Here is a 222,776-nt window from a genome sequence, read left to right as displayed (position 1 = left end):
GTGCTGCGTATTTAGAAGCCACTCGAAGTGAACGGACGTTACTTTGCCGATTGTCCCATTTGCGATAAGCTCTCTGGCCTTCGTATGATGCGGGGCATAGCGATAATTGAACGTTACCCGCACGTTGCGGCCCGTCCGCTCCACCGCGTCCAAAATGTCCTGGCATTTTTTCTCATCGACTGTCATCGGCTTCTCTGTCACGACATCGCACCCAAGCTCCAGCGCGCGAATAATGTACGTATGATGCGTACGGTCCATGCTCGTCACGATAACAGCATCGGGCTTCTCAGCCTCAATCATTCGGTCAAATTCATTCGATTTGTAAGTTCTTACCGCTTCATATTTATATTTATCCACTAAAATCCGATTCGCATAGTCCATACGGGTTTGATTAATATCGCAAAAAGCAAGCAGCTCAGACGTCTCTCTGAAATCGGTTGCAAGAGCTCCATAAAAAAATTCAGCCCTGCCGCCGCTGCCTACCAATACATAACGTTTTTTAGTCATTATACTAATTCCTCCCTAGATTCGTTACTTTCATCTTACTGCATGAGAGTGGTATAATTCTCTGCATATGATGTTTTTTTTTCATAAAATACCGCTTATTTTGCGAAAATAATTCAAAAGGAGCGAATCGATGAAAAATATTCCGCTCGATATCTGCAGCTTTGGCGCCATACCTGAGCTGTATGTAGAATATACGAAGCGCGCAGCGCCATTTACGATGGCAGACGACCATTACCATGACTATTATGAAATCTACTATATGCTCGCTGGGCAGCGAATCTATTTTATACGCGATCGTTCTTATTCTATCGAGCAAGGCGACCTGGTGTTCATCCATAAGCATGAGCTGCATAAAACGATGCAAACCGGCGATGCCGCCCATGAACGGCTCATCATTCACTTTGATGATGCGACAATCCACCGCCTTGCAGGCAAGCATGCCGACCTTCTGCTCATGCCGTTCAGACACGCCTCCCATATTATCCGCCTCCCAAGGCAGGAGCAGCTGGCTGCTGACCAATTGATGCGCAGGCTGCTGGCGGAGATCGGGCAGCGCCCCGAAGGCTATGAGCTTTTTCCGCCTCACGCACTAACCGAACTGCTGCTGACCGCAGCCAGATACATGCAGCAGCATGAGCCTGTCCCGCTCCACCATGCAACGCCCATGCATGCAAAGATTTCAGAGGTGATCCGCTATATCAACGCTCACTTTGCGGAGCCGCTTAGGCTTGGCGGGCTCGCTGATCAATTTTTTATCAGTCCCTGCTATTTGAGCCGGATGTTCAAGGAAATGACAGGCTTCACCTTCTCCGATTACGTCATTCTCACGCGTATGAAGGAGGCGCAGCGCTTGCTGCGCGAGCCCGAAATGAGCATTACGGATATTGCCGCAGCTGTCGGCTTCGACAACTTTTCCCATTTTGGCAAAACCTTCAAAAAAATTACCCGTCTTTCCCCGCGTGAATATCGCAAGCAGTACTTGTAAATGCAGATATATGTGTCGTAATATCGTATATATCAAGTCATTAAATTGCACTAAAAATAAGAAGATAAATATGTTAGATTATATTTGTTGTCATAATTTTATATACGAAATAGCAATTCATTAATAGACGTCCAAGGAGAGATGAACCGATGATTCGAATTGGTAAAATCAGTTATTGGCATGTACACGCATGGGATTATACGAAGCAAGCGCAGGAGCATCCGGGCACGGAAATCGTTGCGGTATGGGATGAAATCGCAGAACGCGGGCAGGCAGCTGCCGAGAAGCTGGGCGTTTCTTACTATGAGAGTCTAGATAAAATGCTCAAGCGCGACGATATTGACGCGGTTATCGTTGATGCGCCAACCGTAAGACACCAAGAGGTTATGGTTGCGGCAGCTAGAGCCGGCAAACATATTTTCACAGAGAAGGTTGTAGCTGCAACTTTAAAGGAAGTAAACGTTATACTGAATGAAGCAGCTAAAAATAATGTAAAATTGACGGTATCGCTGCCTCGTTTGAATGACGGCTATACGCTCGCGATTCGCGATATTTTGTCACAAGGCGTACTTGGGAAGATCACGCTTGTACGTGCTCGTTTGTCTCATAACGGAGCGACAGCGAACTGGCTTCCTGAGCATTTCTACAGCCTGGAAGAGTGCCGCGGCGGCGCATTGATCGATTTGGGATGCCATCCGATGTACTTGACTAGACTGTTTCTAAATGAAATGCCTGAAGAGGTAACGGCTCATTTCGGCTACTTAACTGGAAAAGAAGTGGAAGATAACGCGGTATCGGTCTTGTCTGCTCCTTCCGGCGCGATCGGAATTGTAGAGGCTGGCTTCGTCAACAATCATTCACCGTTTACGCTTGAAGTACATGGCACGGAAGGAACGCTGCTGTACGGCACGCCAGACAATCAGCTGCTGCTTCGCACAACGAAAGCAGGCGCAGAATCATCCGAGGCTTGGACAGCGCAATCGATTCCGGCGGCTAGAGAGAGCGCTTTTGAACAATGGGTGTCGCATATCGAAAACAATACGTCGGCAGACGAAAATGTAAGCCTTGCCATTGATTTGACCAAGCTGATGGAGGCTGCAAACCTATCCGCCCGCGAACATCGTGCCGTTAGAATCGATGAGCTAAGCGAGTAACCGCACTAGTAAAAACGCAGTACTCCGAGGAGGAATCCGCATGCCTAACTTTCCTTATGAGGTGATGCATGAACGCCAGGATGCGCTAGAGCGTCTGGAGCTGTGCATAAGATGGGGACCCTACGACATTCATGTGCTGCGCTTCCATCTGACGCAATTTCCTCCCGGCAGAATCGTCGGATTTCACAAGCATGCGGAATATGAATTTCATTTTATCCCGCAGGGCAAAGGGAAAGTCATCATTGTTGACCAAGAATACGCACTGAAGCCCGGCATGCTTTATTTAACCGGACCCGAAATTATGCATTACCAGGAAGCGGATGCCCTTGAAGCGATGGATGAGCTCTGCCTGCACGTGGACATCATTGACAGAAGCGCTCAGGATGACGGCGGCGCTTCCCATTCCTACGACGATTGGGAAGCTGCTGAAGCCCGCGATTGCATCGAGAAGCTGAAAAATTTGCCGCTGTTCCCAACGGCCGATCTGCATCAAGCGATGCCGCGCTTTCTTGAAGCCTATCAAGCCTGCAACGACAATTTTGTCGGAAGCTATACGACCATCAAGCAGACGGTTATTCAAATCTTGCTGCGCGCTGTTCGCGCTTACGACAGCGCGAGTGAGCAGAAGCAGTTTCCGACGCGTGATATGAAAGCGTACCGCTACCGACTTGCATTGGAATATATTTACGCAAACTATGACGGCTTCATCACGCTGGAGGACGTAGCAGACAAGCTTAATCTAAGCTCAAGGCATATTCAGCGGCTGTTCAAGGAGCTGCATCACGGGCATACCTTTAGCCGAATTTTGGAAGACATTCGTCTAGCCGTCGTATGCCGTGAGCTGCAGGAGAGCGAGCAATCCGTGGAAAAAATAGCGAAGCTTGCCGGCTTTGCCGGCGGCAACTATCTGCACGCTGTGTTCCGCAAGAAATTTGGCGTCACGCCATCCGAATACCGGAAGAGCTCACGCCAAGCCGTACCGCAATGATCGATCATACCCAACCATTAGGAGGCTTTTAACATGTCCAAAATATATAAACTTGCTATTATCGGCTGTGGAGGTATTGCAAACGGCAAACATTTGCCAAGCCTTAAGAAGCTAGCCAACGTTGAAATCGTTGCATTTTGCGATATCGTCGAGCATCGCGCAATTGAAGCGGCTGCCCTTTATGGCGCTGAAGGCGCTAAAGTATACACGGATTACAAAGAGCTGCTGACTGACTCCTCCATCGAAATCGTTCACGTATGTACGCCGAACGACTCGCATGCCAACATCGCAATCGATGCGCTTGAAGCAGGCAAGCATGTTATGAGCGAGAAGCCAATGGCCAAAACCGCTCACGATGCACAGCGCATGGTTGACGCAGCTCGCCGTACAGGCAAGAAGCTGACAGTTGGCTACAACAACCGCTTCCGTCCAGACAGCCAGTATTTGAAAAAGATTTGCGAAGCTGGCGAGCTTGGCGACATCTATTATGCGAAAGCGCATGCGATTCGTCGCCGCGCCGTTCCGACTTGGGGCGTTTTCCTTGATGAAGAGAAACAAGGCGGCGGACCGCTTATCGATATCGGTACTCACGCACTTGATTTGACGCTGTGGATGCTTGACAACTATAAGCCAAAAGTCGTGCTTGGCACTTCGTATCATAAGCTTTCGCAGCGCGAAAACGCAGCTAATGCTTGGGGCCCGTGGGATCCAGCGAAGTTCACGGTTGAAGATTCTGCATTCGGTATGATCGTCATGGAGAACGGCGCTACAATCGTGCTTGAGTCCAGCTGGGCGCTTAACACGCTTGAAGTTGACGAAGCGAAGTGTACGCTATCTGGTACAGAAGCCGGCGCTGACATGAAGGATGGCCTTCGCATTAATGGCGAACAGCATAGCCGTCTATATACAACTAAGGTTGATTTGAAGGCAGGCGGAGTTGCTTTCTACGATGGCAAAACGGAAAGCGACGCTGACCTTGAGATGAGAATGTGGCTGAAAGCAATCGACGAGGACACTGATCCAGTTGTAACACCCGAGCAAGCATTCGTTGTTTCGCAAATTCTTGAAGCGATCTATGAATCATCCAAAACCGGCAAAGCCGTATACCTATAAGCAACTGCAACAATAAAGGAGCTGCCTCGCAAGGTCTGATTAGACCTTGCAGGCGGCTCCTTTATTGTTTCTAGGCATTAGTTCATAATAGCCTCCGTCAATTTAATTTTGATGACAACGTTCGTCCATGTATCGCATTACCAGCGCAATCTCTTATTCAAGCTTGAAATAGACCAGCCATTTGACCTGTCCTCTCAGCGTTATAGGTTCATTGAGTAGCCGTTATGATCAATAAAAAGTGCATCCGCTTGCGTTTTCCGCTCTACAATATCCAAAATACCGGCAACAGACACGTTCGCGTCGCCCGGTGCCTTCTCGCCGCCCATATCCGTTTTGATCCAGCCCGGGTGAAGCGCATGAACGACAAAGCCTTGAGGCGCCAGCTCGCGGCGAAGCTGCGCGGAGAACATATTAAGAGCCGACTTGGACAGCGCATACGAATAGTCTCCGCCATAAGCGCCAGTATAGCAGCCCGCTTCCGAGCTAATGTTGATAATGCTTTGCCTCTCTCCCCTGCGGAGCAGCGGCAAGAAATGCTTGAGCACGACAATCGGTCCGAATAAATTCGTTTGGAAGGATTGCTCCACCTGCTCCATATCAAGCTGCTCCAGCTTTTGATCTCTGCCCAGCAATAACGCAGCGCTGTTAATAACAGAATCAAGCCGGATATCTCGGCTCTCCACCTGCTCGCAAGCATAGCGAACAGAATTCTCATCCACGACATCAAGCGGAAGTATCGTCAAATGACCAGGGAACCTCGCAATGAGCTCCTGCAAGCCTTCTACAGAAGAGCCTGGACTGCGAACGCCAGCCAGCACGTGATGCCCTCGTTTGCATGCTTCGGTGGCAAGCGCTAAGCCGAGACCTCGATTAGCGCCTGTAATCAGAATGTTCATGTTGCTATTCTCCTCCTATTCAATCAGCCGCGTACTGTGAAGCGTTTTCGTAACTCTCAAAAATGAGTTCTTCGCATCGTAAACACGCGTTTATTTTTTTCCAAAAAAAAAACAATAATTACGCTTCTGCTGCTCCATGTCATTTGGAGCAGCAGGAAATGTAAAGGGGGAGATGCGGCATTCCGGTTGCATATGCCTATGACTCGGCGGTTATGCTTTGACAAGAATCACGGACGATAAGCTCCGTGCTTACGGCAAACGTTTGAAAAGCTTCGCTGCCATTCTCAATGCTATTAATTAAAGTTTTAGTCAATTTATCCATCATATCGGCAAAATCAACCCGAATCGTCGTTAACGCCGGACTATAATGAGCACTCAGAATATGATCGTCAAAGCCAATTACTGATATATCCTGTGGTACGCGAATGCCGGACTCCTTAAGCGCCCGTATCGCTCCAAAGGCTACGCTGTCGTTCGCCGCAAATATCGCTGACGGAAGCTCCATCTTCGCCTTCAAAAAATCCTTAATCGCTTGATAGCCGCTTTCCTCGTTAAAATCGCCCGGCAGCATCCACTGCGAGACGAGCGGCAGCTGATGCCTGGACATCGCAGCCTGAAAGCCCCTCCATTTGGAAGGACCGGAGTACCTGTTCATATCTCCGTTAATCATCCCGATTCGCTTATGCCCCAAGCTCACTAAATAATCAATCGCTTGGCCTACGCCAGTCTCGTTGTCGAAGTTGAACACGACGCGATTGGGCTCTGAACGTCCCGGCAAATGCTGATCGACGATCGCGACCATAAATCCTTCTGCGATTAGCTCCTCAATCAGCGGCTCATGATTCGCTGCTCCAATGAATACGCCTCCGTCGATTCTTCGCTGATAGAAGCTTTCCTTGATCGTGCGGGTCTCCTCCTGCTCTTTCATAGCCCGAACGATATGCGTTAGCACGTAATAGCCATGAGAAGAAGCGCTGTCAATAATCCGCGCAAGCAGCAAGCTTGAAAGGCTGTCGCCGGATACGCGGCCGGAATCAATCATGAATAAGCCGATCGTGCGCGTACGCTTCCCTGCGAGCACTTGAGCGGATAGGTTCGGATAATAGTTGTATTGCTGAATGACCTTCATCACTTTTTGCTTCGTCTTCTCCGGGACGTTGGCATAATTGTTGATTACTCGGCTGACCGTGCTTCTGGAAACACCAGCTAGCTTGGCGATTTCCGTGCTGTTTATTTCCTTGCTCAACCAAAGACCCTCTTTCCATGAACACGTGTTTATGGGCATATGGTTCCAATGATCTGAAGCGCTGTCAATTCATAATTACACGATTCATAAAAACAACGATTACAACTCCTCAGCGATGCTTCATCTAATCGTATAAGATTCAACGTATACAGCACATAAGCTTACTCCACCTTCGTTGCATGCTTCTGCGCCAGCAGAGACAATTCCGCCGCTTTGAACGTATGCTCCTGTGTCATAGCAAGCTCCGTTCCATTTAAGCAATCAAGGATAAGCTGTCCAAAATAAGGAAAACCAACTTTGCCTCCCAGCTTCAAATGCTGTTCGCCATCGGCATTGACCAGATAGAGCTGATCGCCTTCCTTTTCACGGGCAATATCGATATATTTGCGCATCTCAATATAGCCATCCGTACCAAGGATGATCGTCCGACCATCGCCCCAAGTGCCAAGGCCGCTTGGTGTCAGCCAATCCACGCGGAAATAACCGGTTGCCCCGTTATCCCCTACAAGCGTCATATCGCCAAAATCCTCTAGCTCCGGATAGTCTTTATTCGCATAATTGGCGACCTTGCTGTTCACGACGCTGGCATTGCGATTGCCTGTAAAATAAAGAAACTGCTCGACTTGATGCGATCCGATATCACAAATGATGCCGCCGTATTTTTCCTTCTCAAAAAACCATGCCGGCCTTGACGCTGCGTTCAAACGATGCGGACCAAGCCCAATCACCTGCACCACACGTCCGATTGCCCCTTGCTCGATCAACTGACCGGCATACACAGCGCTCTCCACATGCAGCCGCTCACTGTAATACACGGCATATTTTTTCCCTGTCTCTGTGTAAGCGGCACGCGCTTCCGCCAGCTGCTCTAACGTCGTAAACGGCGCTTTGTCCGTAAAATAGTGCTTGCCGCTGCGCATCACGTGTACGCCGAGCAGTCCTCTTTCCGAGGTAATGGCAGCAGCAGCCACAAGCTGCACTTCAGGATCAGCAAGCACCTGCTCTTCCGAATCAGCTGCCTTCACCTGCGGATACTGGCGAATAAAAGCCTCTACCTTCGTTGAGTCGGGATCATAAACCCATTTCAAAACCGCTCCCGCTTCAATAAGACCGTTGCACATTCCATAAATATGCCCATGATCGAGACGAACGGCGGCAATTACGAATTGTCCGTCCTCCACTACTCGATTCGGTTTTCCTTTCGGTGCATACTTCATCCCATCCGCTTTGCTCATTGTCCTTAATCCTCCTTCTGATAAGCCGAATTCGAGATCCGTTCTTGCAAATACTGATGGAACAGCTCTTCATCAATCGGAAGGTCAACCCAGTTATCGGTCCAAGTTGATAGCAGCATCGCGTTCGAGAGCATTAGTCCCTTAATGCCTTCTTCGCCGGGAGCAATCAATTTTTCGTCAAACAATATCGTATTTACCCAGTTTTGCGTAATTCCTTTATGTTCGGGATAGCTGCCTTTGACCGGAATTTCGCATTTCCAGCATTCCGGCTCGCCGAAGCCTCCAGTGTAGTTCTTATTAAATTCCGACTCAGACACGCGCAGCCGCCAAAAGGTTAATGTATTATTTTCAATGACGATCTTGCCGCGGTCGCCGCTTATTTCCAATCGGTTTGTTCCGGGCGCTTCGCCTGTTGTCGTAACGAATACGCCAGTTGCGCCGTTTTCGTATTCCACGAATGCCGTCACGTCATCCTCAACCTCAATATTGCGATGCTTGCCGAAATAACAGAACGCACGGACACGCTTCGGCATCATGTTGATCGTCCACTGCCACAAATCAAGCTGATGCGGATCTTGATTGAGCAGCACGCCGCCGCCTTCACCTGCCCAAGTTGCCCGCCATGTCCCTGAATCATAATAGCTTTGAGAGCGGTACCAGCTCGTAATAATCCAATTGGTCCGTTTTACCTCGCCAAGCTCTCCGGCATCAATCAATTCCTTCAGCTTCACATAAATCGGATTTGTTCGTTGGTTATACATCATGCTGAATTTCACATTCGCCCTGCTGCCCGCCTCATTCATCATGCGAACCTGCTTTGTATAAACACCTGCCGGCTTCTCGCAAAGCACATGCAGTCCTCGCTCGAAGGAAGCGATTGCAAGCTCTGGATGCGAGTAATGAGGCGTAGCGATAAGAACGCCGTCAATCAAGCCGGAATCCATCATCACATAAGGATCGGCATACAAGCCTACTTGATCTCCCAGCTTCTCCTTGGCCCATTGGAGATTCGACTGCAGGCTGTCGCTGACAGCGGTAACTTCAACGCCGCTTACTTCGCCCCTCAATAAGTAACCAATATGTCCCTTGCCCATATTTCCAAGTCCGATAATACCTAAACGAACGATCTGCATCCGAATGCCGCCCCTTTATTTGAAAGTTTAAATAGCTGATTTGCCAACTCGTTTGAACCTGCCTTTATGGTAGCACTTCAAGATCGCTCAGGCTTCATTCGCATTATCCTGTTTACGCTTTTATTTGACTGTGGTTGGTGTATAATGAGGGTATTTACAAGGGGAGGCAAAATGATGAGCACGCAGCAACGAATTAGCTTGCCTTACACAATGGGGACAAGCTCCGATTTTAATGCTCAAATTCCTTACCATACCCACTTTCATTATGAAATTTATTATTTTCATGGCGGCAAGGTCAATTACCTTATCAATGATCGTATTTATGTACTTGAGCCTGGCGATCTTCTGCTCATGCATGGAATGACGCTGCACCGTGCACATGTAGACCCAAGTGAAAAATATGTCCGCTCCATCCTTCATTTCGACCCGTTTTATTTCAAGCAATTTATTCAGCCTCTGTATACGCCTGACCTGCTCGAGCCGTTCCAGAAGCTTCAAAATGTTAGATTGCAGCTGCGCGGCGACCAGAAAGCGGAGGTTGAGGATACCCTTCTCAAGCTTGATCAGCTATACATGCAGCAGGATCCATTTTCACAGCAGCGTTTTCAGGCACGGATGCTCGACTTTTTAATATTAATCAATCAGCTATGCCAGAAGCCGCTTCATGATAAACCTACCTTCCCATCGTCCAAAGAGCAGCATGTACAGGCCATCATCTCATACGTTGAGCGCCATTACGAAGAAGATATTACGCTTGCGGGCATTCAAACGGAGCTTCATTTAAGCAAATTTTATTTAGCTAAAACGTTTAAAGAAGTTACCGGCAGCACGATCTTCCAGTTTCTAATGCTGCGCAGAATTTATCAGGCCAAAATTGATCTTATCGATACGGTTAAGCCGATAACCGAGGTCGGATACGAGGTCGGCTTTAAACATCCGTCACACTTTAGCCGCGCTTTTAAGCTCCATACCCAGTTCACTCCCGAGCAATACCGCAAGCAGCATCAACTCCTTTCCGCTGGCCAGGAATAGACTCCAATCCGCAATAATAGATTGGAGTAGTTGACCTATTTAGTTGATAAGCGTATTATTGTTATATCAACTAAGTGAATGGAGCAGGTGAACACAAGTGGAATTCCAACAATCCGTAGGTTATGTCATTAGCAATACAGGACGCAAATTAAATCAAAGGCTGCAGCAGCTTTTTCAAGAGTATGATGTTACGCCGGAGCAATGGTCGCTGCTCATGTGCCTTGATGAGCATGACGGCATTACACATAAGGATATAGCTCAGCGCACCGATAAAGACCCCGCCAACATCACACGATTAGTTGATCAGCTTGAGCGCAAGGAGCTCGTCCGGCGCGTAGCGAATCCTGGGGACCGAAGATCACAGCTTCTCTATTTAACCGAACATGGCAGAACGAATGCCCGTACGCTGGCGCCGATCGAGGCGAATTTTGTGATGCAAATGCTTACGAATATTTCGGAAGAAGAGATCCAAGCATTCATGAGCTTCATGGCCAAAATTAAAAAAAACGTGGATCAGTAAAGATAGCTGTCCGCTAGATAAGCAATTGCACCGCTGTCATATGAGAGGGGAAATACATGAATACCAATAAATTATGGAGCGCAGACTTCATAAAAATATGCTTAAGCAGTTTTTTTCTATTTTTCTCTTTTTATACGCTAGCAACCGCGCTGTCGGTTTATGTGACGAACGGGCTCGGCGGCACTGATACGCAAGCCGGCTTGTCCATGACCGTATTCGTTATCGCCTCCGTACTCCTTCGTCCCTTTGCCGGGCAGCTTATGACCAAGTATGGCGAGCATAAAATCGTCGTTATTTCCTTATTGCTATTTTTATTATTTTCGATGGCATACTTAGGCGTTTTCGGCTATGCCATGCTTTTGCTTGTTCGTTTTTTTCACGGGGGCACCTTCGCGATTGCGACTACCTCCACAAATACGACCGCAATCGGCATTATTCCCGAGCATCGCAAAGGAGAAGGCATCAGCTATTTCAGCTTGTTTATGAGCCTGGCAATGGTTATCGGACCGTTTGTTGGCTTAACGATCACGACGCATGGCGGATTTACCGCTATGTTCGCCTTATGCGCAGCATGCTCCCTGATTGCCTTCGTGCTAGGCGCTTCAACAGGGCGCAAAGCTGATAAGCCGATACCTGCTGCTGTAGATGGCGATCAAAAAAAATCCAAAAGCAAGCTGCAATGGCGCGACCTTGTAGAGAAAAAGGCTGTACCTATAGCGCTTAGCGGTTTTGTTGTCGCGTTCGCTTACAGCGGCTTAGTCACCTTTATGTCCGTATTTGCTCATGAGCAAGCCATTGATCAATATGCCAGCTATTTCTTCGTTTGCTTCGGTATTATGATTGTTTTGCCGCGCCCGCTGGTAGGCAAATTGCTCGACCGTGCAGGCGAGCATGTTATCGTCTACCCTAGCATAGCCATATTCACAATCGGCATGTTTCTGCTCAGCCAAGCGAGCTCGCCAGCAATGCTGCTCGTTTCCGGAGCCGTCATTGGGCTTGGCTATGGGGCATTGCTTCCCTGCTTCCAGACGATTGCGATACTCGCAGCCCCTGCTCATCGCAGAGGTCTCGCTACAGCAACCTTCTACCTGCTGTTCGATCTTGGTTACGGCATCGGCTCCTATGCGCTTGGCTCGTTAGCGTCAAGCTACGGCTACAGCGTTATGTATATCCTTTGCGCCATCATTATCGCCTTTTCATCCGTCATTTATTTTACGCTTCATCATAAACGCAAACGATTGACGAACGCTGCCGCAGACGAGGTCTATGTATCACCGTAAGCTCAGTGACAAATGCTTGTCCTGTACGGGCAAAGTAATTTCAACCATCGTCCCTTCATTGGGAACGCTGCTAAGTTGAAGCGTACCCTTGTGCGCTTCAATAATGCGCGTGCTGATCATAATGCCGAGACCTGTCCCTTTTTCCTTGGTCGTCAAAAAAGGCTCGCCGATTCTCTTGATTAATTCCTCTGGTATGCCAGAACCCTCATCCTTAATCTGAATATGAACGAAGCCGTCTTCCATCGTCGCAACCGACAAAGTTACCTCGCCGCCTTTCGGCATCGCTTCGAACGCATTTTTAATAATATTCAAAAACACCTGCTTCAGCTGATCTACGTTTCCATATACCGACGGATTCGTTTGATCATAACTAACCTTCAGCTCCACATTTAGCAATATAGCTTGCGTCTCCAATATCGAAATAACGCTTTGCAGAATAGGCTCAAGAGGCTCGTAGTTAAATTGAGTGAAATGAGGCTTTGCTAACGTCATAAATTCATTCACGATAAGTGTAATACGGTCAATTTCATTAGCCATAATGTTAAAATAATGCGGCGTCTCCGGATATTTTGCACTAAGAAGCTGCGTGAAGCCTTTTAGCGCAGTCAACGGATTGCGTATTTCATGCGCCACTCCTGCAGCGAGCTGTCCTATAGCCGATAGCTTCTCTGATCGAATGAGCATCTCCTCCGAACGTTTACGGTCGGTCAAATCACGAATGACAGTAAGCATAACATCCTTGCCCACATAATTGTTGATCCGAATGCTCGACAATTCCACATCAATATGCTGCCCATCTCGACGAATAATGACTCGTTCTTCAAAGGGCGTTGGTTCATCTGAGAGCGTAATATTTTCCACCGTTTGCATATGCGTTTCATGATCGCTTGGATGAATAAATTCAAGTATGCTTAGACCAATGACTTCGGCTGCACTGGTTATTCCAATCACCTGCAGCGCCAATCTATTCACATAAATAATAATCCCTTGATCGCTCAGTACGATCGGTTCAGGAACGAATTTAATGATTTTCTGATAGAGCTTAGCGCTGTCTCTCAGCGTCTTTTCCTTATCGCGCTTAAAGGTAACGTCCTGCAGCGTGCCAAGCAAGGATGGATGCCCGTTAAACATAATGATCGAGCTGTTTCCTTCCAAATAGATAATGCTGCCATCTTTCTTTATTCCTTTTAGCTTAAGTGGAAATTGATCTATTCCTTCGTTCATGCCTTTCAAAACATCAATTGTGATCCTAAGGATATCTTCCTCCGGGACCAAATGAGTTGGCGAGAGCGATTGCAACTCTTCCTCTGAATACCCATACAGCTCAGCCAAATAAGGATTTGCATAAACGACTTTATGCTTTTGTCCCACAAATACGCCTGCTACTACGCTCTCCATCAAGCTTTTGTACAAATAATCCTTCTCGTGGAGCGATGCTTTCATCCGTATTTGGTCGGAAATATCATGAACGATGAGCTGTATGGCAGGCTTTCCGTCAAATTTCACTGCTACCGCTCTCAATTCTACCTCTATAATCGCTAGGTCCAGACGAATCAGCTTGTAATATATACAATGAGAAGGGTTCGCTTCTCGTATCAAAAAATTAATATTGGCAGAAAACTGCTCTAAATATTCTGGATGAACAAACTTGCTCATAGGATGCGCGATGATTTCATCCAATCTGGTTACGCCTATCATATTCAGATAAGCTCGGTTAGCAAAAACAACATCACCTTCCAACAACACAACAAGACCATCTGGAAGCATATGAACCAGATGCTGATATCTCTCTTCACTTTCCTTTAATTGCTCCCCTACTCCTACTATCTTCATTTAGGTTACCCACCTCATTCAAGCAATTAGCTTTGTCTGATTGTTTACTTTCAACATCGCTAGCCCGCTTCCTGCTGCATCGTATAATTTAATGGGCTAGAAATTCGTATTCAAGTGCAAATTCTGCGATATGATCCTATCCAAATGAAGTGGACGGGATTAAATTATCGAAACGAAAAAACCGCCCTTAAAGCAGATTCCTCTGCTTCAAGAGCGGTTCTAATTGATCTATCTATGTTAGCCTTCAAGAAGAAGTGCTTCTGGATCTTCTAGAAGCGCTTTGACCATCACGAGGAAGCGAACAGCTTCACTGCCGTCTACGATACGGTGATCGTATGACAATGCGATGTACATCATCGGACGGTTTTCCATACGAGTCTCGTCGATTGCTACTGGACGGATTTGAATTTTGTGCATGCCGAGAATACCAACTTGCGGTGCGTTAAGAATTGGCGTTGAAAGCAACGAGCCAAATACGCCGCCATTCGTAATCGTGAAGCTGCCGCCTTGCAGATCAGAGATCGCAAGTGTGTTCGATCTTGCTTTGCCAGCAAGCTCAACGATGTTTTTCTCGATTTCAGCAAAGCTTAGACGATCTGCATCACGAACGACCGGTACAACAAGGCCTTCTTTTGCAGATACAGCAATACCGATATCAAAGAATTTTTTTGTAATAATGTCTTCGCCGTCGATTTCCGCATTAAGCAGCGGGAAAGCTTTCAGCGCGCCAACTACCGCTTTCGTGAAGAACGACATAAAGCCTAGGTTCACGTCATTTTTCTCGAAGAACGCTTGTTTGCGACGTTTGCGCAAATCAAGAATCGCTGTCATATCCACTTCGTTGAAAGTCGTCAGCATCGCTGCTGTACGCTGTGCTTCAACTAGGCGGTTAGCAATCGTAACCCGGCGACGGGACATCCGCTTGCGTTCTGTCGGTTTCGCATCTTTGCTTGCGCTAGCTGGCTCTGCTTGTGTAAGCGGAGCGGATTTAACTGGCGTTGCTACCGCTGGTGCAGGAGCTTGTCCAGACGCCGAAAGATCGATTCCTTGCTCACGAGCACGTTTGCGAGCAGCAGGAGAAGCATTGATCGCTGCTGTGCTTTCGCTTGCAGGAGCTGATGGCTTAGCAGCTGGCGCTGCAGGAGCAGCCACAGGAGCGACTGGTGCCGATGGTGCAGCAACGGCTGCCGGAGCAGCAGGTGCGGACGCACCGCCCGCTGCTTCTCCGATCGAACCGATTGCTTCGCCTACGAGAACGACATCGCCGTCTTGCTTCGCAATGCGAGATACAACGCCGCTGTTGTCAGCGCTAATTTCAATGTTAACTTTATCCGTTTCAAGCTCTAGTAGGACATCTCCTTGACTAACGGAGTCGCCTTCCTTCACGAACCATTTCGTAATTGTTCCTTCAGATATGGACTCGCCTAATTCTGGTACTATAATTTCAGCCATTAGTCATTACCCCCTAATCAAACTTGTTTCAACTGGTTTGCCGTTCAAAGCTGTCGAAATGATCCATTTTTGTTCAGCAGCATGTACCTCTTGGTGTCCGCTTGCTGTACTTGAGCGATCAGGTCTGCCTACATAGCGAACGGCTGCCTTCTTAGGTGCCAGCGCACGCAAACGCGGCTCCATGAAGCTCCATGAGCCCATGTTTTGCGGCTCTTCTTGTACCCATATGATTTCTTCCAGCTTGTCGAATTGCTTCACGATGCGCTCGATCTCTGCATGAGGGAACGGATAAAGCTGTTCCACTCTCGCAACGCGCAGCCACTCGTAATCCTCTGCGTTTGTTGAAGAGAGCGCCTCTTCGATATCAATAGCAACCTTACCTGTGCAAAGCAGAAGCCGTTTCACTTTATCCTTCTGATCCTTCGGCTCCGTTAGGCTGAATTGCGGCAGCACCGGCTTGAATGAGCCTTCGCTGAATTCGACGCCATGCGAAGCGACGCGCGGATTACGGATCAAGCTCTTAGGCGCCATAAGAACGAGCGGACGTACATGCTCTGTGCCTAACAGCGATGCTTGCTTACGCAGCAAGTGGAAATATTGTGCGGACGACGTCAAGTTAGCAACCGTCCAGTTGTTGTCAGCCGAAAGCTGTAGGAAACGCTCCAGCCTTGCGCTGGAATGCTCCGGTCCTTGACCTTCATAACCATGCGGCAGCAAAATTGCAATGCCGGATTTTTGCGACCATTTTGCACGGCCAGCCGAGATGAATTGGTCGAAAATAACTTGTGCAACGTTTGCGAAGTCACCGTATTGCGCTTCCCAAATAACAAATGTCTCAGGAGCAAATACGTTATAGCCATATTCAAAGCCAAGTACTGCCGTTTCCGACAACGGGCTGTTATGAACGGCAAAGGATGCTTTCGCTTGCGGCAAGATATGCAGCGGTGAGAACTTGGCAGCATTTGAATTATCGTTAAGCATGATGTGACGATGCGCGAACGTTCCGCGCTCTGAATCCTGACCGCTTAGACGAATTGGCGTACCGTCTGCGAGAATCGTTGCGAATGCAAGCGTCTCTGCGTGTGCCCAATCCACTTTTTCGCCATCGTTCAAGGCAGAAGCTCTGCGCTGCAAAATCCGTTGAAGCTTCGTATATTCCGTGAAGCCTTCCGGACGGTTGAGCAGCTCTAGGTTAATGTCGCGAAGCGTCTCAAGCGGTACTGCTGTGCGAGCTTCTTCACCGGCAGGAAGCACCGACTTCTGCTGCTCGCCGCGAATTTGCGGCTGGCCTTCATTTGCTTTCATTGCATCGTAGGCTGCTTGCAGCTTGCTGTTCGTACGTGTACGAAGCTCCTCAATCTGCGCATCCGTGATCGCTTTCTCGCCTTTCAACTGCTCGCTGTAAAGCACGCTTACGGTTGGGTGATTGCGCACTTTCGAGTACATAAGCGGCTGCGTCACATCCGGATCATCCATTTCATTATGACCGAAACGGCGGTAGCCAATCAAATCGATAACAAATCCTTTATTGTAGCGGAGACGGTATTCACATGCGAGGCGTACTGCCGCCAAACAGGCTTCCGGCTCATCCGCATTTACGTGTACGATTGGAATATCGAACCCCTTCGCCAAATCACTTGCGTAATGAGTCGAACGTGAATCGATGCTGTTCGTTGTAAAGCCAAGTCGGTTATTCGCAATAATGTGCAGCGTACCGCCATTGTGGTAGCCTTGCAGCTTATTGAAGTTCAGCGTCTCGGCAACAATCCCTTCGCCGATGAAAGCAGCGTCGCCGTGAACGCAGATCGTAACCGCTTTTGACGGATCCTGCTCAGGGAAGCCTCGCTTGCTGCGATCCTCTTGCGCGGCGCGGGTAAAGCCCTCGACAACCGGGTTTACGAACTCAAGGTGACTTGGGTTGTTGGCAAGCGTAAGATTCGCACGAATCGTTTCGCCTTCCTTCACTGCACGGTCTGCCCCCAAGTGGTATTTCACGTCGCCAGTCCAGCCGTAGTTAAGGCCCATAGACCCTTCAGACGGGATAAGCTCCTTGTTTGGCGCATGGTGGAACTCTGAGAAAATCTTCTCGTATGGCTTGCCGAGCACATGCGTCAGTACGTTAAGACGACCGCGATGAGCCATGCCCATGAGAATGTTATTGGCTCCGTCATGTGCAACTGCACGGACAATCTCGTCTAATACAGGTACGAGCATATCAACGCCTTCAATTGAGAAGCGCTTCTGACCAACGAATGTACGGTGCAGGAAGTTCTCGAAATACTCAACTTCCATAAGACGCTCAAGAAGTGCCGAACGCTCTCTAGCCGACAGCGGTGCTGGGAAGCTTCCCGATTCCGCTTGCTTGTTAAGCCAGTTCCGTTCGTTCTCATCATGAATATGTGTAAATTCATACGCCGCGGAACGGGTATAAATTTCTCTCAAGCGGCTAATTGCCTCCCAGCCATTTGAGATCGATGCTGGCGCATTATCCCAAATAAGCGAAGCCGGAATAGCGGCCAAATCTTCTTTAGTAAGCCCAAAGGTTTCTGGCTCGAGCAGCTTCGTATCTGCTGCAGGGCTAAAACCGAGCGGGTCTATATCCGCAGCTAAATGGCCGTATCTACGTATGTTCAGCATAAGCTGATGCGCAGCCACAACCTTTTTCAACATATTTGAATCAATCGGACCAGTTGCTGCTGCAGTTGATGCAGCCTTTTGCTCGCTTGGCTTAGCCGAAGTGCTTGGAGTTGTTCCCAATGATACGGCCGGCGGTGCTCCAAAACGTTCAAATAGCTCACGAACTGTTGATTCAACGGAATCAGGATCGGTTAAGAACCGTTCGTATTGCTCCTGCACATACCCAAGATTGGGGCCATAGTAGCTTTGCCAAGGCGAATAATTACGCTCATCATGGTTGCTCATTGCAGAAAATTCCACCCTCTCTATTCATTGCCATTCTATTATTTTCTAAGGCGAAGCTCGCCATACATGCCCGCCAACTTGCACTTGCTCAAATCGTCACCAAATTGCTCTTTTCTGTATGGTCATTACGAAAAACCATCAATTCATGCTGTCTTTTGGACACCTCTTAATAGCTCCCTTATATCTTAGTACATAGTACGCTCACCTTCCATGATCATATTAGCATCAATATCATCCATTTCAAGCATTGATTGTCGTTCTCGGACAATCAAGCGAGCATCAATTGGATGCCGTATCCAGAAATTGGTGGAATCTGAAGGCTAATGCCTTGCGAGCGCTTCCTGCAAAAATAAAATAGCTGCGCGAGTCTGATACTCGTTCACTTCATGACCGGAAAAAGGGTAGTCATTCAGCTGTTTTTGCGAACGAATCCGATTATATACAGCGTAAACCGTCTCTGGCAGGCAAACAGTGTCCTTCCAGCCGACCGACATCAGAACAGGCGCTTTAATGCGCTCCGCCAAGTTCAATAAATCAAAATGGGCTAGCGTAGTCAGCACCATGCTTAATCGTTCCGGATACCGCTTGATATACTGTGCAATTTCGGTCAGCGACCCCGTTGAATGCATGATGCCGTAATCCATATGGCACATATTCGGAATATCAGACACGACCGCGCTTACCTTAGGATTTAGTGCAGCAGCAAGCAGCGCCAGTCCGCCGCCCTGACTTGCGCCGAAAACGGCTATTCGGTTGTCATCCACCTCTAGCTGAAGTGCCGCCACCTCAACCGCCCTTACTGCGTCCATCGTTATCGCTTGATAGTAGCTATGCTCAATACTCGCGATCCCCTGTGAAACCCAGCCTTTAACCGCGCCTTCGCTGGATCTTAGCAAGTTTCCGGTTTCTCCTCCTTGTCCGCGCGCATCGACTGCAAATACAGCGTAGCCAAGCAGCAGCCATGCTGCATATCGCTCAGGCAATCCTTTATCGTTTGTGTAGCCCTGATAAATGACGATACAAGGGAGCTTATTGCCTTCCAAGCCATGCTGCGGAACAATATACAAGCCATGAATCAGCGTATCATCACTCCCCTTGTACGTTAAACGCTCTGTCCTTACAGCCGTAAGAGGAGTATCCAGCGATTCTCTCGCTATATCTAGAGGCTTCTGCTTATAACGGAGCAATATGTCCTGCCAGTACGTGTCAAGCTCGTCCGCACCAATGGTCGCCGGCGGGTTATACGCTAACCAATCATTTTTACGTCGATTAATTGCATTCATCTCAGTATACCCCTATTCCGATTCGCATTTTCGTTCCTGCACCTCAATTTCGCCAAAAAAAAGCCCTTCTTTTCGCAAGCTTTATGCAAAAGAAAGAGCTTTTTTCATCCATATCCGATTCCGCAGCATCTGCTATTTCCTTATTTCTGCCTACTCTTGGTGTACGATCAATTCGATTAAGGTTCTAACCATAACGCCGGTAGCGCCTTTAGTCTCCCAGCCTCTGCTCGATTCCAGCCATGCCGTGCCGCCGATATCTAGATGTACCCAAGGCAGTCCTTCTGCAAAATGTCCGATAAACAGTCCGCCGGTAATCGTTCCGGCATCTCTGCCCCCGCTATTTTTCAAATCTGCAGCATCGCTCTTAATCTGCTTCTTATATTCCGGATAAGATGGCAGTTGCCATATTCTCTCGCCCGCACGCTCAGAAGCCGACTGCACCTGCTTAAAGAGCTGGTCATTATTTGTAACCGCGCCCGTTGCTTGGGTGCCTAGCGCAACTGATACTGCGCCTGTCAGCGTGGCCACGTCTACCAAACGAGTCGCGCCCCTTGTAATGGCGGTCGTCAGGCCGTCGGCCAGCACCAATCTTCCCTCTGCATCGGTATTTACAACTTCTACGGTATGGCCGCTCATCATACGAAGCACGTCGCCAGGCTTAATCGCACGATCAGAAGGCATATTCTCAGCGGTTGGAATGACCGCAATGACATTGATTGCAGGCTTCAGCTCGCCAATAACGCGCATCGCTCCAAGCACAGCAGCTGCCCCGCCCATATCCGAGATCATTTCCTGCATGCCTTCTGCTCTCTTCAAGGAGATGCCGCCTGTATCAAACGTAATGCCTTTACCGATCAGTCCCCAAGCTTCTTCGGTGCTTGGATCGCCTTTATAATGGATAACGATCATGCGAGGCGGATTTATGCTGCCTTGGCCTACACCAAGCAAGCCTCCCATTCGCTGCTCTGCCGCACTCCACTCATCGATGACTTCAATTTCCAAATCAAGCTCGCGAGCGAGCTCTTCCGCATGATGAGCCAGACGCTCAGGCGTAAGATCATTGCCCGGCAAATTAGTCAGATCGCGGGCCAAGCTAACGCCTTCAGCAATCAGCTTGCCCTTAGCGATGCCTTGCTTCCATAAGACGGCTTCCTCTTCCGTTATAGCTGCACCTTGAGGTACAAAAGCGACCTCCTTCAGCGTAAACCGCTCATTCTGCTCACGTTTGAGCGGCTGACGCACGTGAAGGGCAAGCAGCAATCCCTCTGTCAGCGCTTGAGCCGAACGAGCGGCACCAAGCTTTGCTTTCGAACACTCCAGCAATTGTTCCGAAAGCAGCAATTGAACGGACTCGGCACGCAGTTTTTTGAGCGCTTTGGCAGCCGCTGCTGCCGCTAGGCGCAGGCTCGTTGCCTCACCATCCATCTCAAGTCCAACAAAAACAATATACGCTGCGGGATAGAGGCCTAAAGTCGCAACAACCTCGGTTTGCTCCGATTCTGCTTTAAACAAACCTTTGGCGTACTGTCCTCTCAGCGCACCATCGATTTGCGGCTGCACAATCGCTCCAGCCCCGAGAAGCTCATTTTTGCTTACGAAACGAACGACCGCATCATTAACCGCCTGTTCTGCACCACGAACTCCATATGTGAATTGAGCACTCATTTGTATTCCCTCGCTTTCTTAATGAATAAAACCATATATGTATCCTGCATGAATTGCATTCAATCAACACGCATTTTTCAAACTCATTATACCGAACGTCCATTGACTTTTCCATGTTTAAAATTCAAGGCTAAAACAAAAAAGCCCCTCCCTATTGGGGGAGGTGGGCTTTTAGTTGTTCCATTCTTAATTTAAATAGCCTGATGAAATTTAATCTCTCTTGAAGCCTTCATTCAGCTAACGGCAGTGTAATGATAAACTCTGTTCCAACCCCGGCTTGGCTGTCTACGCGAATGGTACCATTGTGATTGCGTACGATACGGTAGCTCACCGATAAACCAAGCCCTGTGCCCGTCTGCTTTGTCGTAAAGAAAGGATCGAACAGCCGACTCATCGTCGCCTTGTCCATTCCTTTGCCATTATCCTTTATAACAATTTCGGCAAATTGACCGCTGCTGCGCGTGATGATATCGATCAAGCCTCTTCGTTCGCCTTGTATCTCCTCGATGGCATCAAGTGAATTTTTGACGATATTCAATATGACCTGCTTCACCTGCTTCACATCAATCGAAACGTAATGCTCTGAGCAATAGCACTCCGCCTTAATTTCACAATTCCGCATAAGCGCTTCACTTTCCGTTAGAAGCACCACTTCTTTAATCAAATGATCGATAGACACCAACTGCTTCATTGGTGCTGATGGCTTGGACGAATTAAGAAATTCATAAATAATATCGTTAGCCCTGTCAATTTCCGTCAAAATAATACGCGCATACTCTTCTTTGCCTACTTCCATTAAATAAGGCCGAAGCAATTGGATAAAACCTCTAATACTCGTTAAGGGATTGCGAATTTCATGGGCGATAGCAGCAGCAATTTTTCCTAGCATGGCAAGCTTGTCATTCTGTAATGCCGTCTGTTCAATTTGCTTATACTCTGAGACATCCTTCACACTAATTAGAAAATCACCGTCTAATTGATCACCGTATGTAACCGTTACCAATAGATGTTTGCCATCTTTGTGTTGGAATTCATAGTACCGACTATGCAAAAGAAACATTTCCTTGTAAAGTCTCAAAATCGTTCTCTTCGTCGAATTGGTAAGCTGCCGGTGTCTTAATATTTCTTTTATTGAACAACCTATTAACGTCTTTCGAGGAATGTCCAGCAGCTTAGCCATCTGTACATTGATAAACGATAATATGCCATCGTTGTCAAATAATGCAATACCGCTGTCCATATGCTGCAATACGTTTTCGTATTTATTTTTAACCATTTCGAAAGATCGATTGGATCGAAAAAGCATTTCACGCATTTCGCTGAATTTCTGCTCGTTCGATCGCTCAGGCTGTAATCGAAAACGACAGGCTACCATAATTTCCATTAAGAAAACGAAAGAACGATTGTATAGTCTTATCGCTTCCTCCGAATCAACATTGGCAGCTAAAGACTGAATGCACTCCTCATGAACGGCAATAATTTCCTCCGGGTTTATTCCGTAAAGCTCCTTGCCCAGCTCGTTGGCATGGAATAGTGATACTTCCTTACCACTTCGTATATACTCGGCAAGCGCCGGGAAATAGCGCTTTCGAATGGCCTGCATCTTGTACTCCTCCCGGGCAATATCTATAGATAGCGGTTACAGTTACTACTAATCATAGGACGAGTTTACAATCGCTGTCAATCGGAAATACTGTCGAATTTTAGGAAGGAAATAGGCGCAGGGTCATACCCTACGCCAATTAGGACTCGGGTCCCCTACTGCTTTTTATTTATTTTTTGCATTTGTGAGCCTGTAAAACTAACGATCATTGTCATTGCTAGCTTTGTCATTTCGATCGTTTCTGTTATTATCTTCCTCATTCATTTCTTCCCTTTTTTTATCTTCCCGTTTGCCTTCCCTGCCGCTATTTTCTCTTTCCCTTCGATCCTTGTTATCTTTGCTGATGTCTTCATCTTCATGACCGTGTTGCCATTTATTGTTATTTTCGTTCCAGTTATCGTTTCGATCTTTATCATCGTCATTGGAGCGGTCCCAGTTGCGGTACCACTCCTTGTCCTTGTCCTTGTCCTTGTCCTTGTCCTTGTCCTTGTCCTTGTCCTTGTCCTTGTCCTTGTCATTATCTTTATCTTTATCTTTATCTTTATCTTTATTCTTGTCTTCCTTATTCTTGTTTTCCTTTTTATCGGCATTAGGTCTATTGGGCGAGCTTGGCTTATTCGATTTCCCTGGTGTTATAGTAGGTTTACCGTTCCATGCCCCGTTCTTGCCTGGTTTCGTCGTAACCGCCGCATTATTCACATCACTGCTGAAGGGCTTCTCCGGCTTTGTTGCTTTCACCGGTTTATTGGATTTAGGGGTAGCTGCAGGCTTAGTTGTATTCGTCTTTTCGTCAGCCTTTTGCTGCTTGGCCTTCTCCTTTTTTTCTCGTGCAACTAGATCCTTCAGCTTTTGCTTGCTTAAGTCTTCCGCATTATCTACGATCGTCTTCAAGCCGCCAAGCGGCTCCGTAGCTTTATCGATGGAGTTATGCTTGAGCTGCTCCATTTCGAGCGTATAACCCTCATCCTTCGCCATCAAATACACGGCCATTTTACCTGAAGAAATGCCATTCGCGGCCGCTTCCTCACGCACTTCATTTGGTACCGACAGCGTTGTAATATTCGCGCTAGCCGCCTCTGCTGCCAGCTGTGTTAATAAATTCCGAAGCGTCCGATCGACTTTTCCCGTCAAAATTTGCTCATAATCGAGTTTAAGTGCAGAATTGTCGTCTAACAGCATGCTCGTTATAAAAATATTTTTGTTTGGCGTATCGAGATAATGTGAGCCTTTAGCCCTCTCTAGAATAGAAGCGGCTACCGTTTCAACGTTAACTCCTTTATATACTAGCCCTTTAATAATAAGCTCGCCGTCCTCATTTAACGCATTCAGCTCCCGAACCTTATCGTTCTTGTCCACGCCTAGCTCAACGCTTGGATTAATATCCATGCTTACATAGGCGACAACAGGATTTTTATCCTGCTGCATAACGAGCAAAATAGGAAGGAACACCAGCAGCATTACCGCCGCAGCACTCGTATACCAATAAGCTGGTTTAAACGTACGCGGATTCTTAAATTCCTCTTCAAATGTTATTTCTTCACCTATTTCCGGCTTCCCTTGAATAGGGGCTTGCAAAAATTGGCCGTCTGCCGTCATTACAACGGCGTGCTGCTTATGAATGCTCATAATGACTCCACGTTTCATTTGCTTGCCTCCTTATTCAGATCCATTCGGTCATCGGTTATATGTAAGTAATCGTGCATGTATGGGTATGTGCCAGAAATAATAAGTGCGATCGCAATAATATATTTTCGGTTGCGCTCAACCGTTTTGCGGGAAACGCCGCACATTTCGGTAAGCTCTTTTACCGCTAGCTTTTTCTTTAATCTTAACGATTCGAATAAATCAGCCTCACTCACAAGTGTTTGCGCAATTCCGATCAACAGCCTTCTGGAGTCTGCATGCTTGGGGGAGACTTCAACCAGCTCTGCAAAAGAAATCCCGAACCTTAGAAGCTCTTGATTAAGCTCACTGATCTCCTGCCTTCTCTCGTCTTCGGTCCGCTTAACTTCAAATGCATTCAACGCTTGCCTGGTTTCAACGGAATTGTATTGCGGCTGCTCCTCATCCTCGGAATCGTACATGCTATAAGGTACAACCTGAGAATGCCTTTGTTCTTTTCGGACATGGTCAATAAGCCGACGGCGAATGACGGTTTCAGAAAATCCGATAAATGATTTGCCCGCATGGCTGTCGAACTGATTGATCGCTTCATTAAAAGCGAGCAGCGCCACGCTGAATTCATCATCTTGATTCGGATCTATGTACCGTTTGCAAAATCGACTTGTTACTTTCATTATATAAGGCTTGTAATCTGCTATGAACTGCTCTCGAAGCAGCTCATCGCCTTGACGAATTCGAGCAACCCATTGTTCGGGAGTAAGCTTCTGCTCATCCTCCGCAGCATCTGTGGAAGCAGACTTCCGCAGAAAGCGTTTGAACAATACAAGTAACAACCGCTCCACCTCACTACTAGTATGATTCGTTTCTGTCTGACCGGTTTCAGGGGGTACATTATGAGAAGATCTTCACTTATTTTAAAAAAGAAAAGCCCCCGAAAAGGAGGCTCACCATTCATGTTTAAAAATCTAAACGGATGTACGGCGTTTACGGAGCTTATTCCTTCTGTTATTCAGCATCCCAAGACGCTTCTTAAGTACAAGCTGCCACTCCGTGTCTTCAATCTGCTTAGCGAAGCTAAGCAAATCAAGTGCCATATCAATTTGACTATGGACAACGTCCATAGGATCCTCATTCTCATGATTAACGCAGTTTTCAAGCAGCGCCTTGCCTTCTTGCTCCACATAGTCTTGAAAATCAACTTCGGCGGCGCCGTCGCCATGTGCATATTCGGCTAATATCTCGTATTCATTTTCGATTAAATAATGGATGTCCACTCGATGGCATACCGGACAAAACATAATAGGTACATTATGAATATGCGTTCGGAAATGCTTTAGCGTTCCCTTTGTTCCAATCATACTAGCTCCACAGCAAAAACTCATTGACGACTCCTCCTCCAAGGTTTGCGGGTGCAAACCTACTTCGTAAGCATCAACTTAAGGTTTGCGAATGCAAACCACTTCGAAAGCAAACCTAGCAATTTTTTGAGCTCTGTGACTAAGTATACATTATTCGCTCAGTATGGTTGAATTCCTGCTTTTGCATCATAATATCCGCCTCTAGGGCCTAAAAAAAAACCCGCGCCATCTTATGGCGCGGGTTTTGAATAACGGTCTCGAAATCTATTATTTCGATACCAAAGTTTGTTGACCTGGTTTCCAGTTGATTGGGCAAAGACCGCCGGATTGCAAAGCTTGCAATACGCGAAGTGTCTCGTCAACACTGCGGCCAACGTTGTTGTGGTTAACAACTTGGTATTGTACTTCGCCTTCTGGGTTGATGATGAATAGGCCGCGAAGCGCTATGCCTTCTTCTTCGATCAATACGCCGTAGTCACGAGCAACGCTCTTCGTGATGTCTGCAGCAAGTGGGAATTCTAGTTGGCCTAGGCCATTATCATTAACCGGCGTGTTGATCCATGCACGGTGGCTATGTTTGCTATCAATGCTGACACCAAGAATTTCAGTGTTCAATTTTTTGAATTCAGCTGCAGCCAAGCTCAAAGCAGTGATTTCAGTTGGGCAAACGAATGTGAAATCTAGTGGGTAGAAGAACAATACCAACCATTTGCCTTTGTAATCTGCAAGAGATGCTGTACCGAAATCTTTACCGTCACCTGTTGCTGTTTCCATCGAAAAATCTGGGGCCTGACGGCCTACCAAACGCTCTGCCATTATTGAAAACCTCCTTGACCTATCCATAAATTTTTATTGTTTATGTCACTTCGTCTGTGTGACTTACCTAGTAAATAGTATCACTAGTCTAGAATGAAGTCAATATTATAATTAGTATTTAATTATAATTATTATAATCCACTAATTATTTTTTAAGAGCAGCTACGATCAAATCGCCCATTTCAGTCGTTCCGATTGCTTTGCTTTTATCAACAGCAATATCGCCAGTACGGTGTCCTGCGTCAAGCACTTCTTTCACGGCAGCTTCGATTGCAGCAGCAGCTTCGTGATAGCCAAACGTTAGTCGGAACATAAGAGCAACCGAGAGAATAGTTGCAATTGGGTTCGAGATGCCTTGACCAGCGATATCAGGTGCTGAACCATGTACCGGCTCGTACAAGCCAAAGCTTCCTTCGCCTAGCGAAGCAGATGAGAGCATGCCGATCGATCCAGTCAGCATCGCGGCTTCATCGCTAAGAATATCGCCGAACATGTTTTCCGTAACGATGACATCAAAGCTCGAAGGGCGGCGCAGCAATTGCATCGCGCAGTTATCGACAAGCACATGCTCAAGCTCAACTTCAGGATATTCAGGAGCGATCCGGTTAACAACCTCACGCCATAGACGTGATGTTTCTAGCACGTTCGCTTTATCTACCGATGCAAGACGTTTGCCGCGAGTCATTGCGATATCGAATGCTTGGCGTACGATACGCTCGATTTCCTGTACATTATAAACGCAAGTATCAACCGCTTCTTCACCGCCAGCGCCTTCACGGCGGAACTTCTCACCAAAGTAAATGCCGCCAGTCAACTCGCGAACAACGACAAGATCAGTGCCTTCAAGAACTTCCGGCTTCAATGTGGAAGCCTCTTTCAAGCAATCAAACACCGTAGCTGGGCGGATGTTGGAGAACAAGCCAAGCGCTTTGCGAATGCCGAGAAGGCCAGTCTCTGGACGAAGCTCCTTCGAGTTGTTGTCCCATTTCGGGCCGCCAACAGCGCCAAGCAATACTGCGTCCGCGCCTTTGCAAAGCTCAAGCGTCTCTTGTGGAAGCGGAGTACCCTTCTCATCGATCGCAATACCGCCGAACAAGCCGTACGATGTTTCGAATTTGTAGCCATAAAGCTCTTCTGTTTTTTTGAGCACTTTCAGCGCTTCGCCAACAACCTCAGGTCCGATACCGTCGCCGGCAATAACTGCAATTTTTTTTACATCTGACATAGTTAAAGTAACACTCCTCGTTTTCGATTAAACTTATCCATCCAAAGCAGCACCGCTTGGATTCGACAAGTTATACACTCATTCTCATTCTATTATCATTTGTACCATAAAAGCGGTGTGATTACAAAGATATAAAAACTATTGACTCTATAGACTATGACTATAGAGCCAGTATAAATTCCATACAAATATGAAACAAATGCCTGTAAACAAAGAAAGACAGTAAGCCGCAAGTTTCCTTGGCTTACTGTCCTTTTTTGCAAAAATTAGATCAAACTCATCTTATCGCGACGGCCTGGTGACTTCCGCTTCTCGATCAGGCGGTTAAGCGCATCGATATAGGCGCGTGCGCTTGCCTCTAGAATATCCGTGCTTAGTCCACGGCCTTGAGCAGAAACTTCATCCTGCTTTAAAACAACATGTACCTCGCCCTGTGCATCCTTGCCTTGTGAGACCGACTTAATCGAATAGTCTTCAAGCTCAACATTTTCCTGCGTAACTTTATCGATAGCATTGTAGATCGCATCAACGGAACCGTTGCCGATTGCCACTTCTTCGACGATCTCGCCATCGACTTTGCGAATCCGGACGGAAGCGCTTGGCGTAGATTGATTGCCGTAGCTCACTTGGATCGCCTCCAAGCTGAATACTTCCGGCGTATCAATAAGCTTCTCCTCAAGAAGGGCAAGAATATCTTCATCGCTTACCGTTTTCTTGCGGTCAGCCAAATCCTTAAATCTGGCGAAAGCCGTGTTGACCGCTTCATCCTCAAGCTCATAGCCAAGATCGATCAGCTTCTCGCGGAACGCATGGCGTCCGGAGTGCTTGCCAAGAACAAGCTTCGATTCCTTAAGGCCGATCGTATCAGGCGAGATAATCTCGTAAGTTGTCTTTTCCTTCAGCATGCCGTCCTGATGAATGCCGGACTCATGCGCGAATGCATTGGCGCCGACAATCGCTTTGTTGCCTGGAACGACCATGCCTGTCAGCTTGCTGACAAGGCGGCTCGTCTTCGCAATTTCCTTCAGGTTAAGCGTCGTTTGAGCACCGAAGAAATCGGGACGCGTCGCAAGTGCCATGGCAATCTCTTCGATTGCCGTATTGCCGGCACGCTCTCCAATTCCGTTGATCGTACCCTCAACTTGGTCAGCGCCATTTAGAATCGCGGCAAGCGAATTGGCTGTCGCCATGCCAAGATCATCATGACAATGCGCGCTTAGCTGGATCGTTTCGATATTCGGCACGTTTTCCTTAAGCGTCTTGAAAATATTGCCGAATTCCTGCGGGTTCATATAACCGACCGTATCCGGAATATTAACGACCGAAGCCCCTGCTTTGATCGCCATCTCCGTTACCTGGCATAGAAAATCCAGCTCCGTACGTCCGGCATCCTCTGCGGAAAACTCGACTTTGTCAAAGTATTTACGCGCATAACGAATCGCACGCTCTGCGGTTTCCAGAACCTGATCCTTCTCCATCCGCAGCTTATGCTTGCGGTGAATCGGGCTTGTAGCTAGAAATACGTGAATGCACGGATCCTGTGCGCCGATAAGCGCTTCACGAACCGCATCAATATCTTGCTCGCGGGAGCGTGAGAGGCCGATGACCGTTGCGTTCTTAACTGCGCGCGCAACCGCATTAACCGCTGCAAGATCGCCAGGGGATGCTGCAGGGAATCCAGCCTCCATACGATCCACGCCAAGCTTCTCAAGCTGAAGGGCAATCTCTACCTTTTCCTTCGTGTTCAGGTTTACACCCGGAGATTGCTCTCCGTCACGAAGCGTTGTATCGAAAACATAAATTTTCCGCATTTGTGCCATGCACCTCCGTGAACAGAATGATCCCGGCACGCGGATGAAGCTGCAAGGCGAAACGTAAGCCGCTTCGCCTTGCACTCCGGCGTACCGGGATATGGTCGTTCATTCTATCTGTTATTACTTCTTGATCCAGTGCATCAATTCACGAAGCTGTGCGCCTGTTTGCTCGATTGGATGAGCTGCTTCGTTACGGCGTGTAGCTGTAAGCATAGCACGGTTCGATTGGTTTTCCAAGATGAAGTCACGAGCGAAACGGCCGGATTGGATATCTTCCAATACACGTTTCATTTCTTTCTTCGTCTCTTCCGTAACAATGCGAGGACCAGTTACATAGTCGCCGTATTCTGCAGTGTTGGAGATGGAATCGCGCATCGACGAAATTCCGCCCTCATACATCATGTCAACGATCAGTTTAAGCTCGTGCAAGCACTCGAAGTAAGCCATTTCTGGAGCGTAGCCAGCTTCAACAAGCGTTTCGAAGCCTGCTTTAACTAGTGCGGAAGCGCCGCCGCAAAGAACAGCTTGCTCACCGAACAAATCTGTTTCTGTTTCTTCTTTGAAAGAAGTTTCGATAACGCCTGCACGTGTACAGCCGATACCTTTAGCATATGCAAGACCGATAGCTTTAGCATTGCCTGTAGCATCTTGCTCGATTGCGATAAGTCCAGGAACGCCAAAGCCCTCTTGGTACGTACGACGAACCATGTGACCTGGAGATTTTGGAGCAACTAGGAATACGTCAGTATCTGCGTTAGGAACGATTTGACCGTAGTGAATGTTGAAGCCGTGTGAGAACATAAGAGCCGCGCCTTTTTTGAGGTTAGGAGCGATTTCGTCTGTGTATACTTTCGCTTGCGTTTCGTCAGGAAGCAAAATTTGAACAACGTCAGCTACTTTAGTTGCTTCAGCAACTGTAAGTACTTCAAAGCCGTCTTTCTTAGCAACGTCTGCAGATTTACCAGGGCGAAGTCCGATAACTACTTTCAAGCCGCTGTCGCGAAGGTTTTGCGCTTGCGCGTGACCTTGGCTGCCGTAACCGATAACTGCGATTGTTTTACCTTGTAGTACGCCTTGATCCGCGTCTTTTTCATAGTACATTGTAACTGCCATTTTAATAATTGCCTCCTTTAATTTAACCCTTTTGAGCGGGTGTTTAAGCAGAGAATGACCCATACGCAGCGGTTCTCCCCTTAAACTCCCGCTCAAAGCGGGGATGTTGAATGAATGGTAATAATTACTTGACGTTGCCTCTGTTTAGCGAAGTTACTCCCGTACGCGACAGCTCGCGAATGCCATAAGGCTTAAGCAGCTCGACCATTGCATCGATTTTCTCCGTGTCACCTACTACTTGTACAATAAGCGAATGAGTGCCGATGTCAACAACCGCTGCTCGAAACGTTTCTACTACGCCAAGAATTTCAGGACGTGATGCCGGCTCCGCGTTTACCTTAATTAAGGCAAGCTCGCGTGCGACCATCGGGTTGGAGCTGAGATCAATAACTTTAATAACGTCGATCAGCTTGTACAATTGCTTCGTAACCTGCTCGAGGGTATGGTCATCACCTGTAGTGACGATGACCATACGCGACAAGCCTGCCTCTTCGCTGGAACCAACTGTAATGCTCTCAATATTGAAGCCGCGGCGTCCGAACAAGCCGGATACGCGCTGCAGAACGCCGGGCTGATCGTTGACGATTACTGCGATCGTGTGTTTTTTCATTCCGCATCCCCCATGATCATTTCGTCGATGGTGCTTCCTTGTGCAACCATTGGATACACGTTCTCTTCTTTGCGAACGACGAACTCAACGACTACTGGACCTGGATGGCGGAGCGCTTCTTCCCATGCGGTGCGCGCTTCCTCTTTGTTCGTAGCGCGGAAGCCTTTCACGCCGTAAGCCTCGGAAAGCTTAACGAAGTCTGGACTGCCGGAAAGATCGATATGGCTGTAGCGATTATCGTAGATAAGCTCCTGCCACTGGCGAACCATCCCGAGCACCTGGTTATTAATAATAACAACCTTGACTGGAATATTATTGATTGCGCAAATAGCCAGCTCCTGCGCGCACATTTGAAAGCCTCCGTCACCGTTGATGGAAACGACTACGCGGTCCGGATTCGCCATTTGGGCGCCGATAGCGGAAGGGAAGCCGAAGCCCATTGTACCCAAACCGCCGGAGGTTACCCATGACCGCGGCTTGTTGAATTTGTAATACTGTGCAGCCCACATTTGATGCTGGCCAACGTCAGTCGTTACAATCGCGTCTCCGCCAGTCGTTTCGTGAATAAGCTCAACGACCCATTGCGGCTTAAGCTCAACCTCGGAATCCGAGTAGCTGAACGGGTATTCCGCACATGAAGCTTTAAGCTTCGCACGCCAGTCATCCGCTTTATCCGCGCGTTTAGCTTGCTTGTTAACAAGCTGGAGAACCGTCTTCACGTCACCTACGATCGGAACGTCAGTTGGTACGTTTTTGCCGATTTCCGCTGGATCGATATCGATATGAACGATTTTCGCAAGCGGAGCGAAGCCGGACAGCTTACCGGTTACACGGTCATCGAACCGGGCGCCGATGTTGATAAGCAAATCCGCACTTTGAATCGATTTGTTAGCCGTATAAGTGCCATGCATACCTGGCATGCCCAAGAACAGCTCATTCCCGCTTGGGAAAGCTCCGAGTCCAAGCAATGTCGTCGTAATCGGAATTTGCGTTTTCGTTACGAACTCGAACAGCTCTTCGTGACCGCCGGAATATACAACTCCGCCGCCAGCGAGAATGATGGGACGCTCTGCCTGCTCAATGGCTTTAATGAGCTTGTCGACTTGATTCTTGTTTGGCGAAACCGTCGGGTTGTAGCCGCGGATGCTTACATCCGTTACGGGCTTGAACAACGTTGTAGCCGCCGAGATGTCCTTTGGTATATCAATCAATACTGGACCTTTGCGGCCAGTGTTGGCAATGTGGAATGCTTCATGTATAATGCGCGGCAAATCTTCTACATCGCGCACCAAGTAGCTGTGCTTCGTGATTGGCATCGTAATGCCTGTAATATCCGCTTCTTGGAACGCATCGCTTCCGATAAGGCTGGAAATGACGTTGCCCGTAATGACAACTAACGGTACAGAATCCATATATGCTGTCGCGATACCCGTAACCAGGTTCGTTGCCCCAGGACCTGAGGTTGCGATACAAACGCCTACTTTACCGCTTGCGCGGGCGTAGCCGTCAGCCGCGTGAATCGCGCCTTGCTCGTGACGAGTGAGTAAATGATTGAAATCGGGGTTTCCGTGCATCGCGTCGTAAATGTACAACACTGCTCCACCAGGATAGCCGAATACACAATCTACACCCTCAAGCAGCAGACTGCGCAGCAATATTTCTGAACCACTAATGACCTCGGGCTTCGAGAGCCTTTCCTTCAATTCCTCTTTTGACTTCAGTGTTGCACCTTGCGTTACCATCAGTCATCCTCCTCTCTGAAAAAACAAAAAAACCTTTCGCTCCTCATGCTTCAAAAACAAAGCAACGAGGGACGAAAGGTATATCTTCCGTGGTACCACCCAAATTCGTTACACATCTCCCGATGTATAACCTCCACAAGTAAGAACGTCGTGCATATACGTCCATACTATTGGCACTGTAACGCTTGCCCTGCGATTTCCCCTATTAGGCAACAGCATACCGTTGTTGCTTTTCAAGGAAACAGCTCCGAGGTGAGCTCGTAGAAAAGGGGTTTTGGCGATGGTTGCAGCTGATCCATCCGCTCTCTGTTCAAAAGAGCCCTTAGCACTTCGTCCTCATCATTGCTGATTGTATATGTACCACATGGTGCGCACACCAGTACGTGGTAGATAAGACTTTCTTTATTATATGCCGCGAATCCTCGTTCGTCAAGAACCATGAGCAACTCTTCGCATAATTTGCAATTGGCGCATTTTGCGGCCCTGACACATATATTATTTTAGCCTCTAATCGGCAAACTCATGCAGCGTTCCAATCCTTCGGCGCCGCAGAAATGGAATGATGTTGATGATAAGACTTTATGATCCTCGACTGGATCAAGCAGAGGTTGTCCGCCTCATTAGGAGCGAGCTGATCCCTTTGTCGCATACGGTTCACCAGCATGATGCCCAGACAATTCGCGAGCTGCCGAAGCGATTCCGACGCGGCGTTACTTATGTAGCCTCTTTATCCAAAAAAAGCCCACCGGTCTCCTTCATACATTTTGAAGTCATGGGTGAGGTTTTATATTTAGATATGATGGTCACGCATCCCGAGCATCGAAATAGGCAATGGGGCAGAACGTTAATAGCACATAGCGAGGCTTACGGCAGGAAGCAGCACTGCAAGGTAGCCAGGCTGTTTGTCGATCAGGTAAATGATAAAGCCCATCAATTATACAATAAGCTTGGTTACAATACCGTTCACTACTATCCTGAGCTTCGCTGCTACGAGCTGCTTAAGCCGCTTGCCCCGTTATGATTGCCTAACCGCCATTAAAACCCGTTATAGTTTTGGTTGCCATAACCGTAGCTTTGATTGCCGTAACCGTAGCCTTGGTTGTCATAGCTGTTGTAGCCTTGGCTGCCGTAACCTCCGCATTGGTTAAAGTTGTTGTTGCAGCAATTGCCTCCCTTATCGCCCTTACCGCCCTTACCGCCGAAGCCTCCACCAAAGCCGCCGCCCCAAAGTGGAAGCGTGCCGATTGCTAGAAGATCAAATAATACGAGAGGTATAATAGCTTTGGTTTGCACAACCTTGCCCTTATCTCTTTTTAGGGGAGCTACAACCAATTTGTTTTGGCTAACACGAACGAGCTTGCCCGTGACGACTGAGCCGTCAGGACGTACTGCATAAATGGATTTGCCGACCAGTTTCCGTACTTCTTGTTTGGAAACGTTACGCATGCGAAATCCCTCCTTTCCCGTTGTCCTTTAGCTTATTCCGGGAAAGCGGATTCCGTCTGTTTGTTTGTCCTCTATTCTAATAAATGTACGCATTGCCTGCTAAAAATGCTAGAGTTAGAGCCGCTTGCCGCTTCCTCATTGTTATCGATCGAATATATTAAAAAAAGGCTGTCCAATAGTCGTCGAAGCGACAACCTGGACAGCCTTTATACGTGAACGTCTATGCGTTAATTTTCTCTTTTGCGATGCCTGCAAGCGAGTTGAACGAAGTGATATCGTTAACTGCCAGGTCAGCAAGGATTTTGCGGTTAACTTCTACGCCCGCAAGTTTCAAGCCGTGCATGAATTTGTTGTACGAAAGTCCGTTGATGCGAGCTGCCGCGTTGATACGAACGATCCACAGTCTGCGGATGTCGCGTTTTTTGTTGCGACGGTCACGGTAAGCGTACATAAGGGACTTACCAACTTGCTCCTTCGCTGTTTTAAACAGACGATGTTTCGAACCGAAATAACCTTTAGCTAGCTTTAGAATTCTTTTGCGACGACGAGTGCGGACAAATCCGCCTTTGACTCTTGCCATGAATGGAAACCTCCTGTAGGTTGAATTAGCTTATTTGTTGTTGCTTTATATTACAAGTTGGAAAGGCCTTGCTTCAAACGACGAACGTCGCCAGCAGCCATAATCGGTTGGCCAGCAAGTACGCGTTTTTGACGACCGGATTTGTGTGAAAGCAAGTGGTTACGGTAAGCTTTGTAACGTTTTACTTTACCAGTTCCGGTAATTTTAAAGCGGTCTTTCAGACTGCTGTGAGTTTTCATCTTAGGCATATCAGTTATCCTCCTTAAAGTTCTTCATCAGTTGTTAGCTGTTGGTTTTGGGTGCCAAAATCATAATCATGCTCCGGCCTTCCAGCTTAGGAGCGCGCTCAACGCTGCATAATTCGGCAACTTCTTTTGAAAGACGATCCAAAATCTTTTGTCCTAGAGATGCATGCGCAATCTCACGGCCGCGGAATCTAACGGATGCTTTCACTTTATCGCCTTCACCCAGAAACTTAACGACGTTGCGATATTTCGTTTGGTAGTCATTTTCATCAATGTTGGCGCGGAACCAAACTTCCTTAAGATCAACGATCTTTTGGTTTTTGCGAGCTTCTTTTTCTTTCTTTTGCTGCTCATAACGGAACTTACCGTAGTCCATGATGCGGCATACCGGCGGCTTTGCCGTCGGAGCGACGTTCACCAAGTCCAAATTAAGTTCAATAGCCATCTGCAAGGCATCGCGAATCGATTTGATACCGATTTGCTCACCTTCAGCGCCTACTAAACGTACTTCTCTGGCCCGGATTTCATCATTGATTTGATGTTCTCTGCTAATAACGTGCCACCTCCAAAAATGGTTTGTTTCATGTTTTTACGCAATAAAAAAATGCGGGTTCGCTCGAACCCGCATCTCATAACCGTACATGTATGTCAGTGCATCATTTCAATTCGAAACAATGGAGTGACCAATCGATTATCGCGAACCAGTCAGCTTAAGCCGAAAGGTGAGAAGCGGGTGCTTCTGCTTGTGCGTCATTTAGTTAGTTGAAAATGTTACCGTGTTACTATACCATGGCCTACGAAGCTATGTCAACCGCTTATGCAAAATATTTTTCAAGCTACTGTAAAGTCCGCTTTTCTCTATTTGCTCTGTACTTCCTCAATGCGAACGACGCGCGTATGCTGCGTGTGGCTCCATGTTTTGTTGTTCTGAGTAAAGAAAGCATAGAATGTAATCGGCCACCAAGAGATTAGGAAGAACGGCAATGTCAGCAGATGCGCATACATCTTCCACGACTTCACGCCTTCAAGCATCAGCGCAAGCGGGAATTGAATGATTGATGCGACAGCAGCGATACCGACTACCCACCACGGCACGTAGTTGTACAGCGAATCCAAGTAATTTGAAGACGGAAGCGCGATATCGATCCAAATAATCAACGTCAAAAGAAAGCCGAGCAACGTGTTGTAAACGGAGATCGAGTAGATCGCCGAATCAAACTTCACAAAGTTGCGCTCCTTGATACTCGCCCAAAGGAGCGGAAAAAAATAATTGCGCGCCACGTTAAAATGTCCTTGCATCCAGCGCAGACGCTGCCTTGCGGAAGCTTTAAACGTAACTGGCTTCTCGTCGTATACTTTGGCATCGTAGTTCAGCACGGGGTAGATGTCGCGCTTCACGCAGCGCATTGAGAACTCCAAATCCTCAACGAGGCTTGTAGCTCCCCAGCCCATATCCTTCAGCAGCAACGAATCAAAGCACATGCCGGTACCGCCGAGAAAGTTGGCCATTTTCAAATTCGTTCTGGACAGCTGCCACAATCTGTTGCAGTACCAATAGGTAATCCCATATGCTGCGGTAACCCATGAGTCATCCGGATTTTTTGTATCCAAATAACCTTGAATGACCTTATGGCCCTCGCACAAATCATTGTTCATCAGCTGCAAGAAATCAGGATTTACTAAATTATCGGCGTCGAACATGACAATTGCATCGTACTGGCGGGGCAAAGCCCACAGCTCTTTGAGCATCCATTCAATCGCATAGCCTTTACCGCGCAGAAGCTGATTCGTTCTCTCGCAGGCGTTGACGCCATGGCTCCGGCTTATATCGGCCGTACCGTCTGTACAGTTATCGCAAATAACAAATATATCGTATAGTTCTTCTGGATAGTCCATTTTTTTCAAATTCTCGATTAGCGCTCCGACTACTTTTTCTTCGTTGTGAGCTGCCACTAGCACGGCAAATGATTTTTGCGGTGCGTGATGCTTCCGGCTTATGTTTTTGGCCAAGCCGAAGATGGAAATGCTGAATTGATAAACCGCGATTAACGCCATTACTACTTGAAATGCAATAAAAATAACACTCAGAACCATGCGGTACTGCCCCCTTGAGACCCCATTTTTTTTGCTCTTTTCAGCATTCGTTCACGGCTGCTGCAAGCTTTTATTATATATTTTCTCTCTGTTATGAGTGTTTCTCTGCAAACACTCGCGGATCTTTATTGATTCTCCACAGAAACAACTTCTTTGTCAAAAGTTGAATTAGTCTCGATTATGCTTAATCTCGTCAGAAAAACGCTTGCATGGCATATCAATGAACGCATTACCTCCTTTTACGACGGCTCAGTCTTATTTTCAACCATTTGCTGACTTTTTAGCACTAACGTCCTTATTTACGATAAAATGTGTGAAAATGTTTCTGGGATTGAGAAGCGACTATGTGACGAACAGGTGAACATGAGGAATCAAAATGACACCTTTCGCTATTTCGACATTATTTGCCTTAACGCGTGGAAATATGTCCATTACAGTTTTACCATCAACTGCACATTATTAAACAGCAATTTGAAAATCATTATTTATACCAAGCTATGCTAAACTTTAATATTGGGACAAGAAATAGTTTACGCCCAGCGAACAAAAACATGCTAAAATTGATTTTATTACAATACTAAGAAGAAATAAGTTACAATTTTAGCCACCGTTAGGAGGACAACAGCGATGGAACGAATGATAGGCTGGCTGAAGACAAGTGAGCAAAAAGTGCTGATTTGGGCAAATCGGAGACCTGCAGGGGGGAAAAGACATCGACTCCTAGGCAAATGGTTAAGTACGGTCACACATATGGGCGGCGCCACTTTTACGCTTGCAACCGCCCTTATATATGCAATTCTAGCACCGACTCCTTGGAGCATAACTGGCTGGCAATGCTTGGCTGCCGTCATCATTAGCCACTTGCCAGTTGCAATCGTCAAACGCAAATTCAAACGGCTTCGACCTTATCAGGCCTTGCAGGGAGTAAATACCGGTCATAAGCCGCTGATGGATTCTTCCTTCCCATCCGGTCATACAACAGCTATTTTTGCTTGGCTTGTACCTATTTTGCTCACGAGCGGCATTTGGCTCACTCTGATGGTGCCATTAGCCTTAATAATCGGAGTTTCGGTTGGATGGTCGAGGATGTATCTTGGGTTGCATTATCCGTCCGACGTTGCGGCAGGCGCACTCATCGGAACGGTAACTGCTCTCGCGGTCAATTATTCCTGGGTTGGACCAGCTATTGGACTGAACTAGTTGTCTTCCTCATCGAAATCGTTCGAATCTGCTTCGATCGCTTCCGCCTCTTCCTTAATCGACTTCTCATGCCTCGCCTCGCGGTGCTTCCTCAGCGCTTCAGCGCCGATTACCGCTTCTACACGATAAATATTTTGCCCTTTTTCCATAAATTTCATCTCATACTCGGTAAACACAAGGTCCTCTCTAGGACCTTCTTTGTGTAGATGGAGCGAAATATTACGCATGATAAGCTCCATTTCCGCGAAGCTGTTCAATGAAAACTCAAACAACGATTGCGAATCTGTCTTAAAATGAATCTCGCCGCGCTCGTTCAGCAGCTCGATATATTTCGCAACGAGCCTAGGATGCGTTAATCTCCGGCGCGCATGCTTGCTCTTTGGCCATGGGTCGCTAAAGTTAAGATGAACGCGTTCGATTTCGCCTGGCGCGAACATCGTCTCAATGCCTTCGATATTGGCACGCAGCAGCGCCAGGTTCGGCGGATGCGACTCCCCTTTTTGCTCCCAAACGATTCGTGCTTTCTCGCTCGCGCGGCGAAGCAGCTCGTCGTACATATCAACGCCAATAAAGTTGATGTGCGGATAACGTGCGCTCATCTGGCTGATGAAACGGCCCTTGCCCATACCCAGCTCTACATAAATAGGCTGATCGTTGCCGAAAAACTCATTCCACTTTCCTTTGTGTGGCGCAGCATCGAGCACTACTAGCTCTGGCTGTCCCTCTAGACTCTCGCGAATACCTTTTCTTCCTCTTAAACGCATATGCAGTGATTCCTCCATTTATCGTAGACGATGCAACGAATAGACTAGTCCTTATTGTGCCGAAGAATGAGTGCAAAGTAAAGAGGAATGGTTAAGCAACTCGGACAAACCTTCTTATTATAGAAAAAAGCCGCGGCCATATTACGGCACTGCGGCTTGCATGTTGTGTATTTTGCTGCACGGCTTATGTTTTAAAGCAGCAGCTGGTAGGGAATCGGACCGTTCTCTTGCTGATCGCGCTCATAAGTTTCGACCAACACTTCGTTCAATTTCTTCCGTGCAGAAATTTCTACTCCATGGTTATTGTGAAAACGGACACCCGTAAGCGCCATCAGTTCTTTAACAGTCAGCTCGACAGTAACCGTGTCGTCGCCGCGTAAAATTTTGGATACGTTATTCATCTCTAATCACCTCATCGATTTATTTAAAAAAGTATTTCCATTTAATCGACGTTTCATGAATGTAAGTGCAATTGGGATATGTTAGGTTTTTTTGTTGTTTTGTCGCACTTTTAATATAACACTTCATGTAAGGTTATGCAAGCCCAAAATGACCATTTTCAAAAATAATTTCCAAATAAAGCGGTTTCCGAACGTTCTTCGGTCCGACTTACAACAAACGTGGCTTTTCCACTCGCTTTTCGCTAAAATATAGGATGTACGTCTTGAAAGAAGGGGAAAACGATGATTGAACTACGCACATCGTCGCAAGAGACAATGCTGTGGGGCGATAAACGATTTCATACATGGAATTACGAAATGCGGGAGCAGTTTGGCGGCAAAGTTTTTAAGGTGATGCTTGATGCCGGCTTTACTTGCCCAAACCGCGACGGGTCAATTGCTAAGGGCGGCTGTACGTTTTGCAGCGCTCGCGGCTCAGGCGATTTTGCCGGCAGCAGACGGGATGACCTCGTTACGCAGTTCAATAACATACGCGATCGCCAGCATCAGAAGTGGCCCGATGCCCAGTACATCGGCTACTTCCAAGCTTATACGAATACATATGCGCCCGTAGAAGAGCTTCGCGAATATTATGAAGTGATTTTGCAGCAGCCCGGCGTAGTCGGCCTTTCGATTGCTACACGCCCCGACTGCTTGCCTGATGATGTCGTCGATTATTTGGCGGAGCTGAATGAGCGTACCTACCTTTGGGTGGAGATGGGGCTTCAGACGGTGCATGAATCCACTTCCGAGCTGATCAACAGGGCGCATGATACAGCCTGCTATCTCGATGCCGTGAGGCGTCTGCGCGAGCGCGGCATACGCGTATGCGCGCATATTATTTATGGACTTCCTCAGGAAACCCATGAAATGATGCTCGACACCGGTCGCGCCGTCGCCAAAATGGATGTGCAGGGAATCAAGATCCATTTGCTTCACCTTATGCGTAAGACGCCTATGGTCCGTCAGTACGAGGCTGGGCTGCTGCAATTCCTTGAGCAGGATGAATATGTGAATTTGATCGTTGACACGCTGGAGTTTTTGCCGCCCGAAATGATCGTTCACCGCCTAACAGGCGATGCGCCGCGCGATCTGCTCATCGGTCCTATGTGGAGCCTTAAGAAATGGGTAGTGCTGAACGCCTTCGACGACGAGCTGAAGCGACGCAACACCTGGCAGGGCAAGCTATGGCAGCAGGAGGTCTAATTGGAATGTACGATAGTAAATTTAGCTGCTCTTGGTGCATAAGCAAGGACTTATTCCTGTCAGCAGCAGCGATTGGAGGTGCATGATGGGCTTTCTTTCGGTGCTGAGCATGGCGCACAAGTGGATCGCCGAGCGGACCTCCCCTGGCGATATCGTCATTGATGCAACCGCTGGCGGAGGCATCGATACGCAGGCGCTTGCTGCGCTCGTCGGACCAAACGGTACCGTGTATGCCTTCGATATCCAGCAGGAGGCGCTCGACCGTACCCGTGAGCGCCTCTACGCTATCGAAGGCGGCTGCAAGCTGCCTGATGTGAAGCTAGTGCTTGAGAATCATGCAAGGATGGCTGATGCGGTTGATCCAGCAATCGTTGGACAAGTCTCCGCAGTAATGTTCAACCTCGGCTACTTGCCGGGAAGCAGCGACCTCACGATCATAACGGAGCCCGCTTCGACGCTGGCGGCGCTAGATGCAGCTATTCGACTGCTGCGCTCGGGCGGTATCGTAACCTGCGTATTATATCCAGGACATCCTGGCGGCGCTGAAGAAGCAGCCTCCGTAGAAGCTTGGGCTGCGCAGCTTCCGCAATCACTTGCACAGGCGGTAACTTACCGCCAATCGCAGCGACCTGCTGCACCGTATCTCGTCGCTCTCGAGAAACGGCCGACAGCTGGTAAGTAACGAGGCGCAAGACGCAGTTCATGTAATTATTTTGGTCATTACGTCCCTTTTCACCGTTACTTGTTCAACCTATGCTTAAGGGTAGTTTTAGAAAAGTAACATCAATACATACAACCGACATGGGAGAGATAACTTATGACAGTAAAACCTTATCCGCTGCAATTCAAACCGGAAATGAAAGAACGCATTTGGGGAGGACGCGCGCTTGAGAGCTTTGGTCTTGAGCTGCCTGAAGGGTCTATCGGCGAAGGGTGGATGATTGGTGATCACCCTAACGGCACAACGAAAGTGATGAACGGCGAGCTTGCAGGCGCTGGCCTTGACCAGATTCGTGAAAACTACGGCCGCGTTTGGTTCGGCACACAGGGCTTCTCTGAGAAAAACGGACGTTTCCCGCTCCTTATTAAACTGCTCGATTGCAATGATGATCTATCTATTCAAGTGCATCCTACGGACGTCTACGAGGGTCTTCCAAAGGGTGAGCTCGGCAAGACCGAAATGTGGTACATTCTTGATGCTAAGCCGGGCGCCAAAATCATTTACGGCTTGAAAGACAGCGTTGACCGCGCCTCTATGGAAGCCGCTATTGCGGAAGGCCGCATTATGGATACGCTGCAGGAGGTATCCGTCGAAGCTGGCGATGCCTTTTATATTCCTGCCGGTACTGTTCATGCATTATGCTCAGGTGTTGTAGTAGCTGAAATTCAGCAAAACTCCGATACGACCTATCGTTTGTTTGACTACGACCGGCCAGGCCTTGACGGTCAGCTGCGCGAGCTTCATATTGAAGATTCACTAAACGTTATCGCCTACAAAGGCGCTGGCGCTCAGCGTATGAAAACCGACAATGCGGTCGCTGGCGAATGGCTCAATATCGCATCTTCCCCTTACTTTATCGTAGAAAAAGGGATCGTAGCCGCTTCTTGGCAGCTATCTACTTCGCTAGAGAGCTTCGTTATTCTAGTCATCGCGGAAGGTGAAGGCCGTTTGAAATGGGCGGACGGCGAACAGTCTGTCAAAGCGGGCGAGTGCTTCCTGCTTCCAGCTAATCTTGGCGACTACACGCTTTCGGGCAGCATGACGGTTCTGCGCAGCGTTGTTCCTGCTTAAATATTGCAAGAAGAAGGGGCGTGCCAAAAGGTCAATTATGACCTTTGGCACGCCCCGTTTTATTTTGCATAAAGCTATCCTTGCAAAGCTCCTTGCCCTACTTCGATCGACAACGTGAACGGACGCGGCTTCGGCTTGCTGCTGCCTGCCTCAAGCGCGTACAATACGACAAGCAGTGTATGCTTCTCCCGTACGACCTCTCCGGTTGCTAGGAATGTCGCCAGATCAAATGGCAGCCTCTCGATTACCGCATGCTTATGAAGCTCCTTCTCGCCAAAGCGCAAAGCTGCAAATTCAGCAGATACATCGTCCGGACGTTCCGCAAGACGGCGCATCCAGCCGCTCCATACGGACTTGTCCATCGTAAACTCCCACCAGGTTTTGCGCGGCTTGTAATTATGATTAAGGAAATAATCATATTTCATTAGCCCGAGCACGACATCGGCATCAAGGCGCGATCCAGCAATTGCAAGCACCTCGTCGAAGGTATAGGCAGCTTTCTTCGAATCATCCTGCAGCGACGGAAGGGAATCGATTCCCTTCTTCCCTGGCAGCGGCAGCGTTTGAAGAAACGCCCATAGCCTGGCGTACAAATCCTCAAGCTGGTGACCGATCTTCTGCCAGCCGCTCCGCTCCCAGAAATCGCCGAACGCCTGGAAGAAATCAAACGGCGAAGGGAATACGCGATCTACTAAATAGAGCAGCGTATGATCCATCCGATGCGCGTTCCAGTATTTCTCGAGCACATCCTCTACCCGCTTGATGCGAACGATATCGCCAAAGGTCATTAAATCATTGCCGAGCATTTCATAGGGTGATCTATCCATATAAATATAGCCCCATTTGTCCGCTTCGCGGCGCAGGCCGGTGCCTCGCAGCATTTTGAGGAAGCCAAGCTGAAGCTCCTCGGGACGCAGCTCGAATACGTCGTTGAACGTGCCGCGGAACGTATCGTAATTTTCAAGCGGCAGACCGGCAATCAAATCGAGATGCTGATCGATCTTTTGCGAGTTTTTCACCTTCATAACGGTACGAACGAGCTTCATCCAATTTTGACGGCGCTGAACCGCTTCGTTTGTCGGATCATTTGTTGACTGTACGCCGATTTCGAAGCGGAATATGCCAGGAGGCGCATTTTCAGCCAAGTAGTCAAGCACTTCTGGCCGCATGATGTCTGCCGTAATTTCAAATTGAAAGACGCAGCCTTGATGGTTTTTGATTAAAAATTCGAATATTTCGAGCGCGTAGTCCCTCTTGATATTGAACGTTCGATCGACAAACTTGATGAGCTTTGCGCCTTTTTCGATCAAATACAAAATATCCGCCTTCGTCCGCTCCATATCGTAGTAACGAACGCCAACCTCGATGCTGGATAGGCAAAATTGGCAGCTGAACGGACAGCCGCGGCTTGTCTCAAAATAAACGACACGGCTCCCCAAATGAGGAATATCCTCCTCAAAGCGATGCGGCGACGGCAGCTCGTTCAGGTTCAGCTTCGGACGGGGCGGATTAATCAGCACCTCGACGCGGTCCTCGCGCTGCTTCCGGTAGGTAACCCCAAATACCATATGGTATTTGCCGTCCCCCTCGATCTCAGTCAGCAAGTGATGGAACGTCTCCTCGCCTTCCCCAACCACGATAAAGTCAACCTCTTGCACGCGCTCCATCCAGTAGTCCATATCGTAGCTGACTTCCGGGCCGCCGAGGATGATCTTAATTTCGGGCATGATTTTGCGCAGCATATTGATGACGGTAATCGTCTCTTCGATGTTCCAGATATAGCAGGAGAATCCGACTACATCAGGCTTGCGCGAGAAAATATCCGACACGATGTTCATCACCGGATCTTTGATTGTATACTCAGCAATATCGATATCGAATCGGTCTCCGCTGAACGCCTTCAAGCAGCGCAGCGCCAGTGACGTGTGTATAAACTTAGCATTTAATGTGGACAGTACCACTTTCATAGCAGCATAACCTCTCTAACTTAAGCATTTGCTTATGAAGCGCGATAAGTGACAGCTCACTGCGCTCATAGCAAGATGCCTTCTATTGTACCGAAAAAAAAAGAAAAAAAGAAGAGGCACCCGTTGCTGCAAATCGCAGCAGCAGATGCCTCACTTCCATTAATCTCTAACTTTTATAAATAGCTCATCCTTAAGCTGCATGTCGATGACCGGAAAACGTACCCGCCACTTATCGCTGGCTAGCGATGTGACTTCACCCGCAGCAAAATCGCGCGGCTCGAAGCCGTAATCACGCTGGAAGGAAATAACAACTCGAATTTTATCATCAGGCAGCATTCGATGGAACTCATAGCCTAAATTAATCGTCCATACCCGAAGCTCCTCCGCCGATTTAGGTCCGTAATACATGTAGAAAAACGGATCAATATCAGCTGTCAGCACTAGCCATCCTGGAGCATCGCGCTTCGCTTCCCATTTGGTAAACGCCGCCAAGCCATCATCTGTCGACAAGGAAGAATATTGATCCTTGAGCAGCTTCTCAATATCGGTCAACGATACGCCAACCAGTGTCTCCGGCAAGCTGGAAGGTAAAAACTTAGCGTTCGCTATTTGTTCATCAGTCATTTCGCTTTGTAGATTAGCCGCGTGTATAACCGAAACAGCAAAGTTTAGATCAGCACTTGCATCTGAATAGCCGCTTGCTGTAATGCCTACTAGGTCGCCATACTCGTTAAACAACGCTCCGCCAGAGCTTCCGTGATCGATTGGCGCGCTTGTCTGTATGTAACGAATGTCATCCTCGAAGAAAATGCTGCTGACAAGGCCGTCGGAAACCGTATTTTGCAAGCCTAATGGACTTCCAATCGCGATGACTCTGTTGCCTTTATAGGTGTTTAAGCCATAGCCCAGCTCAATCTCCGGCAAGCCGATTGCCTTTTCTGTTTTGATGATGGCCAGATCCGCTTTCTCATTATAGCTGGCTACGCCTGTAATTTTCAGCTCTTCGCCATCAAGGGTAAGTGCTGTTGCGGAGGCTGCGTCAACGATAACATGATAATTCGTAATGATTAGGTTTTCGCCAATGATTACCCCGCTGCCCTGCCCGCGATTCGTTGTGATCATAACGATGCTCTCATCATATTTGTCTACGATTTCTTGGCTTGAAAGCTTAGGTCGATTTTTCTGCTGCTCGAGCCACTCGTTGTCTTCAGCTTCCTCAGCGGCCTCCGGCGATGTAATCCGAACGGCGTTAGCGGCGCTGTCCCATTTGACTGCAGCGCTGAAAGCTTCGGATATGAAACGAACCGGTACGAATGTAACGCCCTTGCGAACGACTGCCGGCGCATCAAGCTTCACTGTTTTACCATTAATGACCGCTTGCTTATTGCCTACCTTAAGGGATATAGATAAATTGCCTTTACGTCCGATTATCGTCTGCGTCTTGCTCTCCCAGGTTACGGAAGCGTCAAGCGCCGTAAAAATATCACGCATCGGTACAAAGGTTACACCTTTCTCAGCGAAAGCCGCTGCAGAGAGCGTAAGCTTCTTGCCGTCCACTACAACCTGCAATTGTTGAGCCTTGGAAGCTGTCGCCTTGGAAGCTGTCGCCTTGGAAGCTGTCGCCTTGCTAGAGACGCTAGCCGCCGCAGCGGAGCTGTCGGTGAGTCCTGGCAATGGCGCCAGCAATAAGCCAGCTACTAGCAATGGACTGAGCAAAGTTTGATAAAGTTTGATTTTCACGCGGTAGTTTCCTCCAATATTTCACAATTTAACCAGATGATATCTCTACCATTTATCCTACCATTCCTACTAATGCTTTGTCTATGAAATCGGTTTTCATAACTAGCAGAAAGGAGCCAAATAGAAGATTAGAACTGAAGCCTTCACTCGTGGTATAGTAGGAGCATTGAATCTAGGAGGTTTTTAAGCATGCACAGGGGAAAAAAGCGCGGAGCTCCTCAATCACAGGCAGATAAGAGCAAGTCCTATCCGGTCACAGAACCGATGGAGCTGCTGCCTTTTCTTATAAAAAACATTTCCGGTGCGGGACGAAATGTCGTTAAATCGATTTTGGCGCACGGTCAGGTATCCGTTAGCGGGAAATCGACTACCGCATATAACTATCCGCTGGAGCCCGGCCAGACGGTTACCGTTGGAAAAGAACGGCCGCAGGAGAAGATTCCGCTTGAAGGGCTCACTATTATGTTCGAGGATGAGCATATTATCGTCATTAAGAAGGAAGCCGGACTCCTGTCCATATCGTCAGACGCTGCACCGGAGCATGAAGTTACCGCCTATCGCCAGCTAACAGCACATGTACGGGTGGAAAATACGAAAAACCGGATTTTTGTCGTTCATCGGCTAGACCGCGACACATCGGGCGTCATGATGTTCGCAAAGAGCGAAGCGGTTCAGCAGCAGCTGCAAAACAGCTGGCAGGATTCGGTTCAAGAGCGGATCTATGTCGCGCTAGTTGAAGGTGCCGTTAAGAAGGAGCAAGGAACCGTCACCTCATGGCTGAAGGAAAGCAAGACGCTCAAAATGTACTCAAGCTCTCACCCGAATGACGGTTTGCACGCCGTTACCCACTACAAAGTGCTGCGCGCCAATAAAAACTTCTCTCTGCTCGAGGTGAATCTCGAAACCGGCCGCAAAAACCAAATTCGCGTTCATATGGAGGACATCGGCCATCCGGTCGTCGGCGACAAAAAGTACGGCGCACGCACGCGAATTATCGGCAGGCTCGGACTTCATGCTCGCGTACTCGCCTTCACGCATCCGATTACTGGCAAGCTTGTGCGCTTCGAAACAGAAATTCCGAAGCTGTTCCTCAAGCCGTTCCACGCAACCGAGTAGCGGCAACACCAAAAGAAGCATCAGCCGCCTATCACCTGCGCAGCTGATGCTTCTATTTAATAAACCAGGAGGATACCACTATGCCACATATAATATTTCGCGGAGTGCCAGCCGAGAAGCTGCAATCCGTCACTGCACCGCTTGCCGATGAGCTTGCCGCCTTATGCGAATGCTGCTCAGATAATTTCACCATGGCTTGCCTGAATACGACCAGCGTCTTCGGCAGTCAAGAAAGTGAAGCTAACTTCGCCTTCATCGAGGTAGGCTGGTTCGAGCGCGGGCAGCAGGTGCGAAATCGCTTCGCGCAGATTGTTACCAACTATGTCCGCCAGCTTGGCATATCCGAGATCGAAATCGTATTTCATGCGTATCGCGAAGACAGCTACTATATTAATGGCGAGCCTGTCGAAGGATAGATTCAATCCATGCTCCACACCACATCATCAACATTCAACCAGCCCGCTCCCCCGACAAAATAAACAGAAACCGTATCGTTCGCAGCAACTGAAACAGCCGGCAGCTTTATCTCTGCGTATTCTTCTTGAGATAGGACTTTCAGCTCTTGAGCCATCACACCATTTATAGAGATGCCAACCGTGCCGCCATCCCCGCCAGCACTTACTTTTGCGGACAGTACGTATTCCCCGGCATTAGCGCTTATAAATGTCTGAGTGGCGCTATGCTCTGTGCCGGGATCGATGTACATGAGGTTAGAGCCTTCAAACGGTCGATTTGTTCCGATTCCTGCGCCAGCCGTAAACGACCAATACCGCTGACCTTCCTCGAAGCTGCCGTTTTGAAAAGTTTCATGAGCCTCCGGCGGTTTTATCATTCCTTTACCGCTGACAACCGTGTAATGCTTGAAGCGCTTAATTCGGTATCCTGAATTCTCGTCAGGAATAGCGTCGTTATTGCTAAAAATATAAGCAGCCTCCTCATCCGGCTTGAGCTCAGGCTTCCCAAAATGGTACCTGCCGAAGGAGCGTACAAATTGAAAGGGCTGTCCAGGGTTTATATACTCGACCGTGTCTATAAATTGCTGCGGTTCGATCTTTTCATAAAATAACACGTAAATATAAGGCATCATCACTTGGTCTGTTACATAGATATTGCCCTCCGTCTCATCTGAGGCGTACGAGATGGCTTCGCCAAAGGACTCATAGAACATCGGGCTTATTTGCTTCGCATAGGCAGTGAAATAATGTCCGCAGAACAATAGAAAGAAAAGTGTGAACGCGCCGATGGCAACGACCAGCGAATATTTGATTTGCTTATGCAGCCACATCAAGCCAGCAACAGCCAAGTACAGCGTCGGGTAAAAAATAATATTGATCCGGTTGATGTTCACATCCGTAATGAGCGTCAGTAAGACGGCTGCTCCGAACCAAATGGCGATAATCGCAGTCTCCACGCGGAACTGCTTCACTAATTTGAAGCTCCCATACAGAATGCCTATACCGATAAGCGGCAAAGCGAGCGGATACATATAGCCATATTCAGGTATCGCATTCCAAAGCAGGCCATCATTTTGGTTGATATACAAATTCAAAAATAGCTTGAAATGTTGAACGAACATCGATAGGGCGTTGCCTTCGAATGCCGATGATACTTGCTCCACTCTGGGAACGGTAAGCTTCGGTATGGAGAACAGCCATTGAACCGGCGACATATTGAACCTGTTTATTAGAACAAACAAGCCGATTGGCGCTGCTAAAATAACGAAGACGACGCTATTCCACAGCAGGCTGCGCAGCTTGAACACCTTTCTTGCAACGAGCAGGCTGAGTACGCCTAGTCCAAACACCGGAACAAAAAAATAGGCAGTGCCGTAAGCATAAAGCGAAGCGGCAAGCGTTATCGTGAAGCCAATCAGCCACCTCGGCTGATGGAACGCTTTTAACAAGAAAAATACGGCAAGCAGAATCAGAGTGGGGAAAATATTCGACTCAAGCGCCCACCTGGACATCATAATATGCCACGGACAGATGACGATAAAAAAGGCCGCTACAGCAGCTGCGTGCTTTCTCTTAAATAGCTGATTAGCTATCACATAGAATAGAACCATGCTTAGCAGCCCAAACAGTATGCTCACCATTCGAACCGATAACGGATTTAATCCGAATAAATAGATGAAAGGCATAGATAAATACGCATAAAGCGCATTTTGGCCGCTTCCCCATGCGATCAAATGAATCGGCAGCGAAACGCCATTCCGATCGATTCCATAATGAAGAAGGGAATACGCCTCGTAGCCGATCGAAGCCTCGTCCTGATTTAAGCCGCCAGGAATAGAGCCTGCGTATATGACCCTCACTGCTGCTCCGATTAGAAACAGCAGCAGGAGCAGTTGGTTTTTTTTCACCCATTCGATCGTACTCGTCATTACTGTGGTTCACCGCTTCTTGTAGAAGTATTAGACTGACGAATCGGGTATAAATAGAAGAAGAGCAGCGCGATGAGCAGCGCAGCAAACGGTATAACGCTAAGCATCGAGCGGATGCCCCATACGGCCGCTTCCGATTGCACGGCATCCTTCACATATCCGGTCGCCTCCAATATAAGCCCAAGCACAACCGCTTGCAGCGAGATGCCCCATTTGACGATAAAGCCGTTCATGCCAAAGTACATGCCTTCCCTGCGAACCCGCGTACGCGTCTCATCCTCGTCGATAATTTCGGACAAAAGCACATCCAGCAAAACGAGCAGTCCCGCTAGGCCGATGCCGATTACAGCCGCAGCCGCAGCAGCCGCTGCAACGCTTGCTACGAATAAGAAAGGCAGCATGGCAAGCGCATAGATGCTAATTGCAGCAATGACCGTTTTGCGCGCTCCCCATTTTTGCAGCAGTCTCCCCCATATGTATACGAAAGGAATAGCTGCAACGAAGATAGCGCCTAGCAAAATCGTATTGCTGTCTTCCGAAGCTCTGAGCACGTATTTGGTAAAGAAAGGGATAGCAGCAGGCAGCATCGCAAAGGTGAACTGCGCAAAGAAGCTGCCGATTACAAATAGTACAAAAGCTTTGTTCGAGAACGTAAATTTCAATGACTGGACGAACCCAATCTCTTCGCGCTGTACGACGATTTTTTCCTTGCTTGCCGATACCATCACGATAAAGAAAACAAGCGCAATGCCTGCAAAAGTCGCCCCCATCGGACCCCAGCCAAGCTCACCGTATACGAGCGGAGGCAGCGCCACGCCAATAATCATCCCGAGTATACCGAACATTTGCCGCCACGAGGATACCTGCGCGCGCTCCTTGATCGTCGTGAACATTTCAGGAAACAGCGCGGAATAATTCAGGACGACCATGACGAACAAAATATCATATAGCAGAACGATCGTTAGAAAATACCAGAACAAGGCGGAGCCTGTGCCGATCGGAAACCATATTGCCGTAAATAAAGCCGCCAACGGCACCATGCCAAACAGCATATAAGGTATCCGCCTGCCAAAACGTGAGCTCGTCCGGTCGGAAAGATGTCCAAAGAGCGGATTTAATACCGCATTCACGATACCGTGAATCACCATGGCAACACTGATTAAGGCCGGTCTTACGCCCAGCACATCCACATAATAAAAAACGATGTAGGATGCAAAAGCTTGTGCAATTAAATTAACAGATAAATTTCCTGAGCTGTAAGCTAATTTCGATTTAAAGCTTGCATTGGCCATAAATAACACGCTCCCGGTTACGATGAAAGTCTATTACAAACCATGTTTATAACTCTCTCATCTTACCTTACAAACCCTTATTATTCCATATCTAACTTTTAAATTAACTAGATATGCTTAACCATTCGAATATACTGGCTTCCGCTCACTTCAATCATGCCTTCCTCAATGAAATTCAACTTTTTATAAATGGCGTGCGCTCTCGTATTGTATGGCTCGACAATCAACGAAAGCTTGTTGTAGCCTTCCTCTAGGCCCTTCTGTTCAAAAGCGCTAATAAGTGCTTTGGCAATGCCTTGCCCTTGAAAACGCTCATCGACAGCGATTGAATCCAAATAATATTCGCCTTCTTGCGCTTCCACGGCGATGATCTCGTTAGAGCGAGGCCCCTTATCCCGCCCTGGCCGCGTAACAAAAGCCTCGTCGAGCGCGGCTGCTCCATCTCCTGCATAGCTGATTAGCATCCCTGCTATTCCCTCTTCCCTTCGATCAACGAGCACATGCTTATAGCTAATCCGATTGTCTTCACGTGTATAAAAGTCGGATAATATGCGCTCTGCCTCTGCTCTGTCATCGGTTCCCGCAAGCGTGTAAGCGATGTTGCCTATCGCAGCAAGCATAAGCGGCAATACTTCCTGTACGTCTTCTTTTCTGGCTGGTCCAATCATGGTGACATCCCTCATTCTTTTTATGTTCTGTTATAATAGATAAATATTGTTTCTGAAGGTGATGAAGTAGTGAGTAATGACTATTATACATTTCCCATAGGCATTCGAGACAGCAAGGTCCCCTTTGCCCCCCGGGCAGAGGCCGAAACAAGCCGCCAGCTTGTTGGCGCCAGTGCAGTGGATGCTGGTTTTTTCCGTGCGCTCGAGCAGTACGGCATTTCGCTCAACCGCCCCCAAATTGCTGCGGTGCGCCATGAAAAAGGGCCTGCGCTCACGCTTGCAGGTGCCGGTTCGGGCAAGACATCTGTACTCGTATGCCGAACAGCATATTTGCTAGCCGTCCAGCAAGTCCAGCCGCAGCAAATTTTGCTGATGACCTTTTCCAAAAAAGCCGCAGATGAAATGCGAAGCCGCATTCGCTCGCTTCCTGTGCTGAATCCGCAGGCGGCAAGCGGCGTTGAGGCCCGAACCTTTCATTCGTTCTGCCTCCAGCTGCTAAGGGGGCGCGGCTATCGTCAAGGGATACTTGGCGAAACCGGACAAAAGCATATTTTTTTCAAGCGGCTCATGCGCGAGCTGCTGCTGCAAAACGACTATGAGCCGGAGACGCTGCTTGCCCAGCTGTCGGCGATTAAGCTGCAAATGATCAACGTAAGCGATCTTCCAGCAGCGACAACGGAAGAGAGAGAGCTGAAGCTGCTGTTTACCCGTTACGAGCAGTGGAAGAAGGAGCTGGATAAGCTCGACTACGATGATCTTCTGTTGGAAGCGTACAAGCTTCTCAAGGATGACGCGGAGCTGCTTGCAACGCTGCAAAGACGCTTTCAGTACGTTATGATCGACGAGTTCCAAGATACGAATCAAGTCCAATACGTCCTCATTCAGATGCTCGCTGACAAGCATCGCAACCTGATGGTCGTAGGCGATGACGATCAGACGATCTATTCCTTCAACGGAGCAAAGAACGATTATATTTTGAACTTCGAGCATCAATATCCCGGTGCGGCAACTTATATATTGGATATCAACTACCGCTCGACCAGCACGATCGTTGGGCTTGGCAATGCGATCATTCAATATAATAAGCTGCGCAAGGAGAAATCGTTACTGGCTGTGAAGCCAAAAGGCGCAAGCCCATCCTACGCGCGGCTCAAAACGACGCAGGACGAAGCAAAGCTAATCGTAGATACCATTATGTCGCAAACGACACAAGGCAAACGCTCCTTTGGAGACTTTGCTGTTTTGTTCCGTACAGCGAGCAGCAGCAGAGCGCTAATCGAGCTGCTTCTAACAAAGGAGCTTCCGTTTATCGACTTCGGCGACGGCCAGCTATTTTATGATCAATGGACCATTAAGCCTCTGCTTGCGCATCTAAGGCTTGCCCAGGATCGCCGAAACTTCGATGCGATGGAAATTTTGCTCCCTTCTCTCTATGTCAACCGGGAGCAGGCAATGGCCTTCATATGGAACCAGGACAGGCAGCGTGCGAAGAAGTGGCCGCTCATTCATCTCCTTGAATTTCCGCAGCTGAAGGACTTTCAGAAGGACAAAATCAAAGAGCGCATCAAACTCGTTAAATCGTTGACCGATATGAAGCCTGCTTCAGCTATTATGCAGCTACGTCAAGCCTTTTATGACCAATTTCTAGAAACGAGCAAGCGCCATGAAATGACGGAGCACAAAGAAGGGCTAAAGGAAGTGCTCGATGAATTCGAGGCCGCCGCAAGCACCTACGATACGATCGAAGCGTTCCTCGCCTATATTGATGATATTACGGACAAGCATGCTGCCGTACAGCAGCTTCAGAAGCATGCACATAACCGCAGCGCCATATCGTTGATGTCGATCCATAAATCCAAGGGACTTGAATTTCCGGTCGTATTCGTGATCGGCGTCTCGGAGGGCATTCTCCCTCATAGCTCTGCGCTTGCAGCCGACAAACATAGTGATCGGAGCTCCATCCAGACTGGCGATGATGCGCTTGCCGAAGCGCTGGAAGAGGAACGGCGGCTCGCTTACGTTGCCGTCACAAGAGCGCAGGAAGAGCTGTACATTAGCTCACCTGCTCTATATCGCGGCAAGCCTGCAGAGCTTTCGCGCTTTATCCGCTCCGCCTTTATGAAGGAGGAAGAGGGAGTTTCCGAATCGGCTCTCGCATGGCTTTGCACCAGCGATTCCTGCGAGGTATGGCAGCGGATTATAACGTACGAGGATTCGCAATCGGAGACTCGTGCATGCCCGTTATGCCAATCGCCTATGGAGCAAGGAACGAAGATACTGCCAAAGAAAAAGTGAAAACTCTCGCTTATTATTGAGCGGCAAATCATTGAGATGCATACGCAAATCGGCGTCGATATCATCGATAAAATCTATGCCGAGCTGAATGATGATTTATTTAACCAGGAGCTTGAAATGGGCAAATAAAACAGCGAAAGCCTAAACATGAAAATCATGCTTTAGACTGCCGCTGTTTTTTGTCATACGTTCTACTCCGCTCCATATATGGCACGGAACTCATCCTCCAGCATAGCCATCGTGATCATATCATGGTACTTCCCGTCCAAATAAAGCGCATCCCGCTCCACTCCCTCGCGTTGGAAGCCAAGCTTCTCATATACATGGATGGCACGGGGGTTAAAAGCGTAAACGCCCAGATGAATACGATGCAGCTTAAGCGTCTCAAATCCGTACCGAAGCATATGGAGCATCGCTTCCGTACCGTAGCCTTTACCGCGATGCTGCGTCCCTTGAATGCCGATCCGTATATTCGCACTGCGGTTGACCGTATCGATTTCATTCAATACAACCTCTCCCAGCAGCTCATCCGTTTCCTTTAATATAATCATAAAGTCAACACGTGCTTCATCTACGACGCTAATTTTCCGAATCCACGCTTCTATTGCATCGCGGGTAAAATCCGTTTGCGAGCCCGTCAGCAGAGTCATCTCGGAATCTTGCAAAAAAGTATAATAGGCATCCAAATCAGATTCCCGCGCCATTCTTAAGTCAATGCTGCTTTCCTTTATTTGAGGCTCTGTTATTTGTTCCTTCAAGGCTAATCCTCCTATACTCACTACTGTCCTTGTCTGCCGGCAGCCTTCCTAGTTGCATAAAATCCCCCTCCCAGGACAACACAGCAGCCTGCGTATATTATGCAAACTTGCTCTCGTATTCGCCATCAATCAGATTTTACTTTCGGATACCTTCATAAGTCCTTTTCTGATTAGGTTGGCAGAAATAGGCTCTTTCCCGATTTCACGTGCCCATACAGACAATTGACCGATATGGTGGATTTCATGAGCGATCACATGACGCAAGATTTCTCCCCACGCGAACAACTCAACGCTCCCGTCCGGCTTATTGTCATAAAAAGGACGATGCTCCATGCTAGCGTCCCAAGTGCTTACGAATGGTTCAACTTCTGCGTGAAATGCAGCGTCAAGCTTACGCACCTTATCCAAAGTGCTGTAGTCCTCAAAGCTTTCTTCGAAATCAGGTTTACCCTGGATAACTCGAATCCAGCTCCACTCCACATCAACAATATGGAACAGCGTGTGCAAAATGCCGCCAACGCCGCCTGTTCGGCTGCGAAGCAGCTCCTCCTCCGGTACGTCCTCGCACCACCGATACCACTCTTCCCTGACCAGCCAATTGTAATGGAACATTGTATGCAATAGGAAAACCTCCTTTTAATAGGTGCAATTATGCTCTGGAGCTCGTTAACGTTTCGTCGACTATAATTGATAACAGCTTACTACAACTGGAAGCTTTGTTCTATGTAGAAAACAGGTATAATGAATGGATGGTGCTGGTTGCCGATTACTGCTGTAAAATGAAAGGACTGCCGAGCGGCAGTCCTTTGTGAAAGTAGTCAGAAAATGCTGTCTTGTCTTAATGACTGATTACATACCGGAATTTTGTCGCTTTAGTCTTTTGCCCAAAACTTATACTCGGCTGGAAGATACTCCGCCCTTGCTGACTGCTGTAACGGCAGGTGATCAACTGGTGAAATTAGCTTTACTTGATCTCCCGGCTTTATATGGAGGCTGCTGCGCAGTACTTTTATCATTTTGAGAAGAGGCGGCAAACCTCTCTTGAAATAGGAAACGTGGCCAAGATCATATAAAATGTTCAATGCATGAGAAAAAGTTAGCATATGAAAATTATTAACATTTAGGAAGAATGAAGATAAAACAAGGAGGCTTCACTTTTGAAAAAATAGATTCAAGCAACAACAGCTTCACTTTCGGTCATTGGAATCACAAAAACATTTGATGCTTGAAAAAATCGTGTACGGAACGATAGATAGTCAAGGCAAAAGCACCGAGCTTGGCTTTAACGACTACAGCTTGATCAAAGAATTAGCGGATGTCATGATTGTACCTATCGAGGGAGAAGTCCGAACTGACAAGCAGACATAGAAAGTAAAATAAATGGGCATCGGCAGTCTACAAATCGAAAATGATGTCATAGGCTGCCGATGTTCCTGCTTAATAGCCCCTATTTACCTTCATTTGAGATCTAATTAAAGCTTTAAAACCATGAAGTCCTCATCAAAATACTGCCCGTTGAATTTCAAGGCGCTCCGCTCTACGCCATAAACCACGAATCCAATTGATTCGTAAAGCTTCTTCGCGGATTCGTTATTAGATACGACTGTTAAGTTCACTTGCTCCAAACCATCACAAGCTTTTGCCATTATGATTAGTTCAAGCATGAGCAGCTTCCCCAAACCCTTGCCTCGCATTTCTGGAACTACGTACATCCCGTAAACATTGCCTTTATGGGCAGTTTTCAAGCCGTTATCACGCATAAAAGTTACAATCCCCACTAACGAACTTTTAGCATCAAAAGCACCGATAACAAATTTATCCGTAGTCGGTTTTATTCGCTCTACTACCGTTTCAAGTGTATATACCGCTTCTCTCTCAAAAGTTGATCCAAAGGCTTCTGGATTGACCTTAAGCGAGCTTAACCGTAATTGTTGGTACAATGAGGCATCCGATTGTCCAATACACGTATATTCATTGCTTCATCTCCTTATTCGAGCACAATAAGCTCGCTATGGAACGAGCTTACTCCCTGCTGGTTCCGAACCTTTGAGCATTTCTCGCGCGGGCACGCTCAATCTCCACCTCGCGGTTCCGAGAATCTGCGTTTGTTACAAGGGAATCCAGCAGCGTACGGGCGGCGGCTGCCACCTCCTCTACAGCACGATGAAAGGCCTCCTCATTCGCCTGTGACGGCTTGTTGAAGCCCGAGAGCTTTCTAACGAATTGGAGCGAAGCCGATTGGATCTCTTCCTCTGTCGCGGGCGGGTCAAAGTTAAATAACGTCTTAATATTTCTGCACATGTTCTTCTCCTTTTTAATCGATATTTTGTTGTTTCGCAGCATAGCTATATTATATTTTCACCTAAAGATCCTCCAAGTTATTATCATTTTACCATACCCCTATCTACCCAAATAGACGTGCCTAAGGTGGAAAAGTTCCTCAAACGATTGACATGATGAAAAGCGCAGGATCATAATGGTAGCATAAAATAATGTTAAATTGTCGTTCTTTGCTCTAGTTAAATTATCGATGAATTAGGAGGGGCAGCCCATGGCCGATCAAGACAGCCAGCATGGCGACTGCAAGGAGAGTGCCGGCTCCAGCATCTGCGAGGTGTTGCAAATATTGGGCGCCAAATGGGCTTTCCTCGTTCTTGAGGAGCTGCTGAGGGGTCCGCAGCGGTTCAATCAGCTCCAGCGCAATGTAGCCATCGTCAAGACCCAATCCCTTACGGATACCCTTCGTCACTTGGAAAAAAACGGTCTTGTTTTGCGCGAGGTCTTTCCAACAGTCCCCGTCACGGTGGAATACTCTCTGACGGAGAAGGGCAGCGATTTTCAAACAGCGTTAATGGAAATGGATAAATGGGTGCAAAAGTGGGGCAACACGGTGCAGACCGCTCAACCTTCTGAAAAATCATCTTAATCGCGTTGTGTAATGAACCGCCAGGGGATCTATCCCTTGGCGGTTTTTTGTCATGGACATAAAACCTCTCACTTACTTAAAGTTAGTTAGTCCATATAAATGGATGATGTCCAACTGTTTTGCGTTCTTACTTATCTAAAGTAACTTGATTATAATTCAGTTAAGCATTTTGCCGGACGCGGCCAACTGCTTGAATAACAACATCGGCTTTCATCCAAAGCGAGGAATCCATCATACCCAAATTGAAAGGACTAAACCATTATGAACCGGATTGTCATTTATATTTTAACGATAGCTGTCTTCTTCACCGCTACCTCGGAACTCGTCGTTGCTGGCATTTTGAATATATTGGCAGACCAAATGCAAGTTTCCGTTGCTCTGGCTGGGCAGCTTATTACCGTCTATTCACTCGCTTTCGCGATTGGAACCCCTGTCGTCGTATCGGTGACTTCGCGAATGGGACGAAAAAAGCTGCTGATTCTTGCTATGCTTTTCTTCATTGCCGGCAATCTCGCCTCATTCCTCAGGGAAGCAGGAAACTCCATCATGTTCACGTATTTAACTCCTTTTCTAGACTCGATTTTGCATAGGAGCGTATCCTCAATCGGGTTGATCATGCTGGCATTCGGAATTGCTGGGGCAATCGGCTCCCGCATCGGAGGCTCCGCTGTCGACAAATGGGGAAGCGTACGCATAATGATCACAAGTATGGTTGCTCATGTCATAACGCTTGCCTTGCTTCCGCTGTCCATTCACTCGTTCCCTCTTGCCATAACACTTCTTTCGATTTGGGTTATGTCCATGTTCATTATGGGCCCTGCAACGCAAACCTACTTCATCGAGAAAGTGCCACAATCCGCAAATCTCGTCATCAGCCTAAACACTTCCGTGACCCAGATCGGCCTGGCGATGGGGGCGGGAGTCGGGGGCATGGCTGTAACATGGAACGAGTCTGTTTTATACAATCCATGGATTGCTAGCACTTCGCTGCTTCTGGCATTCATCGCTGCAGTCATCTCCTTCCGGAAGAGCAAAAGAATGCTCATCAACCCCTCCATTCAATAACCACCACGAATACCCGCTTTTCACTTCAAAAAAAAGACCGTCGTTCTCAGGTAGAGTATTCTACCCGAAAAGGACGGTCTCTTCGTAATTTGCTAAGCGTAAGCTGTTCTCTTCCTTACAGCGCCGGCGCCGTGAAAGAGCGAGTAGCAAACTCAGCGTCGAGCATATAGAAAGCGTTGCTGTCTTTGTCGATCCGCTTCAGCTTATGAATGATATTGTCAAACAGCGCCTCTTCTTCAACCTGCTCATCGATAAACCATTTGAGGAAGTTGATCGTCGCATGCTCACGATCGCTGATCGCAAGGTCAGACAAATTGTAGAAGCGTTTCGTATTTTGCTGCTCATGCCCGTAGCCTTGCTCAAATGTGTCCAAGATGGACGCGTAATCGTTATTTGGCTCTCCTAGAGCGGAAAGCGTCGCACGACGGCCGCGGTCGTTCAGGAATTTGTATATTTTCATAGCATGAAACCGTTCTTCCTCAGCTTGTACAATGAAGAAGTTAGCGAAACCATCCAAGCTCTCGCCCGAACAATACGCTGCCATTGCTAGATACACATGCGCTGAATAAAATTCAAAATTCATCTGTTCATTTAAAGCTTCTGCCAATCCATCATTCATGCTCGTGCACCTCAACTTTCCTAGATTGTACTTATTCTAACATAAAAATAAAGAACGGCAAATGCCGTTCTTGTAAATGTATCCATATTTAATTGTTAACCGATCATTTTTTTCAATCGTTTATAGAGCTTCTCTGGAGACGGTGCGCTAACCGTCTTCGACTTAACGACGACGAAGCACTCTAGCTTGCAGGTTTTGCAATCGCCGAGACAATCGCTTTTCTTCTGCTTAATATCCGGATATTCGCTTTTCATTGCCTTAAAAATCGGCTCTGAACCATTCTTTAAATTCCGTTTGCAATACTTTATCTTCTTCATCCGATTCACCCCGCAGCGCAACGAAGGATTTGCTTCCTACTTGATGATAATGATTATCATCCCCGTTGTCAACTGCGATTTTTTAGAACGTCTAATCCTTTATGCAGCTGGCTGTCTTCTCGTCCAAGCTTCTCGCGCAGCCGCTCGAGCAGTTGATAGCCTGTCTTGTCATTAAAGCTGCCCGTAACCTCCAGCTTCTCGGCAGCTTGGAACTTGCGCATAGCCTCAGCTGTCTGATTGTCGAACAGGCCTTCTTGACCCGCAGGCGTATAGCCCAGCACCTTCAGCATCTGCTGCAGCGTCTTCACATCCTCGCCGTAGCTTCCCACTTTCATATCCGAGCCGATAGCAAGCGGTCTTAGCTCGGTATATGCGGGCAGTTTTACTGTAAAATCCGGCGAAACGCCCGTTTTATTAATCCAAGTTCCTCCAGGCGTCTTCCACTGAGCCTCCGTTAAGCTTAGGACCGAGCCGTCTTTAAATTGATTAAAGGCTTGAACGACGCCTTTGCCGTACGTTTTCTCCCCAATTACAGCAGCCCCTGCCGATTCTTTCAAAGCAGCTGTCAGCACCTCGCTGGCGCTGGCGGATTGCCCGTTTACGAGCACTGCAATCGGTACGGTCCATTCCTTCTCTTGCTTCGATTTATAAGTAATCGTCTGGCGCTCGTTTTTGTATACAACGTTCAAAATAACCTTGTCCTTCGGAATAAGCGTGCTCGCGATATTGATGGTCGGCTGCAGCAGGCCCCCCGGATTCGAGCGCATATCAAGCAGAAAACCTTTAAGCGGCTGCTTCGCCTGCAGCTCGGCAAGTGCTGCCTCAAATTCATCCGCTGTTTTCTCTGCAAAGCGGCTGATCGTCACATGGCCGATACCGCCCTCGAGCATCTCAGAAGTAACGGTATGAATCGGAATCGCTTCCCGCTTCAGCGTCAGCGCAATGTGTTCGGCCTGATTCGGTCGCTGAACCTTGAGCGAGACCGACGTTCCTTCTTCGCCTCTAATGACGCCCAGCAGCTCCTCAAACGTCTTTCCGCTCAGCTTCTGATCATCTACCGAGAGGATGGTATCGCCCGGCAGCAAGCCGCCGCGTTCGGCAGGAGCGCCCTTCGTAAGTCCGCTGATGACAAACTGCCCCTCTTCCTCGCGTATTTCAGCGCCAATACCATAAATTTGACCTTCATAGGATTCCGTATATGCGCTGCCCTTCTCCTCGGCCAAATAGCGGGAATACGGGTCCTCAAGTGAAGCAACCATCCCTTCTACCGCGCCGTTTATAAGCTTTTTCGGCTCCGCGCCGTTTAAATAATCATTTATAATTTTAGTGTAAGAGACGGTAAATTGCTTGAATGCCGGCTCCTTCAGCATCGGATATCGATTGCCCATCCATAGCAGGCCCAGTGCAAAGCCGACGGCTGTAAACAAAACAGCGCCCAGCACGCAGAAAGTCAGAAATCGTTGTTTTGATGCCGCTGATGTAAAATTGTTCATCTGTTCATCTCCTTAAAATTTTACGAAGCAAAACTTACTTCGAAAGCATACGCAAAGTCTTGTATGTGTGGATCATTTTAGCTACAATCAACCTAATCTAAAAATTAGAGAGCTGGAGAGGAGCTTCACCGCTAGTATGTATAAACTTATTGCAATTGATGTTGACGACACCTTATTAACGGATGACCTAACCGTAACGGAAGGCACGAAGCGTGCGATGGAGGCTGCCATTGCGCAGGGTGTGACGGTTACACTCGCAACGGGACGCATGTTCGCTTCCGCCCAAAAGATCGCCAAGCAAATTGAACTCAATGTTCCTATTATTACTTATCAGGGAGCCCTCGTCAAAACACTGCTCGATGGTCAAGTATTATATGAGAGAAACGTTCCTATCGATGCAGCCAAAGAGCTTCACGCGTATGCTGAAGCAAATGGGCTTCACCTGCAGCTTTATGTAGATGACGAGCTGTACGGAACAGAAGATAATGATAAAATAAAAGCCTATTCCAAGCTTTCCAACATTCCATATAAAATAGAGCCTGACTTCAATAAATTGCTCGACTTTCCGATGAACAAAATGCTGATCATCGACGATCCCGCTCGTCTTGACGTTATTGCCGAGGAGCTAAAGCTGCTCATAGGCGATCGCGTTCATATTACAAAATCGAAAGCGCATTACTTGGAGTTCATGCATAAGGAAGGTACGAAGGGACATGCCCTGCGGTTTATGGCTGAGCACTTAGGCTGTACGATGGACCAAACGATTGCCCTTGGCGATGCATGGAACGACAATGAAATGATTATCGCGGCTGGCCTTGGCGTAGCGATGGGCAATGCGATTCAATCGCTGAAGGATATCGCCGATTACGTTACGCTATCGAACAATGAAGAAGGCGTGCGCCACGTTATCGAGAAGTTTGTCCTTCAACCATCTGCTGAATAGGCAAGATTTGCACAATACGCAAAACAGCCCCTCCGCCAGAAGCGAAAGGGCTGTTTCTACAAGATAGGAGCATAGAACAATGAATTGTCCGATATGCGGTAAGCCAAATGAGTGCGGCATCAAAGCTGCACAAGAAGGAGCAGCCGATTGCTGGTGCTTTCGCGAAAAATTTCCTGAGGCTCTTCTTGGGCAGGTTCCAGAAGAAAAACGCAATAAAGCCTGCATTTGCAAGTCATGTGTAATGGCCTATCAAAAATCGGCTAAGACCTAGGTGGAAATATGCCTGTAAGGGCGATGATGAAGTTTAAGCCCAAAAAGGGCTGCATATTATTATGAGGCATGTTTTGACCTGTTGCTCCGATTGCGACTGTGCACAACATTTGATGTTCATATGCAATTAACCGACTACTGCACTGCGCGACTAGGTATAAAAAAAGCTTTCTCCACGTCGTTTGCCGGCAACGGCTTGCTGAAATAATAGCCTTGAATCTTTCTGCATGCATTTTCCGTCAAAATATCAAGCTGATCCTTCGTCTCAATGCCTTCCGCAATAACCTCCATATTCAAATGCTGCGCCATCGCAATAATCGTGGCTACAATCGCTTTATCACCGTTATTCTCTGTAATATCACGGATAAAGGAGCGATCGATTTTAAGCTTGTGAATCGGGAACATTTTCAAATAGCTGAGCGAGCTGTATCCCGTTCCAAAATCGTCCAAGCTGATCTTAATGCCATATTCGTTTAATTGGTTCAAAATACTGCTTGATACGGAGGCGTCCATCATCATGCTTTCCGTTATTTCAAGCTCCAAATATTGCGATTCAAGACCTGTCTCCTCTAAAATAGCCATTATATATTCCGCTAGTTTAGGCTGATGGAATTGCTGCGAGGACAAGTTCACCGAAATAGGGATGAGCGGTCCTCCCTCGGCATGCCATCTACACATTTGGCCGCAAGCCTCTCGCAGCACCCACGTTCCTAGATCGTAAATGAGCCCCGTCTCTTCGGCTAGCGGAATAAAGATGCCCGGAGACAACAAGCCTCTGGACGGATGCTCCCAGCGTACAAGCGCCTCTATTCCGATCATCGCATGATCCTCTGTCCGAATTTGCGGCTGGTAATGCAGCAGCAGCTCGCCTCGTTCGATAGCCTTTCTCAGATCGCCCTCTAGTTCGATTTTTTCCTGCAAAATTTGGTCAAACTTGGTAGTGAAAAACTGATAGCCATTTTTCCCTCTTTTTTTCACCTCATACATGGCCGTATCGGCATTTTTCAGCAATTGAACAGCATCCTGTCCATGGCCTGGGAACAGCGCAATACCAATGCTCGCAGACACATAGAAATCGCTGTCCTTCAACCTGTATGGGGATTGGATGCTGTTAATAATCTGCTGAGCCAGCCCCTTAACCGTCTCCTGCGATTCGTAATCGCAGCATAGCAGCGTAAACTCATCGCCGCCCATACGTGCGAGGATGACGTTATGCCCTGAAGCGGATTGCTCAATGCGCACGCTGACTTCTTTCAAAAATTGGTCGCCGACTGTGTGGCCAAGCGAATCGTTGATCATTTTAAACCGGTCGATATCAAGCACCATGACGGCAAACGGTGACTTGCTTACACTGCTATCTTCGATTGCTTGAGCGATGGCTTGATTGAACATGCGGCGATTCGGCAAGCCCGTAAGCTCGTCATGGAACGCCAAATGGCTAATTTTCCGCTTCGCCTGCATCTCTTCTGTTATGTCTTTAAAAATAATATAACTCCCGACAACGCTGCCTTCCACGATCACGGGAACATTTGTGACGCTAAGATCAAGTCTGACGCCATCATGGCGGATAATCGACGTTTCATAATTTGAACTCGCTCCCTGAAAGGTACTGTGGAACATTTTCTTTACGTTCTCAAGGTCCTCGCTGACAATAATCGAACTCAACGTAGAAATGGGCTGATTGATAACCTGTTTGCCGCTATAGCCTGTTATATGCAAGGCAACGGCATTAAAACTAATGACGCGATGCTGCAAATCAACGGAAACGATGCCATCCTGACTATTTTCGTATAAGGACTTATACCACTTCTCGTTTTGCTCGATCTCCTGATCTTTGCTTGCAAGCTGCTTCGAAATATAAATGCCGAATAAAGATAGGCCGAGTGTAAACAATATCCCGCCCGCAATGAAATAGGCCAGCCATTTTTGGTCCAAAATCACGCTGTAGAAAAGGGCAGACTTGCTGCTGTTGTGAAAATTAGCCGCTACCATGCCTGTATAGTGCATGCCGACGATCGCAGCACCCATTATCGCTCCGCTTCCAAGCTTTTTCCAAAACTCCCCGCGCTGACCACCCTTGCGGAAATAGAATGCTAGCCATAATGCGGCAATGGATGTACCAAATGCAATAAGAACAGATAAAATAAAAATAACCGGAGTATATGTAATATGGATAAGCATTGCAGACATGCCGACATAATGCATGATTGAAATCCCTGAGGCAAGCAATAAGCCGCCGGTGAGCAGTTGAATGCCTGTTAACTCGCTTCGGCCGACAACATACAACGCAATAAACGAAGCAACCATGGCTGCAGCAACCGATAACAGCACAATAATTAAATCATATTTGATCGTTACGGGCAGGTTGAAGGCAAGCATGCCGACAAAATGCATCGACCAAATGCCCATTCCCATCGCTGCCGCACCAAACAATAGCCAGCCGAGTCTTGTTCTCCCCTTAGAAGTGCTTACTCTTCCAGCTAAATCAAGCGCAGTATACGAAGCCATCACTGCAATAATATATGAGAAAAAAACTAATATACTATCATACGAACCGTGAATATGCTCCATTTCATCCCCTCTATTCTATGTAAAATGACTGTGTGACTGAATATTACTTCATTATACATGATTGTTTTGAAATTTTTTTGAAAATATATGCTATTGTTTAGATTACAGCATGGTTTTGCTGTCAGGCACGACAGGCCGCTTGCAGCTCACCCTGCTTCATTAGCTTATCGGCTAAGCTTCATATGAAATGAGAAAGAGCTGCTTTAGGTTGTTGGCCTAGAGCAGCTTTTTTTTATGCGGTATCCATTCTATCATGCTCGCGAGGTGCCGACTTGCTTTACCCCATGCCTCCATCAAGTATTTGCGCATATTTCTGGTGAATGGTAATTTTCCCGGTGAAGGCATTTCCCTCTGTCAAATCAAAGGTAAGCTCTAAATGGCCGCCTTCCCTTAAATCAACCTTGGCCGCTGCCAGCCACTTACCCGTCAAGAAATGAAGAGAGATCGACGAAAAACAAAGAGCCCCTCCACCTCGGTGGAAAGACTCTTTATGCTTGTACATTGGCGATTCGATTAAGAAACGGCTTTACGCGTCCGCTTGCACTCGCCTTTATTGCATGATTTGTATGTTCCTGTAAAATCAAGCCGATGGTCCATTACCTTAAAGCCAAACTCCCGTTCAATCCGCTGCTCGATCTCAAACAGCCAATCTTCTTTAATTTCCTTGAGCGAGCCGCATTCATCGCATATGAGATGATGATGCATATGCTCATTCACGTCGCCGCGAAGATCATAACGGGCTACGCCGTCTCCGAAATTCATTTTCTCCACAACATGCAGCTCGGCCAGCAGCTCAAGCGTCCGATATACCGTAGCAAGGCCAATCTCGGAATATTTTTGCTTCACGAGCATAAATACGCCTTCTGCGCTCAAATGATCCATTTCGTTCTCAAGCAGCACGCGCAATATGATCTCGCGCTGCGTCGTTAGTTTGTATCCGTTCGCCATCAAATGCCGATTAATTCGGTCCATTTCTGCCGTGATGTTTAACATGCAAGGATACCTCCTTTTATTTAAAAGCCTGCACTTAAAAGCATTTCCTTAATGCAAGGGCTTACTTTAGAATGATTATAATTTAATGGTAGTATACTTTTTCAAAATTAGCAAATACCATATTTTAATACATCCGTAAATGAGGCTAAGCATTAGCTATAAGCGGCAAGTCGTGAAAAAAAAGCTCCTGCAGACAGCCGTGCGATACGGGAATCTGCATGGAGCTTTTATTATCTTTATTGCAGCAGCTTACAGCACCGCAGATAGGCCTCCGTCAATATTGACGGAGGTTCCCGTCACGAAGGACGCAGCATCCGATACGAGAAAGCCAATGACATTGGCTGCCTCTTGCGCATTTCCAATCCGCCCAAGCGGTATGCCATGGCGCTTGTCGGCTGCAAACTCGTCCCAGCTCAGCTCAGGTGCCTTGGCCTGCCACATGCGCTCGATTTGCGCGCTTCGAATTAGTCCGATGCACACCGCGTTAACGCGTATGCGGTCAGCAGCCAAATCCTTGCTCATCGCCTTGGTTAGCGCTAAGCCTGCTGCACGGCTGACGGAGGTCGGCAGCGAGGAAGCGCCTGGCGTTTTCCCGCCGATTGCCGTTACGTTTACGATAGCTCCGCCGCCTGCCTGCCGCATATGCGGCAGCACCGCGCGTGAGAATTGAGCGGCTCCGAGCAGCTTCAAATCAAGATCAGCCGTCCACGCCTCAGCCCCGACCTGCTCGAATGGCCGAGCGGCCGACGTTCCTGCATTATTGATAAGAATGTTGACGCCTCCAAAGCGCGCTGCCGCCAAAGCTACCGCTCGATCGGCATCCTCCGGCTTCGATACGTCGGCGCTAATAACGAAAGCCTCTTTGCCTGTCTGCTCCTTGATTTGCGCTGCAGCTTGCTGAAGCGACTCTAGCTCCCTAGCGACAATCGCAACCTCAGCGCCTTCCGCAGCCAGCAGCAATGCCGTTGCCAGCCCAATTCCTTTGCTGCCGCCAGTAATGATTGCTGCCTTGCCCTTTAATCCAAGCTCCATCGTTTTCTTCGCCTCCGCTTCGCTCGCTGCTTATTTTTGAACCATTTTTATAACTTTTTGCACCTCGCCGTTTATATCGACATTCGTATTCATTGGCAGGTTTACAATAAAGATACCTCCGAATACTTGCTGGCTCTTGCCTTCCCATTCACGAATTTTGTTTTTTAAAATTTTCAGCTCCAGCGAGTAAATCACTTCTTTGCTAAGGAGCCAGTTATGTCTGGTGAACTTTGATTTTTCAATCGTTTCTATATAGATGGATACATCGTTCGTTGTTTTCACACGAATAACGTCGCCGAAACCGACCTTTTCCGTAAAAACAGGATTTTCCTCGACTCTATAAATATCATCATCCACTTGAATGACATCTAATACTTCAACCTCTCGACCAACACCATCGAAGCAGAGATGCAATGGTATAAAATCTTGAATGCTCTTCACCCTCTATGCCTATTTTCAATTTCATGTTTAAAATCCAGCTAGCCCAGATCCACAGCTTCGTAGTGCTCAACAGTAGGGAACGGATCGTAGAAATGGTGAAGCAAGCTTTTCCACTCCAAATACGCTTCTGATCCCCGAAAGCCCTCCGTATGATCCTGAAGCGTCTCCCATTTCACTAGCAATATGTATTTCCGGTCTTCTTCCATGCATTTCTGAAGCTCATGGCTAATATAGCCCTTCATGCTGGAAATGATCGCCGAGGCTTTCTTGAAACTACGCTCAAAATCGTCTGTCAATCCCGATTTAACCTGCAAGACTGCAACTTCCAGAATCATAGAATCAGTCCCTTCATTTAAAACTAGCATATACGAATTGTCAAAAAAACACCATAAGCGATCCCTAATCCTTTCGCCAAAACGTTATCTATTCGTACATCAAAAAATTAAACCCTTTTATTGCGTTTCGCAGCAAGCTATTTTTTCATAAAAGTGTTGGCTGATGGAAACATTATTTGTAGAGGACAAAAAAATTTGGAGGTCACCTTGTATTATATTTATAGCTCTTCGCTGCTGTTGACTGGGCTGCTCATTGTAAATGTTGTTTTCTCTTATCAAAGCAAGCATATCGATCCGCAGTTTTGGTCTACGCTAAAGTTTCAGCTATTGGCATTGCCATTGTTCCTTTGCGCGAATCTCTGCATTGGCTACGGGATAAAGCTGGGGTACAAAGCAATTGGTAATCTTGGGTATGTGCTGCTTGCTTCGAAGGGATTGGAAATGTTCATTTCGCTGCTGATGGGGTTTATCTTTTTGCGGGAATCGCCAAATTGGCGCACATGGACCGGTCTTGCTATCGTTCTGGTCGGGTTCATCGTAGCCAAAGGGAAATAACGGCACTGGGCGGGCATAAACAAGAGGAGGTGAACGCTCGAAATGGCTGCCAGCGCATTTCGAGGCTTCACCTCCCCTCTGCTCTATTTTCCGAACCGTACTTTAATCATTGTCTTCCCTCTTGTTACGTCCCTTTCCTCTATCATCGTCTTTATCTCTATCATCGTCTTTATCTCTATCTCTCTTTTTATCCTTTTCTCTTTCTTTCCGATCCTTCTTGTCTTCCCTTTCCTTTTTTCGGTCACGATCCTTATCCGATTCCTTTTTCTTGTCCTTGTCCTTCTTCTTCGGAAAAAGATCAGGAGCCTTTGGAAAAGGGATGACCGGCTCATCCTTTAATGCTCCAGCGAACATAGCCTGGAATACGACAGCTGCGGCCTTGGAGCTTGTCGACAAATAATGGCTGCTGTCGCTCTGATCGTAGCCCAGCCAAACGGCGCCTACAAGCTGAGGCGTGTATCCGACAAACCAATTATCCTTCGCGCCATAGCCTGTCGTTCCGAGCATTTGTGTCGTACCTGACTTGCCGGCAAGCGGGCGATCCTGCAGCTTTGCAGCTACACCTGTTCCTTCCTTTATGACTCCCTCCAGCATAGCGGTCATCGTGCGTGCTATGTCAGAATCCGTTACTTTCTTACTGCCCGCACTCTGATCAAATACAGCCAGCACTTCCCCGTCAGCCGACTCGATGCGCGAAATGGCATGCGCATTTTGGCGAACGCCATCATTCGCGAATACGCCGAAGGCTTCGGCCATGTTAAGCGGCGATACGCCATCATGAAGACCGCCAAGCGCAAGTCCCAGCGTGCGATCCTGCTCCGTCAAAGGAATGCCGAAACGCGTTGCCGCATCGATTCCTTTCTCGATTCCCATCTCATTCAACAGCTTCACAGCTGGTATATTATAAGAGTTAATTAATGCTTCATACAGCGACACTTCGCCATGAAAGGATCCGTCTGCGTTCTGCGGCTCATAACCGTTAATGTTTATCGGCTCATCCACAAGCTCGTCGCTTGGCTTATAGCCAAGCTCTAGTGCAGGCGTATAGACTGCTATGGGCTTGATCGTTGAGCCGGGCTGGCGCTTTAGCTGCGTCGCCCGATTGAAGCCGCGGAACGGCTGCTCCCCTCTTCCTCCGACTAGCGCCCGAATGCCGCCATCACGAGGATCAACGAGGACAGCGCCGCTTTGGATAAGCTGATCTGCTGCACTATCCGGGAACAGTGACTCCGTCGCATAAACCTGTTCCGCCGACTGCTGCATTTTCGTATCCAACTCCGTATAAATGCGAAGCCCGCCCTGCAGCACCTCATTTTCCGATAATCCATATTGCGACATAGCCTCGCGGATGATTTGATCGACATAATAAGGATAGCTGATGTCGTCTACACGATTAGGCTTTGAGCTTAAAAGCTGAATCGGTTCACGAATGGCCTTATTGTATACTTCCTCGCTAATCAATGCTTGATCCTTCATGAGCTGAAGGACAACATTCCTTCTCTCAAGCGCTTTATCCAAATGCTTATAAGGAGTAAGCGCGGAAGGTGCCTTAATTAAGCCTGCGAGCAGAGCTGCTTCCGCTACTGTAAGCTGCTTAGGCTGCTTGCCAAAATAAGTATTCGACGCCCTATCGATTCCCCAAGCTCCTTCGCCGTAGTAAATCTGATTGAGGTACATCTCTATAATTTCCTGTTTGTTATAGTTCTCCTCAATCTTCTTCGCGAGAAGCACCTCATTCCACTTCCGTGACCAAGTCCGCTCATGCGACAGAAAGACGTTTTTGGCCAGTTGCTGCGTAATTGTACTGCCGCCTTGAACCGTGCCACCTGATGTAAAATTTGTCCAAAAAGCGCGCCCGATCGCTCGCATATCCATCCCATTATGTTCAAAATAGCGTCTGTCCTCTACCGCAACAACCGCATCCACCATATGCTTTGGCATGTCATCATACTTGATTTCTTCAATTTTATTGAATGAAATACGGGTCGCTTCCGTTCCATTTTGGTCGTACAAAATCGTGGCTGCTGGCAGCGGCACCTCAAGCTGCCCAATATCCTGCACGCTTACAAAATAGCGAAAAACTGCCCATCCGCCAAGCAAGGCGACAATGAACAAGACTGCACCTATGAGCAGCAGTCGTTTTACATTTATCTTTTTCATACGAAAAGCTTGATTGATCTTCATCATTTCTCCCCTATGCTATTGCTTCTGTCTGATCTAAATTATTCGTAGAAGGTTGTCGTTTTTAGTACGTTTGACTCATTAGCTGCTTATTTGCACAAAAAAATGCCGGGAAACAGTTGCCTGCTCCCAGCATCTTTTAGACCTTTTTGGCAAATCGTAAACATCAAGACCGATTCACTCTATTTGGTTATGCCTGCATTTCGGAATAATAAATCCCATTGCCTGCTTCCGACAAAAAAAGCGTAAAGTTCTCCCGTTTGTTTAAAAATTGCTGATACTGCACCTGTGCGATCTCATCATCCGGATTTGCTTCTAAATAAATTTCCAGCTCCTCGATCGTTTGTTCAATCTCATACAGTACGTCCCTGCTGCTATAGCTTTTCTCTTCGTTCATCTGAATCTGCTTCCGTGCCTCGTTCAACTTTTATGCCTCCTGCTGCCCTATTCTATTGTTTTGCAATCATTACGGCAGACCTGCAACAATAGGGCTTCGTTAACTACTATATTCAGGGCGCCAAAAAATAGAACCTTACATTCAAAATTTAGTCGTTCGAACGATAAGGGCGACGATTTACAAATTTGCAAATCCGATCAAATCGGATCACATCTATTCCTGAACGGCTGATGAAACAAATAGGCTTGTAAACACAGGTAAGGCTGTCGGTAAACCGACAGCCTTGAAACCTGCTTTAGATTAAACTATGTAGCGCATTCTAACTGTATTTGTTGACTTGCAATTTCTTCCGCACGGGGTACAGCATCGTGAAATCGAAGGGAATGGCGCCACTTCGACCAACTCAACAGCTATTGTCTTTTGCATGATAAGCTGCTCCCTCCGTCAAGATTTTACGCGAATAGGGAAATACAGATCAATCTCGGAATTCGGATCGTCCGGCTGCGTGTAACGCTGGTCATAAAACTCGAATTCATATTTGCCAGTGCGGCTGCCTCCGTCATATTCATATGAACTGTTAGGCAGCCATTCACCCCAGAAATAACTGAAACCTTCGCTGATGCAATCAAGCTCGCCGCGAAGAGTCAGCACGATATAGCGCGCAGCCGGCACTTCGAAACGAATCATACCGTCTGGAATGTCGCTGCCTGGATTGACTTGTACAGCGGCTGTGTACTCGAACGGCGCACCAGGCGGGTTATCCGGGTTTTGCAGCATAAGACCAAAGCTGCGCCAGCCGAGCTGACCCGCTATTTCTGGAATACGCTTCCCGAATACGCCCCACAGCGTAGCAATTTTGTTCTCCGATGGCGGCAGCGACGAATCAAATTGAATCGAATCGGTAATGCCTACAACGGTAAAAGCCGGCTTTTCAATCATTTTGGTTTCAATGATCATGACGGTTAATCGCTCCCTATTCACGTATTTACGGCTTTACTTCATCGCGCTGAAAATGGAAAAACAGCTTCTATATATGTGAGATGCCATTGATGACAAAAATCTAACGAAACTTTTTCAAAAAAATGATCGATCTCTTTCTATATTACCATCATCCTGCTAATAGAAAAGTAGAATTTTTCCTTATATACAAAAAAATGCGCAGCCAGCTTGCGGCCACACATTTTATGTTACTAATCGCACCACGCCTCAGTCTATGCCTCGTTTCGGGCAAGTTCCTTTCGAACAATCGGTGCAACTTTGGTGCCGAGAAGCTCGATGGCGCGCAGCACTTCACGATGCGGCATCGTGCCGACATTGACATGCAGGAAGAAACGGGTTATTCCTAAATTTTTGCGCAGCAAAACAATTTTTTCCGCGACATATTCAGGATCTCCGACATAGAGAGCTCCTCGCAGACTGCGAGCGGAATCATATGCTGCACGATCGTAATGCTGTCTCCAGCCGCGCTCACGCCCGATGACGTTCATTTGAGCCTGCGTTGAAGGGAAAAATAAATCAGCCGCCTGCTCCGTTGTATCGCTGACAAATCCATGCGAATGTGTTGCAATTTCCAGCTTGTTCGGATCATGTCCGGCACGTGCAGCCGCTTCCTTATAGAGAGCAACTAACGGTGCGAAGCTCTCAGGCATACCGCCGATGATGGCGAAGGCGATCGGAAGGCCAAGCGTTCCTGCCCGAATTGCCGACTGTGCATTCCCGCCGCTTGCAATCCAGACCGGCAGCGGGCTCTGAACGGACCTTGGATAAACAGCAAGGTTATCGATTGCTGGGCGGTGACCGCCGCGCCAAGTTACCTTCTCCGAAGCTCTAATCGCAAGAAGCAGCTCCAGCTTCTCATCGAATAGCTCTTCATAATCATCCAGGCTGTATCCGAAGAGTGGAAAGGATTCAATAAACGAACCCCTGCCCGCCATAATTTCAGCACGTCCGTTAGAGATGCCGTCAAGCGTGGAAAAAGCTTGATAGACGCGAACAGGATCGTCTGAGGACAATACGGTAACGGCACTCGTAAGTCTAATCTTCTTCGTCATAGCAGCCGCCGCTGCCAGTACGACAGCAGGCGAGGTGCCTGCATAATCTGCACGATGGTGCTCCCCGATTCCATAAACATCCAGGCCCACCTGATCGGCGAGCACGATCTCCTCAACCGCATGGCGCAGCCGTTCAGCATGGCTGATGACCTCTCCCGTCACCAGGTCCGGTGTTGTCTCCAAAAATGTACTAATTCCTATTTCAATCTTAGCTGCCAAATCGGCCATTTTCACTCTCCCCTTCAATAACTATAGTTTACTAATTTTTTTATGGTTTCTCAACTTTAGTAAGCTATTATTGCTAATAGATAACTCAATTTACTCTTCTTTAGCGTCCCAACATTTTCGTGGATTCCACTGACTGGATGAAATCTTGATGTTGACTCTCACGTTGCGTGATACTCTATAATCGGAGTTGAAGGAGGTCATAACCGTTGAGAGTAAAAGAAGTAGCAGATTTGGTCGGTATTAGCGTCCGTACGCTGCATCATTATGATGAAATTGGATTGTTATCACCCGCTCAGGTAACAGACGCCGGTTATCGCCTATACTCCGACACCAATCTCGAGATGCTGCAACAAATCCTGTTCTTTAGAGAAATTGGCCTGCCGCTAAAAAGAATTAGTGAGATTATCAACGATCCGTCATTCGATCGACTGGAAGCATTGGAATTGCATCAAAAGATGCTGCTCGATAAACGTGCCCGCCTCGATAATATGATAGCGACGATTGATAAGACAATCCGGCACACGAAAGGAGAGATTCAAATGTCAAACAAAGAGAAGTTTGAAGGCTTTGATTTCAGCCATAACCCTTATGAACAGGAAGCACGGGAACGTTGGGGGGATGAGGCCGTCGACAAGGCTAACGCTTCAATTGAAAGCCTGTCTAAGGAAGAACAAGCAGGAATGTCTGAAGAAATGGTTGCGATTTTCGTAAAAATTGCGGCCATTCGGAACTGCGCCCCTGAATCAGAAGTAGCTCAAGCGGCAATTGGTGAATGGTATCAATTTTTGAACAGCAAGGGCCACTACTACTCGCTTGAAGCCTTCAATGGATTAGGGCAACTGTATGTGGATGATGGACGGTTCACTAAAAACATCGACCAGTTTGGTGACGGTCTGGCAGCATTCATGCGCGAAGCGATGGCAGTATACGTCGATATTAATTCCGAGATCGCCAGCATGAATGATTTATAATCGGTCATTTATTAAATCCAAAAAAACCTTTAGACAACAATAAGGACGCAAACACATTACTGTGTTTACGTCCCTTTTTTAACACCATCAAGAGCTTCCTTTTTTCTCTTTAATCAAATACAAAGCCAGCTCGTGTCCAACTAGCACATAACTGCCAGGCTCCACCTGCTTGTCTTCATTTATTATTCCTCTTCCATCGGGGATGTAGCCCCGCTTAGCGTATAGTCGTTGTGCATTTCCATAATCATAAAAGAGTCCCACACCGATACCAACAATATCGAATTTTTTGAATGCAACTTGCTCGATAGCATCCATCAATGCATTGCCGATGCCAAGTCGGCGTAAGGAGGGAACTACATCAAAGTTGTTGATCTCTGGAATGCCTTTTTCTTCGAAATACGGATAACTTGATTTAGATAAAAGATGTAACCATCCGGCAAACTTCTCGTCGTAGAAGGCTACAAGAGTAACCCGTTCTCCAGATTTATTTTCTTCCCAGCACCTCTTAATATAGTCTAGTGGTTTCCCAATTTTGTGGTCATCAAGTGCTTGGAAAACGACATCAACATCTTCACTTTGCATTTGTCGGAGTTGAATATGAGAATTCATTAAAGCATCCCCCCAATGTCCCTTATAAAATACTGCCTACCTCGAATTGTACCATAGCTTCCATAATTTTCAAGGAATAGAATGGTTATAACTAAACTGCAAGTTTGCTTAATAAAATGAGCAGGCCACCACAGCGCCTGCTCATCCATGTGCTTTTCAACTAACGTTTCACGTTTAGCGTAATGATTACAATGCTGTAGGGAGTAAAGCTTCATTGATTCACTCTAACCTATTTGACTGGTCCCGACTGACCTCCGGCCTCTTTTTTCTTCATTCTTATGCCCAATATGATAAATGCGACATAAATTACGATGGCTATAGAATCTATTAACGTATCCGAAAGTGCCGAAACGTCATGAAATGCCGTTATGCCAAGAATGATCATCAATCGAACGATCAGAAGCGACACGATCGTCCATGAGGCAGACCGGATCTTCGATCGCTCGCTTTGGAATGACATTTTTGCGTGTTTCTGCATTCTTCTCATCGAGGAACGCAACAACCTCCTGGCAATAAGCAGGGTCTACATTCTCCATCCTGTGGAACCCAAACTTCCCCTTGATTTCGTCAAGAGAAAAGTCAGCATACTGCATGATTTGAATATTCATCAGATCGATGAGGTCGTTCTTCGAATACATGCGGTACCGATTGTCTTCCCGAGACGGCGATACGATGCCAATTCGGTTATAGTATCGAAGCGTATCCTTCGGGATCCCAAGCATTCGTGAAACCTCTTGTATAGAATAAAGTTTTTCCATGAATTCAAATTAACATTGGAGTGCCCTCCAATGTCAAGCCATTTTTATCAAGGTATTCATCATGTTATCTGACTGCCTTTTTACTCTATTTCCGCACTTAACCTGCACACATCCTCTACATCTGCTGGATCAACTGCGTCTAGCGCGGCATGAAGCCGATTACTCCATTCCAGGAATGGCGATCCCATTTCTGTCATTTACGGTAGCCAGGCATAGGTTCGACTATTTCCCGAGCAATAATCGAAAAAGCTCGATATATGCTGCATGAGACGGCTCGTACTGATTCATCATTCTCTTTACAGGGTATTGGAGATTAACCAATTCACTAAAGGAGTGGTTCAAATGTCAACCAGTCAACGAAATCTTGAAATCGAAGAACGTCATGTAGAGAAAAAATCAGATTCAAGCTTGGTAGCTTCTACATTCATCAAATATGCTGCCTACATCGTCATCTTCTTCGGAGCATTGTACTTCTTAGTGCGCTACGTGTTCCCAATGTTTTAATTGTAAAATGAAAATGAATAGTCTGCTTGCTTGAAAATTGGACGGAGCGGTGTTCGAAACTGCTCCGTCCTATTTCTATTTTAATTATACGCTTCAAAAATTCACTCAAGTGCGCTGCTATAACGCAGCCCCACACTTAAAAATTAATTTCATTTTCACGACGTGGCGATCAGATGGTCATTTGGTGTGTTGCTGATTTGCGAAACTTAGGTCTAGATTCTAGATCTATTTTCGATCGAATCGCATTCAGATGGTCATACAAAGGGGGCACGCTGCACGATTTTACGTTTTAAGCCGCTTCGTTTAACGCAGAACACCCACATCCCCCATTGTAACCACGCCGTCTTGCAAAGCATTAAGGCGAGTTGAGCGTTCATTTTCAAACTGTACCTCGTAGTCGTTGGTTATGGTAAAATACGGATAAGTAAATTATACGTTTATTGAAGGAGTGTTTTATAATTGGGGCGGATAATTGATCAATATATACGTAATGATGAGGAAAGAGCGCGCGCCGAGAAAATAGAGGCACTTGCTGCTCGTTTTGCCGAAAGAGCGGCTGTACACGACCGGGAAGGTTCCTTCCCGCATGAAAACTTTGCAGATCTCCGCGACGCCGGTTACTTAAAGCTTACAGTTCCGAGCGAATTTGGGGGCGATGAAGCATCGCTTCACGAATTAGTAGCGCTGCAGGAGCGATTAGCTTACGGGGACGGTTCGACAGCACTTGCTGTCGGCTGGCATATCGGACAAGTGCTGCATCTTAGAACGACGCGCAAATGGCCGGATCGGTTGTTCGGCGAGCTGTGCCAAGCGATCGTTGCCGATGGCGCTATGATCAATACATTCGCAAGTGAAGCTGCCTCTGGAAGTCCGAGTCGCGGCGGCAAGCCCGAAACCACTGCCATTCGTGATGGCGGAGGCTGGCTCATTACAGGACGCAAAACGTTTAGTACCCTATCTCCGATTCTCGATCGTTTTGTCGTAACGGCTTATATTCCAGAAGAAGAAACAACAGCAGATTTTCTAATATACAAAAACGAGCGGGTAAGCATCATTGAAACGTGGGATACGATTGGCATGCGAGGCACCGGCAGCCATGATGTCGTATTAAACGATGTCTTCGCTTCCGATGACTCCCGTCTCTCGGGCAAAGGAGTGGACGATGGCGGCGGTTGGCTGCTCCATATTCCTGCTTGCTATGTAGGCATTGCATTGGCAGCGCGTGATTTCGCCATTAACTTTGCTAAAACGTACCGACCCAACCACCTTCAAAGCCCAATCGCCGAGCTTCCCATGATCCAGCAGGCAATCGGACAAATGGAAGCCGAGCTCCGAACGGCCCGTTGTCTTCTGTACGCGGCGGCTGACCGATGGGATCAGGAGCCCGAAAACCGCCCATTCTTGAAGCCAGAGCTTGGGCTAGCCAAATACGTTGCCGTGAATAATGCGATTAAAGTGGTCGATATTGCGATGCGTATAGTGGGCGGAGCAAGCTTGTCCAAAACATTGCCGCTGGAGCGGTATTACCGCGATGTTCGAGCGGGTCTTCACAACCCGCCCATGGACAATGCGGTGCTAAGTACACTCGCAGCGGCTGCTTTGAACGAAATACGTTGACCTTTTAAAGCGCACGAGGCGATTGAAACAAATCATGATGAATAACAAGCGAATGAAATTGACTTCCAGCTAGAAAATATTCATGCGAGCCGAGCCTTGCCAATGCATCGCGATTCGGCTTCCACACCCACTCGTCCATTTCCGTTTGACAGCGATGCGCACGGAACGCAGCAAGCTTCGCTTCCAAATGCTGGCGAACATCGATTTTGACGACTTCTTTCTTCGTGTAGCCATATCGCTCGGGACTCTCCATGGCATCGCCAAAGCTGATGAAATAGAGAGATCCCTGCTGGCGCGTGCGATGAAAAGCCTCATTCGTTGCTTTTCCGATTGCACAGTGGTCAGGATGCCCGCCAAATCTTTCATGAAATGTAAGAACCACATCGGGCTTGATCTCATCCATGAGAACGGCTATTTTTTCAATTAAACTCTCCGAATTATAAAATTCAACCATCTTGTCACGAATATCAAAAAAAATAAGCCGCTTGATGCCGAGCGCCTCACAAGCTTTCCGCAGCTCTTGCTCCCGTATGGCCGGCATAGACTCTCTATTCACGTAAGGAGGATTGCCCATCCGGCGGCCCATTTCACCCCGCGTGGCGCTTACGAGCGTGATTTCAACCCCCATGCTTGCGTACTTAGCCAGCGTTCCGCCGCAAATAAACGATTCGTCATCCGGGTGCGCAAACACGGCCAACAGTTTTCGCTTTGATTTCACTGCTTCTCCATTCATTCCGGAAACGGCTCCTTTCCTAAGTGCAAAGCTACGTTCATCCTGCCTCTATCATCAAATCCGGCAAGCAGCAGCTTTCCATCCACCGTCACTTCAAAATGGGTAAGCCCTTCCATACGCAGCCAGCCAATCCCGTCAAAGTGCAGAGCAACCCGGTATGGACCATCTCCAGCTGTAAAAGCATTGGTCAGGTTAACCTTAAAATTTCGGACAAAAACGAAGGAGGTGGCTTCACTATGCATGAAGACCTCCTGCGCGAGAAAAGCTTGAAATGCCGCGTCCAGCCCTACTTTATTTATTTTTTCCATCTTCGCTTCATCCCAACTCTGAAATTTTATCGCAGCCTATGAGCGGCTTACGAAAAACGGCAGCTCTTCGATTCCAAGCAACCGAAGATAAGTGAACAATTGTCCTTTATGATGAATTTCATGATCCTTGCCGTTCTCGAGAAAAGCGATTCCAGTCATCTTCAACCCTTTAAATTCAACAATGCCCTCTAATTGCTCATCAGAGAGTGCTTCAAGCACCGCTTTCGTAGCCTCTGTATCGGCTTGTATGATTGCTTTCAGCTCTTCAATCGACTCAAACGGCTTTGGTGCTGCTGGGGGCGTAAATTCCCCATTCTTTACCGTATTCGCGAACATGCCCATCGATCCATTGATATGGAGAACTAGGCCGGACAGCGACATTGCTTTTTCCCAAGGCTTGTATTGTAGATGCTCATCACGAACGGTATCCAGTAATGCAAGCAGCACTTTGCGATGATTGAACCATCCAGAAATAAAATCATTTTGTTTAGCCATAAGTTTAGCAGCTCTCCTTCTTCATTCAAAAGTATATTAACAATAAAAATAATAGCAATTTGCTTTATCATTATACAACATTTAATCGGCAACATATATTTTTTCTATTTATGCTGTAAAATTCAGCTGCTTTTTTTCTTGCAATAGCTTCCTCGTCGTGCACTATTATTAACCAGTTTTAATCAATGAATGCAATATATATGACAGAAGCGTCATCTGCTGTTTGCGAACGAAGCTTTTGTACGCACAAACAAAACCTCCGTTCCATGCGCCTGACTCGCTTTCGGAGTCGCGTGGAACGGAGGTTTTCCGCTACGTTTCATATGCTTTTATCGTGCATTTAAATATCCGCCAATACCTGATACCAAACGCCCTTCTTCGAATAAAGGTTAGCTCTAACCTCAGACCAGCCGCCCAGGTATGAAATATCAAATAGCTGCTCCGGCACGGTGTAACGGTCCTTCGTATCGGCAGCTACCTTCTCGTCAACCGCGCGGAAGCCATGCTCGACGAACAAGCGCTGCGCTTCTTCGCTATGCAGATAGGCGATAAAAGCTTCGGCTACCTTGCGGGTGCCATGCTTGTCAGCATTTTTATCGACGATCGCTGCCGGATTCTCGATAAGAATCGTACTCTTCGGAATGACAATGTCGTAATCGACGCCCTTCTTTATTCGCGCAAGCAGCTCGTTCTCATAAGTCACAATGACATCGCCTACGCCGTATTCGAAGGCAGCCATCGATGCGCGTCCGCTCTTGTCAAGCGACTCAACGTTAGCGTGAACCGACTTTAGAAAGCTTTTCGCATAATCCTCATCCTTCTTGCCGCTCTTCTCCTCGGATTGCTTCAGTCCAGCGCCGTAAATAGCGTTGATGTCCCACTGCGCACCGCCGGATGTCTTCGGATTTGGATAGAGCACCTTAACGCCATCGCGCGTCAAATCATTCCAGTCCTTGATTGCAAGCGGATTGCCGGACCTTGTTCCCAATACAACGATGGAGTTCGTAATCATCCCGCCACTGCTCTGAGCCTTCCAATCATGTGTGATAAAGCCGGCGTCGGCTATTTTGTCCAGATCGCCTTCCATTGCTAGAATCGCTACATCCGCCTCGAAGCCGCCTGCAATAGCGCGTGCTTGCGTGCCCGAAGCCTCATATGATTCCTGAAAAGCTACCTTCTGTCCTGTCTCCTGCAGCCAATGGGCTTGGAATGCTGGAAGCAGCTCAGCGAACGCATCCTTCACCACCGAATATGCACCGATTACAAGTGTTACATCGCCGTCTTGTACGGTAGACCCAGCTCCATGCTCGCTCGCTTGCTTATCCTTGCCGCAGCCTGCCGTAACGAGCAGCATAACCACAGCAAGCAGCAGCACGAACATACGCTGACTTGTTGCTCGATTGATTTTCATGTTCGCATACAACTCTTTCTACATCTCGTATTGGTTAAATATGAATAGGCATCGGATCGACCTTCAATTTATTTTCCGCAATCCAGCTCTCGTTGTCATTGAACAAGTAAGCACGGTGCACAAGCACGCTTACTTGATCGCCTGGATGCAGCACTTCCTTCTCAAGCGAACGGTAGGTGATCAGCTTCGTATCTCCAACGAGCAGCTCCACCATCCACTCGCTGCCGCGGAAATGCAAATGCTTCACTTTGCCAGGAAGCGTAGCGCTAGCCAGCTTAATTTCTCCCGGCTTGCCGATCTCGATATATTCCGGACGAATAAGTGCTTTAGTGCCAGGACGGCTTGCCGCATCCTCAAAACCTTTGAGCTGCGCGATATTGTCCACAATCGTAGATTCGCCAATAAAGCTCGCGACAAAAGGCGTTTCCGGATTTTTATAAATGTCCCATGGGCTGCCCTTTTGCTCTAGCTTGCCCTTGCTTATAATCATAATTTCATCGGCTACTTCGATCGCTTCCTCTTGGTCATGCGTAACGAAGATGGATGTAATGCCGACGCGCTCGATCATTTCCTTCAGCCAAGTTCGAAGCTCCGTACGAATCTTTGCGTCGATCGCTGCGAACGGCTCGTCGAGGAGGAGCAGCTGCGGCTCTGGCGCAAGCGCTCTGGCGAAGGCAACGCGCTGGCGTTGTCCGCCGGACAACTGATGCGCATAACGATGCTCAAACCCTTTAAGGCCGGTAAGCTCAACCAAATACATGACGCGATCGCGGATTTGCTCCTTTGACTGCTTCTTCACTTTGAGGCCGAAAGCAATGTTGTCATATACGTTCATATGCTTGAACAAAGCATAGTTTTGAAACACGAAGCCAATTCCTCGCTCCTGAGGGGGCAGGTCGTTGACCCGCTTCCCGTGGAAAATAATATCGCCCGAGGAAGGGGACTCAAGTCCCGCCAGCATACGAAGTATGGACGTTTTACCGCCGCCGCTCGGTCCGAGCAAGCCGATCAAATGACCTTTTTCGATTTCAAAACTGACATCCTTCACTGCATGAAAATCGCCAAAGTTCTTGTTTAAGTTCCGTACTTCTATATGCATGGCTTAATGCACTTCCTTTCGTTTTTTCGCCCATTCCATTAGCAGCAGCAGTCCGACGGAAAATGCCGCAAGAACTAGTGCAACGCCATTGGCGGCGACCACGTTGAAATTTTCGACATCCTGATAAACGAGCGTTGTTGCGGTTTGCGTCTTATTCATAATATTGCCTGACACAACGAGAACCGCGCCGAATTCGCCGAGCGACCGCGCTACCGTCAGCACTACGCCGTAGATAACGCCCCAACGGATCGAAGGCCACGTTACTTTCCAGAACGTATACCAGGAGTAGGCGCCAAGCGTTGACGCCGCTTCCTCTTGCTGCGCACCGATTTCCTGAAGGACGGGCATCACCTCGCGCACCATAAGCGGGAACGTCACGAACAAGGTCGCGAGAATCATCCCCGGCAGCGCATATACGATTTTAAAGCCTGCGTCCTCGAACATGGTGCCGATTACCGTATTCGGGCCAAGAATAAGAACGATCATCAAACCACCGATAACCGGCGATACTGCGAACGGCAAATCAACCAAGCTATTGAGCAGCCGCTTCATCCGCCGTCCGATCCATTCGGCGCGAACGAGATACATCGCAAGCATAATGCCAAATACCGTATTCAAAGCGGTTACAACTACGACAATAATTCCCGTCATCATTAGCGCATGAAGCGACTGAGGTCTCGTAATCCCTTCTACGAAGCCGCTCCAGCCATCTGCCCATGAGCCAGTAAAAATCTTGACCAGCGGCACGACGAGCAATAAACCAAATACGATATAAGTTAGCGTAATCCACAATTTTCTCATCATTGGCCGCTCCTCCTGCCTTGAATGAGGTTAACCGTCCATAGGATGAGGAAGGATAGCGTGAGCAGCAGCACCGATACGGCAGCCGCTCCTTGCGGATTACTGCTTTCAATTTCTCCGAAAATATAAACTGAAGCGATTAATGTTTTGCCTGGAATGTTGCCGGCTACGAGCACGACCGCACCGAATTCCGCAATTCCGCGGGAGAAGGCCAGCATGGCGCCGCTCAAAATTCCTGGAAGCATCGTAGGCAATATTACGCTAAAAAACGTCTTCGAGCGCGTTGCGCCCAGCGTATAAGCCGCTTCCTCCTCCGATTTGTCCATTTCCTCCAGCAGCGGCTGAATAGCGCGAATGACGAAAGGAAACGTAACGAACAGCATCGCTATGATAATTGCTGGCTCGTGGAATACAATCTCGATACCGATCTTCTCTGCCAAGCCCCCTACTAGACTATTAGGTCCAAGCAGCAGCAAAATCATAAGGCCGCCAACCGCTGTAGGCAGTGCAAAAGGCAAGTCAACCAGACTGTTAAGCAAGCGTCGTCCGGGAAAGCGATAGCGAATGAGCACCCAGCCGATCATCGTACCAAGGAACATGTTAAGAACTGTTGCGATCACTGCCAATTTCACCGTAAGCAGCACAGCTTTCCAAGCTAATGGATCAGAAATGCTTTCCCAGAAAGGGGCCCATCCAAGAGAGAATGATTGCGTGTAAATGCCGAAGATAGGTAGTACAATAAGGATGACAAAATAAAGCAGTATGGCGCTTCGAAAGCCGAAGCTCCAACCTTTCCCGCGAAACATAGCATTCACTGTGACTTTACCTCCAGACCATCGGCTCGTGCCGTAGGTGTAGCAAAACAAGTATTAACATAATTCCTATTAAGTTACTAGGTATTAATAATGTAGCATCCAAACTGGGATTAAGTCAATCATAAATTTAGAAAATCTAATGACTTTCATAGCCTTTTCTTATGACCGATTCTTTGCAAACATTCCATTAAACAAAAAAAAGAGGAGATCAGCCTATGCTGACGCTCCTCTTCTACTTATTCGCCTTCAATATAATAAATATTTTCGCCTTCTGTAATGACCGCTTGTCCTTGTGTCAGATCGGTTATCCAAGCGATAAACGCATCTGCCTCAGGCGCTTCCGGCAAGCAGCGCACGATGACGCGATCGGTGAAATCCGTCCCGCCTACCCGCGTTCCCTTGCCGTGCAGCTCATTCTCCAGCTTGCCGTACCACGTATAGTCCACATCAACGAACACTTCGCGATGAAGCACATTGACGATCTCATCTGCTGCTTCGATGCCCGCAACCGCGCCGTCCGTGTACGCTCTGACGAGACCGCCCGCACCAAGCATAATGCCGCCAAAATACCGCGTCACGACGACGGCGACATTTTTCAGCCCCTTATGCTTGATGACCTCGAGAATCGGCTTGCCCGCCGTACCGCTTGGCTCTCCGTCATCGGAGGCCTTCTGGAATTGGTCCCGCTCTCCTACCATATAAGCCGAGCAGTTATGCGTCGCCTGCTTGTGCAGCTGCTTGATCTCATTGATGAAAGCAACAGCTTCCTCTTCCGATTCCACAGGCTTCGCAAAACCGATAAAACGGGACTTCTTGATGACGATCTCAGCACTGGCTTGCTGCCTGACCGTCTTATACTTCTCGAGCATAGGCTAAAACTCCCGAATACCGATCAAGCCGGTTGATTACAGCCTTGCTTCCAGCTCGGCTTTTTCTTTCTCGAAGCCCGGCTTGCCGAGCAGTGCGAACATGTTCTTCTTGTAAGCTTCAACGCCCGGCTGGTCGAATGGATTAACGCCAAGCAGGTAACCGCTGATTCCGCATGCTTTTTCGAAGAAATAAACAAGGTAGCCGAACGTGTAAGGCGTCATGTCGGCAATATTCACGATCAGGTTCGGAACTTGTCCGTCCGTATGCGCAAGAAGCGTGCCTTCGAAAGCTTTCTTGTTGACGAAGTCCATCGTCTTGCCAGTCAGGAAGTTCAAGCCGTCAAGATCCGCTGCGTCATGCTCAATTGTGATATGTTCAGCCACTTCATTTACTTGAATGACCGTTTCGAAAATGTTCCGGTTGCCCTCTTGGATAAATTGACCCATCGAGTGCAAATCTGTCGAGAAATCTACCGCTGCCGGGAAAATACCTTTATAATCCTTGCCTTCGCTTTCGCCGAAGAGCTGTTTCCACCACTCGGATACGAAGTGAAGCGATGGCTCGTAGTTCACGAGAATTTCAGTCGCTTTGCCTTTGCGGTACAGCGCGTTGCGTGCTGCAGCATATTGGTATGCCTCGTTCTCAGCAAGATTAGGGTTGCTGTATTCCTTGGATGCATCCGCTGCGCCCTGCATAATGGATTCAATGTTGATGCCTGCAGCTGCAATTGGCAGCAAGCCTACCGCTGTAAGAACGGAGTAGCGTCCGCCAACATCGTCAGGAATGATGAACGATTCATAGCCTTCTTCAGAAGAAAGCTTCTTAAGCGCCCCCTTCTCGCTGTCCGTTGTCGCGTAAATGCGTTTGCGAGCTTCTTCTTTGCCGTATTTTTTCTCAAGCGCTGCACGGAAAACGCGGAATGCGATGGCAGGCTCAGTCGTCGTTCCTGATTTGGAGATGACGTTGATCGACCAGTCGCGGCCTTCAACCAATTGCAGAAGGTGCGTCACATACGTCGAGCTGATGTTGTTGCCGGCGAACAAAACCTGCGGCGTTTTACGCTGCTCTTTTGGCAAAATATTATAGAACGAGTGCGACAGCGCTTCGATTGCCGCGCGAGCTCCTAAATAGGAACCGCCGATACCGATTACGATCAGCACCTCGGAATCCGATTTGATTTTCTCAGCTGCTTTCTGAATGCGTGCGAACTCTTCTTTATCATAGTTAGTCGGAAGGTCGATCCAGCCCAAATAGTCAGAGCCTGCTCCCGTTCCGTTATGTAATTGCTCATGCGCGAGGCGAACGGATTCCGCCAAGTAATCAATTTCATGCTTGCCGACAAAAGTCAGCGCTTTGCTGTAGTCGAACTGAACTGTTTTGCTCATGTAAATATAAACCTCCTAAAAAATTCTCAGTATGCAACTCTGATAATGCTTTTCAACTTAGCATCTACAATATCGGATTTACCTTATAAAAACAAGCAACAAACAATGAATTATTGATGAAAAATCTGTATACTTAAATAAAAAACGATTCAGAGCGGAGGAAATCTTCATGAAAAAGATCGGATTTATCGGGTTAGGCGTTATGGGACTTGGAATGGCAACGAATTTACTAAACAAAGGCTTCGAGGTGGCGGTATATAACCGCACGCCAGGCAAGGCAGACTCCCTTACCGCACTTGGCGCAAAAGAATTGGACAGCCCCTCTGCCGTAGCGCGAGCCTCGGATGTTATTATTACGATGATTAGCAACGATTCGGCTATTCGCGAGGTTTATTGGGGAGAGAACGGCATCTTTGCAGGAACACGCAGCGGGCAAACCCTCATTGACAGCAGCACAATCTCGCCGACTTTGGCGAAGGAGCTTGCGGCGGCGGCGGCTGATCTTGGCGCCTCGTTCCTCGATGCTCCGGTAACAGGCAGCAAGCCGGCAGCAGAAGGCGGGACGCTTGTTTTCATGGTAGGAGGTTCTGCAGATACGCTTAGCGGAGCTGAAAATGTTTTACTTGCAATGGGACGCAAGGTCATTCCGATGGGCGCTAACGGCAGCGGCTCCGTGGCAAAGCTTGCGCATAACACGATCGTTGGCATCAATGTTGTCGCATTGGCCGAAGGCATGGCGATTGCCGCAAGCGGCGGCATCGACGGCGCTTCGTTTATCGAGCTCGTCCAATCGGGCGGCGCAGCAAGCAAGGCAGCCGAGCTCAAGGGCGCCAAGCTGCTGGAAGGCAATTATGACGTGCAATTCTCGCTTGAGCTGATGCTGAAGGACTTGAAGCTTAGCTCCGTCCTATCGGACGGCTTGAAAGTGCCAACGCCATTGCTCGAAGCAGCGAAGAGCCAATTCCAGATCGGAGACACCATGGGACTTGGCGAGCTTGATATGTGCAGCGTAGCTCAAGCCTATGAGCAATGGATTGGCCGCAAGCTTGGCGATAAAGCCTAGGTTTTCGTAAGGCCTCCTATTTAATATGCTCAGCCAGCACACAAGGAAATTCTCTTTCGAGGATGTAGACATTCTTAAGGAGATTCAAACAAAGCTTCAAGACGGCTTCCACACGTTCGAAGGGGCAAGCGCGGCTGTTTAACGTCTATATAAACAATGAAAGCCGCCCGGAAGATCTAGGCGGCCTTCATTGTTTTTCTCAATAATAAGGAGAAATCATCAGATACACGACAACGCCCGTAAAGCTCACGTACAGCCAGATCGGCATCGTCCATCTCGCGATTTTGCGGTGCTTGTCCACCTTCATTTGCAAGCCCCGGACAGCAGACAGCAACGCAAGCGGCACAACAACGATCGCTAGCAGAATATGCGTAAGCAGAATGAAGAAATAAATCGAGCGCAGCGCGCCCTCTCCGCCGTATTTCGTTGATTCCGTCAAGTAATGATAAGTGACGTAGGAAACAAGAAACAGCGTCGTCGATGTAAAAGCAGCCCCGATGAATGTACGATGAAGACGTACATTTTTCTTCAAGATCGCAACTAGCGCAACAATCAGCGCGATAAAGGTAAAACAGTTGAATATCGCATTAAGCAGCGGCAATATCTTAACGTCAAAGCCAATCTCCCCGTCGTATGCCGGCAAGAAGAACAAAATCGTTATGATCGCTACCAGGACCAGTGACAAGATCGCCACCAAGGGTCCAACGTTTTTTTCCTTCAAGAACATAACCTCCTAAGTAAACGCCAAGGCTTAAAGCATGCGCGCTTCTTTCTCTCTTAACCTTATCCGATTTACATAGTCCAAATCAATTTGATTTACCGTATAGTTGTCACGAAAAATCGAATTTTGCAACATAGTCTGCATACAAAAGCCGCCGCAGGCTAGCCCTCGTAAAGGCTTTCCTGCGGCGGCATCTTTTTTTATAAGCAATGGGATGATGAGCAGGCAAAAAAAAGAGGCCTCCCCCGGCGAATAATCGCCGTTATGGGAAGCCATCTTCTTAGCCTTGGCAGGCAATTCTACTCGTAAATGTACGAGCAGCAGTAATCCGATACTTCAGCAACCTGAAGCTTGAATTTTGTGTTCGCAGGCACTGTAAATTCGCCTTCGCCTTGAATGTGCAGCCATTCTGTTTCGCCAGGCAGCAGCACTTTCAAATCGCCAGCCAAAATCTCCATGATTTCAACGCAGTCCGTTCCAAACTCATAGTCGCCCGGCAGCATGATGCCGAGTGTTTTTTTGGTGCCGTCCGCGAACAATACAGCGCGGCTCGTTACTTTACCGTCGAAGTAGACGTTAGCCTTCTTGACGATCGATACGTTATCGAATTGAGACATGGTAGCTGTGATCTCCCTTATCTATCGGATGCTAAAGCTTGAATCGCTATTACAGCAATGCTTTTACTTTGCTAACAACATTTTCTACCGTAAAGCCATATTCTTTGATTACGCGATCGCCAGGTGCGGATGCGCCGAAACGGTCGATTGCAAGAATATCGCCTTGGTCTCCTGTGTAACGCTCCCAGCCGAATGGATGAGCCATTTCGATGGCAAGGCGGGCTTTAACCTCAGGAAGAATAACGGAGTTTTTGTACTCCTTCGACTGCTTCTCGAACAAATCCCAGCTCGGCATGCTGACGACACGTACTTGAATGCCCTCTTCTGCCAATGCTTTTTGAGCAGCAACAGCTAGCTGCACCTCAGAGCCAGTTGCTAGAATTTGCGCCTGCGGCTTGCCGTTTGCTGCATCGGATACAACGTAAGCTCCGCGGCGAAGGTTGGCGTGAACATCGCTCACTGTACCTTCAAGGATAGGCAGATTTTGTCGAGTAAGCACAAGTGCTACCGGGTTGCCAGTATTCTCAACGGCATATGCCCATGCTGCCGAGGTTTCGTTAGCATCAGCCGGACGAATAACCGTAAGGTCAGGGATGATGCGGATCGAAGCAAGCTGCTCGATTGGCTCATGCGTAGGACCGTCTTCGCCAACTGCGATGCTGTCATGCGTCAATACATAAACGACAGGAAGCTTCATCAGTGCAGCAAGACGAACAGCAGGACGAAGGTAATCCGTAAATACGAAGAATGTACCGCCGAATACTTTCAAGCCGCTGTGCAGTGCAATACCGTTCATTGCAGCAGCCATGCCGAATTCACGAACGCCATAGTAAAGATTCCGGCCATCGTAGCTGCCTGGTTTAAACTGAGTCAAACCTTTTAGGTGAGTCATTGTCGAGCTCTCAAGGTCAGCGGATCCGCCGAAAATCGCAGGTACGTTTTTCGCAAGACCGTTAAGCGCGTTGCCTGAAGCTACGCGAGTTGATACCGCGTTGTCTGCCGTTGTGTATGCAGGAAGGTCAGCATCCCAGCCTTCTGGCAATGCGCCGGAGATTGCAAGCTCGAACTGAGCAGCTAGCTCAGGGAAAGCTGCTTTATAAGCTGCAAAGCTTGCATCCCACTTTGCATTCGCTTGCTCGCCGCTGCTTTTCACATCTGCGAAATGAGCGCGAACCTCGTCAGGCACGTGGAACTGGTGATCTTCCGACCAACCGTAAGCTTGCTTCGTCAATTTAGTTTCATCAGCGCCAAGCGGTGATCCGTGTGGACCTGCATGTCCGCCTTTGCCGCCTTTGTTAGGGCTGCCGTAGCCGATAACCGTTTTTACTTCGATCAAAGTCGGTTTGGACAGATCTGCTTGCGCCTCAGCAACTGCTTTGGAAAGAGCAGCAAGGTCGTTGCCGTCTTCTACGCGAAGCACTTGCCAGCCATAGCCTTCAAAGCGCTTTTGAACGCTCTCGGAATACGAAAGGCTCAGCTCGCCATCAAGCGAGATATCGTTGGAATCATATAGAACAACCAATTTGCCAAGCTGCAAGTGGCCTGCGAAGGAAGCAGCCTCGTGGGATACGCCCTCCATCAAGTCGCCGTCGCCGCAAATGGAGTACGTGAAGTGGTTGATTAGATCGTGGCCTTCTTTGTTGTAAGTAGCGCCAAGCTGTGCTTCCGCAATCGCCATACCAACTGCCATTGCAATACCTTGTCCAAGCGGCCCAGTCGTTGCATCAACGCCGGCTGTGTGGCCGAATTCAGGGTGACCTGGTGTCAGTGAACCCCATTGACGGAAGTTTTTCAGCTCTTCAAGCGGCAAATCATAGCCGGAAAGGTGAAGAAGGCTGTAAAGCAGCATCGAACCATGACCCGCTGACAATACAAAGCGGTCGCGGTTAATCCATGTAGGGTTCGAAGGGTTGTGCTTCATATTTTTTGCAAACAGTTGATAGCCCATTGGAGCGGCGCCCATTGGCATACCAGGGTGGCCTGATTTCGCTTTCTCGATGGAATCGATCGCAAGTGTACGAATCGTATCGATTGAAAGCTGTTCGATTGATTTTTGTGTCACAGTCATTCCAATTGCCTCCTATAATCTTATCTTGTCTAATTTCGTCTCGTTATATGGTTTCTCAATAACGATTGCAGCGTCATACCAGTACGCAATAACTTTGAATATTGTATCACTTCTGCATGCTTGTTTTCCATCATTAATAAAAGAATACCTTCATAATTATACAGTTAGTTGAATACAACCGTTTTGTTATTATGCACGATTACGCGATCTTCAATATGCCATTTTACTGCGCGAGCGAGCACAACCCGCTCTATTGTCCGTCCAATACGTTTCAAATCATCCACATTGTCGCGGTGGCTGACGCGCTGAACGTCCTGCTCGATAATTGGACCGCCGTCTAGCTCCTCCGTCACGTAATGCGCTGTTGCGCCAATGATTTTCACGCCGCGCGTATACGCCTGTGCATAGGGCTTTCCGCCCACGAATGCCGGAAGGAACGAGTGGTGAATATTAATGATGCGATTCGGAAACTGCTCGATAAACTTAGGCGAAATAATTTGCATGTAGCGCGCCAATACGACGATATCCGCCTTATCCGCAACAACCTCCATCTGCTTGCGTTCCGCTTCAGCCTTCGTAGCAGCCGTAACCGGAATATGGTAGTAAGCAATGCCGAAGGACTCGACAAGCTCCCTCATATCTGGATGATTGCTGATAACCATCGAGATATCGGCATCTAAATCTCCTGCCTTCCACTGCCATAGCAGCTCAAGCAGGCAATGATCCTCTTTGGATACAAATACAGCAAGACGCTTCTTGCGGCTGGCACGGAAAGTATGCCATTTCATATCGAAGCGATCCGCTACTCTTGCGAAATCCTCTACCAGAACCGGAAGCTCCTTATCTAGATCAAGCAAATCGAATTCGAAGCGGATGAAAAACATACCGCCTTCCGGATCCATCGTATATTGATCCGATTGCACGATGTTCGCTCCGTGCTCATACAGGAAATGCGATACGGCCGCAACGATGCCCGGACGATCCGGACAAGAAATCAGCATGCGGGCACGGCCGCTTTTTCCGCCGAATTCATTGGAGATATCGGACGGGGTGGATTGGGATGACATGGACTTAAACTTCCTTTCACAACGATATAAATTGAATGATTGAATATATGATATTAAACCTTAGCGAGCAGCTCCTTGCCGCCAAACCAAGCGGTAATCCGCTGATTAATCTGTTCCTCCGACAATTCGGCAGATAGCGGCTGGCCTGCGAGCACCAGGTCATATAGACGCTCCATTGGCTCGCGCGGATCTGCTTTTTTCGCTTTAGCATCATTTTTCAGCAAATCCCATGTAGACAGTACAAAAGCTCTAGGATCAATTTCTTGCTTTCCGAAGAAATGATGCAAGCGCTCTACGTCCTCGAAGAAATTTTCACCAAAACGGTTTCTGCCATTGCCGTTTAACAAGGCGATTTCCGCTTCATACATCGGCCGCTCCGTTTTGTCTTCCTTGCCGATCCAAGGCGTCTCCAGAATGAAAGGACGGCCTTTAAGCCCTTCATGATGAACGATCCTATGGATTGCTTCATGTCCAAGCCAGCCTGCACCGACAGGAGCATGCCTGTCCTTGCCAGCGCCGCGCGAATTTTTGCTGTCGTTCACGTGAACGACTGCTACACGGTCAAGACCGACTATACGATCAAACTGCTCCAGCACGCCGTCCAGATCATTAACGAGATCATAACCGGCGTCATGCATATGGCAGGTGTCCATACATACGGTCAAACGATGATTATCCTGAACCTTGTCGATAATCGCTGCAATCTCCTCAAAGCTGCGGCCAATTTCGGTGCCTTTGCCCGCCATCGTCTCAAGCGCGATGTTTACATTCGTTTCCTTGGTGCCGGCAAGTACTTCATTTAAGCCCTCAGCGATACGGGCAATGCCATATTCTGCATCCTTATCCGTATAAGCACCTGGATGAAGGACAATATTACGAACACCGATATAGTCTGTACGACGAATTTCTTCCTGTAGGAAAGAAACCGCGAGCTCATAAGTAGAATCCTTGTATGAGCCTAAATTAACGATATATGGCGCATGTACGACAATTTCATTGATGCCGGATTGCTCCATCAGCGCCTTGCCTTCTTCAATATATAACGTGTCGACCGGCTTGCGTCTTGTATTCTGCGGTGCGCCGGTGTAGATCATAAACGTACCTGAGCCATATGATAATGCTTCTTGTGCTGCAGTCAGCAGCCCCTTGTCCGAAAATGATACATGGGAACCTATTTTCAACATGAATCTTTCGCCCCTTTCGGTTGATCAAACCTTATTTTACAAGGAATGTCGAAATAAATCTAGGAATACGGTATAATTCATTATTGAGGTGAAAGACACGTATGAAAGTTGCGCCCGATTGGTTTATGTATTTTATCGTTTTTTGGGCGATCGTCATGGTTGCGGCTATGTCGATTGGCGGATTTTTCATGTTTCGAAAATTTCTCAAGGTGCTTCCGATGCGAGACGGCAAGTCTAAGCTCGATTGGCAAAACTACTGGGTAGATCGCAGCCGCAGCATGTGGAACGATGATTCCAAGGAGCTGCTGGATGAGCTTGTATCCCCAGTGCCAAGCGCTTTTCGCGATATAGCTAAACATTCCATCGCAGCCAAAATTGGTCAGGTGGCGATTGAACACGGCGCATCTACCGTTACGCGCGAACACTGCATCGAAGGCTACATACGAGCAACTCCAAAACGTGATTACCGCAGCCTAGTTACATTCCTTGATCGTCAAGGCATCGACTACGGACCCTATAAGCATTTACTTAATAAATGAGTTTGAGCCGCCTCGTGCGGTTTAAGCTCATTTATTACATTCAGCTGAAGCAAGCAGGGGCATTACAGCCACCTGCTTCATAGTCCTCATATTCGGTTATATATCAATGTAACCTATCTAGCGTTAATTTCGTTAATACATACAGGAGGTGGTTCAAATGATGAACTCATCGAAGCGAAGAAGAAGCAAAAAAGCAGGAGCAGCAGGAGCAGTTCTTCTAGCTGTTATACTTGCCACATCAGCATGTAGCGGTACGAATGAAAATAAAGGAAACGAACAACAAGGAACGATAGAGGAAGGACCGGTAGTCAGCGAATTGCCAGAAGAAAGCGGGGTGCTTGAGCCTGATGTAGCCGCACCTGAGCAGACCGAGGATCCAGCGAGCAACGGCGGGATTGAGGAGCCGGCAGATCCAGTCAAAGTTAGTGAAGGAACGTACAGCGGACTAAGCGACTCTCATTCCATAGAAATCGAAACGGCGACAGGGACCATTCCCATGCAAATAACGGAAGAGCAAAAGAGTACGCTTGATGCTTTGCCTGATCATGCAAAAGTAAAATTCGAATATAAAGAAAAAGCAATTGAAGGCGAAGCGACCCTCAAACAAAATTGGCTCGTAAAAATCGAGGAAATCAAGTAATAAGGTAAATGTAAATGAAGGAGCGAACAGGGATGCGGGTTGCGATTGCTGGTGGTACGGGCTTTATCGGACGTGCATTAACCAAAGCTTTACTGGAGAGAAATGATGAGGTTTATATTATTTCTCGACAGAGCTCGAATGGGCGATCTGAGCCCTCTGGCATTACCCGATTAACCTGGAGCGAGCTGGAAGCTGCCCCCGCATTGCTTGAAGGCATCGACGCAATCGTAAATCTAACCGGTGAATCGATTAATCAGCGCTGGACATCGTCCGCTAAGCAGCGTGTCATGCAATCAAGAATGACAGCAGCAGCCCGCATCGCTAAACTTATGCAATCGCTTAAGCATCAACCTCCGCTGGTCGTGAATGCCTCCGGCATTTCTGCATACGGCATCTCGGCAGACGGTATCTTCGATGAATCTAGTTCGACAAAGGTGACTGATTTCTTATCGGAGGTCGTGCAGAAATGGGAGCTGGCCGCAGACGCTATTCCTGCCAAGCGGCTGGTCAAGCTCCGAGTTGGCGTCGTATTGGACAAGAAGGAGGGCGCTTTCCCTTTTATGGCCATGCCCTATCGCATGTTCGGAGGCGGCAAAATCGGCAGCGGAAAGCAGTGGCTTTCTTGGATTCATCTCGAGGATATGATCCAGCTTATTTTGTTCATTTTGGACAATGAGGAAATAATTGGACCTGTTAACGGCTCCTCGCCAGAACCGGTAACCAATGATGCTTTTGGCCGAGCAATTGGAAAGGCAATGGGAAGGCCGCATTGGTTTCCAGTGCCGGCCGCTCTAATGCGAATATTGTTCGGTGAAATGTCCACGCTGCTCCTAGACGGGCAGCGAGCGCTGCCTCGTATAGCGCTTGAGCACGGGTTTACCTTCAAATATCCATCTGTGGATGCCGCCATGAATGAATTAGTAGGTCGTCATCGTTAAGACCGGGAGGGTACCATCATCCCGATTTAAGCTCGTAGGAAGGGCCTTTTAAACCTGCTAATTGGATAACGTCTCCTAATGAAAGCTTATAGCTTTTGTAAGGAATCATCGCTTGTCCATTTAGCAGGCTGCCATTCCTAGACCCCAGATCCTTTGCTTTAAACTCCCCCTCCAAACGTTCAATCTCCAAGTGAAGGCGCGATACACCGTTAGCAAGATCCGCATAGCTTACTTGCTCGCCCATCCGTCCTATTTTAAAACATTCCTCTACTAATTCCAGTCTCGTTTCTTGACCCTCCCAGCTTCTTTGAAGCCATTCAGACAGCTCTCTATAAGTCTCTTTCTGCTGATCCTTCCCAAGTAGCGCCGTTGGTTCGACAATAGGAAACATATCATTCGCAGCGACCACATGCAGCGGAGCTTTAGAACGAGGCGCGCTCTCATCATAATGATCCTCCGGTGATTCCTTCGAGACTGCCGTGCTCTTATTGGGCTCATCGTAGATATTCACTAGCCCCGGGAACATTCTGGAGTCTGGTTCGTACTGATCTAGCTCATACTGATCTATCTCAAATTCATCATCCAATGATGCGGCATGCTTTCTCCGCCAAACTAGCATCATTCCAGCTAGGAGCAGCAAGGTAATACCCAAGCTTATCAGCAGGCTTTGCCTCGTATCAGCAGCAAAATAAACAAACCGCCAAACGCATGCTATCACAATGATAAGACCCGCTGATAGAAGCCACTTTTTCTTTGTATTTGATGCTGTCTCATCCTGTATATCATCCAAATCTTTCAGCATATCGATAGAGGAAGCATTCCAATCATTGTACGTTTCGATATGGTTGGAAGAAGACTGCTGCTGTGGCTGCTGCACGGCTTGATAGCTTGGCTGCTCAGCTTGTTGTTGTTGGCTTTTCCATGAGTAGGTCTCTGCATATTGAGACTGCTCGGATTGTCGGGATTGCTGTGCCTGCTGGGACTCTTGTGCCTGCTGGGACTCTTGTGCTTGCCGGGAATGCTGTGCTTGCTGCCTTTGTGCCGTCTGTGCTGCTCCACTGTGGTGCACGGAAGGAAGTTCTCCTATCAGCTTCAGAAGCGTAGCTCTCAGCTCTGCTAAAGGCCATCTTGTACCCGTTAAATGATGCAGAACTTGCTTTAATCCCTCTCCGTCGATTTGATCGATATATGAGGTGAAACGAACGATCAATGACAAGAGGTCCCCCGCACCGACAGTTTGCTCGGCAGCCTCACCCTTCATAGGCACATATGCTAATCGAATGTCATGCAAATGATGTCCGAAAAAAATAAATTGCTCGTCGAGCAAGCAGCCTTCAGGACGCAGCATATAATTCTTGCACTCAAAAAGCGCATCCGTAACGGCTAATATAAGCGAATAGTACTGCTCCATCGTAAGCTTTTGCTGCTGCAGACGGTGAAGAAGCATTTTCATACCCGACAGCTTATATCGAAAGATTAGCTTTCCATCCAGCTCAAACCAATCAACTGGCAGCAGAAAAGGAATCCGCTCGCTCTGCAGCATCTGAATCTCGATTTCATCAAGCTCGTTTCTATAGATGCCGCCTTCTCGATCAAGCGTCATCTCATGCCCATGATTCATGGTAAAATCAACGCGATAGCTTTGCATGCCACATTCATCTCCTTTCAAGTATGCTAGTTTAGCTGATCATTGACCATACCGTAATAGCTGCAGGAGCAACCGCCAGCATAAAAGGGAATTTCTTGCCTGAATTCGCCCACTGCAGCCATTGATTCCTTTTCCATCTCGCTGCTGGAATGAGGATGGCGGTTACGCCTGCTGTTACCTTCTTGCCGAAAGCTCGATTCACAACAACTAGACATACCCCGATCACCCCCGCGTACAAAATGGCATAAAGCATCATTTGCAGCACGATCCATACGCCTACCCAAGCGCCCAGCGCTCCAAACAGCTTCACGTCGCCGGCGCCTATCCCTCTCGCCAAGTGTAGCAGCAGCAACGGAACGAAGCCTGCGGCTGCGCCGGCAGCAGCATTGACTAACCCATCTATTCCGCTGAAGGCAGCATGATAGATAAATGCAGCAGCAAAAAAACTAACCGTTAACCTGTTCGGAATAATTTGCGCTTTTATATCCGTCACGAAAGCAATAATCAACAACAAGGCTGCTGCAGCCGTCATCATGAGGTTCATGCTAACTCCAACTCCACTCTCAGCTTTTTTCTCTTTAACTTCTTCCGCTGCTTTTTTCCACTTCAAAATGCATCGATACTTGATTGGAATGCTTGCTCGTTTCTGATGCTGTAAGCTCCCAAATGCCAGGCGTTGTATTTCCTGATACATGCCAAGTCCATGTCACATAACCATTGGCATCGGCAACGGCTGCTCCCAGATGCTTCGCTTTGCTTGAGCCGCTTTTGTAGGTGACATCAAGCGATATAGCCGCATTCGGCTCCGTCTTGACCGTAACGGTCGCCTTCCTTCCCGGTCGCAGCGGCGTCGGTTCAATAGCCACGATTTGTATCGGGATATTATTTTGTTCGATGCTTTCCATTCCATACCGTGCAGGAGCAGAATCGCTTATCCAAACACGCTCGGAGGCTTGCTCCTTAAGTACGATTGGCTTCCCGTAGAAAGGGAGCTTTAAGGGGAAATCATATTCCACCGAAATAGCTAAATAGGGCTCATCCTTCTTCCCCAGATCAGGCAGCGTCAGCCAGCCCAGCCTTAGCCGCTTCGGATCGATAATGGCAGCATCCGCAAACTCTCTTAATAACGGCTCAATGACAGCTCGTCCTACTTCCGTTGCGGCCATATTTTGAAGCGGCCTGAAATCGCCACGCAGCACGGACGATACCATTTCCCCAGTCGGCGAGGGAAGCCACTCCGACGCTTCTGCCGCAATCTCGCTCCACGGGGACAAAGGGAATCGAGTCTGTGCAGATACTGTGATCTGAGCTGCTGCTGCCTGCTGCCATGCCAGATTTACAGGATGTATATTTGCAGCCATTTGCCTTGCCGTCTGGGATGCCGCCGAATGCAATGCCATCTGAACGGCGCATAGACGAATAAGCATGACAAACACAAGCAGTACAATCATAACCATGGGCATTACTAACGCTGCTTCTAATACGATAGAGCCTTGCTCTTTTCTGCGGCATCGGCATTTAATAGGACCAGCCAATCGTTTGTGTCGTTTCATAGCGATTGCCGACAACCCTTCCTTCCAAAAGTCCAAACTTGCCCAGCACTTGCATCAAGCCAGGTACAAACCATAGCTGCATGGAGACTTCAGCCTCTCCCGTCACTCCGCTCGGAACGGCCGAAAGCGTCGTTCCGCTATTCTGCTCGATGACCGCAATCATGCGGGCAAAGCTTGCCCCGTCCTCTGCTCCATGCATAAGAATGAATAATCGTAAATAGTCGGTGTACGACAGCTCTACTTTCACATATTTAGACAAAGGCGCCGATCCTCGTTCCGTGAAGGCAAGCATATCCTCAATCGTCTTCTCCAAGCCGTAAATAAGCGCAGCCGACAAAATAAGCAGCGGATGGCCCAGCGATCTGCTCTCAATCAAACCCTCCATCGTCCTTATAGCAAGACGAGTCGCAAACAGCTCTCCATATGCGGCTGCTATATTTCCGATTGGATTGTGAAAGCCATAGATGATATACTCCGACTCCTGATTATTAAAAGAAACAGCTTGCGACAGCTCTGATATGTTTCCATCTGTTATCATGTTTCGCAAATACTGCGGGGCAAAATGGGAAAAGCGATTAATCACGTACTCGCCATAATAAACGGAATCTCTCGCCCTCTCCAGCATCCCGGACATACCCGAAAATAGACCGTCCATCAAGGCTGTTGATTGTTCCGCAGCCTCATGTGCATCGGTTGCTTGCCCTTCCCCTGCAGCCGCCGCTGTATGGTCTGACTGCTGATTAAACATTAAGTTTTCGTTATAGCGCGCCTTAACCTGCTCAAAAATTTGCATATGCTCTTCCGTCTGAGGGACAGCTGTCAAGCCGTGAAGCATGCTGCGCGCCCGCTTCCAAAGCGAACCTGCTTGCTCCTCCTGCTGCTTAAGCTGCGCCTTAATGTTGCCTTGCTCAAGCGACTGCTTGCGACTTATAAGAACACCAGCGGGACGAATATATTTCTCTTCATAGGCACCATATGCAAGTCGCAGGCTAGCTGCACTTTCCAGCAAAGTATCTGAGGCATAACGTTTAATCGGCTTCGCCAAGGAAGCCAAGCTGCTGGATTGAAAACCTCCCGCTTCCATATCGATGGCTGCTGCTGCTGTTCCTTGCGTCTCTAGCTCCTGCCGGTAGTCGTTAAACCAATTTTCAGGCTTTACCAGCTCATTTGCAGCTTCCTTCACCTGCATAATATCAGAAGCGGCGCTAGCCGGAACAAGGTGCTGCTCCGAGCCTGCTACACTGCGCCTTGACACCGCATCATAATCAGCTAGATTTGGCTGCTGATTCGCTTGTCGAACGAGCCTCAGCATATCCTCATTCAGTAATCGTGCAGCTTCCAGCTCCTTAATAGCATCGCCTTGAAGCTTTACATGCTGCTTCAGCATCCCTCCGCTCACTCGGCGAAGCTCAAGCGCGAACGCTCTGACTTTATTCTCATATTCCTCAATTTCACTCGTATACTTTGCTTTCTCTCCAGCTGGCAGCGATTGATCATGTATGACCTTCTTCGCATAGTCTTCATATTCACTAGCGATACGAAGTGCGGATTCACCAGAAAACGCTACTCCTCCCGTCTGAGCGGGAATCATCGCAGCAATTCCGCTTTCTCCTACCGTTCCAGCGGATTGCTCTTGCAGCATCAGCACTCTGGCTAGGTGAGCTTCTCGCTTCTCGTATAGCCTGCGCATTTTCTCAAGCAGATTGACTGCAACGGAAGCCTCCTTCATCGCCCCTGCCATCGGCACAAACCTCGCGGCAAGCTCCAGCGTAAAATCAATAGGCGCTTTGTACTTCATCTCCTCCAGAACCTGCCTGCCAAACACATCATGACTTCCTAGAAACGAGGCAGCATGCAGCCCAGAGGATTCTACCTTCAAACGGACCAGCTTCATGCCTTGTTTATTCGAATCAACAGCTCCTTCTGCATTAGCTGCCATCACCTGTGCGAAGAGCGTTTTCCCCTCCGTTCCACCGCGTCCGAACAGTCCATATTTCTCATAAAGAACAGCATCGTAGGCAGAGAGGACGGAACGTACGCTCGAGCGGACAGCATCTTCGGTAAGCTTATGAAAGGCCGCAATCCGGGCATAATCAATGAGCAAAGAGAAAAATAGCAGCAGTGCAGATAATACGATAACCGAAAATATCGTCACTGCACCGTCCTCTCGAAACAGCAGTCTGCTTTTGCCAACTTCTCGATTGTATCCCCTGTCCTTCTTCACGATCACAGCTGCTCTGCCCCTCTCTTCCTATGTAAGGCTCAACCTCAAATCAAGGCTTCCTCAACTCTACAGCGTCTTTGTAGGGAGTCAGCGCTTGACCTGCTTGAGACCTTGCCTGGCCTGCTCCGCCTGTCCGATTGGCAAACTTCGTAGTATAATAGCGGACGAGGTCAACGCTTCGTATAAACTCGACCGGATCAACAACGGCAGCAGTCGATACCGACATTGGCTCTCGCCGCAGCCAGCTTTTCTCAATAGATCGACTAGACAAAGGCGACTTCAGCTTTACCTCGATCTCTCTCTTTAGAACGCCGCCCGAATAGCTGATTTGGCCTTCGTATGCAAGACCTGCTTGTCCGATCCACCTTACGGATCGCTCCATTTTTCGCAGTGGCAATGCAGCCTCTCCAGCCTCGCTTGCCCCAGCAAAAGGAATCGCGACTGCTGCGGCCTGCTTCTCTCCGCCAAGTCCGAACAAGCTGCCTAGCATCTCATCCTCGCCAATCCGCCAATACAAGCCGTCATACTTAGGCTCCGCAAGCATGCCGCTCCTTGCCTCGCGAAAGCTATTGTCCCAACCAAATGCGGCACGTTCCGCGGATGCCGAAGCAGCATAATACAGAACGACCTTCTGATACATGTACATGCCGAACAGGATAAATAGCAAGATAAGCCCAAGCAGCAGTGGAAAAACGATGGTCGACTCCAACGTAAAAGTGCCCTGCTCCCTTCTCAGCCATTGCAGCAGCCGCGCCTTCATCCTTATTCCGTTCACAAGCATCACCTGCTAACTAAAAATTTTGTCTGCCTCGTCATCCGCTTTGCCCATTAGCCTTTCAATCAGCTCAATAATCCAATCCTTAAACAGCAGCGCAATAATGATGACGACCGCAATAATCAAAATAATTTCCAATGTTCCAAGACCTTCTTCCTCCGACCAGAACGACCGCATTGCTTGACCTAGTTTTTTCATTTTTTATCTTCCTCTCTGTTTTTGGTTTGATTAAGACATGAGCAGAACTGCTGGCGCAGCTACCAAAACCATAAGCACAAGCAATATGCCTACGAGGGGAAACACCAGCTTGGACGACGCTTCCTCTCCGCGCGATCTGGCGATAGCTTTGCGTTTCTCCCACAGCGTATAGGAAAGCTCACGCAGAGCAAGTACAAAGTGCTCCCCGCCTCGGCGATAATTCAGCAGCAGCACAGTCGTAAAAATCGATACCTCCTGAACGGCGCAGCGCCTATTAAATCTCTCGATCGCCGCACTGAAGGTTTGGCCATTGCGAAGCGAAATCACCGCATCTCCCCACTCTTTATAAAGCGGATGCTGCCTGGAATCCTTCCCTTCCAGACATCTCGATAATGCTTGCTGCACGGTTTCCCCAGCTCCTACCAGCAGCATCAGCTTGCTCAGCATTTCCGGAAGCTCGGTGATCAACTGCTGCTTGCGCCGCTCTACGCGTCTGCCTGCTTCTACGAATGGGCGCAACGTCAGCACAATGCCGAATACGGCACCCATCGCTAGCAGCATAGGCTCTTGACCGAGCAGGCTGAGCCATGCACAGGCCGTTAAGGCTGCATATCCCATCCCGAAAGCAGCTGCCGCTTCTGCCTTCGTTCGCTCAATCGTCCAATCGCTTTCCATCAGCACGAGCAGCTTCATATGATAGCTGCTTATTGGCAACTGCAGGGAATCGTACAAGTGGAGCCGCTCAAGCAAGCGCATAAAGGGATGGATCAAGCAAAGCTGCTTAAGTTGCTGCGCTGCCTGGTTCTCATTCCGCTTCCTGCTCGTTAGACGAAGCCAAATCGAATGCAGCGCCGCTCCTCCAGCCAAGTAAAGCCAATTCGCGGTTAAAAGAACAGCGGCAATCGCTGCAGCCATTCTCCTCCCCCCTTTCCATCTATATCTGAATGTTCATTATTTTAGCCATCACCCAGAAGCACATAAGCAAAAGCAGCAGCGCTGCCGTCAGTAATAAATAACCAATTCCACCATATAGGGGAGCCATATAATCGGGAGCGGCGAGGCCAAGAAAAGCTAGAAAAACAAAGGGCACCGCCATCATAATCCGCCCCTCGAATCTTTTCTGCGCGATCAAGATGGCAATCTCCTGCTCAGTTTCCAGCTTCTCACCGATAATAACGGAGGTTCGTTTCATCACCTCCAGCAGATCCCCGCCCGAGCGCTTGCAAGCTGCCAAAGCATCAACGAACTGCGTGATTTCGTCGATACTCGCACGATCCGCAAAGTTGCGAAGCGCATACTCAAGCGGCTCAGCGTTCTCCAATCGAAAGCGAACAATTTGGAACTCAATCAAAAGCTCAGTTCGCGGATCTGGATAAAGCAGCTTCAAGTCATCAAGCGTGGATAAAAATGCATTTTCGAGCGAGCGCCCCGCGGCAAGCGAGGAGGTAAGGGAGAACAACGCCTCCTTAAACTGCAGCTTCAACCGCTCTTTGCGCTGCTGCAGAAGCGTTCTGCGCCTATACCTAGGAGCGATAATCCCGAGGCCAGCTAGCGCAAGTGAAAGAAAAATCGAATGATAAAATAAATATGATGCTACATAAATCAGAAGTGCTCCAGCTGTCGCAGCGACAATAAACTGCTTGCGAGTTAAGTGGTAATGCCCATAGTTGGTTAATGATCTGCCTGCCCTTATATGCGCCATCGCAGCGCTGCTCTCCCAGCCGCACCATTCAAGCGCTCGCTGCAATCGCCTGCCTTGCAAACGCTGCGGGGCGTGTGGTTGACTGCCAACACGTATCGCCCCACCGCGCGCTGGCTGCGGGTTATTTAATGCACTCGCTCCTCTAGTGATGCTCATATCGCCATTCCTCCATTAATGCTCTTCCCGGCCATCATCAGCTTGTCCATTTGCACGAGCGGATTCGCCGTTCTTTTAAGCTTGCCTGCCACCTGTCCGTTACGCTCTCCCTCCTCCTCGAAGAGGAAAAGCGGATTAAGCAATACTTCGCCTCCCTCCATGCCTGCAACCTCGCAAATTTCCGTTACTCTGCGCGATCGATCCCGGAACCTCGAGATATGAATGACAATATCGATTGCAGATGCAATTTGCTGGCGGATAACCTGCACAGGCAATTCCGCAGCGCTAAGCGCCATCGTCTCAAGGCGCGCCATCATATCTTTTGCTCCATTGCTATGGCCAGTAGACATGCTTGTGTCATGGACAAAATGCATATCAATTTAAACAAAAAAATATCCCCAACCTGTGGATGATTGGGGATTACATCGTATTCGGTGGCAGCGGTGGCATGATCCGTTCCTCTACCTTGCCGTTATTGTAAATATTGATTTTCAGCAGCCGGCCATCTTTTACTTTATAGTTGTAGATGCAGTATTCATACATGTGACCGCCGCGTCCGAAGTATTCGAGCCGGCCGTACTTCTCGAAATAGGCTTTCGCTTCTTCAAGTGAATTGAATTGTGGGAGTGGCTTATTATTCATGGTAGTCCTCCATATAAAAAAAGCTGAGCATTGACCCAATTATGGATGCAACACTCAGCACTAAATTATCCAATAGACAAAATAAAAAGAGGCCCGGGTAAGCCCAGTCCCCTTTTGCTGTTACACAAATATTATACCCAATTTGAATTTTTGTCAATCAGTTTCAGCTTTAATTCGAACAAATGTTTGGTTAGGAAATGCTTTGAGACCATAACCCCAAAATTCTCCATTTGCTCGAGAATAAAATTTAGGTTTAATTTCTGCGTATGATTGATAACCAGCTGCCCGGCTTATGACTTTTCTTGCGATAGGGTAGACAGCCAGATCAGCAAGTTGGTTTCCATTTTCGTTGAACTGTTTCGGAATGAAGGTTAAATCACTTATAGTCTTTTGAAATTCTGCTGCTGATACATTACCATTACCATTTACCATCAGATTCCTAAATACTCTGTATAACCTGCGGTTGTCTGCCTCATCTCTTGATTCAGCGATTAACAGACATTTAGAAGTTGTATGTTTAAAATAGAAAAATAATCTTTCCATCATAAATTCGAGCGTCAGATTGTACGGATTGTCAGGCGTTGCATATTGTCTTAGGTGATCTGCTTTGTGTATTCCTGATGCAATTATTTTATACTCTAACAAACTCATCATTGTTGTAACATCTTCTAAAAATGGCACTCTTATGTCTCTATCGCGAAGCATTGTGAAAGCACCTCTTTGCTTTCGGATATCTACTGAGTGAAAAATGACGCTGCGATGATTCCAATATTTATATTTTAATCCGTCAATTAGAGGATTGGCTACTTTGTAATAGTACTCTTTCTCGAAAATAATTCCTGCGAGAGCGAATACAGGGAACTCAAGGTCAATATGTTGCATGCTGTGATCTCCTGATTCATCTATAAAAACTAAATGTGTGTGCATTGATATGTCCTCCTATTGGTGGACATAATAAGTACTACATCTATATAAAACAAGTGACCGCCGCCCCTTCTATTAACCTACGTTTATACCACTTTCCATAGATTAACATTAATCTCTCGTTCGATACAAGAGAACCGGTGTTTCGTATAGACAAATAAAAAAAGGCCTCCTGATTAAAGGAGACCTTCTACACGCATAATATCCGCCACTCTCGATAACTTCCGGATTGCTTCAACTTGGAACTTGCCCGGCGCTACCGCTTTAGCGTATAGATCCTTAACCCTCGTTTCAAGCGCTGCAGCATTAAGCAACTGGCCCTGCAAGTTTTCGTTTAGCTCTGCTTCTAATTCCAATCTAATCTCCAATGTGGATACGTCCTCTCTTATAACATTCATATCTGTTGCCGGACAACTGGTCTTTACAAGCTGATTGTGACCAAGTATTTGAACGTCCGGCAATATCGCTCTCAGGGACACTAGAACAGCAGATAGCAACTCCCTCTCACGATTGGTTATACTTCGCTTACTTAAGTCTCCAAGGATCGCCACGCCTATGCTTGTGCGGTTATTTCCGCTTGTGTGATAGCTTTCAGTGTCAAGATAATTGGTTTGATAGATCATTCCGTTTGCTATAACGATATGATAGCCGATACGGGGCCAACCGCGACCGTTTACGTGAAACTTTGCTTGGTTAATTAACGGAGCTTCCGAAGCCATATGATGCACTACTAGTGTTTTGACTTTGGATAATTCACGTTTCGCGTAAATTTTCGACGTATGATTCGGCAGCTGGTCGATGATGTTTTGGATTCGAGGGATGCCATTACTCAGCAGAGCCGGGATCATTGAAAGTAATGTCATCCTTTTTACCTCCTGCTCTAGTAGCATCGATTGCCGATTCGCCTATGATAAACGTTGCTACGATACCTGCAAAAGCTATCACCGTTTCGGAGCTAATCCCCAGGTCCAAGCCATCATTCAGTACGATCAATACCGCGGTAACGACTGCCATCCAAAACTTGCGGCTTTTCATCTTGTTTTTCATTTTCATCTTCCCCCAATATAATTTTGATGATTGCTTTGAGCTCGTCGGAATAGGTATCATTGGGCTTTCGGGTCCAGACCATTCGATTCCCAACCTTTCCATGATCAAGTGTTGATTGTGAATGTATGCCTCGACCTCTGAATCATCCTCCAGAAGCCATGGGATATAGCGGCGTAATCGTTTCTTCACCTTGCGCTGCTTCAACAAGACGAACACGGCCGTACCTAATGCGGTTAAGCTGAATCCGTTTTTCCATACACCGTGTAGGATTTCTAAAATAGCATCGTACATAGGTTGCACCCCTATAGAGCATCTTGTCGTAAGTGTCTCGATCAACAAAAAGAGCGATAAGGCGTAGGGCCTCGTCGCTCAATGGTGAATAGTAATACTCATCTTCGTGAAACTCAATAGGCGGGTCCATAGCTTCCTCCTGAACACAAAAAAGCCGCTGGGATGCTTTCCCGGCGACTTCTTTGACGCATGCATTTGCGATTTGAGATTATTATAAACTAATAGCGACATATTTGTAAATAATAGATATACTATAACGAGTACATAAAAGGCTATAAGGGCGGTCGGCTAATCCTCTGTGAAAGGAGGATGATGCTTATGACAGTATTCGAGACGATGTATCTTATGATCGCATTCGCTACACTCGTGTTACTGATCAAAAAAGACAAATAGACCGCCCCCTGCGATAGGTTCGGTCTATCCTTTGATCAATCTCTCCAAGCTGACCGCTCTTAAAGCGGATGTGTACCAAGGGCGTAGATGCTGATACATCTGCGCTCTTTCTTATTGTAAGCATATCATAGCTGTTTTAGACGTGCAATATGGGGATGCTCTCGACCTCATTTTATCACCTCATTAAAAAGGATGTAGCCAGAAGCTACATCCTTGGATTTATAATTGCAAATTCATTTCAGTAAAAGCACTAATCAATCCGTATAAGGCATTCAAAAATTCAGTAAATTCATAGTTGGGATTTTGTTCCTTGAGACATGAAAGCTTTGCTTCTACCTTCAAGAATTCATCATGAGTTAGGAATCTTCTCCAAAACTCAGGTTCCGCTATATCTAATGTATCTTTCATTTTACCCTCCGTTTGAGGGTCGCCCACTTCTCATGCTGGGTTATGTAGGTTATAATGTGGGTAGGTGGGCGATAGCCCTGTGTGTGATCTCTCCTTTGTGTCTTTGGCGGACTAGGAGAGGTTTTTTCTTTTATGCTGACTTTTGTTGTAATAGATCAATGACTTTTTCACTCCATTTGATTTGATACCCGCTGTGCCCATTTTTCACAAAAGGGAATTCCTCGCCGTACTGCTTGCCTAGATCGGTCAATCTCCACATTTTCTCTGTCTTGTCATCTCCGGTCTTCCTCGATTTTCTTGTGACAACCTCGGAATGTTGGAGACCGAGTTCCTCAAGAAGTTTATTCGCAGCTACAGCGCTTTTCAATCCAGCCTTTTCAGCTATAGATGAGGGATTTAGTATTCCGATTTCATGATTTGCTGCCGGCAAGAGGAGTCTGTATGTCTCCAATGACCGACCCGTTTCTTTCTCCGCTTCGCTGATGGCTGCTGCGTAGGCAATACCTGGCTTGACGCCTGTCGTCTCCGCGAGCAGTTTCGCAAATTTCATATGGTCCTCTGCTCGACGTAACCACGATTGATGTCTGTTAGTTGTTCGTTTTTCTTCCATTGCTTGAAAGTAACCGTCAAGGATTTCGTCATACTTTTCCCAAGCTATATCGTCATCAAAAATTTTCAAAAGTTTAGCATAACCACGTTCCGAAAACACAAGAATTGATTCCGCCTTTGCAGTCTCCATCTTGGTTAAAAAATTGTTATCGACCAAATCGATGACAATCTGATTGAACTCTGGGTTCTTTAAATCCAGATAATCGATACCTATTTTGAATCGATCTTGATTGTTGTTGACAGCTTCGTTTACGTGGAAAGTTTTCTTGTCATGCATTACTGCAATGTACTTCGCCAACAAAGATTTTTTGTTTGGTCCGAATCCTCCAGCGATGTTTGGAACCTTAACACCACAAACTACAGAACTCCCTTTAATCTGAATATCCATATTTCCATTCCTCCTTGTATAACTGCCTAACGCAGTATAGAATAGTATAAATACAACGTTTTGTATTAAATCGCTTCTTCAATCAATTCATCAATGTAGCTTAGTTTGTAGACTGCTTTCAATTTACTGGCCGTATCGATTGTTAGACGACATCTGCCTGATTCAATCTTGAAGTACGATTGTTGCGAAATTCCTAGTTTCTCAGCTACCTCTTTTTGTGACATGAAGTTCATTTTTCTGAGGTATTCTAATCGATTTCTTGGCTTTGCCATTGCTTTTCACCTCCGTTCTGTATTAAATATACTACGTTTTGTAATACTTGTCTACACATTGGAGTGATTTTGTTAATGTTATTTTCAGAACGCCTTCGTTGGCTCAGAGAAATAAAGGGATTAAGTCAAAAAGAATTGTCCGAAAAGTTGGGAATATCACAACAGGGTTACTCGCATCTTGAGACAGGACGCCGAGAGCCAAACTTATCAACTCTATTGTTAATCAGACATCATCTTGAAGAATCAATTGATTTTATTATTGGTTATCACTTTGAAGATTTAAAAGGCGGTTACCTTTATGAGATTTATGTTGAGGCGAGAAGGCAACGGGAAGTATGTGAAGAAGACATCGGTTACTATGAAAAACAACTTCAAAAGCCAGATGATAGAACAGAAAATATTCTAAAAATATTTAGACAAACTAGAGAAGAATTAAAGAAATTGATAATCAAAGAAGAAAAAAGTTTTGAAATGTTTTTTGACCACATTCAAACTATCCCGGGCTTTATTGGAGAAGTTACCAAAAAAGATTATTGGATAAATAAATACGAATCCCATCTCGGTACTGATAAACAATTGAACAATGATTTCTGGGAAGAATTTCGAAATCTATAAAGAATAAATAAAAAGACACCTAATCGCTAGGTGTCTTTTTATTTGGTAAATTAAGATACTACTTCTTTCGCCCAATCAAAAAATCTTCCGAGTAACGGTATTTTATCACCTATAAATTCGTAAAATGATTCAACTTCGAATAAAATAAGTGATCCGAAATACACTATTGCCACCACTCCTAGCATGTTGATGAATATTAAAAAACCGTTTTTTAATTTGACCAACATATTCTAACCTACTCCCTTGTTTTAGGAACGCCCAACTCTTCCATGCGTTTTATGCCCTGTATCCTCAGAAGATTAATTTCACGCTGTATATCACGTAGTTTATCAGCTCTATATTTAGCCGACAAGGTTAAATTACGCAGAGTATCTTTCTTTTCTGTATTTAAATCACTAACCATTGAAGCTATGCTGCCCTTTTTGTGGCTCGTCACTTCGTCGTATGCGTCCTGATACCAACCAGGAAGCGGTATATCCTTCTTCGAATTAGCAGCTTTCGCCTGAGTTGCACTAAGCGCATAGCTGAAGAAGTCGTCAGATATTCGGTTTTTCATAACAGGATCTTCAAGCAGTTTTAATTTAGTAAGCGTTTCGTCCCAGATATTCCCGATAGGATCTACTTTGCCAACGTCAGAGGTCATTGGAAGTCCAATCTTTGCAATATCTCCACCAAATTTCTGTCCCAGATAATCGAAAGTGAAAGCATCAATACCCAGATGCTCAGCGGCCCACTTGCCTGCTGCGCTTGTTGTCTCATTATAGGTTAAGTCAGTAGATAAATCTTGATATTCACGCGGAACAACGTCCCCACCATAAAAGTTCTTACCCACAATTGCCGCGCCTATTGGTTCAAAAACTGAACCCCCCACCGTGTTAGATAACCCTGACGTGAGGTCGATCTTCTTTCCAGGAGATGTAAGCGCAGATAATGGTCCAGCTACATATTTAGGCAGGAACGCATTCACGCCTTCTTCTATGTTTTCTTTTATGTCTGGCATTTTTTTTCCGTCAGTTGCCCATTTATAAAAGTGCAGTATCTGATCGGCAATGTACGCCTCTGTCGGCTCTACTGGGATTGTTCTAAACTTGCCATCAGCAGTTTTTTCAATAGGTATTCCTTTCTCAAAACGGCTGCGCTGTTCATAGTCGGGGTCATTTTTAAACTTCTCATATGCTGCTATCTTAGCCCCGGCCACACCGAGAATTAATGCCGTTGCAGATATAGGCTGCTCTTTAAATCTTTTAACCAACCTATATGTCCCTTGTACGGCTGCGTTGGAATAGGGTAGAACTGCTTCGAGATTGGCTCCCTTTGATCCTCTACGCGACCAGTTAACCGTAGCTTCACGACCAGCATCTACCGCAGCTCTCACAGCTTCAGGATCGCGACTCCATCCTGTTTTTCGCATTTGAGCATTAAACGCAGCTATACGCGGAATGTTCTCCAATGCATCCCCAAGCGCTTTAAGCGGTCTTAGCGGCTGTATTTGCTTAGTTGTCTTCCAGAGATTTCGACCGGATAACAATGGATCTCTTGTGATATCCGAACTAACAGCCCTAATCTTGGAATCGCCCTTTAGATAGGCTTCATAGCCTCCACCAGCCCTATAATACTCACGTGATAAACGACCAATGTCTCTTGCGATAGGAACTGATTCAGGCAGCCAGTCAGCCATTTGACTAATTGCGGCATGGCCTATATCTGCGATGAATCTTTTCTTATCGACCGACTGTGCTGCAGCAATCGGTATATCTCGCAGCGCTAACTTCGCCCCTTGAAGTGGTGCTAAAGCGCCTGTAGCGGATATTTTAATTCCTTTCGATATTACGTTAGCGATCCTAACAATTCCGGCTAACTGCTCCGGCGCAATCCCTTCAACAGCTTTCAAAAGGCTTTCATCATGAACGCGCAGCTTAACTGGATTTCCGTCAAGCATAACAGTGACTGTCGCTTGGCTGCCCCCGGTGGCTTGCTTTGCCCTCTTGAACAAACCGTTCAATTCATCATTGAGCATCGCAGCTACACCATCGGGACCATTTTCCTCAAGCGCTTCGTTTATTGCTTTTAAAGTGGCTTGTTTCATGTCAGAAGTGTCTTCCACGATTTCGATTGCGCCCTTGTATTTGTCCGGATCAGCTTTAACAGCATCGTAAAGCTTTACCATCGCTCTATTCCGCATCATTGCGTTATATGAAGCGCCGGTGCTTTCGATCATGCCTTGTGCCGGCTCGATGATTTTCTTTGTGCTACCTACTGCCCTCCGGATAGGAGCTCTTTGACCACTGAAGCCCGACCTAGACGAATTAAGTGCTATTTTATTTTTCAAGTTTGTCTTGCTGACTTGTCGCATCATTGGCGCGTAGTTCGGATTTGTATTCCGTAGAATGCCAATTAATTCCTTGGACACGATACCGCTTTGCACCCATAAATCTTGGCGGTTTCTATTGAATTGGTTCCAATCCTCACCAAATTGTTTTAACCATGGGTTTCGAGCTTCCAACTGATTGAGCATATTGGCTGCAGCTTCAGCGGTTTGAGGGAACCACGATTCGTTCCCATACACTTTTAAGCCTCTGTCCATGCGGCTAATAGCATCGCGCATAATCACGTACCTATCAGCTATATTCTTAGCTCCACGCGGCACAGTGGCGTATACGTCCTTCAATGACTTGCCTAGCACATTACCCTCAAGATCGACGAATTTATCTTTGATCGTCACATTGGCAAGGTTATTTGCGCGAGTAGAATCCATTGCGGCATTGTATGTTTCTTTGTTGATTTGTTTAAATGGAGAGAAGCGATCAACGATATTATTATCAACATTCGTCACTAAATCCTGAGCCCTTTCGATAAGTGGGCTCTGTTCTTTGGCTCTACTTACTATTTGGGTATCGATCAGTTCCGGACCTCTTGATCCTGGTGTAATACCAATTGAGGAATTACCAAACAGCTTATTGAACCAGTGTTCTTTTGGTGCACTAACCGTGCCGCTACCCACTTCTGATGCAGGATTCCCTCCACCTTGTACTGCATCTTTCGCTAATGCAAATCCTCGCTTAATACCTTGACCAGCAGCCGACAGCAGCGGCGAGACAATAGCGCCTCCTACCGCTCCCAACCCAGCGCTCTTTGCAACCTGACCTAAGTCCGTTTCGCCACGCGTACCACTCAGCGCAGCCCCTTGTAAACCACCCTCAACCGCTCCTGACAATGCTTTTTTAACATACTTATTGGCGTTAGGGGCAAGCTTTTGAGCAAAACCAACGCCGGCTTGAGCAGTTTTAGAAAGGAATCCTCCTGTAATGTTAGACGGATCAGTCACCGCGCCAGCACCCATACCGAGTAAATCCGCTGATTTATCCGCGATTTTCGAACCAGTTGATAATTTAGGTGCAGCTCCTGCAGCTTCCGTATCAACGTTCTGAACATCCCCCATGCCGCGGCTAAACCTGTTAACGAATTTACCAATAGCGTTTAATGCTGTCCAATTCGTGTCGCCTACTAATACTTGATCAACTCTTTGAGCTGCTAAATCAACGGTGTTATCTTTAATCATTTTAAGCGTTTCATTCTGGGGATCTTGTGAATCTATTTTCTCTGATTGTCTCCGTAAGTACGATTCCGTAGCTGTCTCCGTTTTAGGCACGGTTACAACTCTTTCTGATTCAGACAGCTCGCGAACGGACGGTCTTGGGAGGAACGGGTTTTCATCCTTCGGTTCTTTCCTTGTTGAGAATCCGCGTTGAGGGGAGTTACTTCCCCCCGGCTTAGCGAATGGCATGAGTTTCCCTCCTAACGTTGATAAATATTTGTGGCGGCTTGCTTCATTTTGTAGTTATTTATGACGTTTTTCAGAAATGCTTCCTCTGCAGCCGTGTAATAGCCGGCTTTATAATCGGCAGCAAGCGTTTTGAGAGCTTCGTCGGGGCTAATTTGCATCGAATTTAGCTGCTCATCTAATCCAGATATTTCATCTTGGAACGATGCTCGCTGTGGTGATATCGCGGTATTCTTTCCTTGACCCATCACATTTGAAGCAGGTGTTGTTTTATTTTTTAAACTATCACGCTCTTTGCGATAATCGAATTCCTCTCTGTTCAATTTACTGTTAGTGCTAGAAGTATTGGCGTTCTGTTTAGAAATAGCATTTTGGGCCCAATTGAGAGCATTGCCGATGCCGTCTTGCTCCTTAATACGATCAAATTCCGTTTGCCACTGCTGATCAGCCACCTTATCTCTGCCTTGGGTGTATTGGAACATTTTATTCTCAAGAGTCTGCTGTCCGTTGGAAAATTGTCCGATCGCACTGCCATAGTTAAATCGATTTTCCCAATCTTGCTGCGTCTGCGCGGCTGTCTTCTGGCCGTTGTATACCCCACCGAACTGAGCATCATTTTGTATTTGATCCTGTGACTTACCGTATTCGAATTGATCTTCAGCTAGGTTCTGAGCGCGCCCGCCGAGCGTGGCTTTTCCTCCGAACTCGCCGGTCAATTGACCAACATTCAGCCCAAACTGACGCTCAGCAGTTAACAATTCTTTATAAATCGCTCGTTGCCGTTCAGGCGTCAATTTATCGAAGTTCGCAATTTCCGTAGATAGCGAGTTAAGGGTATTGTCTAGTTGCGATGCTCGAGAGGTATCATCAATCGATCTGCCACGCTGCACCTGTGCTAACTGGTAGTTTGTCGCGCCGCTGAAGGGGTTTTTATTTCTTAGCAGCGCTTGGTCTTCGAGAACGCGATTGTCCTTGATAAGCTGATTCGAGTACTCGGCGTTGTTTTTCAGCGCGCCCATTTGCGTGTTGATCGCATTCAGCAATGCCGCTCTATCAAGCGCCGTGGCGTCCGAAGCCTGTTGCTCTAATTGACCTGAACTTTGTGTGCTAGTCATAGGGTCGGCAGATGGCGGCACATAGCCGCCTGAAGGCGTTACAAGTGCGTTTGTGGTCGGCTGCCCTTTGTTGTTGATGTAATCAATAAGCTGCTGCGTGTCCATTCCCTTAACGGCGCTCGCTTCATCTGCGGATAAGAAGCCGTAGTGTTGTTGCGCGTTGTTAGAAGCCCAACCCTTGTTTCCTGCGTCATACTGCTTTTTACTGTAGAGGATTTCATTTAACGCATTGCCGGAACCGCCGTAATTAGTCGTTGAAGCCTCGTTATACTTTGGGATGCCTCCGAGTGGAGTTACAGTTGGTTTCGTTCCTGCCGCTGCTTGGCCGGCTGATACAAAGCTATTACCAGCAGGTTTGGTAACGGGGCTTCCCGTGCTAGTAGGCACATAGCCTCCACTTGGTGTTTTTACAGCATTGCCTGATCCTGCTGGTTTGGCTGCTCCTGCGCTTGCTTGCGTTGCACTTATTGGCTTTAAAGCGTTGTATTGCGCTTGGTTAGCTGAGTTGGTTGGGGCTATTCCGAGACTCTTCTTGCGTTGAAGTTCTGCTGCTACTTGACTAGCTGACATTACTGCCATTGTTCATTCTCCCTTCGTAATACTTCATTTTGATAAGATGACGTGAAAATACCCGAGTCTGCCATGCACCCGGGCGTTTGTGTATTCGTTTCATGATTCGGTGATAGTGATATAGGATCCAATTCATTGTTATTTATCATTCCTTCTCAGGAAATCTATATTTCTTTAAGCTAAAACAGTCGATAAAACTCCTGCGTTATCCACGACTAATTTATATTTAGTCAAGTTTGGAGAATACAATACTACTCCATATAGACTATTTAAAGTCCCAGAATCCGCAATACTAACTGCATTATTAGGAGCCAACGAAGAAAGGGAAAATGGGTAATTAGCGGTGTTTTTAACTCTTATTTTTAGCTTCTGATCTGTGCCAATACAGAAAGTATAATCAGCTATACCGGTTTTCGCTATTTGTAATACATCATCACTAATAGAATTATATAACTTAGTCTTCCCCGTTTCGGGAAAAACACCAACTGCTAAACTACTTCCCAATTGTCCCGCATAATTAACAAATACAAACTTTGTATAATCGTTTGTTGCGCCTAAATCTGATTGAAAATAACCGCCAATTACAGCAATATTTGTTGTTAATGCTCCCGATATTTTTATGCCATACTTACTAACCCCTGAGGAAACTCCTTCGCAGTTAATAATTGACATTCCTGTAACATCAATTAATCTTATAACATCATTAACACTAGGATTAAAAAAACATGAAGTAAGGATAATAGAACTGCCTACATTAATATATAAACTATGACCTGTATTTACTTCAGCACCCGCACTTATCATGCTTAACCTTTTTGCATTTGAAAAATGATAACCATCACCGCCATTACTATCTGATGCTGTATTTAAAAAAGAACAGTAATTAGACGAAATAATATTGAAACCATGTCCTCCGCAATAACTAGCATAGGAATTAATAACGGTTACTACATTGGACGCGCCACTAGTAATCATGCCATCGGATGCACTATTTTGTATCATCACGTTGTCGATTTTCACCACAATACTATTGCCTATAGCTATTCCGTTGTAATGCCCAAATATATCGACCCTTTCAAAAGTACAAGCGATATCTCCCAATCCAACGAAATTATAACCCAAGTTGATCGCTTTTCCGCTCGTAGCGGTGCTGCTCCCGATGATTTGGATATCTCTAAAGGAGATACTAAATGCATTGTGCGTACCTACTTCCGGTGTTTTAAAAGTATCTTCGGTTGTTGTGTTGTTCACAATTATGCTAGCATCTCGCCCAAAACCTTTTACAATCGTTCCCGCATTAATTAGTATGGTTGAGCTTATAATAAACTTTCCTGCTGGAAAATAAAGAATACCACCCCTTACAGTAGCAATTGGGCTTATTCCTGTTGACAAACTATCTGCCGCCGCTTGAATTGCAGCAGTATCATCTGTTACGCCATCACCTTTGGCACCGAAAGATTTAACATCAATCATAATGTCCGCCAACTGAGCATCAACTTGAGCAAACTTTGCCTGCACTGCAATGTCACCGTAGTTCTCTAATAGAGTTGGATCGAGTTGATTTGCTCCTACAGCTCCATTGGCAATTTTATCTCTTGTCACTGCGACATTCGCAATTTTAGGTGTTGTGACCGAAGCATCTGCATATTTTGGCGTGGTGACGTTCGCATCCTTAATCTTCGCTGTTGTGACGCTTTGATCAGGGTGATCGAGTATGCCATTATTTTTGTGACCGGACAAACCATTGCTTGTTATTACGGCCGCATCGTAGTTCTCGTTTACAGCTTGGACGATGGCTCCAATAGCGTCATCCATAACTGCTGGGTTAGCAGCAACGCCGGGCGTTGTGTTGGTATATAGCGCTACAATTGGCGCTGGATTTACATATGACATTTTAACCCTCCTTTACAAAATAAAAAGCCGCCCGTTAGGACGACTTTCCCCAGTATTTTAATTCTGCTTCTTTTCTGGCTTGGACGGCTTCTTCAAATGTTTTATAGTAGCCTAATGCTACTTGTTTTTTATTAATCCGAAAGTTTGCCCTCCACGAATTTTGTCTCTCAACCCACTGAACACCCCTGATCCCAGTTGTGTTGTCTTTTCGAAGTCTAGTATTCCTCGTTTGTTGTTCCATTGTCGCCCATCTGCAATTGGATGGTTCATAGTTTCCATTTACGTCAATTCGGTCTACCGAGAGATTTGATGAAGGTTTATTCCCCATATCTGAAAGGAAAAGTTCAAATGATCTCCATCTATCACAAACCTTTATCCCTCTACCTCCGTATAATTCATAATAACTTGCACTTTCGTTGTAACATCTCGATATCATATTAGCCCAAGCTCTATATTCAACGCTCACTTTATTTTTAGTATGTCCATGAGTTGTAAATCTGGAAGAAGCCAGATCATTCTTTAGGCATCCGCATGACTTCGTGTGACCTCTTCTAAGGTGATTTGATGAAATGTCAACCTGATTCCCACAATCGCAAATGCACCGCCATACCCTGCCATTTCTACAATCTTTTCCTACATCTTTTATAGCCACTAACCTTGTAAATCTTTCATCCGTTATATCGACATATCTACCCATATTAACACCCCTCTAAAAGTGTTCTCTATTCAAAAAAATAAGGGAAGTGCGCTAGAGTGACGCACGTTCGGGAGCTACCCTATCCCTACATTTATTTTACCATATTTTACTACCTTCCGCTAACGCTCCCGAAGAATGCCTCCTTGAGAATAAGAACAGGCTCGTCACGGTTATTGCGCCATCTCCGCTGGAAGTATCGCGCCTTTTTGTGAAATACCAGTCTTCTCGCTTGGTTCGTAAGATCGGTGTAATCCAAGTTGACCCATTCTACATATTCCCATCCAGGAGGAACGCCCCAAATAAATACGGTCGTTCTAATCGCTTCCGCATCATACCGCGACCCGGCGCCGTAGATGATAGCCACATCTAAGGAAGCTGTAACATGCCATTGTTGGGCTTCAACGAGGTAATAGTGTAAGTACGAGTTATCACCAGTGAATTCAAACGAAAGCAGACCGCTGTAAACATCGAAATCCACGGCAGTTCCTGTTGTCTTGCCTATCTGGTTCCAGTCCGTATAAAGATCGTCAGAGAAGGTGTGTAGGAGCTTCAATGCGCTTCCGAAGTAATTTATACCGTTGAACTTCTGAATCACTCCTATAGCCCACGGAAAGCGCCACACGTACCATTCAGAATTTCTTGTGTCATAGCAGAGAATGTAATGTGTCGTGTCTCTGTTGATGGATATAAGCATCTGGCTGCGATCTTGATCAAACCACATGACTGCAGCTTTCTTTTCTGCTTCCGTGAATCCAAACTCATTCATATCAAGCTTGTTTTCGGTTATCGACTTTGTGGAGTACTGCCGATCACCCGTTGATAATGCGGTGACCGTGTAAATCTCATGAACGCCGCTGTCTGATAGATAGGCGACTGTCTCCGTTCCGTCCGGATAGGTGATCCGCGCAATGCCCCGCGGTGAAATGTTGCCGGCCACCGTGTTGAGGAATCGGTTCCCACTGAATCCATTCGCTACAACGCCATCATCGAACAATTCCCCTGTCAAAAATCCCCATCCCCTTCTCATAGGAATAAGGCAAACATTATTGAACGTGATGCCGGGACCTGTGATAATGTCGTTATTTCGAACCCAGCGTTCAAATTGAACTACAGGGAAGTAATCGTAAGTGAATCGTTTGGAGTAATACACCGTATCCGAGCCATCCGTAACGAATATATGACCGCTATGGACCCAGCAATATTTAATGCCGAGCGCATTAATCGTGGTCAACCCATTCGCCGGCGCTGGACCGGGATCGTTTGCAGCTGGCGCAACGTTTTTCACCGCTGTTCCGTTATACTCTTTCACATTACCGCCATCCGTCAGGAACAAAACAGATGTGTTTGCAGCGTCCGTAAATGCCACACTGTACACGTCTGGATTAGCGAATAGGTTAGTCATGGTTATTGCAGTTAAAGACGCTCCTGTGAGCTTATAGAGCGTGTCATCGGACACTGCATATAAATCCTCTGTCGTCTGATTTATTCGATATGTGGTCAAATGGCTAATTACTTCGGGAACCGCCGAACTTATAACTGGCGCTGATCCATCGCGTTTGCCGATCGTATTAATTGATCGCATGCACGCATCGAATGCGCGCCGCTGTGACCCTTGTGGCAGTTGAGCAGGATTGAGAGCTGTGTTCACGCCTAGCGATGGGTAAACCTCCAAGACTAGTTCTTGTACGTCTTCAGATGCCATTTACCCACCTCCAAAGGCTAAATCAACGTCATTAAGACCCGGCACAAATCCACCTGATGAATGGCCCCGCGCATCAACATTTGCTTGTGCTGCTATTTTTAGGTGCTGCTGAGACAACGAATAAAAATGCATTGCCAAACTTTTCGAGTTAGGCAAGCTTTCCACGATTAATGCGGCTGTGTAATAAGCTAATCCCATTGATCCAGCGTCAGGAAATTCAACCGGGCTTGATGTTTGAGCGATCTGTGCAGGATAGGCGATGTAATGCAGCGTGTATGATCCGTTAAGCCCTTTTACGTGAAGCTGCGTGTTAGAAGCCTCGCGCCACCATCCGGCCTTTGTATCGACGAATGAGGTACGTTTGGCACACTCTCGGCCTGTAGGGTCAATGATCCGCAGCGGTGCATACAAGTTCGTGATAGGCTGCGAGCTGGTTTGGAAGGTTACGAATCCGTCTGCGCTGATCGTGAGCGCATCGCTGATCTTCATCACATAAGCGATTTTTGCGAGTTTCCGCAGCGCTTGATTGAGATAGATGAAAATGAATGTGTTCTGCGCGCTGTCCGATCCTCCGATTTCCTCAAGGAAGGAGGCGGCAAGCTTTTTGATTGTGGGGATGAGATCATCTGCGGTTATCATGGATTACCACCCACTTTCCCGAGGTTTTTGTATTCCGATCACTTTAACATAGGCATCTGTCACCTGTTTACGTGCGATATCATAGGACGCTTGAGTTTCCCCTGATTTCATCAATGCGAATTCCATGCCGAGCTTGGCAATCGTCGTCGGCAGTGTATAATACATTTTCTTCAAATAGTATGCGTACAACGGATAATAACGATCTTCCAAGTCAATCGTGTCCGTTATATCATCAAACAATTTTAGATAAGCGTAATAATCAATGAGCAAGGTATCATTTGTGCTGAAGGGCACTGGCACCTCAAACTCACCGTTGTAATATTCATAGACAGGATAGAACGGACGGTTGATGCTTTGATTTAGATCGCTTTGCAGTCTGAATCTACGAAACTCCCTGATGTTAATCGGAAGCCCTGTATAAACTACTGTCGTCGTATCAATTGCGAGTGTCGTCGTGCCTGGTATGAATATCCGCAGCATGAACTCATTTTGGGCAGCATTCGACCAATCCACCACGCTCGACACATCAAGATAATCTTGGATGTCTCTTTCCACAATAAAGCGGATTTCCTCTAATGTTTTAGCCATGATACACCTCAGTACAGCGCGACAATGCCGGTTGCTGTCGTGCCTGTCGCCATTACTTTAATGACTGATATTGGGTATACATGACCAGCTACAACGCTTACGAATGTTGCCGTGCTGCTATCAGGGAAAACAACTGAAATATCCCCCGTTGCTGCTGCCATTAATCCGCGCGTGGCTGCAATAATTGTTGAATTGTTAGGTGTTACTGCTGCAGCTCTTGTATATGGCTCAACGACTACTCTCCCACCCATTACGACACTCCTTTCAAATGCTCAACGATCTGTTCATTGCTCCATTTATTCCATCCCTGCGGCTTGTTAGAGAGAGCCGCCATTCGTTTCATCAACTCAGGCCGCTTTATTTCTTCATCTGCATGCTTTGTCGGTTCCTTCAGCTCTCGCAGAAGGCGATTCGTTTCTCTTTGTTCGATAATCAGGTACATCATCAATTGTTGATCAATACGACTAACCTGTTGCTCAAGTAATTCGATAGGTGGAAGCATAGTAACCCTCCTTATAAATAAAAAAAGGGAGCATTTCGCTCCCTACGCATCAGCCGTCACTCTCAAAATTTCAGTCCCTGCGCCATTTACTTGCAGGATGGCCGTTTTTGTCGCAGCCACTGGCACGGCCGTGCCGCCAGCCACTTTAATGTTTGCAGCTAGTGTTGCGTGGTTGTTGGCCAGCACAATGACTTTCCCTGCGTAATCAGTTACAGGAATGACAAAAGCATTGCTCGCATGGCCCGTTGTTACCTCAATACGACCGCTAACCATTTGGGCAGGTGTTAAGGTCACATCTCCACCCGCAAGCGTCTGAGCGGTCAATACGCCTGTTTGAAGCGTTGCTAATCCATCTAAGTTCATATTCGTGTATCCCGACACGGTTGGTTTTGGCATTTTTTTCACCGCCTAAAATAAAATAGGCACCCTTTCGAGTGCCTTGATACTATGATAGCAACGTTCCTGATAGTCCCGGGTCAGCTTTCAAGATACCATTCCAACGGTTTGGTTTGGCAATCCAGCGGCTGCGGCCCTTGATGATGTTTGCATCCGTTTTTTCATCAACGTATGAACGTACGTTAAGGGGGATGCGATCCAAGAACACAAGACCCTCGTACATTTCCATCCATTTCGCATCAGCGAGGTACCAGGTGTCAGTGCCGGCAGTAATTCCAGCCGCGTTGTTGAGATAAGGGGACATAATGACGTTCCAGCGGCCATATTGGAAATTGAAAGAGTTGTTCGCCGTGTTCGGTGCGCCTTCTTCAGCTCCAATAGCATCAAATACAAGTTTCTTAATGCGAGATTTTGACGGAATAATGATGGTGTCAGGTGAGATATCCATGATGTTGCCGTCATCGTCACGAATGTATTGCATTGCTTCCTCTGCCAGGCAAAGCGCGTCATAAGAAAACGGGTTAGCGATATAGTTGGATTGCGTACCGTAACCGCCTGTTTTGGAAGGGTGATTGGTTGCAAACAATGCAAGATTGTCAGCGCCTTTGATATCGAACACTTTGTTATTGTTACCGAACACCATCGTTGTAGCAGTCCCGGCGTTTAGGATTCCAAGTCCGAATTTTTCACGGCCGCGGTGGTACGACTTCATAAATCCATATGCTTTCTGCTTCACTTTGCCCATTTTCGCATCTTCGACCATCGTTTGAGTGACGCTGAACTGCAATTTCCACTCGTCTGGCTCTACAACTACTGAATGACCTTCTTGGAATGAGGATTCAGGGTAAGCGCCTTGCTCGCCAACCGCCTCGAAGTCACCAAGAGAGGTTTCATAGGTGTATTTCTCAGCAAAATTGCTCGTTTCGTCCATGCAGAAAATTTTATCGATAACCGATTCCGCTTCGAATGCTTCCTTCTGATCGGTAAGCATCATGCGGATTGGTTCCTGGCTCTTTCCAAAGACACTCTCGTTTAAACCACTAGCTTTACTAAAAATCATGCGTCTTTCCTCCTTTTAGGTAACAAAAAAACAGGTGTGCATCAGCACCCTGTTTGATGTGGTTATTGAATTATTGGTTGTAGGCGTATTCCCCGAAGTACTTCTCTTCAGCTTTTAACCTTGCATCTTTGGCTTCTTCCAAAGTGTCGAAATAACCAATGTGTATCCTCTTCTTTTTAACTGAAATATATGCATGCCATTTTTCGTTGGCTTTGTACCACGTAACACCCTTGACCGATGACTTGTTCCTCTTTTCAAGTCTGCGATTCATGCCATTCTCCGTCTGCGTAACGACTCTTAAATTACACTTTCGATTATCAAGTATCTCATGGTTTATGTGGTCTACTACATATCCCTTTTCAGCACCCATGATAACCCTGTGCAACAAAGTCGCTCGTTTCGGAGTGTCACAAATGACATATCCTTGATGTGAGATATACCATGAAAAGTTTTTTATTCTTTCCGCATCATCGGCATCAACAATAAACACAATTCCCTTAGTTGTCGTGAATACCGCCATATCGTCCTTGATTATAAACGGCGTGTTTTTTTTGTGCTTTGACGGAATGCCTAACCTTTTCCTCATGTCAGCAACCGTGTTCTTTGATACCCCATAGATTTCAGCAAGTTTAAGAGTGCCGTATTGCTCCAAGTCACTCTTAAACTGTTCGTCTGAAACCTTGATTGCCCGGCTAGATTTCCATTGAGATTCCATAGCATCACCCCTACTAAATTATACCATAAATTTAGCATTGCGGCTATGGAAAAGGTCAATTAATTATCACCTTCTAAACCGCCCGCGTACGTTAGAAGTCGTTGTCGCCCCGTCCGTTTCTGAAATTTCAAATACTCCACTTGCTGTTGTTGCTGTAACCAGTAGGCCGTCAGTGTGAATCGTTACTTTAGCCCCTTCTAGCGTTACGGCTACGGTAGCCGTTGATTGAGTGGTCCACTCCTGAAGCTCATCCACGCGCCATACAGGAATAATAGCTCCCGGCGTAGCTGCTGCAGCTGTCTTAGCTGCAATAAACTGAGGTGTAGCCGTTGCCCCGCCTTTTGTCAGCTTTCCGCTTGTTTGAACAAGGGATTCGCCTAGAGCAGAGGCTTCACCGTCAGTCATTTGTAAGTATTCGAATGGTAATTCTCCCATACCTGGGCGCATAATTGGGCGAAAGCCCGGTGCGTTTGCCATGTAAAACCCTCCTAATTTGCGTGTTTTTTATGCCAAGCTCGTATTTGTGCGTCTGTTTTGCCTTTATTCAAGGCGCGGTACATGCGCATGGTTTGTTCATCAATCTCAACATGGTCTACCTCGCCGCCTGTTGTAGCGTTAGGAGCCAAATGTTCCTTACTATTCAGCTTGTCGAGCGCTTCTTGCTTAGCAACGGCTTGCGCATTTTGTAAATGTCCATTTAGGATCGTTTCAAAGTGGGCGTTACGGTATGCGGCAAGTGGTGATGCTCCTCTAGCAATCTCGGCTTGCATTTCAGGAGTGTACCAATCAGGACTTGCGCCCGCATCAGCTGCCTTCGAACTTTCTACTAGCTCGGGATACGCCGTATACAATTGGTTCCACTGGTCAACAGCCTGCGCTTGCGTGCGTTCTTGTGTGAACTGCTGTACTTGCTGTTGGGTAGCTTTGTAATTGCGGATCGCTTCGATTTCTTCAGCAGTAAGGCCCGACTCCTCATAGCGTCTCGCGTTTTCTTCCTCGCGCTCCTTCTGTAGCGCTGCTTCGTATTGCTCGACAGTGAATATACCTCTGTCGCCGTATTGCTGCGCTATAAGCTCGTCAGCTTTCTTCGCCTTCGCTTCAATTTCTGCGGCTCTAGCTTTCTCAGCTTCAAGCTGCTTCCGCATCTCTTGAAATGCTTTATTTGTCTCTGAGTCCTGCTTCTGCTTCTCCGGTTCGACGACCTCCGGTTTTTCGGCTTTGTCCGCATCTGCTGTATCAGCGTTAGTTGTATCGTTGGTATCCTCACCGGTGCGAGAGCTTGTGTACTTATCCATTTTTGCGTTAAACTCTCGCGCATCCGCTTCAAATTCTGGCGAATCTTCCAAGCTTGGCGTCCCGTCATCCTCCCCGAATAGTTGAAGGTTGAGTTTCAGCGGAAATTCAGCGACCTTTTCCATTTTGCTGCTTATGTTTTGCATCATTACATTCTCCTTTGCAGTTGTTGCTACGGTCTGCCCCGCGAATTTTTTACTTGCTGCGTAGATCGCCGCCCGTTGTTTTCTTAGGCGATTTTTGATTCTTGATGATGCTGTTTGGTGATTTTACTGTTCCACTCGAAGAGTTTGGAACCTTGTAGCCACCGCCGCCACCTTTACTCATGTCAATCACCACCTTTCGTTGAGATATGCCCAAAATGGCAAGAGAAAAGGCCACCCTACGACTAGGAATGGCCTGTTATACGTATTCGACTAGACGATCCATATTGGCCGCCATAACGTCATATATTGTATCTATATGCAAATGTGCGTTAAGCTCTGCTCGCGTTCCAACATCTACCTCACTCCATGATGTTGCGATATTTCCATCAGGGCATTTGGCAGCAAAAATGAACCCCTTTATCTCGCCGTTCCTTGCATATTCCAACAGCTTCTCCAATGCTTCGACAACATTGTCTTGAGGCGTTTTGAACTTCACAATATTAGCCATTCCCTGTACCTCGATTCGCTATAGCATGCACCTTCTGTTGTTCAATCATCAGCTTTGCGGCTTCCAGTTCCCTTTGCGCAGCCTTGTCTTCCACCGCTTGTTGCTGTTCAAACTGCATGCGCTGAGATTCGTTAGCAGCGTTAGCGGCATCCGCTTCAGCTTGCATATTGGCTTGGCTCGTTTGTTCAAGCGCGCCTTGCAGTTGTTGATTCTCGCCACCAGCCTGTTCTAACTGCTGTTGCAATTGCTGGATGATTTGTTCCATCTGCTGCATTTGTTGCTGCTGATCCATCTTTTTATCCCACTGCTCTTTAATCTTGCTCGCATTAGGGAATTGCAAGCTTTCAAGCACAGTCCATAATTGCTGTAAGTCCATTGCTTGGGCGCCGAACAATGCCATCGTTTGTTCATAAAGGAACATCGGGTCTTTCGGCAGCCCGTAGGCCCCGTCAGTCCCAAAAAGGAAGTCCATATTCCAATACAGGTTGCCTCTGCGGTCTCGCTGTAACAACAGATACTTGTCAAACTCTCCGAACAAATCACCGCCCGACTCGTCTGTTGCCAGATATGGGCGAATCTCGTCATAAAATGCGACTTTGAATTCGAAGATGATCTCGAATAATTCTTTGAAATGGATCGCTTTATTGAACTGCTTAGACTGCATGCGCCCACTCGCTTGCTGTACCTGTATCTGCTTGGCCTTGCCTGACTGCGCTGTAGGGTCTTCCTTGCCTTGGTAACTATTCGTTATGCCTAGCATGGATTGAGCGACTCTGTACTGTTCCTGAACGAACTGGATGTCTTTGCTTATGTCTGCCGTAAGGTCTAGCGTCTCGATCATAGCCAGTTCCGGCGCCGTTCCTCTTACAATCTGGTAGATCGTGTCGTTTATGTCGAAAGTGTTGTGCGTATCAAGGGCTTTGATGATTGTGCCACCCTTTACCAACTTTTCCTCCATCTTGTGCACGACACGTTTAATTGAATCCTGCTGGTCACGAATGACATCCAGGTCAGATTGTCCCCCAAACGCAAAGTTTCGCGGCACATTGATTCTCACGCTCACCGGGTATCTTTGGGGAATGAAAAAAGGAACCTTTTCGCCCATTCGAGCAATTACGGTTCCATCTCTTCTCACAATATCTCTATCCAGTGTTTCTTCTTTCAGAATTTGACCATTAAGGCGACGATAGAAGAACTTAGGTAAATCCTCAAGCTCAGTGTCATTTATAAACACATACTTTCCTATGTCACCATCTTCATCCTTGTACCAGCAAACGATCTCCGTAAGTGGCTCTTCTTCCTCTGCACCTTGTGACCTTTGCGTCACAGCGCCTGAAGCAGCTTGATCCGTATCGTACAAGCGTGTATTTTCGGGATACTGTTCTTCCTCGCCTGTCATATCCTTTTTGTACCGTCGCTTAACATAGTCTTGTGTCACATCAGACAGAATGAAAAAATAGTCCATCTTCTGCAAGTTATATACTTTTGGTTGTGTAACCAGTTGTTTCGGATGCCGTCCGATAAGCTCTATTTCGCCCCTGTAAAGGTGGTGTTTGAAATTTGGGTTCCAAGCTACCTCAATTAGCGAAAAGCCCTGTATCGGCGTTATACGCTCGTTACGATCATTAATAGATTCAATATCCGACTCTTTCAAATCGCTGGCAATGGAATCAGATATCATTTGCGCATCTTGTTCAAAGCCTTCACGCTTGCTTTTCACTGTAGGCATCGGGATCTGATTGTTAATCTGTGACTCGGTGAACTCGTAAATGATATTGTAGATGTTGTTCGCTTTCTTGGACGACGTTGTCGTGGCGTTAACGTTCTTATCTACCGTCCGATCACCTAAGTACAGGTATTCGCGCTTATCCATCTCCGATAGTTTCTGACCACTCTTGGCAGCTTCTAACCGGTTCTGCCATTTAGAGAGTTTATCTGACTTCATTGCTTGCTTGTAGCTACGTTTCACTCGTTTCATCACATCCTTTATGAGTCCCATGCAATCATCCCGCCTTTATTCCCCACTTGTTAAGCATGTATTGTTTCATATCCGGCGATGCCTTGCGATAATCTTCTTGCAAGTCCGGTGGTAAATCCTTTAGGCTTGGCTGCGACTTCGGTAATCGCGTTGTTTGCTGTCCTCTTATCGCAAGCGTAATCGCATACGCCATAACAAGGTCATCGTGCTTGCCTGCCAACGCTTCCGGCCTTCCCTGCTTGTTCTTCACGAACGTTAGCATTTCCCTCAGTGTCTGAACATGGTGAATAAGGTGTATGTGCTCCCTCACGTACTCCACTAATTCAGAGATAATGGCGTTACGGTTCGTCATGCCAGTCAGCCATCCGAATATCATTTTGATATCTTTGCCGATGGTGTGCATATCTTGCCTCATGTACATTTTCGGGTAGTTTAGTCGTTCCAGGTTCGTCACAATGCCGGGGTTAAAGTTAACTTCCGGCCCTAACAAAGCATTGTTGTAATACTTACCGAATTTAACCAGCTCTTCAGCGTATAAGTCCACGTTCATGTGACCATGTAAGACCGCCACTTGCTCCAATGTGATGTTGTCCAGCATCGGCGCTGCGTCATAGTCTCCACCTTCGACGCCCTGTGCTACGTCATTGCCGCTAATGTAAGGCCTATCCTTCTCCGGATGCTTAAATACAGTGATCCATCCACGATCATCAGGAACGAATTTAACAGCGTCCTCGCCATCGTAAACAAGACTCCCTTTCTCACCAACTGGATTGGCTTCGAGTTGCCGGATGCGCTTGATAACAATTTCGTTGTTGAACACTGGCGTGCCAGTCGTTAGGAAAGCTTCTTCAGCACAACAAGGGTACTCCTGTTTGAATAGGTTCTCGTCGCCGTTCAACTTATCCTTGATCGTGTTTCTACGCCATTGAAGTTGATCGTTATCGAGATTGTAAATCTCTTTGATTTCTCGTTCGTATGGCGTCAGCTCAAAGCCTCTATACGGCGCTCTGTATCGCGGATTCTCATACCAAGCAACGAACAGTGGTACAAAGTTGTTCTTGCCTTGTTCGGCATTATCCCAAAGCTCTTGAAAGTAGTTCATGCCCTTAGCTGTAGATTCAACAATAACGATAGCGCCAAAGTCAGGCACCGATTGCATGATTGAGGTCATGGTCTCTTCTGGCTTATCCCACTTGGCAAGCTCCGAGATATGCAGATAGTTGATGGTGTACGAAGATCCGGCGTTTAGGTTCTTTGCCGTCTCCACCAAAAACTTATTTTGCAATCCAGGATCGTTTTCTTTGCTGATCGGCTTGCTGTCGTCAAACCGAGGATTTTCGAAGAGTATACCTTTACCCCTGCTCGGCCTACGCTTCGGCTTGATCGCCTGCGGCATGTACTTGTAGAATCTATCAGCCATGTCGTTGATCGTTACCGCCGAATCTTCATCAAACGATACGATCATTGCCACTTTGTTGAAACTAAAGTTAAGGTCATGAAAAAAAACGCCCTCAGTGGCTGTTGAGAAGCCAAGCTGACGCGCTTTTAGGATAATGATATATAACGTTGGTCGCTTCGTTTCGTCCGGCTCAGATTCTTTCCAGTCCTCGATAATCTTAATGAGTCTTCCTTGAGCATCATTCGTTTCAAATGGCGTTATCTGGGCTTCCTTGTTTCTGATCTTCAAGCAGCTGCGAAAGTAAAGCTTGTAGTCACTAACCAATTCTTTTAAAGCGCTCATTTAATCAACTCTCTTAACTGATCTTCAAAGCTCAGTCCTACATCTGCTGTTTTACCTCCAGTCATCAGCGCGTGTTTATCATATATCGTGCCAATGTAAGTGGATATCTGGCCCAATGGAATGGTCGAGAGGTTAGTAATTGCATTCTGTAATTCATGCGCTCTTTTTGGATCTAAATCACTGTCGCCAATCGAGTCTGACAACTCATCGAGCTTGTCCGATGCTTCCAATGCCAGTTGAATCCGTTTATCAGCCAAGCCCAATGCCTTATCCATGCTATTCCATAGCCGGTCAATAAACTCGGCTCTTTTATGTTCTCGCAAACTCTCAATTTTATCAGGCTCTTGTTTTGAGAGGGTGTCCACGGTTGCCCACGATACTTTGCATCTCTTTGCTATATCGTTCTTACTTAGTCCGGTAGCAAGGAGCGCTTTGATCTCTTCACGCTTCTCGTCACTCAATGCCATCAATCATCATCCTCTCTTCCAAAATATGCCCATATCGCAATGCGCCATAAGATTAAGTTACATACCGCATAAATACTAATAGCATCTAGGTCTGACATACTCCTGTACAGTAACAGCCGCCATTCATTGATGCGTGGCACTTGCTGTTCGCTCCAGTTGGATACGTTCCTTTATCAATTCCTGTAGTCGTATACGGGGATCGTTGCAACGTTAGCCAGTCTGGCGTTTTACCGAGTGGGGGTTTGATATGCACTCCCTCTCTCCTCAGATCGTCCATTCGCTTCATGTAATCCACCAACTCGCTCGGCGTTCCTTCAACCTCTATACCGTTAATGGTCGCTTTCATTGTTTCATCTCCCTATAACGAAACTAAAATAGTTGTTGACGTTTGTTCAACAGTCATGTTATGATGTATCCAACAGCAAGAGACACGATACACCAACAAGCCGCAATAGCGGATGAGGAAAAGGAGATCATTCACATGACAAACATCAACCAATTGCAAGAACTAGTTCAATCCGGCATTGTAATCAGCGAGCACAATGGAATCATCTACGCTGACCAAGTAGAAGAAAACGGCGACGAATTCCGCTTGACAGAATCTGCAGATATTAACGAAGTTGAAGAATACCTCAGAAACCAAGGTTTGTTGTCGGGAAACTAATCCCCCCACTGGTCGGTCATAAGGAAGCATGCGAAATACTTGGCTGGGATTATCCTAAAAATCGTACGATGATCAATACTTATCTCAGCCGCGGCAAATTCCCTTTACCGATCCAAACACTGGCTAGTGGGCCTATATGGACTAAAGAACAAATAGAGCGTTACCGCGACAGCCGCCAATAAAGGCGGTTTTTGTCTGTTTAAACGAAAAAGAAGCCTTTCGGCTCCTCTGTCGCGCTGGATTGTTCTGTTATATGTGAAGTGCAAGGGGCACGATTCACTGTAATAATGCAAATGAGATATAGCGCACTCACCATATCCCACTTGCATTTAGTTCATCCGGCATGAATGACCTATAAGTAGAGTAACACAAATTGTCTACGCCGGATTGTACGTTCTTGTACAGTTTATCCTATCTTCGCCGTTTCTTTTACTCTTTTCAATCGGCTGCTGATCCTCGCTATCCAATCGTATGAGTACTTCAGTTCAGTAGCTATTGCCGCGATTGTCTTACGCTCCACATCACGCATATAAGCAACTCTGTACTCCAGTGTATCGAACTTGCTCATCCGTTCCTCCATGCGTCTCTTTGCTTCACGCTTGAGGCTTAGAATGTCCATAACATCATCCATTGAGGCTTGAACGGTTTGTACCATAGGCCATATAAGGTTTAACGGTGTATCGTCAGAGTTTCCTCCTGGCATTCCGCTGTAACTGGCAACAAGCTTCGTTCTCGGGCCATTTGCGAACATACGCCTTTGAATGATCCGCAGTTCGCCTTCTAATCCGTGCCTTCTTATTTCGAGTATTTCAATTTCATTGCACAGATCGTTGTACGTTCTATCCCAATCGAAGTTACTCATGCCGGATCCCCCCTATTTAGTTTTGTTGTTAAACTACTTGCCAATCCTCTGCCAGAACATCCGGAGTGCTTGCATTCCAACCTGGTTGCCATTTACCTTGCGCGGTGAACATTGCGAAATACGGTTGACTATCTAACGGTGTATCCTCGCCAATGTGTTTCGCTGTGCGATCGTTTACTTTTGCTCCAGGTTCTTGTGTGCTAAATGGCGGAAGCTTTAGTTCAGGCATTAGTACGATAAACATCCCCTTGCCATTCCAACCTGCACGACCAACCTTTTTCCCAACTTTCAATTCCTCTACCGCTGCTCCAAAGTTCATATCCATTCTCCTTTGTTTAGAGCGCCCCGATTGGAGCGCCCTTGTGTGATTAAATTACTCAGCTAAATCATATGTGGCTTCGAATATGTGGCGTTTGCACGGGTAACGATTTTCTCCATCCTGTTCCTTAATGAGATAGTCCCCATCTTGCACGTCTGCCCATCCGCTGATTGTTTTTATTGCCGGTGAAAGAATTGTTTGACGTGTTGTATCAATGTCAGAAGACATTTCATACGTATGTCCTTCGTCTGGATATTCAGTCTCATACACTGAGAACCCATCTTCCATACCTTGGCCACCAATGAATATTTCTGCCTCCACGACTATTGGCTTCTTCCGATACTTTGCCATTATGCTACACTCCTTTGCGACTGTTTTAGCTGCGCTACTTCTTGCTTAAGCTCTTCGAATTCTGCCCGAGTAACCGGCGCATCGCCTTCGTGTAGAGCTCCGTATTCAACCAATCCACCGGTTGCCCCTTCACCCTCACTGGGAGTCACTAATGGGGGAGCGACCAATGCCAAATCCTGTATAGCGGCTGCAGCAGCTTCGGCAGCTTTTTGAGCTTCAAACTCTTGGCGAAATCGCGCAGCATCCTCTTCGCTTAACTCGCGGTATTTGCCAATCTCCAACCTTGGAATGATAATTTCGTCGCCTGTCTCAACGAGGTTAGCGCGGTAATTCAGCTTCCGTAGGTCGTCTTCCCATTGCTTGTTATAAATGGCCGGCTTAGCAGCATGCAGTTGTTTCGCAATCTCCGCCAGGTTCGTGTTAAGATTTGTCGCTGTTGGTTTGTTTTGAGATTCTAGTTCTGTACGCATCGAGACGTTATCCGCTGTTAAACGGGCAATTTCCTCTTTCGCGTTTTCCAACTCTCTTGCGGCTGCATCGCGGCGTAATTCCATATCGGCCAGTTTATCCGTTAATTCAAGCGCGCGTTTGCGGTATTGCTCGAGCTCCGTTATTTGATCTTCAAGCGAATCAATTTGTGATTTGTAACTCGCATCAATGGTCGCCTGCTTCTGGGCCCGATCGCCTTCACGCAATTGCAGCCATGTCGAAATCATTTGATACTGCGTTTCTCCCAAACACAATTCGCGAAGCGTAAACGTCATTCCCTCGATAGTGATATTTTCGAATTCGCCGAATAACTCACTTTGCGCTGTCTGTGCAGCCAATTCCGCACGGAGCGCATCCAGTTTCGCTTGCTCTTCCTCATGTTTCGCCGTCCTTGGATCAAGTTGACTTACTACGTCTTCCTGTGCTTGGATATCCTGTTCTAATTGATTCATTTTAACCCTCCGTTTGTCATAATAATCTATACTTATTATAGCATGAAAACCATCGATAAATCCAGTAACCACAAGGCTTTACAGCGATCATTAACAATTACTTTAAGTCATCAACCGTGTCACAAAAATCCATGTCATGGTCAGGCGGATCCCTCAACTTTTTCGCCTCCGATACATCTCGACATTCGGATTTATTCTTACACCTTATGGACAAATACAATACTCGGCTTGTCTGCGGCAATGATCACACATTTCGATATCCTCCAACAGGTTATGACGCTCATTCACTAAAGCCTCTAACTGACGCTTCATGTCATCTGTTAAATCCGATTCATTAAAATGATCAGGCTTTGTGATTAATTGATTAAATTGAAATGATCCGTCATCTTCATCAACTTCAAATTGGACTTCGTATGCAAGAGCATCTTCGTCACCTTCTTCTGTGAATTGCCCAAGATAACCGTAAACGATACTGATAAAAAAATCGTAATATTCAAATTTCATAGCATATTCCTCCTCATGATCTTCCGTATTCAATATGTTGTATCACAGCATGTCTTCAAATGCTTTGATACACCATTCTGATTCATCTTCCGATTGCTCGGTAAAATCAATTAAAACATCTAAAAAGCTGTCGTTATCACCTTGACCTATTGAATCCAACCAATTACGTATTATTTCATCTGCGTCATATACGATTTTGTTATGTTTACCTTTAATCCGTATAGCTTCACGGATGTGATCAGGAACTTTTGTTTCTGGCACCATGTACACCGCCTTATGAAAAATCGTATTCATTATGATTCATCATCGAACAATTCAACTTCTACATCACGACCGAAAGTTAATCTCATCTTGTGCATAATCTCCGATTCACGGCAGGACAATTTGAGCACAACTCTATCGTCGCCTTCCAACTCAAATTCATGCGTATAAGGCAAGCTGCTAATCATAACCCATTTCATACGAACACCTCTATTCACTCAATTACTAAAGCTAGAGCTTTATCCAGAGGCATGCGCTTCAGATAACATTGATAGCCGATTTCCCAGCAATACACCGTTGCTTCACTCAAAAATTCCTTCTTTTGAATTTCTTCCATTGTTAAACCGTTCTCTCTTGCTTTAATATAACTTTCTAAGTTACCCATTCTAGTCAACCCTTTCTAATGGTCAAATTTATTCACTAAAGATCATTAGTCATCTTTTCAAGCAATAAGACAATTTCAGATAAACGATCATTGTACATTTTCTGCTCCCGAATAGACTCCTTTAAATTTTCAACATCTCCCCGATCTTTAGCATTTTCGGCTTGGTTTTCGAGTTTTGGAAACACTTGATTTCTAATGTTGTCCACTTCCGCTGTCAGACGATCAAACAATCCATTCATTCTCAAAACTCCCCCAATACCTCACCGATCCGATTCCCAATATACGACTCCGGCGCTTCACCATGCCGCTCATAGTTGCTTATGGATCTTCCTGTACAGCCTACTAGTTCAGCTAGTTGATTCTGCGAGAGTCCGCGAGCTTTGCGTCTTAGTCGTAACCTTTCGCCGTATTTAGCCATTGGTTATGCCTCCTATTCGGTTATCTTTTCGCAATGTTCCAAGGCATACGGGCTATCAACATCACACACTGCCTTTTTACCTTTCATGAGTGTTGGATCGCCTTCCCATCTTCCAACCGTTAAAATATCTCCTACTGTTGCTTTTGTTTCCCATCCGTCTGGAATATCTTTTATAACCTTATATTTCATTCATACCATCCCCCTTCCACACGCCTCTCTCAGCGCTTCTGATTTTCTACCAAGTATTTATTCATCAAGTCTATTAAAATCGCTCTACGACTCTCTCAGGTGGCTTATACAACGTGTGTGACTGTCCCATCTCTCTATCAATCTCTCGGATGCGCTTTTCGATCCTTTCAGAGCCTGTTGAACGCACCCCGAGCCAGTCCAGTTTGCTTTGTAAGGTGTCCCTTTCGGTTATGAGGTCGTTTTTGCTCATGCAATCAACTCCTTTTCATGCTCATTCCTCAAGTCGCCTACTTCGCCTGGAATAAAACCATCATCCCAACCTTCTTTGTTATCCATGTACTCGATGCATGGGTCGCACATGTGGTAGTTGTACCAATCGCCTTGATATTTACCTTTGCAGTGATTCGTTTCAGTTCCTTTTGGGATCACTTCAAAGCAACCCTCGCACTTATGTTCTTTTCTCGTTTTAACTCTGTCCCGATTATGAAGGTCGTAACTCATGTGCTCCACTCCTTTAATTTCTTTGTGTGCGAATTCCTGTTACAGAAAGCATTCTTAAACTGTGATCATCTCGCAGCCTGTTTATTGTGTTGCATACAGCAATTCTTCTTTTCAAACCTGGATAGTCGTATACTTTAACCATTTTCCCTTGAAAAGCTGGATCTTCTAATGTCACTATCACTCTCATGCACTAACCTCCGTTATCGTGAGATCGGGATATAGGCTCTCGAATAGTTGCTTCTTCAGCCGGTATCCGTCCGTTTTAAATCCCTTCACATCCACTATCTCAATCGATCCGTCCAAATGTTCAATTCGGAAGTCGGCAATATACTTGATGCCGCTGTACTTCTTTTTGCCCTTTTGGAACGGCGGCAGCAGCACAAACACTGGCTGGCACTCGAACTCTTTGATCTTCTTGCCTTTCTTGAGCAGCTTCAGACGGTTGTAATAAAGGGCTTCAGCTTGAGAGTCAAATTTGATGTTGTCGATGATCGTCTTCCTTGCTCCGTATTTGCTCATGTTGGTTCTTCCTCCTTGGGTAAAAGGTGAGGGTGTTCGTATATGTTGCCAATGACTTCGCAGTCGCTTGGGCTTACTAAGTCCTCCCCTTCATATCCGAAGGATTCATTCTGTAGCCAGTAGCATGGGATTCTATCCAGTACAACCGTGTCGATACATTTGGCATACTGATAACTGATATAGCCATCTTCGTTAATCGTGTGCGATATGACTTTTTCGTTTATCAGCCACTGTTCGAAGTAATCAATATCGTTTACATTGTCGATTCCGATATCGACGATTTGCACAACATCCCCCTCGTATATCTCCACTCCGTTGCGGTCTTTCAAGCCAGTGTATTGCATGATCTCCATGTGACGATTGTACAAAGTCATATGGTCATAATGTCCGTCTGTCGCGTCCGGTAATTTTGTTTCCAGTATCCAGTACAACAATCCATGACTTGTTATCGTGCATGGCTCTACAATTCTACCGATCCACCAACTTGGATGATGATCCTCTAAAAATATATCTCCGTCACGCAACATAACATTTCTTTCTCGATGCCAAGCTCTAAACTTAGTCTTCCTATGCACAATCATCACCGCCTCCATTAACAAAATATCTCCTCATCGACTTCTTGCTACTTGCTTTCTCTACTGCTGGTGTTGCCGGCTTCCTACTCTTTGTGAGGGGTAGTGCGTTTAGTTTGTGGTGTTTTATATCTCTCATGGGGTACAACTCCTTATCATGTCGTCTATTTGTTTTATGGCTGCTAGGATGGGGAAAATTTGATACGGGTTTACGGCGTTTCCGAGTGCTTTAATTCTGTCCACCCCGTTGGGAATCCCATGAAGAGTTCTGCATAATCGGGATTCAAATGTGTCATATCTTCTTTCTGCTTCCGAAAACGGCTCGCTAATTTGTCCGATCTGTATGTTGAACTCCCGAAAAATCTGTTCCGTGGCACTCCTTTCCACTCTGAAGCCGTTAAGGTGGGCCACAACGAATACTCTGTTTCGTCTGTGTTTGGCTCCAACGGCGCAAGCTGGTATAACAAACGTCCGCCAGGTGTATCCGTTGTTTTCCAAGTCAGCAAGCGTTCCATCGAGGCCCAGTGTGATGTTTCCAGTAACATTCTCACGCACAATCCAGTTGGGTCTAACGGTCTCCAAGAGGCGGTTAACCTCCGGCCAGAGAAAACGGTCATCTTCTTCGCCTTTTCTGTCCCCGGCAGTACTGTAAGGTTGGCAAGGGTCTCCGCTGAAAATAATGTCAATTGCTCCAACGCCATCTGCATCTAACCTCTCTTTCGTTAACGTGCATACATCGTCATATATGGGAATGTCCGGCCAATGCTTTTTAAGTACCTTTTGCGGAAATGGTTCTCTCTCGCAGAATGCCACCGTTTTTATGTCGGCCCACTCAGCTGCTAAATCAATACCGCCGATGCCGCTAAATAAACTCAATGCATTCACTCAAAATGCCTCCTAAACAACGAATTCAAATAAATCCATCTGTCTATCGTCAACTGTTTGCGGCTTCGTCTTAGTTTTTACATCCTTCAGCTTTGGTTGTATCTTGATCGGTTCAGCAACTGGCTTGTGTTCTTCCGCATAAATAATCTCCTCCTGCGCGGCTACCCAATCAAAGTACTCGTCAATCGCATCTTGACCGATCCATGACCATGAGTGTTCAAAATAGTTGTCCCACCCATTTCCATCCTTTCGGTAATAATCAACCTTTTGAGCGCCCCAACTGTTGTAACCGGTTGGTGTTATGTAACACTCGTCCATCCAACAGAATTCATAACGCTCGCCGATCCTGACAATTGCAACGTATACGGTCCATGCGGTCTTGTAATAACCAAGGCATTCACCTTCGTACTGCTTTGATATTTTTGCTGCTACCTTTTCGTCAATCGTACGGAATGTGTCCTTCTGCAATGGCCTGTATTTTGGGTTTGTACGCGGCAAGGTTAATCCCTCCGATTTCTATCGTCTTTGTGCCGATGTATTTAGTGTTCGAACAACCGCATTGACAGGTTGGCTCTTCGTATTCTCCGGCAGCTACTGCAAAATGTTGGCCGCAATCTTCACATTGGCAAAAATCGAATGTCATTCAGTATCTCTCCTTTGTCCCAATCTTCTGACTATTGAAATCCTATACAACCCTATAAGACCCTGTACGGCCCCCGCGTTGCTGGGATTATTCTGTCGATATGATGGCCTTCGGCCCTTTAATCCTCGTCGTATTCCTCGAACCACGCTGACACCGTCAAGCAAATTGGGCATTTCACTTTTACCCAAGGCCCTTCTTGGTTCCATCTGTAGTGGTGTCCTTTTCCACATCCAGTGCAATAAACATGTCCTTGTGTGTGGGGTGGATTTAATGCTCCATCGATCACATGAACTTTATATGGCTTTTCTTGAATCGGCGTATAGATGATTTCGTTTGATGTGATATCAGGCTTCATTCTCATCGCTCCCTTTTTTGTGTCCTTCACGCCCTGGATGATCCTCCATACCGAAAGCCTCCATCCCTCTGCGTATAAATTCGGCATTAAGCAGTTTCTTTTTTCTCGCAATTACCATTTAACATGCACACATCAACTGATAGCTTTACTATGGCAGGCAAGTTGTCAGAAGTAGCTTCAAAACCTTCCATATCAACACCTAATGCCACTAACGCTTTATATCCGCGACCTCCAGTAGGTTCGTTTTTAATTACTCGTTCCAGTTCAATTTTCAATCTTTCTAAATCAACTAGCTTTTTATAAAGCGGTGCTACTTGTTTTTGGAGCATTATTACAGTTTCATTTAGCTCCTTGTTTCCAAGGTCAAATGATCCTTTTTGGGGATTTCGAATGTTCTCATTAGCAATTTTTATGATTTCATCGCGCACTCTTTGTCCTAGTACTGTTGCGTATCGGTTGCAATCTTGAACAATTTCGGTGTATTTCCAACCTGTAAGGATTGTTTTGTACTTTGAAATCGCATTTGTCATTTCATCCGCTAGCACTTGTCCTGCTTTCTCTACTTTTTCACAGCTGACATAATTATCAATGGCTTGACCTAGTGCGCTGTTTATCATTGTCTCAATCTCTACATTGACTTCCTTTTTGTTTTTTCCTACTTTTGCATTTATAAAATCGTTTAATCCTGTTTTAGTTACGTTTTTCATGTTCATATCAATCGCTCCTCTAATTTTGGTTTTAAGCTTCCAATGCTTCTCCGTCTAATTTCCTCGCCAGTTTGAGAAGCTCTTCCATTTCATCAGGTGAAACGGATTGTGTAAATGGCTTGTCTGCAACTATAGGTATGCTCGGCTTGTAGGATCGTCCTCGTTGAAGATTGGTGACGTTACCTTGTTGCTTCTGATCACTTTTCTTTTCAACTGTCCAAGGCTCATCTACGCCTTCTGACTTAAAGCCTTTTAATATCCCTTCAACGTAAGGAATACTTCTTATACCCGCAACTGACGCTTTTTTCATTGCTTCGATTACCCAACGTTCACTATAGAAATCGATCATATCTCCTAGTTTTTCTCTTATCGTTGCACTTATGGTTCCGAATCCTTCCGATTCAAAAAGCCGAAACGGGTTAGTAGTAGGAGTAGTAGATTCTTTTATAAGGTCTAGGTCTAGGTTAAGGTCAAGGTCACGTATGGACTCCGTACGCCGTCCCTCGGAATCCACTAGACTTCCACCGGATGTCCGCTGGACATCTTCTGGACTTCCGCTGGACACTTTACCTTTTTCTCTTGCTTTCTTTTTTCTATCAGCATCTTTTTTGCGTATTTCAATTAACTTTCCGGCATAGTCATACCAATCATGAATAAAGTAACGATCATGCTGCTTGTCAATAAATCCAGAATGGATAAGAGCTTCATAAAAATCGTTTGCATCGCCTTTCCACTCACATGCGTCCGCAATGTCGAACTGATCATATTGCGTTATCTCTCCGTCTTGAGCAAAGTCGAGCGCCCACCACCAAAGATAATGAAGATGACCAACTATTACAGGGCCGGGAATATTCAAACGTCGCATTAACTTTTTTGTCTTAGGGTGTGCTGATAAGCCTTGGTGACTCTCGATCCAAGCCATTCGCTACACCGCCCGAGTTTCCGCTACATCATTGCGAATCAGGTATAGAATGTACTCGGTGCGAGTCAGGAACCCGTCTCTCTTGCACTTCTGATCAATGCGTTCAAGGAAATTTTTGTCCACTCGCATTACGACACTCGCTGTATCTTTCATATCGTTCGCCTCCTTTGATTTGATTGTATCATATACTATCATACTTTTGTATATACAATTTGATATTTGTGCATAAAATTTTTTTGGTGTGATAAGATATGATACAAGGTGATGAAAATGAAACAGTTCAATAAAGTGAGAACCGCCATAACGCTCGATCCAGAGGTTCATGCGTGTATGGTTAAACTGGCTGAAGAAGATGATCGCTCCGTCAGCCAGCAGATAAATAAAGCTTTGAAAGAATGGATTCGTGATAACGTAGCTGCCGAGAAGGGCGAGTAATCGCCCTCTGCTGGAGTTTGTTCCTGATGAAGTAAAACCTTAGTCGTAGAACATCCACGTAATAAGAACAGCCAACCAACCTAAAATTATTGCAATCTCATATACCGGATGCTTGCGGCAGAAACACTTCACAATCCACCACATTCCATCAGCATTCGCTACAAAACGAAGAAAGCGAGCTTTGACATTGATGCGTATGGTGAGCCAAAGTGGTGCTTTGTAGTACTGGATATTACCGTTTTCGTTAATTTTGCTCATTGGGTGTCCTCGATTGGTGTTAGATTTCCGTTAGCGTCCATTTTGAAGCGATGTCTAGTTGGATCAAATACACCAGCTTCTTCTAGTGATTCTCTCAATTTCCGCGTTATGTCCAACTCGGCGTTGAAGAGGGTATATTGGCGTTTAGCTTCAGCTTTCCACTTTTCCGATTCGCCTACCAACTCCTCCACGCGCTTCTGCAGATCGTCGCGTTCCTTTTCAGCAGTTAAGGCGCGGTCTATGATGTACAAAACTTCCTCTCTTGTGCCTATAAAAATATGCTCCAACCACTGTGTTCTTAAGTTATTCAAGTCTCTAATTTCACTCATTCTCTATATCCTCCTAGTAACTCGATTTGTTGTAGATCTCAGCAGCTTCGTCGACGGAAACCCAATCAAACTGACCACGAACCGCGCTGACGATCTCTTGTATCTCTTCTTCACTCTTGCCCTTGCCTTGCATTCCTTTGATTACGTAGCCCAAGCAGGCGTTATTAGTCCACTGTTCCATTAGGAGCCTCCTCTATGATTTTGTGTTGATCAGGCTTTGAGAGAGTGGAGAGGACGTGCTTAGCGCCATCCAATCCCATAATTGCGTATCCTTCCAGCGCTTCCTTCATGGCGGTGTGTTCGGTGCGCAACCTGTCACATTCCGCACTCCACTTGAATACAGCAGACTTAGCTCGTTCGTAATCGCCTTGTAGGATACGAATTTCGTTATATCCGTCATCGTGCAGCTTGTGGTATTTAGCGATTTCTTTATCTGCCTTCTCCAGTTCATCAAGGAGGTAACGTATCCACTCAGGAGATTTGGCGATTAGGTGGGCGTCTTGCGATGATTGCATGATACTCCCATATCCTGTTATAGGTTCGCCTCCAACCGTCCTTACCTCCCAGCCCTCTGTTGTCATGTAAGTAACTGATTTCCACGGCCCCGGTGTAGCCTTCTCCAACGCTTCTTTTATCGCTTCAATCATCTATCTCATCTCCTAATAGGTTTATAAGATCCTTTACGGCCTCCGCTGTCGCTAGGTAGTGCGGTCGAATCGGAGGCCTTCGGCTAATTAAATTACTTCTTCTAGTTCTTCAACACTCTCGCGCTCTGTAGAGACCTGCAAACCACTCCAATCAAAACCTAGGTTTATGTCTGATTCAATCCTTTTAATGTCCTCACGGAGCGCTGTGAGCGTCTGAGCAGTTGATTGCATGACCTTCATCTTGATAAGGTGAGTAAGTGCAGATTTGATGTTCGTAAAGTAGCCATGGTTCTTGCTTCCCTCTACGCCTTTATCGCTGAATTTACCGTTATACTCTCGAATGATGAATTGCATCGAATCTGATTCAAGATACAATTTCCCTTTTGCTTCCCCTTCCTCATTTAGCACGTCCTCGATAAATACTTTCATATGTTTCATCCTCCAATAGGTTTATAGGTCAATCCCTCTTAATTTACGTTTATAGCGGACAGGGAAGGGGCGAGAAGCCCCTACGCTGTTACCTCTGATTGCCCTTGCTGACTGTAGTCTGTAACGTCGATAATTTCTGACATATCATCTGAAGAACCGTCATAATGCTTCGTTGTTTCGTCCTGGTCAACCGCCCTCTGAAACTCGACACTGATCGGCATATACTTCATAAGCGCCTTCAACACTGTCTTTTTCGCCATCTCATCAAAGTGGTCAACCCATGGTCCGTACTGTTTTGTTTTGCTGAATTTGTCTCTATGAATCTCGATATCACGTTTGCTCATCACAAGGAACGAGTAACCGCCATCCTTGAATTTAGCGCATGCGTAGTAACGGACAATGGCTCCTCGCTCACCATCTGCTGGCACATGACGCAATTTATCGTTCAGTCCATACTCGTATTCGAATTCGTCTTTCTCATGGACACCGTGAGCAATTAAACTGCTGATTTGCCCGGTCCGGCGCGCCATTTCGATAAGCCCTTTGTATCCAATTTGGAACTGGCATTCATCGACACCTTTGTTTTTATAGGGAATCAGGTAGGCATGCCCCAATACAGAAGGTTCGAGTCCAAGCTGCGCGCATTGCATAACGGCTCCAAGTAGGCTTTGTGCCGTGCAAGCCTTTAACTTAGGGTTTTGTCTGATACTTGTTGTCGCGATCCTTAGAAGCCGCTCAGGGGTCATATGCTTCGGAATTGCTTGCTTGATGGCTGGCATCATATCGTTGAAAAGGTCGTTTAATGTTTTGCCCGGAGCAGATGGAGTCAACGCCGTTTGTTCCAGTCTATTTGCCAATGCTGTTTGGTCCGTCAATTCTTTCCCCATGTTAAATTCCTCCTAATATTTTGAATACTCGCGTACCGTTTTTGTTAGATTTCCATGAGCAGAATTTGTCACCCTGCCATGTTGCAAGCTCATTTTCGCCCATGATCTGTTTAACTTGATTTTTAACGTCCTCGTGGGCTTCCTTGGCGGCTTCTAGCGCGTTTTTCGTGTCTAGGAGTCTCTTTATAAGGTCGTAGTACGCTTCGCTTATAGCAAGGCTTGTAGAGGCGCTAGATGGATACAGGAATTTCATTATGTCCGTGTCCTGCGCGCCGACTCGTGGAGGGACTTTTGCTTGAACGTGATTCTCCCAAAAGTTATTCTCGATGGTGATAAGGTTCTTAATTAGCTTCTCGTCGCGCTCGATGATGCGCCATTGAAAGTCCCAACCGCCTATCAATACGGCCACATACCATTTATCCGCGTTCGTAACGGCCATATAGTGATTAGCCTGCAGCTGGTACTCGGTCGGAATGATCTCTGTGTTTCCCTCAAACCAGTCGTTCCGGCAATATTCTGAGGTGTTTTTGATTTCAAGCCCGGCATTCTCGCCAGGTAACCAGCGGTCAATGTTAGCCAGCATAAATGGGTGTTCCGCATGCTGAAAGATCCACTTTTGTTCCTGCGTTTTGATTCCCGTTTCAGCGGTGAACCAATCGGCAATAACAGGCTCCAACACGCGTCCGGCCTTCATTTTCGGATTGTCTTCAAGAGGTGGAAGCTCGCCTATTTTGTCGAGATATACTGAGAAAGCTGATTTAAACCGGCTTAGTCCTACGATGGCAGCCACGTCACTGCCGCCGATCCCTTGCTTTCGATACTCCAGCCATTCGTCATGTATGAGGTCTTCCGTATTAACGAGTCTTAAAGCTTGCATTGAAAAACTCCCCCTTTTAAGTTAAACTGACCGTAATAACCTTTTACATTTCTCTGACGGGAGCTGTTGACGCAGCTCCTTTTTCTTTGCGATGATACCGAAACAAAACGATCATTACTCTCCGGCTGCCCTTAGGCTTACGTTGCTTAAACTTCCTTGCCCATTCGCAATATTTGCATTTGCATCTTTCTTGCATAGTGCTGACACCCTTTCCGCAATGCGTGATCATTCATTTGGTTGCTCCTCTCCAATAGCCTTTCGCGCTAATTCCCCTCTATCTGACGTAACAACTGAATGCCCTCTTCCAAACGAAGGAAGTTCCCAATTATTCTTAACTGCATAAAACTCCAGTGCCTTACCTCTCTCTTCCGCTTGCTGTTTGTACTGGTCAGACTCTTTATATGCATCTTTGAGAGCGAGGATAAGATCGAACATGTCGTCGCTTAAATGTCTATTTTCAGCTCTTGCATCGTCTGCCTTTTTCCAAAACACATCGATTTGATCATCTGTATATCTAGCATTTTCACTCATGCAATATCCCTTCTCTCCATCGATTTGTTAAACGCCCACACTATCTCTCTCTGGCCTTCCTGCGCTGCCGCGTCTTGCTCATACCCAACATTCAACAGTGACCGTATATGACCGTTTAGCTCGTTTAGAAACGCTGTGTCAGATCCAGTCAGCATCTCAACCGTGTTGCACAACGCGTGAAGGGTGAAACTGGCTGATTCGTAATTGAATACTGGATTATATTGCTCTCCAACGAATGGCGCTTTAGTCACCCAATACTCTTTATCATCAAGCGATTTGGCTATTTCAGCGTCCGTCCAGCCTTGTGAGTGTAAGTCTCGGATAAATTCAGACAGCTGCGGTTGTAGGTGTTGCCATGCTTGCATGCTTGACCTCCTTGTAGCCCATCGATTTAAGGTGATTGATGTAGCTTTCCATGCTTGTCCATCCAAGTTCCTGTAGGGTGTGCGACCATCTACGCAGAGGCTTAGTGGTCTGGCCTTTTAGAAAGCGTTTCTCGTAAGTCACGTTGTCGCCTTTGATTTGATAGAATTGATATACGTCAGCGTCCGAATCGTATTTAGAAAGAATCATTTTTAAGCTCCCTCTTGCTTGGCTTCATAATCTTCGCAAATTTGGGTCGGACGATATTGGCTACCGTTACACTCAAATCCCACTTTGTTGCAGTAAGCTGTATTCCCACTCGTTGAGCTGGTCCATTTGCAGCTAAGACATATGAACTCTTTGTCGTGGTCAGTCACGTGCGAATTCCACCCTTCCCCCAAAATGGATCGCCTTTGATAGGATTGCGTACCGGCTGTGGTCTGCTGACTGGTTGCACTCTCATTCTCATATCAGCGTCACCCCGCATATGCCTTCTAGGCAGGTTGAGCAAAGGCGCTGTTTGCCTTTGAATATGGCTACTGATTCGTGCTTGCCGCATTCGCAAGGATTAAATAGGTCGATGGGCCGGCGATAAGGGATGCGGTTGTTTTGGCGCTCTCCTGCGGCTATGATTGGGTTTTCCATGGTTAGGCCTCCTATAAAAAGTTTTTATAAGCGTAGTTTGAATCGTCTTCCTCTTCTGGCTCAAATGCTCCAAATTCAATCTGGATCAGCAATTCTTTGATAAATCGATCAACTTCGCTATTTGTATCTTCGCAAGATTCCTTTAGGTAATTTTCTAATTTCTCTCTGCTAAGCATTTTTTCGCCCCCCATCTTCTTTTTCATTTCCTCCACCACAATAGGCAGATCCTCTTCAAAGTAACGCGTCATGATATTCAATCGTTCGTGGTATGCTGCTTCTCTGTAGGCTTTTAAGGCTTGCTGAGAAGTGTATAGAGAGTGGTTCACGCGCCTTTAGCTTTCTTTCCTTGTCGCTGTAGTGCTGGGATTAAGTGGATCTCCATTTTTTCTTTGAGCAATTTCCCTTCAGCTTCATTCATAATTAATTTTCCATCTATCATTGGCATGGATTAAGCTCCCTTCTGCTCATTTACTAATCTCGCATTTTTCCTCTCTTCAATTCTGGAAATAACGGCATGTGCTCTGATCCATGCTTGCTCGGAAATTTCTTTACCATCGTGTCCAACTGGTCTCATGAGGTAGCCTCCTTAGTAAGTTTCTTATTGATGAGGGCGCTTTTCGTTTTCTTTTTTGATTTTTGCTTGCAATTTAAGGTTTTCTCTGACGATAAGTTTTGCGAATTGCTTGCGCATTCTTTCACTCGGCAACCTCTTTACTGTTGGGTCGTCTTCCAGTCTCATGGGATGCCTCCTTAATTTTTTTAGAGGGTTTAAAAAGGATGTCATGCAACGCTTGGGCTTTTATTTCAGATAGCATTACTTTCACTTTTTCTTTAGGCGGCGGTAGAATGCCGCGGTTCTTTAATCTTTCAGGAAGGTTGGGTGTCATCTTCGGAACTCCTTAAGATTTCATTTATTTGATTTTTGTTATAAAATCTTACATATGGCCGTGTGGCTTAATTTCCCATAAGGTCATCCACAAATTTTAAAGATGTCAATTGCCTATCTCTTTGCTCACTTTGCTAATTTAGCAAAATTATGATTAAAAAAAATATCATTCATTTTAAGTTTTAACCTATCGGCAATTAAAGGAAGATGCTCAGCATTGAATCTGTATTTCCCTGATTCGTACTTGTAGTAATTCGATGCATTCTTGAAACCCAAGTAAGCAGCCATGTCTTGAAGAGTAATGCGCATTTCTTTGCGTCTCTTTTTTATTAGTGCAAGGTTGATTTCCTTCACTTTCTTCACCTCCTATGATTTTTCTGAATTAGCAAAACTTATATTCTCAATATACATTGCTAAAACAGCAAAGTCAACAAATATTTTCTGAATTAGCAAAGATAATTTTCTGTTTTAGAAAATAGTGTTAAGTTTATAAGTGCCAAATAAAATAAAGTTCTGAAAGGTGAGGAAGTAACGTGGATGTCGCCGTAGGTGATCGTATTAAGCGATTGCGGGAAAAACGCGATTGGTCACAACTAGAGTTAGCCGAAAGAGTTGGGATAAACAACAGCGTTCTCTCGAGAATAGAAGCTGGAAAAAGAAAAGCGAGAGCTGACGAACTAGATAAAATTGCATCGACCTTAAATGTAACATCTGAATATTTATTAGGAAGAGATTCGTTCGTATCAAAGGTTAAATCAGGAGAAGGGATTAAAGAACAAACTGCAGCTGCCGAGGCTCATGAACTCTTTCACCTATTGAACCAAGAAGGAATCACTCTTAATGGAAAGAAATTAACAGATGATGAACGTAAGCGATTAAAAGAGATGATACATATTATGTTTCCAAATGAGAAAGACGCCGATTAACGGCGTCTTTCTTCTATTTGTATGAGTAGTTGGTCGAATGGTTCATGATTTAAATGAGATATAATTATGTAATTCTTCGCTGCTTCCAGTTGAGTGTTATCGCATATAGAGAATAAGGACCTTAATCGATCAGTTATATCAGTTTCCTGTACCTTCATGCGTGGTACCCCCAAGTTTTAATATGCAGCCGCCTTATATGTTCTTATTCTAAACCGAACACACGTTCCTGTAAAGGGGTATTTTTAATACCCTCTTTGGGCTATTGGAACAATTTTCTTGGAGAGGAACTGAAGTTCCTCATTCCAAGTTTGTTAAGTATGAGATATAATAGCAGTATTCTGTTTCACCTATCTTCTTGGTCGGAGCAATAGGTGTGTGATCGTCTTCTTATGAAGGCGATTTTTTTATTCTCTAACATTTTTCATTAGTTCAAATACTTCTTTATCGTCGGTAATGTATCTTTGGAACGTTTGTTCAATCCACTTCAGAGCTTTATCTTTTCCAAGTCTTCTTACCTCTTGTTTTATGGAACCTGCCGTCTTTCCGTAATTTTTATGAGATAGTAGTTTGTAATAACCATCCATAAATATTGTGGCTTTCGCGTTTTTCTCATCAACCACCAGAATGTAACTCAATTTAACCAAACCCCTGGCAGAAAAATGTTTAACATCATTTTCGATTTCAAAAACATCCTCACCAAGTTTGAAACCATGCTGGTGTTTAATTTCATGATCTCGTAATCGTCTCATTGTAACGTTAGGGGCGTTTAGTTGTGCTTCATAAGATATTAATCGAACATTCCGTTCGTAATCGTGATCTAGACCGGCGCTTTCTAAGCCATTTAGGATCTCCAATATACCAGCTGCCGCATCTTCAATTCCCATCAGTCCCGGGAATGCCTTAATTTTCTCACCATCAAACATCGCTACAGCATATTTTGAGTGAGGATCACTTTCAGATACGGGAAACCCGAATATATTTCCTCCAACTGATTCCCTTAACTCTTTAGCTTTTTCGATAATTAGATGCTCATTCATCACATCAGGCTCCTTAATAATAAATTTTATAGTTTAAACTGTCGTGAATTTCACGATTGTTTGTGCTATCCGGCATCTACAAGATGTACTGGTCTCCAACGGTCGATATATGAGATAGCTTCGTCATATAGGGCAGCAGGAGTATCTAGGTATGAAGTAACTCCAAAAGCTTGCCAATAATCATGCCATAAACGAGAAATGGTTTTGCGATATTCAGGATGCTCCTTGCCTAAAAGTTTTGTGACATGAGAAACGACACGTCTACGAATGTTAAGGGCGCTGCGCGATCCTACCGGTGCATGACGCTCCAACTTTAGAATACGATCTTCATGGTCATGCATCTTCCCCACAAGATTCTCACTGGCTCTCAAAAGAATTTCAAAACGATCCGGTTGTTTGTTTAACATGGTTATTAGCTCCCTTTTTTTAATTTACTGCACGTATGGCAGTTAGTTGTTCCCATTCAGAGAATTGTTTCTTTACGATGGCCTCATATTGTGTGAGGAATTTCATTACAATTTCGTATGCTTCTCGGTCGCCTTGAATATCTGAAAAGTTGAAAATTGCACTATCATGGTTCATTGTTAATGAGCGAATGTGTTCAGACAAATACTTTTGAAGATTCTTCTTTGAAAATTCAGTTCTTTGCTGTTGAGATATCTTTTCCTCATACTGACTTCTAATTTCCGTATTAGCCCTCTTTAGTTGTATGACTTCGCTGTTTAACTGTTGGGTAATCTCTGATTGTTTCTTTAAATCGTTATAGTCAGAAGGCATGACTTCGACTACCTTTGTCTCAACTCTTACAGGCTGATTCTTTGCTTGTTCCCACAACTTTTCTGCATGCAATGCTTTGTTTTTTTCTGTGACGGCTGCAGCTTCTGCTTGTGCTGCGCGACGTTCGGCATCTTGAAGTTTTTTTTCAACTTCCTCTTTTTCTTTCTTATATTGTTCAATCTCTTTACTGTTCATGTCGACAGGCCGCTTTATTTCTCCTGTTGGAAGCTGCTTTAATTCTTGTAATTCTTCATCTTCAAATGCAGTCAAAGCATACACTTCATTAATGGTTTTCCCTTCTATTAAATTTCCACTCGAGTGGAATCTTTTAGATATTGCAACGAGTTTATAAGCTTGTGATTTTTTATATCCAAACTCCGTTTCTACCCAATTCATCCATAGCTCAGATCTAGGAAATTCTTTCTTTGCTTCCTCTAATCGTTTACCAACTTCTATCGAAACTTTTACCCCTTGTTCATTAAAAAAGTGAATCTCACTTGTTAACTTTGCAAGAGTAGAATTATCGAGATAATCCATTGGGGTCCGCCTTTCTCATAAAAGTGAGTATCATATCTGTTGAAAAACCAAGATGATTAGCTGAAAATTCAGCAATTTGTTTGTTGGTTGCAGCAGATCCCAAATATTTTCTTCCAATTCTCCATATCTCAGATCCTAAAAGCTTTGCATCCTGTTCGATTTCATCAGTTAATTGTTTGAGTTCAACATCATTCATTTACCTTTCCTCCTTGTATTACTGCTTAACGCAGTATAAAATAGCCATAATGGATTTAAACTGCTTCTAATGTTTCCTTTTCGAGTAGTTCTTCAATTGAATTTAATTTGAATATTTTCACAAGCTTCAGAGCAACATCAACTGTTAACCGGCGTTGGCCTCGTTCGATTTTAGAATAATTGACAATCGACATGCCTAAGTCTTCTGCTACATCAGATTGATTCAAAAAATTAGATCGTCTATGTTTTTCGATACTTGTTTTTGGATATGACATATTAACACCCCCTTTTGTATCCGTTTCGTTTCTTACAACTTAAATATATAGCCATTTTGTTTACTTGTCAATAAGTGGAGGTAATTATTTTGGAACTTTTTTCTGCACGTTTAAAATGGCTCCGGGAAAAAAAGGGCCTTTCTCAAAGAGAAGTCGCGAACACAATCGGCATGTCAGCACCCGGATACGGTAAAATAGAAAACGGTCAGCGTGAGCCAAACCTAGAAACATTAGTTAAATTATCAAAACTTTTTAAAGAGAGATCTGATTTTTTATTAGGAATTGCAGAATTGGACTTTGAAGGATTCCGTTTGTTTCATACCTATGTAGGTTATCAAGATTATCACGAGGCATTTCATCCATCTGCCACTACTCCTTTTGCATTACAAAAAAGGAAAGAAATAAGAGAACTTCATCATGATAATTATTTGAGGTTCTACCATTACGCAAAAGAAATTCCTTTTATTCAAGAAGACACACTCAAAAAAATTGAAATAAAGGAATACACTGTAGAAGAAATTGATGGAATAATTGAGAATTAAGATGCAGCCCCTCTCTAGGGGCTTCTTTATTAGGAGGAACATCATGAGGATTGCAATATATTTGAGGGTATCTACGGATATGCAAGTTGAAGACGGTTATTCACTCCGGGCACAGCGTGCTACGTTAATCGAATACTGCAAGGTCAATGAGTACTCCATTTCTGATATTTATATGGATGAGGGTATATCTGCAAAAGATATGAATAGACCTCAACTACAACGATTGCTTGAAGACGCTACAAAGGGCTTGTTTGACGCTGTGCTAGTTCACAAGTTCGATAGGCTCACTCGCTCGGTAAAGGACTTATACGAGCTGCTAGGCTATCTGAAGCTCCATAGTGTCTCTTTTATAAGCAAGCAGGAAAAATTCGATACCAGCACCGCTATGGGCATGGCTATGCTCGGCATGCTAGGCGTATTTGCGCAGTTTGAACGTGAGCTGATCGGGGAACGCGTTCGCTTTGGTATGGAGCAGAAGGTTAAGGAAGGTAAGCGGCCTAATGGTGCTTTTCCGTACGGATACGATAAAGAGGGTAATATTATTCCTGAAGAGGCAGAAATAATTCGCCTTGTGCGCCACATGTACATGAAAGAAAACATGGGATTCAAATCAATTGCAATGAAATTGATTGACCAAGGAATAACGCGCAGAGGATCTACCTGGCGCGCTTCAACCGTATCCATGACACTCGCAAATACATTCTATGCCGGGATCATTCAGTTCGGTAACAAAATGGAGAATGGTAAATATGCAGGACATAAGAAAGAAATGCGCAAGGGTGTTATTCATGAAAAAGGAATATATGATGCCATCTTTACGGAAGAGGAATTTTACGAGCATCTAAGATATATGCGTAGTAGATCTGATTCCGGCTACTCTCGAAAACTGGACTACTATTTCACCGGACTTCTTCGCTGCGGTCGTTGTGGGTCAAGTATGTTCGGAAGGCTAGCTAATAGTCGACAGGACCGCAATGGGAATATCACAAGAACGCCTTATTATATCTGCAGCACTCGTAAAGAGAACAGCACATGTAAAATGCCTACTTTTCAACAGAAGCATGTTGAACATTTGGTCATGGAATACATCTCAGGCGTTAACGTTGATAAGGTTCTTACTTCTGCGGAGAAGAAAAAAGCCGATAATCAGAATGCCGCACGCGCGAAGATGGTTCAGAAACTTAAACGCGACCTTGAAGTTGTCCGGTCCCGCGTAAAGAAGTGGCAGTTCATGTTCATTGAGGAATTAGTTACAGCTGACGATTTACGAAGTCGTTTAAATGTGGAGTACGAAACAGAAGCAACAATATTAAAAACATTGGAGGAACAGCAGGATCGCGTTGTAGAAAATGAGGAGATCAAAATCAAGCTAGAAACATTCGGACAAGCGTGGGAAGATGCTGATGCGATGGAGAAGAAAGAACTTCTAAATGAGTTGTTTGATGAGATTCGTTTATTCAGTGACATGGATAATCCGAGGGGATACAGGTATGGGCGTTACTTCCCGGCGACGGTTGAATTGAAATATCGCTGACTAGCATTTTGTACTATATACACTTCCGGAATGGCCAGTATTGAGGGCTTGCAGCATATCAAGCGCTTCTCCGCCGCGCACCTCGCCAACAATGATTCGGTTAGGACGCATCCTGAGCGAAGCGCGAATGAGATCACGAATCGTTATTTCACCTTTACCCTCTGTATTAGCATTCCGTGTCTCCATCGAGACTAAATTCGGAACGGTACGAATTTGAAGCTCCGCGGAGTCTTCGATGGTCACGATTCGCTCGTCTGCTCCGATAAACTGAGACAATGCATTTAGAAAGGTTGTCTTGCCTGTTCCCGTACCTCCGCTTATGAAGATGTTGTATTGCGCCGCAATCATCACTTTTAAAAATGATGCAGCCTCAGCGGATATGGACCCTAGTGAAACGAGCTGTTCCATCGTAAGCGGCTGCTCAGGAAACTTTCGAATTGTCATGCATGGCCCCTTCAGCGCAACTGGGGGAAGCACGACATGCACCCTTGAACCATCCTTCAAACGAGCGTCAACGATGGGAGAAGACTCATTAACGACACGATTCACGCTGGCGACGACCGTCTGAATTAAGTCCTCCAGCCGCTCTCGACTCTCGAAAGAAACTGGCAGCAGCGTCATTTGCCCCCTGCGTTCAACAAAAATTTCAGCATGATGGTTGATCATGATTTCGCTGATCGATGGGTCCTCCATCAGGGGCTGCAAAATATCAAGCCCTCTGAACGAATGGAAAAGTCTGCGTACCAGCTGCACCTTTCCCGATGCTGTAAGCGGATGACGCTCGCACCACTCGAATACGATTTCTTCCGCTATTCTCATCAGACTGTCGTCAGACAGCGCTCCGCTGAAATCGATTTTCGCCCGCACTTTGTCGCGCAGCGCAAGCACAGTCTCTTCGCTCAGCATCAGCCCTCTACTCCTTCCGGGCTAAGCTGCATGAATAGCTTATCTACCGCTGCCCGGTATAGCGGAGATGAGAGCAGCGCCACACTGCCAGCACCTCTCCACTGCGGAATTTCTGGAAGCTGGGCATGAGCATGGGCCAAACCATTTATTGTTCTGCTTGAGTGAATCTCAGCCTGTGCTGCATGATTTTTTACGGTAAGGAATTTAGAGGACATTCGGTTGAATCTATTGCCCCACCTCTGTTCCCCATAACGAAGGGCCATTGCATGTTTATTCCGCACCGATGCTTCGTCATTCAACACCCAAAGCACCTGATTCGACCTTTCGAAAACGACGGCATGCAGCTCATCCAAACCGCTCTCCAAATCGATAACGATAAGATCGTATTGCCCGCTTCGGACGATAACGTCTACTAAGCCTAAAGCATCATCCTCACTAAGCGTCATACGATCCTCCATATTCGTACAAGCCGCCAAATAATCTGCCTGCAGCAGCGAGTCACGCTTCCGATGCTCCATAAGCCAATTCACTGCTTGATCCGGCTGAGCTTTAAGACCATACAAGAACTCCGATAAGCCTTCGTTTTGCACGTCCACTTCATTAATCCCATTGCCATTACGCCGTGATCCAAGCCAATTTACCGATGTATTCCACCTCTCAAGGTTCAGATAAAATGTTCGGCAGCGGTGCGTACTTGCAGCATGTGCCAAGTGAAGAGCCAAAGCGGTCTTCCCTGTGCCGCCTGCCGCCGAGTAAACCGAAATAACTCTCGCACCTGCAGCAGCTTCAGTGGTTCCTCCCGTATGGATAGGAAGAACGGCGGTGCGGGCATGTATCTCGACTAAGCGCTGCAATAGCAGCGGCAGCGGCTGATATTGATGCAGCTCATTCTCGCCGTTGCTCTCTCTCAGCTTCAATACGAGCGCGGCAACAGGTATGTTCGGCAGTTCTGACTCCAGCTCGGCAATCAACTCGGGCTGTGCGGCCAACAAGTCAATATTGTAGCCCTGCTTCATATAGCGCCTGCATGCATCCGCACTTGTGAACCCGGTAATCTGCCATTGCTCGCCGAGCTTGCTGTCGCGGATGTAATCAGCCAAGCGCTTCAAGTATTCTTGTTCCCTCACTGCCACTGCCAGCTGATATTTGCTCAACATCTTCCCCCCTTTTCCGTCAAGAAAACACAAAAAAAGCACCATAGAAGGCGCAGATAGCTGCGGCCTTTTACGGTGCTTCCGTGTTAGATCATTAACTTTGTATAAAATTTACCATATTCCGATTCCATCCGTCAACCTAACAATTTACTTCTGCTTGCCCCAGTCGCTTAAAAACTTTTCAATACCGATATCGGTAAGCGGGTGCTTCCAAAGCGATGGCAGAAGCGAGCCTGGAATGGTCGCAATATGCGCCCCAGCGATAGCGGCTTGCTCTAGATGCCCAATATGGCGGATGCTTGCGACAATGATTTCGGTTGAATATCCATAGTTGCGAATAATGGCATTCAGATCACGAACCAGCTTCAAGCCTTCTACGCCGATATCGTCCAATCGTCCAACGAAGGGACTAATAAAGGCTGCGCCAGCTTTTGCCGCCATCAGCCCCTGCGCTGCGGAGAACACAAGCGTTACGTTCGTTTGAATGCCTTTCTCCGAAAGTGCATGCGCCGCGTACAGCCCATTCTCCGTCAAGGGCAGCTTTATGACGACGTTTGGAGCCCATTCTGCAATTTCAAAAGCTTCCTTGAGCATATCATCGGCACTCGTGCCAATAACCTCAGCGCTGACAGGACCGGGTACGATGCTGCAAATTTCTTGGATGACTTGTTTAAAATCGCGTCCCTCCTTCGCAATAAGCGAAGGGTTAGTCGTAACACCATCAACGAGTCCAAGCTTGGCAATCCGTCTAATTTCATCTACGTTTGCTGTATCCAAGAAAAATTTCATAACCGGTCATCTCCCTTAGACTATTCGAAAAATAGTTTAATTTCCCGCTCAGCGCTCTCGGGCGAGTCCGACCCGTGGATAATATTGCTTGCTACATCGATTGCAAAATCTCCGCGAATCGTCCCCATAAGCGCATCTGACGGATTCGTTGCGCCAATTATCGCTCGCGCGTTTTTGACAGCGTCCTTGCCTTCCCAGATCATAGCGAATATAGGTCCCGAAACAATGAAATCGACCAACTCGTCAAAAAATACCTTTGAGCGCAAATGCTCATAATGATGCTCGGCATGCTCTCTTGATAATTTCATGACTTTCGCATCTACAAGTGTAAAGCCCTTTTCTTCGAATCGACTGACAACACGACCAACCAAACCTCGAGCATATCCATCCGGCTTCACCATTACAAACGTTCTGTCCATTAAGATTCCCCCTTGTCTCTATCGGTATTGCCAATTATTTGTTAAGCCATTCAGTTATTATTCCGGCTGTTTCCTCAATTGCGCGATTTGTGACATCGATAACGGGACAATTTAATGATTTCATGACTTCTTCCGCATATTGAAGCTCTTCTTGAATTCGCTCTCTCGTCGCATATTGTGCTGATGCAGGAAGCCCCAGCGTCTTCAGCCGTTCAGAACGAATTCCAAGCAGATGCTCAGCCTGCATCGTAAGTCCAATGATCAGCCGTCCAGGAGCAGGCTTTAGTTCCTCGGGCGGATTAACCTCCGGCATAAGCGGCAGGTTGGCTGTCTTAATGCCTTTATGTGACAAAAATATGCTGAGCGGCGTCTTCGACGTCCGCGATACGCCAATTAGAACAACCTGCGCCTGCACAATGCCTCTCGCGTCCTTGCCATCGTCGTATTTGACCGCAAACTCAATGGCATCCATTCGGCGATGATAGGCATCGTCAATGGAATGCAGCAGCCCCGGCTCCCGCTTCGGAAAGCTGCCGAACGTATCCACATAAGCCTGCATCATCGGCCCCATCACATCCACTGCTCGAACGCCGACTTTAAGTGCCTCTTCCTTCATAAGCTCTCGAAGCTCCGGCTGTACGAGCGTGTAGCTGATGAAACCTCCTGTGCCGAGCGCTTCGGCAATGATGCGCAATATCTCATCCTCGGACTTGATATGCCCGTAGCGCTTAATTTTTACATGCTCCGATGCAAATTGACGCAAGGTTGCCTTAGCAACCGCTTCCGCCGTTTCGCCGACAGCATCGGAGCATACATAAATGATTTGCTGTTTCATAAATCTGGCTCCCCCAATTCCCCATCCATCCCGATGTCCGCCATCAGACGTATAATGTTCGACTTCGATACCCAGCCGGTTACTTCCGGATCTGCCGCTTGCTCCTCGCGAGGAACAATGACTGGCAGACAATCCACCTGATGGAGCGACATTTTGCGTATCGCCTCCATAACGGATTCATCGGGCATTAGCGTTACAATATTCGGATAGCGGGTCATTACCATGCTGACGGGAATGGATGCAGCTCCAGCGTTGCCAAGCGTTATTTTGAGCAAATCCTTAGGCGTTACGATTCCAACAAACCGCTTCTGTTCATTCACGACTAGCAGGGTATCTGCATTCTCGGTGAACAACGTAATGACGGCATCATGCACAGACAAAGAATCAGGCACATTGACAGGAACCCCTTGTACCTCTCTTACTTTCATACTGTTGAATTTCTGTAAAGGCTCGCTGCTTGAACGATAGGTATTGCCGAGAAAATAACCGACCTTTGGCTTCGCATCAAGCAAACCAAGCATGACGAGGAGCGATAAATCCGAGCGCAGCGTCGGTCTGCTGACACCTAGATATTCCGCTAGCTGTTCACCGGTAATCGGTGCATGCCTCTTCACGAGCTCAAGAAGCTCCAATTGCCGTGATGATAACTGAATCGTACTCTCCTCCGATCTGTATATGAGTCATATTTAGATGATATAGTACCACTATTCGAAAAATAATATATCATATTAACGTATTACGCACAATAAATAGTAGCCTTACTCCGCGAATATAACTTTGTACAAAATCGATTTTTCAAAATAAAAGCTGCCTAACCGAAGTTTGATCTACGGTTCAGACAGCTCTTCTTATCCTGCTTATTCGTTAGTCAATGCGATGAACTGCTCCACATCATCCGAAGTCAAAGCAACGGCATCGCGCCAAAAATCGATTTCCGCCACATTTACGCCAAGATGCTCCTGAGCAAGCCGCTCGACGCTCATTCGCCCGGTGTCTCGCAGCAAGGCAACATATTGATTTTTGAACTCGGGGCCTTCCTTCAATGCTTTTGCATAGATGCCCGCACTGAACAAATAACCGAATGTATAAGGGAAGTTATAGAAAGGGACGTCCGTGAAGTAGAAATGCAGCTTGGATGCCCAAAAATGAGGATGAACCTCGCCGAGCAAATCGCAATAAGCTTCTCGCTGAGCTTCTTCCATCAACGTGTTAAGCTCCTCTACACTCACCAGGCCTTCCTTGCGGCGCGCATAGAACCTTGTTTCGAACAAGAATCGAGCATGAATATTCATAAAAAAAGCGACTGACCGCTGAATTTTGTCCTCAAGCAGCCCAAGCTTCTCATCGGGTTCAACCGCCGCATGAAACGCACGGTCGGATACGATTAGCTCTGCAAACGTAGATGCCGTCTCCGCGACGTTCATCGCATACTCCTGCGACAAGGCAGGCAAGTCGTTCATTACATGCTGGTGATAAGCATGACCAAGCTCATGCGCCAGCGTAGAGACGTTGGAGGCAGTGCCCGAAAAAGTCATGAAAATACGGGTTTGACCGCTCTTCGGAAACGACGTGCAGAAGCCGCCAGGGCGCTTGCCGGGGCGATCCTCCGCCTCGATCCAGCCCTCGCGGAACGCAAGCTCCGAGAAATCAGCCAGCTCTGGGCTAAACGAACGGAATTGCTCTACGATAAAAGCAGCCGCCTCGTCGTATGTAATCGTCTTCGCAGCGGAGCCGATCGGCGCCTCTACATCATGCCAGTCAAGCTTGTCGACGCCGAGCAGCTTTGCTTTGCGCTGTAGATAGGCAACAAGCACCTGCTTGCCCTCTTGAATCGCAGCCCACATCGCTTGCAGCGTTGCCTCGCTCATCCGATTTATTTGCAAAGGATCCTGCAGCACGGATTCCCAGCCGCGCTTCTCATACAGCTTCAAGCGAAAGCCGGAAATCCGATTTAGCGTCTCGGCGCATAAGTCAGCCTGCTCCGACCACTCGCGCTCCCATTCTGCAAATGCCGCTTGGCGAACGTTGCGGTCTCCGTCGGATAGTCGGTTATGCATTTGACCAGCGGATAAAATACGCTTCTCGCCGTCCTTGCCGATATCGGTAAATTTCGCTCGCGACACAATGACATTATAGTAGTCGCTCCATCCATGATAGCCGTCTACAGCCAAATCCTCGACTAATGCCTCAAGCTCCGGAGCCATCTTCTTCTTCGCCAGCTCACGTCGTTCGTTCAGGTTGAAAGCGACCTCGGCTAGCTGCTCATTCGCAAGCATCGAAGACCATTCGACGTCATCAAGCCCGCGCAGTTTGTTATCGAAGCGAGTCAGCACGCCTAGAAACTTCGCGGATAGCGTTTTCACATTATCGTTTCGTGCGCTAGCTGCTGTGTCTCGAATATTTTGAGCGAGCAAACAGGAAACGAATGACTCCGACTGACGGAGCCGGATTAGAACGCTTTGCAGCAGCTTCGTCATCGCCGCGATGTCTGAAACAGCCGTTTCCGCATCCGCCAAAAGCGCAGCATCCAGCTTCACAATATCCTCTTCGATTCCCTTTAGCTCCTGCAAGAAAGCAGCCGAGCTTGAGCCTCCCACATATAAAACGTCTAAATCCCAATTTTGCGGATATCCCTTAATCATTTGCTTTCACCCTTTCCTCCATAAAAAAAGCCAAGAAGCGGCCGCGTTTTTAATTGCGCAAACCTTCTCGGCGGTGTATAACTTAATTATATCCAGATTGGAGGAATTACACCATGTCTAAACCGTTGCAAATTTCGGCCGATACAGCGATCAAGCTTTCTGAGCAGCTTGGCGTGCCGATCGAGCATTTGATGCATATGCCGCGTCACATTCTGCTGCAGAAGCTGGCGGAGCTCGCTAAGAGCGATACGCCCGCAGCACCTGATAGCGATCCGAAATCATGATTCCGTTCGAAAAAGCATGGCCTTATGACATTCTTATGGGTGATCTCTATGTCTCAAGCTGTCCCTTCTGCCACGCGGAAAATGTGCTGCTCCCCGTAAAGCCAGCAGAGCTTCAGGACATTCAAGACGGCATGAAACGGTTGCTCGTCTTCCCATGCTGCCGCAATAAAGTGACCCTTGTTGACGCAGATCGGGATTACTTGCTGACGGACCGCGTCCTGCGCCAAAAAAACCGCTAAGCCGAACTAGAGATCGTTTGCTCAGAAAGAGCCATGCTATCGCTTAGAGATGTGTCGCCGGGTGCATTATTGCGTCCGGCTTCCAATTCCTCGCGGATAAACTGCCATTGCTCGCGGCTAGCGCGAATCATTGCGGCATCGACGATTTTCTTGTCATTCACAACACGAGAGAACCAACGCACAGCATCGTTCAATTCCCCAATTCGCCGATTCAATTCCCCGATCAAATACATCAGCTTTGCATTGTTAAGCTCAACACCCTCTGCCTCATAAACCCGTATGTAAGCCTGCAGGGCAAACCGAAGAAACCTTTTTTCATCGTTTTGATTCGCTTCATAGCGGTAAAGCCAAGCAATATGATGCAAGATCCCTGCTATGACACGGTCCTTCTCGCCTATTGCTTGCGCGGATAGAAGCGCTAGCTTGTAGCTGGCCATCGCCTTATTTGGACCGCGCTCCCCGCCATACTCCTGCTGTTGCCAGCGTCTGCCTATTTTTTCTTGATACTGCTTTATTTGTTGATCGTTTAACTGACTCACACCATTCTCAGTCGAAGCAAAGCCGCAATTCGGACAAACCCTAACGACGTAAAAATCAGGATTCACCTCAGGTTTATAATATCCGCAAAAATCAGTATCCGTCTTAATCGCTCTTTTGAAGCTCGGTCTGACTCGCGATGTCATAAACGTAAATTCACAGCAAATGCATACGATTTTTGATTGGTATAGTGGTTCCATAAACGATCACGTCTCCTCTTCAGATGTGTTCACAAAGTGATGTGCTGGTGCGGATAGTCTCTCAATAACGATTATTTGAAGCTCTTCATCGATTCCCACCTCTTGCAGTGCTCTGCGCATGCAGTCAAGCCATGCGTTTGCGCGCTCAGGCGTAATCGGGAAGGGCAAGTGTCTAGCTCGCATCATCGGATGCCCATACTCGTCGGAGTACAGCGATGGACCACCCAAGAACTGGGTCAAAAATAAATATTGCTTCTCTATAACGGGATCAATGTCTTGTGGGAACAATGGCCCAAGTAATGGATGTGCTTGTACCTTTGGATAGAAGGATTCAACAATTAGTCTTAAAGTCCCTGCCCCGCCTAACGCTTCATAAAGGCTTATATTCCTATTCATCGTCAAAACCATCTCCAATTTGTAGGTAATTAGTATTATATCATAAAAAAATAATTTGTAGGGAACAAAAAAAAGCCCGCATCGCATCCATGCGGACCTCGTCTTATAGAACTTGCTACCTATTAACCCTCATAGTCTTCTTCCCCAGGTGCTGTAAGAGATTCTCGAATGACATAGACGAAAGCACACACCAAGATGCCAGCGATTATACTCATACCCATCACTCCAACCATTCAAAGGTAATTCTATTGTACCATAAAAAAATAAGGAATCCAGCTTTTTGGAAGCGTTTCCTTTAGGTTTCCTAATTATTTTTAATTTTGGTCCAGTGATGGATGTCCCCATTAAGGCATATACGTGTAGGAGGGGTTTGTACAACATTATACAGTTTCTTCATATATGCCATTTCAATTATAGAAGGAGGCGGCCTTATTGCTGCGCTCATTCGTCCATCCGTTATCCATTACCGCCTTTGGCGCACTTCTTATCGTGCTTTTAATGACCGTCTTTCCTACGGAAACGCTGCATTCCTCCTTGCGCGGACTCTCCATTTGGTGGCAGGTGCTCTTCCCGGCATTGTTTCCTTTCTTCGTTATCTCAGAACTGCTGCTCGGAATCGGCATCGTGCACTTCTTCGGTAAACTGCTTGATCCGCTAATGAGACCTTTATTTCGGCTACCCGGTATAGGCGGCTTTGTAGTAACAATGGGCTATATTTCCGGCTACCCGGTAGGGGCAAGACTAACTGCACAGCTATGGGAGCAAAGGCTCGTCAATCGGGCGGAAGGCGAGCGGCTGGTCGCTTTTACTACAACATCTGATCCTATATTCCTAATCGGGGCGGTATCGATCGGCTTCTTCCAAAATGTAGCGTTAGCGCCTGTTCTTGCCGCAGCTCACTATGGCGGAGGATTGATTATCGGTCTCCTTATGCGCTACCATGACCGTCATGCCCCGCCGTCCTCAGCAGAGAAAAACATCGAAATCGTTGGAGGAGTCAGAAAACGCCAGCCTTCGCGAATAGCGGAGGCACTAAAAGCGATGCATGAGGCTCGCTTGCTTGACGGACGCGGACTCGGCCGGCTGCTTCAGGACTCCGTCCAATCGGCGCTTCGGCTTATGATTGTTGTTGGCGGCCTAGTCGTCTTTTTCTCCGTCGTAATGGAGATGCTGACGAATGTCGGAATCGTGGAAGCAATGGCTGAAGCGCTCCGTTATTTATTTCATGCAATCGGTCTGCCGAAGCCGCTGGCGGATGCAGGCATTTATGGCTTGTTCGAGGTGACGCTGGGGGCCCGCGCTGCCGGAACAGCAGGCACAGGTCTCATGCACCAAGCCGCGATTGCTGCATGGGTACTGTCATGGGGCGGCATATCGGTCCATGCTCAAATCGCCAGCTTGCTGAGCAGAACGGATTTGCGTTATCGCCCTTTGCTGCTTGCCAGGCTGCTTCATGGTTTTATTGCGATGGCGCTTGTATACTTGCTGTGGGGCTGGATGGGCCCCTAATTTGCCACAATCCTTTACGAAAACGCCGCGACTCATTGAATTTATAGGCATTTTCCTTTATCATCTTAAGTACTATGGAGATCGGAAGGAGATTTACCTTTGAAGTATGCGGTTATTGATCGAGGCGATGCTTTATCCAAATCGTTAGCGGAGAAATTTCATACCTTAGCTGCAGAACGCGGCTTCACTCGAAATGATGAAGCACCAGAAATCGTCATATCCATCGGGGGAGACGGAACGCTGCTGCAGGCCTTTCATAAATATGTCGATCAAATTACAAATGTTGCTTTTGTTGGCGTTCATACCGGCCATCTAGGCTTCTATGCCGATTGGCAGGCAGACGAGCTCGAGGAGCTAGTCGCTATGATGGCCGAGGAAACGCCAAGAATAGTGAGATACCCGCTCGCTGAGATTGAGCTTGAGACGCCGACAGAATCCCGTCATTACTTGTCTTTAAATGAATTTACGCTCAAAGGCGTCGACGGAACGCTCGTTGCGCAAATCAACATTAATGACGAGATGTTCGAAATGTTCCGCGGTGACGGAATCGTTATCTCTACCCCATCGGGAAGCACCGCATATAACAAAAGCTTGGGCGGCGCCATCGTCCATCCGTCCATTGAATCGCTGCAAATCGCGGAAATCGCATCGATTAACAATCGTGTTTACCGCACGCTTGGCTCTTCGGTGCTGCTGCCGCAGCATCATCATTGCGATATCATCTCCAAAAAAGTGCAGCGTCTCCAGCTTGCCATCGATCATATCAGCATCATGCGCAGCGATATTCGCTCGATCCGCTGCAGCGTATCCAGCCGGAAGGTCAGCTTCGCTCGTTATCGTCCCTTCCCTTTCTGGAATCGGGTCCGCGAGGCATTCCTCGGCTACGATGTGCGGTAACAAACTTGACCACTTAGCCTTTGTTGCCATAAAAAAAGACACGACAGCGCCAATTACAGGCGCTCCGTGTCTTTTTTGTTTGGTCTGTTCCCTTCGGCGGATGCGGCTGCGGTCTCGCCGGCTGCAAGCCGGAACGGTTTCTTCCCGCGGTTGTCGTTGCCTTTAAAGCCGCCCTTGCGCTGCTGTTGTTGTTCACGCTTCCCGCCGCCCTGCTGCTCACCGCCGTTTCGGCCTTCGCCAGCATTCAAGCTGTCGCTGCCGCCCTTGCTTTCGTTATTGCTGCGGTTGGAGCTTCTATGGCGATTTTCTCGGTTATGGGAGTGGTTCCGATTAGGTCTCTCATGCGATGGCGCTGTAATAGCTTCCTTCGCGCTTGCAACCTCATCATCATCATCTGCATCCACGCCCTCGGAAACCTCAAGTAAGCCAGCTGCTGCCGCAAGAAGATCCGCAGCTTCGATACGAGGCCGTTGATCATCAGCGTCCAAATCATAATCGTCTGGCTCACGCTTCGTGCTTTGCGTTTTTTCGAGAATAAAATAAGCGCAGCCAAAATTGCAATATTCGTTGATGTAATCCGGCATCCCGGAGAGATTGCTCTCCTTCGTTGCCTTCTGATGATTATCGCGGAAAAAACCCTTAAGCCTAAGCTGGCTATAGCCCCAGTCTCCAACGATAAAATCGTAACGCTCTAGCACTTCGCTGTATCGATCACGAAAAGCTTCAGGATTCCAGCCGTTTCGATTCTCTTGAACAATTTCGTAAGATTTTCCGCCGATATGAATTAATGCCATGTTCTCCACCTCATCTTGAGCGTCAGTTACATGCTGCTCGAGCAAGCACCGGAGGAAAGCTCCCGGTTCAATCCCGTTTCTACGGTTTCTGCAGCAATCGCTGCATGTGCCGAATCGGTCTGCTCATGCGCATGGTAAGAGCTGCGTACTAGCGGTGCGGATTCTACATGTCTGAATCCACGCTTCAGCCCTTCTTCTTTTAATTTTGCGAATTCATCTGGGTGGACATAACGTACGATCGGCAAATGATTTGGCGTCGGCTGCAAATATTGACCTAATGTCAAAATATTCACATCGTTGGCGCGAAGATCGTCCATCGTTTGCAAAATTTCATCCCATTCCTCGCCCACGCCAAGCATGATGCTCGATTTGGTTGGAATTTTTGGTTTCATTTCCTTGGCCCGCTTTAGAAGCTCCATCGTACGGCTGTACTTCGCTCTAGCGCGAACGCGATCGGAAAGTCTCTCCACCGTTTCTACGTTATGATTCAGTATGTCCGGATTAGCATCCATTACTATTTGCAGCGCATCTTTATTGCCTAGGAAATCGGGGATCAGCACCTCAACACGGCAAAACGGCATCCGTTTGCGAATAGCGTGCACCGTTGCGGCAAATATAGAAGCTCCGCCATCCTTAAGATCATCACGTGCTACCGAGGTAACAACGCAGTGCTGCAAGCCCATTTGCTCGGCAGCCTCCGCAACGCGTTCCGGTTCGTCCAAATCAAGCTCTGTCGGCATTCCCGTCTTAACCGCGCAGAACCGGCAAGCACGCGTACAAATGTCTCCCAAAATCATAAAGGTAGCCGTGCGATTAGCCCAGCACTCATAGATGTTTGGACAACGCGCTTCCTCGCAAACGGTATGTAACGTCTTGGAGCGCATCATATTTTTAATTTCGGCAAAGTTGCCGTCTGTCGCTAATTTTATACGCAGCCAATCTGGCTTTGGAAGTGTTTCTCGTTGTTTCATGGGGATTACCTGCTTTCACGTTCATTTATAAATCGTAAACTCATGGGGTTATTATAACATGTTTCAAATAAAAAAAAGCACTTTCTCAGGTATTCGTTTCGATGATCACTCAAACTGACCATTAAACGTCTAAATCACACAGAACGAATAAAAACCAATGATTTGCAAAACATAACGTTATATCCGTCATGCTTTTGGAAGGGTGAGACGTTTGAAACTGACTATTTCTATTGCCGCAGCCATTACCGCTGCTTCCCTGCTCATTGTCTTCCCTGGCGGTCAGGCAAATGCATTATCAACCCTTAAACCGCGGACCAAGGCGGAAAATGAGCAGCCGGCAGCAGCCGAACCCGATCCTCTTCCGGCTAGGAGAGGCTTGTATGAGAAATTAAGCTTGTTTACTGAAATTCCATGGAACTGGATTGCGGCAATTGATCAATACGAGCGGTCCATGTCGAAGGTTCGTCCCAAGGCTCGGCCGATGCTTGGCAGCACCGTAGGCGTATTTATTGACCAAGAACAGTGGGTCGGTCCGCTTAATCCGAATATAGAGGACAGCTCGCCTGCCTCCATTCGCTTCTTTAACGGTCTTGGGCGAGATGGCGACGGCAACGGACAAGCGGAGCGAACGAGCGACGTAGATCTGCTTTATTCACTCGTAAGCCGTGTTGCTGCTTATGGAGCCACAGAGGATGACTTTGCAATCGGACTTTGGGAATATTACCAAAATAATCGATCCGTTCAGCGCATTCAGCAATTTGCCCGCATTTATGCTGCGTTCGGTCGGCTCGACCTGTTCGAGCACGCTTTTCCCGTTCCGGTGGGCAGCAATTATGCCTATAACAGCACATGGGGAACCGGCCGAAGCTGGGGCGGCAGGCGAACGCATGAGGGTACCGATATTTTCGCTAGCCACGGGCTGCCTGTACGAAGCACCTGCTACGGCATTGTTGAAGTAAAGGGTTGGAATCCTTATGGAGGCTGGCGCATCGGCATTCGCGATCTGAACAACTTTTACCACTATTACGCACATCTATCCGGCTATGACAAAACGGTCAATATCGGCGATGTCGTCAAGCCCGGTCAGGTCGTAGGCTGGGTTGGCAGCTCCGGTTATGGCAAGCCGGGAACATCGGGTAAATTCCCGCCGCACCTGCACTATGGCGTATATAGCGACCGAGGACTCATCGAGTGGTCGTTTGACCCTTATCCCATGCTGCGCCGGTGGGAGCAGGCAGAGCGCAAACGAATTCGCGCTGGCAAATGAAGAAATAAACGATTTTACAATAAAACGACTTTATCGTCTTCTTGTTCAGAGGACAATAAAGTCGTTTTTATTTGCAGAAGCTATTCGGAGGAGGCATCACCAGCATTGCCTGACGCATTATTATGCGCATTTGAGGCGCTTGATTCCTCTGTCGACGCTTCTGTAGATGCCCCCGTATTTGCCCCTCCTTCAATAGAGGATTCGTCATTTCCGCTGCTTTGAGGACTCGTCGTGACGCCGCCGCTTCCAGAGCCTTGGCCTAGCGGTACGGAAATGTTTGGCGCTTGCGCAGCCGATTCGCCGACAGGCTTGCCGGTATTGTCGTAATAATACATCGGCACATCTCCGACTACGAGCAGATACGAAATCGGGATATCGGTTTCTACGAGCTCCGGCTCGGTATCAAAGGGAATAATAATCGTAACCTCCGCAATGATCCTTATATATACCTCCACTAAAATCATATTGATGCCGGCGTCCTTCTGACGCGTGCTAAGATCAACCTTCACGGCGCCAACCGGCTCGAATTTGACCGGCACTCTTGGTCCGTAAGAGGATATAATCGCACTGTTCAGCGCATGCCCGATCGGAATATGCTCAGGTATATCCTTCATATCGTTTAAGGTCTGTTGTACCGTGTTGATCGTCTGCGAGGTAATGCTCATATGCTCGGCATAATTCAGCATGAAGCCAGAAATTTTGCCGTTGCTGTTCATTTTCCAATCAATCAGCTTATCGGTTTCCGACCGGTTCGCAACCTGCTCCGTTATAGCTTTGTTAATCGCCTGCGTTGCGACCTGCTTAACTCGTATTTTGGCGATATTCATGAGCGGCGGACGCAAATTCCGTTCCATATATACGAAGGACTGTATCGAAAAAACCATCATGACAAGAAGTGTAATAATAACGATTGTACGACGTCTTATCCGGGGCCTAGGGGGATTTGTACCCCAATTGCTGCCTGAGCTGCTGCTCTTGCTTCGCACTCCGCTGCCAAATCTTAGCGCTGGGCGCCGAGTTCCCCATTTTCCTCCGCTGGAGCTTGATCGCATTCCCCATTTTGAAGAGGCTGTGCTTGCTCCTGAACCCCATTTTTTCGGCGTGGAACGCGTTGAGGCAGAGCTGCTGCGGCTTCCCCAGCTAACCGTTCTTACCTTTGAGGATGGGCGGCCTGACCAGAGCTGCATTCGGCTTCCGCCAAATGGCCTGAACCGCCAGCCTTTCCTCCCCCATTTCGCCAATCCGATCCCCTCCCGCATCATCATGCCCGCTTCTCTTACCCATACTTATGCCAAACTCGGCCAAAAAAGAAGACGACCATACCTCATCAGGTGATCGGGGGCATGCAGCTCATCCACAACGAAAGGGGATCTCGTGACTACAATATAATATAGGCATGGCCTTACGAACAAAGAGGCTTTGCAACTCAATTACACATGGGATAGACTAGAAGAAATCATTTTACCTATCGAGGAGTATACCTATGGCCATAAATCGACGTCTGAGCACCGATCAAGATTTTGAAGAGGTAATCGAGCTGCAGCAGCGCATTCGCGTTTTTCAGGACAATCAGCTCATCGATTCCAGCTCGCTGGTCATACGGTTTGACGATAGCACCATCGTGACCCAGTCAGGAGTTAGTGATATTGCCTATCATAATCGTAAGGAATGCGAGTTTTTTGTACTCCGAAAGCGATAAGCCACGTCCAAAAAAACGGTGTCGTCCTGCTCGCATTCGCGTGACAGGTTGACGCCGTTTTTGCATTCATTAATGGTGTTCAGCTGCAAAATCAGTACTCTGACTTTAGTCCCATCATGCCGCTCTCCACTAGCACCTGGTACTATAAGAAGTTGGTACTTTTGGTTACAGGAAAATGCAGTAAACTAAAGACATCAACAACAACTCGATTCGGGAGGCAATCTCAAATGGAAAAAATAGAAACGATGCATGTTCGCAAGTCCGCAAACTTTTATCGCCGCCGCAACACCCCAACCTATACGTTTATGGCATGGGCAGCCTTTCTCATCGCTTGCGGCTTCGAATTCGTCGGCATTTATACGCTCAAGCAGCCGATGTCCGTTCAAGGCTATTACGCCGTAACCGGCATTCTCTTAATCATCACTTCCTTTCTCCTCCAAAAGGTAGCGCGAGACAACGATGAGGATAAATTTCTTAAGGAATATAACCCGGGGTACAGAAACCGCAATACATCAGCCTTCACTTTCATGGCTTGGGCAGGCTTCATCCTCGCTATTCTTGCTCAATATATCGGGATTTACGTGCTTGAGGAGCCGCTGTACGTCAAAGGCTACTACGCAATTGCCGGCGCTTTCCTAATTGTCGCATGCCTTGTCTTGCAGAAGACCATCAGAGACAACGAGGAAGACGGCTTGCATACAAGCGCATCTGAGGATTTCGAAGGTTAAAAGGGTACGAAAAAAGCTGCTAATCAACAAATGTTGGTTAGCAGCAAGAAGGCTCGTTTATTTTAAGCAATAATGGACTTGATGTGAACGTTACGCTCTTGGCTTAAATCGAGGAAATAATCCGCCAGCTTAATTAAAGGCGTCTCGATATTATGCGGGTTGATGTAAACGACCTCACCCTCGCGTCCATCCGTCAGCAGCACTTGCTTCCCTACTAACCGCTTCATCATATTTTCAATAAACACCGAAATGATTTGCGGGTTTAATGCGCCAAATTTGCCGTCGCTCATCTGGCTAACGATTTCATGGAACGACAACGGCTCATGATAAGGCCGCTTCGAGGACATCGCATGAAAAATATCGGCAACCGCTACAATCGAGCTGAATAAATCTATATTTTCTTTCTTGATTCCAAGTGGATAGCCCATCCCATCCTCACGCTCATGATGCTGCAGCGCAACGCGTGCGATCCGCAGGCTTATGCCAGTCGTTCCCTTTAGAAGCTCGTAGCCCAAAATGGTATGCTTCTTGACTAGTTGAAATTCTACCTCGTTCAGCTTGCCCGGTTTATTCAATACCTCGAGCGGAAGCTTCACTTTGCCTACATCATGCAGCGTCGCCGCCAAGGACAAAATCATAAGCTCCGACTCCTCTAGATTCATCCATCGTCCTATGAGCGTCGATATGACCCCAACTCCCACATTATGCTCGTAAATATAATCATCCTTCGCCTTCAACGCTTCAAACAATTCAAAAATATTTTGGTTTTTGGAGAGCTGTACAATAGCAGGCAGAACCTGATTGCGAATCTCCATCAAAGGCACCTTGCGGGACAATAAGATCGACTCGAACAGCTCCTTCGATACACTAACCGTCTGCTGCACGAGCTCTCCGATTTGAATGCTCTTTTTTGGAGTAGAGAGCTTCTGCTCAGATGCCAGAACAATAGCATTTAAATCTATCCGATGGTTTATCATAATTTGTAGTGACTCGCGAGAAATAAAAGAATTGGCCGGTACAATCGTAACGCCATATGCGTTCAAGATATCATGCTGTATTCTCTTCCCGATCAATTGTTCCATCGTTCCACTCCCTCGGACTTGTCATTTCCAACATTTAGTTTACCATATCTGAATCAGGAAATGACCCAGTCGTTGAAAAATTGATAGAAATACTAGAAACATCCCTCTATCCCTCGGATATATTCATCCATGTTTCCAGCAGACGATCCGTTTGTTCTCTCCTGCTGCCGCCTCGTCTTAAAGTCATCATAATTGCCCAAATATTCGGCAATCGTCCCCTGTTTCAGCTCCCACACTCGCTTAGCTAGCCGATTAATAAAATAACGGTCATGCGAGATCGCCAGCACCGTTCCGGCAAATTGCTCCAAGGCTTCTTCCCTCTGCATCATCCCTCTTGATTCGACAATAATGACACGCCAAACACGTCAAGTTGTTCAATCGAATTGGGAATAAAGTCCAATTTTTAACAATCTCTTCTTATTCATGATTCAATGACCGGATTATCGAGTATGATTTGGAAAGAGGATTTGCCTGCTTTCACGGGGAAAGTTGGGTAAGGAGGGATTGATACGGATACGATAAGGCGGATCCGAAGCGTTGTCAGAGACTACGCGGAAGCTATTTACCAATTCGTACGAGAAATACCGAAGCGTTATCCGTGGCTCAAAACCGTCTATGCGATATGGTGCTGGCTGTCACTGCTTCTGTTCATCGCGGGCTTGTTCTTTTTTCGTGATTCGCGAACGATTCTGGTACAGTATCTATGGTCATTCTACGTGATGCTGCAGTTCTGGCTGTTATGCCGGAGTAAAACGTTTACTTGGAAGAAAACCGCCATGTTCATGCTGCTCGGTATCGTTCTCGTGATCCCGATTACGGCATGGACGATTATGTTTGCACACGGCTTGTTCGGCGGCAAGACGTCGGACACCTGGTCGGTCGCGGTGGTCACCCCCATCGTGGAGGAGGTATGGAAGCTGATCCCTCTCTGCCTGTATCTTTTCTTCTCGCGCCGGGCATCATCGATGAGCCTGGGCGACTATACGCTGGCAGGAGCGGCAGCGGGCGTCGGCTTCCAGCTCATGGAAGAGCTGAGCCGCAGGTGGCTCAACTCCGGGATTATTGGTCGGACGTACGGTTACAGTACGACGATGCTGGGAGGAGAGACGATCCACTGGGATTTCTGGACGCTATTTCCCGGTCGGTTCGAAGAAAGCTTTTTCCCAAGCCTCATGACGGTCAGCCATCCCGTCCACACAGCGATGGTCGCTCTCGGAGTCGGGATGGCCGTGCAGTTCCGCAAGCGGCTGACGAACGCGATCTATTCACTGCCTGCGCTGCTGCTCGCCTGGTCGATCCTTGACCATGCCGCTTATAACGGACAGTACTCTTTGCCGGACTGGGTCATGAAGATCCACGAATGGACCGGCAGCGGCTATCAAACGAAGGATGTTTTTCTGCTGATGCTAGTCCTGGGGTTAATTCTGGATTACATCGCGCTCAATCGGGTAAGGAATCAGCTCCCGATGATGACAGGCGAGCGGTTCATAGACCCGCTCACCGAGCTGCGGCATATGTCGGCGGCCTTCTTCCAGAGGAGGGAGAGATTCGCCAGTGTCATGGCCTGGACGAGAGAGCGCCAGGAAATGGGATTTTCTTTGCTATACGGCAATTCCGAGGCGGTTTCCGTCCAAGAAGATCTGCGCGGCCGGATGCAGCTACATTACCGGATGGCGGCAGGTCTCACCGCACTGCTGATCGGCGCGGGCCTGCTTGCGGGCTTCGCGGCCTATTGGCAGGCACCCGTGCAGCCTGATGACGCCGCTTGCTTCTCCTGCATGTTCGACTCGCTGCAAAATTGGTGGGACCGCCTCAGCTACTGGGAAAAGGGGGCTATCGTGCTTGGAGCGTTCGCCCTCTCCCTGCTGTTCGTTGGCTTCTGGCCGGCGCTCGGCATCGCGCTGACCGCGTCGAGCATCCCCGGCAGCGGCCATGAGCTCGCGAAAAATATCCGGGATCCGAAGCGGCTGCTCACGCCTGAGAATGCCGCCGCGGCTTTACTCGCACTCGCGCTCAGCCGTGTGCCGTTTGGCCATCTGGCCAAGAAAGGCGGTGAGCGGCTCAAGAACTGGCTGGAGAAGCTGCTCGGGCGCCGGGCCAAGCCTGAACCGGACGTCCCCCGCAAGCCGGACGGAGATCGGCCGGGAGAGAAACCTGATTCCGATAAGCAGGAGCAAGCCCCGCCGAAAGACTCGGATAATTACGTGCACTGGAGTAAGGCGAAGTACAAAGGCGTAGAACTGTACGACAGCCGCAACGGTGCGCTAGGAGAGTTCGACGGCATTGACGTTGAGAACGGTATTTTCTATGAAGCCAAGTCGGCCGAAGGCCTTAATCGCATTCATCCCAAAACCGGCAAGCCGCAGCAGACGCCGCAGCAGTTTACGGATAAACAGCTTTACCAGAAAACGCGGACACGGATCAACAACCTGATGGAGAAGGCTGTCGGTACAAGGACAACGCCGGATGGAACATCCGAACTTCCGACCTTGGAGGAAATCAAGGGAATCCGCAACTTCCAGTTCCAGCTTGATGGAGACTCGCCGGAGCTGCGGGCCGCGGCAGAGAACAGCCTGAACCGTCTGCGCCAGGAATTCCCGGATCACACATTTACGATAAGATTTGGAGTGAAGTAAAGATGTCGATTAGCGCTATTATCATCGATCCAGAAGATGAATTCGAACGCTCGTTCATGCTGCCGGTTGCGACAGAAGCCTTCTATAAAAAGTACTGGGAGCCGGCGGCCGAGGAGCTGAGTCTCCAGTGGACCGCATTGTTTCAAGGGGGCACGGATGTGGAGAGAGAGGATGTGCCCTCGATCCTGGAAGAAATCACCCTGCTCAAGGACTGGGTAGCTTCTAAGATGAGCGGCGACGCCCAGGAGCATATGCTGCGCAGGCTTGAGCTGCTGGAGAGAGAACTGCCGGGTGCGTTTCGGCGCGGGGGGACGGTTGTTTATATCGGGTGACGCATGGCCGCGTTCGATTTTATCCGCAAAACAGTCCAACTTGTCTCGATGGACTTAGACTGTCGAGAAAGTCTCGACAGCCTGAAAAGGCAGCCATTTATAATGGCTGCCTTTTCTTCGTGTTTATTGAGCTAAACTGCCCGTTTGTTCTTTTCTTGATCTCCAAAAACTGATTAATAATGCTGGTGTACAAGGCTTTTAAGTTCTTCACTTAACTCGATCAATCGCTGAACTTCTTTAACGCTTAATGCCACAAAACCGAGTACCCTTAAATCAACTTGCAGTTGATATGGCAGAGAAGTTATATGATCCTCTAGGGTATGTCCTTGAGATGTTGATAGGAACAATCCAAATGCCTCACCTGCAAATTGCCATTTGAGGTTAGTAAACTGTTTGGTTCGGATTAATCGTTTAGCTTTATTACCCATTAGAATGTCTTGTATCGGTGATAAATCAAAGTTGTCCCAGTGTTCAGGAGTTTTTTTTCTGAAGTGCTCTCTATATTGTTCAACGGTTCTTATAATGAAAGTAACATTGTTTTCCGTGTTATCAAGCCAATGACATATTGTAATATATTCAGCAAAACCCGAACAATTTTTATCAAGAAAAGGTATTAGTTCGCCAGTAGATAATGAACTTTGATTGAAATAAAGAAACATAAAAGCGGCATCAGCGAAAGCAGCTCCAGCAGCTACAGTTGCTGAGAGCAATTTGCCTGCTAGAATTTTTTCTCTAGCCCAATTCATCGATACTCTAACGGATTCTTTTCTACAGCTTCCCACTCATAAGGGTGTGTGATAAATAGTTGTACCGTTTCTCCCTCAAAAATAATGTTTCTATTACAATGATATCTCGCATCTTCGACACAGATCGTTAAATCGATATCACTCCATTCATCATCGTCCCCACGACCTACGGATCCGCCTACAAAAGCAAATTTCACATCTGGGATAGATAATTCTATAGTCAGTCTTAGTGCAATCGATATATTATTTTTCATCTTACTCCCTCTGATTTCGCCAGATATTCAGTATTTAATTCTTCACGAATACATTTTATTCCTGTATTGCTTACTGAACTAATCTGCTCGATAGATTCATAAAACGAGCAGGAAACTGAATGTCTTGCTCATCCATTTGTATTATTCAACTATTGTTACCCGTGTAGTTTAATAGCATAGGTCTAGTATCTATTTATCCTCGATATTTTTAGCAGGAGGACCAAACCTTATTGTAAGCGACTATCCCTCTTACCTTTTTTGAAAAACTACTCCTTCTCATAAATCGGCTGGTCGGCACCCTCATCGGCGTATCGGGTCTGGCGTTCCCTCACCAACTGATTTAAATCCGCGCCGTCGCACACAACTAACTAGGCCACCGTGGTCGACGCAGCCCCAGGCGATCGGGCTTCGAAAAGGCGCAACCGCTATTGGCGCGATGCGGAAGGATCGTCGCAAAAATCCCGAGATTTTTCGACTGTTAAAAGGTTGATCCCAAGCGGCTTTTCGAATTATAAAATCGTCAGCCTCAAAAAATATGTATTCATGTTCTTGTCGTCCGACATATACACTTGTGAAATGAAACAAGCCGCCATTTTATTGGCGGCTATACTCAATTTGGTCCATTACTTCTTGCACTTTTTACTATGATCGAACAACTGCAGGAGTGCCCCCCCAGAAGGGTCGAAAATATCGATAAACTGTAATCACAGCTGCCAAGTCAAACTAAGTCGATCGCCTCGTTTGAACACTCCTGCGTTCGCCGATTTATTTTAACGACAGTTCAAACTTCGCCCCAGCTTCACCCGCAAAAACAAGGGAGCCTTTCTCGGGGAGAACAATCTTTTGATCGCTGCTAACGACGCTGAAGTATATACATGTGCCTTTCTCGTCGTAGATCGCGAATGAGCCGGTTGCTGGCATCTTCACCTTCAAGGTCTTGCCCGCGGTCTTCTCGGACAACGCGTACCACTTAGCGTGGCCGCTCGCCGAAATGGTAACCGACGACTTTTTACCAGGGTAAACGGACTTCATTACATCTTCGTGCACAAACAGGCTGCCGGCGACTTCGAGATACTCGGTCCCATCCTGCGTGAAGAAGTTATAGCCAGACATGTCTCTGCCGTTCATCCCTGAAATTTGCAAATCGCTGGAAGCTTCGTTCGGGCTTGTAATCTTTTTGTCGGACATATAACCGGGTGCTTCCTTGGACAAATTCACTTGAAGGGCGGGTAGGATCATGTACGCCACAGATGTATATTTCTCATTTATCGAGTAATATTTCTTGCCATCGCGTAGTGTCCAGGCCGCAGCCGTTTCTTCCGGGATGTCATTGGATGCGAGCTTCTCCGCCGAATAATGCGACAAGGCCGTCTGGCCGAGCCCGGGGATTGTGATATATTGTCTGGTCCACAAGTAGGTACGTCCATTCGCTTCCGTCACGAAGCTGACCTTCGCATTACCGTCCGCACTTACAAAAGAACCATCTGCCGTATAGACATATTTCTCGGCTGGATAGTCAGGCATTTGCAGATAAGAAAGCGTCATTTCACCAGTTTGTGCGATATCCGCTTTGATCAACTGGGTGGTCATTCCGTATAGCCCCGCGTTCTTCAGCAATTCCTGCGGCATCTGCGCAGCTGTCGGTTTGCCATAGGTTTTCTCGGGCTTGATTTCGGTAACGATTCCTTTCTCTTTCAGCGCATGAAGCAGCATATCATTCGCAAGCAGTTGATTTGTCGTGCTGGACCCGCCGGAAGAGAGGACCGCAGCCGCCATGTTATGTTCGGGAAGCACAACGAGTGATGCGTGATACAGAATCGTGTCGCCGCCTTTTGTAAGCGCCTTGATGCCGTAATCGCCGAACGGGAACAGGGTGACGCTGTCCCAGCCGAGCCCGTAGCTTATAGACGTGTCCGCCTCTCCGGGCCATAGGCCTTTCTTGTATTCCTCTTGTTCCATCGCCTTTACGGATTCCTTGGAGAGTGTGCCGGCAGCTTGTCCCGTGAAAATTTGCGAGAATCGCGCCATGTCTTCCGCCGTGGAATAGATGCCGCCCGTACCGATGACATTAACCGACTCGTTCGGCAACTGTGTTTCATCGGAAGGAATGTAGAGTCCCGCCATACCGAAAACGTCAGGCTGATCCAGCGGTGTCTTCGTATCGGACATGCCGAGAGGTTCAGTAAAATTCTTATGGATAAAAGAGGTAAAATCCATGCCACTGACTTTCTCTACCAAAATTTCAGCTAATGTAAAACAGTCGTTGCAATAAACCGAAAAAGCGCCGGGATCGGCCTTGAGCTTTTGGTTTGCCAATTGATTCAGAAGTGTATCGTGAGCGTAGGTATCGTTATCTTCGAATAAAAAAGCGTTGGTCAGCGTAGACCCGCTAAATCCAGCGGAATGATTGAGCAGCATGCGTGGCGTGATATGCTTGTACCGTTCGTCTTTCATCGTAAATTCTGGGATGTAGTTAACGACAGGCTTATCCAGATCGACCTTCCCCTCGTCTACCAGCTTCATTACGGCTGCCGTTGCAAACATCTTGCTCGTCGACCCGATGCCGTACATCGTTTTCGCCGTAAGCGGCCGCTTACCATTCTCGTCATTCCGACCGGATTGTCCGGATACGACAATGCTGCCATGATCGATAAGTGCATATTGAACGCTTGTCGTGCCGAAAGTGTCCGTCAGCAGCTTGGCTTTCTCCGCCGCTGCCTTTCGCGTGTCTTGATAGGCAGCTCCGCCTTCTTGACCGGCAGCCATCGCTCCGGCCGGGACAAGCAGCGTTAGCACAAGCACTGCTGCCAGTATCCAGGATATTCGTTTTCTCATATTAACCTCCTTAGGGTGTATTCTATGATTTATACGTATAGCGTTTAGATAACGATACATATATTAACAAAAATAATAGAATAGCCCCAAAATAGCAGAAGGAGATAGGCAGAGAGGCGGATATTCCGACATATTCAGCGTGCTGGCCAAACCTTGCCCGTTGGCTGAGGCATGTTCGTGCTGATCGCTGTTCTCAATCGTTAACAGGAAGCTCGTCCAAGGCAAATCGGATAATAACTGACAATCGGGGGTGATAGATATGACAATTAATAAATGGAAAACATCAATGCTTCATCTCGAATTGATAGCCGGCTTCATCCTTTCTATCTTTCCTTTCTACTGGCTGCTCGTGATGTCAACGCATACAACACCAGAAATTTATAGCTATCCTCCAAAAATGTGGTTCGGGAGTCATCTCTTTGATAATATATCGAGGGTAGTGGCAAACATTGATTTTTTCGGTGCGTTTTTGAATACATTGTTCGTCGCAACCGTTTGTACATTGCTGGTTCTATTCTTTGACTCGCTAGCTGGAATTACCTTTGCCAAATACCTTTTTCCGGGGAAAAAGTGGCTCTTTATTCTTCTTCTCGCAACGATGATGGCGCCGGCCCAGCTCTCGCTCGTTCCTTCATTCGTCATCATGGCGAAATTCGGATGGGTAGGAACGTTCAAGGCCTTAATTATACCTGGTATGGTAAATGCATTCGGTATTTTCTGGATCAAGCAATATGCCGAGGATTCGATTCCATCTGAACTGATGGATGCCGGTAAGATTGACGGCTGCGGTTTTTTCCGCATCTACTGGAGCATAATGCTGCCTATATTGCGGCCCGCACTATCTTTCCTGGGCGCCTTCACCTTTATCGGTGCGTGGAATGATTATCTCTGGCCGCTCATTATTCTGACAGACGAGAGCAAGTTCACGCTGCAGGAGCCCTATCTTCATTAAACGGAATATACACGACTGACTATTCCATGGTTATCACGGGAACGCTCCTTGCCGTTGTTCCGTTGATTGTGCTGTTTCTCTTCATCAGCAAGCAGTTTATATCCGATATCGCAGCCGGTGCAGTCAAGAGCTGAATACGCCAGAGACAATTATTGCTGACTGTTCAACTACTTTGGAACAAAAAGATTAAGAGATCGACAGAAAGCAAAGCGCCGCCCGGGGAGCTGAGAGGCGCTAGTTTTTAATGCTTATGCTGCTATTGGACGAACAATACTTGCATCCCTTAGCTCCTCAACTTCGGGCAGTTGGAGCAGTATTCTTCACTACTTGAGACCTCATAGTAGAAGCAGCAGGTTTTGCGAACCCGCGTGGGCGTATTAGAAACAGAAGAGAATGTCGGTTTGCCATAAAAGCGGCTCAGCGGGTTTTGTTTTTCCCCGAATAACGTACCAGGAGCCTGATGAATCAGATATTGAAAGTCTGCTCGGCCGCCAGATTGCTCCTGCTGTTCACCCGTTCCCCAGATTCGTTACTCGTATAGCGAGAAAATACGGACCGCAACATTTTCCCATAATATCGGTTTTGGTACATTGGCCACTCTAGACATGACCGCTATTAATTCCCATAAATTCCCGGAAAAATGAGCTAGAATAACAGTATCGCGCCAATCATGCCGTTCGCATGCTTCGGGCATAGCATCAATAACCACTAGACTGACATGCCCAGCCAGGATTGACCCGGTGAAGATTCAAGAAAACAATTTTCGGCAGATAAATCCAGTCCCTTGTTGTACACTGTCATGGCGTACAGCAGCGGAATAGTGGTTACGAAAGCGTACCTTTTAAAAAAACTGCGAAGCTGTGACCTCCTCGATGGGAACTGTAGAAGCACGGTCAGCCGGTCCAGATAATCGGAGCACATCTCCACGTCGAGTAAGTCCGAAGTTCTCACCGGATAAACAGGACGGGTTGCACTATATTCACACAAGCCAAAATGCTGGTTTAAGTAATCCCATTGAATCCCTAGTTTATGGACCATATGCTGGCTCTAGGTGAGCAGCCGGCAGGCAGCGTCATGGTAACCGGAGAATTTAGTAGCTTTCCTGAGTATCTAATCGACAAGCTGCGCGCGGTTCAGCCCTTGGGAACGTTGGATGAACCCGATCTCGAAGCACTGCGTACTTTTGAGCCTGATCTGATCATCTGCACTGAGTTCCAGAAGAACATTTATGGAAGCCAGATATTCTAGCTACTTCTGTTTTTGAACAGACTAAATCATTATCTCCTAAATAAACTACCGCTTCTCTTATCAATTTTTTGTTTTGTTCTATTTCAATATTTTTAAGTTGGATAGTTGAATTCAAAACTTGTTCTTTAAGCCATTCACTCAGCCCCGGACAGTACATTGATCCATTTGTTGCGTTTATTTAAAGCCATGTATACATCCTCAGCAACGAAAGATTGCTTGTTTTTGAGTTTCTTACTAACGAATCTTTCTGCTTCTCTCCAGTACAAAGATTGCCGATTTTTCATGAAACAAACCTGCTTATTAGCTAAACAGTCTGCTATACTTATCAACTAACTCAAATACTTTGGATATTCTCTTAACATAGGTAAATTACGATTAGGCTCTTCATATATAAGTTGTTGAATGTTTTTTTGCTAGAAATAACAAAAAAACTCCTGAATTGACCAACCAAACAGTTTTTTAGCTTTGTTCCCCATCTTCCAATGAAACGTACCCAGTGTCGTTTCGCTTAATTCGGTTCAACAATAGAACTGGACGTATAAGTTCAAATTTCCACGATATTTCCTCACGTTTTATCTCTGATATCTTATCGAGTAACGACTCATACTTGGAGTCAACGGGGCACTATCATCAAGCTGTTATTCAGTTCCTAAAGAAACGCGGCATCTTGTTCTTGGTCGTAAATCCGCTCATTTCACATCAAGCGAAGAAATCAAGTCTACGAATAGTGAATTCGACTATTCAGATATTCGCCAAATTTAATCTTTGTGCGTTGCACAAGTTTTCTCACTTTGGAGTTGTAAGAACTCTCTCCCATTAAGGAAGCAATTTCTTTTAACGGGTAGCCGTTGTCTAAGAGTTGAATAACTGAGGCATATCTTTTATTAATCTTTGAGAACTCGCTTATCAGAGTCCATGAATGTTCCCTTTCGAGGTAATCATCTTCTGCGGATGGAGTTTGAACAATATCGAGTAAAGTAAAGTTCGTCTCATCCGAATCGTCCTTTCCAGCAGGTTTATCCAAGGAGAATGTTAGAAGCCTTGCCTTCTCATATTTGCGATCCGGTTGGATTTTGCCACGGGTCTCATAATACCGCCATACATCTGCTTCTCGTAATCGTAGGTTGGCGTGATAACGTGGTAAAAAATCTCCAAGCTCAATGTCGTAACCTTTGGTAGCCTGAAATAATCCCTGGTTAAAGTGGGAAATGAAGTCCTCCAAAGGTATATTTACCCCTGTACGTTGTGCACGTTGATGTGAACTTCTCGCTCTATTAATAATGAGTGACTTTAATTCCAGAAACAATTGGCTAAATGCCCGCTGGTCTTGGGTTTGTGCGAAGTGATACGCAAGGTCATTTATTAGACAATTATTGATAGATTTTTTCATATTGTGTGCATTCCCCCCGTTTTATGTTTCTATTTATATATATCGGATGGGAACACTTGTTCGTGACACTTAACCAAATTTATCATCTTTTGGAAGTTTGGTCAATGAAAAAAACCGTGGTCTGTATCTCCTGACCACGGTTTGGTTTGAAATATTAGTTTTCAGTTTATGTTTAAGAAGTAATCAAATCCGCTAGTAATTTGAAGAATATACTTTGTTACAGCTGTCCCTTGGTTAGCTTGAGGATCTGTCTCTTCAAGATAGGTTGAAATGGTTCTGATACGATCATCCTTATCTCGATAGTAGAACCCTGTGAGACTCATCATTTTTTTTCTATTATCTTCAAAATAAATCTCTAATTCTACGCCCTTCCGCTCCCCTTTTGGGTATGGGAAGGCTTCAACCTTGTGGTAATAAGCCAGTATTTCTTCCTTTGTAAGTGCAGAGCTTAATTCCATGATCGCAACAACGTTCCAGTATCCCCCGCTTCCTCCACCATCAACAAAATTTTTGCCATTGAACTGATACTTTGCAATAAGTGAAGTTTCAGACGGCAGGGGATAATCGAAAAGGTGTTCTGCAAATTGCTCTGATACTTTTTCTTTACTTGTACCCAACTGGAGCGCCAAAACAACTCCAATAAGGAATATGGCCGTAATTGATCCAATCCATGCAATCCTTTTCATGAGAGTGCCCCTTCCCTTTAATTGAATTCTTTTTGTATAAACGTATATTCAATGGATAAAGTTTCTTGGTTTATAAAAAACCGCCTAAGCGGATGCTTAGGCGGATTAAAGAGATCCCTATTATTGTTCACGAATAAGTTTATTGAATTGTTCAAATGCCGCGTAGTACTCATGGGTTTCTTCACCATACACTGCAGCTTCATCCCCCGTACCATTATAACGCGATAGTACTTTTTTCGTCTTAATAGCATCATACTCATAAAATATTTGATCCAATGAAACTTGGTTTGCTGCTCTAATGAGAACCAGGGTGCATGTGCTGATATTATAATTCTGTTCCGTATTTAGTTTGTTCCAAACATGCCACTTGTCCTTCCAATCTGCGGCATCGTACAATTGCCCTGAAATAATCCCATTTTGTACAGCGTAGTTATTTGAATCAATTGCCGTACTCGCAAATATTTGTCCATGACCTGTGCTGCAGTCTTCTTGGGCGCCAATTGGGAAAGTTGGAGCTGGCGTAATTAATTTAAGGGCTAGAGGCAAGTTATCCCAAGCCTCGTAATCCAGTTTATAGCTGTAATAGGACACAACCAATGAGTCTACCACAGTGTCCTCTGCTCCTTCAAAGCACAATTCACGATAAAGAACTGCTTGGATCATTGCTTTACGCATGCTGTAAGTTTGACTGAGTTGGGTAATCAAGGTGTCGTACTCAAATACTTTAGCTACGGCGTTTTCTCGAGAGCGTACAGCCTTCGCTTTTTGAAGAGTACCCATGTGTGAGTCTGCCAGAGCAACCAACTGGGTCTCTAACGTTGTTCTGTATTGCGTTTTAAAAAGTTCGTCATCCAGGTTGGTAAGATCGATAGGCGAGCCAACAAAGGAGACGCCAGGATTTCTACCCGAATGGATATTGTTATCTATCTCAATAAGACCATCGCCGCTACCGATTGTAATCGTTGAAATCTGATCAAATGCCCAATCCTGTGGGAGTGGGTAACCCAAATTCCCACTAAAACCGGTTGACATATCACAGACGAAGCTGCTGATTGAATATCCTGCTGCAGCAACACGGCTACAAACGTTTCTCGGTCCATAAATACCTATCCGATATCTACCGCCTAGAGCGTTCATTTTATTAAACAATGCTCTAAAGTGCGGGATGATATTCGTTGTTACATCTCCGTCCAGAGCATCAAAATCGACGGCAAAGTAAATGATGGTTCCGGATGGGAATCCATAGCTGTTAGCTGCAATTAAGGCCCCTTTAGCATCTTTTGCCCCTTGTGTAGGGTTAAAGTAGTTTAAATTGTTACCAGACGATTGATAAATGGGATAAACCTTCATTCCTGCTCCAAAAATGGTATCCAGCTCGCCGGGTTTGATTTTTTTCCAGTCACCAATAATATAACGTCCTACGGTTGTGTAACCATTGCTGACTAACGTTTGAGCTCGTGCTGGGGTGATCGTGGTCACACAGTCAAGTGCGGTACCCTTCCTTGTTTTGTCGCCTGTACTAACGAGCAAAGAGGCCCATGTTTGCTTACCAACACTACCATCAACCGTGAGCATACAAAAGGCTTGAAACCGTCGAACGGCTTCCCGGCAACCTGGACCAAACGATCCATCGAAGCCGTTCGGATCAAAGCCGTTAACATATAACGAATACTGAAGAATATAATTAAATTTCGTTAACGTGCTTCCCTGTGACAAGGTTGGGAGAAGAGCTGTTGTCGAAGGACCAAAGGTACCCGTTGGTTCAGGAATCCCCTCTTCAATTTGCAAGGCATAAATGAGTGCTTTATTTGTCGTCCTAGAATATCGGCCGTCACAAGCAATTAAACCGATGACGTGGGAATAATTTTTGTTTAGATTTTGTTGAATAATGCGTACCTTGGGATCGCCAACGTTGACATATGCATCCATATTCAATAGTGCTTTAAAGAACATTGGCGTTGTAATGCCATTTGCATTTGGCATACCTGCATCCGTCTGAAATGTGGTAATGGCAGCTTTCGTGTTGTTCCCGTACGTTCCCGTAATGCCGGTTGGATTATATCCCTTACAGTAAAGGGCACCTTGAAGAATTTTAATGATATTCTTTGTTTGAGCGTTAGTAGAATCCGATGCTGTCGAAAGTGTTGGGCAGAGGTCTGTTGTTGTCGGCCCGAAAGTACCGTTAGGCGATGGAATGCCGAGCTCGATTTGTAACCCTTTTGTAAGAGCTGTAATGGTTGGCCACCCTGTTTTGCCGTTTTCTTCAATTTGTGAGTAGTGCGGATTATTCGCATAGGTTGCATTTACCCATTCTTGAACTGTAAGTACCATTTGATCCATAATATCAACCTCTTTTCCTTTGATTTGCTTATAGGCTCCTTCATTCATATACTGAATTTGTAGCCACTGATAGTACATGTCGTAATAGTCCCTTCCATTGTGACAGTGAAATATAGAATTTCGCATATCACTTTAAAAATAGCTTCTTTGGTTCATTAATACGCCAGTCAATTTTAAAAACGCGCAACATTCACCTGCTTTTTAGCGTCCAATAATATACAAGGATTCCGAAAATAAGGAGGATAGATTTTGAAACTAACAAAGATTGTTGCTGGAGCGCTAGCACTTGTCTTAGTTGCCGGAGGTTCAGCTTATGCCGTCGCTGAATACACGAGGGTGAGTGAAAGAGCGAGTTCTGAGGGAAGCATGCAAAGGGATACGGCAGTTGCTTTGTCATCCGAAGTATTGTCTGTTCCAAGGACTACACTTACTGAGGCAGAGTATGTTGAGTACAACCCCCTAACAGGGAAGGACGAGACAAAGAAGGGATACGTCTTTAAGACCAACGATTCGGGTATTTCCAAGCGTATGGATACCGATGTTTTACAGTTTATTGAGAATCGCCATACAGAAACGGAAGTCCTTCTTACACACTCTTATAGAGTGATTGATGCCTATATTCTTGGTTCCGCTGAAACGCAAGGATTGGGTGACTTCGCGCTGGACCCATTTGAAGTTGAGAAGCTGCTAAATGACGATTGGGAACAGTTCAAAACGTTGTACGCTGACGAACTTGAACGCGCAAAAGCGTTCGTTAAAGAAAGCGGTCAGGTAAAAAACATTCTATGGGGCAGAAAAAAGGATGGTGGACTACTCAGTATCGTCTTTGAAGTTGATAAGGCTTACGCCGGGGCAATCGATAACCTTTCTTGGTCTAATACAGAACCTACCGACGTTACAGGGATTAACGAGGAAGAAGAGCATGCCATGATACGCGAATTTTCAGCAGATACACGCTTCAATAAAGCGCGGGACATTATGCAACGCTATGTTACTTACATGTATGGATATAAGATGACCATTGAGGGCGTGGAGCCTGATGCTAGGCCAATTCCCGAAGAGAATTTATCCGCGCCAATGAAGACGCAAATCAGTGCTCAAAAATAAACAACATGTAACGTCACCTCAATAACGTGAGAGTGTTTTACCTTTTTGTATCACACGAGAATAATTATTCAATTAATTAAAACAAGCTCGGATTGCAGAACAAGACGCCTTGGATAGCCCCAAGGCGTCTTTCTAATCTTACCAATCGCCGTAAACCGAAATCGTGTTTTTTGTAGACCCTTTGCTTAAACCGACTGGAACGAAACCATGGTAGTCCGTATTGCTGGTAGCTCCATAAACGGATTGCCATGTTCCTGTAGCCGTTGTACGATAATAACGAATCAACAACCAATCCGGGTTAGACGAACCGGAATCCCCCGCTTCCGAGTCACGCATAGCAACTTGACCACCTGCAGGAATAGAGATTCCCGTCGACGAAGCGTTAGGTTTATAAATCGTTGTCGCATGGCGAACATTAAAAATGTCATGAGCCATGTTGTTACTGCTACTGTAGTCGTACAACGTCGCGGTCGAGCTCGGATGAAATCCGTATGAACTTTGCAAGCCGTTATAACCCGTCATAAACATATAGCCTTTTACGACTTGACCTGCGGAATTTCGGAACTTAATTACCGCGTATCCTGGACTCGTATCAGCTTTGTCATAACACCAAACTTCATTTTCGTAAATTGTACCAATTTGTGTGTTGTGGTCTGTGTCTTCCACCTTAACATTAAACCCCGACCTGTTAACATTAATTGTACCCATTTTAATTCCCCCTACTAAGTTAGTTTAGGTCAGCGCCGACTCTATACATAACTATGTCGTCACAGAAATGATCTTCGTGACGGGCAAGGAGAAAATAATCAAAAGGTAATCCCGAAGCTAGCTCCATTCATGCACATATAAATAAACAACAACATGAGATATACTGTATCATCTTTTCTAACCTAAACTCATTTCCCTTTTTCAATCTGCCAAATAAGTTGCACAAAGTAAAAAGGAACTTATTAAAGATGATGCAAAACTAACATCTGAAATTATATTTCCAAGTTATCTCCCTCTTAAAGCCTTTACCTGCTGGGAGTATGGGATTCTTACGAATCTTATAATACGAATTTTATAACTAGTCTCAATTATAATTGAAATTAGTCTCAATTGTTGTTAAAACCCACACCATTCGTAATTAGTTAAATTCCTGTAGAAACATAAAAATTACTGTCTCACCCCAACTCCCCATCTGCCCTACTCCCACAAGGCTTCACCGCCAATTCTGGGATAATAATTAGTGTCCCCCTCATGTGAGGTTTAATCGAGTAAAAACTGGAAGAAAATTGGTTCAATTGTGATCGAAAACGAAAAATAATTAGTGTCCTTGAAGGCAGGGAAAGAGCTGGGGAAAGGCTGGGGCTTGGGGGAATGAATCGGGTAAAAGATCGAGAAAAGCCTACTCATCCCACTCCCGCTATTCCCCGTCTCTTCAAAGCATCAGAGCTAGCAAAGGACAAGACCATAGGACAATCTTCAATGGATTGAAGTCAATGATTGAGAAACAGATTGGGGAAAAGATTGAGTAAATGCCTGTGGAAAAACCCTGAGAAAATCGCTTCAAAGCCTTATGTTTATTGGGTTTCACCCGATAATGAATTTAGGAAAAAGCGGAAAGAGATTTTGGGGATAGGCTAATAAGACGGAGGAAAAGCGGGAGCGAAAAGAGAAAAGATTCGGCGAAAGGATCGGATAAAGCTTTGATATGCTTGGGTTTTTGCTTGGGAAAGGACATGAGAGGGGCTTTAATTAGCAGAGAAAAAGACTGGAGTTTGGTTTGGGATAAGCTCCGACCAGTTACCAGTCTTTGGTGAGTTGAGGACAGTAATTTGAGTAAAGGACAGTTATTTAGGTTGGTGGACAGGAATTGTTATTGTGTTAAAATTCCCTCTGTCTCAAGCTCTCATAAAGCAGCACCGTCGCCGCCATCGCTACATTCAGCGATTCCGCTTGCCCGACCATCGGAATGATAACCGACTCGTCAACGAGCTCGCTTACCGCTGGCGATAGTCCTTCGGATTCATTGCCCATTAGCAGCCATGTCGCCTGCGTCCAGTCATAGCCGTAGCAAGTATGCTTCGCTTGCAGGCTCGTTCCGATCAGCTTAATGCCTTTTGCTTTTGCCTCGGGCAGAAGCAACTTCAAATCCGCTTCAATTATTGGCAAATGGAACAAGGAGCCCATCGTCGACCTTACGGTCTTCGGATTGTAGAGATCCACGCAGCCTTTGCCTAAAATAACGGCATCTGCTCCAACGGCATCGGCGCTGCGAATGATCGTGCCTGCATTGCCTGGATCGCGTACGCCGTCCAGCACGACGACGAGGCATTTTTTACGGAATAAAGCTGCTTTATCTGCTGAGGGCTTCGACAAAATAGCAAAAACGGGAGGAGGAGTATCCGTCCCTGTACATTTTGACATAACCGCGCGCGAAGCTTGTATCCATTCGAAACCGAGCATTGCGGTCGAATCGTTTGTTTCCCGCTCCACCATAAGCTCCGCGGGAATGCCGCGTTCTGTATCGTAGACGATTGTTGTTACTTCAGCATTTCCCTTCAGTGCTTCCAGCACTAGATGAACGCCTTCGATTAGAAATTGGCCGCTGCGATCACGGTATTTTTTGTCGAGCAGCGACGCCCACTGCTTAACCTTTTCATTTTGCAGGGATGAGATATTTGGATCAAAATGTTCATTCATAGTTAGATTTAACCTTCCGAATAAGCGATTTCTAAATTTGACAAATCTGAGTTTTTGCCGACGATAACCAGGATATCATCCTTGCCGATTAAATCATCCGCATAAGGAGCAATGTTCATCGCAGAACCTGTTTTGATAGCCATGACGTTGCATTTATGTTTTGCTCTTATATCGAGCTGCATTAAGCTTTGACCAATCATCCGACTTGGCGCTTTAATCTCAATGATACTGTAGTCTTCCGAAATCTCAATGTAGTCGAGAATGTTAGGCGATACAAGATGATGCGCGACGCGCAGGCCCATATCCCGCTCAGGGAAAATAACCTTATCGGCCCCGATTTTGTGTACGACCTTGCCATGCAGCTCGTTTTGCGCTTTGACGATCAGCGTCTTGACGCCTAAATCCTTCAGGATGAGCGTCGTCAAAATGCTGGATTGAATGTCTTGTCCAATCGCTACAACAACGACGTCAAAATTTCGTATGCCAAGCGCCCGAAGCGCATCTTCATCTGTAGAATCCGCAGAGACTGCATGCGTAACCGTATTGACAACCTCTTGGATGCGCTGTTCGTTGGAGTCGATTGCCAGCACCTCAAAGCCCATCTCGGTCAATGCTTTTGCAACGCTGGAGCCAAAGCGTCCCATTCCAATTACCGCATATTGTTTCTTCGCCATCTTTACAAAATCCTCCTTGCAGGATGATTGCTGTAGTCGTCTCATCAGTATACCATAGCTTGCTCATTCGGATGAAAGAAGGATGCATTGGACATAGTAAATAAGTAAATCCGAATGCGCAGGAGGTTATTTAGCATGGAAGTTATTGATTTGCGTCAAGCGATCGTAAGGCGTGTCCAGGAAAATTCAACACAGGAGCTCTCTGAAGTCATTGAAGATTCAATTGGCGCCGATGAGCGTACATTGCCCGGGCTCGGAGTTCTGTTCGAGATGATTTGGCAGCAATCCTCGGAGCAGGAGCATAACAAAATGGTCGACTCCCTTTACAAGCATCTTCATCATGCCGAAAATGCCAATCCGTCTCAATAACGAACAGCTGATGTATAAACGACTTGGCCTCCGACGATTGTATTCGTTACCCAAGGAAGGCCTTCATAACGATCCACAATAATAAGATCAGCTGCTTTGCCGAGCTCAATGGACCCCAGCTCGCTGCCTGCGCCTAACGCCTGCGCTGGATGCAGCGATGCCATACGTACCGCTTCCGGCAAAGCAGCAATCCCTTCATCAGCTAGCTTAAATACGGCCGCCAGCATCGAGGAAGGATGATAATCGGAGCATAAAATATCGGCAGCACCCGCACTAATCGCATCGACTGCCCTCAAGTTTTTATCATGCGAAGCTCCTCTGACGACATTCGGCGCGCCTACGCAAACCCTTAGACCACGTCCTGCAGCATGCTTAGCTGTCTCCAAATTAATTGGAAATTCACAGACTGAAACGCCATAGCCAGCCGACTCTTCAACCTTTTGAATGGAATCATCATCATGTGACGAAATGGCAATGCCGCACTGTGCAGCTAGCTTGCTAAGCTTCAGCAAATGCTCACCATTAACAAGCTGCCTTCGCTTATTCAAATCCTCAACAATGGCTTGAACCTCTTCCACACCTACACCTTGATTTTTCATGACATAACGTTCGAATGAGCCTGGCTCGCGGTACTGCCCCTGCCCTGGCGAATGGTCCATAAATGACAAGTAGTCAATCGCATTCTCCTTCAAGTAACGCTCGACAATGGGCATGCCAACCAAATGCGATACTTCGAATCGAAGATGAATCCGGTTGCGAATAATGGATCTCTTGCTTCTATAGCTGTTGATATGCTCAACCATTCCAGTGAGCAGATGCTCGCCGCGCAAGCTTAGCCCGACGCCAAGCGATAAGGAGTGGTACATCGTTGTAATACCGTGCACCGGCAGCTTCCGCTCGAACTCCAGCAATGCCATATCAAGTGGAAATAATGTATTTGGACGTGGCTGTATTTCCTTCTCGATCGCATCGCAATGAATGTCGATTAGGCCTGGCAGCACGTATTTCTGTTCCGCATCAATCAAGATATAATCAGCATGCTGTTGAATCCAACTATGAACAGCTGCATCGCCTTCCAGAATAGCATCAACTCGGCCATCAACTACCGCTACAGCAGCCTCCACAATTTGATCCGGAATTACGACCTTTCCATTCGTAACGATTATGGGCTTCAAGCCAGCACTCAAACGTTCAATCATCGATCAGGTCGTCCCCTTGCCCTATAGTCATAGGAGTAAGCTTACCATAATCCGTTCTTCTAATTCATCTTTCCAAGCTTGCCGCTGTCTACCGTATCGTGCACTATTCTCATTGTGCTTAACTTCATCATTAGGCAAAAACCTCCGTTTTTAATTGGGCTGAAACGGTTGCCCCTGCACATCGCTTTGAACAGCAAAAAAGCTGCAGGAAAGAGCTCCCGCGGCTTCGCAGCAAGACAAAAATATCGTAAATAGTTCCCTATTGTCTATTCTTCTTGTGGGATAAAGTTATAGATTTCCCCGCTCTCAAAGGAATCGATTAGACGATCCAGCCATCTATAATACTTTAATGCCTCATCAATCTTCTGGGTATCATTTTCAAGCACCTCAAGAAAAGCTTGGTCGTCCTCATATTGCTGCTTCAAAGCATCGATTTCCTTCATAGAACGCTTTAACGCGCTCATGTTCTGCTCGGCAGCCTTCCTCCATTTAATAGAGAAGAAATCGGTGAAATTTTGATGCCAGTTCGGCTCCACCTCGTACAAATCTTTTCTTGAGCCCTTGCCCCATACTTTATTTATCATCTTCAAGTCATGCAGCGTACGCATGCCCGTACTCATCGATGTCTTGCTCATGCCCATCGTCTGACTCATTTCATCAAGCGTAACCGGCTCACGATTAAAGTACATATTCCCGTATAAATGACCAATCGATAACGTGATGCCGTACAAATCCATGTTTTCTCCAATTGATTCAATTACACGGCGACGCGTATTTTGCAGCTTTGTGAGCTGCTCTTCTGATAATGCTGCAAGTTCTTTCATGTCGTTCCTCCCGAGGAGTGTCTTCCCCCTATCATTCCTACATCAGTTATTGTAATCAAATGGTTGTCCATATGTAAAGAAACCTTTTGGGTTGAAAAAGGGAGTTATCAGGAGTATACCGTATGTAAAGTACGTAAAGTTATAACTGTACAAAGTATACGAAGACTCACGCCTTTTGACCTTTACAATGATAACCATCTAAACTTATGGAAGTCGAAATATTCCACAAGGGGGCACAATATGGCGATTATAGAAGCCAAGAGGCTAACCAAGATTTTCGGAGCCGATCCGAAAAAGGCGATCCCGCTGCTGGATAAAGGATGGTCTAAAGATAAGATTTTTGCCGAAACGAAGCTCACGGTTGGGGTCAACCAAGCTAGTTTCTCGATTGAAGCAGGGCAAATATTTGTCATTATGGGCTTGTCCGGCAGCGGCAAGTCGACACTCGTGCGTCTGCTAAACCGATTAATTGAGCCGACACACGGTCAAGTACTGTTTAATGGGACAGATGTGCTTCGCATGTCTCCTGAGCAGCTGCGGCAGTTTAGAAGAAAAAATGTAGGCATGGTTTTCCAAAAGTTCGCGCTCTTTCCGCATCGCACCGTCATTCAAAATATTGAATACGGACTTGAGGTGCAGGGCATCGACAAGAAGAAACGCAGAGAAATGGCCATGAATTCACTGGAGCTTGTTGGCTTAAAGGGCTGGGAGAACAGCTATCCTGACCAATTAAGCGGCGGTATGCAGCAGCGTGTCGGACTTGCAAGAGGACTTGCTAACGATCCCGATGTTCTGCTCATGGACGAAGCGTTCAGCGCGCTCGATCCGCTTATTCGGAAGGATATGCAGGACGAACTGCTCGAGCTTCAATCCAAAATGAAAAAAACAATCGTATTCATTACGCATGACCTGAACGAGGCGCTTCGAATCGGCGATCAAATCGCTTTGATGAAGGACGGCAGCATCGTTCAAATCGGGTCGCCAGAGGAAATATTGATGCAGCCCGCCAACAAATATGTGGAGCGCTTCGTCGAGGACGTCGATCTGTCCAAAGTATTTACGGCATCGCATGTCATGGTAAAACCTGAGACGATCACGATCGAGAAGGGCCCTCGTGTAGCTTTGCAATTTATGAGAGACCGCGGTGTTTCGAGTCTCTACGTCGTAGACAAAGGCATGCAGCTTCTAGGCGTTATTACGGCTGAGGACGCAGCAAACGCAATTAAAAACGGCTTGAGGCTTGAAGAAGCAATGGAGCGCGAAGCACCTTCCGCCCACCCGGACACGCTGCTTAATGAATTGTTTGAATTAATGAGCAATTCGAAATTCCCCGTATCCATTATTGACGACAAAGGACGCCTGAAGGGCATCGTCATCAAAGGTGCAGTTCTGGCCGCATTAGCCGGAAATTCCGTATTAGAGGCTGGTGATCGCAATGAATCTGCCTAAAATTCCGCTAGCAGACTGGATCGAATGGCTCGAGTCATGGCTTGAAGCCCACTTAGATCCATTCTTCCAGCTAATCCGTACCGTCGTTGGGGAAACCGTCAACGGACTGGATACAGCGCTCAACTGGTTTCCAGCGTTAGTCCTTATTATTATATTCACTCTTGTAGCTTGGTATATTGGCAAATGGAAGATGGCATTATTTACACTTGTTGGTCTGCTCATTATCGAAAATCTCGGCTTATGGAGCCAAACGATGCAGACGCTTGCGCTCGTTTTGACAGCCGCCTTCATATCGGTTTTGATCGGCGTTCCAGTAGGCATACTGTGCGCCCGCAACGCCACCATTCAAAAAATAGTTACACCGGTGCTCGATTTCATGCAGACGATGCCAGCCTTTGTTTACTTGCTGCCTGCCGTCACCTTCTTCTCACTTGGGGTCGTTCCTGGCGTCATCTCATCGATTATTTTCGCGATACCGCCAACGATTCGGTTAACGAATCTCGGCATTCGCCAGGTGCCGGAAGAATTAGTGGAAGCTGCCGATGCCTTTGGCTCAACGCCAACGCAGAAGCTGTTCAAGCTTCAGCTTCCCATCGCTATGCCGACCATTATGGCTGGGATCAATCAGACTATTATGCTTTCGCTCTCGATGGTTGTCATCGCCTCCATGATTGGGGCACAAGGCGTTGGTGCTTACGTCTATCGCGCCGTTACGCAGGGTAATACCGGTGTAGGCTTCGAGGCCGGTCTTGCCATCGTTATATTAGCGATCATTTTGGATCGCTTGACGCAGCAGGTTATTCGCAAAAGCAAAACGACCTAGATTTGAACAATAAAACACGCAGCAAAAGTGCGCGTTTACGTATTCGCAGCCCGCTTGCTGCGCAAACCTTAAGGAGTGATTTTTTGAAAGTCAAAAAAATGAGTATAATTGCAGCAGCTGTAATGGCATTTGCATTGGTAGCAGGGTGTTCCGCTTCAAGCGGAAACAGCAACAAAAAAGTGACGCTAGCCTATGTCGCTTGGGATTCTGAAATTGCAAGCACTTATGTCGTTAAAGAAGTACTTGAGCAAAAGCTTAGCTACGAAGTTGAGCTTATGCAGGTAGATGCAGGTCCAATGTGGGCCGGTATCTCCGATGGCAGCGCGGATGCGATGGTAGCAGCTTGGCTGCCAACGACGCATGCTTCTTACGTTTCGAAATATAACGGCAAGTATGAGGATCTTGGACCGAACCTGGAAGGAACCAAAATCGGTCTCGTCGTTCCGCAATATATGGATGTCAACAGCATCGAAGAGCTTACTGATGTAGTTGGCGAAACGGTAGACCATACCATTATCGGCATTGAACCGGGTGCTGGTCTCATGATGTCGACTGAGAAAGTAATGGATGAATATAAGCTGCGGGATAAATGGAAGCTGCTCGAAAGCTCCTCCGCGGCGATGACGCAGCAGCTTGAGAAAGCGTATGAGAACAAGGAGCCGATCGTGGTTACAGGCTGGACGCCGCATTGGAAGTTCGCCAAGATGGACCTGAAATATTTGGCGGATCCTAAAAATGTATACGGCGGAGACGAGCAAATTCATACGATTGCGCGTAAAGGCCTTAAGGATGATCAGCCGGAGGCATTTGCTTTCCTTGATCAATTCAACTGGACGCCAGACGATATGGCAGCTGTCATGATTAAAATTCAAGAAGGCGAAACGCCTGAAGCAGCAGCCAAAGCATGGGTTGAGCAAAATGCGGATAAAGTAGAGGCTTGGATAAAAGCATAATGATTTAATCGAAAAGCAGAGCGGAGCGGACCCCGCTCTGCTTTTTTTACTGAGCTAACTTACGTCTATTTTCTAGACTTATTTTCGCAGATTGGGTTCACTGGATAAAAATAGATCTACTTTATAGATTTAATCCCTACTCTTATGACCTTAAAAAGATAAGGCTGACTCGAATGGTCAATATAGACCCTCCAAGCCAGCCCCCTAAAATCGTTTAATCTAAACAATACGGCTGCAAGCCAAGCGGCAGCTGCGCCGGACGCTCACAGGTGCTCTTCATCACATAATGTACGCCTTGCTCCGAAGCGTCATGGAAGCCGTGCATCGCTTCAAGCACATGATAGGCTAGATCGCCGTTCGCGCGGTGCTTGCGGCCGGTTTGGATCGCTTTGGCCATATCGGCTGCGCCAACGCCGCGAGCATTTTCTGTAAAGCCATATGCAAGCGGAATATCCGACCATTCGTTCGAGCCTGCCCGCCAAATTTTGATTTGGCCGCCGAAGCCGTTCGGGTCTGGAACAAGCAGCGTGCCTGCACTGCCGTATACTTCGATACGAGGCAGCGTGGAGCCGCCCTTCACGTCAAAGCTTGTCAGCAGCGTTCCGATCGGGCCGGATGCAAAATCCATCACGCCTGCGATATGGGTCGGCACTTCTACTTTTACCTGCTGCCCGTATTTCGGCTTGCTTGTTATCGTTCTCTCCGGATAGGAGATGCGTGCCGATCCGGTAACGCGAGTAATTGGCCCAAGCAGCGCAACTAGCGCGGTTAAGTAATAAGGACCCATATCAAACATCGGGCCGCCGCCCTTCTGGTAATAGAACTCTGGGGCTGGATGCCAGGTTTCATGTCCTCCGCCGACCATGAACGCTGTTGCGCCGATTGGCGTGCCAATCCAGCCATCCTCCAGCAGCTTAATGCTCGTCTGAATGCCGCCGCCAAGGAACGTATCCGGAGCGCTTCCGACATAAAGCCCTTTTCTTGCTGCAAGCTCCAATACCTGCTGCGCTTCCTCGCGGGTTACGGCAAATGGCTTCTCTACATAGACATGCTTGCCTGCCTCTAGTGCCTGCAAGCAAACTGATGCATGCGCCTGCGGAATGGTCAGATTAATGATCATTTGAATATCCGGATCAGCGAGAAGCTCCTCCACCGAACAGCCGCGAACGCCAAACTCCTCGCCTTTTGCTCTAGCACGTTCAACATCCAAATCCGCGCAGGCGACTACTTGAAGCGCATCAAAGCGATTGCCATTTTCAAAATAAATGCCGCTTATATTACCCGTTCCAATAATACCTGCTTTAATTTTGTCCATTTTCGCCCATCCCTCGTCCCATATCCTATTCATTTTATAATTGCGTATTAGAGCTGATTATCTGCCATTCCGCTATAAGCTGAAGCTTTAGTACCGGCCTCTATCGCTCTAGCCTTTCCTTCTGCACACCATAGGAAGCCGCGTCGCATAAGCTCCTTAACCGTTGGAATATCCATAATATTGGCTTGATGGCCAAGCGAGTTATAATAAACACGTCCTACTCCCCAGCGCTTCGTCCATACAACAGGTATATCCACCGCTTTATTAAGCGAATGAGGTCCCGGCGTCAGCGGAAAACGTGTAGTCGCTAGCACTTCAACCGCAGGATCCACATGCAAATAATATTGCTCGGAGCTTACAACAAAATCTTCAATGCCTTCTGTAAGCGAACTTGAAGAGTTATTTATATTTACCGTATATTCAACACCGTCATTGCCCGGATGTGCAACCCATTGGCCTCCGGTCATAAATTGCCAGTCCACATTTTCACGGAACGCATCGCACATGCCGCCATGGCAGCCAGCGAGGCCTACGCCGCTTTGAACGGCTGCAGATACATTATCAACCAGCTTCTGCTCTATGTGTGCCATCGTCCACACCGGCACGATTAGATCAAGCCCAAGCAGCTTCTCCGCGTCCGCAAACGCCTCAAGCGTATCAGACACTTCTACTTCAAAGTCTTCCGCAGCGAGCACCTCGCGGAATATTTCAGCTACTTCCTTAGGCTGATGTCCATCCCAGCCGCCCCACACGATCAAAACTTTTTTCATTCATGCTCCCTGCCTCTCCCTAGCTCATCTCGATTTATTCATAGCTTTATTTATGATAATTCGCTTATAGCAACCCAGCGGCGCTCTGCAATGGAGCGATCTACCGCCTCAAGCACCTCTTGGCATTTCACGCCGTCTACAAAGTTAGGCACCGGCTGGCGATCCTCGGCGAACGCTTGCATCAGCTCATGCACTTCGTGCGTGAACGTATGCTCGTAACCGATCGTATGCCCCGCTGGCCACCAAGCATCCATGTAGGCATGAGCTGGATCAGTGGCCAGCACGCGGCGGAAGCCTTGAACATCCTCGGCATCATCGGCAAAATAAACCTGAAGCTCATTCATCCGCTCAAAATCAAACTTGATGCTTCCTTTGCTGCCGTTAATTTCAAACGCGTTCGTACAGCGATGGCCGGCTGCGAAGCGAGTAGCCTCGAAGCTGCCTAGCGCCCCATTCGCAAAACGTGTCATGAATAATGTCGCATCATCAACCGTCACCTGGCCTCGAGGACCATCCCCGCTCCCTTTGGCGCTAAGTCCCGTCATCGCAGAAGCGATCGGCCGCTCCTTGATGAACGTCTCATTCATTCCAATTACCTCGTTGAACTCGCCAACAAGGAAGCGCGCCATATCAATCAAATGCGCACCTAAGTCGCCATGGGAGCCTGAGCCTGCAATTTCCTTCTGAAGGCGCCACACGAGCGGGAAGCTCGGGTCAATGATCCAATCCTGAAGGAACACGGCGCGGAAATGGTAGATTTCGCCGATGCGGCCATCCGATACCAGCTTCTTCGCCAGCTGAATGGCAGGTGCGAAGCGGTAGTTGAAGCCAACCATATGCTTCACGCCAGCCTTCTCCGCCGCTTCAAGCATCTCCCGCGAATCCTCAAGCGTCAGCGCCAGCGGCTTCTCGCAGAACAAATGCTTGCCAGCAGCTGCCGCAGCTAGCGCGATTGCCTTATGCGCGTCGATTGGCGCATTAATATCGATCAAATCGATGTCATCGCGCTTAACGAGCTCCTTCCAATCGGTTTCCGAGCTTTCCCAGCCAAACTGTGCCCGTGCTTGCTCCAGTCCTTCTGGATCACGACCGCAAATCGCCGTCATCTCCGGTTTAATCGAGTTTGGAAAAAACATCGAAAGCGCGCGATAAGCATTGCTGTGCGCCTTTCCCATAAATTTATAGCCGACCATGCCTACTCTTACTTTATCCATTGAAACCCGCCTCCCGTATGCGTAAACGGCTAACTCTGCCAGCTGGCGTCAAGCTAGCGTTCCACGATAGAAATATCGTTCAGCCGCGCAGCTCATTCTTCATTATTTTTGATGTGAGAGGTTTCCCTTTGAACCAAGCTGACAGACAGCACATCATGTCCCGGTTCCGCTTCTTCCCTATTTTGCTCCGGATCAAGCAGCCTTGTAGCTGCGAGCTTGCCCATTTCATAAAAAGGAACGGCAACCGTTGACAGACGCGGACTAATGATTCGCGAACCGTCTGAATCATCATACCCGATTAGCGCGTAATGCCTGCCTGCCTCAAGCTCCAGCTCCCGCAAGCCCTGCATAAGCCCAATCGCCATCCGGTCATTTGCTCCAAATACCGCATCGATGCTGCCGGAACGAATCTGCTTCGCTAGCTGCCCTGCAAGCTCATAGCCGCTCTTGCGGCTGTAATTGCCCACGTAGACACGCTCCGGCTTATACACTATGCCTGCTTCCTCCAATGCTTCCTTATAGCCATTCAGCCTATCAGCACTATTGGAATACTGCTTCGGGCCGTTTACGAACGCAATGCTGCGGCTGCCCTGCTCGATCAAATGCTTCACGGCTGCTTTACTGCCAGCTATATGATCGGCATCAACGGTTCTGTACGACTCCTCGTCGTACCGCTGATTCACAAGACAGAAGGGAAAGCCTCCTGCCTTCAGCTCCGCCAGCGCCGCTCGTTCTTCAGGCACGTCTTGGGAGCCCAGCACGATACAGGCATCGATTTTTTGCGTCCGAAAAAGCTTTGCGTAATCCCTTGCTCCATCAGGCTCCCGGAAAATCAGCAGCAGATCATAGCCGCAGCGCTTTGCCGTCTCGCCGATTCCGCTTAAAATTTCCGAGAAATAGTAAGTGGAGAACAAGTGAACCTTCGGCACAAACGGAAGCACAACGCCGATATTCCCGCTCTTTCTCCGGGCAAATTGCTGCGCGAGCGCATTCGGAACGTATCCGAGCTCAGCAGCTGCCTGCAGCACCCGCTCGCGCGTATCCTCTTTCATCGGGCCAACATTGTTCAACACTCTAGATACAGTCGCCTCTGAGACGCCTGCCAGCTTCGCTACTTCTTTCCTGCTAATAATCGTTTCCTCCTGAAAAGCCAATATGCCAAGATTCGTTTTAATTAATGTACACGCGTACATTATGGCATGAAAACGTTTCATCGTCAATAAACTTATTGATCGTTTTTTCCAGACGCATACAAACAAATAAAAAAACGATCCAGAACACTTGAAGCCGCGCTCGGGATCGATTTGTTATCACATGCTATCGCTGATAAGTTAAATTACCGCTTAGCAATTTCATTAATCCACTCGAAAACGGCTGCTAAAGCATTCGCTTCCTCACTCATGTTCATTCTGTCGATAAACGCCTTGCGATTGTCGTACAGACGTTCAACGCTCTCCGTCAACGTGCTCGCTGACAGCTTCTCTTCATACAAAACGTCGGCATAACCTGATTTCTCAAACGATTGCGCATTCAAGATTTGGTCGCCCCTGCTTTGTTCCTTCGTGAGAGGGATGAGCAGCATCGGCTTCTTTAGCGACAGGAATTCAAAGATGGAGTTGGAGCCTGCACGGGAAATGACAAGATCCGTCATCGCGAGCACATCCGGCAATTGCTCATTCACATATTCGAATTGCTTGTAGCCGGGCATATCGAGCGAAGGATCAACTTGATTTTTGCCGCATAAATGCACGATTTGGAATTGCTTCGTAAGCGCGGTTAACGCCTGCCTTACGGCTTGATTGATTTTACGCGCGCCCAAACTTCCGCCCATGATCAGAATAACCGGCTTGCTCCTCGTAAATTCGCAGAAAGCTCTGCCGCGATCGGCATTGCCCTGCTTCACTTCCTCGCGTATGACCGCTCCTACATGCCGGCTCTTGTCTGCCTTCAGCATGCCTCCCGTCTCGGGAAAGGTCGTGCACACGCCAGTTGCGAACGGAATTGACAGCCGATTGGCGAGCCCTGGCGTTAAATCCGATTCATGAATAAGCAGCGGAACCTTATTTAACCATGCGCCAATAACGACCGGAACGGATACAAAGCCGCCTTTGGAGAAAATGACATTCGGTTTATTTCTCTTAATGATGCGATAAGCCTGATAAAGACCTTTTATCACTTTAAAAGGGTCCTTGACGTTCTGAATGTCCATGTACCTTCTCAGCTTGCCGGTCGATATCGGAAAATATTTGACCTGCGGAATCGTAGCGATAAGCTGCCGCTCAATACCGTTTTCCGAACCTATATATTGGACTGACCAGCCCTCTTCCAAAAATCGCGGGATCAAGGCCAAATTAACGGTAACGTGTCCGGCTGAGCCTCCCCCGGTGAACATGATTGTTTTCATCAATGACTAGCCACCTAACATTTTTTATCCATTTATTATACGGGTAAAGATTTGTTTTAGCACTGAAAATCATGCCTTTGGATACAAAAGCATCCCCAGCTGCAAGCGCTGCTGCGCAATTGGCTGAGGATGCGTTCTTCTTGCCTATATCCCTATCCTTAAGGCGCGGTTTCCAGAAACTTTGATGTCGGGTTTTTGTCAATTGCCGTACGCATCGCATATTCGTTCTCGAACAAGACGACATAATTGCCCTTCTTGTCCTTCACGAGCGTCGTGTTGATACGGAATTTGCTTGGGTCGATGTTATCGTCGACGATCCAACGCGCGAATTGGAACTGCATGCGATGCAGCTGAATATCTACGCCGTACTCCGCCTTCATCCGATGCTCGAACACCTCGAATTGCAAATGACCGACAACGCCGAGAATCGTCTCGTCGAAGTTGCCCGTGGAATGAAACACCTGAATAGTGCCTTCCTCTGTAAGCTGATCGATGCCCTTCTGGTATTGCTTATGTTTCAGTGCGTTTTTGACGGTCACTTTAGCGAAAATTTCCGGCGAGAACGTTGGCAGCTCATCGAACACGACCTCTCCGCCCTGCGACAAGGAATCGCCGATACGGAAAATGCCTGGATCAAACAATCCGATAATGTCCCCTGGATAAGCAGTATCGACAATGTCGCGATCCTGTGCTAGAAACTGCTGCGGCTGCGCCAGCTTGATATCTTTGCCGTTGCGAACATGACGAACGCTCATGCCTCTCTCGAATTTGCCGGAGCAAATACGGAGGAAAGCAATACGGTCGCGATGCGCCGGGTTCATATTGGCTTGAATTTTGAACACATAACCGGTGAATTTCTCATCTGTCGGTTCAACTTGGCCCGTCGTGCTATTCCGCGAAGTCGGCTTAGGAGCAAGCTGCAGGAAGTTCTCAAGGAACGTCTGCACGCCGAAGTTGTTAACCGCGCTTCCGAAGAAGAGAGGCGTCAGCTCGCCGGCTTGCACCTTCTCGAAGTCGAATTGGTCGCCAGCGACGTCAAGCAGCTCAAGATCTCCAATAAGCTGATCGGTCAAATAATCGCCAGCCATCTCACGGATCACTGGATCGTTATAATCGCTCACAGGACGAACTTCTATCGTTGAATGGTCATTTCCTTGGAACAGCTCAACCTGCGTTTTCATTCGGTCATAAACGCCGCAAAGCTCGCGCCCCATGCCGATCGGCCAGTTCATGGGCACTGCGCGAATGCCAAGCACCCGCTCCAGCTCTTCCATTAATTCAAATGGACTTTGCCCTTCGCGGTCCAGCTTGTTGATGAATGTAAAGATAGGAATGCCCCGCTTGCGGCAAACCTGGAACAGCTTGATCGTCTGTGCCTCCACACCTTTTGCAACGTCGATAAGCATGACGGCGCTGTCGGCTGCGGTAAGCGTACGGTAAGTGTCCTCACTGAAATCTTGGTGACCAGGCGTATCGAGAATGTTGACGCGGTGTCCCAAATAATCGAACTGCATAACGCTGGACGTTACCGAGATTCCCCGCTGCTTCTCAATTTCCATCCAGTCGGATGTAGCGTGACGGCTCGCTTTGCGCGCCTTGACTGACCCTGCAAGCCGAATGGCTCCTCCGAATAGGAGGAGCTTCTCAGTGAGGGTTGTTTTCCCTGCATCAGGGTGAGATATAATCGCGAACGTGCGGCGTTTATCTACTTCCTGTTTAATTTCTTGGATTAACGATTGGCTCATGCTTGCCTTCCCTTCATTACGCAAGGTATACGGCAGCGGTTATTTTCCGCTGTTCGACACCCAAATGACGTTATCTTCCTCTTGACCGTTAACCGGCCACCAATGAAAGCCATCTTCTCCGAGCAGCTGATTCGCTGCGTCTGGACCCCAAGATCCAGCTGGATATAGCTTCAAATCACTTTTTTCTTCGCGCCAAGCCTGAGCGATACGATCCACGAAAGCCCATGCTTGAGAAACCTCGTCCCAACGCGTAAAGTAGGTCGAATCGCCGCGTGCTGCATCATGAATGAGACGCTCGTACGCTTCCGGCGTATTCAAGCCGATTTGGCAGCTTTGGCAAAACTCCATCGCTACCGGCTGTACCGAATTGTTCTCGCCCGGCGTTTTTGCGTTTACTTTAATATATATGCCCTCAATCGGGTTTACGCGAATGACGAGCAAGTTCGGCGCCAAATCATGACGCTCAGCGAACAATACATTTTGCGGCATCGATTTGAATTCGATTACGATTTCAGTCGTTTTTACCGGTAGACGCTTGCCCGTTCTAATGTAGAAAGGCACGCCCGCCCAGCGGAAGTTATCGACAAATACTTTTGCAGCAAAATAGGTTTCCGTCGCGGAGTCCTCGCCAACTGAATCCTCTTGGCGATAGCCGGGAAGCTCCTTGCCGTGATGGCTGCCTTCGCTGTATTGACCGCGCACAACGTTTGAGCGCACTTCTTCACTCGAGCGGTAGTTGCGCAGCGAGCGAAGCACCTTAACCTTCTCATCGCGAATATCTTCGCCGTGCAGACGGCTTGGCGGCTCCATGGCAATCATCGTAAGCATTTGCAGCATGTGGTTTTGGCCCATGTCGCGAAGTGCTCCTGATTTGTCATAATAGCCGCCGCGATCCTCTACGCCAACGGTTTCGGATAACGTAATTTGAACGTTTGCAATATGTTTATTATTCCACAACGGCTCAAAAAATGCATTAGCAAAACGAATAACTTGAATATTTTGAACCATTTCCTTACCCAGGTAGTGGTCAATGCGATAAATCTCTTCTTCTTTAAACACTTGGTTAATTTGCTCGTTCAGCTTCTGAGCAGACGGCAAATCGTAGCCGAAAGGCTTCTCGATAACGACGCGATGCCAGCCGCTCGACTCCAGCAAGCCGCCGTCACGAAGGTTGAAGGAAACCGGGCCAAATAGCGATGGTGCAAGGGCCAAATAGAATAGGCGATTGCCTGGGATGTTAAACTTCACATCCAGCTGCGCGGACAATTTGCTAAGCTCGCGGAAGCCTTCCACATCGTTGATATCAAGTGACATGTATACGAAATGCTCTGCAAAACGATTCCATAGCTCAGCATCGTCCGCTTTGTAACGACAAAATTCTACGATGGATTCATACAAGTCCGCACGGAATTGCTCATTTGTCCGCGGGCGTCTCGCAAGACCCACCACGGCAAAGTTTTCGGATAGCTTACCTTCTTTATATAAACTGAACAGGGCTGGAAACAGCTTGCGCCGAGCCAAATCGCCCGTTGCTCCGAACAGATAATAAACTGCGCCTTCTGCGGAGACGGAATCTAGATTATTCGTATATGTCATTTGCCTCATTCTTTCCCTATGTATTTTTTACAGTTTCACATGATATGTAGTTTAGCATATAGTTCTTTAATTCGCTATTCAACATGTCATAAAAAATACTGATAAGATACGTTACTTATTCTAATTCGGATCGCATAACTATGGGCTTTCTGCCTTGAAAACGCTGTATTCTCCTGTAATGACAGGTATTCCGATCGTCAATTCCGTATTTTCGGAATTTGAATCCTTGTGCAAAGCGATTTGAAAATTCGCAGATTTCCCGTTTTCGACAGCAATTGCAGAGCGAAGCATGCGGGTATAAAAGGTTTCGCTGATCGTTCCCCCGTCCTCATAGCGGTCTATCGATTTAGCGTCTGTTAGCCTCGTTATCCGCTGGATCGTCTGCTCATGCAACGCATGCCCTTGAACCTTCATACTGCCAGTAAATGCAGGAGAGAGAAGCGCTAGCTGCTCTGAAATACCCGCTGTCGCTTGAAACAGCGATTGTTGCTCCATCGGTTGAGCACCGCTTGTTTCAAGCATTACCATAAGCTCCTCGCTGCGGCTGTCAGCCTTGACGAGACTAATTGATAGTTTTCCGTCGAATGCTGGGAAGGCTCCTGTGAACGTTTTTCCTTCATTATGCTCAACTCTATTGCTCGCATTCCCTTTCTCATCTACAAAAAGCTTCTCTACAAGCTCCATCATCGATCCAGTTTTACCCGTCACATTCCATCTGATGCTCCATCGCGCTCCCTCTGAGCCGCTAATAAGCTGAGCGTCGCTCCACTCCCAAAGCGACTGCAAATCATGCTGAAGCATCTGTTCCGCAGAGGTTTTCTCCCTTGGCGCCCGATCCGCTTGCCATATCGCCCATGACGCGCTTACTAATAGGACGAGCAGAGCAAGCATGATGCCAAGCTTCGTTTGCTTAGCACGCTGCTTTGCTGATAGCCGATGCTTTTGGGTTGTCGGTTTTTCCGGAATATACATGATTTTTTCGCTCCTGTCTTCTTCCGAATGGGTAAACATCCATACACGATAGCCTGTAGGTGAATACACTGGTTGCAGGATTGATCTTCGTACTTTACTGGAGGTGTTCAAGCGAATGGAACGTATTTTCCCTTTGAATGAGGAAGTCGTTAATCAGTTTTGCGGATATCCGGTTTGCGTGGTTATGAATGACGGCACGCGTCATGTAGGTATACTTAGCTCCTGTGGGGGCGGTAAAGTGCAGCTTAACGCAGATGCAGGCGGCACAGAAGCGAGCGTAACACAAACGCAGCCGCAGGTTTCAAAAAAGAAAAAAGGCGTTAAAGGTAAAACAGAAGGCGCTCACAAATCATCAGGACAGTCCGCCGTGCAGACGCAATCCTATCCTTATGATCCCTATTACTACGGACCGCAGCCTTACTTTCCTTGGGGCGGAGCGCTAGCTCTCGACTTTGCGCTAATCGCTTTCTTATTTTTATTGCTTTAAGGCTGGCGAAGCGGCGAGCTAGGCGCAGAGCAGCCGCTTTTTTGTTTATTTAATGCGATCGCTGACAGCTTTCGCCAGTCTTTTTGACAACGGTATAGTATGCTCTCGCTGTACTCATCCTTAAAGCTGGAAAGGAGTTCAATTATGGGCACATACATACGCTCCACTCGGAGCATTGAAAGAATAAATGCGCACACGCCGGTACAAGCCTTAAGTCCTTACGGTTATTACCCCTATCGCGATGGCGAACCGCAGCAGCCTCCCGAGCAGGAATATGATTGGCAGCGCATCTATAAGAGCGCCGCAAACAGCGCCGCTGACTGGTTGCAATTGACTAAGCAAGCCCGAAACAGCATCGAACAACTAACCTTGCAGGTTAGCAGCCAGTTGAATAACGGCAGCCCCATTGCGGATAGCCTTAGCAGCCTTGCGAAAATAGTCCATCATTTGGAATCGCAATACAAGCGGCATGCCAACCATTTAAGATCCGAGCTTTGGGCTAGCATCGAAATAGCCTTGCGCACCCCCGCAGCTAGGGAGCTTGGCCTATGGAACAATTCGCTCGAGGCCGATGATGCTTATTTAGCGTGGCAGAAGCCACTCGCTGATGAGGAGTCCAAGCGAATGAAGCAGCTATTGCTTGGATCGGATGGGTTGCTTAGCGGCTTGAAGCATGCGCTCACTTACGCTGAGCAGCAGAAGCCCATCGATCTTCTTCAGCCGCAATTAGGCGCCACCCTGCCGTATGCAGCTTATTACGGGTCTATGCAATCCTACTGGCCGCTTCCCTATGTCGGATTGATTTTAAATCGTTATTTATAATTTCTGGTTAATATATAGGTTACAGCAGCAGCCGTCGGATTTCTTGTTGCGTGATTGCTGCGTTAGAGTAACATTCGGCCCACTCGCATGTATATCCTGCCAAATAAAATGATATTTACCATTTTGCAATAAATAATCTTGCTTTATGGTATGAGAATAACATCAATCATCTCACCCGCTTCAGCTCCCTTTGAGCCAGAGGGGATGACTGCCAATCCTTCGGCATCCGCAATGGAGGCCATCATGCTCGATTTGGAGAAGGCTAGCGGATCTGCAAGCAATCGACCATCCGAATGGTTGATCAGCCGAGTGCGAACAAAGCGTTCATGCGGACTAGGCTTGTCTACCGCAGTTAGCAGCTGTGCCCTCACTCGTCTTGGCAGTGCCTCCTTAACGCCTTGCATTTGCAGCATCGCTGGCCGAACGAATAACTCAAACCCCACAAAGCAAGCTCCCGGATTGCCTGATAAAGCAAAAAGCAGCTTCCCGCCAACGACAGCAGCAGATGTTGGACTGCCCGGTCTCATCGCTACTCGGTCAAATAAGATTTCATTTAGTGTTTCGTTTGGTATTTCGTATGGCGTTCCGTTAGAAGTTCCGTTTGGCAGTTCGTAAGTCGTTTCATTTGGCCTTTCGTTTGATGTTCCGTTTGGCGTTTCGTTTGGCGTTTCGTTTGGCGTTTCGTTTGATGTTACGTTTGATGTTACGTTTGGCGTTTCGTTTGATGTTACGTTTGGCGTTTCGTTTGACGATCCGCTTGGCATTTCGTATGGTGTTCCGTTTGAAGTTGATGCTATCGAGTCGAGATGTTCATTTATAGGTTTATGTCTTACGTCTGCCAGGCTGTCCGTTTTCAGAGCTCGGAAAAGCTCTGACATCACATCAAAGTCCCCTACTGAGACGCCGCCGGTCGTGACGATCAGATCTGCGCATTCACATATGCTTGCGAGAGCGGCTAGAACCGCATCAAGCTCATCAGGCAGCGAGCCGCACAGAATCGGCTCTGCGCCGCTCTGCTCCAACATTGCCGCGACCATATAGCTGTTGCTGTCACGGATTTGTCCGGGCGCAAGCGACGCCGCAACGGGCAGCAATTCGCTGCCCGTCGCGAACACCGCTACGCGCGGCCGCTTTTGCACCGCCACCTCGGCATAGCCGAAGGTGCCGAGCAGCGCAACATGGCCCGGCCGCACAAGCGTGCCGGGCACTGCAAGCACGCTCCCGCGGCGGAATTCCTCGCCGCGGGGCGCGATGTGCTGGCCGGCCAAGCCGGCGTGCTTGATCAGCACCGCCGGCGAGCCATCGGCCAGCATGGCTTCCGCGGTCTGCTCGAGCATCACGACCGCGTCAGCCCCTTCCGGCACAGCCGCGCCTGTCATGATGCGCACGGCAGTGCCCTGCTGTACGGCCGCCAGGGCGAGCCCGCCCGCCGCGACCGAATCAACGACGCGCAGCGTCGCCGGCCGCTCCGGCGACGCTGACGCGATATCTGCTGCGCGCACGGCGTAGCCGTCGAGGCCCGAGCGCGCGAAGGGCGGCCAATCGCTTGACGCCACTATCGTTTGCGCAAGCCTGCGGCCGCCGCTAGCCCGCAGCGGCACAAGCTCGCTGCCGAGCTGCAGCCTCTCCGCAGCAGCAAGCACACGCAGCTGCGCTTCTCCAACCTTCACAGCCTTCCGATTAAATCGGCCGTCCTTCTCCCGCCCTTCCGCTCCGCTTCCGTTCCCGCTTTCACTCTGTCCGTTCAGGCCGTCCTTCTCCTGCTCTTCCACTCCGCCTCCGCTTCCGCTTTCACTCCGTCCGTTCAGGCCGTCCTTCTCCTGCTCTTCCGCTCCGCCTCCGCTTCCGATTTCACTCCGTCCGATCAGGCCGTCCTTCTCCTGCTCTTCCACTCCACCTCCGCTTCCGCTTTCACTCCGTCCGTTCAGGCCGTCCTTCTCCTGCTCTTCCGCTCCGCCTCCGCTTCCGATTTCACTCCGTCCGATCAGGCCGTCCTTCTCCCGCCCTTCCGCTCCGCTTCCGTTCCCGCTTTCACTCCGTCCGATCAGGCCGTCCTTCTCCTGCCCTTCCGCTCCTCTTCCGTTCTCCATCCCCATCACCCGCTCCTATCGCCGTCAGCTTTCCAGCAGCTTATTCAGCATCCATTTTACAATGTATGTTAAACTATTGGCAATCAACGTCAATGAACGCCGCAAAGGAGACGCCATGTTGCCATCATCAGCAAACAAGCAGCTTATTATTCAAGTCGTCGGATACAAAAACACCGGCAAAACCACATTGGTTTGCCGGCTAACGGAACGCTTTAAACAAGCAGACTATAAAGTTGGAACCATTAAGCGCGATGCGCATGATTTTCAGATCGATAAGCCCGGCACCGATACATGGAAGCACCAAGCAGCCGGAGCAGATATAACAGCCATTACATCTTCAAAGCGCACAGCGATCATGAAGGCGTACTCCGAACCGCTTGAGCAGCTCATTGCTCAAATGCCCGAAGCGGATGTCATATTAATTGAAGGCTTCAAGGATGCAGCCTATCCAAAAATCGTTATGATTCGTACGGAAGAAGACCATGAGCTTCTAATATCAACAAAAAATCCGATCGCTGCCGCTCTTTGGCCTGATGCCATCTCCCTTGCCTCTTCTTCTGTCCAAGCAATCGCTATTGATCAGATCGACGAGCTCTTCCAAAAAATAATGGCATTCTTCAAGCAGCATAACAACTAGTTGTTATGTTGTCCTTTATTCTGCAATTCCTTGCTTATGAGCATAAATAGCTGCTTGTGTTCGGTCGTCCACATCCAGCTTATTAAAAATGTTTGTAATATGGAATTTTACCGTTTTTACACCTATAAACAGCTCATCGGCGATTTCCTGATTGGACATACCCTGCGCAACCCGCTTGAGCACATCCATCTCGCGATCCGTCAGATCATCATGAAGCGGAGCTTGCTCGTGCAGCTTCGGTTGGCGGAAGCGGTTCATCATTTTAGCCGCAACCTGTGATTCAAGGACGGATTGTCCTCGCGCTGCAGCTCGTATCGCATCGGCGATTTCCGTAGCTCGCGATGTTTTCAGCAAATAGCTGAACGCTCCCGCTTCAATGACCGGATACAGCTTGCTGTCATCCAAGTAGCTCGTCAATACGATGACTTTACATTCAGGGTACAGCTCAAGCAGCTTGGCTGTCGTCTCAACGCCATCCATGCCATCCATCACCAAATCCATCAATACAACGTCAGGTCTGTACGCCTGTGCTAATCGAATGCCGTCCATGCCGTTGCTTGCTTCACCGACAACCTCGATTCCATCCTCGGTATCCAGCACCGCCGCAAGCCCGATCCTCACCATCTCGTGATCATCGACAAGCAGCACCTTTATTGGCTGACTCAAATGCTCAATTGCCTCCACACCTAACACCGTCCCTCTTTTATCGTTAATCGATTTCAATCTTCATGCTTATGACTTCGCTTCTCGCTGTCCATCCGCCGGAACCCAAATATGAATAACGGTCCCCTCGCCTGGCTTCGAGATCATCTGCAGCGATCCGCCCAGCTCAAGCACCCGCTCCTCCATCGTAAGCAGCCCGTAAGACGTCTGCTTCTTCGACTCAAGATCAAACCCGATGCCGCTGTCAAGAAGACTCATATGCACTTGATTCCCCGAGCGAATCAGCTTGATTTCCATTCTATCCGCTTTGGAATGCCTTAGCGTATTCGATAATGCCTCCTGTGCAATCCGGAACAAATGATCCTCTGAATTTGGCGGCAGCATAATCGTATCATCCACCTCAAGCGATATCGTCATCGGTACTTTCTGCTTCAGCTCATCCACTAGAACAGTAAGCGCCTGCCCCAGGTTTTTTCCGTCCAAGTGGACGGGCCGAAGATGAAGCAGCAAGGCGCGCATTTCCGATTGCGCAACGGCTGCCATTTCTTCAATAAGCTGTACTTGACGCCGTGCCCGCTCCCAGTCCCGCTCAATCGTCCGGCTGACGGCCGTCGCCGTCATCGAGATGGCGAATAGCTGCTGGCTCACCGCGTCATGCAGCTCGCGCGCAAGGCGCTGGCGCTCTTCGATCACGGCCGTAAATTTGACCTTTTCGGTCCAATTCGGGTCGACCTGCTCCTGCTCCGATATTTCATTTTCCGTCTTCTCGCCATTGCTTAGCGTAACGGTAAACCTGCGTTTCACCTGCTGCTCCGTCAACCGCTTTAACGATTCCTTCAGCCTCGAATTTTGCAAATAACCATTCAGCGCAGCAGCAGCCATTCCTACCCCAACGATAGTCAGCCCGATTACCGCCCATTTGCCTTGAAGCGTGAACAGCTCAACATAGCCGATTCCTTGCAATACGATGACAACCAAGCTGATGATAATAAGCAGCCACAATATCGTTTCCGTAGCATTGCTCCTACGGGCCGCATGATTCGGCTGGTCACCCTTATTGCGCTGTTCCATACGGCTCACTTCCTTCTATGTACTATTTTAACTCTTAATGCCTGCTTATGTCATTATTCATGCAAACATGAAAGAGCAGACCGTTAGACGGTCCGCTGCTTTCGAGTGCCATGATCCTATTCTTCAGTAGAAGCTTTTGTTAAAGAAGGGGCCGGATTCAGCTTGTTCTTGAGCGCTTGCAACTGCTCATCCACTTTCACTTGTTTCTCAGCATCCGCTGCATTAAAGCTGTTTGTTGCACCGCTGTATGTGTAAGGAGTGCGCAAAACGTCCGCTTCTGCTTCGAGCTGCATAATTTTCTCTTCCATACGGTAGAAGCCGCGTGATGCAGAGCCGCTGTCGATCGTATGGTTCGCGGTCAATTGCGCCATTTGTTTTTGAGCTTTAGCTACTTGTGCACGGGAAGCAAGCTCATTGCGCTTGTTGCGCAGTTGGTAGAACTCTTCCTTCATCGTGTGCAATTGCTGCAGCAATTCCTCTGCTTGTGCTTTCGACTGTGTATGCAAATCAACATATTCGGTTACTTTCTGGTCAAAATAAAGCTTTTCTTCCAGCAGCTTGCGAGCAAGCTCCTCTTGGCCGGCTCTTAGAGCCGCTTCTGCTTTAGACTCACGATCAGCCGCACTGCGTACAGTTTCCTCAAGGCGCTGCTTCATGCGGCGCTCATTTGCCATTTGTTTAGCTACTGTAACCTCAGCTTGATGAATTTCGGACTCCATGTCGCGCAGGTATTGATTCAACATAATAATCGGATCTTCGATTTTATCCAATGCCTCATTTACCGATGCCTTTGTCATATCCTTCATGCGTTTGAAAATTCCCATATTAAAAATCTCCCTTCTCGTATTTAGCAATTTTGGCTTTCAATTCTTCAATTTCACGACGCAGCGCTTTTTTCTCCAAATCATCCATCATGCTATCGAACTGTGTCGATGCTGCTGGCTGTGGTGCCGGTCCTTGCGAATTCCAAGAGCCTGGTGCTTGTGGCGGGTTTTTGTAAGGACCGCCGAATGGCGAATTAGCTTGTTGGCCAAATCCAGGATTGTAGCCGCCGTTTGGTCCAAAGTTCGAATAGGTCGGCGGTTCTTTTGGTACAACCAAGCCTGCCAAAAGATAAATCAGGATTACTCCTCCACCTGTAATGATGGTTACAATTATTAGCAAGATCCGCAGCAGTGTTGCGTCAACGTTCAACATCTCCGCTAATCCGCCGCAAAGACCTAATATTTTTTTGTCGCGTGAGGAACGAAAAAGTTTCTTCAAGACGACCAGCCCTCTTTCTCAAGCTTTCGCTTCAATTGCTCAAGCTCACGTTCTATAACGGATTGTACAGTGTTGCCCGCTTCCGTTACGAATTCTTGCCCCATTCTGCGAATGTCGCGCAAGCTTTTCGCTTCGTGCTCCATGCCGCTAATCCGATCTTCCAGTCTTCTGAATACGGAACCCGACTGAATGCCTTGTTCGCCGAAGCCGCTGCTGTAGCGGCTGTTCATCCGCTGTTGAAGTCTTAGTGATTCCATGCGAGCCGCATAATATTCGCGTTTGTCATATACCGATTGGTATTCGCTGCGCATCTCGCGAAGCTGCTCTTCTAGATCCAGAGTATTTTGTCTGCTTTGCTCGAACAGTTCACGGTATTGAACCGAGCGTTCTTCGCAACTTGCTTTCTCGTGAAGGGCTATTCTTGCCAGCTGCTCCTCGCCTGCCTTTAGAGCCGTCAACGCTTGATTCTCGCGCCGTTCCTTTTGCTCCTCAGCCTGCAGCCATTGTGCTTTTAAGTGGTTGCTGTGGCCAGCGTACTGCTGGTACAGCTTCTCCGCTTGAATGATATCTTCTCTGGTAGACCAGAGAAATTGATCGATCATCCGAACCGGATCTTCTGATTTCTCAAGACGTTCATTTAGTGTAGCAACCGTAATGTCGCGCACTCGCTTCATAATACTCATTCCATGTCCTCCTTAACGTTTTGCGATGCTTGCCATGCTTCGTTAAACCGTTCATTCTTTTATCTTTCGCAGCGCTTAGTAAGCTCTGCGTTTATCTTTCTTGAAGAGGCTTACTCCAGCTACGATCAAGCCGATTGCCAGAAGCAGCAAAATGACGCCGCCGAGCTTGCCGAGAACCATCATACCGCCGATTACGATAAGTATGCCGCCAATCCATTTCTTGCTGTTCATCCAACCGACGATACCCAGTCCGATTAGAATGAACGGGAGCAAGAATCCGAATATAGCACCAAAGTGGACACCCACAAAATTAAGTACCGCGATAACTCCGACGATCATAAGCAGTACGCCTAACGCGCTTTTTCCATTCATCTCCGTTTCAACTCCTTTCCATTTTTATTTTTTTCCATTCGTTTATTGCCTTATGTGTGTTGCTCTTGCTTATGTACTTAGTTTAGATTAATTTACGCTTTTATAAAACGGACCTTCGGCGGTTTTCGAACTGGACTTAGGTCGAGTCAGCCGCCCGCCTCCGGGGGAAAATAACGCTTTTCGGCGCTATTTCACTACCCAAGCCGTACTATTCAACGAATCACGCCCAAATGACCTCGCACACTAACCGAACCAAAAATGCCGGCATCGCAGCTATCGATTGGCCGGCACTTTATATAGTTGATACATTTATTTGGTAGCCAGAAATTGATCGAATTGAGCCTGCTTCTCTGCAACAATCTTGTCGATGCCGGCCGCTTGAAGTCTCTCGGTATACTCCGGCAATACTTTATCAATATCGACTGAGCCGGTTTCCAAGGCAGTTTGATATTGTCTGTTTACATTGACGACAGCAGCTATCTCAGCTCTAACCGCATCACCGTCAAATACGAAGCCAAGTCCGGGTGAGAGCTTTGCGTTTTGATTGAATTGTTTGAAATGATTCCATTTGTCGGGATCTTCAGAGTCCCATACATAGTTCAGAAACTGGTTGCCGAACATCCAGTTGGAGCCAGGATTATAATGCTGTGTTTGCTCGGTCGGCATGATCACATTTTCGTCTACCTTCGTATAATGCTTGCCTTCTATGCCGTAATTCAGCAGATTGTTCAAGTAAGAGTCCGTATGGAGCAAATTGATAAACAACATGGCGCGCGCAGCGTCCTGTGAGGTAGTGGAGATCGCCAGCATAGAGCCTGCTGTCTCAGACGTTGAAATCGTCTTCTCATTTAAGGGCAACTGGGCAAGCTTACCGATAAGGCCGGTCTGAATAGCCAGCTCCTCCTCCTTCCCGGGTTTCAAAGCGGAAGTAATAGAGAAAACGTCTCCAGATCTTAAAGCGTCGTTGTTCATCGTCTGATTTGTTGCCGCATCTTTATTGATGTATCCCTTCTGAAAAAATTGCCGCGTAATGCGCAGCGTATCCACATAACGGTCAACCTCGTAGGCCGGCATGACCTTTGTGCTTTCGCCATCCTTAAGAATAATGCCGGGAATCGACGTATCGCCAAGTGCATCAAAATTACCGACATAATGCGCATTAAACGTCTCGCCCATCTTCATATAGAGAGGCGTCATTCCCGGCTTTTTTGCAAGAATGATTGCATACACAGCATCCAAATCCTCGATTGTTTTTACGTTGGACATGTCAATTCCCAGCTCCTCGGCAATATCCGAGCGATAGACAATGCCGCCCTGCGCCGCTAACTCCTTGTTCGTCGGAACCGCATAGTTTTTCCCGTCGATTTTGGCACCGGCTAGAAATATGGGGTCAAGCGATTGCAAAATACCTTGTCCATACTGCTCCAGCAGCTCATCGATTTCTAAAAATGCCCCCTTAGACACATTTACCGCATGCTTGTTCCACTGTGCTGTAAATAAGATATCAATCTTCTCGCGCGATGCGACCATCAGGTTGATTTTATCGTCCCATGGCCCCCAATCAATCGGCATGAGATCTATTTTCGCATTGATTTTATCAATTAAATACACATTCATTGCCGCCTCTACTTCTTCCTCGTCCTTCTGCGGCGATCCCGTATATACAAATTTTAATGTATAAGGCTGGAGTGTTCGGTCCTGCTGTAATCCGCCGCTATTCGCCATATTTGATGAAGCGCTTTCATTATTTTTGCTGCTAAGCGGGCTATTCTCGGCTATCTGATAAGAGCAAGCGCTTATTACAAATAAGCCGCCCAATAGGAGCATCCTTGCACGAATCATAAGGCTCGTCGTTCGGGTCATTATCGAATTGCCCCCCTAATGGGTTGATGATATTGCGTTCAATAGTTTAATTGTAAATACCAGGCCAAAAAATGCAAGCAAGAAAAACCCGCGCCTTTGCAAGACGCGGGTTTTCATTATTTACAGACTAAGCTTCGCTTAACACTTATTTGTTTGCCAGAAATTCGTCGAATTGCTTTTGTTTTTCGGCTACGACCTTGTCAACGCCAGCATCCTTCAGCTTCGCCTCATACTCGGCTAAAATTTTATCGACGTCGACGGAGCCGGTTTCAAGCGCTCTTTGATATTGACGGATAACGTTTGCGAGCGCGCCTACTTCAGCCTTCACGGGCTCGCTGTTAAATACGAAGCCAAGCGCGGGAGAGACCTTTGCGTTTTGGTTGAACTCCTTGAATTTCGCCCACTTGTCTGGGTCCTCCGTGTCCCATACGTAGTTAAGGAATTGACTGCCGAACATCCAAGCGGAGCCTGGGTTATAGTTCGCGGTGTTGCCTGTTGCGGTAATGATTTCACCGCTGCGTGTAAAGTGGTCGCCTTCCAAACCGAAGTTCAGCAGATTGTTGATTTCTTTATCCGTGTGCAGCAAATTGATCAGCATCATAGCGCGGGCCGGATCCTTCGAAGTGGAGGAGACGCCGAGCATCGAGCCAGCGGTTTCAGACGTAGCAACCGTTTTTTCCGTCATTATAATTTGGGCAAGCTTGCCTGTCAGCCCTGAAGCGCTCGCAATTTCAGAATCCTTGCCAGGCTTCATCGGCTCGATTGTAGAGAATACAGTGCCTGCTTTCCATGCATCTGCGGAAGCGACCTGCGTTGTCGCGGCATCGGCGTTAATGTAGCCTTTTTTGAAATAGTCGCGGGTAAGGTTCAAATATTCCTTGTAGCGGTCGATTTTCTCCATCGGCGTTACGGTCGTACCGTCATGATCCTTCAGAACGGCTCCTGGAATCGTCGAATCGCCTAGAAAGTCATAGTTGGCAAAGAAATGCGAGTTAAAGGCTCCCGCTGTTGTGTAAAGCGGCGTCAATTCAGGTCTTTTTGCTTTTACGACGGCATAGATTGCATCTAGATCCTGAGGTGTTTTGACATTGCTCATATCAATGCCAAGCTCGTTGGTAACGTCTTTGCGGTATACGATCCCGCCTGCGGCAGCTAGTTCCTTGTTCGTTGGCACGCCGTAGTTTTTGCCATTGATCTTCGCGCCTTCGAGGAAGGCAGGGTCTAGCGTTTCAACGATGCCCTTGCCGTATTGATCGATCAGACCGCCTAGCTCAAGGAATGCACCCTTGGATACGTTATTCGCATGGCCGTTCCACTGCGCAGTGAAGATAATGTCAACCTCTTCGCGGGATGCGATCATCAGATTGATTTTATCGTCCCATGCGCCCCAGTCTATTGGCATTAGATCGATGGTTGCGTTGATTTTTTCGGTCAGCAGCTTATTAAGCGCCTCTTCCACTTTTTTCTCATCCTTCTGAGGGGTGCCTGGATAGACGAGCGAGATTTTGTAAGGCTTCAGATCGGATGCGGGCGGCTCTTCTTCTGTACCTGCTGGTTTGTCTGTCTCGGCGGCAGTATTCTTCGCAGACTCTGGATTGTTATTCGTTTTACTGTTGTTTCCTGAGCATGCGGACATGACGAGCACGATGGTCAGCATCATCATGAGAAGCATCGATGTTTTTTGTTTAACTTGCTTCATAGCGGGTAGACCTCCCTTAAAAATTAAGTTGTATGCTAAACCGGCATAGCCGGCTCCAGCCATTTTGGCAACCGTTCATTTGTACAATCAGCCCTTTACAGCGCCTACAGTCAACCCTTTGACAAAGTACTTTTGAAAGAACGGGTACGCGAAAATAATTGGCCCGATCCCGACGACAACCATCGCCATGCGAACAGTCTCGCTCGGAAATTTGAACGTTCCGCCCGCTGCCGTAATCGCTGCTGCCGCCGTGCTGTTATTCGCAAGGAATTGAATGTTCAGCATCGTCTTATACATCAAATATTGCACGGTAATATTCCCATCCTTCGTAATGAACACCAAGCTGAGAAACCAATCATTCCAATAGGTGAGCGTCTGGAAGAGTGCAACCGTCGCGAGCACTGGTAGCGATAAAGGTAGGACGATTTTTGCGAAAATAGTAAGCTCTCCTGCACCGTCAATCTTAGCGGACTCCAGTACGGCTACCGGAATCGTCGTCTGAAAGAACGTGCGAATGATGAGCACGAAGAAAGCTGCGACGAGAAGCGGCATAATGAGGGCAAGCAGCGTATCCTTTAAGTCGAGTAAACGAACGTACACCAAGTACCATGGCACAAGTCCGCCTGAGAACAGCATCGTAAAGAAAACGAAGAAGGTAAAAAACTTGGCATGCGGGAAGTCTGTTCTTGAGATCGGATAAGCGTACAGCGCCATAATAATAAGGCTGAGCGTTGTGCCCACGATAGTGACGAGGATCGAGATGCTGTAGGAGCGAATAATTTGGGTCGCATCCTTGAACAGAAATTGGTAGGCAGCCAAGTCAAGCTTTGAAGGGATAAATTGATAGCCCTCCCGCACGACCGTCGCCTCATCCGAAATCGAGACCATAACGATCAGAACAAGCGGTATGATGCAGAGCAGCGAATATACAATAAAGAACACATTGATGCCTAGAGAAGCCGGAATCGACAATTGGTTTTTTGGATTGGACCCGGACGACATTTTCTCGACTGCTTCCATAGGTTCACCTCCATAAATTTTTCATAGAAAAGAAGAATGGCTAATCATCTGCTAAAATAATGCGTTATCCTTGTTGATGCGGCGCACAACCCAGTTCGATAGAAAAACCAGCGTGAATCCGACGACCGACTGCAGCAGACCCGCTGCGGATGATAAGCCGATGTCGCCAACGGTCAGGAACGTCCGATAGACATAAGTGTCGATGACGTTCGTAACCGGGAACAGCACGCCCGATTCTCTCGGCACCTGGAAGAATAGGCCAAAATCCGCATTAAATATTTTGCCGATCTGAAGCAGCGTCATTATCGTAATGACAGGCATAATGAGCGGGATCGTAATGCGGGTCATTTGCTTCCACTTGCTCGCCCCGTCGATCGTTGCAGCCTCGTAATACTCATCGTCGATGCCGATGATAGCAGCCATATAAATGACGGTGAAGTAGCCCATGCTCTTCCACGTGTTCACGATTGGCAGGACGTAAGGCCATACCTCCTGGGTAAAATACCAGCTCACCTTCTCAAGCCCTAATGCCGGAAGCAGCGAGCTGTTCAAGTAACCGTGCTCATCGCTCATGAAGCCGAAGACGAGGTAGCTGATCACGACCATGGATAGAAAATAAGGAAGAAACATAACCGTCTGATGGAGCTTGGCGACGAACCTGTTGCGAATCTCATTAAGCATCAGCGCAAACGCCAGTGGAATGATCAAATTGAGAATAATAAAGCCAGAGTTGTACAATAGTGTGTTGCGCGTAATAATCCACGCATCGGATGTCTTGAACAAATACTCGAAGTTCGTTAACCCATTCCACGCGCTTCCTAGTATGCCATCCGCGTAGTTAATGCTCTTGAACGCGATTATGATGCCGAACATTGGAATATAGTTGTTGAATACAAGCAGAACGATGGCCGGGAGCATCATCACATAGAACATCCAGTATTTGCGGAATATGAGTAAATGAGATGTCTTCCTAGCTTTAATTTGTGGAATATAGGCCGTTGCCGCAGCTTTCGACGTCTGATCCGCCATCGTCTTCCTCCTCCTCTTTCTAAGGCTTTAAGTCATTTCTCTTGCTTAAATTGTATAAAAAAAAGACGCCGACATCTGTCGGCGCCGTGACCATATTAACGGTGCTGTGACTTTTCACTCACACATCCTGATACTTCTTGCGATATTCCTGCGGCGTCAGGCCGGTCATCTTCTTAAATAGCTTGGAGAAATGCGAGAAGTTAGAATAACCTACATGAAGCGCGATATCGCTGACCCGGTTATTCGTTTGCTCCAGCAAGCTGCGCGCCTTCGCAATTCTTATTCTCACCAAGTAATCCGTTAACGAATAGCCGGTTTCCCTGCGGTACAGGCGCGATAGATAGGCAGGATTCAAATAAACCGACTCCGCAGCCTGCTCGCGGCTAAACTCTTCGCCAAGATGCTCCTCCATAAAGCGCTGAACCTTATCTACAACCTGCGATACGTCCTTTCCGTTCTGATTGGCGTATTCCGTTACCTGAGCGCTTAATTGCTGTGCCCAGATTCGCATCCGGGCTAACGATTTCAGGACATTCTCGCCAACCTCCCATTCTCGATTCGTGAATACATCGGTCAATTGTACTGATTTTTTATTGAGCCACTCAATCAGCATATTCATAAAGCCAAAATAAAACGAGGCCATATGCGTATAATCGACACTTCTCTGCTGCATCTGGTCGAAGCACTCATCGATCCGCAGCGCTAATTCCGTCCGCTTTCCTGATTCGAGCAGCAGCACCCAATCGGAGAAGGGAGCTTGCTGTGGGGCGCTGTGCCCATGCTTCTGCTTATCGTCCCGCTCCATAATGATGGCGCATGTGCTGCTTACGTTGCTACGCTCCAGGGATAGCAGCGTCTGAACGGAGGCGCGGAGTTGCTTTACCTCCACGTTCTCTCCGATATAACAGGAAAGATGGCAATGCAGCATGCTTTTGCACTGATTAATAAACGTTTTGCAGCGCTCGTTGGTGACGGCGGTAGATGGCGCGTTCCCATCGGGCGAGCTATACAGTAGTGCATATAAAATCCCGCTGCCATCCTGAACAATAAGCCCCGGATCGCTCTGAAGCACAAGCTCCTCGGCCGCGTTTTTTACACCATAGGTCATAATCTCTTCGTCGCGCGCCAACCATTCCTCTCGCCACTGCTCGATGCTTATGAGTACGACGCGAATAAGGCTGCCCGATTGGAGCGGCATTGCATAGTTTTGCAGCGCGGAATCAAGCTGCTGCGGCGCAGCGGAAAGCCTATAATGGATGACATCCAGCCAGAAGCGCTCGATTAGAATCGGACGCTGCTTGCTCCACTGCTCATAAAATAAGCTGTACGTTCCACGAATTTTTGCAAGCTGCTCCAAATCGCGAACCTTGTCCAGCGCCTCGTTCACACAAGCTTTCAGCGCGTTGTGGTCGATTGGCTTGAGCAAATAATCGAAGCAATCGAGCTGTACGGCCTGCTGCGCATACTTGAAATCCGCATGCCCGGTAAGGAAGATCGTCACGGTGGAAGGAGAGTGCTCGTTCGTCCACTCCAGCAGATCAATGCCGCTTTGATTCGGCATATCGATGTCCGACAGCATAATATGTACCGTGTGTGCGGTCAGCAAGGACTGCGCCTCCTCCGCATCAATAGCTGTATAGATATTGCCAATAGGAAGCGTCGACCAATCAATGCCCTCTACGATGCCGCGAATCGCAATCTCTTCATCATCAACGACCAATAAATTATACAACGGCCTTTACCCCTTCCACTCGCTTAGGAAATACGATAACCACTATCGCGCCTGTGCCCTCCGCTTGATTGCGGAATGTGATCGACGTCCGCTCACCATATAGCAGCTGCAGCCGGTGAATAACGTTCATGATGCCCAGGCTGCCCGTCTCCTCCTGCTGCAGCGGCTCCTTATTATGCAGCTTCTCCAGCACCTCTGGGCTAAAGCCGACGCCATTGTCGCTGATCGTAAGCGTAAATCCATTGTCAGCGTCTATTTCCGCCGCGATTTTAATTTGGAACAGCTGCCTCCTGTTTTTATAGCCATGAATGATCGAATTTTCGACAAACGGCTGTACGGTCAATGCCGCTATCGGATAACTCATAATGTCGTCCATTCCCTCAAACGTGCATTCCAGCTTGTCGGGAAAACGGATTTTTTGAATCGTCATGTAGTTCTCGATATGCATCAGCTCTTCTTTGAGCGTAATCGTATCCCGATTGGCTTTCATAATAAAGCGGAAGTAATCCGCAAGATGCAGTGACATCTTTTTGACCGATTCCGTATCGTTCAGTGCAGCCAAGTTATAAATGATATTCAAGCTGTTCATATAAAAATGCGGGTTGATTTGCGCTTGAAGCTGCTTCAGCTCCCCCTGCTTCACCCGAAGCTGCTCCTCGTACACATCGATTTTCAGCGTCTTAATTTGCTCAGCCATGACATTGAATGTGTTGCCGAGAAATTCAAATTCAAGTGTATTGTTTTTCTTAAGCCTTACGTCCAGCATCCCGAGTGATATTTTCTTCATCGCCAGAATGAGCTCATGCAGCGGCTTAAACAGCATGTTGCGCATAAAAAATAAGTACATAAGCAAGATGGCTAAAAAACCGATCGGAGCAAACAGCGTTGCATTTCGGAAAAACAAAAGGTTGCGAAGCAGCGTTTCCTCCGGAATCACGACGCGGTAAGCAATATTGACCATTTCGCTCATACGGTTCATCACGAGATAGGTCGCGCCTGTTCCCCGGTCTGTCAGCGACTCATAAGGTTTATTCGTTATTTTATAACTCTGCTCAAATGGCCCTATGTTTTCCGTTAATGATTGTACAAGCCGGTCCCCATCTCGCAAGTAAATGCCGTTATGCCCGATATCCCCGTCACTCCATTGGATAGAGAGCATTTTGTTGATATCCTGTACTTTGATCATGGCGCCGACATACAGCCCCTCTGATGCTTTAATGAAGTTGATTAGAAAAAATTTGCCCGGCATCCGCTCGTCGGCTCTTACTTCCCACGTTTGTTGATCGTTCAGAAGCAAATTTCGTTCCGTCGTCATCGTATCCATATGGGATTTGATTATTTTTTTCGTATCGTTATATACGCTGTCCGTTCCAAAAATAATGTCGTTCTTGTGGTATAGAAACACAGCATCGATCAGATTATAGACGCCTACGTCGCGATTCAGCTTGGAATCGATCCGTATTTTCGTTAAGGTGTAGCCGTCGCTGTCCATCGGGAAGGACATAAGCAGCCCGACGTCTGAATCAAGCACAGACATTTTATAAAGATAATCGTTGATTTGAGCTAGGTTGTGATCCGTCTGACCGACATAAATATCGAGCGTGTTCCGGTAGGTCTCCGACACCTTCTCACGAACGATATCGCGCGAATAGCTGTTATTGATAAGCATATAAATGACGACCGGCAGCATTACTGCCATAAATCCGATAATAAGTCGAGTTCTTATCGATTTACCGAACCACACGCTCCGCTTTCCCCCTATCATAATTTGAATCCTCTCTAATACTATCATTTAAAGCGCTTTCTTAAAATCATATTAATCGAACTAATCATCCCGTACAGCGGCGTTGACGACCATCCTCAAATAGCGCGCGAAGCCCCTAACACGCCAAAAAAGGCGCACGGGGGTAAAATAAACCCTCAAGCGCCTTTCTGATTGTGTCTTATAGCTCTACTTTTTTGCTTAACAAATAATGCATCAAATATAGGAAACTAGCCGTAAATACCAGCTCTAATAGAAACGGTCCTGTAAATGTGTTTAGACTAAATGATGATTGGAAGGACATCGCATTCCCCGTTTGCGTACTATTAATTTCGACAAAGCCCAAAGAATCCTCGCCATAATCAAATATTACTTCTGAAATCCAAGCCATAATGATTTGCGCCCCGAAGAAAAACAGAATTCCAATCCAAGCGGATCGCTTGAACCTAAAGCTGCGCGCAACCGTAGTCGAAGCAAGAATAGAAATAAGCAAAGATGTAAACGTCCACGCGGAGCCTAAAATAATCCAAAGTATCGATCCTTTTTCAAATTGAAAATTCTCTTTTATAAAGGTGGTATCTATATCCGAAAAAGCGAAATAAATCGGAATATGAATAGCAGCAATTACAGCGATCAAAATCACGCAAATCCAGCTTAGCAAAATGGTTGAGCCTACCCCGTTAATTGGATGAATAGGCAGGAGCCTGCGGCTGTACGACTTTAAATTTTGATCAAACGTTCGGCAGCAATGAATGAACAACAGCGACATGGCAAGCACGTAGCCGAATATGCTGAACGATAACACCACCGGTTCATTCCAATTCTGTGTAAGTCCCGTAATCGATAGCGCTGCTTCAAGAACAACCAATATGGCAAGCGTACTGAGAATTCCATCGCTGTTCCGTTTCCAATCATATTTCAACAGTTTGATCATTCCCCGAACAACTCCTTAAACATCTCATCAACACTTTTTCCGCGCGTAAGCCGAATATTTTCCACTTCATCCTGCAGCACGATCTTACCTTCACTTATGAAAATAACTTCATCGAAGATCCGTTCGATATCACGTACGAGATAGGTCGATACAAGCAGGCTGCTATCCTCGTTATAGTAGTTAACGATTGCATCCAAAATCTTCGCTCTTGCGACAGGATCTACCCCGCCAATTGGCTCATCGAGCAAATAAAGCTTCGCATTTCGCGACAACGCAAGAGTAAGCTGCAGCCGTTCATTCATTCCTTTGGATAGAGCGCTGACACGATCCCTTTTGTTCAGCTTCATGAAGGCTAGCATTTCATTGGCTTTCGCCAGATCAAAGTCTGCATAAAAATCGTTATTAAACTGGATCGCATCCTCCAAGCGCATCCAGCTTTCCGTCAGCGGCTGATCCGGCATAAATGAGGTATACTCCCTTGTCTCTCTGCCGACTAGCTGACCGCCCACCTGGACTGAGCCGGAGGCAGGATGAACAAGACCAGCCGCAATTTTCATCAGTGTGCTCTTACCGCTGCCGTTGCAGCCAAGCAAACCAACAATTTTGCCGGGTGCAATGTTAAGCGAAATGTGATTTAATGCCTTCTTGCCTGCATATGATTTCGATACATCAGTCAGTTGCAATACGCTTTTCACGTTCTCTTCACTCCTCTTTGTTATCCTTCTCGTCTACCGCTTGCGCAACAATCATTACAATATCGTTACTCGCAAAGCCAAGCTCCTGCATCCCTTGTATGAAGCGACCGAGCAGATCGCCAGCCATCTCTTTTTTGATCTCCATAATCTTTGTCTCCTCGCTCGTTACATATCGTCCAAGCCCACGCTTCGTCTCTACGATTTGTTCGCGTTCAAGCTCCTGAAAGGTTCGCTGAATCGTATTCGGATTAATTTGCAGCTCTAGAGCCAGCTCCCGTACGGCCGGTATTTTATCCCCTGCTTTAAGCTTCCCGATGACAATTTCTTTCTTGATGTAATTCATGATTTGCAAATAGATCGGCAAATTATTATCGAATTCAATGCTCACAATTTGTCCTTCTCCCTTCTGCTGCACTTAACAAATAAATCAACTGTTAGGCAATATCCCGTTTTTTGAAAGTAACAAAGCTTACCGCTAGAAACAAAGCAACATACGCAGCACAAACGATGCTTGCTTCATTTAACTTAGCAGATGCTTTCATCGAATTTTTCCTCCAGTGTCCTTGTGTGTTAGTTAAATAGTACACTAGTAATATGTTGTTGTAAAGAGACACTTTAAAAATAAATTTAAGTAGGACAACGCACAAAAAAACTCTCAAGATCCAAAGGATCTCAAGAGTTTATGTAAGTAATTATGGTGCCGATGAGAGGACTCGAACCTCCACGGTTTCCCTCACGATTTTGAGTCGCGCGCGTCTGCCATTCCGCCACATCGGCATTCAGGTAAATAATGGCGTGCCCTAAGAGATTCGAACTCCTGACCTTTTGATTCGTAGTCAAACGCTCTATCCAGCTGAGCTAAGGGCACATGTTTTGTTTCTTGCATTAAAAAATCTGTGGAGGCGCCACCCAGACTCGAACTGGGGGTAGAGCTTTTGCAGAGCTCTGCCTTACCACTTGGCTATGGCGCCAAATAAATGGAGCGGAAGACGGGAATCGAACCCGCGACCCTCGCCTTGGCAAGGCGATGCTCTACCGCTGAGCCACTTCCGCATATAAATGGCTGGGGATTCAGGGATCGAACCTGAGAATGACGGAGTCAAAGTCCGTTGCCTTACCGCTTGGCTAATCCCCAACAAAATATGCATTACCTATTTTTGAATTAATGGGGCGATCGAGGGGAATTGAACCCCCGAGTGTCGGATCCACAAACCGATGCGTTAACCACTTCGCCACGACCGCCACGTTCAAAAATATTCAATTGGCAGGGGCAGCAGGAATTGAACCCACACCAAAGGTTTTGGAGACCTTTGTTCTACCTTTAAACTATGCCCCTAAGGTAAACTGGTGGAGGATGATGGATTCGAACCACCGAACTCAGAGAGAGCAGATTTACAGTCTGCCGTGTTTAGCCACTTCACTAATCCTCCATGTGGTGCCGTCGAGAGGACTTGAACCCCCAACCTACTGATTACAAGTCAGTTGCTCTACCAGTTGAGCTACAACGGCATATTCACTTGTCAAGCATGTACATCTAATGGTGGCTCGGGACGGAATCGAACCGCCGACACGAGGATTTTCAGTCCTCTGCTCTACCGACTGAGCTACCGAGCCTGATGTTGTTTAAGTGGCGGAGCTGACGGGATTCGAACCCGCGGTCTCCTGCGTGACAGGCAGGCATGTTGGGCCACTACACCACAGCTCCACATCATAATCTCGGAAAGTTCCGAATGGTAAAGATTTTTGGTTGCGGGGGCAGGATTTGAACCTGCGGCCTTCGGGTTATGAGCCCGACGAGCTACCGGGCTGCTCCACCCCGCGTCATTATTAATTATATGGTGGAGGCTGACGGGATCGAACCGCCGACCCTCTGCTTGTAAGGCAGATGCTCTCCCAGCTGAGCTAAGCCTCCGTGTTGAGCGACCTTTATATCTTATCATAGGCCATTATTCTGTGTCAAACTTTTTTTAAAGATTTGTTGGTGACCCGTAGGGGACTCGAACCCCTGTTACCTCCGTGAAAGGGAGGTGTCTTAACCACTTGACCAACGGGCCTTACTGGCAGAGAGGAAGGGATTCGAACCCTCGAGACCCGGTTAGAGCCTACACGATTTCCAATCGTGCTCCTTCGACCACTCGGACACCTCTCTATAATGGCTCCCCGAACAGGACTCGAACCTGTGACAACTCGATTAACAGTCGAGTGCTCTACCAACTGAGCTATCAGGGAATATATTGCACTTTCAAAGCAAATTGCGCCCTGAAAACTGGATACGAAAGATTAGGTTTGCTGAAAACCTCTTTAACTGTGTCTGCCGGATGTATGGGTCCATGCAAACCTTAAGCGTATGCTTACGATGTAGGTTTGACTTACAACCTTTTAACGTATGCTTACGATGTAGGTTTGCTTAGCAAACCTTTTAGGATAAGCCCTCGACCGATTAGTATTCGTCAGCTACACACATTGCTGTGCTTCCACCCCGAACCTATCAACCTCGTCGTCTTCAAGGGGTCTTACATACTGGGAAATCTCATCTTGAGGGGGGCTTCACGCTTAGATGCTTTCAGCGCTTATCCCGTC

At 47.1% G+C, this 222,776-nt stretch carries 244 protein-coding genes, 16 tRNA genes, 1 rRNA gene, 7 pseudogenes and 1 other annotated feature (1 of these 269 running past the window's edge); of the genes and pseudogenes, 55 read left to right on the top strand and 213 right to left on the bottom strand.

Annotated features, from left to right (window positions below; translation table 11 throughout):
* Positions 1–507 carry the start of a Gfo/Idh/MocA family protein gene (locus AC2TDN_RS07980; RefSeq protein WP_484687556.1) on the bottom strand. Its footprint begins 786 nt before the window's first position, so 507 of the gene's 1,293 nt are visible here — the first part of the coding sequence; its start codon is at positions 505–507; the stop codon falls past the left edge of the window.
* Between the two features lie 130 nt (positions 508–637).
* Between AC2TDN_RS07980 and AC2TDN_RS07975 the strand changes: the two genes are divergently transcribed.
* The 4 genes from AC2TDN_RS07975 to AC2TDN_RS07960 all read left to right on the top strand — a co-directional run bounded on the left by AC2TDN_RS07975 (position 638) and on the right by AC2TDN_RS07960 (position 4,747).
* Positions 638–1,492 carry a helix-turn-helix domain-containing protein gene (locus AC2TDN_RS07975; RefSeq protein WP_484687555.1) on the top strand — a complete coding sequence of 285 codons (855 nt, stop codon included), beginning with the start codon at positions 638–640 and terminating at the stop codon, positions 1,490–1,492.
* Positions 1,493–1,641: 149 nt separating this feature from the next.
* A complete protein-coding gene (locus tag AC2TDN_RS07970; protein ID WP_484687554.1) occupies positions 1,642–2,646 on the top strand; it encodes a Gfo/Idh/MocA family protein in 1,005 nt (334 codons plus the stop codon).
* 40 nt (positions 2,647–2,686) lie between these two features.
* Positions 2,687–3,634 (top strand): AraC family transcriptional regulator, encoded by a 948-nt coding sequence (locus tag AC2TDN_RS07965; protein ID WP_482067241.1) that lies wholly within the window; start codon positions 2,687–2,689, stop codon positions 3,632–3,634.
* 33 nt (positions 3,635–3,667) lie between these two features.
* Positions 3,668–4,747 carry a Gfo/Idh/MocA family protein gene (locus AC2TDN_RS07960; protein WP_482067242.1) on the top strand — a complete coding sequence of 360 codons (1,080 nt, stop codon included), beginning with the start codon at positions 3,668–3,670 and terminating at the stop codon, positions 4,745–4,747.
* A gap of 200 nt (positions 4,748–4,947) precedes the next feature.
* Here AC2TDN_RS07960 and AC2TDN_RS07955 read toward each other — a convergent pair whose 3' ends face one another.
* The 4 genes from AC2TDN_RS07955 to AC2TDN_RS07940 form a co-directional block, all read right to left on the bottom strand.
* Entirely contained in the window at positions 4,948–5,643 is a 696-nt protein-coding gene (locus tag AC2TDN_RS07955; RefSeq protein ID WP_484687553.1) for an SDR family oxidoreductase, read from the bottom strand.
* 196 nt (positions 5,644–5,839) lie between these two features.
* The gene (locus tag AC2TDN_RS07950; RefSeq protein ID WP_484687552.1) at positions 5,840–6,889 is read right to left on the bottom strand and encodes a LacI family DNA-binding transcriptional regulator; all 1,050 of its coding nucleotides are present in this window, start codon (positions 6,887–6,889) and stop codon (positions 5,840–5,842) included.
* Positions 6,890–7,050: 161 nt separating this feature from the next.
* A complete protein-coding gene (locus tag AC2TDN_RS07945; RefSeq protein ID WP_484687551.1) occupies positions 7,051–8,124 on the bottom strand; it encodes a Gfo/Idh/MocA family protein in 1,074 nt (357 codons plus the stop codon).
* A gap of 5 nt (positions 8,125–8,129) precedes the next feature.
* Positions 8,130–9,257 (bottom strand): Gfo/Idh/MocA family protein, encoded by a 1,128-nt coding sequence (locus tag AC2TDN_RS07940; protein ID WP_484687550.1) that lies wholly within the window; start codon positions 9,255–9,257, stop codon positions 8,130–8,132.
* Between the two features lie 174 nt (positions 9,258–9,431).
* On the opposite strand from AC2TDN_RS07940, the gene AC2TDN_RS07935 reads away from it, so the two are divergent.
* The 3 genes from AC2TDN_RS07935 to AC2TDN_RS07925 all read left to right on the top strand — a co-directional run bounded on the left by AC2TDN_RS07935 (position 9,432) and on the right by AC2TDN_RS07925 (position 12,089).
* Entirely contained in the window at positions 9,432–10,289 is an 858-nt protein-coding gene (locus AC2TDN_RS07935; protein ID WP_482067247.1) for a helix-turn-helix transcriptional regulator, read from the top strand.
* 97 nt (positions 10,290–10,386) lie between these two features.
* Entirely contained in the window at positions 10,387–10,809 is a 423-nt protein-coding gene (locus AC2TDN_RS07930; RefSeq protein WP_484687549.1) for a MarR family winged helix-turn-helix transcriptional regulator, read from the top strand.
* 56 nt (positions 10,810–10,865) lie between these two features.
* A complete protein-coding gene (locus tag AC2TDN_RS07925; protein WP_484687548.1) occupies positions 10,866–12,089 on the top strand; it encodes an MFS transporter in 1,224 nt (407 codons plus the stop codon).
* Here the strand turns inward: AC2TDN_RS07925 and AC2TDN_RS07920 are convergent.
* From AC2TDN_RS07920 to ilvB, 15 genes are all read right to left on the bottom strand, one after another.
* Positions 12,081–13,922, bottom strand: coding sequence for a PAS domain-containing protein (locus tag AC2TDN_RS07920; RefSeq protein ID WP_484687547.1), 1,842 nt, complete (start codon positions 13,920–13,922; stop codon positions 12,081–12,083). The genes AC2TDN_RS07925 and AC2TDN_RS07920 overlap by 9 nt on opposite strands.
* A 237-nt stretch (positions 13,923–14,159) precedes the next feature.
* Entirely contained in the window at positions 14,160–15,374 is a 1,215-nt protein-coding gene (gene odhB, locus AC2TDN_RS07915; RefSeq protein WP_484687546.1) for a 2-oxoglutarate dehydrogenase complex dihydrolipoyllysine-residue succinyltransferase, read from the bottom strand.
* Between the two features lie 6 nt (positions 15,375–15,380).
* Entirely contained in the window at positions 15,381–18,296 is a 2,916-nt protein-coding gene (locus AC2TDN_RS07910) for a 2-oxoglutarate dehydrogenase E1 component (protein ID WP_484687545.1), read from the bottom strand.
* Positions 18,297–18,616: 320 nt separating this feature from the next.
* Positions 18,617–19,579 (bottom strand): acetylxylan esterase, encoded by a 963-nt coding sequence (locus AC2TDN_RS07905; RefSeq protein WP_484687544.1) that lies wholly within the window; start codon positions 19,577–19,579, stop codon positions 18,617–18,619.
* Between the two features lie 150 nt (positions 19,580–19,729).
* Entirely contained in the window at positions 19,730–21,244 is a 1,515-nt protein-coding gene (locus AC2TDN_RS07900; RefSeq protein ID WP_484687543.1) for a leucyl aminopeptidase, read from the bottom strand.
* 229 nt (positions 21,245–21,473) lie between these two features.
* Positions 21,474–22,847 carry an ATP-binding protein gene (locus AC2TDN_RS07895; protein WP_482067255.1) on the bottom strand — a complete coding sequence of 458 codons (1,374 nt, stop codon included), beginning with the start codon at positions 22,845–22,847 and terminating at the stop codon, positions 21,474–21,476.
* A 198-nt stretch (positions 22,848–23,045) separates the two neighbouring features.
* Positions 23,046–24,491, bottom strand: a complete 1,446-nt coding sequence (locus AC2TDN_RS07890) for an anti-sigma factor domain-containing protein (RefSeq protein WP_484687542.1) — start codon at positions 24,489–24,491, stop codon at positions 23,046–23,048.
* Positions 24,488–25,303, bottom strand: coding sequence for an RNA polymerase sigma factor SigI (gene sigI, locus AC2TDN_RS07885; protein WP_484687541.1), 816 nt, complete (start codon positions 25,301–25,303; stop codon positions 24,488–24,490). The genes AC2TDN_RS07890 and sigI overlap by 4 nt, the downstream gene beginning before the upstream one ends.
* A gap of 132 nt (positions 25,304–25,435) precedes the next feature.
* Complete coding sequence (locus AC2TDN_RS07880) at positions 25,436–25,852, bottom strand: hypothetical protein (protein ID WP_482067258.1); 417 nt, start codon at positions 25,850–25,852, stop codon at positions 25,436–25,438.
* A gap of 243 nt (positions 25,853–26,095) precedes the next feature.
* Complete coding sequence (locus AC2TDN_RS07875; RefSeq protein WP_482067259.1) at positions 26,096–26,644, bottom strand: peroxiredoxin; 549 nt, start codon at positions 26,642–26,644, stop codon at positions 26,096–26,098.
* 145 nt (positions 26,645–26,789) lie between these two features.
* Positions 26,790–27,869 carry a 3-isopropylmalate dehydrogenase gene (gene leuB / locus AC2TDN_RS07870; RefSeq protein ID WP_484687540.1) on the bottom strand — a complete coding sequence of 360 codons (1,080 nt, stop codon included), beginning with the start codon at positions 27,867–27,869 and terminating at the stop codon, positions 26,790–26,792.
* Positions 27,870–28,135: 266 nt separating this feature from the next.
* Positions 28,136–29,680, bottom strand: a complete 1,545-nt coding sequence (locus tag AC2TDN_RS07865) for a 2-isopropylmalate synthase (RefSeq protein WP_482067261.1) — start codon at positions 29,678–29,680, stop codon at positions 28,136–28,138.
* A gap of 123 nt (positions 29,681–29,803) precedes the next feature.
* Positions 29,804–30,796, bottom strand: coding sequence for a ketol-acid reductoisomerase (ilvC, locus tag AC2TDN_RS07860; RefSeq protein ID WP_053374536.1), 993 nt, complete (start codon positions 30,794–30,796; stop codon positions 29,804–29,806).
* Between the two features lie 124 nt (positions 30,797–30,920).
* The gene (gene ilvN, locus AC2TDN_RS07855; RefSeq protein ID WP_482067263.1) at positions 30,921–31,406 is read right to left on the bottom strand and encodes an acetolactate synthase small subunit; all 486 of its coding nucleotides are present in this window, start codon (positions 31,404–31,406) and stop codon (positions 30,921–30,923) included.
* On the bottom strand, positions 31,403–33,148 hold the full coding sequence (gene ilvB, locus AC2TDN_RS07850) for a biosynthetic-type acetolactate synthase large subunit (RefSeq protein WP_484687539.1): 1,746 nt from the start codon (positions 33,146–33,148) through the stop codon (positions 31,403–31,405). Before ilvB ends, ilvN begins: the two co-directional genes overlap by 4 nt.
* A gap of 568 nt (positions 33,149–33,716) precedes the next feature.
* On the opposite strand from ilvB, the gene AC2TDN_RS07845 reads away from it, so the two are divergent.
* Positions 33,717–34,169: a GNAT family N-acetyltransferase gene (locus AC2TDN_RS07845; protein ID WP_482067265.1), complete on the top strand. Its 453-nt coding sequence runs from the start codon at positions 33,717–33,719 to the stop codon at positions 34,167–34,169.
* A gap of 14 nt (positions 34,170–34,183) precedes the next feature.
* On the opposite strand, the gene AC2TDN_RS07840 is transcribed toward AC2TDN_RS07845, so the two are convergent.
* The 5 genes from AC2TDN_RS07840 to AC2TDN_RS07820 form a co-directional block, all read right to left on the bottom strand.
* Entirely contained in the window at positions 34,184–34,594 is a 411-nt protein-coding gene (locus AC2TDN_RS07840) for a hypothetical protein (RefSeq protein WP_484687538.1), read from the bottom strand.
* Positions 34,595–34,814: 220 nt separating this feature from the next.
* Positions 34,815–35,174 carry a 50S ribosomal protein L20 gene (gene rplT / locus AC2TDN_RS07835; protein ID WP_053374532.1) on the bottom strand — a complete coding sequence of 120 codons (360 nt, stop codon included), beginning with the start codon at positions 35,172–35,174 and terminating at the stop codon, positions 34,815–34,817.
* 50 nt (positions 35,175–35,224) lie between these two features.
* Complete coding sequence (rpmI, locus tag AC2TDN_RS07830; protein ID WP_482067267.1) at positions 35,225–35,422, bottom strand: 50S ribosomal protein L35; 198 nt, start codon at positions 35,420–35,422, stop codon at positions 35,225–35,227.
* 34 nt (positions 35,423–35,456) lie between these two features.
* Positions 35,457–35,954 (bottom strand): translation initiation factor IF-3, encoded by a 498-nt coding sequence (gene infC / locus AC2TDN_RS07825; RefSeq protein WP_053374530.1) that lies wholly within the window; start codon positions 35,952–35,954, stop codon positions 35,457–35,459.
* Positions 35,955–36,011: 57 nt separating this feature from the next.
* Positions 36,012–36,170 (bottom strand) — a sequence feature (ribosomal protein L20 leader region).
* A gap of 107 nt (positions 36,171–36,277) precedes the next feature.
* The gene (locus AC2TDN_RS07820) at positions 36,278–37,513 is read right to left on the bottom strand and encodes a glycosyltransferase family 2 protein (protein ID WP_484687537.1); all 1,236 of its coding nucleotides are present in this window, start codon (positions 37,511–37,513) and stop codon (positions 36,278–36,280) included.
* 627 nt (positions 37,514–38,140) lie between these two features.
* Between AC2TDN_RS07820 and AC2TDN_RS07815 the strand changes: the two genes are divergently transcribed.
* Positions 38,141–38,713, top strand: coding sequence for a phosphatase PAP2 family protein (locus AC2TDN_RS07815; protein ID WP_482067269.1), 573 nt, complete (start codon positions 38,141–38,143; stop codon positions 38,711–38,713).
* On the opposite strand, the gene trmB is transcribed toward AC2TDN_RS07815, so the two are convergent.
* Complete coding sequence (trmB, locus tag AC2TDN_RS07810; protein ID WP_482067270.1) at positions 38,710–39,477, bottom strand: tRNA (guanosine(46)-N7)-methyltransferase TrmB; 768 nt, start codon at positions 39,475–39,477, stop codon at positions 38,710–38,712. The genes AC2TDN_RS07815 and trmB overlap by 4 nt on opposite strands.
* A gap of 191 nt (positions 39,478–39,668) precedes the next feature.
* On the bottom strand, positions 39,669–39,878 hold the full coding sequence (locus tag AC2TDN_RS07805; protein ID WP_053374526.1) for a hypothetical protein: 210 nt from the start codon (positions 39,876–39,878) through the stop codon (positions 39,669–39,671).
* Between the two features lie 282 nt (positions 39,879–40,160).
* Here AC2TDN_RS07805 and mnmL point away from each other — a divergent pair, with 282 nt between their 5' ends.
* The 3 genes from mnmL (at position 40,161) to AC2TDN_RS07790 (ending at position 42,915) form a co-directional block, all read left to right on the top strand.
* On the top strand, positions 40,161–41,123 hold the full coding sequence (gene mnmL, locus AC2TDN_RS07800) for a tRNA modification radical SAM protein MnmL/YtqA (protein ID WP_484687536.1): 963 nt from the start codon (positions 40,161–40,163) through the stop codon (positions 41,121–41,123).
* 85 nt (positions 41,124–41,208) lie between these two features.
* Positions 41,209–41,805, top strand: coding sequence for a tRNA 5-(aminomethyl)-2-thiouridylate-methyltransferase MnmM (gene mnmM, locus AC2TDN_RS07795; RefSeq protein ID WP_484687535.1), 597 nt, complete (start codon positions 41,209–41,211; stop codon positions 41,803–41,805).
* Positions 41,806–41,940: 135 nt separating this feature from the next.
* Positions 41,941–42,915, top strand: coding sequence for a type I phosphomannose isomerase catalytic subunit (locus tag AC2TDN_RS07790; RefSeq protein WP_484687534.1), 975 nt, complete (start codon positions 41,941–41,943; stop codon positions 42,913–42,915).
* A gap of 74 nt (positions 42,916–42,989) precedes the next feature.
* On the opposite strand, the gene AC2TDN_RS07785 is transcribed toward AC2TDN_RS07790, so the two are convergent.
* Together AC2TDN_RS07785 and AC2TDN_RS07780 are read right to left on the bottom strand one after the other, a co-directional pair.
* Positions 42,990–44,882 (bottom strand): B12-binding domain-containing radical SAM protein, encoded by a 1,893-nt coding sequence (locus AC2TDN_RS07785; RefSeq protein WP_484687533.1) that lies wholly within the window; start codon positions 44,880–44,882, stop codon positions 42,990–42,992.
* Positions 44,883–45,041: 159 nt separating this feature from the next.
* Positions 45,042–46,622 (bottom strand): stalk domain-containing protein, encoded by a 1,581-nt coding sequence (locus tag AC2TDN_RS07780; RefSeq protein ID WP_484687532.1) that lies wholly within the window; start codon positions 46,620–46,622, stop codon positions 45,042–45,044.
* Positions 46,623–46,811: 189 nt separating this feature from the next.
* Between AC2TDN_RS07780 and AC2TDN_RS07775 the strand changes: the two genes are divergently transcribed.
* Entirely contained in the window at positions 46,812–47,738 is a 927-nt protein-coding gene (locus AC2TDN_RS07775; protein WP_484687531.1) for an RluA family pseudouridine synthase, read from the top strand.
* A gap of 80 nt (positions 47,739–47,818) precedes the next feature.
* A complete protein-coding gene (locus AC2TDN_RS07770; RefSeq protein WP_484687530.1) occupies positions 47,819–48,154 on the top strand; it encodes a DUF1904 family protein in 336 nt (111 codons plus the stop codon).
* 2 nt (positions 48,155–48,156) lie between these two features.
* On the opposite strand, the gene AC2TDN_RS07765 is transcribed toward AC2TDN_RS07770, so the two are convergent.
* The 3 genes from AC2TDN_RS07765 to AC2TDN_RS07755 form a co-directional block, all read right to left on the bottom strand.
* Entirely contained in the window at positions 48,157–50,121 is a 1,965-nt protein-coding gene (locus tag AC2TDN_RS07765) for a glycosyltransferase family 39 protein (protein WP_484687529.1), read from the bottom strand.
* Positions 50,121–51,413: an MFS transporter gene (locus tag AC2TDN_RS07760; protein WP_482067278.1), complete on the bottom strand. Its 1,293-nt coding sequence runs from the start codon at positions 51,411–51,413 to the stop codon at positions 50,121–50,123. The genes AC2TDN_RS07765 and AC2TDN_RS07760 overlap by 1 nt, the downstream gene beginning before the upstream one ends.
* A 107-nt stretch (positions 51,414–51,520) precedes the next feature.
* Positions 51,521–52,081, bottom strand: a complete 561-nt coding sequence (locus AC2TDN_RS07755; protein ID WP_482067279.1) for a GNAT family N-acetyltransferase — start codon at positions 52,079–52,081, stop codon at positions 51,521–51,523.
* A gap of 69 nt (positions 52,082–52,150) precedes the next feature.
* Here AC2TDN_RS07755 and AC2TDN_RS07750 point away from each other — a divergent pair, with 69 nt between their 5' ends.
* A complete protein-coding gene (locus AC2TDN_RS07750; RefSeq protein WP_482067280.1) occupies positions 52,151–54,376 on the top strand; it encodes a UvrD-helicase domain-containing protein in 2,226 nt (741 codons plus the stop codon).
* 191 nt (positions 54,377–54,567) lie between these two features.
* On the opposite strand, the gene AC2TDN_RS07745 is transcribed toward AC2TDN_RS07750, so the two are convergent.
* Positions 54,568–55,134 (bottom strand): GNAT family N-acetyltransferase, encoded by a 567-nt coding sequence (locus AC2TDN_RS07745; protein WP_484687528.1) that lies wholly within the window; start codon positions 55,132–55,134, stop codon positions 54,568–54,570.
* A 129-nt stretch (positions 55,135–55,263) separates the two neighbouring features.
* Positions 55,264–55,755: a DinB family protein gene (locus AC2TDN_RS07740; RefSeq protein ID WP_484687527.1), complete on the bottom strand. Its 492-nt coding sequence runs from the start codon at positions 55,753–55,755 to the stop codon at positions 55,264–55,266.
* Between the two features lie 597 nt (positions 55,756–56,352).
* Here AC2TDN_RS07740 and AC2TDN_RS07735 point away from each other — a divergent pair.
* Positions 56,353–56,502 (top strand): hypothetical protein, encoded by a 150-nt coding sequence (locus AC2TDN_RS07735; protein WP_484687526.1) that lies wholly within the window; start codon positions 56,353–56,355, stop codon positions 56,500–56,502.
* A 104-nt stretch (positions 56,503–56,606) separates the two neighbouring features.
* Here the strand turns inward: AC2TDN_RS07735 and AC2TDN_RS07730 are convergent, their stop codons facing one another.
* Positions 56,607–57,074, bottom strand: a complete 468-nt coding sequence (locus AC2TDN_RS07730) for a GNAT family N-acetyltransferase (protein ID WP_484687525.1) — start codon at positions 57,072–57,074, stop codon at positions 56,607–56,609.
* An 82-nt stretch (positions 57,075–57,156) separates the two neighbouring features.
* Entirely contained in the window at positions 57,157–57,435 is a 279-nt protein-coding gene (locus AC2TDN_RS07725; protein ID WP_482067284.1) for a DUF2277 domain-containing protein, read from the bottom strand.
* Positions 57,436–57,685: 250 nt separating this feature from the next.
* Here AC2TDN_RS07725 and AC2TDN_RS07720 point away from each other — a divergent pair, with 250 nt between their 5' ends.
* Together AC2TDN_RS07720 and AC2TDN_RS07715 are read left to right on the top strand one after the other, a co-directional pair.
* Complete coding sequence (locus AC2TDN_RS07720) at positions 57,686–58,060, top strand: winged helix-turn-helix transcriptional regulator (protein ID WP_484687524.1); 375 nt, start codon at positions 57,686–57,688, stop codon at positions 58,058–58,060.
* Positions 58,061–58,321: 261 nt separating this feature from the next.
* Entirely contained in the window at positions 58,322–59,125 is an 804-nt protein-coding gene (locus tag AC2TDN_RS07715) for an MFS transporter (protein WP_484687523.1), read from the top strand.
* Between the two features lie 115 nt (positions 59,126–59,240).
* Here AC2TDN_RS07715 and AC2TDN_RS07710 read toward each other — a convergent pair whose 3' ends face one another.
* The 3 genes from AC2TDN_RS07710 to AC2TDN_RS07700 all read right to left on the bottom strand — a co-directional run bounded on the left by AC2TDN_RS07710 (position 59,241) and on the right by AC2TDN_RS07700 (position 61,554).
* Entirely contained in the window at positions 59,241–59,744 is a 504-nt protein-coding gene (locus AC2TDN_RS07710) for a ferritin (protein WP_482067287.1), read from the bottom strand.
* 95 nt (positions 59,745–59,839) lie between these two features.
* Entirely contained in the window at positions 59,840–60,061 is a 222-nt protein-coding gene (locus AC2TDN_RS07705) for a DUF1450 domain-containing protein (RefSeq protein WP_482067288.1), read from the bottom strand.
* 68 nt (positions 60,062–60,129) lie between these two features.
* Positions 60,130–61,554 carry a S41 family peptidase gene (locus AC2TDN_RS07700; protein ID WP_484687522.1) on the bottom strand — a complete coding sequence of 475 codons (1,425 nt, stop codon included), beginning with the start codon at positions 61,552–61,554 and terminating at the stop codon, positions 60,130–60,132.
* A gap of 136 nt (positions 61,555–61,690) precedes the next feature.
* On the opposite strand from AC2TDN_RS07700, the gene AC2TDN_RS07695 reads away from it, so the two are divergent.
* Both AC2TDN_RS07695 and AC2TDN_RS07690 read left to right on the top strand, forming a co-directional pair.
* Entirely contained in the window at positions 61,691–62,497 is an 807-nt protein-coding gene (locus AC2TDN_RS07695) for a Cof-type HAD-IIB family hydrolase (protein ID WP_484687521.1), read from the top strand.
* A 79-nt stretch (positions 62,498–62,576) separates the two neighbouring features.
* Complete coding sequence (locus AC2TDN_RS07690; protein WP_482067291.1) at positions 62,577–62,768, top strand: cysteine-rich CWC family protein; 192 nt, start codon at positions 62,577–62,579, stop codon at positions 62,766–62,768.
* On the opposite strand, the pseudogene AC2TDN_RS07685 reads toward AC2TDN_RS07690, so the two are convergent.
* The 6 genes and pseudogenes from AC2TDN_RS07685 to AC2TDN_RS07660 all read right to left on the bottom strand — a co-directional run.
* A pseudogene (locus tag AC2TDN_RS07685) lies at positions 62,758–62,862 on the bottom strand (phage tail protein); the annotation flags it as partial. The gene AC2TDN_RS07690 and the pseudogene AC2TDN_RS07685 sit on opposite strands and share 11 nt — an antisense overlap.
* Positions 62,863–62,902: 40 nt before the next feature.
* Positions 62,903–65,338, bottom strand: a complete 2,436-nt coding sequence (locus AC2TDN_RS07680; protein ID WP_484687520.1) for a bifunctional diguanylate cyclase/phosphodiesterase — start codon at positions 65,336–65,338, stop codon at positions 62,903–62,905.
* Between the two features lie 513 nt (positions 65,339–65,851).
* Positions 65,852–66,331 (bottom strand): ferric iron uptake transcriptional regulator, encoded by a 480-nt coding sequence (gene fur, locus AC2TDN_RS07675; RefSeq protein WP_482067293.1) that lies wholly within the window; start codon positions 66,329–66,331, stop codon positions 65,852–65,854.
* A gap of 249 nt (positions 66,332–66,580) precedes the next feature.
* Positions 66,581–67,363 (bottom strand): SDR family NAD(P)-dependent oxidoreductase, encoded by a 783-nt coding sequence (locus AC2TDN_RS07670; RefSeq protein WP_482067294.1) that lies wholly within the window; start codon positions 67,361–67,363, stop codon positions 66,581–66,583.
* A gap of 30 nt (positions 67,364–67,393) precedes the next feature.
* The gene (locus AC2TDN_RS07665) at positions 67,394–67,804 is read right to left on the bottom strand and encodes a hypothetical protein (RefSeq protein WP_484687519.1); all 411 of its coding nucleotides are present in this window, start codon (positions 67,802–67,804) and stop codon (positions 67,394–67,396) included.
* 38 nt (positions 67,805–67,842) lie between these two features.
* Entirely contained in the window at positions 67,843–68,139 is a 297-nt protein-coding gene (locus AC2TDN_RS07660; RefSeq protein WP_482067296.1) for an antibiotic biosynthesis monooxygenase family protein, read from the bottom strand.
* A gap of 207 nt (positions 68,140–68,346) precedes the next feature.
* On the opposite strand from AC2TDN_RS07660, the gene AC2TDN_RS07655 reads away from it, so the two are divergent.
* On the top strand, positions 68,347–68,694 hold the full coding sequence (locus AC2TDN_RS07655; protein ID WP_484687518.1) for a hypothetical protein: 348 nt from the start codon (positions 68,347–68,349) through the stop codon (positions 68,692–68,694).
* Between the two features lie 102 nt (positions 68,695–68,796).
* On the opposite strand, the gene AC2TDN_RS07650 is transcribed toward AC2TDN_RS07655, so the two are convergent.
* The 4 genes from AC2TDN_RS07650 to AC2TDN_RS07635 form a co-directional block, all read right to left on the bottom strand.
* Complete coding sequence (locus tag AC2TDN_RS07650; protein WP_484687517.1) at positions 68,797–70,878, bottom strand: transglycosylase domain-containing protein; 2,082 nt, start codon at positions 70,876–70,878, stop codon at positions 68,797–68,799.
* Between the two features lie 187 nt (positions 70,879–71,065).
* Positions 71,066–71,299, bottom strand: coding sequence for a hypothetical protein (locus AC2TDN_RS07645; RefSeq protein ID WP_482067299.1), 234 nt, complete (start codon positions 71,297–71,299; stop codon positions 71,066–71,068).
* 417 nt (positions 71,300–71,716) lie between these two features.
* Positions 71,717–72,229, bottom strand: a complete 513-nt coding sequence (locus AC2TDN_RS07640) for a GyrI-like domain-containing protein (protein ID WP_484687516.1) — start codon at positions 72,227–72,229, stop codon at positions 71,717–71,719.
* Between the two features lie 254 nt (positions 72,230–72,483).
* Positions 72,484–73,551, bottom strand: a complete 1,068-nt coding sequence (locus AC2TDN_RS07635) for an LLM class flavin-dependent oxidoreductase (protein WP_484687515.1) — start codon at positions 73,549–73,551, stop codon at positions 72,484–72,486.
* A gap of 206 nt (positions 73,552–73,757) precedes the next feature.
* On the opposite strand from AC2TDN_RS07635, the gene AC2TDN_RS07630 reads away from it, so the two are divergent.
* Entirely contained in the window at positions 73,758–74,522 is a 765-nt protein-coding gene (locus AC2TDN_RS07630; protein WP_484687514.1) for a MerR family transcriptional regulator, read from the top strand.
* Between the two features lie 87 nt (positions 74,523–74,609).
* Here the strand turns inward: AC2TDN_RS07630 and AC2TDN_RS07625 are convergent, their stop codons facing one another.
* From AC2TDN_RS07625 to AC2TDN_RS07615, 3 genes and pseudogenes are all read right to left on the bottom strand, one after another.
* Complete coding sequence (locus tag AC2TDN_RS07625) at positions 74,610–75,131, bottom strand: GNAT family N-acetyltransferase (RefSeq protein WP_482067303.1); 522 nt, start codon at positions 75,129–75,131, stop codon at positions 74,610–74,612.
* 229 nt (positions 75,132–75,360) lie between these two features.
* Positions 75,361–75,591: pseudogene (locus tag AC2TDN_RS07620) on the bottom strand (hypothetical protein); the annotation flags it as partial.
* Positions 75,485–75,889: a MerR family transcriptional regulator gene (locus tag AC2TDN_RS07615; RefSeq protein WP_484687513.1), complete on the bottom strand. Its 405-nt coding sequence runs from the start codon at positions 75,887–75,889 to the stop codon at positions 75,485–75,487. The pseudogene AC2TDN_RS07620 and the gene AC2TDN_RS07615, both read right to left, overlap by 107 nt.
* Before the next feature lie 342 nt (positions 75,890–76,231).
* On the opposite strand from AC2TDN_RS07615, the gene AC2TDN_RS07610 reads away from it, so the two are divergent.
* Together AC2TDN_RS07610 and AC2TDN_RS07605 are read left to right on the top strand one after the other, a co-directional pair.
* Positions 76,232–76,393, top strand: coding sequence for a hypothetical protein (locus tag AC2TDN_RS07610; protein WP_482067304.1), 162 nt, complete (start codon positions 76,232–76,234; stop codon positions 76,391–76,393).
* Positions 76,394–76,852: 459 nt separating this feature from the next.
* On the top strand, positions 76,853–78,010 hold the full coding sequence (locus AC2TDN_RS07605; protein WP_484687512.1) for an acyl-CoA dehydrogenase family protein: 1,158 nt from the start codon (positions 76,853–76,855) through the stop codon (positions 78,008–78,010).
* A gap of 4 nt (positions 78,011–78,014) precedes the next feature.
* Here AC2TDN_RS07605 and AC2TDN_RS07600 read toward each other — a convergent pair whose 3' ends face one another.
* The 9 genes from AC2TDN_RS07600 to AC2TDN_RS07560 form a co-directional block, all read right to left on the bottom strand.
* Complete coding sequence (locus tag AC2TDN_RS07600; protein WP_484687511.1) at positions 78,015–78,743, bottom strand: PIG-L family deacetylase; 729 nt, start codon at positions 78,741–78,743, stop codon at positions 78,015–78,017.
* Positions 78,740–79,051: a DUF1806 family protein gene (locus tag AC2TDN_RS07595; RefSeq protein ID WP_484687510.1), complete on the bottom strand. Its 312-nt coding sequence runs from the start codon at positions 79,049–79,051 to the stop codon at positions 78,740–78,742. Before AC2TDN_RS07595 ends, AC2TDN_RS07600 begins: the two co-directional genes overlap by 4 nt.
* A gap of 36 nt (positions 79,052–79,087) precedes the next feature.
* Positions 79,088–79,546, bottom strand: a complete 459-nt coding sequence (locus AC2TDN_RS07590) for a DinB family protein (RefSeq protein WP_484687509.1) — start codon at positions 79,544–79,546, stop codon at positions 79,088–79,090.
* Positions 79,547–79,886: 340 nt separating this feature from the next.
* Positions 79,887–80,957, bottom strand: a complete 1,071-nt coding sequence (locus AC2TDN_RS07585) for a sulfate ABC transporter substrate-binding protein (RefSeq protein ID WP_484687508.1) — start codon at positions 80,955–80,957, stop codon at positions 79,887–79,889.
* A 34-nt stretch (positions 80,958–80,991) separates the two neighbouring features.
* Positions 80,992–82,056, bottom strand: a complete 1,065-nt coding sequence (locus AC2TDN_RS07580) for a sulfate/molybdate ABC transporter ATP-binding protein (protein WP_484687507.1) — start codon at positions 82,054–82,056, stop codon at positions 80,992–80,994.
* A gap of 3 nt (positions 82,057–82,059) precedes the next feature.
* Entirely contained in the window at positions 82,060–82,857 is a 798-nt protein-coding gene (locus AC2TDN_RS07575) for a sulfate ABC transporter permease (RefSeq protein ID WP_484687584.1), read from the bottom strand.
* Positions 82,857–83,663: a sulfate ABC transporter permease subunit CysT gene (cysT, locus tag AC2TDN_RS07570; RefSeq protein ID WP_482067401.1), complete on the bottom strand. Its 807-nt coding sequence runs from the start codon at positions 83,661–83,663 to the stop codon at positions 82,857–82,859. The genes AC2TDN_RS07575 and cysT overlap by 1 nt, the downstream gene beginning before the upstream one ends.
* 245 nt (positions 83,664–83,908) lie before the next feature.
* A complete protein-coding gene (locus AC2TDN_RS07565) occupies positions 83,909–84,541 on the bottom strand; it encodes a YigZ family protein (protein ID WP_482067312.1) in 633 nt (210 codons plus the stop codon).
* Positions 84,542–84,577: 36 nt separating this feature from the next.
* Positions 84,578–85,927 carry a glucose-6-phosphate isomerase gene (locus tag AC2TDN_RS07560; RefSeq protein ID WP_482067313.1) on the bottom strand — a complete coding sequence of 450 codons (1,350 nt, stop codon included), beginning with the start codon at positions 85,925–85,927 and terminating at the stop codon, positions 84,578–84,580.
* A gap of 112 nt (positions 85,928–86,039) precedes the next feature.
* Here AC2TDN_RS07560 and AC2TDN_RS07555 point away from each other — a divergent pair, with 112 nt between their 5' ends.
* Positions 86,040–86,990: an NAD(P)-dependent oxidoreductase gene (locus AC2TDN_RS07555; protein ID WP_482067402.1), complete on the top strand. Its 951-nt coding sequence runs from the start codon at positions 86,040–86,042 to the stop codon at positions 86,988–86,990.
* A 199-nt stretch (positions 86,991–87,189) separates the two neighbouring features.
* Here AC2TDN_RS07555 and AC2TDN_RS07550 read toward each other — a convergent pair whose 3' ends face one another.
* From AC2TDN_RS07550 to AC2TDN_RS07530, 5 genes are all read right to left on the bottom strand, one after another.
* On the bottom strand, positions 87,190–87,717 hold the full coding sequence (locus AC2TDN_RS07550; RefSeq protein WP_484687506.1) for a DUF420 domain-containing protein: 528 nt from the start codon (positions 87,715–87,717) through the stop codon (positions 87,190–87,192).
* A 293-nt stretch (positions 87,718–88,010) separates the two neighbouring features.
* On the bottom strand, positions 88,011–88,328 hold the full coding sequence (gene ppnP / locus AC2TDN_RS07545) for a pyrimidine/purine nucleoside phosphorylase (RefSeq protein WP_482067316.1): 318 nt from the start codon (positions 88,326–88,328) through the stop codon (positions 88,011–88,013).
* Positions 88,329–88,377: 49 nt separating this feature from the next.
* The gene (gene tkt / locus AC2TDN_RS07540; RefSeq protein WP_482067317.1) at positions 88,378–90,396 is read right to left on the bottom strand and encodes a transketolase; all 2,019 of its coding nucleotides are present in this window, start codon (positions 90,394–90,396) and stop codon (positions 88,378–88,380) included.
* A gap of 164 nt (positions 90,397–90,560) precedes the next feature.
* Complete coding sequence (purU, locus tag AC2TDN_RS07535; protein WP_482067318.1) at positions 90,561–91,463, bottom strand: formyltetrahydrofolate deformylase; 903 nt, start codon at positions 91,461–91,463, stop codon at positions 90,561–90,563.
* A gap of 53 nt (positions 91,464–91,516) precedes the next feature.
* Entirely contained in the window at positions 91,517–92,647 is a 1,131-nt protein-coding gene (locus tag AC2TDN_RS07530) for a deoxyribonuclease IV (RefSeq protein ID WP_482067319.1), read from the bottom strand.
* Positions 92,648–92,748: 101 nt separating this feature from the next.
* Here AC2TDN_RS07530 and AC2TDN_RS07525 point away from each other — a divergent pair, with 101 nt between their 5' ends.
* From AC2TDN_RS07525 to AC2TDN_RS07515, 3 genes are all read left to right on the top strand, one after another.
* Positions 92,749–93,186 carry a DUF2621 domain-containing protein gene (locus AC2TDN_RS07525; RefSeq protein WP_482067320.1) on the top strand — a complete coding sequence of 146 codons (438 nt, stop codon included), beginning with the start codon at positions 92,749–92,751 and terminating at the stop codon, positions 93,184–93,186.
* Between the two features lie 157 nt (positions 93,187–93,343).
* Positions 93,344–93,826: a hypothetical protein gene (locus AC2TDN_RS07520; protein ID WP_484687505.1), complete on the top strand. Its 483-nt coding sequence runs from the start codon at positions 93,344–93,346 to the stop codon at positions 93,824–93,826.
* Positions 93,827–93,858: 32 nt separating this feature from the next.
* A complete protein-coding gene (locus tag AC2TDN_RS07515) occupies positions 93,859–94,764 on the top strand; it encodes a TIGR01777 family oxidoreductase (RefSeq protein WP_482067322.1) in 906 nt (301 codons plus the stop codon).
* Positions 94,765–94,780: 16 nt separating this feature from the next.
* Here AC2TDN_RS07515 and AC2TDN_RS07510 read toward each other — a convergent pair whose 3' ends face one another.
* From AC2TDN_RS07510 to AC2TDN_RS07450, 13 genes are all read right to left on the bottom strand, one after another.
* The gene (locus AC2TDN_RS07510) at positions 94,781–96,412 is read right to left on the bottom strand and encodes a DUF6382 and FHA domain-containing protein (RefSeq protein WP_484687504.1); all 1,632 of its coding nucleotides are present in this window, start codon (positions 96,410–96,412) and stop codon (positions 94,781–94,783) included.
* 31 nt (positions 96,413–96,443) lie between these two features.
* Positions 96,444–96,956: an A24 family peptidase gene (locus AC2TDN_RS07505; RefSeq protein ID WP_482067324.1), complete on the bottom strand. Its 513-nt coding sequence runs from the start codon at positions 96,954–96,956 to the stop codon at positions 96,444–96,446.
* Positions 96,957–96,990: 34 nt separating this feature from the next.
* Positions 96,991–97,965 carry a TadE/TadG family type IV pilus assembly protein gene (locus AC2TDN_RS07500; protein ID WP_484687503.1) on the bottom strand — a complete coding sequence of 325 codons (975 nt, stop codon included), beginning with the start codon at positions 97,963–97,965 and terminating at the stop codon, positions 96,991–96,993.
* The gene (locus AC2TDN_RS07495) at positions 97,931–100,195 is read right to left on the bottom strand and encodes a hypothetical protein (RefSeq protein ID WP_484687502.1); all 2,265 of its coding nucleotides are present in this window, start codon (positions 100,193–100,195) and stop codon (positions 97,931–97,933) included. Before AC2TDN_RS07495 ends, AC2TDN_RS07500 begins: the two co-directional genes overlap by 35 nt.
* 43 nt (positions 100,196–100,238) lie before the next feature.
* Positions 100,239–100,964 (bottom strand): TadE/TadG family type IV pilus assembly protein, encoded by a 726-nt coding sequence (locus AC2TDN_RS07490; protein ID WP_484687501.1) that lies wholly within the window; start codon positions 100,962–100,964, stop codon positions 100,239–100,241.
* A 12-nt stretch (positions 100,965–100,976) separates the two neighbouring features.
* The gene (locus AC2TDN_RS07485) at positions 100,977–101,162 is read right to left on the bottom strand and encodes a Flp1 family type IVb pilin (RefSeq protein WP_482067328.1); all 186 of its coding nucleotides are present in this window, start codon (positions 101,160–101,162) and stop codon (positions 100,977–100,979) included.
* A gap of 30 nt (positions 101,163–101,192) precedes the next feature.
* Positions 101,193–102,077 carry a type II secretion system F family protein gene (locus tag AC2TDN_RS07480; protein ID WP_482067329.1) on the bottom strand — a complete coding sequence of 295 codons (885 nt, stop codon included), beginning with the start codon at positions 102,075–102,077 and terminating at the stop codon, positions 101,193–101,195.
* Between the two features lie 19 nt (positions 102,078–102,096).
* Complete coding sequence (locus AC2TDN_RS07475; RefSeq protein WP_484687500.1) at positions 102,097–103,020, bottom strand: type II secretion system F family protein; 924 nt, start codon at positions 103,018–103,020, stop codon at positions 102,097–102,099.
* Positions 103,017–103,337 (bottom strand): hypothetical protein, encoded by a 321-nt coding sequence (locus AC2TDN_RS07470; protein WP_484687499.1) that lies wholly within the window; start codon positions 103,335–103,337, stop codon positions 103,017–103,019. Before AC2TDN_RS07470 ends, AC2TDN_RS07475 begins: the two co-directional genes overlap by 4 nt.
* Positions 103,338–103,440: 103 nt before the next feature.
* The gene (locus tag AC2TDN_RS07465; protein ID WP_484687498.1) at positions 103,441–103,662 is read right to left on the bottom strand and encodes a hypothetical protein; all 222 of its coding nucleotides are present in this window, start codon (positions 103,660–103,662) and stop codon (positions 103,441–103,443) included.
* Between the two features lie 153 nt (positions 103,663–103,815).
* Positions 103,816–104,589: a DUF3800 domain-containing protein gene (locus tag AC2TDN_RS07460; RefSeq protein ID WP_484687497.1), complete on the bottom strand. Its 774-nt coding sequence runs from the start codon at positions 104,587–104,589 to the stop codon at positions 103,816–103,818.
* A gap of 173 nt (positions 104,590–104,762) precedes the next feature.
* Positions 104,763–105,449 carry a peptidoglycan recognition protein family protein gene (locus AC2TDN_RS07455; protein WP_484687496.1) on the bottom strand — a complete coding sequence of 229 codons (687 nt, stop codon included), beginning with the start codon at positions 105,447–105,449 and terminating at the stop codon, positions 104,763–104,765.
* Positions 105,412–105,924: a hypothetical protein gene (locus AC2TDN_RS07450; protein ID WP_484687495.1), complete on the bottom strand. Its 513-nt coding sequence runs from the start codon at positions 105,922–105,924 to the stop codon at positions 105,412–105,414. Before AC2TDN_RS07450 ends, AC2TDN_RS07455 begins: the two co-directional genes overlap by 38 nt.
* A 309-nt stretch (positions 105,925–106,233) precedes the next feature.
* Between AC2TDN_RS07450 and AC2TDN_RS07445 the strand changes: the two genes are divergently transcribed.
* Positions 106,234–106,317 carry a putative holin-like toxin gene (locus AC2TDN_RS07445; RefSeq protein ID WP_484687583.1) on the top strand — a complete coding sequence of 28 codons (84 nt, stop codon included), beginning with the start codon at positions 106,234–106,236 and terminating at the stop codon, positions 106,315–106,317.
* Between the two features lie 219 nt (positions 106,318–106,536).
* Here AC2TDN_RS07445 and AC2TDN_RS07440 read toward each other — a convergent pair whose 3' ends face one another.
* From AC2TDN_RS07440 to AC2TDN_RS07430, 3 genes are all read right to left on the bottom strand, one after another.
* On the bottom strand, positions 106,537–106,725 hold the full coding sequence (locus AC2TDN_RS07440; protein WP_484687494.1) for a hypothetical protein: 189 nt from the start codon (positions 106,723–106,725) through the stop codon (positions 106,537–106,539).
* Between the two features lie 130 nt (positions 106,726–106,855).
* Positions 106,856–107,722 carry an ORF6N domain-containing protein gene (locus AC2TDN_RS07435; protein WP_484687493.1) on the bottom strand — a complete coding sequence of 289 codons (867 nt, stop codon included), beginning with the start codon at positions 107,720–107,722 and terminating at the stop codon, positions 106,856–106,858.
* Positions 107,723–107,787: 65 nt separating this feature from the next.
* The gene (locus AC2TDN_RS07430) at positions 107,788–107,994 is read right to left on the bottom strand and encodes a helix-turn-helix transcriptional regulator (protein WP_484687492.1); all 207 of its coding nucleotides are present in this window, start codon (positions 107,992–107,994) and stop codon (positions 107,788–107,790) included.
* Between the two features lie 75 nt (positions 107,995–108,069).
* Here AC2TDN_RS07430 and AC2TDN_RS07425 point away from each other — a divergent pair, with 75 nt between their 5' ends.
* Entirely contained in the window at positions 108,070–108,609 is a 540-nt protein-coding gene (locus tag AC2TDN_RS07425) for a helix-turn-helix domain-containing protein (protein WP_484687491.1), read from the top strand.
* 235 nt (positions 108,610–108,844) lie between these two features.
* Here the strand turns inward: AC2TDN_RS07425 and AC2TDN_RS07420 are convergent, their stop codons facing one another.
* From AC2TDN_RS07420 to AC2TDN_RS07325, 20 genes are all read right to left on the bottom strand, one after another.
* Positions 108,845–112,393: an LPD38 domain-containing protein gene (locus AC2TDN_RS07420; protein WP_484687490.1), complete on the bottom strand. Its 3,549-nt coding sequence runs from the start codon at positions 112,391–112,393 to the stop codon at positions 108,845–108,847.
* A gap of 11 nt (positions 112,394–112,404) precedes the next feature.
* A complete protein-coding gene (locus AC2TDN_RS07415; RefSeq protein WP_484687489.1) occupies positions 112,405–114,084 on the bottom strand; it encodes a hypothetical protein in 1,680 nt (559 codons plus the stop codon).
* Positions 114,085–114,249: 165 nt separating this feature from the next.
* Positions 114,250–115,968, bottom strand: coding sequence for a right-handed parallel beta-helix repeat-containing protein (locus AC2TDN_RS07410; protein WP_484687488.1), 1,719 nt, complete (start codon positions 115,966–115,968; stop codon positions 114,250–114,252).
* A 34-nt stretch (positions 115,969–116,002) separates the two neighbouring features.
* The gene (locus tag AC2TDN_RS07405) at positions 116,003–116,665 is read right to left on the bottom strand and encodes a hypothetical protein (RefSeq protein WP_484687487.1); all 663 of its coding nucleotides are present in this window, start codon (positions 116,663–116,665) and stop codon (positions 116,003–116,005) included.
* 109 nt (positions 116,666–116,774) lie between these two features.
* A complete protein-coding gene (locus AC2TDN_RS07400; protein WP_484687486.1) occupies positions 116,775–118,367 on the bottom strand; it encodes a hypothetical protein in 1,593 nt (530 codons plus the stop codon).
* On the bottom strand, positions 118,368–119,006 hold the full coding sequence (locus AC2TDN_RS07395; RefSeq protein WP_484687485.1) for a hypothetical protein: 639 nt from the start codon (positions 119,004–119,006) through the stop codon (positions 118,368–118,370).
* Positions 119,007–119,009: 3 nt separating this feature from the next.
* Positions 119,010–119,594 (bottom strand): hypothetical protein, encoded by a 585-nt coding sequence (locus tag AC2TDN_RS07390; protein WP_484687484.1) that lies wholly within the window; start codon positions 119,592–119,594, stop codon positions 119,010–119,012.
* A gap of 8 nt (positions 119,595–119,602) precedes the next feature.
* The gene (locus AC2TDN_RS07385) at positions 119,603–119,845 is read right to left on the bottom strand and encodes a spike base protein, RCAP_Rcc01079 family (RefSeq protein WP_484687483.1); all 243 of its coding nucleotides are present in this window, start codon (positions 119,843–119,845) and stop codon (positions 119,603–119,605) included.
* Entirely contained in the window at positions 119,845–120,096 is a 252-nt protein-coding gene (locus AC2TDN_RS07380) for a hypothetical protein (RefSeq protein ID WP_482066570.1), read from the bottom strand. Before AC2TDN_RS07380 ends, AC2TDN_RS07385 begins: the two co-directional genes overlap by 1 nt.
* 42 nt (positions 120,097–120,138) lie before the next feature.
* Entirely contained in the window at positions 120,139–120,492 is a 354-nt protein-coding gene (locus AC2TDN_RS07375) for a hypothetical protein (protein WP_484687482.1), read from the bottom strand.
* Positions 120,493–120,541: 49 nt separating this feature from the next.
* Positions 120,542–121,552: a phage major capsid protein gene (locus AC2TDN_RS07370; RefSeq protein ID WP_484687481.1), complete on the bottom strand. Its 1,011-nt coding sequence runs from the start codon at positions 121,550–121,552 to the stop codon at positions 120,542–120,544.
* Between the two features lie 70 nt (positions 121,553–121,622).
* Complete coding sequence (locus AC2TDN_RS07365; RefSeq protein ID WP_484687480.1) at positions 121,623–122,267, bottom strand: HNH endonuclease; 645 nt, start codon at positions 122,265–122,267, stop codon at positions 121,623–121,625.
* A 66-nt stretch (positions 122,268–122,333) separates the two neighbouring features.
* A complete protein-coding gene (locus AC2TDN_RS07360) occupies positions 122,334–122,744 on the bottom strand; it encodes a hypothetical protein (RefSeq protein ID WP_482066567.1) in 411 nt (136 codons plus the stop codon).
* Positions 122,745–122,755: 11 nt separating this feature from the next.
* The gene (locus AC2TDN_RS07355; RefSeq protein WP_484687479.1) at positions 122,756–123,709 is read right to left on the bottom strand and encodes a hypothetical protein; all 954 of its coding nucleotides are present in this window, start codon (positions 123,707–123,709) and stop codon (positions 122,756–122,758) included.
* Positions 123,710–123,755: 46 nt separating this feature from the next.
* The gene (locus AC2TDN_RS07350) at positions 123,756–123,887 is read right to left on the bottom strand and encodes a hypothetical protein (protein WP_482066565.1); all 132 of its coding nucleotides are present in this window, start codon (positions 123,885–123,887) and stop codon (positions 123,756–123,758) included.
* Between the two features lie 75 nt (positions 123,888–123,962).
* On the bottom strand, positions 123,963–124,214 hold the full coding sequence (locus AC2TDN_RS07345; protein ID WP_484687478.1) for a hypothetical protein: 252 nt from the start codon (positions 124,212–124,214) through the stop codon (positions 123,963–123,965).
* On the bottom strand, positions 124,207–126,213 hold the full coding sequence (locus AC2TDN_RS07340; RefSeq protein WP_484687477.1) for a hypothetical protein: 2,007 nt from the start codon (positions 126,211–126,213) through the stop codon (positions 124,207–124,209). The genes AC2TDN_RS07345 and AC2TDN_RS07340 overlap by 8 nt, the downstream gene beginning before the upstream one ends.
* Positions 126,214–126,217: 4 nt before the next feature.
* A complete protein-coding gene (locus AC2TDN_RS07335; RefSeq protein ID WP_484687476.1) occupies positions 126,218–127,933 on the bottom strand; it encodes a terminase large subunit in 1,716 nt (571 codons plus the stop codon).
* Positions 127,930–128,400, bottom strand: a complete 471-nt coding sequence (locus AC2TDN_RS07330; RefSeq protein ID WP_484687475.1) for a hypothetical protein — start codon at positions 128,398–128,400, stop codon at positions 127,930–127,932. Before AC2TDN_RS07330 ends, AC2TDN_RS07335 begins: the two co-directional genes overlap by 4 nt.
* Before the next feature lie 85 nt (positions 128,401–128,485).
* Entirely contained in the window at positions 128,486–128,746 is a 261-nt protein-coding gene (locus AC2TDN_RS07325) for a hypothetical protein (RefSeq protein WP_484687474.1), read from the bottom strand.
* A gap of 135 nt (positions 128,747–128,881) precedes the next feature.
* Here AC2TDN_RS07325 and AC2TDN_RS07320 point away from each other — a divergent pair, with 135 nt between their 5' ends.
* Entirely contained in the window at positions 128,882–129,064 is a 183-nt protein-coding gene (locus tag AC2TDN_RS07320) for a hypothetical protein (RefSeq protein ID WP_484687473.1), read from the top strand.
* Between the two features lie 406 nt (positions 129,065–129,470).
* On the opposite strand, the gene AC2TDN_RS07315 is transcribed toward AC2TDN_RS07320, so the two are convergent.
* The 21 genes from AC2TDN_RS07315 to AC2TDN_RS07215 all read right to left on the bottom strand — a co-directional run bounded on the left by AC2TDN_RS07315 (position 129,471) and on the right by AC2TDN_RS07215 (position 138,551).
* Positions 129,471–129,926 carry a hypothetical protein gene (locus AC2TDN_RS07315; RefSeq protein ID WP_484687472.1) on the bottom strand — a complete coding sequence of 152 codons (456 nt, stop codon included), beginning with the start codon at positions 129,924–129,926 and terminating at the stop codon, positions 129,471–129,473.
* 28 nt (positions 129,927–129,954) lie between these two features.
* Positions 129,955–130,245: a DUF2829 domain-containing protein gene (locus AC2TDN_RS07310; RefSeq protein ID WP_484687471.1), complete on the bottom strand. Its 291-nt coding sequence runs from the start codon at positions 130,243–130,245 to the stop codon at positions 129,955–129,957.
* A 54-nt stretch (positions 130,246–130,299) separates the two neighbouring features.
* Positions 130,300–130,596, bottom strand: a complete 297-nt coding sequence (locus AC2TDN_RS07305; protein WP_484687470.1) for a hypothetical protein — start codon at positions 130,594–130,596, stop codon at positions 130,300–130,302.
* Positions 130,596–131,537 carry a hypothetical protein gene (locus tag AC2TDN_RS07300; RefSeq protein WP_484687469.1) on the bottom strand — a complete coding sequence of 314 codons (942 nt, stop codon included), beginning with the start codon at positions 131,535–131,537 and terminating at the stop codon, positions 130,596–130,598. The genes AC2TDN_RS07305 and AC2TDN_RS07300 overlap by 1 nt, the downstream gene beginning before the upstream one ends.
* Before the next feature lie 204 nt (positions 131,538–131,741).
* Positions 131,742–132,041: a hypothetical protein gene (locus tag AC2TDN_RS07295; protein ID WP_484687468.1), complete on the bottom strand. Its 300-nt coding sequence runs from the start codon at positions 132,039–132,041 to the stop codon at positions 131,742–131,744.
* Between the two features lie 42 nt (positions 132,042–132,083).
* Positions 132,084–132,305: an AbrB/MazE/SpoVT family DNA-binding domain-containing protein gene (locus AC2TDN_RS07290; protein WP_484687467.1), complete on the bottom strand. Its 222-nt coding sequence runs from the start codon at positions 132,303–132,305 to the stop codon at positions 132,084–132,086.
* A 29-nt stretch (positions 132,306–132,334) separates the two neighbouring features.
* Positions 132,335–132,502, bottom strand: a complete 168-nt coding sequence (locus AC2TDN_RS07285; protein WP_484687466.1) for a hypothetical protein — start codon at positions 132,500–132,502, stop codon at positions 132,335–132,337.
* A gap of 14 nt (positions 132,503–132,516) precedes the next feature.
* Complete coding sequence (locus tag AC2TDN_RS07280) at positions 132,517–132,687, bottom strand: hypothetical protein (RefSeq protein ID WP_484687465.1); 171 nt, start codon at positions 132,685–132,687, stop codon at positions 132,517–132,519.
* 35 nt (positions 132,688–132,722) lie between these two features.
* The gene (locus AC2TDN_RS07275; RefSeq protein WP_484687464.1) at positions 132,723–132,926 is read right to left on the bottom strand and encodes a hypothetical protein; all 204 of its coding nucleotides are present in this window, start codon (positions 132,924–132,926) and stop codon (positions 132,723–132,725) included.
* A 2-nt stretch (positions 132,927–132,928) separates the two neighbouring features.
* Entirely contained in the window at positions 132,929–133,105 is a 177-nt protein-coding gene (locus tag AC2TDN_RS07270; protein ID WP_484687463.1) for a helix-turn-helix domain-containing protein, read from the bottom strand.
* A gap of 12 nt (positions 133,106–133,117) precedes the next feature.
* Positions 133,118–133,294 (bottom strand): hypothetical protein, encoded by a 177-nt coding sequence (locus AC2TDN_RS07265; RefSeq protein ID WP_484687462.1) that lies wholly within the window; start codon positions 133,292–133,294, stop codon positions 133,118–133,120.
* 246 nt (positions 133,295–133,540) lie between these two features.
* Positions 133,541–133,795, bottom strand: a complete 255-nt coding sequence (locus AC2TDN_RS07260; RefSeq protein WP_484687461.1) for a hypothetical protein — start codon at positions 133,793–133,795, stop codon at positions 133,541–133,543.
* Between the two features lie 13 nt (positions 133,796–133,808).
* Positions 133,809–133,982 carry a hypothetical protein gene (locus tag AC2TDN_RS07255; RefSeq protein ID WP_484687460.1) on the bottom strand — a complete coding sequence of 58 codons (174 nt, stop codon included), beginning with the start codon at positions 133,980–133,982 and terminating at the stop codon, positions 133,809–133,811.
* Positions 133,979–134,314: a DUF1064 domain-containing protein gene (locus AC2TDN_RS07250; RefSeq protein ID WP_484687459.1), complete on the bottom strand. Its 336-nt coding sequence runs from the start codon at positions 134,312–134,314 to the stop codon at positions 133,979–133,981. The genes AC2TDN_RS07255 and AC2TDN_RS07250 overlap by 4 nt, the downstream gene beginning before the upstream one ends.
* Entirely contained in the window at positions 134,311–134,907 is a 597-nt protein-coding gene (locus tag AC2TDN_RS07245) for a YopX family protein (protein ID WP_484687458.1), read from the bottom strand. The genes AC2TDN_RS07250 and AC2TDN_RS07245 overlap by 4 nt, the downstream gene beginning before the upstream one ends.
* A gap of 114 nt (positions 134,908–135,021) precedes the next feature.
* Positions 135,022–135,771, bottom strand: a complete 750-nt coding sequence (locus AC2TDN_RS07240) for a DNA cytosine methyltransferase (RefSeq protein WP_484687457.1) — start codon at positions 135,769–135,771, stop codon at positions 135,022–135,024.
* A gap of 12 nt (positions 135,772–135,783) precedes the next feature.
* Positions 135,784–136,269 (bottom strand): hypothetical protein, encoded by a 486-nt coding sequence (locus AC2TDN_RS07235; protein ID WP_484687456.1) that lies wholly within the window; start codon positions 136,267–136,269, stop codon positions 135,784–135,786.
* 263 nt (positions 136,270–136,532) lie between these two features.
* A complete protein-coding gene (locus AC2TDN_RS07230; RefSeq protein WP_484687455.1) occupies positions 136,533–136,799 on the bottom strand; it encodes a hypothetical protein in 267 nt (88 codons plus the stop codon).
* Positions 136,800–136,855: 56 nt separating this feature from the next.
* The gene (locus tag AC2TDN_RS07225; RefSeq protein ID WP_484687454.1) at positions 136,856–137,482 is read right to left on the bottom strand and encodes a hypothetical protein; all 627 of its coding nucleotides are present in this window, start codon (positions 137,480–137,482) and stop codon (positions 136,856–136,858) included.
* A 25-nt stretch (positions 137,483–137,507) separates the two neighbouring features.
* Entirely contained in the window at positions 137,508–138,398 is an 891-nt protein-coding gene (locus AC2TDN_RS07220; RefSeq protein WP_484687453.1) for a DnaD domain-containing protein, read from the bottom strand.
* Between the two features lie 3 nt (positions 138,399–138,401).
* Positions 138,402–138,551 carry a ribbon-helix-helix domain-containing protein gene (locus AC2TDN_RS07215; protein ID WP_484687452.1) on the bottom strand — a complete coding sequence of 50 codons (150 nt, stop codon included), beginning with the start codon at positions 138,549–138,551 and terminating at the stop codon, positions 138,402–138,404.
* Positions 138,552–138,668: 117 nt separating this feature from the next.
* Here AC2TDN_RS07215 and AC2TDN_RS07210 point away from each other — a divergent pair, with 117 nt between their 5' ends.
* Positions 138,669–138,833 (top strand): hypothetical protein, encoded by a 165-nt coding sequence (locus AC2TDN_RS07210; RefSeq protein WP_484687451.1) that lies wholly within the window; start codon positions 138,669–138,671, stop codon positions 138,831–138,833.
* A gap of 39 nt (positions 138,834–138,872) precedes the next feature.
* Here AC2TDN_RS07210 and AC2TDN_RS07205 read toward each other — a convergent pair whose 3' ends face one another.
* From AC2TDN_RS07205 to AC2TDN_RS07130, 16 genes are all read right to left on the bottom strand, one after another.
* Entirely contained in the window at positions 138,873–139,091 is a 219-nt protein-coding gene (locus AC2TDN_RS07205; RefSeq protein WP_484687450.1) for a hypothetical protein, read from the bottom strand.
* Entirely contained in the window at positions 139,088–139,420 is a 333-nt protein-coding gene (locus AC2TDN_RS07200; RefSeq protein ID WP_484687449.1) for a hypothetical protein, read from the bottom strand. Before AC2TDN_RS07200 ends, AC2TDN_RS07205 begins: the two co-directional genes overlap by 4 nt.
* 13 nt (positions 139,421–139,433) lie before the next feature.
* Complete coding sequence (locus AC2TDN_RS07195; RefSeq protein WP_484687448.1) at positions 139,434–139,601, bottom strand: hypothetical protein; 168 nt, start codon at positions 139,599–139,601, stop codon at positions 139,434–139,436.
* Positions 139,585–140,067, bottom strand: coding sequence for an ead/Ea22-like family protein (locus AC2TDN_RS07190; protein ID WP_484687447.1), 483 nt, complete (start codon positions 140,065–140,067; stop codon positions 139,585–139,587). Before AC2TDN_RS07190 ends, AC2TDN_RS07195 begins: the two co-directional genes overlap by 17 nt.
* An 87-nt stretch (positions 140,068–140,154) precedes the next feature.
* Entirely contained in the window at positions 140,155–140,496 is a 342-nt protein-coding gene (locus AC2TDN_RS07185; RefSeq protein WP_484687446.1) for a hypothetical protein, read from the bottom strand.
* Between the two features lie 80 nt (positions 140,497–140,576).
* The gene (gene recT / locus AC2TDN_RS07180) at positions 140,577–141,383 is read right to left on the bottom strand and encodes a recombination protein RecT (protein WP_484687445.1); all 807 of its coding nucleotides are present in this window, start codon (positions 141,381–141,383) and stop codon (positions 140,577–140,579) included.
* Between the two features lies 1 nt (position 141,384).
* The gene (locus tag AC2TDN_RS07175; protein ID WP_484687444.1) at positions 141,385–142,260 is read right to left on the bottom strand and encodes a YqaJ viral recombinase family nuclease; all 876 of its coding nucleotides are present in this window, start codon (positions 142,258–142,260) and stop codon (positions 141,385–141,387) included.
* A 225-nt stretch (positions 142,261–142,485) separates the two neighbouring features.
* Positions 142,486–142,791 (bottom strand): hypothetical protein, encoded by a 306-nt coding sequence (locus AC2TDN_RS07170; RefSeq protein ID WP_484687443.1) that lies wholly within the window; start codon positions 142,789–142,791, stop codon positions 142,486–142,488.
* Positions 142,788–143,156 carry a hypothetical protein gene (locus AC2TDN_RS07165; RefSeq protein ID WP_484687442.1) on the bottom strand — a complete coding sequence of 123 codons (369 nt, stop codon included), beginning with the start codon at positions 143,154–143,156 and terminating at the stop codon, positions 142,788–142,790. The genes AC2TDN_RS07170 and AC2TDN_RS07165 overlap by 4 nt, the downstream gene beginning before the upstream one ends.
* Positions 143,119–143,364, bottom strand: coding sequence for a hypothetical protein (locus AC2TDN_RS07160; RefSeq protein WP_484687441.1), 246 nt, complete (start codon positions 143,362–143,364; stop codon positions 143,119–143,121). Before AC2TDN_RS07160 ends, AC2TDN_RS07165 begins: the two co-directional genes overlap by 38 nt.
* A 255-nt stretch (positions 143,365–143,619) precedes the next feature.
* Positions 143,620–143,799: a hypothetical protein gene (locus AC2TDN_RS07155; RefSeq protein ID WP_484687440.1), complete on the bottom strand. Its 180-nt coding sequence runs from the start codon at positions 143,797–143,799 to the stop codon at positions 143,620–143,622.
* An 11-nt stretch (positions 143,800–143,810) separates the two neighbouring features.
* Complete coding sequence (locus AC2TDN_RS07150; RefSeq protein WP_484687439.1) at positions 143,811–144,125, bottom strand: hypothetical protein; 315 nt, start codon at positions 144,123–144,125, stop codon at positions 143,811–143,813.
* Positions 144,122–144,244: a hypothetical protein gene (locus AC2TDN_RS07145; RefSeq protein ID WP_484687438.1), complete on the bottom strand. Its 123-nt coding sequence runs from the start codon at positions 144,242–144,244 to the stop codon at positions 144,122–144,124. The genes AC2TDN_RS07150 and AC2TDN_RS07145 overlap by 4 nt, the downstream gene beginning before the upstream one ends.
* A 3-nt stretch (positions 144,245–144,247) precedes the next feature.
* A complete protein-coding gene (locus AC2TDN_RS07140) occupies positions 144,248–144,373 on the bottom strand; it encodes a hypothetical protein (RefSeq protein WP_484687437.1) in 126 nt (41 codons plus the stop codon).
* A 24-nt stretch (positions 144,374–144,397) separates the two neighbouring features.
* Positions 144,398–144,538, bottom strand: a complete 141-nt coding sequence (locus AC2TDN_RS07135) for a hypothetical protein (protein WP_484687436.1) — start codon at positions 144,536–144,538, stop codon at positions 144,398–144,400.
* Positions 144,539–144,811: 273 nt separating this feature from the next.
* Positions 144,812–145,039 carry a helix-turn-helix domain-containing protein gene (locus AC2TDN_RS07130; protein WP_484687435.1) on the bottom strand — a complete coding sequence of 76 codons (228 nt, stop codon included), beginning with the start codon at positions 145,037–145,039 and terminating at the stop codon, positions 144,812–144,814.
* 179 nt (positions 145,040–145,218) lie between these two features.
* On the opposite strand from AC2TDN_RS07130, the gene AC2TDN_RS07125 reads away from it, so the two are divergent.
* Positions 145,219–145,611 carry a helix-turn-helix domain-containing protein gene (locus AC2TDN_RS07125; RefSeq protein ID WP_484687434.1) on the top strand — a complete coding sequence of 131 codons (393 nt, stop codon included), beginning with the start codon at positions 145,219–145,221 and terminating at the stop codon, positions 145,609–145,611.
* 404 nt (positions 145,612–146,015) lie between these two features.
* Here the strand turns inward: AC2TDN_RS07125 and AC2TDN_RS07120 are convergent, their stop codons facing one another.
* From AC2TDN_RS07120 to AC2TDN_RS07100, 5 genes are all read right to left on the bottom strand, one after another.
* A complete protein-coding gene (locus AC2TDN_RS07120; RefSeq protein WP_484687433.1) occupies positions 146,016–146,648 on the bottom strand; it encodes a hypothetical protein in 633 nt (210 codons plus the stop codon).
* A 65-nt stretch (positions 146,649–146,713) separates the two neighbouring features.
* A complete protein-coding gene (locus AC2TDN_RS07115) occupies positions 146,714–147,055 on the bottom strand; it encodes an ORF6C domain-containing protein (RefSeq protein WP_484687432.1) in 342 nt (113 codons plus the stop codon).
* 19 nt (positions 147,056–147,074) lie between these two features.
* Positions 147,075–147,962, bottom strand: a complete 888-nt coding sequence (locus AC2TDN_RS07110) for a DUF3102 domain-containing protein (RefSeq protein ID WP_484687431.1) — start codon at positions 147,960–147,962, stop codon at positions 147,075–147,077.
* Positions 147,946–148,158: a hypothetical protein gene (locus AC2TDN_RS07105; RefSeq protein WP_484687430.1), complete on the bottom strand. Its 213-nt coding sequence runs from the start codon at positions 148,156–148,158 to the stop codon at positions 147,946–147,948. Before AC2TDN_RS07105 ends, AC2TDN_RS07110 begins: the two co-directional genes overlap by 17 nt.
* 55 nt (positions 148,159–148,213) lie before the next feature.
* Positions 148,214–148,432, bottom strand: coding sequence for a helix-turn-helix domain-containing protein (locus tag AC2TDN_RS07100; RefSeq protein WP_484687429.1), 219 nt, complete (start codon positions 148,430–148,432; stop codon positions 148,214–148,216).
* Positions 148,433–148,521: 89 nt separating this feature from the next.
* Between AC2TDN_RS07100 and AC2TDN_RS07095 the strand changes: the two genes are divergently transcribed.
* Together AC2TDN_RS07095 and AC2TDN_RS07090 are read left to right on the top strand one after the other, a co-directional pair.
* Positions 148,522–148,974, top strand: a complete 453-nt coding sequence (locus tag AC2TDN_RS07095) for a helix-turn-helix domain-containing protein (protein ID WP_484687428.1) — start codon at positions 148,522–148,524, stop codon at positions 148,972–148,974.
* A 1-nt stretch (position 148,975) separates the two neighbouring features.
* On the top strand, positions 148,976–150,508 hold the full coding sequence (locus AC2TDN_RS07090; protein ID WP_484687582.1) for a recombinase family protein: 1,533 nt from the start codon (positions 148,976–148,978) through the stop codon (positions 150,506–150,508).
* A gap of 18 nt (positions 150,509–150,526) precedes the next feature.
* Here AC2TDN_RS07090 and AC2TDN_RS07085 read toward each other — a convergent pair.
* The 7 genes and pseudogenes from AC2TDN_RS07085 to AC2TDN_RS07055 all read right to left on the bottom strand — a co-directional run.
* Positions 150,527–151,414: pseudogene (locus AC2TDN_RS07085) on the bottom strand (TadA family conjugal transfer-associated ATPase); the annotation flags it as partial.
* Entirely contained in the window at positions 151,414–152,571 is a 1,158-nt protein-coding gene (locus tag AC2TDN_RS07080; RefSeq protein ID WP_484687427.1) for a P-loop NTPase family protein, read from the bottom strand. The gene AC2TDN_RS07080 and the pseudogene AC2TDN_RS07085, both read right to left, overlap by 1 nt.
* A gap of 144 nt (positions 152,572–152,715) precedes the next feature.
* On the bottom strand, positions 152,716–153,357 hold the full coding sequence (fsa, locus tag AC2TDN_RS07075; RefSeq protein WP_484687426.1) for a fructose-6-phosphate aldolase: 642 nt from the start codon (positions 153,355–153,357) through the stop codon (positions 152,716–152,718).
* Between the two features lie 20 nt (positions 153,358–153,377).
* Entirely contained in the window at positions 153,378–153,776 is a 399-nt protein-coding gene (gene ndk, locus AC2TDN_RS07070) for a nucleoside-diphosphate kinase (protein ID WP_482067333.1), read from the bottom strand.
* 34 nt (positions 153,777–153,810) lie between these two features.
* Entirely contained in the window at positions 153,811–154,611 is an 801-nt protein-coding gene (locus AC2TDN_RS07065; RefSeq protein WP_482067334.1) for a pyruvate, water dikinase regulatory protein, read from the bottom strand.
* Positions 154,608–155,243, bottom strand: a complete 636-nt coding sequence (locus tag AC2TDN_RS07060) for a CBS domain-containing protein (RefSeq protein ID WP_482067335.1) — start codon at positions 155,241–155,243, stop codon at positions 154,608–154,610. The genes AC2TDN_RS07065 and AC2TDN_RS07060 overlap by 4 nt, the downstream gene beginning before the upstream one ends.
* A gap of 225 nt (positions 155,244–155,468) precedes the next feature.
* On the bottom strand, positions 155,469–157,253 hold the full coding sequence (locus AC2TDN_RS07055) for a M3 family oligoendopeptidase (RefSeq protein WP_484687425.1): 1,785 nt from the start codon (positions 157,251–157,253) through the stop codon (positions 155,469–155,471).
* A 113-nt stretch (positions 157,254–157,366) separates the two neighbouring features.
* Between AC2TDN_RS07055 and AC2TDN_RS07050 the strand changes: the two genes are divergently transcribed.
* On the top strand, positions 157,367–157,537 hold the full coding sequence (locus tag AC2TDN_RS07050) for a YycC family protein (RefSeq protein ID WP_484687424.1): 171 nt from the start codon (positions 157,367–157,369) through the stop codon (positions 157,535–157,537).
* The gene (locus tag AC2TDN_RS07045; protein ID WP_482067338.1) at positions 157,534–157,776 is read left to right on the top strand and encodes a hypothetical protein; all 243 of its coding nucleotides are present in this window, start codon (positions 157,534–157,536) and stop codon (positions 157,774–157,776) included. The genes AC2TDN_RS07050 and AC2TDN_RS07045 overlap by 4 nt, the downstream gene beginning before the upstream one ends.
* Here the strand turns inward: AC2TDN_RS07045 and AC2TDN_RS07040 are convergent.
* Positions 157,773–158,513, bottom strand: coding sequence for a DUF2225 domain-containing protein (locus tag AC2TDN_RS07040; RefSeq protein ID WP_482067339.1), 741 nt, complete (start codon positions 158,511–158,513; stop codon positions 157,773–157,775). The genes AC2TDN_RS07045 and AC2TDN_RS07040 overlap by 4 nt on opposite strands.
* Positions 158,514–158,519: 6 nt before the next feature.
* Positions 158,520–158,909, bottom strand: a complete 390-nt coding sequence (locus AC2TDN_RS07035; protein ID WP_482067340.1) for a globin domain-containing protein — start codon at positions 158,907–158,909, stop codon at positions 158,520–158,522.
* A 435-nt stretch (positions 158,910–159,344) separates the two neighbouring features.
* Between AC2TDN_RS07035 and ylbJ the strand changes: the two genes are divergently transcribed.
* Entirely contained in the window at positions 159,345–160,418 is a 1,074-nt protein-coding gene (gene ylbJ, locus AC2TDN_RS07030; protein ID WP_484687581.1) for a sporulation integral membrane protein YlbJ, read from the top strand.
* Between the two features lie 99 nt (positions 160,419–160,517).
* Positions 160,518–161,315: an NAD kinase gene (locus AC2TDN_RS07025; protein WP_484687423.1), complete on the top strand. Its 798-nt coding sequence runs from the start codon at positions 160,518–160,520 to the stop codon at positions 161,313–161,315.
* Positions 161,316–161,368: 53 nt separating this feature from the next.
* On the opposite strand, the gene AC2TDN_RS07020 is transcribed toward AC2TDN_RS07025, so the two are convergent.
* Together AC2TDN_RS07020 and lipA are read right to left on the bottom strand one after the other, a co-directional pair.
* Positions 161,369–162,109: a YutD family protein gene (locus AC2TDN_RS07020; RefSeq protein WP_484687422.1), complete on the bottom strand. Its 741-nt coding sequence runs from the start codon at positions 162,107–162,109 to the stop codon at positions 161,369–161,371.
* Between the two features lie 26 nt (positions 162,110–162,135).
* The gene (gene lipA / locus AC2TDN_RS07015; RefSeq protein ID WP_484687421.1) at positions 162,136–163,080 is read right to left on the bottom strand and encodes a lipoyl synthase; all 945 of its coding nucleotides are present in this window, start codon (positions 163,078–163,080) and stop codon (positions 162,136–162,138) included.
* Positions 163,081–163,291: 211 nt separating this feature from the next.
* On the opposite strand from lipA, the gene AC2TDN_RS07010 reads away from it, so the two are divergent.
* Complete coding sequence (locus tag AC2TDN_RS07010) at positions 163,292–164,347, top strand: M23 family metallopeptidase (RefSeq protein WP_482067344.1); 1,056 nt, start codon at positions 163,292–163,294, stop codon at positions 164,345–164,347.
* Positions 164,348–164,427: 80 nt separating this feature from the next.
* Here the strand turns inward: AC2TDN_RS07010 and yunB are convergent, their stop codons facing one another.
* A complete protein-coding gene (yunB, locus tag AC2TDN_RS07005; protein WP_484687420.1) occupies positions 164,428–165,588 on the bottom strand; it encodes a sporulation protein YunB in 1,161 nt (386 codons plus the stop codon).
* Between the two features lie 242 nt (positions 165,589–165,830).
* Between yunB and AC2TDN_RS07000 the strand changes: the two genes are divergently transcribed.
* The 3 genes and pseudogenes from AC2TDN_RS07000 (at position 165,831) to AC2TDN_RS06990 (ending at position 166,774) form a co-directional block, all read left to right on the top strand.
* A complete protein-coding gene (locus tag AC2TDN_RS07000; protein ID WP_482067346.1) occupies positions 165,831–166,046 on the top strand; it encodes a hypothetical protein in 216 nt (71 codons plus the stop codon).
* A gap of 116 nt (positions 166,047–166,162) precedes the next feature.
* A pseudogene (locus AC2TDN_RS06995) lies at positions 166,163–166,489 on the top strand (YiaA/YiaB family inner membrane protein); the annotation flags it as partial.
* 84 nt (positions 166,490–166,573) lie between these two features.
* A complete protein-coding gene (locus AC2TDN_RS06990; RefSeq protein WP_482067405.1) occupies positions 166,574–166,774 on the top strand; it encodes a YiaA/YiaB family inner membrane protein in 201 nt (66 codons plus the stop codon).
* Between the two features lie 62 nt (positions 166,775–166,836).
* Here the strand turns inward: AC2TDN_RS06990 and AC2TDN_RS06985 are convergent, their stop codons facing one another.
* Together AC2TDN_RS06985 and AC2TDN_RS06980 are read right to left on the bottom strand one after the other, a co-directional pair.
* A complete protein-coding gene (locus AC2TDN_RS06985; RefSeq protein ID WP_482067347.1) occupies positions 166,837–167,856 on the bottom strand; it encodes an HD-GYP domain-containing protein in 1,020 nt (339 codons plus the stop codon).
* Positions 167,857–167,948: 92 nt separating this feature from the next.
* Positions 167,949–168,185 carry a hypothetical protein gene (locus tag AC2TDN_RS06980; RefSeq protein WP_482067348.1) on the bottom strand — a complete coding sequence of 79 codons (237 nt, stop codon included), beginning with the start codon at positions 168,183–168,185 and terminating at the stop codon, positions 167,949–167,951.
* Between the two features lie 174 nt (positions 168,186–168,359).
* Between AC2TDN_RS06980 and AC2TDN_RS06975 the strand changes: the two genes are divergently transcribed.
* Both AC2TDN_RS06975 and AC2TDN_RS06970 read left to right on the top strand, forming a co-directional pair.
* Positions 168,360–170,492 carry a PrsW family intramembrane metalloprotease gene (locus AC2TDN_RS06975; RefSeq protein WP_484687580.1) on the top strand — a complete coding sequence of 711 codons (2,133 nt, stop codon included), beginning with the start codon at positions 168,360–168,362 and terminating at the stop codon, positions 170,490–170,492.
* A gap of 2 nt (positions 170,493–170,494) precedes the next feature.
* Positions 170,495–170,824 carry a hypothetical protein gene (locus AC2TDN_RS06970; RefSeq protein ID WP_484687419.1) on the top strand — a complete coding sequence of 110 codons (330 nt, stop codon included), beginning with the start codon at positions 170,495–170,497 and terminating at the stop codon, positions 170,822–170,824.
* Between the two features lie 173 nt (positions 170,825–170,997).
* Here the strand turns inward: AC2TDN_RS06970 and AC2TDN_RS06965 are convergent, their stop codons facing one another.
* The 3 genes from AC2TDN_RS06965 to AC2TDN_RS06955 form a co-directional block, all read right to left on the bottom strand.
* Positions 170,998–171,570, bottom strand: coding sequence for a hypothetical protein (locus AC2TDN_RS06965; protein WP_484687418.1), 573 nt, complete (start codon positions 171,568–171,570; stop codon positions 170,998–171,000).
* Positions 171,567–171,824 (bottom strand): nucleotidyltransferase domain-containing protein, encoded by a 258-nt coding sequence (locus AC2TDN_RS06960; protein ID WP_484687417.1) that lies wholly within the window; start codon positions 171,822–171,824, stop codon positions 171,567–171,569. The genes AC2TDN_RS06965 and AC2TDN_RS06960 overlap by 4 nt, the downstream gene beginning before the upstream one ends.
* Before the next feature lie 765 nt (positions 171,825–172,589).
* Positions 172,590–174,659, bottom strand: a complete 2,070-nt coding sequence (locus tag AC2TDN_RS06955; protein WP_484687416.1) for a serine hydrolase domain-containing protein — start codon at positions 174,657–174,659, stop codon at positions 172,590–172,592.
* A gap of 259 nt (positions 174,660–174,918) precedes the next feature.
* Between AC2TDN_RS06955 and AC2TDN_RS06950 the strand changes: the two are divergent.
* Positions 174,919–175,745, top strand: a pseudogene (locus tag AC2TDN_RS06950) (carbohydrate ABC transporter permease).
* A 149-nt stretch (positions 175,746–175,894) separates the two neighbouring features.
* Here AC2TDN_RS06950 and AC2TDN_RS06945 read toward each other — a convergent pair.
* The gene (locus AC2TDN_RS06945) at positions 175,895–176,032 is read right to left on the bottom strand and encodes a (2Fe-2S)-binding protein (RefSeq protein WP_484687579.1); all 138 of its coding nucleotides are present in this window, start codon (positions 176,030–176,032) and stop codon (positions 175,895–175,897) included.
* 608 nt (positions 176,033–176,640) lie between these two features.
* On the opposite strand from AC2TDN_RS06945, the gene AC2TDN_RS06940 reads away from it, so the two are divergent.
* Positions 176,641–176,859, top strand: a complete 219-nt coding sequence (locus AC2TDN_RS06940; RefSeq protein WP_484687415.1) for a hypothetical protein — start codon at positions 176,641–176,643, stop codon at positions 176,857–176,859.
* Positions 176,860–177,577: 718 nt separating this feature from the next.
* On the opposite strand, the gene AC2TDN_RS06935 is transcribed toward AC2TDN_RS06940, so the two are convergent.
* From AC2TDN_RS06935 to AC2TDN_RS06925, 3 genes are all read right to left on the bottom strand, one after another.
* The gene (locus AC2TDN_RS06935) at positions 177,578–178,249 is read right to left on the bottom strand and encodes an RNA polymerase sigma factor (RefSeq protein ID WP_482067355.1); all 672 of its coding nucleotides are present in this window, start codon (positions 178,247–178,249) and stop codon (positions 177,578–177,580) included.
* 161 nt (positions 178,250–178,410) lie between these two features.
* Positions 178,411–178,935 (bottom strand): hypothetical protein, encoded by a 525-nt coding sequence (locus AC2TDN_RS06930; RefSeq protein WP_484687414.1) that lies wholly within the window; start codon positions 178,933–178,935, stop codon positions 178,411–178,413.
* Positions 178,936–179,055: 120 nt separating this feature from the next.
* On the bottom strand, positions 179,056–181,353 hold the full coding sequence (locus tag AC2TDN_RS06925) for a glycoside hydrolase domain-containing protein (protein WP_484687413.1): 2,298 nt from the start codon (positions 181,351–181,353) through the stop codon (positions 179,056–179,058).
* A 171-nt stretch (positions 181,354–181,524) separates the two neighbouring features.
* On the opposite strand from AC2TDN_RS06925, the gene AC2TDN_RS06920 reads away from it, so the two are divergent.
* Positions 181,525–182,382 carry a hypothetical protein gene (locus tag AC2TDN_RS06920; protein ID WP_484687412.1) on the top strand — a complete coding sequence of 286 codons (858 nt, stop codon included), beginning with the start codon at positions 181,525–181,527 and terminating at the stop codon, positions 182,380–182,382.
* 138 nt (positions 182,383–182,520) lie between these two features.
* Here AC2TDN_RS06920 and AC2TDN_RS06915 read toward each other — a convergent pair whose 3' ends face one another.
* From AC2TDN_RS06915 to AC2TDN_RS06905, 3 genes are all read right to left on the bottom strand, one after another.
* Entirely contained in the window at positions 182,521–183,090 is a 570-nt protein-coding gene (locus AC2TDN_RS06915; RefSeq protein WP_484687411.1) for a hypothetical protein, read from the bottom strand.
* Positions 183,091–184,248: 1,158 nt separating this feature from the next.
* Positions 184,249–185,067: a TrmH family RNA methyltransferase gene (locus tag AC2TDN_RS06910; protein WP_484687410.1), complete on the bottom strand. Its 819-nt coding sequence runs from the start codon at positions 185,065–185,067 to the stop codon at positions 184,249–184,251.
* Between the two features lie 8 nt (positions 185,068–185,075).
* Positions 185,076–185,786 (bottom strand): potassium channel family protein, encoded by a 711-nt coding sequence (locus AC2TDN_RS06905; RefSeq protein ID WP_482067361.1) that lies wholly within the window; start codon positions 185,784–185,786, stop codon positions 185,076–185,078.
* A 90-nt stretch (positions 185,787–185,876) separates the two neighbouring features.
* Here AC2TDN_RS06905 and sspI point away from each other — a divergent pair, with 90 nt between their 5' ends.
* Entirely contained in the window at positions 185,877–186,110 is a 234-nt protein-coding gene (gene sspI / locus AC2TDN_RS06900; RefSeq protein ID WP_482067362.1) for a small acid-soluble spore protein SspI, read from the top strand.
* On the opposite strand, the gene AC2TDN_RS06895 is transcribed toward sspI, so the two are convergent.
* Both AC2TDN_RS06895 and AC2TDN_RS06890 read right to left on the bottom strand, forming a co-directional pair.
* Positions 186,104–187,309 (bottom strand): alpha-D-ribose 1-methylphosphonate 5-triphosphate diphosphatase, encoded by a 1,206-nt coding sequence (locus AC2TDN_RS06895; RefSeq protein WP_484687409.1) that lies wholly within the window; start codon positions 187,307–187,309, stop codon positions 186,104–186,106. The two genes, sspI and AC2TDN_RS06895, sit on opposite strands and share 7 nt — an antisense overlap.
* Before the next feature lie 266 nt (positions 187,310–187,575).
* Positions 187,576–188,133, bottom strand: a complete 558-nt coding sequence (locus tag AC2TDN_RS06890) for a GbsR/MarR family transcriptional regulator (protein ID WP_482067364.1) — start codon at positions 188,131–188,133, stop codon at positions 187,576–187,578.
* A 240-nt stretch (positions 188,134–188,373) separates the two neighbouring features.
* Here AC2TDN_RS06890 and AC2TDN_RS06885 point away from each other — a divergent pair, with 240 nt between their 5' ends.
* From AC2TDN_RS06885 to AC2TDN_RS06875, 3 genes are all read left to right on the top strand, one after another.
* The gene (locus AC2TDN_RS06885; RefSeq protein WP_484687408.1) at positions 188,374–189,582 is read left to right on the top strand and encodes a quaternary amine ABC transporter ATP-binding protein; all 1,209 of its coding nucleotides are present in this window, start codon (positions 188,374–188,376) and stop codon (positions 189,580–189,582) included.
* A complete protein-coding gene (locus AC2TDN_RS06880) occupies positions 189,569–190,405 on the top strand; it encodes an ABC transporter permease (RefSeq protein WP_482067366.1) in 837 nt (278 codons plus the stop codon). Before AC2TDN_RS06885 ends, AC2TDN_RS06880 begins: the two co-directional genes overlap by 14 nt.
* A gap of 83 nt (positions 190,406–190,488) precedes the next feature.
* Positions 190,489–191,358: a glycine betaine ABC transporter substrate-binding protein gene (locus AC2TDN_RS06875; RefSeq protein WP_482067367.1), complete on the top strand. Its 870-nt coding sequence runs from the start codon at positions 190,489–190,491 to the stop codon at positions 191,356–191,358.
* Positions 191,359–191,572: 214 nt separating this feature from the next.
* Here AC2TDN_RS06875 and AC2TDN_RS06870 read toward each other — a convergent pair whose 3' ends face one another.
* The 8 genes from AC2TDN_RS06870 to AC2TDN_RS06835 all read right to left on the bottom strand — a co-directional run bounded on the left by AC2TDN_RS06870 (position 191,573) and on the right by AC2TDN_RS06835 (position 201,374).
* Positions 191,573–192,673: a Gfo/Idh/MocA family protein gene (locus AC2TDN_RS06870; protein ID WP_484687407.1), complete on the bottom strand. Its 1,101-nt coding sequence runs from the start codon at positions 192,671–192,673 to the stop codon at positions 191,573–191,575.
* A gap of 47 nt (positions 192,674–192,720) precedes the next feature.
* Positions 192,721–193,443, bottom strand: a complete 723-nt coding sequence (locus AC2TDN_RS06865) for a ThuA domain-containing protein (RefSeq protein ID WP_484687406.1) — start codon at positions 193,441–193,443, stop codon at positions 192,721–192,723.
* 50 nt (positions 193,444–193,493) lie between these two features.
* The gene (locus AC2TDN_RS06860; RefSeq protein ID WP_484687405.1) at positions 193,494–194,657 is read right to left on the bottom strand and encodes a Gfo/Idh/MocA family protein; all 1,164 of its coding nucleotides are present in this window, start codon (positions 194,655–194,657) and stop codon (positions 193,494–193,496) included.
* 92 nt (positions 194,658–194,749) lie between these two features.
* Entirely contained in the window at positions 194,750–195,850 is a 1,101-nt protein-coding gene (locus AC2TDN_RS06855; protein ID WP_484687578.1) for a LacI family DNA-binding transcriptional regulator, read from the bottom strand.
* Between the two features lie 143 nt (positions 195,851–195,993).
* Positions 195,994–197,061: an undecaprenyldiphospho-muramoylpentapeptide beta-N-acetylglucosaminyltransferase gene (locus AC2TDN_RS06850; protein ID WP_482067371.1), complete on the bottom strand. Its 1,068-nt coding sequence runs from the start codon at positions 197,059–197,061 to the stop codon at positions 195,994–195,996.
* 158 nt (positions 197,062–197,219) lie between these two features.
* The gene (locus AC2TDN_RS06845; protein WP_484687404.1) at positions 197,220–198,806 is read right to left on the bottom strand and encodes a peptide chain release factor 3; all 1,587 of its coding nucleotides are present in this window, start codon (positions 198,804–198,806) and stop codon (positions 197,220–197,222) included.
* A gap of 39 nt (positions 198,807–198,845) precedes the next feature.
* Positions 198,846–200,402: a glucose-6-phosphate dehydrogenase gene (zwf, locus tag AC2TDN_RS06840; RefSeq protein ID WP_482067373.1), complete on the bottom strand. Its 1,557-nt coding sequence runs from the start codon at positions 200,400–200,402 to the stop codon at positions 198,846–198,848.
* Positions 200,403–200,540: 138 nt separating this feature from the next.
* Positions 200,541–201,374 (bottom strand): YwmB family TATA-box binding protein, encoded by an 834-nt coding sequence (locus AC2TDN_RS06835; protein WP_484687403.1) that lies wholly within the window; start codon positions 201,372–201,374, stop codon positions 200,541–200,543.
* Between the two features lie 115 nt (positions 201,375–201,489).
* Between AC2TDN_RS06835 and AC2TDN_RS06830 the strand changes: the two genes are divergently transcribed.
* Entirely contained in the window at positions 201,490–201,861 is a 372-nt protein-coding gene (locus AC2TDN_RS06830; RefSeq protein ID WP_482067375.1) for a hypothetical protein, read from the top strand.
* Between the two features lie 144 nt (positions 201,862–202,005).
* A complete protein-coding gene (locus tag AC2TDN_RS06825) occupies positions 202,006–202,683 on the top strand; it encodes a hypothetical protein (protein WP_484687402.1) in 678 nt (225 codons plus the stop codon).
* 143 nt (positions 202,684–202,826) lie between these two features.
* Here AC2TDN_RS06825 and AC2TDN_RS06820 read toward each other — a convergent pair whose 3' ends face one another.
* From AC2TDN_RS06820 to AC2TDN_RS06810, 3 genes and pseudogenes are all read right to left on the bottom strand, one after another.
* Positions 202,827–203,087 carry a hypothetical protein gene (locus tag AC2TDN_RS06820; protein ID WP_484687577.1) on the bottom strand — a complete coding sequence of 87 codons (261 nt, stop codon included), beginning with the start codon at positions 203,085–203,087 and terminating at the stop codon, positions 202,827–202,829.
* Positions 203,079–203,234: pseudogene (locus tag AC2TDN_RS06815) on the bottom strand (molybdopterin-binding protein); the annotation flags it as partial. The pseudogene AC2TDN_RS06815 and the gene AC2TDN_RS06820, both read right to left, overlap by 9 nt.
* Positions 203,235–203,537: 303 nt before the next feature.
* Positions 203,538–204,773: pseudogene (locus AC2TDN_RS06810) on the bottom strand (molybdopterin molybdotransferase MoeA); the annotation flags it as partial.
* 115 nt (positions 204,774–204,888) lie between these two features.
* Here AC2TDN_RS06810 and mobB point away from each other — a divergent pair.
* Positions 204,889–205,410 carry a molybdopterin-guanine dinucleotide biosynthesis protein B gene (mobB, locus tag AC2TDN_RS06805; RefSeq protein WP_484687401.1) on the top strand — a complete coding sequence of 174 codons (522 nt, stop codon included), beginning with the start codon at positions 204,889–204,891 and terminating at the stop codon, positions 205,408–205,410.
* Between the two features lie 15 nt (positions 205,411–205,425).
* Here mobB and AC2TDN_RS06800 read toward each other — a convergent pair whose 3' ends face one another.
* From AC2TDN_RS06800 to AC2TDN_RS06645, 32 genes are all read right to left on the bottom strand, one after another.
* Complete coding sequence (locus AC2TDN_RS06800; RefSeq protein WP_484687400.1) at positions 205,426–206,076, bottom strand: response regulator; 651 nt, start codon at positions 206,074–206,076, stop codon at positions 205,426–205,428.
* A gap of 66 nt (positions 206,077–206,142) precedes the next feature.
* Entirely contained in the window at positions 206,143–207,144 is a 1,002-nt protein-coding gene (locus AC2TDN_RS06795) for a sensor histidine kinase (RefSeq protein WP_482067380.1), read from the bottom strand.
* A gap of 116 nt (positions 207,145–207,260) precedes the next feature.
* The gene (locus AC2TDN_RS06790; protein WP_482067381.1) at positions 207,261–207,968 is read right to left on the bottom strand and encodes a PspA/IM30 family protein; all 708 of its coding nucleotides are present in this window, start codon (positions 207,966–207,968) and stop codon (positions 207,261–207,263) included.
* Position 207,969: 1 nt separating this feature from the next.
* Positions 207,970–208,407: a PspC domain-containing protein gene (locus AC2TDN_RS06785; protein ID WP_484687399.1), complete on the bottom strand. Its 438-nt coding sequence runs from the start codon at positions 208,405–208,407 to the stop codon at positions 207,970–207,972.
* Entirely contained in the window at positions 208,404–209,090 is a 687-nt protein-coding gene (locus AC2TDN_RS06780; RefSeq protein ID WP_053374354.1) for a PspA/IM30 family protein, read from the bottom strand. Before AC2TDN_RS06780 ends, AC2TDN_RS06785 begins: the two co-directional genes overlap by 4 nt.
* 75 nt (positions 209,091–209,165) lie before the next feature.
* The gene (locus tag AC2TDN_RS06775; protein WP_482067383.1) at positions 209,166–209,462 is read right to left on the bottom strand and encodes a LiaF transmembrane domain-containing protein; all 297 of its coding nucleotides are present in this window, start codon (positions 209,460–209,462) and stop codon (positions 209,166–209,168) included.
* Positions 209,463–209,771: 309 nt separating this feature from the next.
* Positions 209,772–211,325 (bottom strand): ABC transporter substrate-binding protein, encoded by a 1,554-nt coding sequence (locus AC2TDN_RS06770; protein ID WP_484687398.1) that lies wholly within the window; start codon positions 211,323–211,325, stop codon positions 209,772–209,774.
* Between the two features lie 145 nt (positions 211,326–211,470).
* Entirely contained in the window at positions 211,471–213,024 is a 1,554-nt protein-coding gene (locus tag AC2TDN_RS06765) for an ABC transporter substrate-binding protein (RefSeq protein WP_484687397.1), read from the bottom strand.
* An 87-nt stretch (positions 213,025–213,111) separates the two neighbouring features.
* Entirely contained in the window at positions 213,112–214,044 is a 933-nt protein-coding gene (locus AC2TDN_RS06760; RefSeq protein ID WP_484687396.1) for a carbohydrate ABC transporter permease, read from the bottom strand.
* A gap of 51 nt (positions 214,045–214,095) precedes the next feature.
* Positions 214,096–215,073 (bottom strand): ABC transporter permease, encoded by a 978-nt coding sequence (locus tag AC2TDN_RS06755; protein WP_484687395.1) that lies wholly within the window; start codon positions 215,071–215,073, stop codon positions 214,096–214,098.
* A gap of 118 nt (positions 215,074–215,191) precedes the next feature.
* Positions 215,192–216,805, bottom strand: coding sequence for a response regulator (locus AC2TDN_RS06750; RefSeq protein WP_484687394.1), 1,614 nt, complete (start codon positions 216,803–216,805; stop codon positions 215,192–215,194).
* On the bottom strand, positions 216,798–218,549 hold the full coding sequence (locus AC2TDN_RS06745; RefSeq protein WP_484687393.1) for a sensor histidine kinase: 1,752 nt from the start codon (positions 218,547–218,549) through the stop codon (positions 216,798–216,800). The genes AC2TDN_RS06750 and AC2TDN_RS06745 overlap by 8 nt, the downstream gene beginning before the upstream one ends.
* 199 nt (positions 218,550–218,748) lie before the next feature.
* Positions 218,749–219,501: a hypothetical protein gene (locus AC2TDN_RS06740; protein ID WP_484687392.1), complete on the bottom strand. Its 753-nt coding sequence runs from the start codon at positions 219,499–219,501 to the stop codon at positions 218,749–218,751.
* Complete coding sequence (locus tag AC2TDN_RS06735) at positions 219,498–220,196, bottom strand: ABC transporter ATP-binding protein (protein ID WP_484687391.1); 699 nt, start codon at positions 220,194–220,196, stop codon at positions 219,498–219,500. The genes AC2TDN_RS06740 and AC2TDN_RS06735 overlap by 4 nt, the downstream gene beginning before the upstream one ends.
* Positions 220,197–220,203: 7 nt before the next feature.
* Positions 220,204–220,584 (bottom strand): GntR family transcriptional regulator, encoded by a 381-nt coding sequence (locus AC2TDN_RS06730; protein ID WP_484687390.1) that lies wholly within the window; start codon positions 220,582–220,584, stop codon positions 220,204–220,206.
* Positions 220,585–220,891: 307 nt separating this feature from the next.
* Positions 220,892–220,973, bottom strand: a tRNA-Leu gene (locus AC2TDN_RS06725).
* 14 nt (positions 220,974–220,987) lie between these two features.
* Positions 220,988–221,064, bottom strand: a tRNA-Arg gene (locus tag AC2TDN_RS06720).
* Positions 221,065–221,093: 29 nt separating this feature from the next.
* Positions 221,094–221,167: transfer RNA gene (locus AC2TDN_RS06715), tRNA-Cys, on the bottom strand.
* A 7-nt stretch (positions 221,168–221,174) separates the two neighbouring features.
* Positions 221,175–221,249, bottom strand: a tRNA-Gly gene (locus AC2TDN_RS06710).
* A 7-nt stretch (positions 221,250–221,256) separates the two neighbouring features.
* Positions 221,257–221,331: transfer RNA gene (locus AC2TDN_RS06705), tRNA-Gln, on the bottom strand.
* Positions 221,332–221,362: 31 nt separating this feature from the next.
* A tRNA-His gene (locus tag AC2TDN_RS06700) sits at positions 221,363–221,438 on the bottom strand.
* A gap of 20 nt (positions 221,439–221,458) precedes the next feature.
* Positions 221,459–221,532: transfer RNA gene (locus AC2TDN_RS06695), tRNA-Trp, on the bottom strand.
* 9 nt (positions 221,533–221,541) lie between these two features.
* A tRNA-Tyr gene (locus AC2TDN_RS06690) sits at positions 221,542–221,626 on the bottom strand.
* A gap of 3 nt (positions 221,627–221,629) precedes the next feature.
* A tRNA-Thr gene (locus AC2TDN_RS06685) sits at positions 221,630–221,705 on the bottom strand.
* Positions 221,706–221,734: 29 nt separating this feature from the next.
* Positions 221,735–221,810, bottom strand: a tRNA-Phe gene (locus AC2TDN_RS06680).
* A 14-nt stretch (positions 221,811–221,824) separates the two neighbouring features.
* Positions 221,825–221,901: transfer RNA gene (locus AC2TDN_RS06675), tRNA-Asp, on the bottom strand.
* A gap of 39 nt (positions 221,902–221,940) precedes the next feature.
* Positions 221,941–222,017 (bottom strand) — tRNA-Met (locus AC2TDN_RS06670).
* A gap of 15 nt (positions 222,018–222,032) precedes the next feature.
* Positions 222,033–222,108 (bottom strand) — tRNA-Val (locus AC2TDN_RS06665).
* 67 nt (positions 222,109–222,175) lie between these two features.
* A tRNA-Glu gene (locus AC2TDN_RS06660) sits at positions 222,176–222,250 on the bottom strand.
* Positions 222,251–222,254: 4 nt separating this feature from the next.
* Positions 222,255–222,345 (bottom strand) — tRNA-Ser (locus tag AC2TDN_RS06655).
* A gap of 4 nt (positions 222,346–222,349) precedes the next feature.
* Positions 222,350–222,425 (bottom strand) — tRNA-Asn (locus AC2TDN_RS06650).
* Positions 222,426–222,616: 191 nt separating this feature from the next.
* A 23S ribosomal RNA gene (locus AC2TDN_RS06645) occupies positions 222,617–222,776 on the bottom strand; the annotation flags it as partial.

The sequence above is a fragment of the Paenibacillus sp. Y660 genome (assembly GCF_057221575.1).
Note: the sequence above shows the minus strand (reverse complement) of the source record. Positions and strands in the feature narration are given on the sequence as shown.

Excerpts from the sequence above, each read along its gene's own strand:
- AC2TDN_RS07975 (WP_484687555.1), top strand. The coding sequence starts at position 638 with ATGAAAAATATTCCGCTCGATATCTGCAGCTTTGGCGCCATACCTGAG.
- AC2TDN_RS07970 (WP_484687554.1), top strand. The coding sequence starts at position 1,642 with ATGATTCGAATTGGTAAAATCAGTTATTGGCATGTACACGCATGGGAT.
- AC2TDN_RS07965 (WP_482067241.1), top strand. The coding sequence starts at position 2,687 with ATGCCTAACTTTCCTTATGAGGTGATGCATGAACGCCAGGATGCGCTA.
- AC2TDN_RS07960 (WP_482067242.1), top strand. The coding sequence starts at position 3,668 with ATGTCCAAAATATATAAACTTGCTATTATCGGCTGTGGAGGTATTGCA.
- AC2TDN_RS07955 (WP_484687553.1), bottom strand. The coding sequence starts at position 5,643 with ATGAACATTCTGATTACAGGCGCTAATCGAGGTCTCGGCTTAGCGCTT.
- AC2TDN_RS07945 (WP_484687551.1), bottom strand. The coding sequence starts at position 8,124 with ATGAGCAAAGCGGATGGGATGAAGTATGCACCGAAAGGAAAACCGAAT.
- AC2TDN_RS07940 (WP_484687550.1), bottom strand. The coding sequence starts at position 9,257 with ATGCAGATCGTTCGTTTAGGTATTATCGGACTTGGAAATATGGGCAAG.
- AC2TDN_RS07935 (WP_482067247.1), top strand. The coding sequence starts at position 9,432 with ATGAGCACGCAGCAACGAATTAGCTTGCCTTACACAATGGGGACAAGC.
- AC2TDN_RS07925 (WP_484687548.1), top strand. The coding sequence starts at position 10,866 with ATGAATACCAATAAATTATGGAGCGCAGACTTCATAAAAATATGCTTA.
- AC2TDN_RS07920 (WP_484687547.1), bottom strand. The coding sequence starts at position 13,922 with ATGAAGATAGTAGGAGTAGGGGAGCAATTAAAGGAAAGTGAAGAGAGA.
- odhB (WP_484687546.1), bottom strand. The coding sequence starts at position 15,374 with ATGGCTGAAATTATAGTACCAGAATTAGGCGAGTCCATATCTGAAGGA.
- AC2TDN_RS07910 (WP_484687545.1), bottom strand. The coding sequence starts at position 18,296 with ATGAGCAACCATGATGAGCGTAATTATTCGCCTTGGCAAAGCTACTAT.
- AC2TDN_RS07905 (WP_484687544.1), bottom strand. The coding sequence starts at position 19,579 with ATGAATGCAATTAATCGACGTAAAAATGATTGGTTAGCGTATAACCCG.
- AC2TDN_RS07900 (WP_484687543.1), bottom strand. The coding sequence starts at position 21,244 with ATGAGTGCTCAATTCACATATGGAGTTCGTGGTGCAGAACAGGCGGTT.
- AC2TDN_RS07895 (WP_482067255.1), bottom strand. The coding sequence starts at position 22,847 with ATGCAGGCCATTCGAAAGCGCTATTTCCCGGCGCTTGCCGAGTATATA.
- AC2TDN_RS07890 (WP_484687542.1), bottom strand. The coding sequence starts at position 24,491 with ATGAAACGTGGAGTCATTATGAGCATTCATAAGCAGCACGCCGTTGTA.
- AC2TDN_RS07880 (WP_482067258.1), bottom strand. The coding sequence starts at position 25,852 with ATGAGTTTTTGCTGTGGAGCTAGTATGATTGGAACAAAGGGAACGCTA.
- AC2TDN_RS07875 (WP_482067259.1), bottom strand. The coding sequence starts at position 26,644 with ATGGCAGAGCGTTTGGTAGGCCGTCAGGCCCCAGATTTTTCGATGGAA.
- leuB (WP_484687540.1), bottom strand. The coding sequence starts at position 27,869 with ATGTCAGATGTAAAAAAAATTGCAGTTATTGCCGGCGACGGTATCGGA.
- AC2TDN_RS07865 (WP_482067261.1), bottom strand. The coding sequence starts at position 29,680 with ATGCGGAAAATTTATGTTTTCGATACAACGCTTCGTGACGGAGAGCAA.
- ilvC (WP_053374536.1), bottom strand. The coding sequence starts at position 30,796 with ATGGCAGTTACAATGTACTATGAAAAAGACGCGGATCAAGGCGTACTA.
- ilvN (WP_482067263.1), bottom strand. The coding sequence starts at position 31,406 with ATGAAAAAACACACGATCGCAGTAATCGTCAACGATCAGCCCGGCGTT.
- ilvB (WP_484687539.1), bottom strand. The coding sequence starts at position 33,148 with ATGGTAACGCAAGGTGCAACACTGAAGTCAAAAGAGGAATTGAAGGAA.
- AC2TDN_RS07845 (WP_482067265.1), top strand. The coding sequence starts at position 33,717 with ATGATAAGACTTTATGATCCTCGACTGGATCAAGCAGAGGTTGTCCGC.
- AC2TDN_RS07840 (WP_484687538.1), bottom strand. The coding sequence starts at position 34,594 with ATGCGTAACGTTTCCAAACAAGAAGTACGGAAACTGGTCGGCAAATCC.
- rplT (WP_053374532.1), bottom strand. The coding sequence starts at position 35,174 with ATGGCAAGAGTCAAAGGCGGATTTGTCCGCACTCGTCGTCGCAAAAGA.
- rpmI (WP_482067267.1), bottom strand. The coding sequence starts at position 35,422 with ATGCCTAAGATGAAAACTCACAGCAGTCTGAAAGACCGCTTTAAAATT.
- AC2TDN_RS07820 (WP_484687537.1), bottom strand. The coding sequence starts at position 37,513 with ATGGTTCTGAGTGTTATTTTTATTGCATTTCAAGTAGTAATGGCGTTA.
- AC2TDN_RS07815 (WP_482067269.1), top strand. The coding sequence starts at position 38,141 with ATGGAACGAATGATAGGCTGGCTGAAGACAAGTGAGCAAAAAGTGCTG.
- trmB (WP_482067270.1), bottom strand. The coding sequence starts at position 39,477 with ATGCGTTTAAGAGGAAGAAAAGGTATTCGCGAGAGTCTAGAGGGACAG.
- AC2TDN_RS07805 (WP_053374526.1), bottom strand. The coding sequence starts at position 39,878 with ATGAATAACGTATCCAAAATTTTACGCGGCGACGACACGGTTACTGTC.
- mnmL (WP_484687536.1), top strand. The coding sequence starts at position 40,161 with ATGATTGAACTACGCACATCGTCGCAAGAGACAATGCTGTGGGGCGAT.
- mnmM (WP_484687535.1), top strand. The coding sequence starts at position 41,209 with ATGGGCTTTCTTTCGGTGCTGAGCATGGCGCACAAGTGGATCGCCGAG.
- AC2TDN_RS07790 (WP_484687534.1), top strand. The coding sequence starts at position 41,941 with ATGACAGTAAAACCTTATCCGCTGCAATTCAAACCGGAAATGAAAGAA.
- AC2TDN_RS07785 (WP_484687533.1), bottom strand. The coding sequence starts at position 44,882 with ATGAAAGTGGTACTGTCCACATTAAATGCTAAGTTTATACACACGTCA.
- AC2TDN_RS07775 (WP_484687531.1), top strand. The coding sequence starts at position 46,812 with ATGCACAGGGGAAAAAAGCGCGGAGCTCCTCAATCACAGGCAGATAAG.
- AC2TDN_RS07770 (WP_484687530.1), top strand. The coding sequence starts at position 47,819 with ATGCCACATATAATATTTCGCGGAGTGCCAGCCGAGAAGCTGCAATCC.
- AC2TDN_RS07765 (WP_484687529.1), bottom strand. The coding sequence starts at position 50,121 with ATGACGAGTACGATCGAATGGGTGAAAAAAAACCAACTGCTCCTGCTG.
- AC2TDN_RS07760 (WP_482067278.1), bottom strand. The coding sequence starts at position 51,413 with ATGGCCAATGCAAGCTTTAAATCGAAATTAGCTTACAGCTCAGGAAAT.
- AC2TDN_RS07755 (WP_482067279.1), bottom strand. The coding sequence starts at position 52,081 with ATGATTGGACCAGCCAGAAAAGAAGACGTACAGGAAGTATTGCCGCTT.
- AC2TDN_RS07725 (WP_482067284.1), bottom strand. The coding sequence starts at position 57,435 with ATGTGCAGAAATATTAAGACGTTATTTAACTTTGACCCGCCCGCGACA.
- AC2TDN_RS07720 (WP_484687524.1), top strand. The coding sequence starts at position 57,686 with ATGGCCGATCAAGACAGCCAGCATGGCGACTGCAAGGAGAGTGCCGGC.
- AC2TDN_RS07715 (WP_484687523.1), top strand. The coding sequence starts at position 58,322 with ATGAACCGGATTGTCATTTATATTTTAACGATAGCTGTCTTCTTCACC.
- AC2TDN_RS07710 (WP_482067287.1), bottom strand. The coding sequence starts at position 59,744 with ATGAATGATGGATTGGCAGAAGCTTTAAATGAACAGATGAATTTTGAA.
- AC2TDN_RS07705 (WP_482067288.1), bottom strand. The coding sequence starts at position 60,061 with ATGAAGAAGATAAAGTATTGCAAACGGAATTTAAAGAATGGTTCAGAG.
- AC2TDN_RS07700 (WP_484687522.1), bottom strand. The coding sequence starts at position 61,554 with ATGAACAATTTTACATCAGCGGCATCAAAACAACGATTTCTGACTTTC.
- AC2TDN_RS07695 (WP_484687521.1), top strand. The coding sequence starts at position 61,691 with ATGTATAAACTTATTGCAATTGATGTTGACGACACCTTATTAACGGAT.
- AC2TDN_RS07690 (WP_482067291.1), top strand. The coding sequence starts at position 62,577 with ATGAATTGTCCGATATGCGGTAAGCCAAATGAGTGCGGCATCAAAGCT.
- AC2TDN_RS07680 (WP_484687520.1), bottom strand. The coding sequence starts at position 65,338 with ATGGAGCATATTCACGGTTCGTATGATAGTATATTAGTTTTTTTCTCA.
- fur (WP_482067293.1), bottom strand. The coding sequence starts at position 66,331 with ATGTTAAACATCACGGCAGAAATGGACCGAATTAATCGGCATTTGATG.
- AC2TDN_RS07670 (WP_482067294.1), bottom strand. The coding sequence starts at position 67,363 with ATGGAGCTTGGATTAAAGGGCAAGGCAGCAATCATTACTGGCGGCAGC.
- AC2TDN_RS07660 (WP_482067296.1), bottom strand. The coding sequence starts at position 68,139 with ATGATTCTGGAAGTTGCAGTCTTGCAGGTTAAATCGGGATTGACAGAC.
- AC2TDN_RS07650 (WP_484687517.1), bottom strand. The coding sequence starts at position 70,878 with ATGAAGATCAATCAAGCTTTTCGTATGAAAAAGATAAATGTAAAACGA.
- AC2TDN_RS07640 (WP_484687516.1), bottom strand. The coding sequence starts at position 72,229 with ATGATCATTGAAACCAAAATGATTGAAAAGCCGGCTTTTACCGTTGTA.
- AC2TDN_RS07635 (WP_484687515.1), bottom strand. The coding sequence starts at position 73,551 with ATGGCCGATTTGGCAGCTAAGATTGAAATAGGAATTAGTACATTTTTG.
- AC2TDN_RS07625 (WP_482067303.1), bottom strand. The coding sequence starts at position 75,131 with ATGAATTCTCATATTCAACTCCGACAAATGCAAAGTGAAGATGTTGAT.
- AC2TDN_RS07615 (WP_484687513.1), bottom strand. The coding sequence starts at position 75,889 with ATGGAAAAACTTTATTCTATACAAGAGGTTTCACGAATGCTTGGGATC.
- AC2TDN_RS07610 (WP_482067304.1), top strand. The coding sequence starts at position 76,232 with ATGTCAACCAGTCAACGAAATCTTGAAATCGAAGAACGTCATGTAGAG.
- AC2TDN_RS07600 (WP_484687511.1), bottom strand. The coding sequence starts at position 78,743 with ATGAATGGAGAAGCAGTGAAATCAAAGCGAAAACTGTTGGCCGTGTTT.
- AC2TDN_RS07595 (WP_484687510.1), bottom strand. The coding sequence starts at position 79,051 with ATGGAAAAAATAAATAAAGTAGGGCTGGACGCGGCATTTCAAGCTTTT.
- AC2TDN_RS07590 (WP_484687509.1), bottom strand. The coding sequence starts at position 79,546 with ATGGCTAAACAAAATGATTTTATTTCTGGATGGTTCAATCATCGCAAA.
- AC2TDN_RS07585 (WP_484687508.1), bottom strand. The coding sequence starts at position 80,957 with ATGAAAATCAATCGAGCAACAAGTCAGCGTATGTTCGTGCTGCTGCTT.
- AC2TDN_RS07580 (WP_484687507.1), bottom strand. The coding sequence starts at position 82,056 with ATGCATATAGAAGTACGGAACTTAAACAAGAACTTTGGCGATTTTCAT.
- AC2TDN_RS07575 (WP_484687584.1), bottom strand. The coding sequence starts at position 82,857 with ATGAGAAAATTGTGGATTACGCTAACTTATATCGTATTTGGTTTATTG.
- cysT (WP_482067401.1), bottom strand. The coding sequence starts at position 83,663 with ATGTTTCGCGGGAAAGGTTGGAGCTTCGGCTTTCGAAGCGCCATACTG.
- AC2TDN_RS07565 (WP_482067312.1), bottom strand. The coding sequence starts at position 84,541 with ATGCTCGAGAAGTATAAGACGGTCAGGCAGCAAGCCAGTGCTGAGATC.
- AC2TDN_RS07560 (WP_482067313.1), bottom strand. The coding sequence starts at position 85,927 with ATGAGCAAAACAGTTCAGTTCGACTACAGCAAAGCGCTGACTTTTGTC.
- AC2TDN_RS07550 (WP_484687506.1), bottom strand. The coding sequence starts at position 87,717 with ATGTTCTTGAAGGAAAAAAACGTTGGACCCTTGGTGGCGATCTTGTCA.
- ppnP (WP_482067316.1), bottom strand. The coding sequence starts at position 88,328 with ATGTCTCAATTCGATAACGTATCGATCGTCAAGAAGGCTAACGTCTAC.
- tkt (WP_482067317.1), bottom strand. The coding sequence starts at position 90,396 with ATGACTGTGACACAAAAATCAATCGAACAGCTTTCAATCGATACGATT.
- purU (WP_482067318.1), bottom strand. The coding sequence starts at position 91,463 with ATGTCATCCCAATCCACCCCGTCCGATATCTCCAATGAATTCGGCGGA.
- AC2TDN_RS07530 (WP_482067319.1), bottom strand. The coding sequence starts at position 92,647 with ATGTTGAAAATAGGTTCCCATGTATCATTTTCGGACAAGGGGCTGCTG.
- AC2TDN_RS07525 (WP_482067320.1), top strand. The coding sequence starts at position 92,749 with ATGAAAGTTGCGCCCGATTGGTTTATGTATTTTATCGTTTTTTGGGCG.
- AC2TDN_RS07520 (WP_484687505.1), top strand. The coding sequence starts at position 93,344 with ATGATGAACTCATCGAAGCGAAGAAGAAGCAAAAAAGCAGGAGCAGCA.
- AC2TDN_RS07515 (WP_482067322.1), top strand. The coding sequence starts at position 93,859 with ATGCGGGTTGCGATTGCTGGTGGTACGGGCTTTATCGGACGTGCATTA.
- AC2TDN_RS07510 (WP_484687504.1), bottom strand. The coding sequence starts at position 96,412 with ATGCAAAGCTATCGCGTTGATTTTACCATGAATCATGGGCATGAGATG.
- AC2TDN_RS07505 (WP_482067324.1), bottom strand. The coding sequence starts at position 96,956 with ATGAACCTCATGATGACGGCTGCAGCAGCCTTGTTGTTGATTATTGCT.
- AC2TDN_RS07500 (WP_484687503.1), bottom strand. The coding sequence starts at position 97,965 with ATGAAACGACACAAACGATTGGCTGGTCCTATTAAATGCCGATGCCGC.
- AC2TDN_RS07485 (WP_482067328.1), bottom strand. The coding sequence starts at position 101,162 with ATGAAAAAACTAGGTCAAGCAATGCGGTCGTTCTGGTCGGAGGAAGAA.
- AC2TDN_RS07480 (WP_482067329.1), bottom strand. The coding sequence starts at position 102,077 with ATGGCTGCAGCGATTGCCGCTGTTCTTTTAACCGCGAATTGGCTTTAC.
- AC2TDN_RS07475 (WP_484687500.1), bottom strand. The coding sequence starts at position 103,020 with ATGAGCATCACTAGAGGAGCGAGTGCATTAAATAACCCGCAGCCAGCG.
- AC2TDN_RS07470 (WP_484687499.1), bottom strand. The coding sequence starts at position 103,337 with ATGATGGCGCGCCTTGAGACGATGGCGCTTAGCGCTGCGGAATTGCCT.
- AC2TDN_RS07465 (WP_484687498.1), bottom strand. The coding sequence starts at position 103,662 with ATGAATAATAAGCCACTCCCACAATTCAATTCACTTGAAGAAGCGAAA.
- AC2TDN_RS07460 (WP_484687497.1), bottom strand. The coding sequence starts at position 104,589 with ATGCACACACATTTAGTTTTTATAGATGAATCAGGAGATCACAGCATG.
- AC2TDN_RS07455 (WP_484687496.1), bottom strand. The coding sequence starts at position 105,449 with ATGACATTACTTTCAATGATCCCGGCTCTGCTGAGTAATGGCATCCCT.
- AC2TDN_RS07450 (WP_484687495.1), bottom strand. The coding sequence starts at position 105,924 with ATGTACGATGCTATTTTAGAAATCCTACACGGTGTATGGAAAAACGGA.
- AC2TDN_RS07445 (WP_484687583.1), top strand. The coding sequence starts at position 106,234 with ATGATGCTTATGACAGTATTCGAGACGATGTATCTTATGATCGCATTC.
- AC2TDN_RS07440 (WP_484687494.1), bottom strand. The coding sequence starts at position 106,725 with ATGAAAGATACATTAGATATAGCGGAACCTGAGTTTTGGAGAAGATTC.
- AC2TDN_RS07435 (WP_484687493.1), bottom strand. The coding sequence starts at position 107,722 with ATGGATATTCAGATTAAAGGGAGTTCTGTAGTTTGTGGTGTTAAGGTT.
- AC2TDN_RS07430 (WP_484687492.1), bottom strand. The coding sequence starts at position 107,994 with ATGGCAAAGCCAAGAAATCGATTAGAATACCTCAGAAAAATGAACTTC.
- AC2TDN_RS07425 (WP_484687491.1), top strand. The coding sequence starts at position 108,070 with ATGTTATTTTCAGAACGCCTTCGTTGGCTCAGAGAAATAAAGGGATTA.
- AC2TDN_RS07420 (WP_484687490.1), bottom strand. The coding sequence starts at position 112,393 with ATGCCATTCGCTAAGCCGGGGGGAAGTAACTCCCCTCAACGCGGATTC.
- AC2TDN_RS07415 (WP_484687489.1), bottom strand. The coding sequence starts at position 114,084 with ATGGCAGTAATGTCAGCTAGTCAAGTAGCAGCAGAACTTCAACGCAAG.
- AC2TDN_RS07410 (WP_484687488.1), bottom strand. The coding sequence starts at position 115,968 with ATGTCATATGTAAATCCAGCGCCAATTGTAGCGCTATATACCAACACA.
- AC2TDN_RS07405 (WP_484687487.1), bottom strand. The coding sequence starts at position 116,665 with ATGGGTAGATATGTCGATATAACGGATGAAAGATTTACAAGGTTAGTG.
- AC2TDN_RS07400 (WP_484687486.1), bottom strand. The coding sequence starts at position 118,367 with ATGGCATCTGAAGACGTACAAGAACTAGTCTTGGAGGTTTACCCATCG.
- AC2TDN_RS07395 (WP_484687485.1), bottom strand. The coding sequence starts at position 119,006 with ATGATAACCGCAGATGATCTCATCCCCACAATCAAAAAGCTTGCCGCC.
- AC2TDN_RS07390 (WP_484687484.1), bottom strand. The coding sequence starts at position 119,594 with ATGGCTAAAACATTAGAGGAAATCCGCTTTATTGTGGAAAGAGACATC.
- AC2TDN_RS07385 (WP_484687483.1), bottom strand. The coding sequence starts at position 119,845 with ATGGGTGGGAGAGTAGTCGTTGAGCCATATACAAGAGCTGCAGCAGTA.
- AC2TDN_RS07380 (WP_482066570.1), bottom strand. The coding sequence starts at position 120,096 with ATGCTTCCACCTATCGAATTACTTGAGCAACAGGTTAGTCGTATTGAT.
- AC2TDN_RS07375 (WP_484687482.1), bottom strand. The coding sequence starts at position 120,492 with ATGCCAAAACCAACCGTGTCGGGATACACGAATATGAACTTAGATGGA.
- AC2TDN_RS07370 (WP_484687481.1), bottom strand. The coding sequence starts at position 121,552 with ATGATTTTTAGTAAAGCTAGTGGTTTAAACGAGAGTGTCTTTGGAAAG.
- AC2TDN_RS07365 (WP_484687480.1), bottom strand. The coding sequence starts at position 122,267 with ATGGAATCTCAATGGAAATCTAGCCGGGCAATCAAGGTTTCAGACGAA.
- AC2TDN_RS07360 (WP_482066567.1), bottom strand. The coding sequence starts at position 122,744 with ATGGCAAACGCACCGGGCTTTCGCCCAATTATGCGCCCAGGTATGGGA.
- AC2TDN_RS07355 (WP_484687479.1), bottom strand. The coding sequence starts at position 123,709 with ATGATGCAAAACATAAGCAGCAAAATGGAAAAGGTCGCTGAATTTCCG.
- AC2TDN_RS07350 (WP_482066565.1), bottom strand. The coding sequence starts at position 123,887 with ATGAGTAAAGGTGGCGGCGGTGGCTACAAGGTTCCAAACTCTTCGAGT.
- AC2TDN_RS07345 (WP_484687478.1), bottom strand. The coding sequence starts at position 124,214 with ATGGCTAATATTGTGAAGTTCAAAACGCCTCAAGACAATGTTGTCGAA.
- AC2TDN_RS07340 (WP_484687477.1), bottom strand. The coding sequence starts at position 126,213 with ATGGGACTCATAAAGGATGTGATGAAACGAGTGAAACGTAGCTACAAG.
- AC2TDN_RS07335 (WP_484687476.1), bottom strand. The coding sequence starts at position 127,933 with ATGAGCGCTTTAAAAGAATTGGTTAGTGACTACAAGCTTTACTTTCGC.
- AC2TDN_RS07330 (WP_484687475.1), bottom strand. The coding sequence starts at position 128,400 with ATGGCATTGAGTGACGAGAAGCGTGAAGAGATCAAAGCGCTCCTTGCT.
- AC2TDN_RS07325 (WP_484687474.1), bottom strand. The coding sequence starts at position 128,746 with ATGAAAGCGACCATTAACGGTATAGAGGTTGAAGGAACGCCGAGCGAG.
- AC2TDN_RS07320 (WP_484687473.1), top strand. The coding sequence starts at position 128,882 with ATGACAAACATCAACCAATTGCAAGAACTAGTTCAATCCGGCATTGTA.
- AC2TDN_RS07315 (WP_484687472.1), bottom strand. The coding sequence starts at position 129,926 with ATGAGTAACTTCGATTGGGATAGAACGTACAACGATCTGTGCAATGAA.
- AC2TDN_RS07310 (WP_484687471.1), bottom strand. The coding sequence starts at position 130,245 with ATGAACTTTGGAGCAGCGGTAGAGGAATTGAAAGTTGGGAAAAAGGTT.
- AC2TDN_RS07305 (WP_484687470.1), bottom strand. The coding sequence starts at position 130,596 with ATGGCAAAGTATCGGAAGAAGCCAATAGTCGTGGAGGCAGAAATATTC.
- AC2TDN_RS07300 (WP_484687469.1), bottom strand. The coding sequence starts at position 131,537 with ATGAATCAATTAGAACAGGATATCCAAGCACAGGAAGACGTAGTAAGT.
- AC2TDN_RS07295 (WP_484687468.1), bottom strand. The coding sequence starts at position 132,041 with ATGAAATTTGAATATTACGATTTTTTTATCAGTATCGTTTACGGTTAT.
- AC2TDN_RS07290 (WP_484687467.1), bottom strand. The coding sequence starts at position 132,305 with ATGGTGCCAGAAACAAAAGTTCCTGATCACATCCGTGAAGCTATACGG.
- AC2TDN_RS07285 (WP_484687466.1), bottom strand. The coding sequence starts at position 132,502 with ATGAAATGGGTTATGATTAGCAGCTTGCCTTATACGCATGAATTTGAG.
- AC2TDN_RS07280 (WP_484687465.1), bottom strand. The coding sequence starts at position 132,687 with ATGGGTAACTTAGAAAGTTATATTAAAGCAAGAGAGAACGGTTTAACA.
- AC2TDN_RS07275 (WP_484687464.1), bottom strand. The coding sequence starts at position 132,926 with ATGAATGGATTGTTTGATCGTCTGACAGCGGAAGTGGACAACATTAGA.
- AC2TDN_RS07270 (WP_484687463.1), bottom strand. The coding sequence starts at position 133,105 with ATGGCTAAATACGGCGAAAGGTTACGACTAAGACGCAAAGCTCGCGGA.
- AC2TDN_RS07265 (WP_484687462.1), bottom strand. The coding sequence starts at position 133,294 with ATGAAATATAAGGTTATAAAAGATATTCCAGACGGATGGGAAACAAAA.
- AC2TDN_RS07260 (WP_484687461.1), bottom strand. The coding sequence starts at position 133,795 with ATGAGTTACGACCTTCATAATCGGGACAGAGTTAAAACGAGAAAAGAA.
- AC2TDN_RS07255 (WP_484687460.1), bottom strand. The coding sequence starts at position 133,982 with ATGAGAGTGATAGTGACATTAGAAGATCCAGCTTTTCAAGGGAAAATG.
- AC2TDN_RS07250 (WP_484687459.1), bottom strand. The coding sequence starts at position 134,314 with ATGAGCAAATACGGAGCAAGGAAGACGATCATCGACAACATCAAATTT.
- AC2TDN_RS07245 (WP_484687458.1), bottom strand. The coding sequence starts at position 134,907 with ATGGAGGCGGTGATGATTGTGCATAGGAAGACTAAGTTTAGAGCTTGG.
- AC2TDN_RS07225 (WP_484687454.1), bottom strand. The coding sequence starts at position 137,482 with ATGAACATGAAAAACGTAACTAAAACAGGATTAAACGATTTTATAAAT.
- AC2TDN_RS07220 (WP_484687453.1), bottom strand. The coding sequence starts at position 138,398 with ATGGCTTGGATCGAGAGTCACCAAGGCTTATCAGCACACCCTAAGACA.
- AC2TDN_RS07215 (WP_484687452.1), bottom strand. The coding sequence starts at position 138,551 with ATGAAAGATACAGCGAGTGTCGTAATGCGAGTGGACAAAAATTTCCTT.
- AC2TDN_RS07210 (WP_484687451.1), top strand. The coding sequence starts at position 138,669 with ATGAAACAGTTCAATAAAGTGAGAACCGCCATAACGCTCGATCCAGAG.
- AC2TDN_RS07205 (WP_484687450.1), bottom strand. The coding sequence starts at position 139,091 with ATGAGCAAAATTAACGAAAACGGTAATATCCAGTACTACAAAGCACCA.
- AC2TDN_RS07200 (WP_484687449.1), bottom strand. The coding sequence starts at position 139,420 with ATGAGTGAAATTAGAGACTTGAATAACTTAAGAACACAGTGGTTGGAG.
- AC2TDN_RS07195 (WP_484687448.1), bottom strand. The coding sequence starts at position 139,601 with ATGGAACAGTGGACTAATAACGCCTGCTTGGGCTACGTAATCAAAGGA.
- AC2TDN_RS07190 (WP_484687447.1), bottom strand. The coding sequence starts at position 140,067 with ATGATTGAAGCGATAAAAGAAGCGTTGGAGAAGGCTACACCGGGGCCG.
- AC2TDN_RS07185 (WP_484687446.1), bottom strand. The coding sequence starts at position 140,496 with ATGAAAGTATTTATCGAGGACGTGCTAAATGAGGAAGGGGAAGCAAAA.
- recT (WP_484687445.1), bottom strand. The coding sequence starts at position 141,383 with ATGGGGAAAGAATTGACGGACCAAACAGCATTGGCAAATAGACTGGAA.
- AC2TDN_RS07175 (WP_484687444.1), bottom strand. The coding sequence starts at position 142,260 with ATGCAAGCTTTAAGACTCGTTAATACGGAAGACCTCATACATGACGAA.
- AC2TDN_RS07170 (WP_484687443.1), bottom strand. The coding sequence starts at position 142,791 with ATGAGTGAAAATGCTAGATATACAGATGATCAAATCGATGTGTTTTGG.
- AC2TDN_RS07165 (WP_484687442.1), bottom strand. The coding sequence starts at position 143,156 with ATGCAAGCATGGCAACACCTACAACCGCAGCTGTCTGAATTTATCCGA.
- AC2TDN_RS07160 (WP_484687441.1), bottom strand. The coding sequence starts at position 143,364 with ATGATTCTTTCTAAATACGATTCGGACGCTGACGTATATCAATTCTAT.
- AC2TDN_RS07155 (WP_484687440.1), bottom strand. The coding sequence starts at position 143,799 with ATGGAAAACCCAATCATAGCCGCAGGAGAGCGCCAAAACAACCGCATC.
- AC2TDN_RS07145 (WP_484687438.1), bottom strand. The coding sequence starts at position 144,244 with ATGCCAATGATAGATGGAAAATTAATTATGAATGAAGCTGAAGGGAAA.
- AC2TDN_RS07140 (WP_484687437.1), bottom strand. The coding sequence starts at position 144,373 with ATGAGACCAGTTGGACACGATGGTAAAGAAATTTCCGAGCAAGCATGG.
- AC2TDN_RS07135 (WP_484687436.1), bottom strand. The coding sequence starts at position 144,538 with ATGAGACTGGAAGACGACCCAACAGTAAAGAGGTTGCCGAGTGAAAGA.
- AC2TDN_RS07120 (WP_484687433.1), bottom strand. The coding sequence starts at position 146,648 with ATGAATGAGCATCTAATTATCGAAAAAGCTAAAGAGTTAAGGGAATCA.
- AC2TDN_RS07115 (WP_484687432.1), bottom strand. The coding sequence starts at position 147,055 with ATGTTAAACAAACAACCGGATCGTTTTGAAATTCTTTTGAGAGCCAGT.
- AC2TDN_RS07110 (WP_484687431.1), bottom strand. The coding sequence starts at position 147,962 with ATGGATTATCTCGATAATTCTACTCTTGCAAAGTTAACAAGTGAGATT.
- AC2TDN_RS07105 (WP_484687430.1), bottom strand. The coding sequence starts at position 148,158 with ATGAATGATGTTGAACTCAAACAATTAACTGATGAAATCGAACAGGAT.
- AC2TDN_RS07100 (WP_484687429.1), bottom strand. The coding sequence starts at position 148,432 with ATGTCATATCCAAAAACAAGTATCGAAAAACATAGACGATCTAATTTT.
- AC2TDN_RS07090 (WP_484687582.1), top strand. The coding sequence starts at position 148,976 with ATGCAGCCCCTCTCTAGGGGCTTCTTTATTAGGAGGAACATCATGAGG.
- AC2TDN_RS07080 (WP_484687427.1), bottom strand. The coding sequence starts at position 152,571 with ATGTTGAGCAAATATCAGCTGGCAGTGGCAGTGAGGGAACAAGAATAC.
- fsa (WP_484687426.1), bottom strand. The coding sequence starts at position 153,357 with ATGAAATTTTTCTTGGATACAGCAAACGTAGATGAAATTAGACGGATT.
- ndk (WP_482067333.1), bottom strand. The coding sequence starts at position 153,776 with ATGGACAGAACGTTTGTAATGGTGAAGCCGGATGGATATGCTCGAGGT.
- AC2TDN_RS07065 (WP_482067334.1), bottom strand. The coding sequence starts at position 154,611 with ATGAAACAGCAAATCATTTATGTATGCTCCGATGCTGTCGGCGAAACG.
- AC2TDN_RS07055 (WP_484687425.1), bottom strand. The coding sequence starts at position 157,253 with ATGATTAAGGGATATCCGCAAAATTGGGATTTAGACGTTTTATATGTG.
- AC2TDN_RS07050 (WP_484687424.1), top strand. The coding sequence starts at position 157,367 with ATGTCTAAACCGTTGCAAATTTCGGCCGATACAGCGATCAAGCTTTCT.
- AC2TDN_RS07045 (WP_482067338.1), top strand. The coding sequence starts at position 157,534 with ATGATTCCGTTCGAAAAAGCATGGCCTTATGACATTCTTATGGGTGAT.
- AC2TDN_RS07040 (WP_482067339.1), bottom strand. The coding sequence starts at position 158,513 with ATGGAACCACTATACCAATCAAAAATCGTATGCATTTGCTGTGAATTT.
- AC2TDN_RS07035 (WP_482067340.1), bottom strand. The coding sequence starts at position 158,909 with ATGAATAGGAATATAAGCCTTTATGAAGCGTTAGGCGGGGCAGGGACT.
- AC2TDN_RS07020 (WP_484687422.1), bottom strand. The coding sequence starts at position 162,109 with ATGGCATTAATTCATATCGGCGGAAAATCTTACGAAATTGTTCAAGAG.
- lipA (WP_484687421.1), bottom strand. The coding sequence starts at position 163,080 with ATGAAACAACGAGAAACACTTCCAAAGCCAGATTGGCTGCGTATAAAA.
- AC2TDN_RS07000 (WP_482067346.1), top strand. The coding sequence starts at position 165,831 with ATGGCCATAAATCGACGTCTGAGCACCGATCAAGATTTTGAAGAGGTA.
- AC2TDN_RS06990 (WP_482067405.1), top strand. The coding sequence starts at position 166,574 with ATGGCTTGGGCAGGCTTCATCCTCGCTATTCTTGCTCAATATATCGGG.
- AC2TDN_RS06985 (WP_482067347.1), bottom strand. The coding sequence starts at position 167,856 with ATGGAACAATTGATCGGGAAGAGAATACAGCATGATATCTTGAACGCA.
- AC2TDN_RS06980 (WP_482067348.1), bottom strand. The coding sequence starts at position 168,185 with ATGATGCAGAGGGAAGAAGCCTTGGAGCAATTTGCCGGAACGGTGCTG.
- AC2TDN_RS06970 (WP_484687419.1), top strand. The coding sequence starts at position 170,495 with ATGTCGATTAGCGCTATTATCATCGATCCAGAAGATGAATTCGAACGC.
- AC2TDN_RS06965 (WP_484687418.1), bottom strand. The coding sequence starts at position 171,570 with ATGAATTGGGCTAGAGAAAAAATTCTAGCAGGCAAATTGCTCTCAGCA.
- AC2TDN_RS06960 (WP_484687417.1), bottom strand. The coding sequence starts at position 171,824 with ATGAAAAATAATATATCGATTGCACTAAGACTGACTATAGAATTATCT.
- AC2TDN_RS06955 (WP_484687416.1), bottom strand. The coding sequence starts at position 174,659 with ATGAGAAAACGAATATCCTGGATACTGGCAGCAGTGCTTGTGCTAACG.
- AC2TDN_RS06940 (WP_484687415.1), top strand. The coding sequence starts at position 176,641 with ATGGACCATATGCTGGCTCTAGGTGAGCAGCCGGCAGGCAGCGTCATG.
- AC2TDN_RS06935 (WP_482067355.1), bottom strand. The coding sequence starts at position 178,249 with ATGAAAAAATCTATCAATAATTGTCTAATAAATGACCTTGCGTATCAC.
- AC2TDN_RS06930 (WP_484687414.1), bottom strand. The coding sequence starts at position 178,935 with ATGAAAAGGATTGCATGGATTGGATCAATTACGGCCATATTCCTTATT.
- AC2TDN_RS06925 (WP_484687413.1), bottom strand. The coding sequence starts at position 181,353 with ATGTACTATCAGTGGCTACAAATTCAGTATATGAATGAAGGAGCCTAT.
- AC2TDN_RS06915 (WP_484687411.1), bottom strand. The coding sequence starts at position 183,090 with ATGGGTACAATTAATGTTAACAGGTCGGGGTTTAATGTTAAGGTGGAA.
- AC2TDN_RS06910 (WP_484687410.1), bottom strand. The coding sequence starts at position 185,067 with ATGAATGAACATTTTGATCCAAATATCTCATCCCTGCAAAATGAAAAG.
- AC2TDN_RS06905 (WP_482067361.1), bottom strand. The coding sequence starts at position 185,786 with ATGAGACGACTACAGCAATCATCCTGCAAGGAGGATTTTGTAAAGATG.
- sspI (WP_482067362.1), top strand. The coding sequence starts at position 185,877 with ATGGAAGTTATTGATTTGCGTCAAGCGATCGTAAGGCGTGTCCAGGAA.
- AC2TDN_RS06895 (WP_484687409.1), bottom strand. The coding sequence starts at position 187,309 with ATGATTGAACGTTTGAGTGCTGGCTTGAAGCCCATAATCGTTACGAAT.
- AC2TDN_RS06890 (WP_482067364.1), bottom strand. The coding sequence starts at position 188,133 with ATGAAAGAACTTGCAGCATTATCAGAAGAGCAGCTCACAAAGCTGCAA.
- AC2TDN_RS06885 (WP_484687408.1), top strand. The coding sequence starts at position 188,374 with ATGGCGATTATAGAAGCCAAGAGGCTAACCAAGATTTTCGGAGCCGAT.
- AC2TDN_RS06880 (WP_482067366.1), top strand. The coding sequence starts at position 189,569 with ATGAATCTGCCTAAAATTCCGCTAGCAGACTGGATCGAATGGCTCGAG.
- AC2TDN_RS06870 (WP_484687407.1), bottom strand. The coding sequence starts at position 192,673 with ATGGACAAAATTAAAGCAGGTATTATTGGAACGGGTAATATAAGCGGC.
- AC2TDN_RS06865 (WP_484687406.1), bottom strand. The coding sequence starts at position 193,443 with ATGAAAAAAGTTTTGATCGTGTGGGGCGGCTGGGATGGACATCAGCCT.
- AC2TDN_RS06860 (WP_484687405.1), bottom strand. The coding sequence starts at position 194,657 with ATGGATAAAGTAAGAGTAGGCATGGTCGGCTATAAATTTATGGGAAAG.
- AC2TDN_RS06855 (WP_484687578.1), bottom strand. The coding sequence starts at position 195,850 with ATGTACGCGTGTACATTAATTAAAACGAATCTTGGCATATTGGCTTTT.
- AC2TDN_RS06850 (WP_482067371.1), bottom strand. The coding sequence starts at position 197,061 with ATGAAAACAATCATGTTCACCGGGGGAGGCTCAGCCGGACACGTTACC.
- AC2TDN_RS06845 (WP_484687404.1), bottom strand. The coding sequence starts at position 198,806 with ATGAGCCAATCGTTAATCCAAGAAATTAAACAGGAAGTAGATAAACGC.
- zwf (WP_482067373.1), bottom strand. The coding sequence starts at position 200,402 with ATGACATATACGAATAATCTAGATTCCGTCTCCGCAGAAGGCGCAGTT.
- AC2TDN_RS06835 (WP_484687403.1), bottom strand. The coding sequence starts at position 201,374 with ATGTATATTCCGGAAAAACCGACAACCCAAAAGCATCGGCTATCAGCA.
- AC2TDN_RS06830 (WP_482067375.1), top strand. The coding sequence starts at position 201,490 with ATGGAACGTATTTTCCCTTTGAATGAGGAAGTCGTTAATCAGTTTTGC.
- AC2TDN_RS06825 (WP_484687402.1), top strand. The coding sequence starts at position 202,006 with ATGGGCACATACATACGCTCCACTCGGAGCATTGAAAGAATAAATGCG.
- AC2TDN_RS06820 (WP_484687577.1), bottom strand. The coding sequence starts at position 203,087 with ATGCAAGGCGTTAAGGAGGCACTGCCAAGACGAGTGAGGGCACAGCTG.
- mobB (WP_484687401.1), top strand. The coding sequence starts at position 204,889 with ATGTTGCCATCATCAGCAAACAAGCAGCTTATTATTCAAGTCGTCGGA.
- AC2TDN_RS06795 (WP_482067380.1), bottom strand. The coding sequence starts at position 207,144 with ATGGAACAGCGCAATAAGGGTGACCAGCCGAATCATGCGGCCCGTAGG.
- AC2TDN_RS06790 (WP_482067381.1), bottom strand. The coding sequence starts at position 207,968 with ATGGGAATTTTCAAACGCATGAAGGATATGACAAAGGCATCGGTAAAT.
- AC2TDN_RS06780 (WP_053374354.1), bottom strand. The coding sequence starts at position 209,090 with ATGAGTATTATGAAGCGAGTGCGCGACATTACGGTTGCTACACTAAAT.
- AC2TDN_RS06775 (WP_482067383.1), bottom strand. The coding sequence starts at position 209,462 with ATGAATGGAAAAAGCGCGTTAGGCGTACTGCTTATGATCGTCGGAGTT.
- AC2TDN_RS06770 (WP_484687398.1), bottom strand. The coding sequence starts at position 211,325 with ATGACCCGAACGACGAGCCTTATGATTCGTGCAAGGATGCTCCTATTG.
- AC2TDN_RS06765 (WP_484687397.1), bottom strand. The coding sequence starts at position 213,024 with ATGAAGCAAGTTAAACAAAAAACATCGATGCTTCTCATGATGATGCTG.
- AC2TDN_RS06760 (WP_484687396.1), bottom strand. The coding sequence starts at position 214,044 with ATGGAAGCAGTCGAGAAAATGTCGTCCGGGTCCAATCCAAAAAACCAA.
- AC2TDN_RS06755 (WP_484687395.1), bottom strand. The coding sequence starts at position 215,073 with ATGGCGGATCAGACGTCGAAAGCTGCGGCAACGGCCTATATTCCACAA.
- AC2TDN_RS06740 (WP_484687392.1), bottom strand. The coding sequence starts at position 219,501 with ATGATCAAACTGTTGAAATATGATTGGAAACGGAACAGCGATGGAATT.